Annotated in this window: 213 protein-coding genes, 4 tRNA genes and 3 pseudogenes (2 of these 220 cut by a window edge); 135 read left to right on the forward strand and 85 right to left on the reverse strand. The window is 68.7% G+C overall.

The features are described from left to right. Positions 1 to 211: the 5' portion of a hypothetical protein gene (locus EV648_RS02440; protein ID WP_132284539.1), read on the reverse strand. The gene continues 1,568 nt to the left of window position 1, outside the view; 211 of the gene's 1,779 nt are visible here — the first part of the coding sequence; its start codon is at positions 209 to 211; the stop codon falls past the left edge of the window. Positions 212 to 417: 206 nt separating this feature from the next. Here EV648_RS02440 and EV648_RS02445 point away from each other — a divergent pair, with 206 nt between their 5' ends. From EV648_RS02445 to EV648_RS02475, 7 genes are all read left to right on the forward strand, one after another. Continuing rightward, the gene (locus EV648_RS02445; protein WP_132284541.1) at positions 418 to 1,377 is read left to right on the forward strand and encodes a carbohydrate ABC transporter permease; all 960 of its coding nucleotides are present in this window, start codon (positions 418 to 420) and stop codon (positions 1,375 to 1,377) included. After that, the gene (locus EV648_RS02450) at positions 1,367 to 2,245 is read left to right on the forward strand and encodes a carbohydrate ABC transporter permease (protein ID WP_132284543.1); all 879 of its coding nucleotides are present in this window, start codon (positions 1,367 to 1,369) and stop codon (positions 2,243 to 2,245) included. Before EV648_RS02445 ends, EV648_RS02450 begins: the two co-directional genes overlap by 11 nt. Before the next feature lie 45 nt (positions 2,246 to 2,290). Further along, on the forward strand, positions 2,291 to 3,619 hold the full coding sequence (locus tag EV648_RS02455; protein WP_132284545.1) for an ABC transporter substrate-binding protein: 1,329 nt from the start codon (positions 2,291 to 2,293) through the stop codon (positions 3,617 to 3,619). Positions 3,620 to 3,644: 25 nt separating this feature from the next. Next, positions 3,645 to 4,799, forward strand: coding sequence for a Gfo/Idh/MocA family protein (locus tag EV648_RS02460; RefSeq protein ID WP_241994827.1), 1,155 nt, complete (start codon positions 3,645 to 3,647; stop codon positions 4,797 to 4,799). Further along, positions 4,800 to 5,714: a PmoA family protein gene (locus EV648_RS02465; protein ID WP_132284549.1), complete on the forward strand. Its 915-nt coding sequence runs from the start codon at positions 4,800 to 4,802 to the stop codon at positions 5,712 to 5,714. Positions 5,715 to 6,060: 346 nt separating this feature from the next. After that, positions 6,061 to 6,303, forward strand: coding sequence for a hypothetical protein (locus EV648_RS02470; RefSeq protein ID WP_132284551.1), 243 nt, complete (start codon positions 6,061 to 6,063; stop codon positions 6,301 to 6,303). A 149-nt stretch (positions 6,304 to 6,452) separates the two neighbouring features. After that, complete coding sequence (locus tag EV648_RS02475) at positions 6,453 to 8,267, forward strand: TOMM precursor leader peptide-binding protein (protein ID WP_158293881.1); 1,815 nt, start codon at positions 6,453 to 6,455, stop codon at positions 8,265 to 8,267. 21 nt (positions 8,268 to 8,288) lie between these two features. On the opposite strand, the gene EV648_RS44900 is transcribed toward EV648_RS02475, so the two are convergent. Genes EV648_RS44900 through EV648_RS02490 form a run of 3 tightly spaced genes read right to left on the reverse strand, consistent with a single transcriptional unit; the run spans position 8,289 to position 13,609 of the window. Further along, the gene (locus EV648_RS44900; protein WP_132284555.1) at positions 8,289 to 11,270 is read right to left on the reverse strand and encodes a LuxR family transcriptional regulator; all 2,982 of its coding nucleotides are present in this window, start codon (positions 11,268 to 11,270) and stop codon (positions 8,289 to 8,291) included. A gap of 41 nt (positions 11,271 to 11,311) precedes the next feature. Next, a complete protein-coding gene (locus EV648_RS02485; protein ID WP_132284557.1) occupies positions 11,312 to 12,844 on the reverse strand; it encodes a cell wall metabolism sensor histidine kinase WalK in 1,533 nt (510 codons plus the stop codon). A 6-nt stretch (positions 12,845 to 12,850) separates the two neighbouring features. Next, positions 12,851 to 13,609, reverse strand: coding sequence for a response regulator transcription factor (locus EV648_RS02490; RefSeq protein ID WP_305000051.1), 759 nt, complete (start codon positions 13,607 to 13,609; stop codon positions 12,851 to 12,853). Between the two features lie 165 nt (positions 13,610 to 13,774). On the opposite strand from EV648_RS02490, the gene EV648_RS02495 reads away from it, so the two are divergent. Then, positions 13,775 to 13,990: a hypothetical protein gene (locus tag EV648_RS02495; protein ID WP_132284559.1), complete on the forward strand. Its 216-nt coding sequence runs from the start codon at positions 13,775 to 13,777 to the stop codon at positions 13,988 to 13,990. 43 nt (positions 13,991 to 14,033) lie between these two features. Here the strand turns inward: EV648_RS02495 and EV648_RS02500 are convergent, their stop codons facing one another. The 3 genes from EV648_RS02500 to EV648_RS02510 all read right to left on the reverse strand — a co-directional run bounded on the left by EV648_RS02500 (position 14,034) and on the right by EV648_RS02510 (position 16,680). Beyond that, positions 14,034 to 14,666, reverse strand: a complete 633-nt coding sequence (locus EV648_RS02500; protein WP_132284561.1) for an alpha/beta hydrolase — start codon at positions 14,664 to 14,666, stop codon at positions 14,034 to 14,036. Continuing rightward, a complete protein-coding gene (locus EV648_RS02505; protein WP_132284563.1) occupies positions 14,663 to 15,646 on the reverse strand; it encodes a ring-cleaving dioxygenase in 984 nt (327 codons plus the stop codon). The genes EV648_RS02500 and EV648_RS02505 overlap by 4 nt, the downstream gene beginning before the upstream one ends. 104 nt (positions 15,647 to 15,750) lie before the next feature. Then, on the reverse strand, positions 15,751 to 16,680 hold the full coding sequence (locus EV648_RS02510; RefSeq protein ID WP_132284565.1) for a phosphotransferase enzyme family protein: 930 nt from the start codon (positions 16,678 to 16,680) through the stop codon (positions 15,751 to 15,753). 196 nt (positions 16,681 to 16,876) lie between these two features. On the opposite strand from EV648_RS02510, the gene EV648_RS02515 reads away from it, so the two are divergent. Continuing rightward, positions 16,877 to 18,658, forward strand: a complete 1,782-nt coding sequence (locus EV648_RS02515) for a hypothetical protein (protein ID WP_132284567.1) — start codon at positions 16,877 to 16,879, stop codon at positions 18,656 to 18,658. A gap of 171 nt (positions 18,659 to 18,829) precedes the next feature. Here the strand turns inward: EV648_RS02515 and EV648_RS02520 are convergent, their stop codons facing one another. From EV648_RS02520 to EV648_RS02555, 8 genes are all read right to left on the reverse strand, one after another. Then, entirely contained in the window at positions 18,830 to 19,024 is a 195-nt protein-coding gene (locus tag EV648_RS02520; protein WP_241994828.1) for a hypothetical protein, read from the reverse strand. A gap of 28 nt (positions 19,025 to 19,052) precedes the next feature. Then, complete coding sequence (locus EV648_RS02525; RefSeq protein WP_132284569.1) at positions 19,053 to 19,775, reverse strand: hypothetical protein; 723 nt, start codon at positions 19,773 to 19,775, stop codon at positions 19,053 to 19,055. Next, a complete protein-coding gene (locus tag EV648_RS02530) occupies positions 19,772 to 20,575 on the reverse strand; it encodes a type II CAAX prenyl endopeptidase Rce1 family protein (RefSeq protein ID WP_132284571.1) in 804 nt (267 codons plus the stop codon). Before EV648_RS02530 ends, EV648_RS02525 begins: the two co-directional genes overlap by 4 nt. 38 nt (positions 20,576 to 20,613) lie before the next feature. After that, a complete protein-coding gene (locus tag EV648_RS02535; protein WP_132284573.1) occupies positions 20,614 to 21,336 on the reverse strand; it encodes a hypothetical protein in 723 nt (240 codons plus the stop codon). Then, entirely contained in the window at positions 21,333 to 22,283 is a 951-nt protein-coding gene (locus EV648_RS02540; protein ID WP_132284575.1) for an ABC transporter ATP-binding protein, read from the reverse strand. The genes EV648_RS02535 and EV648_RS02540 overlap by 4 nt, the downstream gene beginning before the upstream one ends. 103 nt (positions 22,284 to 22,386) lie before the next feature. Next, positions 22,387 to 23,031, reverse strand: a complete 645-nt coding sequence (locus EV648_RS02545) for a response regulator transcription factor (protein WP_132284577.1) — start codon at positions 23,029 to 23,031, stop codon at positions 22,387 to 22,389. Then, a complete protein-coding gene (locus tag EV648_RS02550; protein WP_132284579.1) occupies positions 23,022 to 24,779 on the reverse strand; it encodes a histidine kinase in 1,758 nt (585 codons plus the stop codon). Before EV648_RS02550 ends, EV648_RS02545 begins: the two co-directional genes overlap by 10 nt. An 89-nt stretch (positions 24,780 to 24,868) precedes the next feature. Beyond that, the gene (locus tag EV648_RS02555) at positions 24,869 to 25,957 is read right to left on the reverse strand and encodes an aldose epimerase family protein (protein ID WP_132284581.1); all 1,089 of its coding nucleotides are present in this window, start codon (positions 25,955 to 25,957) and stop codon (positions 24,869 to 24,871) included. A gap of 156 nt (positions 25,958 to 26,113) precedes the next feature. Here EV648_RS02555 and EV648_RS02560 point away from each other — a divergent pair, with 156 nt between their 5' ends. The 3 genes from EV648_RS02560 to EV648_RS02570 all read left to right on the forward strand — a co-directional run bounded on the left by EV648_RS02560 (position 26,114) and on the right by EV648_RS02570 (position 29,974). Further along, the gene (locus tag EV648_RS02560; protein WP_199234392.1) at positions 26,114 to 26,713 is read left to right on the forward strand and encodes a cysteine hydrolase family protein; all 600 of its coding nucleotides are present in this window, start codon (positions 26,114 to 26,116) and stop codon (positions 26,711 to 26,713) included. 7 nt (positions 26,714 to 26,720) lie between these two features. Then, positions 26,721 to 27,656, forward strand: coding sequence for a GlxA family transcriptional regulator (locus EV648_RS02565; RefSeq protein WP_241994829.1), 936 nt, complete (start codon positions 26,721 to 26,723; stop codon positions 27,654 to 27,656). A gap of 173 nt (positions 27,657 to 27,829) precedes the next feature. Then, entirely contained in the window at positions 27,830 to 29,974 is a 2,145-nt protein-coding gene (locus EV648_RS02570) for an MMPL family transporter (RefSeq protein WP_132284583.1), read from the forward strand. A 62-nt stretch (positions 29,975 to 30,036) separates the two neighbouring features. On the opposite strand, the gene EV648_RS02575 is transcribed toward EV648_RS02570, so the two are convergent. Together EV648_RS02575 and EV648_RS02580 are read right to left on the reverse strand one after the other, a co-directional pair. Then, positions 30,037 to 33,237, reverse strand: a complete 3,201-nt coding sequence (locus EV648_RS02575; protein WP_132284586.1) for a glycoside hydrolase family 3 N-terminal domain-containing protein — start codon at positions 33,235 to 33,237, stop codon at positions 30,037 to 30,039. A 131-nt stretch (positions 33,238 to 33,368) separates the two neighbouring features. Then, positions 33,369 to 33,884: an HNH endonuclease family protein gene (locus EV648_RS02580; protein ID WP_241994830.1), complete on the reverse strand. Its 516-nt coding sequence runs from the start codon at positions 33,882 to 33,884 to the stop codon at positions 33,369 to 33,371. Positions 33,885 to 34,241: 357 nt separating this feature from the next. Here EV648_RS02580 and EV648_RS02585 point away from each other — a divergent pair, with 357 nt between their 5' ends. After that, positions 34,242 to 34,511, forward strand: coding sequence for a hypothetical protein (locus EV648_RS02585; RefSeq protein WP_132284590.1), 270 nt, complete (start codon positions 34,242 to 34,244; stop codon positions 34,509 to 34,511). Between the two features lie 11 nt (positions 34,512 to 34,522). Here the strand turns inward: EV648_RS02585 and EV648_RS02590 are convergent, their stop codons facing one another. Then, a complete protein-coding gene (locus tag EV648_RS02590) occupies positions 34,523 to 35,179 on the reverse strand; it encodes a hypothetical protein (protein WP_132284592.1) in 657 nt (218 codons plus the stop codon). 232 nt (positions 35,180 to 35,411) lie between these two features. On the opposite strand from EV648_RS02590, the gene EV648_RS02595 reads away from it, so the two are divergent. The 3 genes from EV648_RS02595 (at position 35,412) to EV648_RS02605 (ending at position 42,302) form a co-directional block, all read left to right on the forward strand. Beyond that, positions 35,412 to 37,262, forward strand: a complete 1,851-nt coding sequence (locus EV648_RS02595; protein ID WP_132284594.1) for a S8 family serine peptidase — start codon at positions 35,412 to 35,414, stop codon at positions 37,260 to 37,262. Between the two features lie 212 nt (positions 37,263 to 37,474). Then, positions 37,475 to 38,437, forward strand: a complete 963-nt coding sequence (locus EV648_RS02600; protein ID WP_132189706.1) for an LLM class F420-dependent oxidoreductase — start codon at positions 37,475 to 37,477, stop codon at positions 38,435 to 38,437. Between the two features lie 187 nt (positions 38,438 to 38,624). Next, positions 38,625 to 42,302, forward strand: coding sequence for a S8 family serine peptidase (locus EV648_RS02605; RefSeq protein ID WP_132284596.1), 3,678 nt, complete (start codon positions 38,625 to 38,627; stop codon positions 42,300 to 42,302). 123 nt (positions 42,303 to 42,425) lie between these two features. Here the strand turns inward: EV648_RS02605 and EV648_RS02610 are convergent, their stop codons facing one another. Then, entirely contained in the window at positions 42,426 to 43,790 is a 1,365-nt protein-coding gene (locus tag EV648_RS02610) for a lytic murein transglycosylase (RefSeq protein ID WP_132284598.1), read from the reverse strand. A gap of 270 nt (positions 43,791 to 44,060) precedes the next feature. On the opposite strand from EV648_RS02610, the gene hemL reads away from it, so the two are divergent. From hemL to EV648_RS02655, 9 genes are all read left to right on the forward strand, one after another. Further along, positions 44,061 to 45,395 carry a glutamate-1-semialdehyde 2,1-aminomutase gene (gene hemL, locus EV648_RS02615; protein WP_132284600.1) on the forward strand — a complete coding sequence of 445 codons (1,335 nt, stop codon included), beginning with the start codon at positions 44,061 to 44,063 and terminating at the stop codon, positions 45,393 to 45,395. A gap of 13 nt (positions 45,396 to 45,408) precedes the next feature. Then, a complete protein-coding gene (locus tag EV648_RS02620; RefSeq protein WP_132284602.1) occupies positions 45,409 to 46,059 on the forward strand; it encodes a histidine phosphatase family protein in 651 nt (216 codons plus the stop codon). Continuing rightward, positions 46,059 to 46,670, forward strand: a complete 612-nt coding sequence (locus tag EV648_RS02625; protein ID WP_132284604.1) for a TlpA disulfide reductase family protein — start codon at positions 46,059 to 46,061, stop codon at positions 46,668 to 46,670. Before EV648_RS02620 ends, EV648_RS02625 begins: the two co-directional genes overlap by 1 nt. Before the next feature lie 3 nt (positions 46,671 to 46,673). Further along, positions 46,674 to 47,417, forward strand: coding sequence for a cytochrome c biogenesis CcdA family protein (locus EV648_RS02630; RefSeq protein WP_132189712.1), 744 nt, complete (start codon positions 46,674 to 46,676; stop codon positions 47,415 to 47,417). Between the two features lies 1 nt (position 47,418). Continuing rightward, positions 47,419 to 49,014, forward strand: coding sequence for a cytochrome c biogenesis protein ResB (locus EV648_RS02635; protein WP_132284606.1), 1,596 nt, complete (start codon positions 47,419 to 47,421; stop codon positions 49,012 to 49,014). Next, positions 49,011 to 50,033, forward strand: a complete 1,023-nt coding sequence (ccsB, locus tag EV648_RS02640; RefSeq protein WP_132284608.1) for a c-type cytochrome biogenesis protein CcsB — start codon at positions 49,011 to 49,013, stop codon at positions 50,031 to 50,033. The genes EV648_RS02635 and ccsB overlap by 4 nt, the downstream gene beginning before the upstream one ends. Position 50,034: 1 nt before the next feature. Next, positions 50,035 to 50,286: a DUF4229 domain-containing protein gene (locus tag EV648_RS02645; RefSeq protein WP_132189715.1), complete on the forward strand. Its 252-nt coding sequence runs from the start codon at positions 50,035 to 50,037 to the stop codon at positions 50,284 to 50,286. Between the two features lie 242 nt (positions 50,287 to 50,528). Beyond that, positions 50,529 to 51,152: a TetR/AcrR family transcriptional regulator gene (locus tag EV648_RS02650; RefSeq protein ID WP_132284610.1), complete on the forward strand. Its 624-nt coding sequence runs from the start codon at positions 50,529 to 50,531 to the stop codon at positions 51,150 to 51,152. 62 nt (positions 51,153 to 51,214) lie between these two features. After that, positions 51,215 to 52,786, forward strand: coding sequence for an MFS transporter (locus EV648_RS02655; RefSeq protein WP_132284612.1), 1,572 nt, complete (start codon positions 51,215 to 51,217; stop codon positions 52,784 to 52,786). Positions 52,787 to 52,915: 129 nt separating this feature from the next. Here EV648_RS02655 and EV648_RS02660 read toward each other — a convergent pair whose 3' ends face one another. The 3 genes from EV648_RS02660 to EV648_RS02670 all read right to left on the reverse strand — a co-directional run bounded on the left by EV648_RS02660 (position 52,916) and on the right by EV648_RS02670 (position 55,041). Then, positions 52,916 to 53,404, reverse strand: coding sequence for a GNAT family N-acetyltransferase (locus tag EV648_RS02660; protein ID WP_132284614.1), 489 nt, complete (start codon positions 53,402 to 53,404; stop codon positions 52,916 to 52,918). 94 nt (positions 53,405 to 53,498) lie between these two features. Continuing rightward, on the reverse strand, positions 53,499 to 54,515 hold the full coding sequence (locus tag EV648_RS02665) for a M48 family metallopeptidase (RefSeq protein WP_132284616.1): 1,017 nt from the start codon (positions 54,513 to 54,515) through the stop codon (positions 53,499 to 53,501). 160 nt (positions 54,516 to 54,675) lie between these two features. Continuing rightward, positions 54,676 to 55,041, reverse strand: a complete 366-nt coding sequence (locus tag EV648_RS02670) for a hypothetical protein (RefSeq protein ID WP_132284618.1) — start codon at positions 55,039 to 55,041, stop codon at positions 54,676 to 54,678. A gap of 107 nt (positions 55,042 to 55,148) precedes the next feature. Here EV648_RS02670 and EV648_RS02675 point away from each other — a divergent pair, with 107 nt between their 5' ends. Then, positions 55,149 to 56,288 (forward strand): PLP-dependent cysteine synthase family protein, encoded by a 1,140-nt coding sequence (locus tag EV648_RS02675; protein ID WP_255512778.1) that lies wholly within the window; start codon positions 55,149 to 55,151, stop codon positions 56,286 to 56,288. A gap of 7 nt (positions 56,289 to 56,295) precedes the next feature. On the opposite strand, the gene EV648_RS02680 is transcribed toward EV648_RS02675, so the two are convergent. After that, complete coding sequence (locus EV648_RS02680; RefSeq protein WP_132284620.1) at positions 56,296 to 57,168, reverse strand: 1,4-dihydroxy-2-naphthoate polyprenyltransferase; 873 nt, start codon at positions 57,166 to 57,168, stop codon at positions 56,296 to 56,298. Between the two features lie 89 nt (positions 57,169 to 57,257). On the opposite strand from EV648_RS02680, the gene EV648_RS02685 reads away from it, so the two are divergent. The 3 genes from EV648_RS02685 to menD are packed head-to-tail and all read left to right on the forward strand — an operon-like array spanning position 57,258 to position 60,981. Then, positions 57,258 to 58,409, forward strand: coding sequence for an AMP-binding protein (locus EV648_RS02685; protein WP_132284622.1), 1,152 nt, complete (start codon positions 57,258 to 57,260; stop codon positions 58,407 to 58,409). After that, positions 58,406 to 59,347, forward strand: a complete 942-nt coding sequence (locus EV648_RS02690) for an o-succinylbenzoate synthase (protein WP_132284624.1) — start codon at positions 58,406 to 58,408, stop codon at positions 59,345 to 59,347. The genes EV648_RS02685 and EV648_RS02690 overlap by 4 nt, the downstream gene beginning before the upstream one ends. After that, complete coding sequence (menD, locus tag EV648_RS02695; RefSeq protein WP_132284626.1) at positions 59,344 to 60,981, forward strand: 2-succinyl-5-enolpyruvyl-6-hydroxy-3-cyclohexene-1-carboxylic-acid synthase; 1,638 nt, start codon at positions 59,344 to 59,346, stop codon at positions 60,979 to 60,981. The genes EV648_RS02690 and menD overlap by 4 nt, the downstream gene beginning before the upstream one ends. Here menD and mptB read toward each other — a convergent pair. The 4 genes from mptB to EV648_RS02715 form a co-directional block, all read right to left on the reverse strand. Then, on the reverse strand, positions 60,968 to 62,398 hold the full coding sequence (gene mptB, locus EV648_RS02700) for a polyprenol phosphomannose-dependent alpha 1,6 mannosyltransferase MptB (protein WP_199234394.1): 1,431 nt from the start codon (positions 62,396 to 62,398) through the stop codon (positions 60,968 to 60,970). The genes menD and mptB overlap by 14 nt on opposite strands. 97 nt (positions 62,399 to 62,495) lie before the next feature. Then, entirely contained in the window at positions 62,496 to 63,296 is an 801-nt protein-coding gene (locus EV648_RS02705; protein WP_132284628.1) for an ABC transporter permease, read from the reverse strand. Then, positions 63,293 to 64,282 carry an ATP-binding cassette domain-containing protein gene (locus EV648_RS02710; RefSeq protein ID WP_132284630.1) on the reverse strand — a complete coding sequence of 330 codons (990 nt, stop codon included), beginning with the start codon at positions 64,280 to 64,282 and terminating at the stop codon, positions 63,293 to 63,295. The genes EV648_RS02705 and EV648_RS02710 overlap by 4 nt, the downstream gene beginning before the upstream one ends. 544 nt (positions 64,283 to 64,826) lie before the next feature. Next, positions 64,827 to 65,453 (reverse strand): PadR family transcriptional regulator, encoded by a 627-nt coding sequence (locus EV648_RS02715; RefSeq protein WP_132284632.1) that lies wholly within the window; start codon positions 65,451 to 65,453, stop codon positions 64,827 to 64,829. A gap of 56 nt (positions 65,454 to 65,509) precedes the next feature. Here EV648_RS02715 and EV648_RS02720 point away from each other — a divergent pair, with 56 nt between their 5' ends. Continuing rightward, on the forward strand, positions 65,510 to 66,337 hold the full coding sequence (locus EV648_RS02720; RefSeq protein WP_132284634.1) for a GNAT family N-acetyltransferase: 828 nt from the start codon (positions 65,510 to 65,512) through the stop codon (positions 66,335 to 66,337). A gap of 130 nt (positions 66,338 to 66,467) precedes the next feature. Here EV648_RS02720 and EV648_RS02725 read toward each other — a convergent pair whose 3' ends face one another. Further along, entirely contained in the window at positions 66,468 to 69,212 is a 2,745-nt protein-coding gene (locus EV648_RS02725; protein WP_132284636.1) for a LuxR family transcriptional regulator, read from the reverse strand. A 146-nt stretch (positions 69,213 to 69,358) separates the two neighbouring features. On the opposite strand from EV648_RS02725, the gene EV648_RS02730 reads away from it, so the two are divergent. The 4 genes from EV648_RS02730 to EV648_RS02745 are packed head-to-tail and all read left to right on the forward strand — an operon-like array spanning position 69,359 to position 74,272. Beyond that, a complete protein-coding gene (locus tag EV648_RS02730; RefSeq protein ID WP_132284638.1) occupies positions 69,359 to 69,859 on the forward strand; it encodes a (2Fe-2S)-binding protein in 501 nt (166 codons plus the stop codon). Beyond that, positions 69,856 to 70,848: a xanthine dehydrogenase family protein subunit M gene (locus tag EV648_RS02735; protein ID WP_132284640.1), complete on the forward strand. Its 993-nt coding sequence runs from the start codon at positions 69,856 to 69,858 to the stop codon at positions 70,846 to 70,848. Before EV648_RS02730 ends, EV648_RS02735 begins: the two co-directional genes overlap by 4 nt. Next, on the forward strand, positions 70,845 to 73,094 hold the full coding sequence (locus EV648_RS02740; protein ID WP_132284642.1) for a xanthine dehydrogenase family protein molybdopterin-binding subunit: 2,250 nt from the start codon (positions 70,845 to 70,847) through the stop codon (positions 73,092 to 73,094). Before EV648_RS02735 ends, EV648_RS02740 begins: the two co-directional genes overlap by 4 nt. Next, positions 73,091 to 74,272, forward strand: coding sequence for a hypothetical protein (locus EV648_RS02745; protein WP_132284644.1), 1,182 nt, complete (start codon positions 73,091 to 73,093; stop codon positions 74,270 to 74,272). The genes EV648_RS02740 and EV648_RS02745 overlap by 4 nt, the downstream gene beginning before the upstream one ends. Here the strand turns inward: EV648_RS02745 and EV648_RS02750 are convergent. Then, the gene (locus EV648_RS02750) at positions 74,258 to 74,875 is read right to left on the reverse strand and encodes an MBL fold metallo-hydrolase (RefSeq protein ID WP_132284646.1); all 618 of its coding nucleotides are present in this window, start codon (positions 74,873 to 74,875) and stop codon (positions 74,258 to 74,260) included. The two genes, EV648_RS02745 and EV648_RS02750, sit on opposite strands and share 15 nt — an antisense overlap. Positions 74,876 to 74,877: 2 nt before the next feature. Then, a complete protein-coding gene (locus tag EV648_RS02755; RefSeq protein ID WP_132284648.1) occupies positions 74,878 to 76,149 on the reverse strand; it encodes an isochorismate synthase MenF in 1,272 nt (423 codons plus the stop codon). Positions 76,150 to 76,291: 142 nt separating this feature from the next. Here EV648_RS02755 and EV648_RS02760 point away from each other — a divergent pair, with 142 nt between their 5' ends. The 17 genes from EV648_RS02760 (at position 76,292) to EV648_RS02840 (ending at position 95,233) form a co-directional block, all read left to right on the forward strand. Further along, positions 76,292 to 76,990, forward strand: a complete 699-nt coding sequence (locus EV648_RS02760; protein WP_132284650.1) for a demethylmenaquinone methyltransferase — start codon at positions 76,292 to 76,294, stop codon at positions 76,988 to 76,990. Positions 76,991 to 77,138: 148 nt separating this feature from the next. After that, the gene (locus EV648_RS02765) at positions 77,139 to 78,452 is read left to right on the forward strand and encodes a geranylgeranyl reductase family protein (protein ID WP_132189732.1); all 1,314 of its coding nucleotides are present in this window, start codon (positions 77,139 to 77,141) and stop codon (positions 78,450 to 78,452) included. A gap of 135 nt (positions 78,453 to 78,587) precedes the next feature. Next, on the forward strand, positions 78,588 to 78,947 hold the full coding sequence (locus EV648_RS02770) for an NADH-quinone oxidoreductase subunit A (protein WP_132189733.1): 360 nt from the start codon (positions 78,588 to 78,590) through the stop codon (positions 78,945 to 78,947). Between the two features lie 3 nt (positions 78,948 to 78,950). Next, positions 78,951 to 79,505, forward strand: a complete 555-nt coding sequence (locus EV648_RS02775; protein ID WP_132189734.1) for an NADH-quinone oxidoreductase subunit B family protein — start codon at positions 78,951 to 78,953, stop codon at positions 79,503 to 79,505. Next, entirely contained in the window at positions 79,502 to 80,209 is a 708-nt protein-coding gene (locus EV648_RS02780) for an NADH-quinone oxidoreductase subunit C (protein ID WP_132284652.1), read from the forward strand. The genes EV648_RS02775 and EV648_RS02780 overlap by 4 nt, the downstream gene beginning before the upstream one ends. Beyond that, complete coding sequence (locus EV648_RS02785) at positions 80,209 to 81,564, forward strand: NADH-quinone oxidoreductase subunit D (protein WP_132284654.1); 1,356 nt, start codon at positions 80,209 to 80,211, stop codon at positions 81,562 to 81,564. The genes EV648_RS02780 and EV648_RS02785 overlap by 1 nt, the downstream gene beginning before the upstream one ends. After that, positions 81,565 to 82,371 carry an NADH-quinone oxidoreductase subunit NuoE gene (gene nuoE / locus EV648_RS02790; protein WP_132284656.1) on the forward strand — a complete coding sequence of 269 codons (807 nt, stop codon included), beginning with the start codon at positions 81,565 to 81,567 and terminating at the stop codon, positions 82,369 to 82,371. Next, positions 82,368 to 83,678, forward strand: a complete 1,311-nt coding sequence (gene nuoF, locus EV648_RS02795) for an NADH-quinone oxidoreductase subunit NuoF (protein WP_199234420.1) — start codon at positions 82,368 to 82,370, stop codon at positions 83,676 to 83,678. The genes nuoE and nuoF overlap by 4 nt, the downstream gene beginning before the upstream one ends. Further along, positions 83,675 to 86,104, forward strand: coding sequence for an NADH-quinone oxidoreductase subunit G (locus EV648_RS02800; RefSeq protein WP_132284660.1), 2,430 nt, complete (start codon positions 83,675 to 83,677; stop codon positions 86,102 to 86,104). Before nuoF ends, EV648_RS02800 begins: the two co-directional genes overlap by 4 nt. Further along, positions 86,101 to 87,429: an NADH-quinone oxidoreductase subunit NuoH gene (gene nuoH / locus EV648_RS02805; RefSeq protein ID WP_132284662.1), complete on the forward strand. Its 1,329-nt coding sequence runs from the start codon at positions 86,101 to 86,103 to the stop codon at positions 87,427 to 87,429. Before EV648_RS02800 ends, nuoH begins: the two co-directional genes overlap by 4 nt. Beyond that, complete coding sequence (gene nuoI / locus EV648_RS02810) at positions 87,422 to 87,985, forward strand: NADH-quinone oxidoreductase subunit NuoI (protein ID WP_132284664.1); 564 nt, start codon at positions 87,422 to 87,424, stop codon at positions 87,983 to 87,985. Before nuoH ends, nuoI begins: the two co-directional genes overlap by 8 nt. Next, positions 87,982 to 88,827: an NADH-quinone oxidoreductase subunit J gene (locus EV648_RS02815; protein ID WP_132284666.1), complete on the forward strand. Its 846-nt coding sequence runs from the start codon at positions 87,982 to 87,984 to the stop codon at positions 88,825 to 88,827. Before nuoI ends, EV648_RS02815 begins: the two co-directional genes overlap by 4 nt. 73 nt (positions 88,828 to 88,900) lie before the next feature. Further along, the gene (gene nuoK / locus EV648_RS02820) at positions 88,901 to 89,200 is read left to right on the forward strand and encodes an NADH-quinone oxidoreductase subunit NuoK (protein ID WP_020391937.1); all 300 of its coding nucleotides are present in this window, start codon (positions 88,901 to 88,903) and stop codon (positions 89,198 to 89,200) included. 12 nt (positions 89,201 to 89,212) lie between these two features. Further along, complete coding sequence (gene nuoL / locus EV648_RS02825) at positions 89,213 to 91,084, forward strand: NADH-quinone oxidoreductase subunit L (protein ID WP_132284668.1); 1,872 nt, start codon at positions 89,213 to 89,215, stop codon at positions 91,082 to 91,084. Next, positions 91,081 to 92,604, forward strand: a complete 1,524-nt coding sequence (locus tag EV648_RS02830; protein ID WP_132284670.1) for an NADH-quinone oxidoreductase subunit M — start codon at positions 91,081 to 91,083, stop codon at positions 92,602 to 92,604. Before nuoL ends, EV648_RS02830 begins: the two co-directional genes overlap by 4 nt. Positions 92,605 to 92,615: 11 nt before the next feature. Then, the gene (gene nuoN, locus EV648_RS02835; RefSeq protein ID WP_132285082.1) at positions 92,616 to 94,214 is read left to right on the forward strand and encodes an NADH-quinone oxidoreductase subunit NuoN; all 1,599 of its coding nucleotides are present in this window, start codon (positions 92,616 to 92,618) and stop codon (positions 94,212 to 94,214) included. Next, on the forward strand, positions 94,211 to 95,233 hold the full coding sequence (locus EV648_RS02840) for a polyprenyl synthetase family protein (protein WP_132284672.1): 1,023 nt from the start codon (positions 94,211 to 94,213) through the stop codon (positions 95,231 to 95,233). The genes nuoN and EV648_RS02840 overlap by 4 nt, the downstream gene beginning before the upstream one ends. Positions 95,234 to 95,253: 20 nt before the next feature. Here EV648_RS02840 and EV648_RS02845 read toward each other — a convergent pair whose 3' ends face one another. Beyond that, positions 95,254 to 95,871 (reverse strand): AAA family ATPase, encoded by a 618-nt coding sequence (locus EV648_RS02845; RefSeq protein WP_241994831.1) that lies wholly within the window; start codon positions 95,869 to 95,871, stop codon positions 95,254 to 95,256. Between the two features lie 150 nt (positions 95,872 to 96,021). Here EV648_RS02845 and EV648_RS02850 point away from each other — a divergent pair, with 150 nt between their 5' ends. Next, positions 96,022 to 96,420: an SRPBCC family protein gene (locus tag EV648_RS02850; RefSeq protein WP_132284676.1), complete on the forward strand. Its 399-nt coding sequence runs from the start codon at positions 96,022 to 96,024 to the stop codon at positions 96,418 to 96,420. Here EV648_RS02850 and EV648_RS02855 read toward each other — a convergent pair. The 3 genes from EV648_RS02855 to rarD form a co-directional block, all read right to left on the reverse strand. After that, positions 96,417 to 96,887 (reverse strand): cupin domain-containing protein, encoded by a 471-nt coding sequence (locus EV648_RS02855; protein WP_132284678.1) that lies wholly within the window; start codon positions 96,885 to 96,887, stop codon positions 96,417 to 96,419. The genes EV648_RS02850 and EV648_RS02855 overlap by 4 nt on opposite strands. A 92-nt stretch (positions 96,888 to 96,979) precedes the next feature. Continuing rightward, positions 96,980 to 97,462, reverse strand: coding sequence for an Rrf2 family transcriptional regulator (locus EV648_RS02860; RefSeq protein WP_132189747.1), 483 nt, complete (start codon positions 97,460 to 97,462; stop codon positions 96,980 to 96,982). A gap of 154 nt (positions 97,463 to 97,616) precedes the next feature. Next, positions 97,617 to 98,528, reverse strand: coding sequence for an EamA family transporter RarD (rarD, locus tag EV648_RS02865; protein ID WP_132284680.1), 912 nt, complete (start codon positions 98,526 to 98,528; stop codon positions 97,617 to 97,619). 141 nt (positions 98,529 to 98,669) lie between these two features. Between rarD and EV648_RS02870 the strand changes: the two genes are divergently transcribed. Both EV648_RS02870 and EV648_RS02875 read left to right on the forward strand, forming a co-directional pair. Next, positions 98,670 to 99,404, forward strand: a complete 735-nt coding sequence (locus tag EV648_RS02870; RefSeq protein WP_241994832.1) for a sugar phosphate isomerase/epimerase — start codon at positions 98,670 to 98,672, stop codon at positions 99,402 to 99,404. A gap of 104 nt (positions 99,405 to 99,508) precedes the next feature. Then, the gene (locus tag EV648_RS02875; protein ID WP_241994833.1) at positions 99,509 to 100,279 is read left to right on the forward strand and encodes a M15 family metallopeptidase; all 771 of its coding nucleotides are present in this window, start codon (positions 99,509 to 99,511) and stop codon (positions 100,277 to 100,279) included. Between the two features lie 38 nt (positions 100,280 to 100,317). Here EV648_RS02875 and EV648_RS02880 read toward each other — a convergent pair whose 3' ends face one another. Beyond that, the gene (locus EV648_RS02880; protein WP_132284684.1) at positions 100,318 to 100,974 is read right to left on the reverse strand and encodes an HAD family hydrolase; all 657 of its coding nucleotides are present in this window, start codon (positions 100,972 to 100,974) and stop codon (positions 100,318 to 100,320) included. Continuing rightward, the gene (locus EV648_RS02885; RefSeq protein WP_132284686.1) at positions 100,971 to 102,122 is read right to left on the reverse strand and encodes a lactate 2-monooxygenase; all 1,152 of its coding nucleotides are present in this window, start codon (positions 102,120 to 102,122) and stop codon (positions 100,971 to 100,973) included. Before EV648_RS02885 ends, EV648_RS02880 begins: the two co-directional genes overlap by 4 nt. 166 nt (positions 102,123 to 102,288) lie before the next feature. Here EV648_RS02885 and EV648_RS02890 point away from each other — a divergent pair, with 166 nt between their 5' ends. From EV648_RS02890 to EV648_RS43760, 3 genes are read left to right on the forward strand one after another with little or no spacing between them, the layout of a single operon-like run. Beyond that, positions 102,289 to 103,326: a hypothetical protein gene (locus EV648_RS02890; protein ID WP_132284688.1), complete on the forward strand. Its 1,038-nt coding sequence runs from the start codon at positions 102,289 to 102,291 to the stop codon at positions 103,324 to 103,326. Further along, positions 103,304 to 104,263: an MFS transporter gene (locus EV648_RS02895; protein ID WP_241994834.1), complete on the forward strand. Its 960-nt coding sequence runs from the start codon at positions 103,304 to 103,306 to the stop codon at positions 104,261 to 104,263. Before EV648_RS02890 ends, EV648_RS02895 begins: the two co-directional genes overlap by 23 nt. Beyond that, the gene (locus EV648_RS43760) at positions 104,239 to 104,520 is read left to right on the forward strand and encodes a hypothetical protein (RefSeq protein ID WP_241994835.1); all 282 of its coding nucleotides are present in this window, start codon (positions 104,239 to 104,241) and stop codon (positions 104,518 to 104,520) included. The genes EV648_RS02895 and EV648_RS43760 overlap by 25 nt, the downstream gene beginning before the upstream one ends. A 4-nt stretch (positions 104,521 to 104,524) precedes the next feature. Here EV648_RS43760 and EV648_RS02900 read toward each other — a convergent pair whose 3' ends face one another. Continuing rightward, positions 104,525 to 105,088, reverse strand: coding sequence for a TetR/AcrR family transcriptional regulator (locus EV648_RS02900; protein ID WP_132284690.1), 564 nt, complete (start codon positions 105,086 to 105,088; stop codon positions 104,525 to 104,527). Positions 105,089 to 105,173: 85 nt separating this feature from the next. Between EV648_RS02900 and EV648_RS02905 the strand changes: the two genes are divergently transcribed. The 6 genes from EV648_RS02905 to EV648_RS02930 all read left to right on the forward strand — a co-directional run bounded on the left by EV648_RS02905 (position 105,174) and on the right by EV648_RS02930 (position 111,878). After that, entirely contained in the window at positions 105,174 to 106,421 is a 1,248-nt protein-coding gene (locus tag EV648_RS02905; protein ID WP_132284692.1) for a DUF445 domain-containing protein, read from the forward strand. 96 nt (positions 106,422 to 106,517) lie between these two features. After that, positions 106,518 to 106,868 (forward strand): helix-turn-helix domain-containing protein, encoded by a 351-nt coding sequence (locus tag EV648_RS02910; RefSeq protein WP_199234395.1) that lies wholly within the window; start codon positions 106,518 to 106,520, stop codon positions 106,866 to 106,868. Further along, a complete protein-coding gene (locus tag EV648_RS02915; protein ID WP_132284694.1) occupies positions 106,865 to 107,827 on the forward strand; it encodes an ImmA/IrrE family metallo-endopeptidase in 963 nt (320 codons plus the stop codon). The genes EV648_RS02910 and EV648_RS02915 overlap by 4 nt, the downstream gene beginning before the upstream one ends. Continuing rightward, entirely contained in the window at positions 107,824 to 108,447 is a 624-nt protein-coding gene (locus EV648_RS02920) for a hypothetical protein (RefSeq protein ID WP_132284696.1), read from the forward strand. Before EV648_RS02915 ends, EV648_RS02920 begins: the two co-directional genes overlap by 4 nt. Before the next feature lie 173 nt (positions 108,448 to 108,620). Beyond that, positions 108,621 to 111,347: a PQQ-dependent sugar dehydrogenase gene (locus EV648_RS02925; protein ID WP_158293882.1), complete on the forward strand. Its 2,727-nt coding sequence runs from the start codon at positions 108,621 to 108,623 to the stop codon at positions 111,345 to 111,347. A 285-nt stretch (positions 111,348 to 111,632) separates the two neighbouring features. Continuing rightward, positions 111,633 to 111,878: a hypothetical protein gene (locus EV648_RS02930; protein ID WP_132284700.1), complete on the forward strand. Its 246-nt coding sequence runs from the start codon at positions 111,633 to 111,635 to the stop codon at positions 111,876 to 111,878. Positions 111,879 to 111,954: 76 nt separating this feature from the next. Here the strand turns inward: EV648_RS02930 and EV648_RS02935 are convergent, their stop codons facing one another. Continuing rightward, positions 111,955 to 113,034: a 2-oxoacid:ferredoxin oxidoreductase subunit beta gene (locus tag EV648_RS02935; protein WP_132284702.1), complete on the reverse strand. Its 1,080-nt coding sequence runs from the start codon at positions 113,032 to 113,034 to the stop codon at positions 111,955 to 111,957. After that, positions 113,031 to 115,010, reverse strand: coding sequence for a 2-oxoacid:acceptor oxidoreductase subunit alpha (locus EV648_RS02940; RefSeq protein WP_241994836.1), 1,980 nt, complete (start codon positions 115,008 to 115,010; stop codon positions 113,031 to 113,033). Before EV648_RS02940 ends, EV648_RS02935 begins: the two co-directional genes overlap by 4 nt. 300 nt (positions 115,011 to 115,310) lie before the next feature. On the opposite strand from EV648_RS02940, the gene EV648_RS02945 reads away from it, so the two are divergent. Together EV648_RS02945 and EV648_RS02950 are read left to right on the forward strand one after the other, a co-directional pair. Continuing rightward, entirely contained in the window at positions 115,311 to 115,571 is a 261-nt protein-coding gene (locus tag EV648_RS02945) for a hypothetical protein (RefSeq protein WP_241994837.1), read from the forward strand. 10 nt (positions 115,572 to 115,581) lie between these two features. Beyond that, positions 115,582 to 115,938, forward strand: coding sequence for an NADH-quinone oxidoreductase subunit A (locus EV648_RS02950; RefSeq protein ID WP_132284704.1), 357 nt, complete (start codon positions 115,582 to 115,584; stop codon positions 115,936 to 115,938). Between the two features lie 516 nt (positions 115,939 to 116,454). On the opposite strand, the gene EV648_RS44905 is transcribed toward EV648_RS02950, so the two are convergent. The 9 genes from EV648_RS44905 to EV648_RS02985 all read right to left on the reverse strand — a co-directional run bounded on the left by EV648_RS44905 (position 116,455) and on the right by EV648_RS02985 (position 124,995). Then, positions 116,455 to 119,370: an AAA family ATPase gene (locus EV648_RS44905; RefSeq protein ID WP_132284705.1), complete on the reverse strand. Its 2,916-nt coding sequence runs from the start codon at positions 119,368 to 119,370 to the stop codon at positions 116,455 to 116,457. 134 nt (positions 119,371 to 119,504) lie between these two features. Continuing rightward, a complete protein-coding gene (locus tag EV648_RS42400) occupies positions 119,505 to 119,669 on the reverse strand; it encodes a hypothetical protein (RefSeq protein ID WP_158293883.1) in 165 nt (54 codons plus the stop codon). Positions 119,670 to 119,682: 13 nt separating this feature from the next. After that, complete coding sequence (locus tag EV648_RS44665) at positions 119,683 to 119,814, reverse strand: hypothetical protein (RefSeq protein WP_255512779.1); 132 nt, start codon at positions 119,812 to 119,814, stop codon at positions 119,683 to 119,685. Between the two features lie 251 nt (positions 119,815 to 120,065). After that, positions 120,066 to 120,287, reverse strand: a complete 222-nt coding sequence (locus EV648_RS02960) for a hypothetical protein (RefSeq protein WP_132284707.1) — start codon at positions 120,285 to 120,287, stop codon at positions 120,066 to 120,068. A gap of 23 nt (positions 120,288 to 120,310) precedes the next feature. After that, positions 120,311 to 121,225: a PfkB family carbohydrate kinase gene (locus tag EV648_RS02965; RefSeq protein ID WP_132284709.1), complete on the reverse strand. Its 915-nt coding sequence runs from the start codon at positions 121,223 to 121,225 to the stop codon at positions 120,311 to 120,313. Then, positions 121,222 to 122,238, reverse strand: a complete 1,017-nt coding sequence (locus tag EV648_RS02970) for an ADP-ribosylglycohydrolase family protein (RefSeq protein ID WP_132284711.1) — start codon at positions 122,236 to 122,238, stop codon at positions 121,222 to 121,224. The genes EV648_RS02965 and EV648_RS02970 overlap by 4 nt, the downstream gene beginning before the upstream one ends. Further along, positions 122,235 to 122,954 (reverse strand): GntR family transcriptional regulator, encoded by a 720-nt coding sequence (locus EV648_RS02975; RefSeq protein WP_241994838.1) that lies wholly within the window; start codon positions 122,952 to 122,954, stop codon positions 122,235 to 122,237. The genes EV648_RS02970 and EV648_RS02975 overlap by 4 nt, the downstream gene beginning before the upstream one ends. Continuing rightward, positions 122,951 to 123,502 (reverse strand): cysteine hydrolase family protein, encoded by a 552-nt coding sequence (locus EV648_RS02980; RefSeq protein WP_132284713.1) that lies wholly within the window; start codon positions 123,500 to 123,502, stop codon positions 122,951 to 122,953. The genes EV648_RS02975 and EV648_RS02980 overlap by 4 nt, the downstream gene beginning before the upstream one ends. After that, a complete protein-coding gene (locus EV648_RS02985) occupies positions 123,502 to 124,995 on the reverse strand; it encodes a cytosine permease (protein ID WP_132284715.1) in 1,494 nt (497 codons plus the stop codon). Before EV648_RS02985 ends, EV648_RS02980 begins: the two co-directional genes overlap by 1 nt. Positions 124,996 to 125,124: 129 nt before the next feature. On the opposite strand from EV648_RS02985, the gene EV648_RS02990 reads away from it, so the two are divergent. From EV648_RS02990 to EV648_RS03005, 4 genes are read left to right on the forward strand one after another with little or no spacing between them, the layout of a single operon-like run. Beyond that, entirely contained in the window at positions 125,125 to 125,976 is an 852-nt protein-coding gene (locus EV648_RS02990; RefSeq protein WP_132284716.1) for an alpha/beta fold hydrolase, read from the forward strand. 4 nt (positions 125,977 to 125,980) lie between these two features. After that, on the forward strand, positions 125,981 to 126,607 hold the full coding sequence (locus EV648_RS02995; RefSeq protein ID WP_132284718.1) for an NADH-quinone oxidoreductase subunit B: 627 nt from the start codon (positions 125,981 to 125,983) through the stop codon (positions 126,605 to 126,607). Beyond that, a complete protein-coding gene (locus tag EV648_RS03000; RefSeq protein WP_132284720.1) occupies positions 126,604 to 127,443 on the forward strand; it encodes an NADH-quinone oxidoreductase subunit C in 840 nt (279 codons plus the stop codon). Before EV648_RS02995 ends, EV648_RS03000 begins: the two co-directional genes overlap by 4 nt. Continuing rightward, positions 127,440 to 128,375: a GNAT family N-acetyltransferase gene (locus tag EV648_RS03005; protein ID WP_241994839.1), complete on the forward strand. Its 936-nt coding sequence runs from the start codon at positions 127,440 to 127,442 to the stop codon at positions 128,373 to 128,375. Before EV648_RS03000 ends, EV648_RS03005 begins: the two co-directional genes overlap by 4 nt. 5 nt (positions 128,376 to 128,380) lie before the next feature. Here the strand turns inward: EV648_RS03005 and EV648_RS03010 are convergent, their stop codons facing one another. Further along, on the reverse strand, positions 128,381 to 129,229 hold the full coding sequence (locus EV648_RS03010; protein ID WP_132284722.1) for an SDR family oxidoreductase: 849 nt from the start codon (positions 129,227 to 129,229) through the stop codon (positions 128,381 to 128,383). An 85-nt stretch (positions 129,230 to 129,314) separates the two neighbouring features. Between EV648_RS03010 and EV648_RS03015 the strand changes: the two genes are divergently transcribed. From EV648_RS03015 to EV648_RS03025, 3 genes are all read left to right on the forward strand, one after another. After that, positions 129,315 to 130,265, forward strand: a complete 951-nt coding sequence (locus EV648_RS03015) for a complex I subunit 1 family protein (RefSeq protein ID WP_132284724.1) — start codon at positions 129,315 to 129,317, stop codon at positions 130,263 to 130,265. A 67-nt stretch (positions 130,266 to 130,332) separates the two neighbouring features. Beyond that, complete coding sequence (locus EV648_RS03020) at positions 130,333 to 130,674, forward strand: YciI family protein (protein WP_132284726.1); 342 nt, start codon at positions 130,333 to 130,335, stop codon at positions 130,672 to 130,674. Continuing rightward, entirely contained in the window at positions 130,667 to 131,881 is a 1,215-nt protein-coding gene (locus EV648_RS03025) for an RNA polymerase sigma factor (RefSeq protein WP_132284728.1), read from the forward strand. The genes EV648_RS03020 and EV648_RS03025 overlap by 8 nt, the downstream gene beginning before the upstream one ends. 4 nt (positions 131,882 to 131,885) lie before the next feature. On the opposite strand, the gene EV648_RS03030 is transcribed toward EV648_RS03025, so the two are convergent. Beyond that, positions 131,886 to 132,110, reverse strand: coding sequence for a hypothetical protein (locus tag EV648_RS03030; RefSeq protein ID WP_132284729.1), 225 nt, complete (start codon positions 132,108 to 132,110; stop codon positions 131,886 to 131,888). Between the two features lie 71 nt (positions 132,111 to 132,181). Here EV648_RS03030 and EV648_RS03035 point away from each other — a divergent pair, with 71 nt between their 5' ends. From EV648_RS03035 to EV648_RS03065, 7 genes and pseudogenes are all read left to right on the forward strand, one after another. Beyond that, positions 132,182 to 132,946, forward strand: a complete 765-nt coding sequence (locus EV648_RS03035) for a methylenetetrahydrofolate reductase (protein ID WP_132284731.1) — start codon at positions 132,182 to 132,184, stop codon at positions 132,944 to 132,946. A gap of 226 nt (positions 132,947 to 133,172) precedes the next feature. After that, positions 133,173 to 133,388 (forward strand): annotated as a pseudogene (locus EV648_RS43775) (4Fe-4S binding protein); the annotation flags it as partial. A gap of 155 nt (positions 133,389 to 133,543) precedes the next feature. Further along, positions 133,544 to 134,083 (forward strand): NADH-quinone oxidoreductase subunit J, encoded by a 540-nt coding sequence (locus EV648_RS03045; RefSeq protein WP_132284735.1) that lies wholly within the window; start codon positions 133,544 to 133,546, stop codon positions 134,081 to 134,083. Next, positions 134,083 to 134,439, forward strand: coding sequence for an NADH-quinone oxidoreductase subunit NuoK (nuoK, locus tag EV648_RS03050; protein ID WP_132284737.1), 357 nt, complete (start codon positions 134,083 to 134,085; stop codon positions 134,437 to 134,439). The genes EV648_RS03045 and nuoK (EV648_RS03050) overlap by 1 nt, the downstream gene beginning before the upstream one ends. Then, complete coding sequence (locus tag EV648_RS03055) at positions 134,436 to 136,205, forward strand: NADH-quinone oxidoreductase subunit L (RefSeq protein WP_132284739.1); 1,770 nt, start codon at positions 134,436 to 134,438, stop codon at positions 136,203 to 136,205. The genes nuoK (EV648_RS03050) and EV648_RS03055 overlap by 4 nt, the downstream gene beginning before the upstream one ends. Continuing rightward, positions 136,202 to 137,737 (forward strand): NuoM family protein, encoded by a 1,536-nt coding sequence (locus EV648_RS03060; protein WP_132284741.1) that lies wholly within the window; start codon positions 136,202 to 136,204, stop codon positions 137,735 to 137,737. The genes EV648_RS03055 and EV648_RS03060 overlap by 4 nt, the downstream gene beginning before the upstream one ends. Next, complete coding sequence (locus EV648_RS03065) at positions 137,734 to 139,185, forward strand: NADH-quinone oxidoreductase subunit N (protein WP_132284743.1); 1,452 nt, start codon at positions 137,734 to 137,736, stop codon at positions 139,183 to 139,185. The genes EV648_RS03060 and EV648_RS03065 overlap by 4 nt, the downstream gene beginning before the upstream one ends. A gap of 2 nt (positions 139,186 to 139,187) precedes the next feature. Here EV648_RS03065 and EV648_RS03070 read toward each other — a convergent pair whose 3' ends face one another. After that, positions 139,188 to 140,036 carry an arylamine N-acetyltransferase gene (locus tag EV648_RS03070; RefSeq protein WP_132284745.1) on the reverse strand — a complete coding sequence of 283 codons (849 nt, stop codon included), beginning with the start codon at positions 140,034 to 140,036 and terminating at the stop codon, positions 139,188 to 139,190. Positions 140,037 to 140,083: 47 nt separating this feature from the next. On the opposite strand from EV648_RS03070, the gene EV648_RS03075 reads away from it, so the two are divergent. Next, positions 140,084 to 141,103, forward strand: a complete 1,020-nt coding sequence (locus tag EV648_RS03075; RefSeq protein ID WP_132284747.1) for a lactonase family protein — start codon at positions 140,084 to 140,086, stop codon at positions 141,101 to 141,103. 3 nt (positions 141,104 to 141,106) lie between these two features. Next, entirely contained in the window at positions 141,107 to 142,522 is a 1,416-nt protein-coding gene (locus tag EV648_RS03080; protein ID WP_132284749.1) for a glycoside hydrolase family 32 protein, read from the forward strand. On the opposite strand, the gene EV648_RS03085 is transcribed toward EV648_RS03080, so the two are convergent. Further along, positions 142,511 to 143,686: an MFS transporter gene (locus EV648_RS03085; RefSeq protein WP_158293884.1), complete on the reverse strand. Its 1,176-nt coding sequence runs from the start codon at positions 143,684 to 143,686 to the stop codon at positions 142,511 to 142,513. The genes EV648_RS03080 and EV648_RS03085 overlap by 12 nt on opposite strands. Positions 143,687 to 143,798: 112 nt before the next feature. On the opposite strand from EV648_RS03085, the gene EV648_RS03090 reads away from it, so the two are divergent. Continuing rightward, positions 143,799 to 145,334 carry an HD domain-containing phosphohydrolase gene (locus EV648_RS03090; RefSeq protein WP_132284753.1) on the forward strand — a complete coding sequence of 512 codons (1,536 nt, stop codon included), beginning with the start codon at positions 143,799 to 143,801 and terminating at the stop codon, positions 145,332 to 145,334. A gap of 4 nt (positions 145,335 to 145,338) precedes the next feature. On the opposite strand, the gene EV648_RS03095 is transcribed toward EV648_RS03090, so the two are convergent. Then, the gene (locus EV648_RS03095) at positions 145,339 to 145,638 is read right to left on the reverse strand and encodes a hypothetical protein (protein WP_132189788.1); all 300 of its coding nucleotides are present in this window, start codon (positions 145,636 to 145,638) and stop codon (positions 145,339 to 145,341) included. Next, complete coding sequence (locus EV648_RS03100; protein ID WP_199234396.1) at positions 145,635 to 146,498, reverse strand: phytanoyl-CoA dioxygenase family protein; 864 nt, start codon at positions 146,496 to 146,498, stop codon at positions 145,635 to 145,637. Before EV648_RS03100 ends, EV648_RS03095 begins: the two co-directional genes overlap by 4 nt. A 111-nt stretch (positions 146,499 to 146,609) precedes the next feature. On the opposite strand from EV648_RS03100, the gene EV648_RS03105 reads away from it, so the two are divergent. Together EV648_RS03105 and EV648_RS03110 are read left to right on the forward strand one after the other, a co-directional pair. Next, positions 146,610 to 147,407, forward strand: coding sequence for a helix-turn-helix transcriptional regulator (locus EV648_RS03105; RefSeq protein WP_132284755.1), 798 nt, complete (start codon positions 146,610 to 146,612; stop codon positions 147,405 to 147,407). A 10-nt stretch (positions 147,408 to 147,417) separates the two neighbouring features. Then, positions 147,418 to 148,155, forward strand: coding sequence for a hypothetical protein (locus EV648_RS03110; protein ID WP_132284757.1), 738 nt, complete (start codon positions 147,418 to 147,420; stop codon positions 148,153 to 148,155). Here EV648_RS03110 and EV648_RS03115 read toward each other — a convergent pair. Together EV648_RS03115 and EV648_RS03120 are read right to left on the reverse strand one after the other, a co-directional pair. Further along, complete coding sequence (locus tag EV648_RS03115) at positions 148,141 to 149,115, reverse strand: phosphotransferase enzyme family protein (RefSeq protein ID WP_158293885.1); 975 nt, start codon at positions 149,113 to 149,115, stop codon at positions 148,141 to 148,143. The genes EV648_RS03110 and EV648_RS03115 overlap by 15 nt on opposite strands. Positions 149,116 to 149,271: 156 nt before the next feature. After that, positions 149,272 to 149,763 carry a YajQ family cyclic di-GMP-binding protein gene (locus EV648_RS03120; RefSeq protein WP_132189793.1) on the reverse strand — a complete coding sequence of 164 codons (492 nt, stop codon included), beginning with the start codon at positions 149,761 to 149,763 and terminating at the stop codon, positions 149,272 to 149,274. Positions 149,764 to 149,845: 82 nt separating this feature from the next. Between EV648_RS03120 and EV648_RS03125 the strand changes: the two genes are divergently transcribed. Continuing rightward, a tRNA-Tyr gene (locus EV648_RS03125) sits at positions 149,846 to 149,928 on the forward strand. Positions 149,929 to 151,093: 1,165 nt separating this feature from the next. On the opposite strand, the gene EV648_RS03130 is transcribed toward EV648_RS03125, so the two are convergent. Next, complete coding sequence (locus EV648_RS03130) at positions 151,094 to 151,570, reverse strand: GNAT family N-acetyltransferase (protein WP_132284761.1); 477 nt, start codon at positions 151,568 to 151,570, stop codon at positions 151,094 to 151,096. A 408-nt stretch (positions 151,571 to 151,978) separates the two neighbouring features. Between EV648_RS03130 and EV648_RS44670 the strand changes: the two genes are divergently transcribed. Next, complete coding sequence (locus tag EV648_RS44670) at positions 151,979 to 152,101, forward strand: hypothetical protein (RefSeq protein ID WP_255512780.1); 123 nt, start codon at positions 151,979 to 151,981, stop codon at positions 152,099 to 152,101. A gap of 128 nt (positions 152,102 to 152,229) precedes the next feature. Next, the gene (locus tag EV648_RS03135) at positions 152,230 to 153,393 is read left to right on the forward strand and encodes a hypothetical protein (protein ID WP_132284763.1); all 1,164 of its coding nucleotides are present in this window, start codon (positions 152,230 to 152,232) and stop codon (positions 153,391 to 153,393) included. A 94-nt stretch (positions 153,394 to 153,487) separates the two neighbouring features. Here the strand turns inward: EV648_RS03135 and EV648_RS03140 are convergent, their stop codons facing one another. Together EV648_RS03140 and EV648_RS03145 are read right to left on the reverse strand one after the other, a co-directional pair. Beyond that, on the reverse strand, positions 153,488 to 153,865 hold the full coding sequence (locus EV648_RS03140; RefSeq protein ID WP_132284765.1) for a nucleoside triphosphate pyrophosphohydrolase: 378 nt from the start codon (positions 153,863 to 153,865) through the stop codon (positions 153,488 to 153,490). Continuing rightward, complete coding sequence (locus EV648_RS03145; protein WP_241994840.1) at positions 153,862 to 154,296, reverse strand: MarR family winged helix-turn-helix transcriptional regulator; 435 nt, start codon at positions 154,294 to 154,296, stop codon at positions 153,862 to 153,864. Before EV648_RS03145 ends, EV648_RS03140 begins: the two co-directional genes overlap by 4 nt. Positions 154,297 to 154,388: 92 nt before the next feature. On the opposite strand from EV648_RS03145, the gene EV648_RS03150 reads away from it, so the two are divergent. Continuing rightward, entirely contained in the window at positions 154,389 to 155,267 is an 879-nt protein-coding gene (locus EV648_RS03150; RefSeq protein WP_132284767.1) for an LLM class flavin-dependent oxidoreductase, read from the forward strand. Positions 155,268 to 155,430: 163 nt separating this feature from the next. Here EV648_RS03150 and EV648_RS03160 read toward each other — a convergent pair whose 3' ends face one another. Both EV648_RS03160 and EV648_RS03165 read right to left on the reverse strand, forming a co-directional pair. Beyond that, a complete protein-coding gene (locus EV648_RS03160) occupies positions 155,431 to 156,123 on the reverse strand; it encodes an RraA family protein (protein ID WP_132284769.1) in 693 nt (230 codons plus the stop codon). Positions 156,124 to 156,186: 63 nt separating this feature from the next. Continuing rightward, positions 156,187 to 156,732: an AAA family ATPase gene (locus EV648_RS03165; protein WP_199234397.1), complete on the reverse strand. Its 546-nt coding sequence runs from the start codon at positions 156,730 to 156,732 to the stop codon at positions 156,187 to 156,189. A gap of 79 nt (positions 156,733 to 156,811) precedes the next feature. On the opposite strand from EV648_RS03165, the gene EV648_RS03170 reads away from it, so the two are divergent. Continuing rightward, on the forward strand, positions 156,812 to 158,134 hold the full coding sequence (locus EV648_RS03170) for a DNA-3-methyladenine glycosylase 2 (protein ID WP_241994841.1): 1,323 nt from the start codon (positions 156,812 to 156,814) through the stop codon (positions 158,132 to 158,134). Here EV648_RS03170 and EV648_RS03175 read toward each other — a convergent pair. Together EV648_RS03175 and EV648_RS03180 are read right to left on the reverse strand one after the other, a co-directional pair. Continuing rightward, the gene (locus EV648_RS03175; RefSeq protein WP_241994842.1) at positions 158,116 to 158,889 is read right to left on the reverse strand and encodes an isocitrate lyase/phosphoenolpyruvate mutase family protein; all 774 of its coding nucleotides are present in this window, start codon (positions 158,887 to 158,889) and stop codon (positions 158,116 to 158,118) included. The two genes, EV648_RS03170 and EV648_RS03175, sit on opposite strands and share 19 nt — an antisense overlap. Then, complete coding sequence (locus tag EV648_RS03180; RefSeq protein WP_158293886.1) at positions 158,886 to 159,182, reverse strand: putative quinol monooxygenase; 297 nt, start codon at positions 159,180 to 159,182, stop codon at positions 158,886 to 158,888. Before EV648_RS03180 ends, EV648_RS03175 begins: the two co-directional genes overlap by 4 nt. Positions 159,183 to 159,351: 169 nt before the next feature. Here EV648_RS03180 and EV648_RS03185 point away from each other — a divergent pair, with 169 nt between their 5' ends. Together EV648_RS03185 and EV648_RS43005 are read left to right on the forward strand one after the other, a co-directional pair. Further along, positions 159,352 to 160,146 carry a class I SAM-dependent methyltransferase gene (locus tag EV648_RS03185; protein ID WP_132284775.1) on the forward strand — a complete coding sequence of 265 codons (795 nt, stop codon included), beginning with the start codon at positions 159,352 to 159,354 and terminating at the stop codon, positions 160,144 to 160,146. 34 nt (positions 160,147 to 160,180) lie between these two features. Then, the gene (locus EV648_RS43005) at positions 160,181 to 160,525 is read left to right on the forward strand and encodes a hypothetical protein (protein WP_199234398.1); all 345 of its coding nucleotides are present in this window, start codon (positions 160,181 to 160,183) and stop codon (positions 160,523 to 160,525) included. On the opposite strand, the gene EV648_RS03195 is transcribed toward EV648_RS43005, so the two are convergent. From EV648_RS03195 to EV648_RS03210, 4 genes are all read right to left on the reverse strand, one after another. Beyond that, positions 160,518 to 160,898, reverse strand: a complete 381-nt coding sequence (locus EV648_RS03195) for a VOC family protein (protein WP_241994843.1) — start codon at positions 160,896 to 160,898, stop codon at positions 160,518 to 160,520. The two genes, EV648_RS43005 and EV648_RS03195, sit on opposite strands and share 8 nt — an antisense overlap. A gap of 10 nt (positions 160,899 to 160,908) precedes the next feature. Then, positions 160,909 to 161,760, reverse strand: coding sequence for a TrmH family RNA methyltransferase (locus EV648_RS03200; RefSeq protein ID WP_132284777.1), 852 nt, complete (start codon positions 161,758 to 161,760; stop codon positions 160,909 to 160,911). After that, positions 161,735 to 162,472, reverse strand: coding sequence for a hypothetical protein (locus EV648_RS42405; protein WP_158293887.1), 738 nt, complete (start codon positions 162,470 to 162,472; stop codon positions 161,735 to 161,737). Before EV648_RS42405 ends, EV648_RS03200 begins: the two co-directional genes overlap by 26 nt. Before the next feature lie 526 nt (positions 162,473 to 162,998). Continuing rightward, positions 162,999 to 163,346, reverse strand: a complete 348-nt coding sequence (locus EV648_RS03210) for a VOC family protein (protein WP_199234399.1) — start codon at positions 163,344 to 163,346, stop codon at positions 162,999 to 163,001. Between the two features lie 171 nt (positions 163,347 to 163,517). On the opposite strand from EV648_RS03210, the gene EV648_RS03215 reads away from it, so the two are divergent. Then, positions 163,518 to 165,779 (forward strand): glycoside hydrolase family 3 C-terminal domain-containing protein, encoded by a 2,262-nt coding sequence (locus tag EV648_RS03215; protein ID WP_132284783.1) that lies wholly within the window; start codon positions 163,518 to 163,520, stop codon positions 165,777 to 165,779. Here the strand turns inward: EV648_RS03215 and EV648_RS03220 are convergent. Next, positions 165,762 to 166,760, reverse strand: coding sequence for a LacI family DNA-binding transcriptional regulator (locus EV648_RS03220; protein WP_132284785.1), 999 nt, complete (start codon positions 166,758 to 166,760; stop codon positions 165,762 to 165,764). The genes EV648_RS03215 and EV648_RS03220 overlap by 18 nt on opposite strands. Before the next feature lie 188 nt (positions 166,761 to 166,948). On the opposite strand from EV648_RS03220, the gene EV648_RS03225 reads away from it, so the two are divergent. The 5 genes and pseudogenes from EV648_RS03225 to EV648_RS03245 all read left to right on the forward strand — a co-directional run bounded on the left by EV648_RS03225 (position 166,949) and on the right by EV648_RS03245 (position 171,276). Further along, entirely contained in the window at positions 166,949 to 168,805 is a 1,857-nt protein-coding gene (locus tag EV648_RS03225; protein ID WP_132284787.1) for a glycoside hydrolase family 127 protein, read from the forward strand. A 2-nt stretch (positions 168,806 to 168,807) separates the two neighbouring features. Further along, positions 168,808 to 168,867: pseudogene (locus EV648_RS45020) on the forward strand (twin-arginine translocation signal domain-containing protein); the annotation flags it as partial. 43 nt (positions 168,868 to 168,910) lie between these two features. Next, on the forward strand, positions 168,911 to 169,495 hold the full coding sequence (locus tag EV648_RS03235; RefSeq protein ID WP_158293888.1) for an extracellular solute-binding protein: 585 nt from the start codon (positions 168,911 to 168,913) through the stop codon (positions 169,493 to 169,495). 68 nt (positions 169,496 to 169,563) lie between these two features. Further along, a complete protein-coding gene (locus tag EV648_RS03240) occupies positions 169,564 to 170,010 on the forward strand; it encodes an Rrf2 family transcriptional regulator (RefSeq protein WP_132284791.1) in 447 nt (148 codons plus the stop codon). Positions 170,011 to 170,055: 45 nt separating this feature from the next. Continuing rightward, the gene (locus tag EV648_RS03245; protein ID WP_132284793.1) at positions 170,056 to 171,276 is read left to right on the forward strand and encodes a globin domain-containing protein; all 1,221 of its coding nucleotides are present in this window, start codon (positions 170,056 to 170,058) and stop codon (positions 171,274 to 171,276) included. 7 nt (positions 171,277 to 171,283) lie between these two features. Here EV648_RS03245 and EV648_RS03250 read toward each other — a convergent pair whose 3' ends face one another. Further along, entirely contained in the window at positions 171,284 to 172,492 is a 1,209-nt protein-coding gene (locus EV648_RS03250) for a TerC family protein (protein WP_132284795.1), read from the reverse strand. 173 nt (positions 172,493 to 172,665) lie between these two features. On the opposite strand from EV648_RS03250, the gene EV648_RS03255 reads away from it, so the two are divergent. Both EV648_RS03255 and EV648_RS03260 read left to right on the forward strand, forming a co-directional pair. Beyond that, entirely contained in the window at positions 172,666 to 173,277 is a 612-nt protein-coding gene (locus tag EV648_RS03255; RefSeq protein ID WP_132284797.1) for a TetR/AcrR family transcriptional regulator, read from the forward strand. A gap of 85 nt (positions 173,278 to 173,362) precedes the next feature. Next, a complete protein-coding gene (locus EV648_RS03260) occupies positions 173,363 to 174,925 on the forward strand; it encodes an FAD-dependent monooxygenase (protein WP_132284799.1) in 1,563 nt (520 codons plus the stop codon). Here the strand turns inward: EV648_RS03260 and EV648_RS03265 are convergent. Further along, positions 174,892 to 175,458 (reverse strand): XRE family transcriptional regulator, encoded by a 567-nt coding sequence (locus tag EV648_RS03265; RefSeq protein WP_241994844.1) that lies wholly within the window; start codon positions 175,456 to 175,458, stop codon positions 174,892 to 174,894. The two genes, EV648_RS03260 and EV648_RS03265, sit on opposite strands and share 34 nt — an antisense overlap. Before the next feature lie 40 nt (positions 175,459 to 175,498). On the opposite strand from EV648_RS03265, the gene EV648_RS03270 reads away from it, so the two are divergent. Together EV648_RS03270 and EV648_RS03275 are read left to right on the forward strand one after the other, a co-directional pair. Then, positions 175,499 to 176,017 carry an arsinothricin resistance N-acetyltransferase ArsN1 family B gene (locus tag EV648_RS03270; protein ID WP_199234400.1) on the forward strand — a complete coding sequence of 173 codons (519 nt, stop codon included), beginning with the start codon at positions 175,499 to 175,501 and terminating at the stop codon, positions 176,015 to 176,017. 99 nt (positions 176,018 to 176,116) lie between these two features. Then, positions 176,117 to 176,641, forward strand: a complete 525-nt coding sequence (locus EV648_RS03275) for a GNAT family N-acetyltransferase (protein ID WP_241994845.1) — start codon at positions 176,117 to 176,119, stop codon at positions 176,639 to 176,641. 106 nt (positions 176,642 to 176,747) lie between these two features. Here EV648_RS03275 and EV648_RS03280 read toward each other — a convergent pair whose 3' ends face one another. After that, positions 176,748 to 177,626, reverse strand: a complete 879-nt coding sequence (locus EV648_RS03280) for a M23 family metallopeptidase (RefSeq protein WP_132284803.1) — start codon at positions 177,624 to 177,626, stop codon at positions 176,748 to 176,750. 455 nt (positions 177,627 to 178,081) lie between these two features. On the opposite strand from EV648_RS03280, the gene EV648_RS03285 reads away from it, so the two are divergent. The 13 genes from EV648_RS03285 to EV648_RS03345 all read left to right on the forward strand — a co-directional run bounded on the left by EV648_RS03285 (position 178,082) and on the right by EV648_RS03345 (position 189,962). Then, the gene (locus EV648_RS03285) at positions 178,082 to 179,026 is read left to right on the forward strand and encodes an NAD-dependent epimerase/dehydratase family protein (protein WP_132284805.1); all 945 of its coding nucleotides are present in this window, start codon (positions 178,082 to 178,084) and stop codon (positions 179,024 to 179,026) included. 146 nt (positions 179,027 to 179,172) lie between these two features. Next, positions 179,173 to 179,245: transfer RNA gene (locus tag EV648_RS03290), tRNA-Thr, on the forward strand. Between the two features lie 50 nt (positions 179,246 to 179,295). Further along, positions 179,296 to 179,369 (forward strand) — tRNA-Met (locus EV648_RS03295). Positions 179,370 to 179,435: 66 nt separating this feature from the next. Next, entirely contained in the window at positions 179,436 to 179,603 is a 168-nt protein-coding gene (gene rpmG / locus EV648_RS03300) for a 50S ribosomal protein L33 (protein WP_020388160.1), read from the forward strand. Between the two features lie 318 nt (positions 179,604 to 179,921). Then, complete coding sequence (locus EV648_RS03305) at positions 179,922 to 180,344, forward strand: MaoC family dehydratase N-terminal domain-containing protein (RefSeq protein WP_132284807.1); 423 nt, start codon at positions 179,922 to 179,924, stop codon at positions 180,342 to 180,344. After that, positions 180,341 to 180,748, forward strand: a complete 408-nt coding sequence (locus EV648_RS03310; RefSeq protein ID WP_132284809.1) for a MaoC family dehydratase — start codon at positions 180,341 to 180,343, stop codon at positions 180,746 to 180,748. Before EV648_RS03305 ends, EV648_RS03310 begins: the two co-directional genes overlap by 4 nt. Beyond that, positions 180,745 to 181,818 carry a UDP-N-acetylmuramate dehydrogenase gene (locus tag EV648_RS03315; RefSeq protein ID WP_132284811.1) on the forward strand — a complete coding sequence of 358 codons (1,074 nt, stop codon included), beginning with the start codon at positions 180,745 to 180,747 and terminating at the stop codon, positions 181,816 to 181,818. The genes EV648_RS03310 and EV648_RS03315 overlap by 4 nt, the downstream gene beginning before the upstream one ends. 506 nt (positions 181,819 to 182,324) lie before the next feature. Further along, positions 182,325 to 183,587, forward strand: a complete 1,263-nt coding sequence (locus tag EV648_RS03320; protein WP_241994846.1) for an ABC transporter substrate-binding protein — start codon at positions 182,325 to 182,327, stop codon at positions 183,585 to 183,587. Next, positions 183,587 to 184,534: a carbohydrate ABC transporter permease gene (locus EV648_RS03325; RefSeq protein ID WP_132284813.1), complete on the forward strand. Its 948-nt coding sequence runs from the start codon at positions 183,587 to 183,589 to the stop codon at positions 184,532 to 184,534. The genes EV648_RS03320 and EV648_RS03325 overlap by 1 nt, the downstream gene beginning before the upstream one ends. Beyond that, positions 184,527 to 185,372 carry a carbohydrate ABC transporter permease gene (locus EV648_RS03330; protein WP_132284815.1) on the forward strand — a complete coding sequence of 282 codons (846 nt, stop codon included), beginning with the start codon at positions 184,527 to 184,529 and terminating at the stop codon, positions 185,370 to 185,372. The genes EV648_RS03325 and EV648_RS03330 overlap by 8 nt, the downstream gene beginning before the upstream one ends. A gap of 58 nt (positions 185,373 to 185,430) precedes the next feature. Beyond that, positions 185,431 to 186,804 (forward strand): hypothetical protein, encoded by a 1,374-nt coding sequence (locus EV648_RS03335; protein ID WP_132284817.1) that lies wholly within the window; start codon positions 185,431 to 185,433, stop codon positions 186,802 to 186,804. 10 nt (positions 186,805 to 186,814) lie between these two features. Then, positions 186,815 to 187,729, forward strand: a complete 915-nt coding sequence (locus EV648_RS03340; RefSeq protein ID WP_132284819.1) for a MurR/RpiR family transcriptional regulator — start codon at positions 186,815 to 186,817, stop codon at positions 187,727 to 187,729. 4 nt (positions 187,730 to 187,733) lie between these two features. Continuing rightward, entirely contained in the window at positions 187,734 to 189,962 is a 2,229-nt protein-coding gene (locus tag EV648_RS03345; RefSeq protein ID WP_132284821.1) for an FAD-dependent oxidoreductase, read from the forward strand. A 490-nt stretch (positions 189,963 to 190,452) separates the two neighbouring features. Here the strand turns inward: EV648_RS03345 and EV648_RS03350 are convergent, their stop codons facing one another. Genes EV648_RS03350 through EV648_RS03360 form a run of 3 tightly spaced genes read right to left on the reverse strand, consistent with a single transcriptional unit; the run spans position 190,453 to position 193,363 of the window. Next, positions 190,453 to 191,469, reverse strand: a complete 1,017-nt coding sequence (locus tag EV648_RS03350; RefSeq protein ID WP_132284823.1) for a hypothetical protein — start codon at positions 191,467 to 191,469, stop codon at positions 190,453 to 190,455. A 15-nt stretch (positions 191,470 to 191,484) separates the two neighbouring features. Continuing rightward, complete coding sequence (locus tag EV648_RS03355; protein ID WP_132284825.1) at positions 191,485 to 192,102, reverse strand: 2'-5' RNA ligase family protein; 618 nt, start codon at positions 192,100 to 192,102, stop codon at positions 191,485 to 191,487. Positions 192,103 to 192,115: 13 nt separating this feature from the next. Beyond that, the gene (locus tag EV648_RS03360) at positions 192,116 to 193,363 is read right to left on the reverse strand and encodes a hypothetical protein (protein WP_132284827.1); all 1,248 of its coding nucleotides are present in this window, start codon (positions 193,361 to 193,363) and stop codon (positions 192,116 to 192,118) included. A gap of 245 nt (positions 193,364 to 193,608) precedes the next feature. Here EV648_RS03360 and EV648_RS03365 point away from each other — a divergent pair, with 245 nt between their 5' ends. Beyond that, positions 193,609 to 194,118: a hypothetical protein gene (locus EV648_RS03365; protein WP_132284829.1), complete on the forward strand. Its 510-nt coding sequence runs from the start codon at positions 193,609 to 193,611 to the stop codon at positions 194,116 to 194,118. On the opposite strand, the gene EV648_RS03370 is transcribed toward EV648_RS03365, so the two are convergent. From EV648_RS03370 to EV648_RS03380, 3 genes are all read right to left on the reverse strand, one after another. Further along, the gene (locus tag EV648_RS03370; protein WP_132284831.1) at positions 194,115 to 195,485 is read right to left on the reverse strand and encodes a TrpB-like pyridoxal phosphate-dependent enzyme; all 1,371 of its coding nucleotides are present in this window, start codon (positions 195,483 to 195,485) and stop codon (positions 194,115 to 194,117) included. The two genes, EV648_RS03365 and EV648_RS03370, sit on opposite strands and share 4 nt — an antisense overlap. A gap of 79 nt (positions 195,486 to 195,564) precedes the next feature. Continuing rightward, on the reverse strand, positions 195,565 to 196,620 hold the full coding sequence (locus EV648_RS03375) for an adenosine deaminase (RefSeq protein WP_132284833.1): 1,056 nt from the start codon (positions 196,618 to 196,620) through the stop codon (positions 195,565 to 195,567). Positions 196,621 to 196,806: 186 nt separating this feature from the next. Further along, complete coding sequence (locus tag EV648_RS03380; RefSeq protein ID WP_132284835.1) at positions 196,807 to 198,000, reverse strand: pyridoxal phosphate-dependent aminotransferase; 1,194 nt, start codon at positions 197,998 to 198,000, stop codon at positions 196,807 to 196,809. 339 nt (positions 198,001 to 198,339) lie between these two features. Between EV648_RS03380 and EV648_RS03385 the strand changes: the two genes are divergently transcribed. The 5 genes from EV648_RS03385 to rplA all read left to right on the forward strand — a co-directional run bounded on the left by EV648_RS03385 (position 198,340) and on the right by rplA (position 201,188). After that, positions 198,340 to 198,412, forward strand: a tRNA-Trp gene (locus tag EV648_RS03385). Between the two features lie 55 nt (positions 198,413 to 198,467). Next, the gene (gene secE / locus EV648_RS03390) at positions 198,468 to 198,710 is read left to right on the forward strand and encodes a preprotein translocase subunit SecE (RefSeq protein ID WP_020388149.1); all 243 of its coding nucleotides are present in this window, start codon (positions 198,468 to 198,470) and stop codon (positions 198,708 to 198,710) included. 268 nt (positions 198,711 to 198,978) lie between these two features. Next, positions 198,979 to 199,926 carry a transcription termination/antitermination protein NusG gene (nusG, locus tag EV648_RS03395; RefSeq protein WP_370452692.1) on the forward strand — a complete coding sequence of 316 codons (948 nt, stop codon included), beginning with the start codon at positions 198,979 to 198,981 and terminating at the stop codon, positions 199,924 to 199,926. A 12-nt stretch (positions 199,927 to 199,938) separates the two neighbouring features. Then, on the forward strand, positions 199,939 to 200,370 hold the full coding sequence (gene rplK, locus EV648_RS03400; protein WP_132190583.1) for a 50S ribosomal protein L11: 432 nt from the start codon (positions 199,939 to 199,941) through the stop codon (positions 200,368 to 200,370). A gap of 95 nt (positions 200,371 to 200,465) precedes the next feature. Next, positions 200,466 to 201,188 (forward strand): 50S ribosomal protein L1, encoded by a 723-nt coding sequence (rplA, locus tag EV648_RS03405; RefSeq protein WP_132284839.1) that lies wholly within the window; start codon positions 200,466 to 200,468, stop codon positions 201,186 to 201,188. Between the two features lie 152 nt (positions 201,189 to 201,340). Here the strand turns inward: rplA and EV648_RS03410 are convergent, their stop codons facing one another. Together EV648_RS03410 and EV648_RS03415 are read right to left on the reverse strand one after the other, a co-directional pair. Further along, entirely contained in the window at positions 201,341 to 202,252 is a 912-nt protein-coding gene (locus tag EV648_RS03410; protein ID WP_132284841.1) for a methionyl-tRNA formyltransferase, read from the reverse strand. A 43-nt stretch (positions 202,253 to 202,295) separates the two neighbouring features. Further along, positions 202,296 to 203,327 (reverse strand): alpha-hydroxy acid oxidase, encoded by a 1,032-nt coding sequence (locus tag EV648_RS03415; RefSeq protein WP_132284843.1) that lies wholly within the window; start codon positions 203,325 to 203,327, stop codon positions 202,296 to 202,298. 247 nt (positions 203,328 to 203,574) lie between these two features. On the opposite strand from EV648_RS03415, the gene EV648_RS03420 reads away from it, so the two are divergent. After that, positions 203,575 to 204,693, forward strand: coding sequence for a hypothetical protein (locus tag EV648_RS03420; RefSeq protein WP_132284845.1), 1,119 nt, complete (start codon positions 203,575 to 203,577; stop codon positions 204,691 to 204,693). 44 nt (positions 204,694 to 204,737) lie between these two features. Here the strand turns inward: EV648_RS03420 and EV648_RS03425 are convergent, their stop codons facing one another. The 3 genes from EV648_RS03425 to EV648_RS03435 are packed head-to-tail and all read right to left on the reverse strand — an operon-like array spanning position 204,738 to position 208,308. Next, positions 204,738 to 205,367, reverse strand: a complete 630-nt coding sequence (locus tag EV648_RS03425; protein WP_132284847.1) for a bifunctional 4-hydroxy-2-oxoglutarate aldolase/2-dehydro-3-deoxy-phosphogluconate aldolase — start codon at positions 205,365 to 205,367, stop codon at positions 204,738 to 204,740. Further along, positions 205,364 to 206,971: an amidohydrolase family protein gene (locus EV648_RS03430; RefSeq protein ID WP_132284849.1), complete on the reverse strand. Its 1,608-nt coding sequence runs from the start codon at positions 206,969 to 206,971 to the stop codon at positions 205,364 to 205,366. The genes EV648_RS03425 and EV648_RS03430 overlap by 4 nt, the downstream gene beginning before the upstream one ends. A gap of 17 nt (positions 206,972 to 206,988) precedes the next feature. Next, a complete protein-coding gene (locus EV648_RS03435; RefSeq protein ID WP_132284851.1) occupies positions 206,989 to 208,308 on the reverse strand; it encodes an amino acid deaminase in 1,320 nt (439 codons plus the stop codon). A gap of 154 nt (positions 208,309 to 208,462) precedes the next feature. Here EV648_RS03435 and EV648_RS03440 point away from each other — a divergent pair, with 154 nt between their 5' ends. The 6 genes from EV648_RS03440 (at position 208,463) to rplL (ending at position 213,235) form a co-directional block, all read left to right on the forward strand. Continuing rightward, positions 208,463 to 209,482, forward strand: coding sequence for a sugar kinase (locus tag EV648_RS03440; RefSeq protein ID WP_132284853.1), 1,020 nt, complete (start codon positions 208,463 to 208,465; stop codon positions 209,480 to 209,482). After that, positions 209,479 to 210,216 carry an IclR family transcriptional regulator gene (locus EV648_RS03445; RefSeq protein ID WP_132284855.1) on the forward strand — a complete coding sequence of 246 codons (738 nt, stop codon included), beginning with the start codon at positions 209,479 to 209,481 and terminating at the stop codon, positions 210,214 to 210,216. Before EV648_RS03440 ends, EV648_RS03445 begins: the two co-directional genes overlap by 4 nt. Before the next feature lie 15 nt (positions 210,217 to 210,231). Continuing rightward, positions 210,232 to 210,636, forward strand: coding sequence for a RidA family protein (locus EV648_RS03450; RefSeq protein WP_132284857.1), 405 nt, complete (start codon positions 210,232 to 210,234; stop codon positions 210,634 to 210,636). Positions 210,637 to 210,696: 60 nt separating this feature from the next. Next, entirely contained in the window at positions 210,697 to 211,884 is a 1,188-nt protein-coding gene (locus EV648_RS03455) for an MFS transporter (RefSeq protein ID WP_132284859.1), read from the forward strand. A 271-nt stretch (positions 211,885 to 212,155) separates the two neighbouring features. Continuing rightward, a complete protein-coding gene (gene rplJ, locus EV648_RS03460) occupies positions 212,156 to 212,779 on the forward strand; it encodes a 50S ribosomal protein L10 (RefSeq protein ID WP_132190594.1) in 624 nt (207 codons plus the stop codon). 69 nt (positions 212,780 to 212,848) lie between these two features. After that, positions 212,849 to 213,235 (forward strand): 50S ribosomal protein L7/L12, encoded by a 387-nt coding sequence (gene rplL / locus EV648_RS03465; protein ID WP_132284861.1) that lies wholly within the window; start codon positions 212,849 to 212,851, stop codon positions 213,233 to 213,235. 1,048 nt (positions 213,236 to 214,283) lie between these two features. Here rplL and EV648_RS03470 read toward each other — a convergent pair. The 3 genes and pseudogenes from EV648_RS03470 to EV648_RS45025 all read right to left on the reverse strand — a co-directional run. Next, on the reverse strand, positions 214,284 to 215,747 hold the full coding sequence (locus tag EV648_RS03470) for a PhoX family phosphatase (protein WP_132284863.1): 1,464 nt from the start codon (positions 215,745 to 215,747) through the stop codon (positions 214,284 to 214,286). An 81-nt stretch (positions 215,748 to 215,828) separates the two neighbouring features. After that, complete coding sequence (locus EV648_RS43010; protein ID WP_199234402.1) at positions 215,829 to 216,107, reverse strand: hypothetical protein; 279 nt, start codon at positions 216,105 to 216,107, stop codon at positions 215,829 to 215,831. Between the two features lie 28 nt (positions 216,108 to 216,135). Further along, positions 216,136 to 216,525: pseudogene (locus EV648_RS45025) on the reverse strand (adenosine deaminase); the annotation flags it as partial. 304 nt (positions 216,526 to 216,829) lie between these two features. On the opposite strand from EV648_RS45025, the gene EV648_RS03480 reads away from it, so the two are divergent. The 8 genes in view from EV648_RS03480 to EV648_RS03515 are tightly spaced (at most 35 nt apart) and all read left to right on the forward strand, a layout consistent with a single transcriptional unit that may run on beyond the window. Next, the gene (locus EV648_RS03480) at positions 216,830 to 217,777 is read left to right on the forward strand and encodes an ABC transporter ATP-binding protein (protein WP_132284865.1); all 948 of its coding nucleotides are present in this window, start codon (positions 216,830 to 216,832) and stop codon (positions 217,775 to 217,777) included. Next, positions 217,774 to 218,547: an ABC transporter permease gene (locus EV648_RS03485; protein WP_132284867.1), complete on the forward strand. Its 774-nt coding sequence runs from the start codon at positions 217,774 to 217,776 to the stop codon at positions 218,545 to 218,547. Before EV648_RS03480 ends, EV648_RS03485 begins: the two co-directional genes overlap by 4 nt. 2 nt (positions 218,548 to 218,549) lie before the next feature. After that, entirely contained in the window at positions 218,550 to 219,380 is an 831-nt protein-coding gene (locus EV648_RS03490; protein ID WP_132284869.1) for an ABC transporter permease, read from the forward strand. Positions 219,381 to 219,384: 4 nt separating this feature from the next. Then, positions 219,385 to 220,701 carry an MCE family protein gene (locus tag EV648_RS03495; RefSeq protein WP_132284871.1) on the forward strand — a complete coding sequence of 439 codons (1,317 nt, stop codon included), beginning with the start codon at positions 219,385 to 219,387 and terminating at the stop codon, positions 220,699 to 220,701. Then, positions 220,698 to 221,729, forward strand: coding sequence for an MCE family protein (locus tag EV648_RS03500; RefSeq protein WP_132284873.1), 1,032 nt, complete (start codon positions 220,698 to 220,700; stop codon positions 221,727 to 221,729). Before EV648_RS03495 ends, EV648_RS03500 begins: the two co-directional genes overlap by 4 nt. Further along, the gene (locus EV648_RS03505; protein WP_132284875.1) at positions 221,726 to 222,739 is read left to right on the forward strand and encodes an MCE family protein; all 1,014 of its coding nucleotides are present in this window, start codon (positions 221,726 to 221,728) and stop codon (positions 222,737 to 222,739) included. Before EV648_RS03500 ends, EV648_RS03505 begins: the two co-directional genes overlap by 4 nt. Before the next feature lie 35 nt (positions 222,740 to 222,774). Then, complete coding sequence (locus EV648_RS03510) at positions 222,775 to 223,956, forward strand: MCE family protein (RefSeq protein WP_241994847.1); 1,182 nt, start codon at positions 222,775 to 222,777, stop codon at positions 223,954 to 223,956. Further along, a protein-coding gene (locus EV648_RS03515; protein WP_132284877.1) for an MCE family protein crosses the window boundary here: on the forward strand, positions 223,953 to 225,024 show its 5' portion. Its footprint extends 140 nt past the window's final position; 1,072 of the gene's 1,212 nt are visible here — the first part of the coding sequence; its start codon is at positions 223,953 to 223,955; its stop codon lies off the right edge, out of view. Before EV648_RS03510 ends, EV648_RS03515 begins: the two co-directional genes overlap by 4 nt.

A 225,024-nucleotide genomic window follows, 5' to 3' on the forward strand; every position in this document is an offset into this window, starting at 1 on the left:
CGCTGTCGCCGGCGTTCTGGTAGCTGCTCAGGACGAGCGGGATCTGCGCCTCGTTGGCCTTGGTGAGGAATGCCAGGAACTCCTCGTCGACGGCTGCCGCTGCCGGAGTGCCGGCCGCCGGAGTACCGGCCGTGGCGCTCGCTTGGCCGGGTATCAGCACCCCAGCGGACAGGCCGGTCAGGGATCCGGCGAGGAACGTTCGACGCTGCATGGAAGCCTCCGCAGGGACGGGAAAGCGATTGCCAAATGCCCAGAACTGTTGCTGCGCCACTTTGTCCTGTCAAGACTTCGCAGGTGTCCGGAATCGGTCACCGGATGTGTCGGCGAGACCTTGTCTGAACCGGTTCGCTGAACTAGTTTATCCGACCTGGGTAAACGCTTTCCGTTGGCAGTTGAGGCTTTCTGGAGGAAAGAAATATGAGCGCGCTGAGTGAGTTGGGCACGCTCGGACGGAAGAAGCCGCCCGGGCAGAAACCAGTCCGGGGCGGTGGGGCGGGGAAGGTCTACAAGAAAGACAACCTGGCGGCGTACCTGTTTCTCACGCCGTGGCTGCTCGGGCTGTTCCTGATCACCGTCGGGCCGATGGCCGCGTCGCTCTACCTGGCGTTCACGGATTACAACCTGATCCAGGCGCCGGAGTGGATCGGGCTGGAGAACTTCACCCGGATGCTGTCCGACGAGCGGCTGCACAATTCGCTGCAGGTGACCTTCACGTATGTGTTCGTGTCCGTGCCGCTGCAACTCGCGGTGGCTCTGCTGCTGGCGGTAGTGCTGGACCGCGGTGTCCGTGGAATGGCGTTCTACCGCTCGGTCTTCTACCTTCCGTCACTGCTCGGCTCGAGCGTCGCGGTCGCGATCCTGTGGAAGCAGGTGTTCGGCACCGAGGGTCTGCTGAACCAGGTGCTCGCGCCGTTCGGCTTCGACGGCCGGGGCTGGATCTCCGACCCGAGCACCGCGCTCGGAACCCTGGTGGTGCTGAACGTCTGGACCTTCGGCGCCCCGATGGTGATCTTCCTGGCCGGCCTGCGCCAGATCCCGTCGATGTACTACGAGGCGGCGTCGGTGGACGGCGCCGGACCGATGCGCCGGTTCGCGAGCATCACCCTGCCGCTGCTCACCCCGATCATCTTCTTCAACCTGGTGCTGCAGATCATTCACGCGTTCCAGTCGTTCACCCAGGCCTTCGTCGTCTCCGGCGGCACCGGCGGGCCGTCCGACTCGACGATGTTCTTCACGCTCTACCTCTACGACCGTGGCTTCGGCAATTTCGACATGGGCTACGCGTCCGCGATGGCGTGGTTCCTGCTCGTGATCATCGGAGCCTTCACCGCGGCGAACTTCATCGCCTCGAAGTACTGGGTGTTCTATGACGACTGAGACGATCCGCGTGGCGAACCGCCGGACCGCGACGATCAGCTGGGCCCGGATCCGGCCGGCCCTGACGCACGTCGCCCTCGCCGCCGCTGCCCTGGTGATGCTGTACCCCGTCATCTGGATGGTGGTCAGCTCGCTGCGGCCGGGCAACGAGATCTTCCGCGAGCCGGGCATCCTGGTCCGCGACCTGGAGATCAGCAACTACCGGGTCGGCTGGAACGCGCTGACCGAGCCGTTCACCCGGTACCTGCTGAACTCGGCCGCGGTGGTCCTCGGCGCGATCGTCGGCAACCTGGTGTCCTGCTCGATGGCGGCGTACGCGTTCGCCCGGCTGGAGTTCACCGGCAAGAAGTTCTGGTTCGCGATCATGCTGGTCACCATCATGCTGCCGATCCACGTGGTGATCGTGCCGCAGTACATCCTGTTCTCGCAGGCCGGCTGGATCAACACGTTCCTGCCGCTGATCGTGCCGAAGCTGCTGGCCACCGACGCGTTCTTCGTCTTCTTGATGGTGCAGTTCATCCGCGGCATCCCGCGCGAGCTGGACGAGGCGGCCCGGATCGACGGCTGCGGCCGGGCCGGGATCTTCCTGCGGGTGATCCTGCCGCTGATGGTGCCCGCGCTGGCGACCACCACGATCTTCACGTTCATCTGGACCTGGAACGACTTCTTCAGCCAGCTGATCTACCTGACCGACCCGAAGATGTACACCGTTCCGGTCGCGCTGCGGTCCTTCGTGGACGTCACCGCGAGCACCTCCTGGGGATCGCTGTTCGCGATGTCGGTGGTCTCGCTCGTGCCGGTGTTCCTCGCGTTCCTGTTCGGCCAGCGGTTCCTGATCAAGGGCATCGCCACCACAGGCATCAAGTAACACGACCGTCCGATTTGGCCTGCCCCACCAGAAAGGTTCACCACCATGCGGTTGCTACCTCGTCCTACCGCACCGCCGCGCCGGCGGTTACGTGCCCTCGCCGCCATCATGATGGCGGGCGCCCTGCTGGCCGCCAGTGCCTGCGGTGGCGACTCCGGCGGCGGCGCATCCGCCGACGGGGAGGTCACCCTCCGCTTCAACTGGTGGGGGTCCGACACCCGCCACAAGATCACCCAGCAGGTGATCGACGCCTTCGAGAAGGACCACCCGAACATCAAGGTCAAGGGTGAGTTCGGCGAGTGGTCCGGCTACTGGGACAAGCTCGCCACCACCGTCGCCGCCAACGACGCGCCCGACATCATCCAGATGGACGAGAAGTACCTGCGCGAGTACGCCGACCGCGGCGCGCTGCTGGACCTGAAGAAGGCCGACGGCCTCGACACGTCCAAGTTCGAGCCGGACACCCTCGGGGCCGGCGAGTTCGACGGCGGGCTGTATGGGCTCAACGCCGGTATCAACGCCTTCACGATCGTGGCGAACCCGGCCGTCTTCAAGGCCGCGGGCGTGCCGCTGCCGGACGACACCACCTGGACCTGGGACCAGTACACCCAGATCGCCCAGCAGATCAGCGCGAAGCTGAACGGCAAGGGCTGGGGCACCGCGGCGTACGGGACCAACGACGCCAGCCTGAACATGTGGGCCCGGCAGCACGGCGAGTCGCTGTTCACCAAGGACGGCAAGCTCGGCGTCACCAAGCAGGGCGTCACCGACTTCTACACGAACCTGCTGAAGATGCAGGAGGTCAAGGCGACGCCGTCGGCCGAGTTCACCTCGCAGGACATGAACGCGCCGCTCGACCAGTCCGGCATGGCGATCGGCAAGCTCGCCATGTCGTATGCGTGGAGCAACCAGTTGAACGCCCTCAGCAAGGCGTCCGGCCAGCAGTTGAAGCTGCTCCGGCTGCCGAGTGTCGCCGGCAAGGCGACCGAGAACGGCGCGTACTACAAGGGCTCGATGTTCTGGTCGATCTCCGCGCGGTCGAAGCACCCGAAGGAGTCGGCCGAGTTCGTCAGCTTCCTGGCCAACAACGCCTCCGCCGGGAACCTGCTGCTGGCCGAGCGGGGCGTGCCGCCGAACACCGAGATCCGCGCGGCCGTCGCGTCCAAGCTGCAGCCGGCCGACGCCGCCTCGCAGGCCTTCATCCAGACCATCGCCAAGGAGCTCGGCGAGCCGTCACCGCCGCCGCCGGTCGGTGGTGGTCAGGTGGAGAAGATCATCCAGCGCTACACCACCGAGGTGATGTTCGGCCGGCTGAAGCCCGACCAGGCGGCCCAGCAGTTCATCGACGAGATCAACGGGGAGCTGACCAAATAGTGTTGCTGCAGGCAACTGATTGGCGGTGACCGGTACGCCGCGAGTGGCCGTGGCGGGTGTCCACGGCCACGGCGCGTCCCACGTGCGGCACGTCGCCCGGCTGGCAGCCGCCGGGCGCGTCCGCTTCGTCGCGGTCGCCGATCCCCGGCCACCCACTGACGGGTTGTTGCCCGAAGGAGTGGAGAACTTCCCGGATCTGGGGGCGTTGCTGGCGGCGCGGGAGGTCGACGTCGTCGTGATCAGCACACCGATCCAGACGCACGTCCCACTGGCCGAGCTGGCCTTGCGGGCCGGTGCGGACGTGCTGCTCGAGAAGCCGCCGACAGCGTCGTTGGCGGAGTTCGAGCAACTGTCCGCGGTGATCGCCGAGACCGGCGGGAGCTGTCAGGTCGGCTTCCAGGTCGCCGGTTCCCACGCTGCCCGGACGCTGGCCTCGATGGTGGCCGACGGGCAGTTCGGGGAGCTCCGGGGAATCGGTGCGGTCGGCGCCTGGGTGCGGACCGCGGAGTACTGGCAGCGGGCGCGCTGGGCCGGTCGACGGTCGCTCGATGGCGTGGCTGTGGTCGATGGCGTGGTCACCAATCCCTTCGCGCACTCGACCGCGGCCGCGTTGATGATCGACGGCTCGGCTCGCGCGAACCAGGTCGTCTCCGTCGAGACGGAGCTGTTCCGTGCCAACCCGATCGAGGCCGACGACACCTCTTCGGTGCGGATCCGCACCACTAGCGGAACGACGGTGCTGACCGCGCTGACTCTGTGCGCGCAAGTCCCCGGCGCCGAGCCGATGGTGATCGTGCACGGCTCCGCCGGCCGCGCGGTACTGCGGTATCCGTCGGACCGGCTGGAGATCACGCTCGACGGCCGCACCACCGTCACGCAGTACGGGCGGGACGATCTGCTGGAGAACCTGCTCGACCACCGAGCCGACCCCGCGACGCCGTTGCTGTCGCCGCTCGCCGCGACGGGTGGGTTCACCCGGCTAGTGGAGGCGGTCCGGATCGCGGATCCGCCGGCGGAGATCCCGGCCGGGCTGGTTCGCTGGCAGGGCGAGGGCCCGGAGCGCCGGCCGGTCGTGCTCGAGGTCGAGAAATGGGTGACCCGGGCAGCCGAAGAACTCGCCTTGTTCAGTGAACTCGGCGCCCCCTGGGCACAACCACACACAGAGATGGAGTTCGGATAGATGACGCAAACCCTCGGCTGCAACCACGCCGTCGGCAAGTCCGTCCAGGTGACCGCGGGTGACAGCGAGCTGTTCACCTACGTCTACCGCCCGACCGACCCGCAGCTGGAGTCCCCGCGGCCCTACCTGCACCCGATCCGCACCCTCGGCGGTGATCTCGTCTCCGTATTCCGGCCGCACGACCACGTCTGGCACAAGGGCATGACCTGGTCGCTGCCGCACTTCGGCCACGAGAACTTCTGGGGCGGACCGACGTTCTCCCTGGAGCACGGTTACCAGCAGCTCGACAACAACGGTTCGATGGACCACGACCGGGTGGAAGCGCTTGACGTGTCCGAGGACCTGGTCCGGTTCTCGCACCACCTGTCCTGGCACACCCAGGCGGGTGCGCACGTGGTGGACGAGCTCCGCACGCTCGAGGTGCGCCTTGCTGACGATGGCTGGGTGCTGGTCTACGAGACCGCGATGAAGAACGCCTCGGACGCCACGATCCAGATCGGCAGCCCGACCACCGCGGGCCGCCCGAACGCCGGCTACGGCGGACTCTTCTGGCGCGGCCCCCGCTCCTTCACCGGCGGCACGGTCCTCGCGCCGCACGGCCTCGGCGGCGACGAGCTCCGCGGCCAGCGAGCCGCCTGGATGGGCTTCTCCGGCAAACACGACAGCACCGACCGAGCCTCCACCCTGATCATCGTCGACGCCGCCGAGAACGCGAACCACCCACCAGAATGGTTCGTCCGCTCAGAAGACTTCGCCGCCGTCTGCCCAGCCCCCTTCTTCAGCGAAGAACTCCCCTTCGCCCCCGCCTCCACCCTCCGCTTCCGCTACGCCGTACTGGTGGCCGACGAAGCCTCCGACAACGACCGCGCCACCCACCTGGCAGCCCAAGCCACCAAGTCCCTGACCGCCGGCTGACCTCGCGGACTCCAGGATCCAAGGGGTCGTACGCCGGATCTGAGGGGTTCCCCCGATGCCTTGATCGGTGGGTCAGCGGACTCTTGAGTGTGGGCGGCGACCAGACACGGCCGCCGTCGCTTGCTCTGTGAATGGCGGTCGCGACCGTCTGCTGTCTCACCGTCCGAAGCCTTGTTCGGCTACTTCGGCGAGGTCGATACTCAAGAGGTACGGCCATCACGGCCGCTTCGGTGGGGGTTTGCCGGAAATGTCAGTGTCAGCTGGATGATCTGGCTGTCAAGCGTTTGAAGGGGGAACCATGCCCAGTGGACAAAGACAGGGCGGCGGAATGCCGGGTGGCGGAGGGATGAATTCGCCGGCCGTCACCGGTCGAACGAAGGTGCCGCGCGATGTCACGCTGATGGGACGCCAGTGCGTGGCGCCTCCCGTGACGCTCGGGGCGCCGGGCGTGCAAGTTCACACTGCAGCCGGTATCAAGGTCACCTTGACGATCGAGATCGGTGACGGCTCGTCTGATGCAGTCAGCGCTCCTGTAGCTGAAGCGGCCAGCAATCCTGTAGCACGAATGGGGAAGCTCGTCCTGGAATGATCCTGTCGAGGCAGGGGAGTGCGTTCGTTCTCCTCGGCCATACCGCACTGATCGCGGCGGTTTCCGCGGCCCTTGGTGCAGCAGGCTTACCCCCGGACCGGGTGGTCAGCGCGACCTACCCGCGGCATCGTGAAGATCTATCGGAGTTGGTGCGGGATGCGAGTGCCGTCGTCGCGCTGGGCGACGGCACCCTGCCGGTACTGCATCACTGGCTCAATGCGATGGGGCTCCAGTCCGCCGTGCCGACGCTGCACGTCGAGCTGAGCGGCACGGACGCCACCATTGGTCCGCTGGTACTTCCGGCAGACGGAGCCTGCTACCTGTGCTGGCGAATGCGCGCACTTGCCTGTGCGGACGACTTCGCCGACGCGATGGCACTGGAGGAGGAGCTCGCCGCCAAACGGCCTCCGGTGGCAGACGGTCCGGTCTCGCCGGCGCTGGTGCCGATGATCGCCGAATTCTTGGTGGCCGAGCTTCTCGCATTGAGGACGAGAAGTTCGCAGCCGCGGCTGAGTGGTGCTGTGCTCACAGTGGACGGGCGGACGGAATCCCAGGTGCTGCACCCTCTGCTCGCACGCCCTGACTGCCCAGCCTGCTCCGGTCACGGGCGCCGACCACTCGAAGCGAGCCCGGAGCGAGGTGGGTCCGGCATCGCCGTCACAGACTTCGACGGCATCGCCCGTCGCACCGTGGATCCTGTCTGCGGGATGATTCGCGCGCTCGACCTGATTCCCGCACACGTCCAAGAGCCGGAGTTGCCGTACGTCGTTCGTGCCCAGTTGGCGAACGCTCGCTTCAGCACTGACGAATACAGCTTCGCGGTCTGTGAAGGCAAGGCATGGACCGAGCAGGAGGCCCGCGACGGCGCACTCGGTGAGGCCCTGGAACGCTACGCCGCGATGACGTGGCAACCCCGGCAAAGGATCAGCTCGACCTATGACGGGTTGGATGGCCCAGGACTGCACCCGCAGGACCTGGTGCTGTTCGCCGACTGGCAGTACGACACTCTGCCGTTCCACCGCTGGCAACCGGAGTCTCAGCTCGAGTGGGTGCCTGCCCAGTCTCTGGTGAACGGCACGAAGGTCTGGATTCCCCTGCTGGCAACGCATCTGAACTACCATCCGCCGCCCGGCGCTGCGCTGTTCCAGCCGACCTCGAGCGGGTTCGCGGCCGGTCCGGATCGGAGCTGTGCGACCGCGCGGGCGCTACTGGAGGTGATCGAGAGGGACGCGTTCATGATCGCTTGGTCGCACCGGCTGCCCGGACGGCGGGTGGCGGCAGCCCAGGTGCCGGACGAGCAGATCCGCGGGTTGGCGGCGTCGTATGCCGACCGGGGTGTCGAGCTCATGGTCCACCTGCTGCCAACCGACACTGTGGCGGCTGTGGTCCTCGCGATCGCGTGGTCCGATCGGCTGCCTGCGGCGACGATCGGACTCGGGGCCGCACTCGACCCGCTCGCCGCCGCGCGGTCCGCCGTACTCGAGGTCGGTCAGGCCCGGTCGGCCCTCCAGACCCGCCTCGCCTACTCGGACGTGCGGGCCCGACTGGACGAACTGTCCGCTGCGCCGGCCGAGGCCCTGTCCCTCGAAGACCACGACCTGGTGTATGCCGCGCCGGCGGCGGCTGCCGCCCGGATGCGTTTCCTCCGGGAGGCTCGCCTCGAACCATGGCCGGACCTCACACCGCAATCGGATGCCGCAGGCAACGAGTTGGAGGTCTTGACGCGGTCCTTGGCCGAGGTGGCACCGGACGTCCTGGCAGTCGACGTCACACCACGGGATGTCGCCGGGCTCGGGGTGAGCGTGGTCCGTGGTCTGGTTCCGGGGTTCGTGCCGATCTGGTTCGGAGCGAAGGGCGCTCGGCTCGGCGGCAGGCGACTGCTGGAGATGCCCAGTCGCATCGGCCTGCGCCAACGGCCGGCTCTGCTGGACGAACTGAACCTCGATCCGCACCCCCTGGCGTGAAAGGGCGGACCGGCAACCGACTCAAGGCTGATCAGCCGCTGACTGGCCGAGTCTGAGGGCCAGCGCGGACACCTCCTGGCGTGACGAGGTACCGGTCTTGTGGAGCAAGTTCGACACGTGCGTGCTGACGGTCTTCTCGCTGATGAACAGGGCTGCGGCGATCTCGGGGTAGGTGCGGCCGGCCACGAGGTGGGACAGCACCTCCCGCTCCCGCTTCGTCAGTGAAACCCAAGGCCCGGAACTGTCCGTCTCTGCCAGCGCTACCGGTTCCCGGAGCGGGATCCTGCTGAGGCCGGCCAGAGTCTCCACCTGCTGCTGCAAGGGGATCGCGCCCATTTCGGCGGCGTAGCTGTGCGCCGATCTCAGCGGTGCGGCGACAGTGGCGCGAGCTGCTCCCTCGTTGAGCAGGGCTTGGGCCAAGCGCCACGAAGCAGAGGCCTTCTCGCCTTCCAGGCCGGCCGCGTCGCATCGGTCGACGACTTCCTGCCAGAGCGACGAAGTCGGGGTTTCTGCCTTGCAGCGTGTGCTCTCCGCGACGAACATGGCCTTCATCGCCGGCTGGACCAGATCGTCCTCCACCAGGACGTCGAAGGGTGCCGGGGGCATGCTTTCGCGCAGGGCGACGAAATCCTCGAAGGTCGCCAGGACCCTCCTGACCTGCTCATCGTCGCGCCGGTCCCGCGCGGACTCGGCGAGGTCCGCGGCTGCCCGCGCGCCCCACATCAGCATCTCGTCGGCATCGCGGGGATCGGCGAGCTGGACGACCAGCGTTCGGGACAAGAGGTCGAGCGCCTGCCCCGCCTGTCCCGTGGCGACCAGGTACTCGGCCAGTGTGGCGGACGCGAAGATTCCCACGATCTGCTCCGCGCCCGGCACCAGCTCCTTGGCTCGCCGCATGTGCAGGTGCGCCGCTTGCAGATCGCCCCGTCGGACCGACAAGACGGTCGCACCGAACCGAACCATCGCGCTGGCGGCAGGCGCCGCAGGGAGTGAGAGGCCTTCGCGGATTGCCTGCTCGCACTCTGGCAGACGGCCGAGCGTCAGCAGATCGTGGGCCAGGACGCCCGCTGCGAAGGCCGCTATCGGAATCAGACCGCGGTGCAGGGCGAACGGAAGGAACTCGGCCCCCAGCGCAGCGCACTCGGTGACCCGGCCGCGCTGGACCAGATAGTTCATCCTGGCTACCAGGGTTCGCCAGATCAGCACAGGATCATCCGTCAGCCCGGCCCAACGGACGGCCCTGTCCGTGTCCTGGTCGGATCGCGCGTCGCGTTGGAAGGCGTTGGCCCGGGATGAGTACGCAAGGCTGAGAGCCTCGGTGGACCGGGCGTGTTCGGCAGCCCGGACCGCTTCCTCGGCGTCCGCTCGGGCCGGTTCGAGTTCGTTGTTCCACGCCTCGCGCCAACTGAGAACGGCCAGCGCCTCGGCGTACTCCTCGCTGTCCGGGAACGGCCGGCTCAGCTCGACCGCATGCTTGCCCTCGACCACGGGCAGTCCGGCTCCTCTTCCCGTCACCCACGCAGAGTCGGCCCATCGACGCACCAACCTGCTCGCCCGCAGCGGGTCGGCGTGCTCGTCGACGAGCTCGCAGAGACGGGTCCATGCCTGGAAGCCCGCCTCCGGGTCCCCGAACAGGTCGTTGGCTCGCGCGACGCGCTCGAGAAGGTCGATCTCCGCGGCGACGGAGTGGTCACCGTCATGGACCAGCCCCCAGTACTTCGACGCCCGGAGGAGATGCATCGCTTCCTCACGGGGCGACCTGAGGTGCTTCGCGAAGTCCGCCGCACGCAGTGAGGCGTCGAGACAGGACGGCAGATCGTGTGCACCCTCGTAGTGGAGAGCCAGATCTCCCAGTCGGCGTAGCTCGTTGAGCCCCACCGCCGAGCGGGACTCGAGCGCCTTCGCCCACACGGCGTGAACAGGTGCCGCCTCGCCCGGGACGAACGTCGCGTACAGCACCTCGGCGAGCAGCGGATGGCGGAACCAGCAGAGCTCGGTCCCGTGCGCCACGCTGATGCCTGTGTTCGTTGCCTCGGCCAGCGCCGAGGTCAGGGCCTCCGGTCCGATGCCGCGTCCCGCACCGACCTCGGTCAGCGCTTCGATCGAGGTCGGTCGCCCTGCGACAGCCAGGATGCGCATCACTTCTCGCGGGACTGGGGAGAGGCGGTGCCATGCCGCGAGCAACGCACCGGACAGCTCGTCCGGCAGGTCGGCCGGGAGCCGCTCGTCGAAAACAGAGAGGCCGTGCACCAGCAGCTCGCTGAGGTAGGGGTTGCCGTCGGATCGCTGGACGACGTCGTCCAGCAGCCCGAGCTGCGGAGATCCGCCGAGCAGCATCGACAGCTGCTGCTCGGTCTCATCCCGGGTGAGCCTGTGCAGTCGAAGGTCGGTCACAGCCGGCAGGCGCCTCAGATCGGCCAGCCAGCCGTGCATCGGATGTCCTGGCCCGAGCTCCTCGTCCCGGAAGGTCACGAGGATCGCCAGCCGCTGGCTCCTGAATCCGGCCACCAGGTAGGCGAGTGCATCGCGTGAGGCCAGGTCGGCCCACTGCACATCATCGACAACCAGGACCGTCGGCCGTCGAGTGGCGATGGCCATCACCAAGGCATCGGCGACCGCCAGCAGCCGAACGGGGCTGCCGGGGACGTGGGCACCCAGGGACGGGAGCAGATCACCGGCAGCGGGAACAGCAGCCAGCACCTGCGCCAGGTCGTCGGGGTCGGCGGACTCAACCCAACCCTCCAAGGCACTGATCAGCGGGACGTACGGCGAGTCCACCGAACCGAAGCGGACGCAGCGGCCCCAGAGGACGGTGACACCTTCGGGGGTCAGTTCGTCGCACAGGGTGGCGGCCAGGCGGGTCTTGCCCACGCCTGCTTCGCCGTGTACCAGGACTGCACACGGTCGTCCTGTGCCGGCTCGCTGGGCTGCCGTTCGCAGGGCCCCCAGTTCCTCGATCCGACCGGCTAGACCGGGCGTGCGGGCGATAGTTGCCCCTCCCACAGGTCACAGTCTGCGCCTCTTTCGCCGGGAAGTCCTGGATATTAAGGGGAACTCAGTCCCGGCGCAGTGTCCATCTCCGGCAGAAAATGTCGGTCAGAGGAGGACGCGGGCGGCCTGGTCCGGGGGAGGGCGAGAGTGAAAGAAGTATTGCCGGACCGGGAGGTGACGGTGAGGGCGCCGCCGTGGGCTTCGGTGATGGACTGGGCCAGGGAGAGGCCCAGGCCGGAGCCGCCGGAATCTCGGGTGCGGGAGATGTCGCTGCGGCTGAAGCGTTTGAAGACGGTGCGTTGGAGGGTTTCCGGGATACCGGGGCCGTTGTCGTGGATGGTGAGGACGGCCAAGTGAGAGTCGTCCGCGCTGAGGGTGACGGTCACGGTGGTGCCGGGCGGCGTGTGACGGCGGGCGTTGGTCAGGAGGTTGGAGACGACCTGGTGGAGGCGTTGCTCGTCGCCGTCGACCATGACCGGGTCCTCGGGAAGCCTCAGGGCCCAGCGGTGGTCGGGACCGACGATCATCGCGTCGGCCACGGACTCCATCGCGAGCCGGGTCAGGTCCACCGGGCGGCGTTCGAGTGGCCGGCCCGCGTCGAGGCGGGCCAGCAGCAGGAGGTCCTCGACGAGCGAGGTCATCCGGGTCGCCTCCACCAGGACCTTCCCCATGGCATGAGTCAGCTGTTCGGGATCGGGTCTGCGCAGACTCAGCTCGGCGTACCCGTGGATCGTGGTCAGCGGGGTGCGCAGTTCGTGGGAGGCGTCGGCGACGAACTGGCGTACCTGGAGCTCGCTGCGATGTCTGGCATCCAGCGCCTCTTCCATGTGCCCCAGCAGGGTGTTCAGCGCGACCGCGACCTGGCCGACCTCGGTCCGCTCGTCGGTCAGGTGCTCCGGAACCCTTGCGGTCATGCCGATCTCGCCGGCGGCCAGGGGGATGCCGGATACCTCCCGGGCCGTTTGGGCGACGTCCCGCAGCGGCCGGAGTTGACGCCGTACGACGAGGACGGCCACGCCGCCGGCGGCGAGTACGCCGAGCGTCGACAGGGACGCCTCCCAGACGAGCAGGCTCGCGAGTGTGTCGTCGACCTCCTTGGTGGGCAGGCCGGTGACGATCAAGGTGTCGCCGAGCCGCGACGCCTGGATCCGGTACTGGCCCAGGCCGGGCAGCTCGACGGTCTCGCTCTCGGCAGCGGCCGGGATAGTCCCGAGCACACCAAGGGCCTGCTCCGACAGCGGGTTCAGCTCACCGTCGGCGGTGATGACGTTGCCGTTGGCACCCAAATCGGTGCGGTACACGGTCACCGTGCCGGCGTCCTGGCCGTGCGCGTTCTCGATGTCGGGTGGTGGCTTGGACTGCTGAGCCACGCCCTTGGTCAACGCTCCGACGGCCCGGCCGTGGGATGCGGCGACCTTCGTGTCCAGCTGCCTGGTCAGGTACGAGCTGATCGCGGCTGTGGTCAACCCGCTGATCAGCACACTGACCACGGCCACCAGCAGTACGACGGCCGCCGCGACCCGCGCGGTCAGCGAGGTCGGAAACCACCAGCGTAGCTGAAGGCGGCGGACTACCCGGCCGAGCATGAGAGGTCAGCTCGCCGGCTTGAGGACATAGCCGGCCCGTCGCAGGGTGTGGATCATCGGCGCACGACCGGCATCGATCTTCTTGCGCAGGTAGGAGATGTAGAGCTCGACCACGTTCGCCTGCCCGCCGAAGTCGTAGTTCCAGACCCGGTCGAGGATCTGCGCCTTGCTCAGCACCCGGCGCGGGTTGCGCATCAGGTACCGCAGCAGCTCGAACTCCGTCGCCGTCAACGGAATCTCCGCACCACCCCGGAACACCTCGCGGCTGTCCTCGTCGAGCGTGAGGTCCCCTACCCTGAGCCATGAGCCGGCCCGGCCGGCGACCGCAGTACGGCGTAGCTGCAATCGCAACCGGGCCACGAGTTCTTCGAGGCTGAACGGCTTGGTCACGTAGTCGTCGCCGCCCGCGGTCAGCCCGGTCACCCGGTCCTCGACTGCGTCGCGGGCAGTCAGGAACACGATCGGCACCTCCGGCAGCACCTGCCGGATCCGCCGCATCACTTCGAGGCCGTCGAAGTCCGGCAGCATCACGTCGAGCACCAGCGCGTCGGGGCGGGTCTCCTTGGCGAGCGCGACCGCCTGCGCGCCGGTGTGGGCGACGCTGATCTCCCAGCCCTCGTAGCGCAGCGCCATCGTGAGCAGTTCGGCGATGTTCACCTCGTCGTCCACGACGAGGACCCGCGGCAGGCTGCCGTCGGCGCGGGTCAGCAGACCGGCCATCGGAGTAGGCAGCGGGCTGGTCGCGGGCAGGATCTGCGTGGTCATGTCATCAGCTTGCGGGCCGATGCCTGGCACTTCCTGGGCGATTCCCGTGGGAACGCTGTGAATGCCTTCTCTCATCTGACTGGTGGCTGACACACAGGTCGGACACAGCTTGCGCCAGCAGGGTTCAGAACGTCGACCAGACGTCCTGACCCAGGAGGCAACACGATGAACATCCACCCCACTCGCCGGATCGCCGCCCTCACGGCCGCGACCATGGTCCTGTCCTTCGCAACCATCGTCCCGGCCGCAAGCGCCCCGGCCCGACTCTCAGGAACGACCGCCGCCGACCCTCAATGGCCAGGCACGATGCCGTACGACGCCTACGGCACCGCGCCGGACTGGTACTCCGTCGCGACGCCGACGGTCAGGTGGTCGGCATGACCACCGCGGCCGAAGCCCCGGTGTCGTGACGTCGCTTGTGTGGTCAGTGGGGTGTGTGGGTTTCGATGAACTCCTTGATGGCGGGGAGTTGGTCGCCGTGGATGGTGTGGCCGCCGTCGAAGGAGAGGAGTTCGACCTTTGCGTCGCGGCGGCGTAGCTGTTCGGTGAGGCGGCTGGTCTGCGCGGGGGTGGCCATCGGGTCGCGGTTGCCGTTGACGATCAGAACCGGCTTGCCGGCGAGTGCGTGGTCCTGCGGCTCGTCATCCTGGAAGGGCACCATTGCGGCGAGGAGTACTGCGCCGGCGAGTGACTCGGGATGGCGCAGGAGCAGCGCGGAGGCCATGTTGGCTCCGTTCGAGAAGCCGACGGCCAGCCAGGAGCCTGCCGCCACGCCGTACTTCTGCTCGGCGGCGGTGAGGAAGGCGGCGAGCTCATCCGTCTGGTGCCGGAGGTCGTCCTCGTCGAACACGCCCTCACGGACCCGGCGGAAGAACCGGGCCATTCCGTGCTCCGACACGGTGCCGCGTGGTGACAGCACCGGGGCGTCGGGCGCGAGGTGCTCCCGCAGTACGAGCAGGTCGTGTTCGTCGCCGCCGGTGCCGTGCAGCAGCAGGAGCGGGGGACTGCCCGACCCGGGCTCCCAGACATGGGGCCGCTGGAGCGCGTCGTCACTCATCGGTCGACTTCTTCCGGCGTCGGAGGTGGCACGCGGAGGGTCGGCAGCGAGTTCTGGATCTGCTCGCGGTTCGGCTCCAGCCACGGCGGAAGCTTGAGGTGCTGACCGAGCTCCAGCAGCGGTTCGTCCACGGTGAACCCGGGCTGGTCGGTCGCGATCTCCAGCAGGACGCCGCCCGGTTCGCGGAAGTAGATCGAGGTGAAGTACTGCCGGTCGAGGATCTCGGTGACCTGGATGCCGGCATCGATCAGCTCGAGCCGCCATCTCGCCTGGGTCTCACGGTCTGGCGCCCGGAAAGCGATGTGGTGGACCGTACCGGCGGCCTGCAGACCCCGGGACGCCTTGCTGGGAAGGACATCCACCGCCGTTCCGTCGTCGGTGCCGCCCTCCTGGCCGGACATCATGAACCGGGTCCGATCGGTGGTGTTGTGGCCGTACTCCATCCCCAGCAGGCCGTTGAGCATCTCGGCCGTGGGGTCGAGGTCCTGCTCCGTCATGGTCACCGAGAACAGGCCCCGGATCGCGTTGTCGGCCGGTACGGCGGCAGCGCCGTCCCACCCGGAGCGGGAGTCGCCGTCGGACGCGACCAGCTCGATCACCAGGCCGTCGGGATCACGCAGCCGCAGGACCTCCTCGTCGGAGCGCGCGACCGGGGCATCCGCGTCGACGCCGAGATCCCTGAGGCGCGTCTGCCACCAGCCGAGCGTCTCCGGCGGGATGCTGAACGCGGTGGCCGTGGTCAGGCCGGTGCCCTGCCTGCCCTGGTCGACTCCCGGCCACGGGAAGAACGTCAGCAGGGTGGACGGCTTGCCCGACTCGTCGCCGTAGTACAGGTGATAGGTGTCGGGGGCGTCGAAGTTGACGGTCCGCTTGACCAGGCGCAGCCCCAGCACCGTGGTGTAGAAGTCGACATTCCGTTGCGGATCCTCCGCAATGGCAGTGACGTGGTGAAGCCCGTGTGGTGCGACCGCTGCAGCCATCCGCTCGTCCCCTTTCGCTCGCTGCCCCCAGGATCCAGCTTGCCCCTTCACGGCTCCGGAAAGTAGTCCCGTGGCGGAAGGTGAACAGATCTCACCGGCTGCGGTCAGAGGAGGTCGTCGGCGGCCCGGCGGAGGGCTGCCAGCTCCTCGTCGGCCCATCCCTCACCCCGGGACTCGGTACCGCGGATCATTGGCTTGTCGATCAGGTGGAAGCGGAGGTTGAAGATGCGCCCGACCACGGCGAGGTACGGAATGGCGGCCAGGTCGGCCTCGGAGATCGGGCGGTGCTCGCGGTAGCTGCGGAGGAAGGCCGGCCAGTGCGGGGTCGCGGCGACGCCGGTGAAGTCGGCCGCGCGGTATCCCTCGGCGGACAGATCGAAGTCGTGCAGCGCGAGTCCGTCGTCGGTGATCAGCACGTTGTCGAGGCTGACGTCGCCGTGGCAAACACCCCAGCTCAGCTCCTCGGAGTACTGCGCGATGTTGCTCCGTACTGCGTTGGCCAGGTCCAGGAGCAGGTTTTCCTCCGCGGCGGCAAGGAACGGGCGAATCTGCGCCAAAGGTTCATCCAGCCGCCGGCGGAGGTCGGACGGGCGGCGGGGATTCGGCGAGGAAAAGGTGTCGGCGGCCGCGTGGAAGCGAGCCACCAGCCGGCCGAACCCGGAGTACAGGTCGTCGGTGAAAGGTGGTCGCGGCTTGGTGCCGGTGACGAACTCGGAGAGGACGAACGGGCGCCGGCCCTCGGCCGAATCGAGCAGGCCGACCTCGTTGCCGTCGGCCAACAGGTGGACCCGGGGGACCGGTAGGTCGGCGGCCAGATGTGCCGAAAGCCCTGTCTCCCAAAGGATTTCGTCCGGTTCCCAGCCGCCCGTGCGGTACAGCTTGAGGACGTACCGGGCGTCCGGCGCGGCCAGTTCGTAAACGTCGTTCACGAGCGAGCGGAGCAACGTGCAGGTGGTGAAGGGGAGGTCGTAGACTCCGGCGAGATGGTTGCGCAGGGCCAATGGATCGGGCAGCGACCGGAGCGTCGGAATCACGCGGCCGACCCTACGCGCGCGCCGGACGGAATGCCTGGGAATAACCTCCGGAAATGGCCTGCGACGGGTATCCACAGGGTGGACGGCAGGTGTAAAAGTTGCCTTTCGCGGGCAGGAACGGAATCGTTGCCCGGATCACCTCCCCCTGAAGGCCCCGGAACCGGTAGCCTCATCCAGCCACCTGGGGAGGCATCGCATGACCATCACCGACGAACTGCCGGAGAGCCCAAACCGGTCAGGAGACCACGTCTTGCAGGAGAACACATCCAGCACCAGTACTGGCGAGCTCGCCAACGTACCCCTCACAGGTGCTGACAAAGTCGCCTACGCCTTCTATGCCACCGCGGCAACCGCCGCCCTCGTCGGTCAGGTCTGGGCCGGCGTCACCCACATCCCTTGGCCGGAGGAAGGCTTCTCGCCGTTCCTCAAGATCGCCCTCGTCACCCCAGCGGTCGCCGTCATCGAACTCGGTGGCGTCGCCACCGCCGCCCTCGCCGACCTGCGCCGGCGCAAGGGTGAGCAGGCCTATGCCTACCGGGCCATGTCGTTGTTCGCGGCTGTCGTCGCGCTCGTTTTCAACGTGGTAGGCCACTGGCGGCCGGAGGAGCGGTTCCTCGCCTTCGGCTTCGGCGGACTGTCCGCGTTCGCCTACGTGCTCTGGCTGATCCACAGCTCCGCCCGCCGCCGTGACGCGCTGCGCCGCGCCGGGCAGATGGCGACCACCGGCCCTGTGTACGGCGTGGTGCAGTGGGCGCGGGAGCCCAAGGTCACCTGGCTGGCCCGGGGCCTGGCGCTGGAGCACGGCTACGGCCTGTACGAGAGCCTCCGGGTGGCCCGTGTGCAGATGCGCAACAACGCGCGCCGCGACGCGATCGCCGGGACCGTTGCCGAGTACATCCGCTCCGAGCACCAGGACGAGCGACTCGCGAAGATCGCCGAGACGACGTACGACGCGGACCGGCTGGCCGGGATGCTCGAGGAGCGGATCAACTACGAGGTCGTCACGAACAAACTGACGCTGGCGATCTCCCCGCCCCCGCCGGAGCCCGAGCCGCAGCCGGTCCAGGAAGAGCGGACCGATCTCCGCGCCGCGGTCTGGGTGGTCGAGGGCACCACCCCGCCGCCGGTGCAGCAGATCCCGGTACAGCAGCTGCCGGCCCAGCGGATCCGTCCGACCGGTGGCGTGCCGATTCGGGACGACGAGCAGTGGGGCGAGGCGATGACCGGCGAACTGATGGCCGTCGACTACCTCCCCTACGACCGGACCACGGACGAGGCGCACGACGCCGAGGTGGTCGAGGAAGCGGCCGCCGCTGCCGCGGCCCAGCAGCCGGTCGTGGCCAAGCCGCGTCCCGAGTCGCCTTTCGCCCAGCCGCAGCCGTCCGCACCGCCTGCCGTTCCCCAGCCTGTCGTTTCGCAGCCTGCCGTCTCGCAGCCTGTCGTTTCGCAGCCTGTCGTCGAGCAGCAGCCTGTGGTTACGGAGCCGGTGGCGGTCGAGGAGCAGCACGTCGTGCAGGCGGCGCCGCAGCCGGTCGTGAAGCCTGCCGCGAGGCCGGCCGTAGCCAAGCCTGCACCGGTCAAGAAGCAGCCGAAGACCGTGGTGCGCAACACTGTTCCGCAGTCGGTCGCCCCGGTGGCCGAAGAGCCGAAGGTCGTCGCGGCCCCGGAGCCCGAGCTGGTCCCGGCTCAGGTCGAGGAGCCCGCCGTCGTCGCCCGCGAGGTGACCTCCCGGACCACGTCGGCCAGTTCGTCACCCCGGCCCGCGCCGAAGGCCGCATCGTCCCGCGGCGACCTGGACAAGAAGCGGATGCGCGCCTGGGCCCTGCTGTCCGACTGGCCGTCGGACCGTCCGCGCAACGCCGAGACCCTCGCCTCCGCGATCGCCTCGACCATCAAGGACGCCGGGGACTTCATCACGCAGTACGACGCAGAACACGGGACCAGCAACCTCACGCTGGTCTCCAACTCGCAGAACTGAGCTCCACACCCGACGGGGGAAGTTGCTTGATCCAGGCAACTTCCCCCGTCGGGTGTGCGCCTGCGGCTGGACCAACCTCGCAATGCTCGTCAGCGCCGTCGGCGCGGAGCTGTCGTCAACCGACTGCCCACGCGGCGTACGTCGTACCGGCTGCCTCCCTCAGCGGGAGGGTTATCCCAGGTTCGCGGGGAGTTCCGCGAGGCCGCTGACCAGGACGCGGCGCCATTCGAGGTCCTCGGCGGGCTTGGCCAGGCTCAGGTCGGGGAAACGGCGGAGGAGGGCGAGCAGGGACTCCTGCAACTCGATGCGGGCCATCTCCGCGAACTGCCCCGGCCACGCCTCGTCGTACTCCGCCAGCACGGTCATCGCCCACCCCTCTCGCTCGCCTCCGAGGCTAGCGGCGGGAAAGCCCAAGAGCCGAGATCATGACGGCGGTGCCGAGGGTCAGCAGCAGGGCGCTGCCGATCAGGGCGCCGACGGCGATGCCCTGGATGGCGGGGAGTTTGCCGCCGACGCTGACGTCGACGTCGACGGCCGGTGATCCGTCGGCGTTCATGATCACGACGGCCCAGTCGCCCTCGGTTGCGTTCCAGCCGAGCGTCCGGGCTCCGGTTCCCGTGTCGGAGGCGACCCAGAAGGACTGCGTGGCCGGAGCTGCGGTCGGCCGTCCACCCGGGAGGGTCGTGGTCACGACCTCGAAGGGATCGACCGCGATGTCCGAGACCTCGTCATGACCAAAGCCGTCGAGGTACTTCGCCACCTCGGCGGCCGGGCCGATGCCGACGAACAGCGGTACTCCGTTGTTCCTCGACTCCAGCTGGATCCGGACGTCCCCCAGGAAGTCGTCGGCGTACAGGTCGTCGGGGCCGGCGCCGCTCAGCTCGAGCGAGGGGACGGACACCGCGGAGGTCTCCGTGCTGACCCGCTCGGGGCCGGCCCGGAAGTAGCCGTCATCGTCGCGCTGCTGGTTCGCCCACACGGCGGTTCCGCCGATGGCCAGCAGGATGACGCCGGTCAGGATCAGGAGGGTGCCCAGGCTGACCAGCAGTGCACGCGGGCCGTTCCGGGAGCGGGGTGGTGTGGTGGCCGGTACCGGGGCGATCGGTGTGGTGGTCATGAGACGGCCTCCGTGACCGTGGCCGGGCGACGAACGGGCTCGATACTGTCGACGGGGGCGGGACTGGTCCAGAAGTGGCGGTTGAAGACCAGCAGGCCGACGGCCAGGGCACACCACACCGCGGCGTACAGCCAGCTCTCGCGGGAAGCGTCGGCGCCGGCGGACCAGAGATCGGACGTGTTGATGCTGCCTTCGGTGGCGTGGGCGATGAGGGTGATGAGGACGCTGCCGACGGCGTGGTTGAACAACCACGCGTACCAGAAGGTGAGGGCGATGGTGGTCAGCGCCTCGTGGGGATGCAGCCCGAACGAGGAGATGAAGAACAAAGGCACGTGCCAGCCGGTGATCGCGGCGGCCATGATCGCGGTGGCGGCGAGCGGGGTGCGGTTCGCCTGGAGTCTCGGCTGGGCGAAGCCGCGGAAGCTGGGCTCTTCGTTGAGCGGGCCGCTGAACGGGTCGACCATGTTCATGCCGATCACCAAGGCGAGCCCGTACCACGGCGTGAACTGACCGGTGGAAGGTGCGGTCGCGCCCAGCGCCTGGTTGATCGAGATGGTGACGAAGTGGACCAGGAGCGGTACGGCGATCGCGGCGACGTACCAGACCCACCGGACCCGCCAGCGGATCACCCGTACTCCGATGCTCCGGAGACCTGCGACTCCTTCGGTGAGGAAGACGACGACGAGGGCGGCGACCAGGGCGCCGGGGGCGAAGAAGCTGCCGAACGGGACTGCTCCCCAGGCCAGCGCGTAAGCCAGCACGAAGAAGGTGAAGACGGGGTGATTGCGGATGAAGGACATGATGGATCTCCTTGGATCAAAGGTGGATGAGGCCGGCCCTAGCTCACGTCACGGCGAGCGAGGACAGCCGCGGCGAGCAGGGCGGACACGGCCGCGTAGCCGCTGAGACAGAGGACTGCCGTACCGCGGCCCAAGGTGGCGCCGTCGAGGCCGAGCAACTGGTTGATCAGGCCGTAGGGGAGGTAGGCCACCCAGTCGCCGAGCGCCAGCCCGAGCAACCTCTCGGCCGGGAACCAGCCGACGATGACGAGCACCGCGGCGGCCTGACTGCGGCAGATGGTGCCGATACTGACGCCGACGATGGCGAACAGCGGGACGGTGGCGATGGCGCTCACGACGATCACGGGGGTCAGCCCGAGCGTGAGGTCCTCGGCTGCGACGAGTGGTTGTGCGATCGCCAGGGCCAGACCCATCGCGGCCGCGCCGACGACGATGGCGAACGCCGTGTAGGTGGCCAGACTCGCCATCAGCAGGCGTGACCTGCGGGGCGCGGCGAGGAGGCGCTGGGTGATGGTGCCGTACCGGTAGTCGCCCGCGACCCCGCTCGCGGCGTACAGGCAGACGATGATCGTGACGATGACGCCGACCGTGATCATCACCGGCTCGCGTACCTCGACCGGCTCGACGTAGGCGACCCCGAGATTGGTGCCGAGGTCGGCGAGGACCATGACCAGTACGGCGGCCACTGCGCCGAGCAGGACGCCGTAGGTACTGCGGAGCGTCCGCAGACCGAGGACCTGGGAGTGAATCAGCGTGATCATCGGATCTCCTCGGATTGCGTGGTGAGCGCGAGGAAGGTGTCCTCGAGGCTCGGGGTCTCGTCGGTGATCTCGGAGAGCACGAGGCCGTGCTCGAGCGCCAGCCGGCCGATCTGTTCGGGCGGGCAACCGGTGACGACGACCGCGCCGTCCGGTCCGGCGATTCCGGTGAACCCGGCGGCGGCCAGGGCGGTGACCAGCACGTCCGGCTGCGCAGTACGGACGCGCACCTGGTGCGACGCGTGCGCCGCGAGGAGCGTGTCGAGCGGAGCTTGGGTGACGAGCCGACCGGCCTTGATGACCACGACGTCGTCCACGGTCTGCGCGACCTCTGCCAGCACGTGACTCGAGAGCAGGATCGTGCGGCCCTCCGCGGCCAGACCGCGCAGGAACTCGCGCAGCCAGCGGATGCCTTCGGGGTCGAGACCGTTCGCGGGCTCGTCCAGGACCAGAACCGCGGGATCGCCCATCAGGGCGCCGGCCAGACCTAGCCGCTGGCGCATTCCGAGGGAGAAGCCGCCGACCCGGCGGTCGGCTGCGGCGTCGAGTTCGACCAGTTCCAGCAGCGAACCGACCCGTGAGCGCGATGCGCCGGCCTCGGCCGCGAGCATCGCCAGGTGGTTCCGCGCGGTCCGGGCCGGATGAGTCGTTGCCTCGAGCATCGACCCGACGGTGCTCAGCGGCCGGCGGAGGTCGCGGTACCGGCGGCCGTCGATGCGGCAGTTGCCCTCGGTCGGTGCGACGAGTCCGAGCAGAGCCCGCAGCGTCGTCGTCTTGCCGGAGCCGTTGGCACCGAGGAAACCGGTGATCGTCCCGGCGCTGACCGAGAAGCTGAGCCGGTCCACCGCCCGCACCGAGCCGTAGTCCTTGCTCAGTCCGTCGACCTCGATGATCGACGGCGATCGGCCGGCCCCGGTGGGCTCGTTCTGGATGATTCGGGTCTTGAGCATCGTTCCTCCACTGGCAGCGTCTCCGTCGAGACTCGCCCCGGCGGGCGCGTTCGGCAGCCCGGTCAGCCGGTGGAGGTGGGGTACGGGTTTCTGGTGTCCGTCGTCAGGCGCGCAGGTAGAGCAGGACGGCCAGCACCCGGCGGGACTCGCTGCGAGTGGACGGGATACCGAGCTTGGTGAAGATGCCGGACACGTACTTCTCCGCGGCCCGCAGGGTGATCACCAGCGCGTCGGCGATGCCCTGGTTGGAGGCGCCGGTAGCCATCAGCTCCAGCGCCTCGCGCTCGCGCGGGGTGAGCAGAGCGAGCGGATCGTCGCCGCGCCGCCGCTGCAGCAGAGTGGAGACGATCTTCGGATCGATGGCCGAACCGCCGCCGGCCACCCGCCGGACCGCGCCGGTGAAGTCGTCGACGTCGCTGATCCGGTCCTTCAGCAGGTAGCCGACACCCTCGGCGGACTCCGACAGGAGTTGCATGGCCAGCCCGAGCTCGAGGTACTGCGACAGCACCAGGACGCCGACCTCCGGGTGGCGTTCCCGGATCTGCAGAGCGGCGCGCATGCCCTCGTCGTTGTGCGTGGGCGGCAACCGGATGTCGAGGATCGCGACCTCCGGCGGGAAGCTGCGCACGTACCTGAGCAGGTCGTCGGCGTTGTCGTACGCCGCGACCACCTCGAGCCCTGCCTCGGTCAGGATCCGGGTCACTCCCTCGCGCAGCAGGACGCTGTCCTCGGCGATCGCTACTCGCATGGGATCTCCGCTTCCAGCCGGGTCCCGCCACCGGCAGGACTCCAGACCCGCAACCGGCCGCCGACCGCCTCGACCCGGTCGGCGAGCCCGCGCAGGCCGGTCCCGCGCTCGGTGTCCGCACCGCCGAGACCATCGTCGGTCACTTCGACGACTACCTTTCCGGCTGACCGGGTGACCCGGACGGATGCGTTCTTCGCGTGCGCGTGTTTGCCGATGTTGGTCAGGCTCTCGCTGACCACGTAGTACGCGGCGACCTCGACCCGCTCGGGCAGCCGACCACCGACTTCGACGTCCAGTGCGACCGGTACTGCGCCCTGCGCGGCCAGGGACTCCAGCGCGACGGCCAGCCCGTGACCGGTCAGCACGGCGGGATGGATGCCGCGTGCCACGTCGCGGAGTTCGTCCAGCGAGACGCTGATCTCCTGTTTCGCTCGCAGCAGCCGTGCCCTGGTCTCCGTCTCGGTCTCGGTCGCGGAGCCGCCGGCGATCAGCCCGAGCTCGAGCGCCAGCGCGACCAGGCGCTGCTGGGCACCGTCGTGCAGGTTGCGCTCGAGTCGCTGCCGCTCCTTCTGACCGGCGTCGAGAACGCGTGCTCGTGACCCTTGCAGCTCGCGCAGCCGGGCTCGGAGCTCGGCCTGCAGCCGGCTGTTCTCGAGGGCGATGCCGGCCGCCGCGGCCACGGCATCCAGCAGTTCCCGCTCGTCCTCGAGCGACCGGTCGAACTCGAGCGCGACGACCGGCTCGCCGTCGCGGTGGATCACCCGCGTCGCCCTTCCGTCCCCGGGACCGGCCAGGGTGACGGCATGCCCTTCGGCATCGGCCCAACTCCCGTACTGCGGCAGCCAGTAGGCGAGGCGCAACGAGGGATCGTGCAGAGCCCGGGCCAGTGGTTCGCGCAGATCTTTGGTCGGCTCCGCACGCAGCTCGAGTAGCAGCCCGCCGACATCGGTCCGGGCCAGCCGCGCGTCCAGCAGGCCCAGCAGGAACGCGACCGGCGCGAGCCCGAGTGCCGCGAAGGTGATGTGCCGGACGGTCTCGACGTGTGCCCAGCCACGAAGACCGGCGATGAAGAGGATGGCGAGCATGATCAGCGCCAGGCCGAAGGTGTCCACCAGCAGCGCGGCCGGGCGTCGGCGCGTCTGGCTCGCGATCGGCCGCCGGAGCAGCAGGGCGGCGCCGATCAGCAGCAGCGCGCTCATCGCGATCAGCTGGAACTGCTCGATCCGAGCGGCCGCAGCCGGGTTCTCCGTGACCGCGAACAGGCTGTCCGGATTGATCCCGAGCATGACCTTCGCGAGCTGCAGGATCCCGGCGACGGCGTACCCGGCAAGCACGACCACCTGTCGCGGCCGGCCCTCCAGCCGTCCGCTGGGATAGGCCAGGAAGACGTGCAGGAACATCGCCGACGGCAGCATGTCGAGCAGGTGACCGAGGGACAGCAGGATGGGCACCGCCGACCACTGCAGGGCGGTCAGCGCCATCACGAACGCCGTCGCGATCATCAGCGGACCGAGCCTACTGGCGGGCCGGCGCCACCAGGCGATGGCTCCGCTGATCAGGTACGGGACGGTGATCCAGTTGAACAGGAACGCCTGCAGCCCGGGCCGGACCAGTTCGTCACCGGCCATCGCGAGGACGATCGAGACAACCAGCGTGGCGAGTCCCCCGACGACGGTCGCCCACAGAGCCAACGGCCCCGGGCCATGCGGCAGCCGCCCAGCCGGTTCGAGCGTCGATGCCGAGGCCACAGACCCACCCCATCCTCCACCGGTCAGCCTGCTCCCATCACCCGGCCGAGGCAATGCCCGACCTCCGCCGACCCTCGACCCGGGGGGTGCTACTTGGTGTCGAAGGTGTAGGTGGTGGTGGAGGTGAAGGTCTGGCCGGGGCGGAGGACTGTGGAGGGGAAGTTCGGCTGGTTGGGGGAGTCGGGGAAGTGCTGGGTCTCGAAGGCGAAGGCGTCGCCCTGGCGGTAGGACTTGTTGCCGATGCCCTGGAAGGTGCCGTCGAGGAAGTTGCCGCTGTAGAACTGGGCGCCCGGCTGAGTTGTGTGGACCGTGACCGTGCGGCCTCCCTCCGGTTCCCAGAAGCGGGCGGCGAAGCGCATGCCGTCGTGGTCGGGCTGGCCGAGGACGAAGTTGTGGTCGTACCCACGCCCGATCACCAGTTGGGGGTGGTCGTCCCGGATCCGTTTGCCGATCGCGGTCGGCTTGTTGAAGTCGAACGGCGTCCCCGCGACCGGGGCGATCTCGCCGGTCGGGATCAGGCCCGCGTCGACCGGCGTGTACGACGGGGCGTTCAGTTGCAGGATGTGCCCGTCGATCGAGCCGCTGCCCTCGCCCGCGAGGTTGAAGTAGGCGTGGTTCGTCAGGTTGAGCACGGTCGCCTTGCCGGCCACGCTAGCCAGGTAGTCGATCCGCAGGTTGTCTTCCTTGTCGAGCGTGTACGTGACGGTGCTGGTCAGTTCGCCCGGGAAGCCCATCTCGCCGTCGGGGCTGACGTAGGTGAAGGCCACCCCGACCGCATCGGAGGACTTCACCACCTTCGCCTTCCAGACCTTCTTGTCGAAGCCGATCGTGCCGCCGTGCAGGGCATTCTCGCCGTTGTTGATCGGGATCTGGTAAGTCTGGCCGTCGAGGGTGAACCGGCCCTTCGCGATCCGGTTGCCGTAGCGGCCGACGGTGGCCCCGAAGTACGGGCTGAGGGCCGCGTAGTCGGGCAGGTTGTCGAAGCCGAGGCAGATGTTCTCGGTGTGGCCGCGCCGGTCGGGCGTCTCGACCCGCTGGATGGTGGCGCCCCAGGTCAGCATCGAGACGGTGACCCGGCCGTTGGTGAACGTGTAGATGTCCACTCGCTCGCCTTCGGGGGTGGTGCCGAACGGATCCTTGCGGATCTCGAGCCGGCCATGACCGCGCTGTGAACCCATGGCCGCGACCCTATCCGGAATCGTTGGTAACGGTGCGAATTCGTCCGATGACTCAACCCTCTGGGCGACGGCTCACGCAGTGCTGACCAGATCCGTCCGGTCCCAGGCGCGATGCGGCCTTCTCCCAGACCGGGCCGACGCCTCACGATGAGACGCATGACCCAGACAGCACTGATCGTGATCGACGTCCAGGAATCCTTCCGCGCCCGCCCGAACTGGAGTGCGGTGAACCACCCCGACATTGCCGACCGGGTGAACCTCCTCGTCGACGCCGCCAGAGCCAAGGGCGATCTGGTCGTCTGGGTGCTGCACACCGAACCCGGTACCGGTGGTGTCTTCGACCCCGCCAAGGGCCACGTCCGGCTGATCGACGGGCTTGAGCCGATCGCCGGTGAACCGGTGATCACGAAGACCTCCCACAACGCCTTCACCACGACGAATCTGCAGCAGTTGCTCACCCAGCACGGCATTCGGGAGGTCGTGATCAGCGGCATCCGGACCGAGCAGTGCTGCGAGACGACCACCCGGGTGGCCTCGGACCTGGGCTACGAGGTCGTGTTCGTCACCGAGGCCACCGCGACCACGCCGCTGCCGCACTGGACGATGCCCGCCGATGCCTCGCTCGAGGAGGTCCTGGCCGATCCGCGGACGCTGAGTCCCGAGGTGATCGTGGAGCGCACCGAGTACGCGCTGGCCGGCCGGTTCGCCACCATCCGGACACTGGACGAGGTGGCCGCGCTGCCCGTGCCATCCTGATCGGATCATGTCTGACCGGATCATGCCCACCAAGGTCGTGTTCTTCCTGGTGCCCAAACTGCACCTACTGGACCTGGCCGGTCCGGCCCAGGCCTTCTCCACCGCGAACGACCTCGGCTACGGGTACGACCTGTACTACGTGGCCGAGGCCGAGGAGATCACCACCGCGCAGGGTGTTCCGATCCGGGCGAGTCTGGAGTGGCCGGCGCTCGGCCCGGCCGACCTGGTCGTCGTACCGGGATGGCGGTCGCCGCGGTTGTCGCCGAACACCCCGATCGCCGCGATGACGAAGCAGCGTCTGCGTGCTCATCACGCGGCGGGTGGTTCGGTCGCGAGCGTGTGCTCCGGGGCCGACGCGCTCGGGGCGTCCGGTCTGCTGGACGGCCGGAAGTACACCACTCACCACGACCTGACCGACGAGCTCGCCGCGCGGTACCCGAAGGGCGACATCGTCCGCGACGTCCTGTACGTCGTGGACGATCGGGTGATCACCTCCGCCGGGATCGCCAGCGGGATCGACCTCGCGCTGCACCTGATCGCGGTCGCCCGGGGTGCCGAGGCCGCCGCCCGGGTGGCGCGCGAGATGGTCGTCTACGCGCGGCGCAACGGCGACGAGCTGCAGGACAGCGCGATGCTGCGCCACCGCGGGCACCTGAGCGATCTCGCACACCGGGTCCAGGACGTGATCGACAGCCGGTACGCCGAGCAGTTGAGGTTGTCCGACCTGGCCAGGGGAGCCGGGGTGAGCGAGCGCACCCTGACCCGGATCTTCACCACCGCGACGGGTCTCACCCCGCTGCGCTACCAGCAACTCCTCCGGCTGGAACGCGCCGAACACCTGATCGGCCACGGAGCCACCGTCGAAGCAGCAGCCCGCGCCGTCGGCTTCGAAGACGCCCGCATGCTCCGCCGCCTCCGCTCCCGCCCAGCCGCCGCCAGCTGACCCGTACTCCGGTACGCCGTACCCGCGCCCGGCCGGTCCGATACCGAGAAGGGGTAGACCTAGCACCCCCATGCGACGGGGCTTTGCACTCCTGAGATCCATCGCCGTTCACGCCAGGCTCATACACGAGCGGGCATGGTGCCCGGGCGGGGCCGGCGAGAGGTAGAACCAGGATGAGCAGGGGATCGGTGACGGTGCGCGTCGCGCGCTGGAGTGCTACCCACCCATGGCGGGCGATCGGCCTCTGGCTGTTGCTCGTCGTCGTCGCGGTCGGGATGTCGGCCGTGATTCCGAAACAGCAGACCAAGGCGGACGACACCTGGATCGGGCAGTCCGGCGTCGCGTCGGAACTGGTCCGGCAGGCGAACCTCGAGGACAAGCCGAGCGAGACCGTCCTCCTCACCGACAAGGACGGCCCGCTGGACAAGGCCGCGGCCACCACGGCGCTGAACCAGCTTCGCCAGAAGATCACCGCGATCGACGCCGTGGACGGAGTCGGGCAGCCGGTCTGGGCCGAGAACGGCAAGGCCGCGTTGCTGCCGATCCAGCTGAAGGGGTCCGTGGACGATGCCGCCGACAACGTCGACAAGCTGGTCTCCGCGACTGCCGAAGTGCAGAAGGCCAACTCGTCGCTGCAGATCGAGCAGACCGGTAGCGCGTCGCTGGACGCCGGCATCTGGAAGCAGGTCGGGTCCGACCTGGCCCGGGCCGAGAAGCTCAGCCTGCCGATCACTTTCGCATTGATGTTGCTTGCCTTCGGCGCCTTGATCGCAGCTGGAATCCCTGTCCTGCTGGCGTTCTCGGCGGTCGGCGCGGCGCTCGGCTTCTACGCGCCGCTGTCCTACCTGTTTCCCGATGGCGGCTCGGTCGCGAACGTCGTACTCCTGATCGGTATGGCGGTCGGCGTCGACTACTCGCTCTTCTACCTGAAGCGTGAGCGCGAGGAACGCAGGCGTGGTCACGGCACGGTGGACGCCGTCGAGATCGCGGCGGCGACTTCGGGGCACTCGGTGGTTGTCTCCGGCCTCGCGGTGATCGTCTCGATGGCAGGCCTGTACGTCGCCCAGGACCCGGTGTTCTCCTCGATGGCGACGGCAACGATCGTCGTCGTGGCAGTCGCGGTGCTCGGCTCGCTGACCGTGCTGCCGGCGCTGCTGGCGAAGCTGGGTCACCGGGTGGACCGTCCGCGCGTCCCGCTGCTCTGGCGGCTGAACCGGCGGATCGGTCCGGGTGGCATCAGCCGCAGGATCCTTGCCCCGGTACTGCGCTTCCCCAAGGTCGCGCTGTTGCTCTCGGCCATCGCGGTGGTTGCGCTCGCAGTACCGGCGCTCGGGATGAAGACGGAGCCGGGTGGTCTGAGCACGCTGCCGCAGACCATCCCCGAGGTCAAGACGATGACGGCGCTGCAGCAGAACTTCCCGTCCGAGGGAATGGCGTATGACGTGGTTGCCAAGGGCAAGGATGCGGCTGCCGGGCTGGCGAAGGTGCAGCAGTCCGCGGTGGACAGTGGCGAGTTCGTGGTGACGCCCGGCCAGGAGATCCGCAAGAGCGGCGAGACCGCGGTACTGACGCTGGTCTCGGTGCGGCCCGACACCAGCGAGGATGCGCGGGTGGCGCTGGAGCGGTTGCGGAACGATCTGGTTCCGGCGGCATTGAACGGTACGACGTGGGCGGTCGGCGGCGAGACGGCCTCGTCGGTCGACTACGGGGAGCACCAGCGCAACCAACTGCCGTACGTGATCGCGTTCGTGCTGACCCTGACGCTGGTGATGATGGTGTTCACCTTCCGCAGCGTGGCGATCGCGCTGGTGACGACCCTGCTGAACCTGGCTTCGGTGGCTGCCTGCTTCGGCGTCCTGTCGCTGGTCTTCCAGCACACCTGGGCCGAAGGGTTGCTGGACTTCACCTCACCCGGGTTCGTGGTGTCGTGGATCCCGGTCTTCCTGTTCGTGATCCTGGTCGGGTTGTCGATGGACTACCACGTGTTCGTGCTGGGCCGGATCCGCGAGGGCGTGCAGGAGGGGTTGTCCCCGCAGGAGGCGGTCCGCAAGGGCATCACCGAGTCGGCCGGGGTGGTGACGAGCGCGGCGGCCGTGATGGTGTCGGTCTTCGCCGTCTTCGCCACGCTGGGGATGATCGAGATGAAGCAGATGGGCGTCGGCCTGGCGGTCGCCGTACTGATCGACGCGACGCTCGTCCGGATCGTGATGCTGCCGTCGATCATGGTCCTGCTGGGTCGCAAGGCCTGGTGGCCGAACAAGCTCTCCAAGGAGCCGGCCGCACCTGAGCTCCGGGAGCCGGAGTTGGTCTCGGTCTAGGACTGCTCGAACGCCGCGGGGCGGCGGGTCGCAACTTGGCGACCCACCGCCCCGCCTTGCTGTTACCTCAGTTTGTACGCCGCGGTCAGCTTGGTGATCGCGCCGTTCAGGTCACCGCTGAGCGCCAGGTGCTCGGCGTCGGAGGTGAGCTTCGAGGTGGCCTCGTCCAGGTTCTGGCCGATCTGGTCCTGGGCGATCCAGCGGGCCGCTGAGACCACCGCGTCGTCATCGGCGAACGAGTCCACCCTGGCCCGCTGCAGGTACTTGCCGGCCTGACCGAGAGCTGCCAGCGCGGTGGTTGCCTGCGGCCTCGACCAGTCCTTCACGTGCAGAGCGAGGTCGATGGAGATGACCGCGGCCAGCACGTCCGGGGACAGGAAGCCCTTGCGCAGCAGTTCCTTCTTGGCGTCGGTCAGCTCCTGCCGAGCCGCCGCCTGAGTGGTCAGACCCCAGCCATACGGGTACTGCGGGTCGTAGGACGCGTCGCCGACGTTGATCGGCTGCTGCGCCTCGGACTTCGCCCAGGTAACGGGCAACCGACCGCTGAACGGGCGCTTGCCGAACAGCACATCCGCGATGCCGGCGCCTTCGGTGCCGGGCAGCCAGGAAGCCACCAGGGCATCGATCTCGCCGAGCTGGTCGGCGATCACCTGCGGACGTCCGGCGACCACCAGGACAACGCACTTCATCGCTGCGCAGACCTTCGTCACGGCTGCCTTGTCGGCGTCGCTCAGCGCCAGGTCGTGACCGTTGCCGACGTCACCGATGCCTTCGGCGTAAGGCCGCTCGCCGACGACTACGACACCGACGTCGTGTCCCTCCAGCGGCGCCGAGGCGTCCTGGCTGAACGTTGCCGTCGGCACCACCTGCTTGATCCCGTCGAGGATGGTGGTGCCGGTCGTGGTGTTGCCGGAGGCGCCTTGCCAGGTGATGCTCCAGCCGCCCATCTGGTTGCCCAGGTCGTTCGCGTTGCTGCCGGCCACGTAGACCTTCGCGGTCGATGCCAGCGGCAACACGTTGTCCTGGTTCTTCAGCAGCACCTGCGACTTGGCCGCCGCCTCCCGGGCGACCGCCCGGTGCGCCGCCGAACCGATCGAGCTCAGCTTGCTCGTGTCGGCGTACGGGTGCTCGAACAGGCCGAGCTTGAACTTCTGGGTCAGGATCCGGCCGACCGCGTCGTCCACCCGGGTCTGCGTCACCCGGCCGGCGGTGACCTCGTCGGTCAGCCCCTGGGTGAAGGCCTGGTAGTTGGTCGGCACCATGATCATGTCGAGCCCGGCGTTGATCGACGTCCGGATGTCGCTCGGGTAGTCGCCCGGCAGCTGGTCGATCGCCTGCCAGTCGCTGATCACGAACCCGTCGAAGCCCATCCGCTGCTTCAGCACGCCGTTGATCAGCTCGGCATCTCCGTGCATCTTCACCGGACCCTTGTCGTCACCGATGATGTCGACGCTCGAGTACGACGGCATCACCGTGCCGACGCCCAGGTCGACCGAGGTCTTGAACGGGTCGAGGTGGATCGCCTCGAGCTGCTGCGGGGTCACCTCGGTCACGCCCTGGTCGATCTTGTAGGCGCCCGTCGTCGACGACCCGTACGTCGTACCGCCGTCGCCGACGAAGTGCTTCGCGGTCGCCAGCACGTGGTTGTTCTGGTCCAGTTGGCTGCCGTCGGCCTTCCCCTGCATGCCGGTGATCACGGTGGCCATCGCCTTCACCAGCGCCGGGTCCTCGCTGAAGCCTTCGTACGCCCGGCCCCAGCGGTCGTCGCGCACCACGCAGACGCAGGGCGCGAAGTCCCACGGGATGCCGGTGGCGCGGACCTCGGTCGCGGTCAGCTCGCCCGCCCGGCGGGACAACTCCGGGTCGCGGGTCGCGCCCATGCCGATGTTGTGCGGCAGGAGCGTCGCGCCGATCACGTTGTTGTGCCCGTGCACCGCGTCGACGCCATAGATCAGCGGCACCTGCAGCCGGGTCGCCTGGGCGTTCAGCTGGAAGCCGTCGATCATCGCCGCCCAGGAGACCGGCGTGTTCGGCGTCGGCACCGAGCCACCGCCGGAAAGCAACGACCCGAGCGCGTACGTCGCGATGTCGGCCTTCGAGCGCAGCGCGTTTCGCTCTGCCTGGGTCATCTGGCCGACCTTCTCCGCCAGCGTCATCCGGCCGAGCAGATCCTTGACCCTGGTCTTCACCGGGAGTCTGCTGTTCAGGTACGGCAGGTCGTGCGCGTTGATGACCACCTGCGGTATGGCTGCCGGTGGCTTCGCGCCGATAACAGTGAGCTCCAGCGGGATCGTCTCGGCGACCTCCGCGGACTTGTCGATCTTGGTGACCACCTTGACGAGCTGGGACGTGCCGGACGCAGAACCGGCCGGAAAGGTGAAGGCTCCGGAGACCGGGAGGTAGTCCGTGGCCCCGGCTGTACCCGTTCCCGTGCGGTACTCGACCGTGACGGGCTCCTCGAGCGGAGTACTGCCGGTGGTGGCGACGGTGAGCTTGACCTGCGCGGTGCCGCCCTCCTTGACCGGGTAGACGCCGGCGTCGGTGACCACGCTCGCCTTGAGCGCAGGGTCGGCCTTGCCGAACACCTCGACCTGGTCGATCGCGAACTCACCAGGAGTCCCGACCGGCATGGTGAACGCGTAGCCCCACATCTGGGTCAGGTTCAGCACCTGGTCGATGCCGCCGACCGGCTGGTAGTCACCGCGGTAGACGAGCTCGCTGAACGGGATCTCGACCTGGTGCCAGCCCTGCCAGTCGTCGGTGAAACTGGTGTTCCAGAGCTCGGACGCCTCGGCGTTCGCGCCGCCGTCCTTGATCTCGAAGAAGATCCGCTTGCCCGAACCCGGCGGTAGCGGCGCGGTGTTCTGGCCGTACCACCAGAACCGGATGCCCTTGTACGCCGACCAGTCGCCGGGGTTCTGGTCGAACGTCACGTCGTGGCTGAACCCGCCGTACCCGCTGATGTTGTAGGTGCCGTGCAGCACCTTCCCGCCGACGGGTGCGTCGGCCCGCGCCTGCAGTTCCATCGTCGGCGGGTCGTCCGCGTCACTGCCCCAGCCGAAGATGCCGGCGTTCGGCGGCGAGGCGAACGGCTCCGCCCCCTCGAGCGCCGCCAGCACGGTCGGCACCGGGTCGTCCGCCGCCGCCTGCGAGGCGACCCCGAGAGGCAGCAACCCGGTCAGCAGCGCGGCGGTGGTGAGCAACGCAGTACGACGGTCTGGTCTGCGACGGTTCGGTCGGGGGATGGCAGGCCACCTGGGCATGGGCGACTCCTCGAGGGGATGCTGCGCGAGCCTCACGCACGCGTCGGCCCCGACTCTCAGCCCTCCCTGCCCGCAAATCAATACCCCGCCGGTTCCGGAACTAGAGCGCTCTCACTCCGCAGGCTTGGAGGCTACGGGCAGGTTCGGGTGATCGTCCGGGCCGCGTCGCGGTCGGCTGTGGTGATGGGGAGCGCGTACTTGTGCGCCACCTGGAGGTAGCGGAGGACGTAGGTGCACCGGTAGGCGCGGTTGAGGGGCAGCCATTCGCCGGGGCCTTCGTCGCTCTTGGAGGCGTTCGCTGATCCGTTGACCGCGAGCAAGTTGGCGGCCTGGTCGTTGGCGAAGTCGGTACGGCGTTGCTGCGTCCACAGCGAGGCACCCATGTCCCACGCACGGGCCAGCGGGTACATGTGGTCGATCTGGACCTCGGTCGCCTTGGCCTTCCGGAACTCGATCCGCTTCCCGGTGTAGGGGTCGGCAGCAAGCGTGCCGGCGATGACCACGCACTTGGAGCGCTCGCGGTACTGCACCCCGGTCAACTGCGCGGCGAGCACATCGTTGCGCGTATCGCAGCCGTTGTGCCCACCACGCCCGCCGTGATCATCAGTCCACGTCTGCCCGAACTTCTCCCGCTTGTACCCCGCCACCTCAGGCCTGGTCCCAACGACACGAACCTGGCGAAGCTCGGCGACGATCAACTTGCCCGTGCCGGCAGCCGGCCCGCCGACCGTCGGGCTGGCCCGAGGCCGCGGAGTCGCCCCCGCGGGATCAGCCCCAGCCGCATACCCACATCCAGAAACCAGAACACCAACCACAACCAGAACAACCACACGGCGGATCACGAAAGCGAAACGTACCCGTAGGCCGCCATCGCAACCGCACCGGTGTTCGACCTGTCCGGCGAACGCGGATGCCCCCGCGGCGTGATAGGCATCTGGCCGGGACAAGCCTCGGAGGATGGATGAGTATCGCGGGCCACTGGAGCGCGATCAGGGATGCCTTGAGTGCTGTTCCCGGAGTCCACCGCCATCCCGTTTGCCGTCGACTACTCGGGATGCCTGCTGGCCGTCCGGGTGGACGGAACCGACGGTGTGCTCGACTGCTCCGACGACAGCCCTCCGTGGGTGTACTACGACAGCATCGACGACCTGCTCGCCCAGACCGTTCAGGGCCTGCGTGGTGAGCACGAGGAATACCGCTGCGAGCTGACCCCGGAGTACCTCCTGTGGATCAACCGGGACATCGAAGAGGAAGACCTCGGCTATCGGGTCTGATCCCGCCTGGGCTATCCCCGCAGTACGGCTTGGTGGAGGACCTCGGGGCGCATGAGCGGGCGGGGTGGCGTGGGGCAGTGGTGGAAGCGGACCAGGTCCGCGGTGTCGATGGTGACCTGGCCGAGCGGGGTGTTGCGGTGCTTGTCCACCCAGTCGATGAGGGGCTGAGGGTCTGGGACGTCGGTGGTGAAGTGGAGGAGGTTCAGGTACCAGATGTCGCGGCGGCCGTGGGGTTGTTCGAACCAGGCGTCCGGGCCGAGCTCGAAGGTCAACCGGTCCAGGAACAGATCGGCCTGCGGGTCCAGCGCGACCGCACACGCCATCACCGTGCCGGCGGTCAGGGTGAGCCCGGTGACCTCGATCTGGGTCGGCCCGGTCTGAGCGGCGGCCCGGTGCATGGCTGATTGGTAGCGCTGGATCACCGGCTCCGTGCGCTCGACCTCCGACCGGTAGGTCTCCAGCGCCCGGACCGTGAGATGGGCCGACCCCGCCTGACCGGTCTGCCAGTGATCCGGGCCTGCCAGGGCGGCTGCTTCTGCGGTGATCTCGTCGAGGCGGTGGATGAGGTCGGCGTCGGCGGGCGGTCGCAGTACGACGCTGACCGGCCAGCGGCCGCCCTCCACGGGCGGCGAGTCGCGCTGGTGGCGGCCGGCAGAGATCAGCGGCACTGCGGCGTCGAACAGCTGGTCGAACTTGGTCGGCTGGATGGTCGTTCCCCTCTCCGGTGACAGCGGGTACGACGCCCTCCCGGCGCGGCTGGTTCGGAGCGGGGCGGGTAACGGTGGTGGGGTGTGCAGCGATGGGGGTTGTGGGGGGAATGCCGACGCCCACAGAGCCGTCCCCCGTCGGCCGATGCCCGTCGGTGTTGGTCCTCCGGAATGCGCAAGGCTTGGAGGAACTGTGAGAAAGCTGCCCTACCTGCTCACCAGTGTCGTTTTGATAGTCCCAGTGCTGGTCGCCACCGCGGTCCCGACCGCGTCGGCCAGGCCCACCGTGGCCGCCGCATCGTCTGCCCCGTCCAAGATCCCCACCCTGCTGCGTGACAGCGCAAACCTGGCCGCCGCGGCCGCCAAGGCGAAGACCAGCCAGGCCGACCCGAAGGCTCGTTCGCTCGGCATCGACAGCAGCGGCCGTATCGGCGTCCAGCTGTACGCCGCCGCTCCCGTGACCGCGCAGCAGGAGGCCACCCTCACCTCGCTCGGGGTGTCGGTGCTGAAGAACACCGCCGACTTCAAGCCGGTGCCCGGTGCCGAACTGCCGGCGACCGGTCTGGTGTCGACCACGGTCCCGTACGACAAGCTCGACGCGGTCGCGGCACTCGGCTGGGTGACCGCCCTTCGACCGTCGCTGCGGCCGGCTGTGGACGTAGGTCCCATCACCGCCGAGGGAGTCCAGCTGCACAAGGCTGATGTAGCTCAGGCTCGCGGTCTGACCGGACGTGGTCAGAAGATCGGCGCGATCTCCGGCGACGTCGACCACCTCGCCGAGTCCGTTGCCCAGGGCGAGCTACCCGCCAACGTCCAGGTACTGCGCCAGGCGGAGTACGTCGACGACGAGGGCACCGCGATGCTCGAGATCATCCACGACATGGCCCCGCAGGCGAAGCTCGCCTACGCCAGCACCCGCGACACCACGGCGGAGTACGTCGAGGCGTTCCACGAGCTGGCCGCCGCGGGCGTCACGATGATCGCCGAGGACATCGCGCTGGACGACGACCCCGTGTTCCAGCAGGGCATCGGCGCCGCCACGGCCGAGGGTCTCGCCAAGCACGGCATCTGGGTCAGCTCGTCGGCCGGGAACCTCGGCAACCGGCACGCGCCACGGGTCACCGCGACCGGGACCGGCAGTGGGCCGGACGGTGCCGTCGGACCCTTCACCGGCTGCCCGAACGCGCCGGACAACGTGGTGAAGCTGCGCGGCGCGGACACGACGTACGACCTCAACCTGCTGCCGGGCGCCACCGTCATGCCGACGCTGCAGTGGAGCGAGCCGCGAGCGGTGTTCCCGACCGCGGGCCAGGGTGGATTCACCGACCTCAACCTGTACCTGGTGGACGCCACCGGGACCCGGTGCCTCGCGTCCAGCACCGCTGTCCAGGCGGACGGCGTGGGCGACACCATCGAGCAGTTCATCTACCAGAACACCACCGGGGTGGCGCAACCCGCCAAGCTCGTCGTCGACGTCCAGGGCACCTCGTCGGCGCGGAAGGCGCCGATCCTCGACCTGCGCTGGCGCGCGCTGTCGGCCGGAGTACAGACGATCGACCCGCCGGAACGCGACGGATCGATGAACCCGGACTCGAACTACCTGGGCTTCGCAACCAGTGCCGGCGCCGTCAACGCCAGCCTGTCCGTCGACCCGGCGACGATCGCGCTCGAGCCGTTCAGCGCGGCCGGGCCGACCCAGATCGTCACGACCACCCGCTGCCCGGGTGGCAAGCCCGGTCCGTGCCGCGGCGTCTCGGGCCCGCTGTCGCGGAGCTTCCCAGCGCCGTACTGGGTCGCGGCTGACGGGGTCTCGATCAGTGGCGTCGGTCCGTTCGGATCCGGCACCTGCCCGACCGCGGTACAGGGTCAGTGCCGCTTCTTCGGTACTTCGGCCTCGGCGCCCACCGCCGCCGGGGTGGCCGCCCTCACCAGGCAGGAGTTCGGCGGCCGCATCCACCCGGTGACTCTGAACGCGATCCTCGCCGCCCGATCCGTCGACCGCCCCGGAGCCGCCTTCGGCGCCGGCGTCCTTTCCGCCCGCTGATTCGACGTGAGTGCTCGCTCATTCGTGGATTCCGGTTGTCGGCAATCGGTTTTCGCCGTACGGGATCCACGAATGAGTGATCACTCACCTCGAAGGTGCCGGCGTGGTACGGCGTGGGTGGGGGATTAAGAAGGTGGAGTGGGGGAATTGAGAAGGGATTCAGTGGACGGGGTGCTGGACCGGTTCAGGGGGTGGCCGGTTGGATGGGGGGTATGACTACACGCTTCGGTTTGTTCGTGCCGCAGGGCTGGAAGATGGATCTCGCCGGGTTCAGTGACCCCGTCGAGCAGTGGGAGGCGATGACGGACGTCGCCAAGAAGGCCGACGAGGGGTCCTGGGACTCGATCTGGTTGTTCGACCACTTCCACACCGTGCCGGAGCCGAGCACGGAGAGCACGTTCGAGTGCTGGACCACCACCGCGGCGCTGGCGCGGGACACCAAGCGGGTGAACATCGGCCAGATGGTCGGCTGCAACGGCTACCGCAACCCCGCGCTGTACGCCAAGATCGCCTCCACCGTCGACGTGGCCAGCCACGGCCGCCTGTACGCCGGGATCGGCGCGGGGTGGTACGAGCACGAGTGGAAGGCCTACGGCTACGAGTGGCCGGAGCTGAAGGACCGGATGGGCGCGTTCCGCGAGGCCACCGAGATCATCTACAAGATGTGGACCGAGGACGAGCCGGTCTTCAAGGGCAAGTACTACTCGATCGACAAGCCGATCAACGAGCCGAAGGGTGTCCGCAAGCCGCACCCGAGCCTGTGGATCGGCGGCGGCGGCCCGAACGTCACGCTGAAGCTGGTCGCCAAGTATGGCGACGCGGCGAACATCGGCGGCGGCAACCCCGAGGTGATCAAGGAGAAGGCGGCCATCCTCAAGGGCCACTGCGAGACGATCGGGCGCGACTACGACGAGATCATCAAGTCGACCGGGATCAACGCATTCCCGATCGACAAGGGTGACGACCCGAAGAAGGCGACCGCGAAGGCGCTCGGGCCGATGAACTGGGAGAAGTTCAGCAACGACAACCTGATCGGCACCGAGGACGAGATCGCGGACAAGGTGGAGGCCGCCCTCGAGGCCGGCGCCGACTACGTCATCTTCTACGTCCCCGGCGTCGCCTACGACCTCGACCTGGTCACTCGCGTCGAGCAGGTGGCCAAGCGCTTCGCCTGACCCTCGGTGAGAACGTGTTGCCCTGACCCGGCTGATCCGGGTCGGGGCAACGGTTCTGTTCGCGGGTCATGACTGGAACCGGTCATGGCGGGTGTCCGCCAGCGGGATCGGTGGACCGTGGCCGGAGGCAACTGCCAGGGTCGGCAGCGATGGCCTCGCGCCCGTCGGGGCATCGGAAGGTGCCCCTGTGAGACCGTCACCCACCGCCGCCAGGCTGATCTCGGCTGTGACGGTCGGCGCCCTACTGGCGTCGACCGTCACCGCGGCCTTCGCGGCGAACCCCTCCACTGGTGGTGCCGACAACGGCACAAGCACCACCAGCCCCGCCCGGGCCACCCCGGGTGCCAGCACGCACCGCATCACGCTCGTCACCGGTGATGTCGCCGAGCTGACCGTGACCGCCGCCGGGCAGAGGTCAGCCCGGTTGGTGGACGGCGGCAACTACTACCTCGGCGACTTCGACGACGAACTCACCTTGGTTCCCGTCGCGGCGTACCCGATGCTGGTCGAGGACCGGCTGGACCGCCGCCTCTTCAACCTGACCCAACTGGTTGCGCAGGGCTACGACGACGCGAGTACTCCGAACCTCCCGATGTTGCTCACGGCCTCAGCCGCCACACGCAGTGCTCCACCAGCTCCGGCCGCCGCCACCCCACGCCTCACCCTGGCCAGCGTCGGCACGACTGCGGTGACCGTGCAGAAGTCCCGCGCAAAGGAGTTCTGGAACGGCGTCAAAGGCAACAACCTCCGGAGCAACGTCGGCAAGATCTGGCTCGACGGCCGCACTCACGCCACGCTCGACCACTCGACGAAACAGATCGGTGCCCAAGCCGCCTGGCAGGCCGGGTACGACGGCCGCGGCGTCAAGGTGGCCGTGCTCGACACCGGCTACGACCAGAACCACCCGGACTTGAAGAAGCAGGTCGTCGAGTCCGCGAGCTTCGTCCCCGACCAGGCGGTCCAGGACGAACACGGTCACGGCACTCACACCGCGTCGATCGTCGCGGGCCTCGGTACTGCGTCCGCCGGCCGGCGCAAGGGAGTCGCCCCGGGTGCACAACTGCTGATCGGCAAGGTCCTCGACAACAGCGGCAGCGGCCTCGACTCGGAGGCCATCGCGGGCATGGAGTGGGCGGTCCAGCAGGGCGCCAAGGTGATCAGCATGAGCCTCGGCGGCCTGCCGTCCGACGGCACCGACCCGATGAGTGAAGCGGTCGACCGCCTCTCCGCAACCAGCGACGCCCTCTTCGTTGTTGCCGCCGGCAACTCCGGGATGGAGGAGACGGTCGGCACTCCGGGCGCGGCCGAGGCGGCCTTGACTGTCGGCGCGGTGGATCGCGATGACAAGCTCGCGGCGTTCTCGAGCCGTGGACCGCGGCTCGGAGACGGCGCGCTGAAGCCCGAGGTGACCGCGCCCGGCGTCGAGATCGTCGCCGCCCGGGCGACCGGCACCGAGCAGGGTCATGAGGTCGGTGAGTACTACACCGCAATGAGCGGCACCTCGATGGCCACACCTCACGTGGCCGGCGCGGCCGCCATCCTCGCGCAGCGGCACCCGGAATGGACAGGCGAACAACTGAAGTCCGCGCTGGCGGCAACCGCTGTTCCGACCAAGGCCGCGACACCCGTCCAGCAGGGTCTCGGCCGGATCGACGTCCAGAAGGCGCTCGACCCGAAGGTCCTGCCGGACACCGCGAACCTCTTCTTCGGTGACACCTCCTGGACCGGCTCCGCACCCAAGCCGGTAGCCCGCAAGGTTGCCTATCGCAACAACTCCCGCTCCGTGGTGACACTGGACCTCAGCGTCGACGCGAAGTCGCCGGGCGGCGTGCACCCGGCGCTGCGAGTCAGCCCGGCCAGACTCACCATCGCCCCGGGCGGCAGCGCGTCCGTCACGGTCACCCTCGACCTGGCGAAGACCCAGCCGGCCAAGTACTCCGGCGAACTAGTCGCTCGCGACCGCGGTACGGCGTACCGGACCGGGCTCGGGTTCGCGGCGGGCGGCCGGCTGAACCAGGTGACCGTGAAGGCGATCGACCGCGACGGGAGGCCGGCGGCACCGACGGCTTTCGGTTACAGCGGGGTGCAGTTGTGGAACCTCGACACCGGTGACGTGAACGCGGTCATCTTCGACGAGAACGGCAGCCGCACCCTCGACGTGCCGACTGGGCGCTACAGCGTCATGGCGTTCGTGATGGGCGGCGACGAGATCGGGTGGACCGACTCGCTCTCTCTGCTCGGCGATCCGGACGGCCGGGTCACCGGGGATCGAACCTTCACCTTCGACGCGCGCAAGGCGAACAAGGTCACCGTCAAGACCCCGCAGCGCGCTGACACCAAGTCCGTGGGCATCGCCTGGCACCGCAAGATCGGCGACCGAGACGCCGTCTCCGGCTGGGGATTCGGCCGTGAGATCGCCGACCAGGTCTATGTGCAGGACTTCGGGACGGTGGCCGACGGCAACTTCCAGGTGGTTCAGCGCTGGGATCTTGCCCAGCCGAGGTTCACCGCCGACGTCTCCGGCCCCGCCGGCTTCCGTCTCCCGGCACTGGACGAAGGGTCCTTCCGAACCACCTACGTCGGCAACGAGAAGCTCGCCCTGGTCAATGGGGGTGACGGCACCCCCGCAGAGCTCCAAGCAGCGAAGGGCAAGGTCGCGCTGATCCGCTGGCGTGACCCTGACCAGACGCTCGGGCAGATCCAGGCGGCCAAGGATGCCGGCGCGAAGGTGGTCTTCCTCTACAACGAGCAGCCGGGCTTCTGGAGTGACGGCGCCGACATCGGCACCCCTGTCTACCTGCTCCGCGCGGCCCAGGGAGCCACCCTGCTCAAGCTCCTGAAGCAGCGCGAGGTGACCCTGCAGTTGACTGGTCTGCTGGACAGCACCTACAGGTATGACCTGGCCATCGGCCCGTCGGTCGTGAAGGGCCCGCTGACCTACGACTTCGCTCGGTTGCGACCTGCGGCTGTGACCACGAAGTACAACCGCAACGACGCCTGGTTCGGTCACATCGATCAGCGCACGGCACATCTTCCGGGGCTGGCCACCGGCCTGACCTCCACCCGCACGGTCAACGGACCGGTCGTCCGCACCGACTACCTTGCGAGCGACGTCGGCGGAGTCACCTGGGATGAGAAGACCGCGGCAGGCGAGTGGAACGAGTCCGGCTTCGAGTACAGCCTCGGACGCAGCTACCGGCCGAACGAGAAGGTAACCCGCGACTGGTGGAACTCGATCGCACGACCGGCGATCCCGGATGCCGGTGGCAGCGAGGCCGACGGACTCCCCGCGGCGCGGTTCGAGAATGCCCTGCGCGTGGCGATCCCGCAGTACGTGAACGGCGATCGCAGCATCTACGGCTGGAGTGACGCTCGGGGCGATCAGACCTGGCTGACGCTCAGCAGCAACGGTCAGACCCTGGGTAGCAAGGACTGGTCGGTGGCCCAGTTCCCGGTGCCCGCGAAGACGGCGTGGTACGACCTCACCCTGGACGTGAAGCGCGCCGACGACACCTGGGCGACAACCTCGACCGCGACGCACACCCAGTGGCACTTCAGCTCCGGTACTGCGAAGTCGCGCGCGGTTCTTCCGCTCGTTCAGGTGGACTACAAGCTCACCGGGAACACGCTGGAGCTGAGGCCCGGATACCAGCCCGGTGCCCGCGGCGTCGGCTGGTTCCACACCAAGGCCGAGTTGTCGTCGGATGGCGGCAAGACCTGGAAGCCGTTGGCGCTCAGGGGAATCGGCCGGCTGACGGCCAGGATCCCGGCGGTCAAGGGTGATGTGACGCTGCGGGTGACGGCGAAGGACCGGGCCGGGAACAGCGTCACCCAGACGATCGAGAAGCCTTGGGCGACAAACTGAAGATCCCTCAAGTAAGCGCTTGACCAGCGAAAGGGCGACGCCACGAAGCCGGGGGGAGAGGCTCCGTGGCGTCGCCAGCGGCGCGCCAAGGGAGGGGTGGGGGCAGGCGCGCCGGTCTTGTGCTCAGTTCCCGAGCAGACCTCCCCCGAGAACTCCGAGCAGACCCAGAGCGGACAGCAGGTTGCGGATCACCTGGTCGACCGCGGCGGTGCCACCGGTCTGGAAGGCGGTCACGCATTTCTGCAGCTGATCCTGGGTCGGGTGGGTGATGGTGACCTTCTTCAGCTCCGCCTGGCAGTAGGTCGACGCCTTGCTGAGCTCGGTCACCGTGCTGCCGACGGTGCCGACGATCAGGCCCGCGGCCGTCTGCAGGGTTGCGAGGCCAGGCTTCGGCGGAGTCGTCGGCGGCTTGCTGGTCGGCGGTTTCGAGGTGGGCGGCTGGTTCGTGCCCGGCTCGGTCGAGTTGGTCGTCGGCTTCGACGTCGGCGGCCGCTTGGTCGGGTCGGAGCCCGGCTTGCCGTTGCCTTGCTCGACCGGCTGCGGGGTCGGCCTGGCCTGGCCCGGGTAGGTGGGCAGGTCGACGGCCTGCGGCAGGTTGTTGTCCGCGGGGGCGTCGACGTCCGGGTCGCCGATCTGGTCGCCGGCCCGGTCCACGCCCTGGCCGTCGCTCTCGGTCCCGTTGCCGACGGCGATCCAGCTGCCGCCCGCGTAGGCCTTGGCGATGCTGACCACCAGGTCGACGTACGACTGGGAGTGGTTGTAGCGCAGGACCGCCTCGTTCAGGTCGCTCGCCTTGCTCAGGTTCGTCTTGCCGGAGCACAGGTAGACGGCGGTCGACATCGCCGCGTCGTCGATGTCCTGCGGGTTGCGGACGCCGTCGCCGTCGCCGTCGACACCCATCGAGCGCCAGGTGCCGGGGATGAACTGCATCGGGCCGACCGCGCGGTCGAAGGCGGAGTCGCCGTCGAACTTGCCCGCGTCGGTGTCGGTGATCCGGGCCGTGCTGGAGCCGTCGAGCCGCGGACCGTAGATGCCCGGCACGGCGACGCCGTCGCTGTTCAGCGCGTTACCGCCGAAGCGGCCGTGGTTCGACTCCACCCGCCCGATCGCGGCCACCAGCGTCCATGGGAGCTGGCAGGCCGCGTCGACCTCGGCGAGGACCTGCTGGGCTCGGGAGTAGGCCTTCAGCGCCGCGTTCGGGATGCCGTTGCGGGACAGTCCGGAGACCACCTGGGTCGGCTGCTCGCCCGGGTCGACGCCGTGGCCGACCACGCCGGGCACCGGCACGTTGGCCGGGTCCGCGATCGGGTCCTTCGGCACGACGACCCGGTCCTTCCCGGACAGCCCCTGCTCCAGCGCCGCTGTCGCGACGGCCGGGTCGTCCGTGGCGCTGACGGTGAATGCGCTCGCGAACAACGCCAGCGGAACGAGCGGCGCCACCTGACGCCACCCACTGCCGCTCAGGGCGCGACGCTTGCCCTTCGCCATCGATGATCCCCTCCGTGACTCATCGACCTGCCCCGCCCCACACTGCGGACACGTCTTGTCTTCGGTCCCGGCAACCGTCGTCTCTGATGGTCTAACGCCTGGTCCGTGCGTGGGTTACGGAGCGGCGCTGACAGTGCTCGGACGGTCACCGGGTACCCATACTGGCGCGTAACAACGTACCTGTGAACCCCCTGGACGCTCCTGACCGGCCGGATCGCGCGATGAGAGCAGCGGTCCCCGCCCACCTGGCGCTGTGGTCTGTCGGGGAGAATGGCGGCCGTGTCCGACCACACCGAGCTTTCCGCCAGCCTGTTCGCCCGCGCCTCCGCCGTCACCCCGGGTGGGGTGAATTCTCCGGTCCGCGCCTTCCGCGCGGTGGGTGGCACTCCGCGCTTCATGGCGTCAGGTGACGGATGTCACATCACCGATGTCGACGGCAACACCTATCTCGACCTGGTCTGCTCCTGGGGACCGATGTTGCTGGGCCACGCCCACCCCGAGGTGACGGCCGCCGTCCAGGCCGCGGTCAGCCGCGGTACGTCGTACGGGACTCCGACACAGGCCGAGGTGGAGCTGGGGGAGGAGATCGTCGCCCGGACCCCGGTGGAGAAGGTGCGGCTGGTGTCGTCCGGCACCGAGGCCACCATGTCCGCGCTGCGGCTGGCCCGCGGCGCGACCGGCCGGGCCAAGATCGTGAAGTTCGCCGGCTGCTACCACGGCCACGTGGACGCGCTCCTCGCGCAGGCGGGCTCCGGCGTGATCACCCTCGGCATCCCGGGCACTCCGGGCGTCACCGAGGCCACCACCGCCGACACGATCGTGCTGCCCTACAACGACCAGGCCGCGGTGACGGAGGCGTTCGCGCAGTACGGCGACCAGATCGCGGCAGTGATCACCGAGGCCTCGCCGGGCAACATGGGCGTGGTTCCGCCGGTCGACAACTTCAACGCCTTCCTGGCCAGGACTTGCAAGGACAACGGCGCGCTGTTCATCTCCGACGAGGTGATGACCGGGTTCCGGATCACCAAGTCCGGTTGGTACGGCGTCGACGGGGTGACGCCGGATCTGATGACCTTCGGCAAGGTGATGGGCGGCGGCTTCCCGGCGGCGGCGTTCGGCGGCCGGGCCGACCTGATGTCCCACCTGGCCCCGGAGGGCTCGGTCTACCAGGCGGGCACGCTGTCGGGGAACCCGATCGCCACCACGGCCGGGCTGACCACGCTGCGGCTGGCGACGGACGAGGTCTATGCCCGCCTCGACCAGACCTCGGCGACGATCCAGCGGCTGGTCGCGACGGCACTGGAGAAGGAAGGTGTGCCCTATGTCATCCAGGCCGCCGGGAACCTCTTCAGCGTCTTCTTCGTGGAGTCCTCGGAGGCTCCGGTGACAGGAGCACAGCAGATCCGGGACTTCGCCGGGGCGAGCGCCCAGGTGCTGCCCAGGTTCGCCGCGTTCTTCCATGCCATGCTGGACGCCGGCGTCTACCTGCCGCCGAGTGCCTTCGAAGCCTGGTTCGTGAGCGCCGCCATCGACGACGACGCGCTGGCCAAGCTCGAGACCGCACTGACCACCGCTGCTCGCGCGGCAGCGGCTGTCGAGAACTGAAGGGATCGGCTCGGTGACCGAAACGACGGTCGTGCACCTGATGCGTCACGGCGAGGTGTACAACCCGACCGGTGTGCTCTACGGCCGGATCCCCGACTACCACCTGTCCGAGCTCGGCCGGAAGATGGCCGAGCGGGTGGCCGAGCACGTGGCCGGGCGGGACATCGTGCACCTGGTCAGCTCGCCGCTGGAGCGGGCCCAGGAGACGATGGAGCCGATCGCCGCCACCTTCGGCCTGACGCCCGCCATCGACGAGCGGGTGATCGAGGCGGCGAACCTGTTCGAGGGCAAGAAGTTCGGTGTCGGCGACGGCGCGCTGCGCAACCCGAGCGCCTGGTGGTTGCTGCGCAACCCGGTCAAGCCGTCCTGGGGTGAGCCGTACCAGCAGATCGTCCGGCGGATGCGGGACGCGATCGAGACCGCCCGGCAGAAGGCTGCCGGGCACGAGGCGCTGATCGTGTCCCACCAGTTGCCGATCTGGATCGTCAGGAGCGCCATCGAGGGCCGCCGGCTGCCGCACGATCCGCGCAAGCGGCAGTGCAGCCTGGCCAGCCTGACCTCGTTCACCTTCCACGGTGAGTCGATCGTGTCGGTCGGCTACGCCGAACCCGCGAAGGACCTGCTGCCGGTGAAGAACCCGAAGAAATTCGTCGGCGGCGCGTGATGCTGTCCCGCTCTCGCTCCCGCCGCGCCCAGTTCCGTCGTACCCAGTTCCGTCGTACTCCGCTCCTGGTCGCCGCGGTGTTGCTCGCCGCGACGGCCTGCAGCTCTGGGCAGCAGGCGAGTGAGAACCGCGACGGCCAGACCGGGTTCGTCAGTGACTCCGGCCGGGTCTCGACGTTCGCGGCGGACCAGCGCAAGCCGGCTCCGGTGCTGGCGGGGCAGACCCTGGACGGCAAGGAGTGGAAGCTCGCGGACCAGCGCGGCAAGGTCGTCGTGATGAACGTCTGGGGTTCCTGGTGCCCGCCGTGCCGGGCCGAGGCGCCCGACCTGGTCGCCGCGTCGAAGGAGCTGGGGTCGTCGGTGCAGTTCATCGGGCTGAACACCCGCGACCTGGATCAGGCGCCGGCCCGGAAGTTCGTCGAGGCGTTCGGCGTCACCTTCCCGAGCATCTTCGACCCCAACGGCAAGCAGTTGCTGAACTTCCGCGGTCAGATCAACCCGTCCGCGATCCCGAGCACGCTGGTGATCGACAAGGACGGCAAGGTGGCGGCGCGGGTGCTGGGGCCGGTCACCAAGCAAACGCTGCTCGGTATGGTGAAGGACGCTGGTTGACCAGTGGGTGAGTGGTTCGCCCAGTCGATGACGGGCTCGATGCTGGTGGCACTGCCGATCGCGGTGCTCGCCGGTGCGATCTCGTTCTTCTCGCCGTGCGTGGTGCCGCTGCTGCCCGGTTACCTCTCCTACGTGACCGGGCTGTCCGCCGCCGAGCTGGGGTCGGAACGCCGCGGCCGGATGGTGGCCGGCACCGGGCTGTTCGTCGCGGGATTCTCCGCCGTCTTCATCCTCACGGGTGTCTTGTTCGGTGCCGTCGGCAACGCCCTGCTCGACCACCAGACGCTGATCACCAAGATCCTCGGTGGTGCGACGATCGTGCTCGGGCTCGTCTTCCTGGGCGGGTTCGGTTTCCTGCAGCGCGATCTGCGGGTGCACCGGGTGCCCGCCGTCGGAATCGCGGCCGCGCCGCTGCTCGGCGTACTGTTCGGCTTCGGCTGGACTCCCTGCATCGGGCCGACCCTCGGTACCGTGATGACGCTGGCGGCGACCGAGGGCAGTACGGCGCGAGGTGCGGCGCTGGCACTGGTGTTCAGTCTCGGGCTGGGCATCCCGTTCATCGTGGCGGCGCTCGCGTTCCGCCGGATGCTCGGCGCCGTCGCCTGGGTGCGCAAGCACCAGTTGATGGTGATCCGGATCGGCGGCGTGCTGATGATCGTCGTGGGGCTACTGCTCTTGACAGGGGTATGGGATTCGATGACCGCCGATCTCAGGCAATGGGTCGCCAACTTCGGGTCGGCGGTGTGAGATGACGGACGTCAAGGACCGGATCGAGACGCCGACGCCGCCGCCGGACCTGCCGAAGCTGGGGCTGATCGGCTGGTTGCGCTGGACCTGGCGGCAGCTGACCTCGATGAAGACGGCACTCGTGCTGCTCTTCCTGCTCGCGCTCGGGGCGGTGCCGGGTTCGCTGATCCCGCAGACCGCGATCGACCCGGTCAAGGTGTCGGACTTCTTCGAGGCACACCCGAAGCTCGGTCCCTTCTACGACAAGCTCGGGCTCTTCGACGTCTACAAGTCGCCTTGGTTCTCCGCGATCTACCTGCTGCTGTTCATCTCGCTGATCGGCTGCGTGGTGCCCCGGCTGCAGGTCTACCTGAAGGCCCTGCGCGCCCGGCCGCCGAAGCCGCCGCGCAACCTGAACCGCCTGCCCGGGTACCAGCAGTTCGAGCCGGGGGTCGACGACGACGTACTGGACCTGGCCGCCAAGGAGCTCCGCCGCCGTCGCTTCCGGGTCGAGTCGTACGACGGTGCGATCGCGGCCGAGCGCGGGTATCTGCGCGAAGCCGGCAACCTGCTCTTCCACTTCTCCCTGATCCTGGCGCTGATCGGGGCCGCTTGGGGTGCGCTGTTCGGGTACCGCGGCACCGTGCTGGTTGTCGTCGGCAACGGATTCTCGAACTCGGTGGCGCAGTACGACGACTTCAGCCCGGGCCGGATCTTCACGCCGGACGACCTGCCGCCGTTCTCGCTGACGGTGAAGGACTTCACCGCGAAGTTCCAGACCGACGGTCCGCAGCGCGGCGCCGCCCGCGAGTTCAACGCGAACATCACCTACCAGGAGACGCCGGACTCGCCGGAGAAGTCGTACGACCTGCGGGTCAACCACCCGCTGCAGGTGGACGGCAGCAACGTGCACCTGCTCGGCCACGGGTACGCGCCGCGGGTGACCGTGCGCGACGGCAAGGGTCAGGTCGCGTTCTCCGGGCCGGCGCCGTTCCTGCCGCAGGACAGCAACTTCTCCTCGTTCGGCGTGATCAAGGCCCCGGACGCGCGGCCCGAGCAGCTCGGCTTCGAGGGCTTCTTCCTGCCCACCGCGGTGATCGACCAGCGCGGGCCGATCTCGGTCTTCCCCGACTCGCTGAACCCGGCGCTGGTGATGACCGCGTACTACGGCCGCCCGTCGCAGGAGACCGGCAAGCCGCAGTCGGTGTACCAGCTGGACAAGACCAAGCTGACCCAGTTCGACAACGGCAGCGGGGACAAGCTGCGGTTCCAGCTCGCCCCGGGGCAGAGCATCACCCTGCCGGACGGGCGGGGTTCGCTCACCTTCGACTCCTACGACCGCTGGGTGAAGCTGCAGATCAGCCACACCCCAGGCCTGGACCTCGCGCTGGCCGGGATCCTGCTGGCCATCCTCGGCCTGATGGGCTCGCTGTTCATCCACCCGCGGCGTACCTGGGTGCGGGTCCGGACGCAGGACGGGCGTACCGTGGTCGAGGTGGCCGGACTCGACCGGGGACCCGAGCGCGGCCTCGGTGACGAACTCCAGGCCATCGCACAAGCTTTGCAGCACCCTGAATCCAAGAAGCCGGACGAACCGACGAAGCAGGAGCAGCCATGAGCCCGGAGGCCTTCGCGCACGTCTCCAACCTGGTCATCCCGACTGCCACGGTGATCTACGCGCTGGCGATGATGTCGCACGCGCTCGAGTGGGCGATGGGCCGCGCCGTCACGGCGACCGCCGCCGCGGAGCAGCCGGCCGAAGTACTGGTGGCTTCGAGCGCTGCCGGCACGCAGGACGTCGCAGTACCGGCTGCTGCCGGCGCGACTGCTGCGGGATCCTCCGCGGGATCTTCTGCAGGTGAAGGTGGGTCGGCGCGGGCGGAGGCGGCCAGCCGGATCGGGCTGATGCTCACCTGGCTCGCCTTCGTACTGCACCTGGTCGGCGTCGTCACCCGTGGTCTCGCGGCTGAGCGGGTGCCGTGGGGCAACATGTACGAGTTCTCCATCACCGCCTCGCTGGCCGTCGCTGCGGTCTACCTGCTCTTCGTGCACCGCTACAAGCTGCAGTGGCTCGGCCTCGGCGTCACCCTGGTGGTCGCCGCCGTGCTCGGCCTGGCGACGCTGGCGCTCTACACTCCGGCCGGACCGCTGGTGCCGGCGCTGCACTCGTACTGGCTCGTCATCCACGTGTCCGCCGCGGCGATCTCCGGAGGCGCGTTCACCATCGGCGGGCTGGTCTCGATCCTCTACCTGGTCAAGGCCCGCGCCGAGCGCCGGGTCCTTGCCGGCGGCACCATGTCCCCGTCGCTGAAGCGGCTCCCGAGCGCCGAGGCGATGGACGGTACGGCGTACAAGGTGCTGGCGTTCGCCTTCCCGCTGTGGACCTTCGGCGTCCTGGTGGCCGGGCCGATCTGGGCCGAGTACGCCTGGGGCCGCTACTGGGGCTGGGACCCCAAGGAGGTCTGGTCGCTGGTCACCTGGGTCGTGTACGCCGCGTACCTGCACGCGCGGGCGACCGCGGGCTGGCGGGGACGCCGGGCGGCCACGATCGCGATCGTCGGCTGGTTCGTCTTCATCTTCAACTTCGTGGGCGTGAACCTGCTGGTGTCGGGCCTGCACTCCTACGCCGGGGTCTGACATGAAGGAATTCGCCATCTACACCGGCCTGCGGCTGGCGTTGTTCGCGGCCTGTTTCGCGGTGCTGTGGTTCGCGCTGAACAACTGGCTGACCCTCTTCCCGCTGCTGCTGGTCGCGCTGATCGTGTCGTCGATCCTGTCGATCTTCGTCCTGCGCGCCGCCCGCGACCGGCTGGCCGGCACCATCGAGCAGCGCGCCGGCCGGATCAGCGAGCGGATCGAGCAGTCCCGTCGCGCCGAGGACGACGACTGAGTACTGCGTTCCACCCGGCCACCGACAGCACCTGCTCCTCGAGCAGGTGCTGTCGTCGTTCTGGCTGAGCCTGAAATCGGCATACCAGCCGGTCAACTGGTACAGAGAGTGACCTAGGCCACTGCGGGATTTCTCCGAAAATCGTTTGTGCGGGCCTTCACCTGAGTCGTAGTGTGGTTGATGAAACGAAACCGTTTCGTTCTATCAGCTACCAATTGCTAACTCAGGGTGATCAGCAAACCATGACAGATGTCGCCACCGGTGCCACCGAGACCGGACCGCGCCAGCGGCCGCGGGTGGAAGGCGGGCGCGAGGAGGAGATCCTCGACGCGACCGTCGAGGTCGTCGCCGAGCTCGGCTACGACCGGTTGACCATGGACGCGGTGGCGACGGCCGCCAAGGCCAGCAAGGCGACCCTGTACCGGCGCTGGTCCACCAAGGCGGAACTGGTGGTGGACGCGATCAGCCGTGCCAAGGGCTGCCCGGTGCCCGACGACGTCGACACCGGCTCACTGCGGGGCGACCTGATCGCGTTGTCTTGCGACGACGGCGGGTTCACCTCGGAGATGCCGATGTCGGTGATCGCCGGCCTGCTGACCGCGCTGCACCGCGACGCGGACCTGCAGCGGGCGTTCCGGGAGCGCTTCCTCGCGCCCCGGATCAACGTGGTGAACCGGATCTATGCCCGCGCCGTACAGCGTGGCGAGATCGCTGCCGACGTGGACATCGAGCTGCTCTCGACGACGCTGCCGGCCGTGATCATCCACCATGCCTTCATCCTCGGCATCGAGCCGACCGACGAGCTGATCCTGCGAGTGATCGACAACGTGATTCTGCCTGCGGCGCGGGGGTCGCAGGCGCGCTGACCGGTGAGGGGCCTCAGTCAGCGACCAACAAGCCAGTAATACCCAAGAGGGGATAGTCCAGCATGTCTGAAGACGTCATCAAGGCCGATCCGCCGGACCCGCGGCGGGTCGACAAGGCGGCTGACGCAGGAGCCGAACCGTCGGCCCACGGTCACCGCAACCTCGGCATCGCGCTCGCGCTGATCAGCATGGCGCAGCTGATGGTGGTGCTCGACGGAACCATCGTCAACATCGCGTTGCCGCACATCCAGACCGACCTCGGCTTCACCAACGCCTCGCTGCCGTGGGTGGTCAACGCCTACGCGCTGGCCTTCGGTGGTCTGCTGCTGCTCGGTGGCCGGATGGGGGACATCCTCGGCCGCCGCAAGGTGTTCATCTTCGGTGTCGTGCTGTTCGGCGTCGCGTCCTTCCTGGGCGGTATCGCGCAGAGCGAGACGATGCTGCTCGCCAGCCGGATCCTGCAGGGTGTCGCGGCCGCGGCGGCCTCGCCGAACGCGCTCGCCCTGATCACCACCACCTTCCCGGCCGGCAAGGAGCGCAACCGCGCGATGGGCGTGTACGCCGCGATGTCGGGTGCGGGTGCCGCCGTCGGTCTGATCCTGGGTGGGGCGCTGACCGAGGCGTCCTGGCGCTGGACCTTCTTCATCAACACCCCGATCGGCCTGATCGTGGCCGTGCTGGCGCTCCGTTACCTCGGTGAGTCGGCCCGCCAGACCGGCAAGTTCGACCTGCCGGGCGCGATCACCGGAACCGTCGGTCTGACCTCGCTGGTCTACGGTCTGACCCACGCCGCGCAGAGCAGCTGGAGCGACGCCACCACGGTCGCGTTCATCGCGGCCGGAGTGGTCCTGATCGCGGTCTTCCTCATCATCGAGGCCCGCTCGCGGCACGCGCTGATGCCGTTCCGGATCCTCGCCAACCGCACCCGCGGGGTCAGCTTCTTCGTGATGCTGATCGTCGGCGCCGCGATGTTCTCGATGTTCTACTTCCTGGGCATCTTCATCCAGAACGTCATGGGCTACAGCGCGCTGAAGACGGGCTTCGCCTTCCTGCCGTTCAGCTTCGGTATCGTCGTCGCCGCGCAGGTCGCGTCGACCCTGATCGCCCGGCTCGACCCGCGCTGGATCGCCGGCGCCGGGACGTTGCTGGCCGCGGGCGGCATGTTCGGCTTCAGCCAGCTGGAGGTGGACTCGACCTACTTCACCCACCTGCTGCCGTACATCCTGCTGCTGTCCTTCGGCATGGGCCTGATCTTCGTGCCGCTCACCCTGACCGCGGTCAGCGGTGTCGCCAACGAGGACTCGGGCGTCGGCTCCGCAGTACTGAACACGGTGCAGCAGATCGGTGGCGCGATCGGCCTGGCACTGCTCGGCACGGTCTCCACCACCGCGATCAAGGACAAGTTCACCGAGCTCGCACCGGGCATCGCCAAGGCCGCACAGTCCGGCAGCTCGCCTGACCAGGTGAAGCAGTTGCAGGCACAGGCGGAAGGCATCGCCACCACGCACGGCTTCACAGTCGCGTTCATGGTGTCGGCCTTCATCATCCTGGGCGCCGCAGTGGTCACCCTGGTCGGTCTGTCGGTCAAGCATGAGGACCTGGCCAACGACGGGCAGCCGGTCCACGTCGGCTGACCCGCCCCAAACGCGAGGGGCCGCATCCCGGGAGGGGGAATGCGGCCCCTCGTCTTGTACTACGCCCCCGCCGCTCTTCTAGCCGACAGCCTGCTCGGCCAGACGAAGCTTGGTTCTTCGGGTGGTGGGTCAGTCCGTCAGGGGTTTGCGCATGACGAGCTCGCGGTGGATTCCGTCGGGCATCAGGTCTCCGGGTTCGTCGGTGTCGGTGAAACCGGCGCGCAGGTAGAGGTTGTGGGCCTTTTCGTTGCCGGCGACAACCGAAAGCTTCAGGACCTGGGCGTCGGCCTCGCGGGCCCACTGCTCGACCTGGGCCATCAGCTGGTCGCCGATACCCCGGCCGCGGCCGTCCGGGGCGATCCACATCGAGACGAGCTCGACGACACCGTCCTCCTCGGCCCGCAGGCCGCTCGCCATCCCGACCGGCCGGCCGTCGAGCTCGGCGACCACGTTGCGGGATCCGGGCAGCTCCAGCCGGGCTCGCCAGCGGTCCTCCTCGGCGTCCACCCAGTCCGACAACTGCGACCCGAACGCGTACGGCGCCTCCTCCAATGCCGCCAGCCGCAGCGCCCGCCAGACCTGCCAATCATCCGAAGTCAGTTCACGAAGTTCGATCACCCCGCCCACCCTTCCAGACCACCCGCGCCCCTCCCGCCCCACCAGCCGACCTTTTCAAACCTCGAAGGTGGGCGTGGACAGGTAAGTCATCGGGTCAGCGTGGGGGGAACTTGGAGGAGACCCATTCGCGGACTCCGCCCAGGCCCTCGCTCATGTCGCGGAGGAACTTGGCGAGGGGGTCCTGGGAGCGGTTGAAGGCTTCGGAGTACGACTTGGCCGCGTTCTTCGCCTCCTGGGACATCGAGGCGTTCTTGTCGTCCTGGCGCTTGGGGTAGGTGCCGGAGACGATCGCGGTGTAGTCGCCCTCGTCCACCCAGTGCCGCAGCTCGGAGGCGCGGATCACGGCGAACGGGTGGGTCTGGGCCTCGAGCAGCAGCAGCTTGAGCACGCTGTCGCGCAGGTCGCCGGCGCTCTCGTACTCCTTGCCCTGGGCGAGGAAGGCGGTCGTGTCCAGCTCACCGAGCTGTCCGCCGCTGGCCAGCTTCATCTGCACCCGCAGGGCGACCGCCGGGTCCTGGGCCGCGAGCAGGCCGGCCCGGTCGCCGGACAGCTCCGCCTTGCGGGACCACTCGTGCAGTGCGGCGATGATCGCGCGCAAGCCGAGGGCGCCGATCGGCATCCAGTTCAGCGCGCCGGTGAGCCGCATCAGCCAGAACAGCAGTGACTGGTAGAGCGCGTGACCGCTCTGCGCGTGGCCGAGCTCGTGGCCGAGGATGAACCGGGTCTCCTCGTCGTCCAGTCCCTGCAGCAGGGCGCTGTTGACGACGATGAACGGCTTGTCCATGCCGATGGTGACCGCGTTCCAGACCGGGCTGTTGGTGACGTACAGCTCGGGCAGCTCGCGGACGTCCAGGGTGCTGCCGGCCTCGGTGTAGAGCCGGTGGACCTTGGGGAACTGCCGCTCGTCGACCCGGATCGCGGAACCGAGGTACTGCAGCCGGAAGGCCCGCTCGTTGATCAGCCCGGACATCTTGCGCAGCACGAAGTCGAAGCCCTTGAGCTGCCGCAACGCCACCAGGGCGCCCCGGTCCGCCGGGTGCTCCCAGGCCCGGGAGCTGATGTCGGTGAGCGTGGCCCGGCGCCGGGTCGGCCGCTCGTCGTTCTCGGTCATCGTTCCCCCACAGGTCGGCGTGTAGACCCCAACGTAGCTCGCCGCGGGGTCCGGCGGATTGGTCGACTTTGATCGATCTAGTGGCTTTTCGGCACCTCCACCTGGGCGGAGTACCCGGGCCCGGCGACCTACAGCCGGATCCGCGACTGCTGACCGCGGCCTACCGCCCGCGGCTCCCGACCTGACCGACCTGACCGGCCGGTCCGGCGGGAGCCACGGGCCTCCGCGGCCACAGCAGTGCGGCGGCGGCCAGGCCGGGGAGCCAGCCGACCGGGATCGAGTACCAGCCGAGGTCCAGGTTGAAGGCGCCGACCATGGCTGCCCAGCTCAGCGCAGTACCCCAGAACCAGTACCAGATGCCGTTGCCCAGCCCGGGTCGTCCGGACCGATGAGCCCGGGTCGATCCGACGACGGCCAGCGTCAGGCTCGCGGGCAGTGCGGCGGCGGCAGCGAGCAACCCCAGGATCACCAGCAGGACCGCCTGCTCGACCGCCGACAGATGCATCTCGAACCCCAGCGGAATCATGACTCGATCCAACCGGCCGGGCCATTGGTTGCAGAGAGTAGGAATACTCATTAACACCTTGCTGTCCCTAGGGCACGGGACCAGCAGACATGGCCTAGCCTGACCCCATGAGTGAGGTAGACGGATCGTCCAGCGGGCCCATTCCTTCGCGCGAGGCAGACCGGTACAGCGAGAAGGACCGAGCCTGGGTGTCGGAGGCGATCCGCTTGGTCGACGCGGACGCCAACCGGTCCGCGGACACCCACATGCACGTGTTCCCGATGCCGGAGAGCACAGGTGTGGACCTGTACCTCAAGGACGAGTCCGTGCACCCGACCGGTTCGCTCAAGCACCGGCTGGCCCGCTCATTGTTCCTGTACGCCCTCTGCAACGGGTGGATCCAGGAGGGCACCACGGTGATCGAGGCGTCCAGCGGCTCCACCGCGGTCAGTGAGGCGTACTTCGCGCGCATGCTCGGGCTGCCGTTCGTCGCGGTGATGCCCGCCTCGACCAGCCCCGAGAAGGTCGAGCTGATCGAGTTCTACGGCGGCCGCTGCCACTTCGTCGAGCGCTCCGGCCAGATCTACGGCGAGGCCAAGCGGCTGGCCGAGGAGACCGGCGGCCACTACATGGACCAGTTCACCTACGCCGAGCGGGCCACCGACTGGCGCGGCAACAACAACATCGCCGAGTCGATCTTCGGCCAGCTCTCCCTGGAGCACCACCCGATCCCGGCCTGGATCGTGGTCGGCGCCGGCACCGGCGGCACCTCGGCCACCATCGGCCGCTACATCCGCTACCAGCGCCACGACACCTGCGTGGCCGTGGTGGACCCGGAGAACTCGGCCTTCTTCCCCGCGTTCGAGTCCGCCGACGGTGACTACTCCACCGGCAGCCCGTCCCGGATCGAGGGCATCGGCCGGCCGCGGGTCGAGCCGTCGTTCGTGCTCGGCGTGGTGGACCGGATGATCGCGGTCCCGGACGCGGCGTCGATCGCGGCGATGCGGTTCTGCTCGGAGGTCACCGGCCGGCTGGTCGGAGGTTCCACCGGCACCAACTTGTGGGGATCCCTGCGGCTGGCGGCGGAGATGCGGCGTACGGGCGTGCGCGGGAGCATCGTGACGCTGCTGTGCGACAGCGGCGAGCGCTACGGCAACACGTACTACGACGACGGCTGGCTGAAGCGGAACGGCCTGGACATCGCGCCGTACCTGGAGACCCTGGAGAGCTTCGCCTCGACCGGCCGCTGGCGCGAGCCCGTCCGCTAGCCGACCGTTAGCCTCCCAGCGCGAGACCGACGGCCAGGCCGATGGCGTACAGCAGTTCGGTCAGGCCGGTGTCCTTGAGCACGGGGATGAGCGCCGGCCCGACTGCGTCGCTGACGACGACCTTGACGGCCCGGAACCCCAGCGGCAGCGCGATGAGCGCCAGCAGAGCCCAGGGAGTCGCCAAGGCCGACAGCGCCGCCAAGATGAACGCCAGAGCGATCAACCCTGCGTAGAGCCGCCGCGACCGAGCAGCACCCAGTACTACGGCCAGGGTGCGCTTGCCGGTCTCGGTGTCCGTCGGGATATCGCGGAGGTTGTTGGCGACCAGCAGAGCGCAGGCGATCGACCCGATGGCGACTGCTCCGGCCACGGCCGTCCAGTGGAGCCTCTCGGCCTGCACGTAGGTGGTGCCGAGCACAGCGACCAACCCGAAGAAGAGGAAGACGCTCACTTCGCCGAGAGCGCGGTACCCGTACGGCTTCTTGCCTCCGGTGTAGAACCACGCCCCGACCAGGGAAGCGGCTCCGGCGACGAGCAGCCACCAGTTGGAGGTCGCACAGAGCACCACACCCAGTACTGCGCCCACACCGAAGCAGGCGAACGCAGCCGTCTTCACCTGCTGCGGAGTGGCGACCTTGGAGCCGACCAGGCGGAGCGGCCCGACTCGGTTCTCGTCCGTGCCGCGGATGCCGTCCGAGTAGTCGTTGGCGTAGTTCACGCCGATCTGCAGAGCCAGCGCTACGCCGAGGGCCAGCAGCGCCTTCCACCAGACGAAGCCGTCCAGGTAGGCAGCAGCACCGGTTCCGACGAGCACTGGAGCGATCGCGGCGGGCAGCGTTCGCGGACGGGCGCCTTCGATCCACTGGGCAGGGGTGGCCATGACTAACGATTCTGTCAGCCCGTCGGTAAGGGCTTGCGGGCGGCACAGGCTACGGAGCCGCCGCGGCCGCGTCGTACGCTCAGGTGGTCATGTCTACGTTGCGCCTAATCCCAGGCACCCCGGATGCCGTGCTGTCGGCGCTCACCGCCGTACTCGACGGCTCCGGTACGCCGTTCGCCCCGGTACCGGCTGATCCCGCAGCGGCCGAGCGGGTCCGGCTGGCGGTGGCTCCGGACGAACCGCTCGAGTCGGACGACTGCGCGGTGATCCTGACCACCTCGGGCTCCTCAGGTGAACCCAAGGGCGTCATGCTCTCCAGACGCGCCCTGCTCGCCTCGGCCACCGCCACGCACGACCGGCTCGGCGGACCGGGCCAGTGGCTGCTCCCGATGCAGCCGTACTTCGTGGGCGGGCTGCAGGTGCTCACGCGCTCGGTGCTCGCCGGATTCGCTCCAGTGGTGGCGGCCGACCACGCGAGCTTCGCGGAAGCGGTCGCGGCGCTGACCGGGCCGCGCAAGTACACCGCGATGGTCCCGACGCAGCTGGCTCGCTATCTTGACACCGAGCTGGACGCATTGCTCAGCTTCGACGCGATCGTGATCGGCGGCGCCTCGATGCCGGCCGACCTGAAGGCCCGCACCCGGGCCGCGGGCGTCACCGCGATCCCCGCCTACGGCATGACCGAGACCGGCAGCGGCTGCGTGTACGCCGGTGAACCGCTCGCGGGTACGTCGTTGCGCCTGGAGGACGAGCGGATCCTGATCAGCGGGCCCACGTTGTTCTCGGGCTACCGGCTGCGACCTCAACTGACCGCCGAGGTGTTCCGCGACGGCTGGTTCCGGACGCAGGACCGCGGGCGCTTCGTCGACGGCCGCCTGCAGGTGATCGGCCGGCTCGACGACGTGGTGATCTCCGGCGGCGTCAACATCACGCTCACGGCCGTGCAGGCGCGCCTGCTGGAACACCCCGGGGTCTCGGACGCGGTCGTCCTGGGAGTGCCCGACCCGGAGTGGGGCAGCCGGGTGGTCGCGTTCGTCGTCGTCGGCCAGCCCGGCGGAGGCGAACCAGAGCGCAACGAGCCGGATCGCGACGAGCCGGATCGCGACGAGCTGCGGGACTTCGTGGCCGAGGTGTTGCCGCGCACCTGGGCTCCCCAGGACGTGGTCCGGCTGGCAGCTCTGCCGATGCTTGCCTCGGGCAAGGTTGACCGGCAGGGACTGCTCGAGGGCGTCGCCCGGTGATCACGTATGCGATCGGCCTGCGGAATCGCTTCCGGGGCATCACTGTTCGCGAGGGGATGCTGTTCGAAGGTCCTGCGGGCTGGGCGGAGTGGAGCCCGTTCCTCGACTACGACGACGCCACCTGCGTGTCCTGGCTCCGGGCCGCCCGGGAGGCCGCCGTGGACGGATGGCCCGCGCCGCTGCGTTCCGCAGTACCGGTGAATTGCACCGTGCCGGCGATCGGTCCGGAGCGGGCTGCCGAGATCGTTCGGGCTTCTGGCTGTGCCACTGCCAAGGTCAAGGTGGCCGAGCCGGGACAGACGCTTGCGGACGACCTAGAGCGTGTTGAGGCTGTGCGGGATGCCCTGGGGCCCGACGGACGGCTCCGGATCGATGCGAATGGCGCCTGGTCAGTGGACGAGGCTCTGCGGAGCTTGAAGGAGCTTGCGCGGTTCGACCTGGAGTATGTGGAGCAGCCGTGCGCTTCTGTGGAGGACCTGGCCGCAGTACGTCGGCGTACTGACGTGCTGGTTGCTGCGGACGAGTCCATCCGGCGGGCGGAGGATCCCCTGCTGGTGAAGAAGCTCGAGGCCGCGGACATCGCAGTACTGAAGGTGCAGCCCATCGGAGGCGTCCGGGCGTGCCTCGAGATCGCCGAGCAGATCGGTCTGCCGGTGGTGGTGTCGTCGGCGCTCGAAACCTCAGTGGGTATCGCTGCGGGGGTAGCCCTGGCTGCGGCGTTGCCGGAGCTTCCTTATGCGTGCGGGCTTGCCACGGTGTCGATGTTCACGTCAGAGGTGGTCGCCGAACCGCTGCTTCCTGTGGACGGGTTCCTGCCGGTCAAGCGGCTCGAGCCGGACCCAGCCCTGCTTGCCGCCGCTACAGCCGACCCAGCGACCACTGCGAAATGGAATGCTCGTCTGGCCCGAGTCGAATCACTGAAAGGTAGGACCGGATGAACCCGTCCACTGCGTTCGCGACTGTGGTGGTCGACGAGCTGATCCGCTCCGGCGTCCGGGAGGCCGTACTGGCTCCGGGTTCGCGCAGCGCGCCGCTTGCGCTGGCACTGGCCGCCGCCGACCGAGAGGGACGCCTGCGCCTCCACGTGCGGATCGACGAACGTACTGCGGGGTTCCTGGCGCTCGGGCTGATCCGCGGCACCGGTCTGCCGGTACCGGTCGTCACCACCTCCGGTACTGCGGTGGCCAACCTGCACCCGGCTGTCCTCGAGGCATCGCACAGCGGGCTGCCGCTGATCGTGCTGAGCGCCGACCGTCCGCCGGAGCTGCGGGGGAGCGGAGCGAACCAGACGACCGACCAGCTCAAGGTGTTCGGCTCAGCCGTACGCCTGTTCCACGAGATCGGCACACCGAAGCGGGAGCTCGGCCAGGCGGCCTACTGGCGTTCGCTGCTTGCCCGGGCGGTCTCGACCGCAGTCGGCGCCCGTACTTCGGACCCTGGGCCGGTGCACCTCAACTGCGCACTGGTCGAACCGCTGGTCCCGACGAACGACGGCGATTGGCCGGAGTCGCTGGAAGGCCGCAGTGGCCCGTGGACGAGCGTGCACGCCACCGCCGCCCAGCCGTCGTCAATTGCGCCCGGTCCGAAGACCGTCGTGGTGGCCGGTGACGGCGCGTCCCAGGCCGCGCGGCTTGCTGCCGAGGCCGGCAACTGGCCCTTGTTCGCCGAACCTTCCAGCCGGGCCAGGACCGGGCCGGCCGTCATCTCGGCGTACCGTTTGTTGCTGGCGGCAAGTTCCTTGACGGACGAGATCGAGCGGGTGCTGGTCTTCGGCCACCCGACGCTGTCCCGGCCGGTCGCCAAACTGCTCGCGCGTCCGGACGTCGAGGTGATCGTCGTCGCCCCGACCGGGCTCTGGCCGGACGCCGGGCGCCGGGCCAGCGCGGTCGTCACCGGCCTGGAGGTCACCGCCGCGGACCAGACGGACTGGTTCAGCCGCTGGCAGCAGTTGGACGAGCAGGCGCGCCCCGCGCTCGACAAGGTGTTGTCCGACGGGCTTCCCGGTCCGGCGATCGCCGCGATCGTCGGGGAAGCGGTCGGGGCCGACGGCATGCTGGTGGTGGCCTCCTCCAACCCCGTGCGTGACCTCGACCTGGCTCCCGTCGTACCGATCCGGACAGTGGCGAACCGCGGGCTGGCCGGCATCGACGGCACCCTCTCCACGGCTGTCGGAGCTGCCCTCGCCAACGCCGGACCGACGTACGCGCTGGTCGGTGATCTGGCCTTCTTGCATGACGCCAACGGCCTGGTGATCGGTCCGGCCGAGCCCCGGCCCGACCTGCGTATCGTGGTGGTCAACGACAACGGCGGCGGCATCTTCTCCACCCTGGAACAAGGGGATTCCAGCCACGGCGACTACTTCGAGCGTGTCTTCGGCACACCTCACAACGTCGACCTGGCGGCTCTCTGCGCGGCCACCGGCACGCCGTACACCTTGGCTGAGACAGTGGACGCTCTGCGCACGGCTTTGGTCCGCACTGTCGCGGGCATCGACGTAGTGGAGGCTCGGGTCGACCGTGCCACCCACCGTGACTTGCAAGCAGAGCTGCTGCGGGCGGTCAGCCGGCTGTAGCGACCACCTTGGGCTGTGGCTGTGGCTGCAAGGTCCTGAGCCGGCCCAGCAGGGTGCCGACGACTACCAGCACCAGGGAGGTGGTCACGAGGATGGGGATCACCGCGCCGCGCAGCGACGAGTTGAGCGGCGCGGCGACGGTGAGGATGATGCTGACGCCGATCAGCGCCGTGGTCAGCTTGCGGCCGGGACGAGCGACCGCGAGGAACGGCAGGCCCCAGACGAAGTACCAGTCGTGCGCCGTAGGACCCAGCAGAACCACTGCCAGCAAGGCGATCCCGACTGCCCGGGCGGCGTTGTGGATGGACGAGCGCAGCCCTAGTACTGCGATCAGGCCGAGCGCTGTGAGGATGCCAAGCAACCGCACGATCTGAAGGGCCTGCTGGGCGGCGCCGTCCTCACCGAGCCACGCCAGTACTCCGGACGCCCCGAGGCCGATGAGGTTGGCGATCGACAGCGGCGACCTCACCAGCCCTGGTACGTCGAGGGCGCTCAGCCAGCCGGAGCCCACCCCAACCAGTTCGCCGATCGTCACCAGGGTCAGTACCGCGACAGAGCCGGCTATGGCGAGACTTGGCAGCCGCAGGCGGGCTCTGCCTGCCAGTGGGCTCATCACCGCGGCTATTGCGATTACCACGAGTCCGCCCGGTGCCTTCACCGCAGCGGCGGCCCCGGCCAGCACCGCGGCAGTGCCCCAATGGCCAGTCAGAGCCAGCGCAAACGCAGAACAAGCAAGGCCCAGCATCAGTACGTCGTTGTGCGCCGCGCCGAGGCCGTGCGTGATCAGCACGGGGTTGGCAACGACCAACCAGGTCGCGACCGTCGGGTCCACCCTGCAGGCAGTGGCCAGTCGCGGGACAGCCCAGGCGATCAGCACGATCCCCAGCACGGCTAGAGCGCGGTGCGCCAGCATCAGCACGTACGGGTCAAGGGTCAGCCGCGCCGCGAGCCCGCCGTACGCGAGCGGCAGGGGCCCGTACGGCGCTGGGGTGCTCATCCACATCGGGTCGACTGCTTCGATCACGTGACCCGACAGCACGCCCGGGCCCACGCTGTACGGGTCGTAGCCCTTGGCGACCAGAGCACCTTGGGCGGCGTAGCTCCACGCGTCGCGGCTGAACAGCGGCGGCATCAGCAGCAGCGGCGCGCTCCACCAGGCCGCCAACGGGACCAGCCGATGCCGAACCCCAGCTAGAACCTCCCGGCCGACCGACAGCCAGGCCCACACCATCAGCCCGAGCCCGGCGACCATCAAGGTCAGCCCGGTCATCCGCCCCGGCAAGGTGGCCCGCAGGTCACTGGCGATCGGCAGCGACGCCACCCACGACGACTCCGGCACCACCGACGTCACCAGGCTCGCAGCGGCCACGACACACGACCCGACGACCCCACGCACAAACGCCGACGGCACCCGCATGCGGCCGACGCTAATCCCGCTCGGCGTCTCCCCGATGAACAACGTCTTGCGTCCGAAGAACCTGAGGCTCACGGTTCTTCGGACGCAAGAGGTGTGGCTAGGCGGACTCCTTGCGGAAGGTTCGGGCGCCTACGGCCAGTCCGATCACAGTCAGGAGGACTACCCAGAAGAGGCCCCAGAGCGAGGCACTGCTGCCGATGTCGCCGCGGAAGAGGGCGCGGACGCCGTTCACCACGTGCTTCAGCGGACTGATGTCGGACAGGCGCTGCAGCCAGGTCGGGCCGATCTGCATCGGCAGCAGGATGCCCGAGAGCAGCAGCAACGGCATGGCGATCCCGTTCAGCAGCGGGGCCAGGGCGTCCTCGCTCTTGGTGATCAGGGCGACCGAGTACGACAGCGAGGCGAAGGTAGCGCCGAGCAGGGCCACGATCACCAGGGACAGGAGTACGCCGTCCCACGGTGCGCGCAGGCCCATCGGGATCGACACCACCAGCAGCAGGATCGACTGGACCACCAGGACCACGACGTCCCGCAGTACGCGTCCTGCCATCAGGGCGATCCGGGACGCGGGCGTGACGCGGTCGGCCTCGATCACGCCGGCCCGGTACTCCGCGATCAGGCCGAAGCCGACGAACATCGCGCCGAACATGCCGAGCTGCACGATGAGGCCCGGGATGAACACCTGGTAGGCGTTGGTGGTCGCGCCCTGGCTGATCTGCGCAGTGATCGGCTTCAGCAGCGGGCCGAACAGGAACAGGTACATCAGCGGCTGGCTGAGCATCAGGATCGACCACATCGGATTGCGCAGCGACAATCGCATCGCGCGGTTGAAGACGATCCAGGTCTCTCGCAGTACCGATCCTGGGCGGTGGGTCGGGGTCAGAGTCTGCACGGTCATGCCGCCGCCTCCTTCTGGGCCTCGGCCGGCGTCTCGCTGTCGTCGCGCAGGGAGCGCCCGGTCATGGTCAGGAACACGTCGTCGAGCGTCGGCCGGTGCACCTCGACGCCGTTCAGCTCGATGCCCTGGGCATCGATCGTCCGGAGCAGCGACGGCAGCACCGAACCACCCTTCGGGATCCGGAACCCGACCACGTCTCCATCGGTCTCGACGGCGACCGCGCCCGGCAGTTCCTCGACGATCTTGGTCACCGCCGGCGCGTTCTCCGCGTCCCCCAGGCTGAGCCGGACACCGTCGCCGGAGACCTGCTGCTTCAGCTCCTCCGGCTTGCCCGCGGCCACGATCCTGCCGTGGTCGATGACCAGGATCCGGTCGCACAGCGCGTCCGCCTCGTCCAGGTAGTGGGTGGTGAGGAAGATCGTCGCGCCGCGCTCGCGGAGACCGCGGATGTGCTCCCACAGGTTCGCCCGGGCCTGCGGGTCGAGACCGGTGGTCGGCTCGTCCAGGAAGATCAGCTTGGGGTCGTGGATCAGCCCCATCACGATGTCCAGCCGGCGCCGCTGACCGCCCGACAGGGTCTTGCACTGCCGCCGCCAGAGGCCCGGCAGGTCGAGCTCCTCGAACAACCGCCGGCCGTCGGCGATCGCCCTCTTCTTGTCCACGCCGTACAGCCGGGCGTGGTCGACGACCTCGTCCCCGGCGATCGCCTCGGGCAGCGTGGAACCGCTCTGCGGCACGTACCCGATCCGGCGGCGGACGCCGACCGGGTCCTTCGCCAGGTCGCACCCCGCGACGGTGGCGGTGCCGCTGGTCGGCTTGATCAGGGTCGCCAGCATCCGCATCGTGGTCGTCTTGCCGGCCCCGTTCGGGCCGAGGAAGCCGACGATCTCACCGTCGGCCACGTTAAGGTCTACCCCCTGCACGGCCTGCACCGGCCCGCGCTTGGTCTTGAAGGTGCGGACAAGCCCGCGAGCTTCGATCATCATGCTCGCAAGTCTGAGTGATCAACTTTGACTAGTCAACATTGATTAAACCCTGAACGGCCCCTGAGCGCCGGTGGCCGGTGCGGTTGTGGGGACCTGGGACACCTCGTGGGGACCGGGCACAGGCTATTTCGTGTCCGGGGTCCCGGTTTGGTGTCCGAGGTCCCACTTTGTGCTCCGGGTGAGCGTCCGGCGCGCTTGGCTCGGCTCATCTCCTGGTGAACAAAGTGCCGGTTTCCGGTGGATACTCCGCCCCCTGAAGACCGACTGGTGTCCGAGGTCCACTTTGTGCACCGGGTGAGCGTCTGGGGCGCTGGGCTCTGCTCGTCTGGTGCACAAAGTGCTGAGGTGGTGGGTGACGCACGCCGGCCCGACTAGCACGATCACGCAGCCCGGGGGCGCAACCACCTGCGCCCATGCCAGTGGCAATCGCCCGCGCTTGCGCCGGTGGCAGCAGCTTGGGCGATGCGGTGGCGGTACATCTCCGACTGTGCTCGCGTGCCTGGACGCAGGCTTGGGTGACTGTGGAGGCAGCGTCTGGGGGCGGTCAGTCCGGGGGGTTGGGGATTACGTTCCAGAAGGAGGTGGTGCCGGGGGCGGGTTGCCAGGTGGGGGGTTCGCCGGCGAAGGAGTAGGCGCCTTCGGTGACTCGGGTGTGGAAGGCCTGGGTCCACTCGAGCTCGCCTTTGTCGCGGGCGGCGCTGATGCGGAACATCTCGACGACGTGGTCCGGGGTGCTCGGGTCCTCGACGATCTGCCGCTCCGAGAACGGCTCCGCCTTCATCCGCTGCTCCAGTTGCACGATGCGCGACTCCAGCGCCGCGACGACCTCGTCACGCCGCAGCGACCACAGGAAGCTGAGAGCGGCCTGCATCTGGTCCGGCCGGAAGCCGTCCACGCTCCACAGCGCCTTCCGCAACAGCGTGAAGTACTCGCTCTCCCCGTCCGCGGTCAGCTTGTACGACGTACGCCCCGGCTTGCGTCCGGCGCCTTCCTCCAACTCCTCCAGGAAGCCGTGCTTGGCCAGCGTGCGGAGTCCCGTGTAGATGGAGCCGGGGTTGATGTTCGCCCAGTGCTGCACTTCCCACGTGATCAGCTCGCGGCGCAGCTGGTAGCCGTACGCCGGCTGGAAGATCCGCACGACCCCGAGCAGCAACAACCGCGTGGTGGACATGTTCGCAGTGTAAATCCGGGCGACGCAACAAGCTCGGAGGCGTACTCTCCGGGGGCATGGACGTGCGTGTGACGAGCGACCCGCAGGCCTTCGAGCAGACCGTGTTCCCTTTCCTGCAACAGGATCCGGTCCTGCACACGATCATCATGAGCAACGTCCACGAGCGCGCGAACGGGACCGCCCGCGCCGAGGACGAGCCGTCGTACTTCGTCTCTGTCCACGACGGCGACGTGGCCGGCGTGGCGATGCGGACCCCGGGCCGGGCGGTGTACCTCGGCGCGCTGCGGGAGGACTTGGGGGAGGTGATTGCCGATGCGTACGCCGACGTACTGCCGGAGCTGAGCGGTGTCGCGGGTGATCGGCCGGCCGCCCAGCGATTCGCGGCGCGGTGGTGCGAGCGACGCGGTGGTCAGGCGACCGAGACGAAGGGGACCCGGCTGCACAAGCTGGGCGAACTCACGCCGCTGTCGGCGGACGGGGGCAGTCCGCGGCCGATGCGCGCGGACGAGGTCGACCTGGTCAGCAGTTGGGGGATCGACGGGTTCGCGGAGGAGTTGGGGTCCGGCTACCGGGAGTGGGTAGAGCGGCAGCTGCGGCAGCAGACCATGTGGATCTGGGCGGCGGACGGTGAGCCGGTGAGCATGGTCGGCTACCACCTACCGCTGTTCGGGGTCTGCCGGGTCGGGCCGGTCTACACCCCACCCGAGCGGCGGCGGCACGGGTACGCCGGAGCCCTGACCAGTCACGTCTCCGCCGAGATCCTTGCGCAGGGCAACCAAGCCTGCCTCTACACCGACCTCGCCAATCCGACCTCGAACAAGATCTACCACGAGGCCGGCTACCGCCCGGTGGCCGACTTCGTCGACGTGGAGTTCACCGCATGATCGTCCGCACGGTCCTGAGTACGGCGTTGCGCGGTATCGACCTGGGCAGTCTGCCGACCGGGCTCGTGCCCGGTCGGCAGACCGCCGCCGGCTGGAGCACCGGCGGTTCATGGTCAGCCGATGTCGATCATCAGGCGTGCGGATGGAGTCCGTGGCGTGAGGTGATGCCGAGCTTGGTGTAGACGTTGCCGAGGTGGTACTCGACGGTGCGTGGGCTGAGGAACAGCCGGCTGCCGATCTCGGGGTTGGAGAATCCGTCGCCGGCCAGGCGGGCGATCTGGCTCTCGCGGGCGGTGAGTTGGGTGGTGGTGGCCGGAGTGCGTTTGCGGGCGGTTTCGCCGGTGGCGAGGAGTTCCCGGCGGGCGCGTTCGGCGAAGGCTTCGGCTCCGATCTCGGTGAACAGGTCGTGGGCGGTGTGGAGTTGTTCGCGGGCGTCGTGGCGGCGGCGGCGCCGGCGGAGCCATTCGCCGTACAGGAGGAAGGCACGGGCGAGTTCGGTGCGGACCCGGGTCGTGGCGAGTCGGTCGATCGCTTCACGGTAGAGAGGTTCGGCGGTACGGTCGTCGCTGACCAGCGCGCGTGAGCGGGCCTCGATCCCGAGTGCCCAGTCGGTACTGCTCGCGCTGGTCATCGCGGTGATCCAGCCCAGGGTTTCTTTCGCCGCCTCGATCTTCCCGCTGCGCACGGCCGCCTCGACGAACTCGGTCGCGGCCCAGTTCACCGCGCCCGGGGTCCGCGCCACGGGGGCGTTCACCTGGCCGAGTGCGCGGTGCGCAGCCGCCATCGCCTCGCGGTAGCGGCCGAGGCCGTTGTTGAGCACCGCGTTCGCCCGTTCGGCGACGACGACCCCGATGCCCTCGCCCCGGTGGGTGGCGTCCGCGATGGTGGCTTCGATCCGGGTGGACACCTCAGCGCGCTCACCGCGCAGAGCGGCAACGGCGAGTGCGCCGTACGGCGCCGGGTTGCTTCCGGTCGCCTCGGTCACGGTCTGGATCTCGTCGACGAGTGCTGCCGCGGCGCCGAGATCGCCGCCGAACAGCAACAGGTAGACGCGCATGCTGAGCGCGAGCGGTAGCTCACTCAAGGCGCCGGTCGTGCGGGCGAGCTCGAGGTACCGGGCGGACAGACCGTCCCAGCACTCGTCGGCCCACAAATGCAGGGCCGCGACGCAGGCCAGCCACGACCAGCGCAGCTCCTCCGCCGCAGACATGTCTTCGCCGTACGAGGTTACTGCTCGCCGCAACAGCGGTACGCCGGCCGCGTAGCCCTCGGTGAAGTTGGCGGCCAGGCCGGCCAGGAGGAGATCCGGCGAGGTAGGCGCATGCGGCCGGGGCGTCGTACTGGCAGCGCGCGCCACGGCCAGCGAGTTGCCATCCGGACCGGCCAGCCGGTCCGCGAACATGGCAGCCGTCAGCGCGTCCAGGTACGTCTCCCGGGACAGCGCGGTGTCGATCGGCTCGAGGCGCTTCGCGGCCTTGAGCAGCAGCGGCGCGGCGTCTCGGCCCCGGTTGGTGGCGAAGGCGACCTGCGCGCGCAGGAGGTCGACGCGAGCCAGTTGCAGTTCGCTGAGCGGCCCGGCTTCGGCCATCACCAACAGGTCCAGCGCCGCATCGAACGCCCCGGCCCGGCTCTTGGTCTGCGCCGCCGCCAGTGCCCGGGTGGCCCGCTGCGCCGGATCGAGGGTCAGCCTTGCGGAGCGTTCGAGGAATGCGGCTGCCGCGGCCAGGCCGCCGCGAGCCTGGGCGCGGTCGGCGGACTGTTCCAGTTCCGCGGCGACGGTGTCGTCGGGGCCACTCGCCGCATGGGCGAGGTGCCAGGCGCGGCGGTCGGCGTCGCGGGCCGGATCGGTGACCTCGGCCAGTGCGCGGTGCGCCTCCCAGCGTTCCTCGAGCGTCGCCGCGCGATGGATCGCCGAGCGCACCAGCGGATGCCGGAAGGTGATCCGCTCGTGGAACCGCACCAGGCCGGCGAACTCCGCTGGATCGATTGTGTCGATGGCGATGCCGAGTCGTTGCGCGGCACGACGTACCAGGGCCGCGTCCCCGACCGGTTCGACCGCGGCGACAAGGAGCAGCCGGCGGATGTCGGACGGCAACGGTGCGAGTCGGCGCTGGAAAGTGACTTCGATCCGATGGGTGAGTTGCTGTGCGTCGGGCAAGCCGAAGCCACCGGCGAGTTCGGCGTAGCTGAGGTCCTGGGGTAGTTCCAGAAGTGCGAGTGGGTTTCCGCGAGTCTCGGCGAGGATGCGGTCGCGGACCCGCTCGTCGATGGGTCCGGGGATCGCCGCGCCGAGTAGCTCTCGTGCGTGTTGTGGCGGGAGGCCGCCGAGGTCGAGCCGGGGCATGCCGGAGAAGGGCCCGTCGTCGGCCGAGTCGCGGAGGGCGAAGACCAGGGCGACGGATTCGGCCATCAACCGGCGGGCCACGAACGTGAGAGTTCGTGCGGAGGTGTCGTCGAGCCATTGCGCGTCGTCGACGGCGCAGAGCAGTGGCTCTTCGGCCGCGGCGTCGGCCACCAGACTGAGGACGGCCAGGCCGACCAGGAAGCGATCCGGTGGCGGACCGGTCCGAAGGCCGAAGGCGGTGCCGAGCGCGTCACGTTGTGGGGACGGAATCCGGTCGAGCCGGTGCAGCAGTGGTGAGCACAGCTGGTGCAGGCCCGCGAAAGCGAGTTCGGCTTCGGCCTGTACGCCCGCCGCGCGGATGACCCGGCAGCCGGACGCCTCGGTCACCAGGTACTCGAGCAACGCCGACTTGCCGATCCCCGCCTCCCCGCGGATCACCAGGGCCTGGCTCAGGCCGCTGCGGACGTGATCGAGGAGCTCGTCGAGCTGCCGGCGCTCGGCGAACCGATCAACCAGCCGATCAACCAGCATGGTCTGAAACTAACCCGGTTCGATCTCCGGGACCAGGCTGCTCGAATGCTCCGGGCCCGGTGGTCCGGCCCCGGGACTCACGGATACGAACAGCGGTACGACGCGGGAGGCTTGAGCTCACCACCAGCAGGGAGGTACGTCGCGCCATGACAAGTGTCGAAGAAGCAGTGACGAGGGTCCAGGTGCCGCTCCAGATCAACGGCCGACAGCACGTCGTCGTACTCGAGCCGCGCGTCAGCCTGCTGGACGCGTTGCGTGAGCACCTGGATCTGACAGGTAGCAAGAAGGGTTGCGACCAAGGCACGTGTGGGTCGTGCACAGTGTGGATCGACGGCCGGCGGGTGCTCGCCTGCCTGACGCTGGCGGTCGCCGCCTCGGGACACGAGATCGTCACGATCGAGGGGCTCGCCGACGGCGACCAGCTGCATCCGATGCAGCGAGCGTTCATCGAGTACGACGCCTTCCAGTGCGGCTACTGCACGTCCGGCCAGATCATGTCCGCGATCAAGGTGATCGAAGAGGGCAATGCCGGCACCGACGAGGACATCGGCGAGTTCATGAGCGGCAACATCTGCCGGTGTGCGGCCTATCCGAACATCCGGGCGGCCATCCGGCACGTCCGCGACGAAGCGGGAGGAAGGTCATGAGGCCGCTGACCTACAGCCGGGCCGCGGATGTGCAGGACGCGATCGCGCTGGCGACGGCGAACCCGGCGAGTGCGTTCCTCGCGGGCGGAACCACCGAGGTGGACCTGATCCGGGCCGGTATCTCCCGCTCCGAGCACCTCGTGGACATCAACGAGCTGCCGCTGCGCGGAGTCGAGGACCTGCCCGACGGCGGCTTGCACATCGGCGCCCTCGCGCGCATGAGCGACGTCGCGCGAACGCCGCGTGTCGTCGAGCGGTACCCGGCGATCTCCCGGGCCTTGCTGCTGGGCGCCTCGGAGCAACTGCGCAACATGGCGTCGATGGGAGGCAATCTCCGCCAGCGCACCCGCTGTGCCTACCTGCGCGACGGCGTCTCGCCGTGCAACAAGCGCGAGCCGGGGTCCGGCTGCGCGGCGCTCGACGGGTTCAACCGCGGCCACGCGATCCTCGGCACCAGTGAGCACTGCATCGCCACGCATCCGTCCGATGTCGCCGTCGCGCTGGTGGCGTTCGACGCCGTCATCCGGACGGTCGGGCCGGAGGGCGAGCGCGCGATCCCGTTCGACGACTTCTTCCTGCTCCCCGGCGACACGCCGCAGCTCGAGCATCCGATCGCTCCTGGCGAGCTGATCGTCGGCATCGACGTTCCCGGAGCGCCGATCGCCCGAGGCTCGGTCTATCTCAAGTTCCGCGACCGGCAGTCGTACGAGTTCGCCCTGGTATCGGTCGCGGCCGCGATCGAGGTGGACGACAATGTGGTCGCGGGCGTGCGGATCGCCATGGGCGGTATCGGTACCAAGCCCTGGCGGGCGCGCCGGGCCGAGACCGCGCTCGTCGGAAGCCCGCCGAACGAGACGTCGTTCCGGCACGCCGCCGCGGTCGAGCTGGCGGAGGCCGTCGTACGGGAGCACAACGCGTTCAAGGTCGAGCTCGCCCAGCGAGCCATGGTGCGCGGCCTCGTCCACAGCTTGAACGGGCGGCAGTCATGAGTGCCGTCGGTACACCGGTCACCCGGGTCGACGGCCCGGCCAAAGTCACCGGCGCGGCGCGCTACTCCGCCGAGATCAGCCTGCCCGGCATGACCTATCTGGCCGTGGTCGGGGCCACTGTCGCCAGCGGGCGGGTGACGGCGATCGAGGCCGACGCCGCGCGGGCCGCCGAGGGCGTGCTGGCCGTGCTCACCCCGGAGGAGCTGCCGAAGATCGCAGCCGAGCCACACCTGTTGCCGTCCCTGGTCGGCGGCCCGGCGCCGGGCGAGAGCTTCTTCCCGATGCAGGACGACGTCGTCCAGTACGCCGGACAGCCCGTCGCGCTGGTGATCGCGGAGGAGTACGAACAGGCGCACCACGCGGCGTCGTTGGTGCGGATCTCGTACCAACCGACCAAGTCGATCACCACGATCGAGGAGGGCCGCGAGCAGGCTTACGAAGCGCAGCGGCTCTTCGGCGGCCTGATGCCGGCACGCAGCGAGCGCGGCGACGTCGAGGCCGGCCTGGCCGGAGCGGACGTGCGGGTCGAGGTCGCCTACAAGATGGCGGCCAACCATCACAATCCGATCGAGGCCCCGTCGACGGTGGCTACCTGGGACGGCGGCAACCTGACGCTGTACGAGTCGACCCAAGGCATCCGCGCCACCCAGCAGACCGTAGCGCAGCTGCTCGGCCTGCCGATCGCCCGCGTCCGGGTGATCACCCGGTTCGTCGGCGGCGGGTTCGGCGGCAAGGCGATGGTGTGGCCGAACGTGACGCTCACCGCGATGGCCGCGCGGTACGTCGGCCGGCCGGTGAAGCTGATGCTCACCCGGCCGCAGATGTTCACGTCCAACGGGCACCGTGAGGAGCAGGAGCAGCGGATCGCGATCGGTGCCGCGCGGGACGGGCGGCTGACCGCGATCCGGCACGAGAAGTTGTCGATCACCTCGCCGTTCGACGACTGGGCCGAGCCGGCGACCGGTGTCTCGTCGCAGCTCTACGGCTGCGAGAACTTCCTCGGCGTCCACCGGCTGATCAAGGGCAACACGATGACGCCCACGTTCACCCGCGGCCCGGGCGAGTCGCTCGGCGTGTTCACCCTCGAGACGGCGATGGACGAGCTCGCCTACCAGCTGGCCATCGACCCGGTCGAGCTGAGGGTGCGCAACCACACACCGGTCGACCCGTTCGGCAATCCTTGGTCCAGCGACGGGCTGGTGGAGTGTCTTCGCCTCGGCGCCGAGCGGTTCGGGTGGTCCGAACGGAACCCCGCTCCACGGACGACCCGCGACGGCGAGTGGCTGGTCGGCACCGGCGTGGCGGCCGCGGCGTACCCGATCGCGTTCTTCATGCCACCCCAACGTGCGCGGGCCCGGATCTTCGCAGACGGCAGCGCGATCGTGCAGACGTCGACGCAGGAGTTCGGCACCGGCGTACTCACCATGGCCACCCAGGTCGGCGCCGACGCCCTCGGCGTCGCCCTCCGCGAGATGGAGTTCCAGGCCGGCGACAGCGATCTGCCGAACAGTACGGCAGCCGTCGGCTCGGCCGGTGCCGGCATGGTCAGCTCCGCGGTCCACGCGGCCGGTACGGCGCTGCGCGAGCAGTTGATCGCCTTGGCCGTCAGCGATGAACAGTCGCCCCTGCACGGAGCCGGGCCAGGCTCGGTGAAGGTGGCGGACGGGCACCTGACGTCTGCCGAACGTCCGGGCGCGGTCGACACGTACCGTGAGCTGCTGTCGCGCAATCACCTGTCCGACGCCGAGGCGCTCGGCATGTGGCGGCCGCCACCCCTGGATACGCCGCACGGGCTGCTCACGTTCGGCGCGCAGTTCGCCGAGGTCGCCGTCGATCCCGAGCTCGGCCTGGTCCGCGTGCGCCGGCTGAACGGCGCGTTCGCGCCCGGGCGAGTGCTCAACCCGCTGCTTGCCCACAGCCAGTTGATGGGCGGCATGCTGTGGGGGATGAGCCAGGCGCTCCTCGAGGGCAACCACATGGATCCTCGCTACGGTCGGTGGGCGGAGACGAACCTGGCGGAGTACCTTGTGCCGGTCAACGCCGACGCCCCCGAGGTCCGTGTCGACTTCGTCGACGTGGACGACGAACTGGTCGGCCCGCTCGGCGCCAAGGGCGTGGGCGAGATCGGTCAGGTCGGCGCCGCGGCCGCCATCGCGAACGCGGTCTTCCATGCGACCGGCCGACGGATCCGCAGCCTGCCGATGGCGCCGGAGCTCGTGATGGATCCGGCCGTCGGCGGGCGATGAGCGACGTCGGGTCGGCGGGCTCCGCGGTGCCCGCCGACCGGTCCCGGCTCCCGGAACGACCGCCACTCTCGCAACCACGCAGTACCGGCTCGCGATCGTTCCAGCAGCCCGGACTCGGGCTGCTCGGCCTGCTGCTCGTCATCCCGGTCGCGCTGGCGCTGGCGATCGGTCTCGGCGGCGACGGGTCGACCCGCGTCCTGGCACCGCTCGTCACGTTCTCCCTCCCGCTCGTCGTGATGATCGCCTTTTGGTGGGAGGACTGGCCGGGAACCCGGCTGCGAAGTAGCTGGGCCGGCTGGGCCGACACAGTGCTGATCGGTGCGGGCGCGATCGTTCTGACCGGTGCCGGTCAGACCCTGGCCGGTCGTCTCGATCCAGCGGCCCTGTTCGATCCCGCACCCGGTCCAGGTCACGTACCCACGTTTCCCGCCACCATGCCGCTCGCCGGCCTGGCTTTCGTCGTGATGCTCCAGATCACGCTCGTCGGTGAGGGGTGGCCGCTGCGGCGCCTCCACCCGCTGGTTGCCGGTCCGATCGCGGTCGCGATCTCCTGGGCCATCGCGATCGTCGGCTACCTGACCGTCGTACAGGTCGAGCCGCCGGCTGGTTCGGACGTGATCTCGCGGGACGGGCCGGTGCCAGGCGCCGTACTCGGCGCGACGCTGGTACTGATCGGCGCCTGGCAGGTGCTCTGTTTCGTCGTCTGGCGCGGTTGGCCGTTCGTGACTGTTGCGAGCCGAGCGGCCCGCCTCACCATCGCCCACGTGACGGTGATCGGCGGCGGGATCGTCAGCTACCTCGTCCTGCGGGAACTGCTGGGCCTGACTCCTTCGCGAATCGCCGCGCTCAGTGGCTGCTTCATCGCCGCCGGCCTGTTGTTCGGCATGCTGTTCGAGGGCTGGCTCGGCAATCTCAGTCCCACCGTCGAACGCGCCGCTCTCCTGCTGGCCACACTCGCTCTGGCGGCGCTGTTGGCGGTCGGGTTGCAGGCAATCGCCACCAGGGCAATGCACCTGACGCAGAGCGCCGCGGACGACTGGGTCGGCCACGCCACCCTGAACGCCCTGGCCGTCGCGATCATCCTCCACGTCGCCGTCGGACGACGCTGGCCCTTCCCACACCCCGCTGACCAGGCACCACGGACGTCGAGCGGCGGTTCAGGGTCAGTTGATGTCTAGCGTGTCGCCGGGCGCGAGGGCCTTGTAGGGACGCTCGTCGGAGTTGAGGAAGCGCGGCATCATGCTGAGGCCGATCTGGCTGAGCAGGGCGTCGTGGATGCCGACGAGCTGCTCGGACTTCACCGAGCGGGCGTAGTCCACAGCCGGCGGCAGGGAGAACCACGGGCCGGAGATCGGCACGAGGTTGGTGTGTACGGCGCGGTCCGGCTGGGTGAACGAGTCGCCCGGGTGGTAGACGGCGTCGTCGATCAGGAAGCCGATGTTCTCGCAGGGCACGCCCCACTCGGGCAGGATGATCGCGTGGTCCTTGCCAAAGGCACTCACCGAGAACCCGGCCGCCTCGAAGGACTGCCCGCCGGCGATCACGTGCACCCGGTCGCCCAGCTCGGTCAGCTGCGCGGCGACACCGGCGTTCGTGTAGACGGGGACGTCGAGCGCCTGGACCCGCTCGATGTCCAGGTGGTCCTGGTGTTCGTGCGTGACCAGGATCGCGTCGGCGCGCTCGAACGCGGCCGCCTCGCTGAACGTGCCCGGATCGACCAGCAGGACCTTGCCGTCCTTCTCCAGCCGGACACACGCATGTGCGAACTTCGTGAGCTTCACTCTCAGTCTCCCAACGCGTCTCTCATCGGAACCAGCTTGGCGTTCGTCTCGGCCAGTTCGGCCTCCGGGTCGGAGCCGGCGACGATGCCGGCTCCGGCGAACAGGCGCATCCTGGTCGGGTCTTGGGGGTCGGCCTGGCCGCAGCGCAGCGCGATGCACCACTCGCCGTCGCCGGCCGCGTCCATCCAGCCGACGGGGCCGCTGAACCGGCCGCGCGACATCCCCTCGATCTCGCCGATCACGTCCCGCGCGACGTCGGTCGGCGTACCGCAGACTGCTGCGGAGGGGTGCAGGGCGGCGGCGAGGCCGAGTGCGGAGGCGCCGTTGGCGGCGACCCCGGCCACGTCGGAGGCGAGATGCATCACGTTCGGCAGGTGCAGCACGAACGGGGTCTCGGGCACGTTCATCGACTTGCAGTGCGGCTTCAGCGCGTCGGCCACCGAGCGGACCGCGAACTCGTGCTCCTCGAGGTCCTTGCTCGACCGGGCCAGCGACGCGGCCAGCGCGAGGTCGTGCGCGTCGTCGCCGGTACGCCGGATCGTGCCGGCCAGCACCCGGGAGGTGATCAGGCCCTTCTCCCGCCGGACCAGCAGTTCCGGGGTGGCGCCGATCAGCCCGTCGACGGAGAACGTCCAGCAGTTCGGGTACGCCGCGGCGAGCTGGCGCAACGGCCACCGCAGGTCGATCGGCTCGGCCGCGATCGCGACCAGGTCGCGCGCCAGCACCACCTTGTCGAGCTCGCCACCGGTGATCCGCTGAACCGCGTCGGCCACGATCCCGGACCACTCGGCGCCGGACCGGGCGCCGTCGGCGAAGGCGACCTGGCCGACCGGCTCGGGCTCGTACCGGGTCAGCTCCGGGGGAGCGGCGATCGAGCTCGCGCCGGAGATCGTCGTCACCCAGGTGATGCCGCCGCGGCGACCGACGATCACCTCGGGCACCACCAGCTCACTGGGGTCGGCGTCGGTGAAGCCGAAGGAGCCGAAGCAGACCAGGCCGGAGCCCGGCACACCGACCTCGTCGCGGACCACCGCGGCGCCGGTGAGGTCCTGCCACCAGGTCTGCGCCTCGGTGAACCGGTTGCCACCAGCAATCGCGAGCCGGGCGGCGGCGCCCCAGCCGACGTGGCCGTCGCCGCGCCGTACCCAGGCCAGTCCGCCGGTCTCGGGCAGGTGATCCATCAGGGCCGCGGCGACGCCTTCGATCCGCTGGCTGCGAACGACCAGCCGGGGAGCCGGCTCGTGGCCGGGTACGACCGGGTCAGACAAGCTCACGGCAACACTCCTCGCTCGCTTCCCGGCCCCGGGTCTCGATGGCCGGCCGGCTCAATGGAGATTCGCTCACGGCATGCAAGCGTATGCCGCCTTCATGTCCAGCGAATTTCGGAGCCTGTCGGAGCCGTGATGAACTAGACAGGTGAACCGCGCAGACCTCACCAAACAGCCCGAAGCCGTCGCTGCGATGTTCGACAACGTGGCTGAGGGCTACGACCGGACCAACGCGGTCGCCACGATGGGGCTGGAGAAGCTGCACTGGCGGCCCCAGACGCTGGCGGAGATCGCGCCGCGGAAGGGGATGAGGATCCTCGACCTGGCCGCCGGGACGGGTGCCTCCAGCGTGAAGCTGCGTGAGGCGGGCGCCGAGGTGGTGTCGTGCGACTTCTCGGTCGGCATGCTCCGGGTCGGCAAGCGCCGCAACCCCGAGCTGGACCTGATCGCCGGCGACGCGCTCCGGCTGCCGTTCGCAGACGAGAGCTTCGACGTGGTCACCATCTCCTGGGCGCTGCGGAACGTGAACGACGTCACGGTGGCACTGCGGGAGATGCTCCGGGTGACCAGGCCGGGCGGCCGGCTGGTGGTGCTGGAGAACTCCCACCCGACCTGGAAACCGTTCCGGGTGGCCTATCTCGAGTACATGATGCGAGCCGTCCCGGTGGTCGCGAAGGCGGTCTCCACCAACCCCGACGCCTACGTCTACCTGGCCGAGTCCGTCCGCGCCTGGCCAGGTCAGGAGCCACTCGCCCGGACGATCGAGGCCTCCGGCTGGACCCACGTCCAGTGGCGCAACCTGACCGGCGGCCTGGTGGCCATCCACCGCGGCGTGAAGCCCCTCTAATTACGCAACGGAAATCGCGCATAAATGAGTTGCAGGCAAGGGGTTCCGGGCCGGTTTCGTGTCCAAGTCAGGCAGTCCTAGACTGTCAGCTGACCAGGCCTCGTGAATCCCTTCACGAGTGACAGCCCAACCTTCAGGCCGGGATGAGATGAGCCAGAGCGCGCCGAACAGGCAGCAGGCCGAGACCGCCGATGTGATCGTCGTCGGTGCGGGGCCCGCGGGCTCGGCTGCCGCGTACCATCTGGCCAACGCCGGCCTGGACGTGCTGCTGCTGGAGAAGACCGCGTTCCCGCGCGAGAAGGTGTGCGGCGACGGGCTCACCCCGCGCGGTACCAAGCAGCTGATCAACATGGGTATCGACATCTCGCCCGAGGCCGGCTGGATCCCCAACTACGGGCTGCGGATCCGCGGCGCCGGGCACGTGCTGCAGCTCGACTGGCCGGACCTGGCCAGCCACCCGAACTACGGGCTGACCCGGAACCGGATGGACTTCGACGACATGCTCGCCCGGCAGGCCGTCAAGGCCGGCGCCCAGCTGCGGGAGCGGACCAACGTGACCGCCCCGATCCTGGACGACCGGGGCTTCATCGTCGGCGTCACCGCGAAGCCGGTCGACGACAACGGCCGCCGGGCCGGCGCCGACCTCGAGTTCCGGGCGCCGCTGGTGATGGCCGCCGACGGCAACTCCTCGCGGCTGAGTGTCTCGATGGGCCTGCACAAGCGCGACGACCGCCCGATGGGCGTGGCCGTGCGCACCTACTTCACCAGCCCACGCCACGACGACGACTACCTCGAGTCGTGGCTGGAGCTGTGGGCCGACGACCCGCAGCAGCCCGGTCAGCGCAACCTGCTGCCCGGCTACGGCTGGATCTTCGGGATGGGCGACGGCACGGTCAACGTCGGCCTCGGCATCCTGAACACCTCCGACGCCTTCGGCAAGGTGGACTATTCCGACCTGCTGAAGCAGTGGCTGAAGAACACTCCCGAGGAGTGGCAGTTCCGCGACGAGTTCCAGACCATCCCGATCCGGGGCGCGGCGCTGCCGATGGGCTTCAACCGGCAGCCGCACTACACCCGTGGACTCATGCTCCTGGGTGATGCGGGCGGCATGGTGAACCCGTTCAATGGCGAAGGCATCCCGTACGCGATGGAGTCCGGCGCGTTCGCCGCCGAGGTCGCCTCCCAGGCCCTGCGGCGGCAGCCGAACCAGCGCGAGCGGGCGCTGTCGGCGTACCCGAAGGCGCTCAAGCAGGAGTACGGCGGCTACTACACGCTCGGCCGGGTGTTCGTGAAGCTGATCGGAAATCCGGAGGTGATGCGGCTGTGCACGAAGTACGGTCTGCCGCGCACCACCTTGATGAAGTTCACCCTGAAACTGCTGGCCAACCTCACCGATCCGCGCGACGGCGACGTGATGGACAAGATCATCAACGGTCTCACCAAGGTCGCCCCGGCCGCCTGACAACGGCGGGGCGGGTGACCTGAGACACAGCGGTACTGATAACACAGTGCTGTCCCGCAACAGGACAGGACTGAAGAGCAACAGACAGCCACCGACCAGGCAGTACGGACGCAAGAAGGAGGGAGCACCCACAAGATGCACCCTTACGTACCGATCCTCATCCTCGGTGTGCTCGCGACGATCTTCGTGGCGGGCACCTTGGTGACGAGCGCGCTCGTCGGCCCGAAGCGCTACAACCGGGCCAAGCTCGACTCGTACGAGTGCGGGATCGAGCCGACCCCGCAGCCGGTCGGTGGCGGGCGTTTCCCGGTGAAGTACTACATCACCGCGATGCTCTTCATCGTGTTCGACATCGAGATCATCTTCCTCTACCCCTGGGCCGTCGCCTTCGACCAGATGGCGCTGTTCGGGTTGGTCGAGATGGTCATCTTCATCGCAACCGTGTTCATCGCGTACGCCTACGTGTGGCGTCGTGGCGGACTTGAATGGGACTGAGCAATGGGTGTTGAGGAACAGCTTCCGGCCGGCGTCCTGCTGACCACCGTCGAGGGCCTGTCGGGCTACATGCGCAAGGCGTCGTTGTGGCCGGCAACCTTCGGCCTGGCCTGCTGCGCCATCGAGATGATGACCACCGGCGCGCCCCGGTACGACGCGGCGCGGTTCGGCATGGAGGTCTTCCGGGCGTCGCCGCGGCAGGCCGACCTGATGATCGTGGCCGGCCGGGTGAGCCAGAAGATGGCCCCGGTGCTGCGCCAGATCTACGACCAGATGCCGAACCCGAAGTGGGTGCTGGCGATGGGTGTCTGCGCGTCGTCCGGCGGCATGTTCAACAACTACGCGATCGTGCAGGGCGTGGACCACGTCGTACCGGTCGACATGTACCTGCCCGGCTGCCCGCCGCGGCCGGAGATGCTGCTGGACGCGTTCCTCAAGCTGCACGCCGACATCCAGAACGGCAAGCTCGGCGCGAACAAGAAGGCACTGCAGGCCGAGGAAGAGGCCGCGGCCCTCACCGCGTCCCCGACGCTCGAGATGAAGGGGCTGCTTCGGTGAGCGATATCCAACCGGAGAACTTGCCGGCGACGACGCCCGGTGGCGACGCTCAGACGCCGGCGGCCGAGGTCGTCGACCAGCGCGAGGGCATGTTCGGCGTCCGCGGTACAGGTGACACGTCCGGCTTCGGCGGCCTGCGCCGCCAGGTCGCGCTGCCCGGCGGATCGGCCAAGCCGTACGGCTCCTGGTACGACGCCGCCACCGAGAAGCTGGAGAGCCTGGTCGGCGACGGCGCGATCGAGAAGGTCGTGGTCGCGTACGGCGAGCTGACCCTGCACGTCCAGCGCGACCGGCTGGTCGAGGTCGCCCAGCACCTGCGCGACGACGAGGCACTGCGGTTCGAGTTCTGCTCCGGTGTCAGCGGCGTGCACTACCCGAACGAGACCGACCGCGAACTGCACGCGGTCTACCACCTGCTCTCGATCACCCACAACCGGCGGATCCGGGTCGAGGTGTCCTGCCCGGACTCCGATCCGCACATCCCGTCCATCGTCTCGGTCTACCCGGCCAACGACTGGCACGAGCGCGAGACCTGGGACTTCTTCGGCATCATCTTCGACGGACACCCGGCGCTGACCCGGATCCAGATGCCCGACGACTGGCCGGGTCACCCGCAACGCAAGGACTACCCGCTCGGCGGCATCGACGTCGAGTACAAGGGCGCCGTCATCCCGCCGCCCGACACGCGGAGGTCGTACAACTGATGACCACTACAGATCCCTACGCCACTGCGGATCCCTACGCACAGGGCCGCGACACCACCGAGGGCAAGGTCTTCACCGTCACCGGTCAGGACTGGGACTCGGTCGTGTCCGGCCTGGGCGACGAACCCGAAGAGCGCATCGTCGTCAACATGGGCCCGCAGCACCCGTCCACCCACGGCGTGCTCCGGCTGATCCTCGAGATCGAGGGCGAGACGGTGACCGAGGCCCGCTGCGGCATCGGCTACCTGCACACCGGTATCGAGAAGAACATGGAGTTCCGCAACTGGACGCAGGGCGTCACGTTCTGCACCCGGATGGACTACCTTTCGCCGTTCTACAACGAGACCGCGTACTGCCTCGCGGTCGAGCGGCTGCTCGGCATCGAGGACCAGATCCCGGAGAAGGCCAACGTGATGCGGGTGCTCCTGATGGAGCTGAACCGGATCTCCAGCCACCTGGTCGCGATCGCCACCGGTGGGATGGAGATCGGTGCGCTGACCGTGATGACGATCGGCTTCCGTGAGCGGGAGATGACGCTCGACCTGTTCGAGCTGATCACCGGACTGCGGATGAACCACGCGTTCATCCGGCCGGGCGGTGTCGCCCAGGACCTGCCGCCGGGGGCGCTGGACAAGATCCGGGACTACATCACCTGGATGAACAAGCACCTGCCCGAGTACGCCGAGCTGTGCAACGCGAACCCGATCTTCAAGGGCCGGCTGCAGAACGTGGGCTACCTGGACCTGGCCGGGTGCATGGCGCTCGGCATCTCCGGGCCGCCGCTGCGCGCCACCGGCTACGGCCTCGACCTGCGCAAGACCCAGCCGTACTGCGGGTACGAGACGTACGACTTCGACGTACCGACCTGGGACACGGCCGACTCGTACGGCCGCTTCCGGGTCCGCCTGCAGGAGATGTGGGAATCGCTGAAGATCGTCGAGCAGTGCGCCGACCGCCTCGCGAAGATGGAGGGCGAGCCGGTGATGGTGGCGGACAAGAAGATCGGCTGGCCGGCCCAGCTTGCCGTCGGCAACGACGGGATGGGCAACTCCCTCGACCACATCAAGCACATCATGGGCGAGTCGATGGAAGCGCTGATCCATCACTTCAAGCTGGTCACCGAGGGCTTCCGGGTGCCGGCCGGGCAGGCCTACGTGGCGGTCGAGTCGCCGCGCGGCGAGCTGGGCTGCCACCTGGTCTCCGACGGCGGCACCAAGCCGTACCGGGCGCACTTCCGCGACCCGTCGTTCGCAAACCTGCAGGCGATGCCGATCCTGTGCGAGGGCGCACAGGTCGCCGACGTGATCGTCGCCGTCGCCAGCCTTGACCCGGTGATGGGTGGAGTGGACCGATAGATGTCTGACACAACCGTTCCCTACAGCACAGGCGAGACGAAGCTCGGCGACACCACGCTCGCCGAGATGCGCGAGCTGGCCGCGCGGTACCCGGTCGGCCGGTCCGCCCTGCTGCCGATGCTGCACCTGGTGCAGTCGGTCGAGGGCCGGATCACCCCCGAGGGCATCGAGGCCTGTGCCGACGTGCTCGGCCTGACCGGCGCCGAGGTGTCGGCGGTCGCGACCTTCTACACGATGTACAAGCGCCGTCCGGTCGGCGACTACCACGTCGGGGTGTGCACCAACACGCTCTGCGCGGTGATGGGCGGCGACCTGATCTTCGAGCGGCTCAAGCAGCACCTCGACGTCGGCAACGACGAGACCACCGAGGACGGCAAGATCACCCTCGAGCACCTCGAGTGCAACGCCGCCTGCGACTACGCGCCGGTGATGATGGTGAACTGGGAGTTCTTCGACGACATGACCCCGGAGTCGGCCACCCAGCTGGTGGACGACCTGCGCGAGGGCACCGAGGTGAAGTCGCCGCGCGGTGCGACGATCTGCACCTGGCGCGAGGCCGAGCGGGTGCTCGCCGGGTTCCCCGACGGTCGTGCCGACGAGGGCCCGACCGGTGGCAAGGCCACCCTGGCCGGCCTGCGGCTGGCCCGCGAGCGCAACTGGAAGGCGCCGCAGGGCAACCACTCCGGCCGTGCGCCGGAGCCGGAGCAGACGGTCTCCCCGGACGCGGCCTCCGGTCCGCGCCCTGAGGACCAGCCCGGCAAGGAATCCCAGACGGTCCACACCGACGACGCGCGGAAGGAGGACTGATCGCCGTGCTGACTCCGGTGCTGTCCGACAACTGGGACCAGATCCGTTCCTGGCAGCTGGCGAGCTACCAGCGCTCCGGCGGCTACGAGGCGCTGAAGACCGCGCTGCGGATGCAGCCGGCCGACGTAGTCACCGCGGTGAAGGACTCGGGCCTGCGCGGCCGTGGCGGTGCGGGCTTCCCGACCGGCATGAAGTGGTCCTTCATCCCGCAGGACAACCCCAAGCCGAAGTACCTGGTGGTGAACGCGGACGAGTCCGAGCCGGGCACCTGCAAGGACATCCCGCTGATGCTCGCCTCGCCGCACACCCTGGTCGAGGGCGTGATCATCTCGGCGTACGCGATCCGCGCGAACACGGCGTTCATCTACGTCCGCGGTGAGGTGCTGCACGTGGTCCGCCGGCTGCAGCAGGCGGTCGCCGAGGCCAGGGCGGCCGGCTTCATCGGCGTCGACATCCTCGGCAGCGGCTACGACCTCGACGTGATCGTGCACGCCGGCGCCGGCGCCTACATCTGCGGCGAGGAGACGGCGCTGCTCGACTCGCTGGAAGGTCGTCGTGGTCAACCCCGGCTGCGTCCTCCGTTCCCCGCGGTGGCCGGCCTGTACGGCTGCCCCACTGTCATCAACAACGTCGAGTCGATCGCGTCAGTTCCCTCGATCATCGCCAACGGCCCGGACTGGTTCGCCTCGATGGGCACCGAGAAGTCCAAGGGCCCGACGATCTACTCGCTGTCCGGGCACGTCACCCGGCCGGGCCAGTACGAGGCGCCGATGGGGATCACCCTGCGGGAGCTGCTCGACCTGGCCGGTGGGGTCCGCGAGGGCCACACGCTGAAGTTCTGGACCCCGGGCGGGTCCTCGACGCCGCTGCTGACCGCCGACCACCTCGACGTGCCGCTGGACTACGAGGGTGTGTCCGGGGCCGGTTCGCTGCTCGGCACCAAGGCGCTGCAGATCTTCGACGAGACCGTCTGCCCGGTCCGCGCGACTCTGCGCTGGACCGAGTTCTACAAGCACGAGTCCTGTGGCAAGTGCACCCCGTGCCGAGAGGGCACCTGGTGGCTGGTGCAGATCCTGGAGCGGCTGGAGGCCGGTCAGGGTGGCGAGGAGGACCTCGAGACCCTGCTGGACCTGAGCGACAACATCACCGGCCGGTCGTTCTGCGCGCTGGCCGACGGTGCCACCGCGCCGATCACCAGCTCGATCCAGCACTTCAAGGACGACTACATCGCCCACTTCACGAACGGCGGTTGCCCGTTCGACCCGATGGCGTCCACCGTCTTCGCGACCGCTGGAGCAAGCGCATGACGATCCAAGCGAATCCCCCGGCCGGGTCCGAGGTGGAGCGCACCGACCTGGTGACCGTCACGATCGACGACATCGAGGTGAAGGTTCCGAAGAACACGCTGGCGATCCGCGCCGCCGAGCAGATCGGCGTACAGATCCCGCGGTTCTGCGACCACCCGCTGCTCGACCCGGTCGCCGCCTGCCGGCAGTGCCTGGTCGAGGTGGTCGACGCCGGCAACGGCCGGGGGATGCCCAAGCCGCAGACCTCCTGCTCGCTGACCGTTGCCGACGGCATGGTGCTGCGGACCCAGCTCAGCTCGCCGGTGGCCGACAAGGCGCAGCAGGGCCAGATGGAGTTCCTGCTGATCAACCACCCGCTGGACTGCCCGGTCTGCGACAAGGGTGGCGAGTGCCCGCTGCAGAACCAGGCGATGACGAACGGCCGGGGCGAGAGCCGCTTCCACGGGGTGAAGCGGACCTACCCCAAGCCGATCAACATCTCCGCGCAGGTGCTGCTGGACCGCGAGCGCTGCGTGCTCTGCGCCCGCTGCACCCGGTTCTCCCAGCAGATCGCCGGTGACCCGTTCATCGAGCTGCTCGAGCGGGGCGCCCTGCAGCAGGTCGGCATCTACGAGAAGGAGCCGTTCGAGAGCTACTTCTCCGGCAACACGATCCAGATCTGCCCGGTCGGCGCGCTCACCAGCGCGGCGTACCGGTTCCGGTCCCGGCCGTTCGACCTCGTCTCGGTGCCGTCGGTGGCCGAGCACGACGCGTCCGGCTCGGCGATCCGGGTCGACTTCCGCCGCGGCAAGGTGATGCGCCGGCTGGCCGGCGACGACCCAGAGGTCAACGAGGAGTGGATCTCCGACCGCGATCGGTTCGCCTTCAACTACGCGACCACCGGTGACCGGCTGACCCACCCGCTGATCCGCGAGGACGGCGAGCTGCGGCCCGCCTCCTGGCCGGAGGCGCTGGACTTCGCGGCGAAGAAGCTCACCGCAGCCCGGGGCAACGCCGCCGTCCTGACCGGTGGCCGGCTGACCCTCGAGGACGCCTACGCGTACTCGAAGTTCGCCCGGGTCGCCCTCGGCACCAACGACATCGACTTCCGGTCCCGGCCGCACTCGGTGGAGGAAGCCGACTTCCTCGCCGCCGCGGTCGCCGGCACCGGGATCGGTACGACGTTCGGGGACCTCGAGCGCGCGGGATCCGTGCTGCTGGTCGGGTTCGAGCCCGAGGAGGAGTCGCCGACGGTCTTCCTGCGGCTCCGCAAGGGTGTTCGCAAGATCGGCACCAAGGTCTTCACCGTGGCGCCGTTCGCCTCGCGCGGAGTACAGAAGCTCTCCGGTGTCGTCGTCCAGACCTCGCCGGGCACGGAGGCCGCGGTACTGGGTGATCTCCGGAGCATGGGCGAGGCCGGAGCCGCGGCGCAGGACGCGCTCGGCGCCGACGCGATCATCATCGTGGGCGAGCGGCTCGCGGCCGTGCCGGGCGCACTGTCCGCGGCGCTGCGGCTGGCGCTGGACACGGGCGCGCAACTGGCCTGGATCCCGCGCCGTGCGGGCGACCGTGGCGCGCTCGAGGCCGGCTGCCTGCCGGCCCTTTTGCCGGGCGGCCGCCTGGTGACGGACGCTGCCGCGCGGGTCGACCTGCAGGCGGCGTGGGGCGTCGAGCACCTGCCGGGCACCATCGGCCGGGACACCGGCGAGATCATCGAGGCGGCCGGATCGCTGCAGGCGCTGGTCGTCGCCGGGGTCGAGATCGACGACCTGCCGGACCCGGAGGCCGCCCTGGCCGCGCTGGAGGCCGCGCCGTTCGTGGTCAGCTTCGAGGTGCGCAGCTCGCAGGTGACCGAGCACGCCGACGTCGTCTTCCCGGTGGTTCCGCCGGCGGAGAAGGACGGCACCTTCGTGAACTGGGAGGGTCGCGAGCGGCCGTTCCCGGTGGTGCTCCAGGTGCCCGCCGCGATGCCGGATGTCCGGGCCCTCGCCGCGCTGGCGCAGGAGATGGACACCCCGCTGGGGTTCGGCACCCCGGCCGGTGCGAAGAAGGAGTTCGACGAGCTCGGCCGCTGGGACGGCGACCGGGCCAGCGAGCCGACGTACCAGGCCGGTCCGGCGCTGGGCGCCTTCGACTCGACCCGGCTGGCGACCTGGCGGATGCTGATCGACGACAGCCGCGGCAACGATGGTGAGCCGCACCTGGTCGCGACCGCCCGCCGCCCGGTGGCGCGGATCTCGCGGACCACGGCGCACCGGATCGGTGTGCACGACGGTGACGAGCTCGTGGTGAGCACGGACGCCGGCTCGATCCGGCTGCCGGTGCTGATCACGCAGATGACCGACAACGTGGTCTGGCTGCCGACCAACTCGGCCGACTCGCACGTCAGAAGGTCGCTGCACGCCGACCATGGCTCGATCGTGACGATCGCCGGAGGGAACGCATGAGCCCCATCTCCCTGGTGGCACGGCCGCTCGCCGTGCCGGACGCCGGAGTCGGCAACGATCCCTGGTGGGTCGTTGTCCTCAAGGTCCTGATCATCTTCGTCTTCCTGATCGTGCTGACGCTGTTCAACATCTGGTGGGAGCGCCGGGTCGTGGCCCGGATGCAGCACCGGATCGGACCGAACGTGCACGGCCCGTTCGGTCTGCTCCAGTCGCTCGCCGACGGTATGAAGCTGATGTTCAAGGAAGACCTGATGCCGAAGGGCGTGGACCGGTTCCTCTACGTCGCGGCGCCGGTGATCGTGTCGATCCCGGCCTTCCTGACCTTCGCGGTGATCCCGTTCGGGCCGACGGTGAAGATCCCCTTCACCGACACCTACACCCGGCTGCAGCTCACCGACCTGCCGGTCTCGGTGCTGTACGTGATGGCGATCGCCTCGATCGGCATCTACGGCATCGTGCTGGGCGGCTGGTCGTCGAACTCGACCTACTCGCTGCTCGGTGGTCTGCGCTCGAGCGCCCAGATGATCTCCTACGAGGTCGGCATGGGCCTGGCGCTGGTGACGGTCTTCCTGTTCGCCGGCTCGATGTCCACCTGGGACATCGTCCAGGCGCAGGGCTCGCACCAGTCGATCAACCTGTTCGGCGCGGACATCCCGATCCCCGGCTGGTACGCGTTCCTGCTCTTCCCGTCCTTCGTGATCTACGTGGTCTCGATGATCGGCGAGACGAACCGGGCGCCGTTCGACCTGCCGGAGGCCGAGGGCGAGCTGGTGGCCGGCTTCCTGACCGAGTACTCGTCGATGAAGTACGCGATGTTCTTCCTGGCCGAGTACATCAACATGGCGACGGTGTCGGCGCTGGCGACCACCCTGTTCCTGGGCGGCTACCGGGCGCCCTGGCCGATCTCGATCTGGGACGGCGCGAACTCGGGCTTCTGGCCGGTGCTGTGGTTCGTCGGCAAGATGATGTGCTTCATCTTCTTCTACATCTGGCTGCGCGGGACGCTGCCGCGACTGCGCTACGACCAGTTCATGAAGCTGGGCTGGAAGATCCTGATCCCGGTCTCGCTGGGCTGGATCGTGCTGGTCGCCACCGTGCGCGCCGTCGGCCGCGAGGTCGACTTCCAGCGCAACTGGCTGCTGGTGGCCGCGGGCATCGTCGCGCTGATCGCGGTGATCACGATGTTCCTGCCGCAGAAGAAGACCGAGGACAAGTCCGGACTGCCTGAGGAGGACGCCGACTTCGACGCCTTCGCCGGCGGGTTCCCGGTTCCACCACCGCTCGTCAAGACTCCGAGCCGAAGCGAGGAAGCCGACCGTGGCTAGTGTCAAAGAATCCCTCTGGGATCCGGTAGCCGGGTTCGGGGTCACCTTCCGGACGATGTTCCGGAAGGTGTTCACCGAGCAGTACCCGTTCGACAAGAAGCCGACCGCGCCGCGGTTCCACGGCAGGCACCAGCTGAACCGCTGGCCCGACGGCCTGGAGAAGTGCATCGGCTGCGAGCTGTGCGCCTGGGCCTGCCCGGCGGACGCGATCTACGTCGAGGGCGCCGACAACACTGTAGATTCAGCCGGCGGCTCTGCTAGATATTCGCCGGGTGAGCGCTACGGCCGCGTCTACCAGATCAACTACCTGCGCTGCATCCTCTGCGGACTCTGCATCGAGGCGTGCCCGACCCGGGCGCTCACGATGACCAACGAGTACGAGCTGGCCGACCGCAGCCGCGAGTCCCTCATCTACGAGAAGAAGGACCTGCTCGCCCCGCTGCTTCCCGGCATGCAGGAGCCGCCGCACGAGATGCTGCTCGGCACCACCGACAAGGACTACTACCGCGGCCTGACCGGCGCGGCCGTGCCCGCCGAGGGAGGTGCCGAGCAGTGATCGGTCTCGTCACCGGCGGCCAGTTCGCCTTCTGGATGCTGGCGCCGATCATGGTGCTGGCCGCGATCGCGATGATCCTGGTCCGCAAGGCGGTGCACTCGGCGTTGCTGCTGGCAACGGTGATGGTCTGCCTGGCCGTGCAGTACGCGGCCCAGGACGCGCCGTTCCTGTTCGCGGTGCAGATCATCGTCTACACCGGCGCCATCCTGATGCTCTTCCTGTTCGTGCTGATGCTGGTCGGCGTCGACGCCTCCGACTCGCTGGTCGAGACGATCCGCGGTCAGCGGCTGCTGGCCGGCCTCGCCTTCCTCGGCTTCGGCATCCTGCTGGTCTCCGCGGTCGGCAACGCCGTGTACGGCGACCCGGTGGGCCTCGCGCAGGCGCAGCCGGACGGCAACCCGAAGGGGATCGCCCAGCTGCTGTTCGGCAAGTACGTGTTCGCCTTCGAGGTGACCTCGGCGCTGCTGATCACCGCGGCGCTGGGCGCGATGATGCTGGCGCACCGCGAGCGGCTCAAGCCGAAGCGGACCCAGCGCGACCTGGCCGAGGAGCGGATCCGCAAGTACGCCGAGACCGGCGTACACCCGGGCCCGCTGCCGACCCCCGGCGTACTGGCCCGGCACAACGCCGTCGACACGCCGGCGCTGCTGCCCGACGGGTCGATCGCACCGACCTCGGTTTCGCGCGTGCTGCAGGCACGTGGCACGGTGTTCCCCGAGACCGAGGAGCGCGACGAGATCGAGACCGTCCGCCGGATCGCCGACGGCGACGCCGGCGACGTGGTCCCGCCGGAGCACACCGGCACGGACCTGACCGGATTCGGTGAAGGAGAAAAGGCGTGAGAGAGCGGAGCGAGCGAACCATTAAGGCCAGCACGCCTTCGTCATGCGCGCCCGGAGCGAAGCGAGGGCGCGCATGACCACCGAGCCGTACATCGTGTTGTCTGCGATGTTGTTCAGCATCGGCGCGCTGGGCGTTCTGGTGCGTCGCAACGCCATCGTCGTCTTCATGTGTGTCGAGCTGATGCTGAACGCGACCAACCTCGCGTTCGTCAGCTTCGCCCGCCAGCACGGCAACCTCGACGGCCAGATCGCCGCCTTCTTCGTGATGGTGGTGGCGGCGGCCGAGGTTGTGATCGGCCTGGCGATCATCATGGCCATCTTCCGCACTCGTCGCTCGGCCTCGGTCGACGACGCCAACCTGCTCAAGTACTGAGGTCGATCACCGATGAGTCATGAGCTGACGTGGCTGCTGGTCGCGATCCCGGCCGTGTCCGCGGCGATCCTGTTGCTCGGTGGCAAGGCCACCGACGCATGGGGTCACCTGCTGGGCACCGCCGCGCCGCTGGCCTCGTTCGTCTGCGGAGTCCTGCTGTTCTTCCAGATGCAGGCCAAGCCCGGCGAGGAGCGGTCCGAAACGGTCAAGCTGTTCGAGTGGTTCTCGGTCGGCGGCATCAAGGTGGATGTGACGCTGCTGGTCGACCAGCTGTCCATCCTCTTCGTGCTGCTGATCACCGGTGTGGGTTCGCTGATCCACATCTACTCGATCGGCTACATGGCCGGCGACCCCCGCCGGCGCCGCTTCTTCGCCTACCTGAACCTGTTCATCGCCTCCATGCTGCTGCTGGTGCTGGCGGCGGACTACCTGGTGGTCTTCGTCGGCTGGGAAGGCGTCGGTCTGGCGTCGTACCTGCTGATCGGCTACTACCAGGCCAAGCCGTCGGCCGCGACCGCCGCGAAGAAGGCGTTCGTGGTGAACCGGGTCGGTGACATGGGCCTCTCGCTCGCGGTGATGAGCATGTGGGCGTTGTTCGGCTCCTCCGCGTTCACCACGGTGAACGCGGGCGCCGAGCAACTGTCCTCCACCTGGGCGACACTGCTGGGTCTGATGCTGCTGCTCGCGGCCTGCGGCAAGTCCGCGCAGGTGCCGCTGCAGTCGTGGCTGCTCGACGCGATGGAAGGCCCGACCCCGGTGTCGGCGCTGATCCACGCGGCGACCATGGTCACCGCGGGCGTCTACCTGGTGACGCGGTCGAGCGCGATCTACGAGCAGACCGACGCGGCCTCCACCGCGGTGGTGATCGTCGGTACGGTGACAGTCCTGGTCGGCGCGATCATCGGTTGTGCCAAGGACGACATCAAGAAGGTGCTGGCCGGTTCGACGATGAGCCAGATCGGCTACATGATGCTCGCCGCCGGTCTCGGCCCGGTGGGTTACGTCTTCGCGATCTTCCACCTGCTCATGCACGGCTTCTTCAAGGCCAACATGTTCCTCGGTGCCGGCTCGGTGATGCACGGCATGAACGACGACGTGGACATGCGGCGCTACGGCGGGCTGGCGAAGTACATGAGGATCACGTTCGTGACGTTCGCCTTCGGCTACCTGGCGATCCTCGGCATCCCGCCGTTCTCCGGGTTCTTCAGCAAGGACAAGATCATCGAGGTCGCCTTCGCGGAGAACACGGTGGTCGGCCTGTGCGCGCTGCTCGGCGCCGGCATCACCGCGTTCTACATGACCCGGCTGATGATGATGACCTTCTTCGGTGAGAAGCGCTGGAAGGAGGACGTGCACCCGCACGAGTCGCCGAAGGTGATGACCGGTCCGCTGATCATCCTGGCGATCCTCTCGCTGGTCGGCGGCGCGCTCTACTTCGTCGGCCACTGGATCGTCAACTGGCTGGAGCCGGTCACCGGTTTCGAGGAAGCACACCCGCCGCTCAGCGAGCTGGCGATGACGCTGATCATCCTCGCGGTGGTCGTCCTCGGCGCCGCCATCGGAGTCGTGCTGTACCGCCGCGACATCCCGCGCGAGGCGCCGGTCCAGGTCTCGCCGGTCACCACCTTCGCCCGCCGTGACCTGTTCGGCGACGCGCTGAACGAGGCGGTCCTGATGCGCCCGGGCCAGTACCTCACCCGGACGCTGGTCTGGCTCGACAACCGCGGGGTGGACGGCCTGGTCAACGGGCTGGCCGCGCTCTTCGGTGGGCTGTCCGGCCGGATGCGCCGGTTCCAGACGGGCTTCGTCCGTTCGTACGCACTCAGCATGGTCTTCGGCGCCGCATTCGTGGTCGTCGCCCTCCTCGCGGTGAGGTTGTCGTGAACATCGGTTGGTTGACCCTGACAATGCTCCTGCCGCTGGTGGGTGTCCTGGCGACGATGGTGGTGCCGAAGGCCAAGGCGCTGCTGTCCAAGCAGATCGCGCTGGGCTGCTCGCTGCTCACGCTGGTGCTGACCCTCGTGATCGCTGTCGGCTACCAGCAGAACGGGCCGGCGGACTACGAAGAGACGCACACCTGGATCGAGGCCTTCGGCGCGCACTACGCGGTCGGGCTCGACGGCGTCGGCATCGTGCTGATCGTGCTCACCGCGTTGCTCACCCCGGTCGTGCTGATCGCCTCCTGGAACGACGCCAAGAGCGGCCGCTGGAGCGAGAAGTCCTTCTTCGCCTGGATCCTGGGCCTGGAGGCGCTGTCGATCGGCGTGTTCGCCGCCACCGACGTGTTCCTCTTCTACGTGCTCTTCGAAGCCACGCTGATCCCGATGTATTTCCTGATCGGTGGCTTCGGCGGCGCCCAGCGCTCGTACGCCGCGGTGAAGTTCCTGCTCTACTCGCTGCTCGGCGGTCTGCTGATGCTGGCGTCGGTGGTCGGCCTGTACGTCGTGTCCGCCAAGGCCGGTGACCCGTCGTACCTGCTCAGCGACATGATGAAGCTCGACATGAGCCAGAACACCGAGCGCTGGCTGTTCCTCGGCTTCTTCTTCGCCTTCGCGGTGAAGGCGCCGATGGTGCCGTTCCACACCTGGCTGCCGGACGCCGCCGCCGAGGCGACGCCGGGTACGTCGGTGCTGCTGGTCGGCATCCTGGACAAGATCGGCACCTTCGGGATGATCCGGTTCTGCCTGGGCCTGTTCCCGAACGCGTCCGAGTGGGCCACCCCGGTGGTGCTCGTGCTCGCGCTGATCAGCGTCCTGTACGGCGCGCTGGTCGCGATCGGGCAGACCGACATCAAGCGGCTGATCGCGTACACCTCGATCTCGCACTTCGGCTTCATCGTGATGGGCATCTTCGCGCTCACCTCGCAGGGCCTGACCGGTTCGACGCTGTACATGTTCAACCACGGTCTCTCCACCGCGGCGCTGTTCCTGATCGCCGGGTACCTGATCTCGCGGCGCGGGTCGGCCCGGATCGCGGACTACGGCGGCGTCGAGAAGGTGGCTCCGGTGCTGGCCGGCACCTTCCTGTTCGCCGGCCTGTCCAGCCTCGCGCTGCCCGGGTTGTCGCCGTTCATCTCCGAGTTCATGGTGCTCGCCGGGACCTTCAGCAGGCACAAGGTGATCGCGGTGATCGCCGTGCTCGGTATCGTGCTGGCCGCGCTCTACATCCTGATCATGTACCAACGCCTGATGACCGGGCCGGTGCGTGACGGAATCGACAAGATCAAGGACCTGAACTTCCGCGAGGTGTTCGCGATCGCACCGCTGGTGCTGCTGATCGTCGGCTTCGGCATCTACCCGAAGCCGGTGGTCGACATCATCAAGCCGGCGGTCGAGTCGACGATGCAGCGCGTGGGTGTCACCGACCCGGCCCCGCAGGTTCCCGTGACGGAGGGACAGAAGTGAGTGCAGTGCTGATGCCGCTGGCGGCGGAGATCTCCAGGCCGCTCGCGGACTTCGTGGCACCGAAGATCGAGTACAACGAGCTCGCTCCGCTGCTCGTCGTCTTCGGCGCGGCGTGTGTCGGCGTTCTCGCGGAGGCGTTCCTGCCGCGGTCCTGGCGGCACCTCGTGCAGCTGGCGATCTCCATCCTCGGCCTGCTCGTCGCCGGCGTGCTGGCGGTGATCCTGATGGCCGACAACGAAGACCTGATCGCGGCCCAGGGCGCGATCTCGGTGGACGGCCCGGCGCTGTTCACCTGGATCCTCCTGCTGGCGCTGACCCTGATCAGCGTGTTGCTGTTCGCCGAGCGCTCGGTCGACGGTGGCCTGTCCGCGTTCGCGGGCCAGGCGGCCGCGGTACCGGGGTCTGAGGCGGAGCGGGAGGCCACCGCGGCCAAGGTCGAGCACACCGAGGTCTTCCCGCTGACCATGTTCGCGGTCGGCGGCATGATGCTGTTCGCCTCGGCGAACGACCTGCTGACGCTGTTCGTCGCGCTCGAGGTCTTCTCACTGCCGCTCTACCTGCTCTGCGGGCTGGCCCGTCGTCGCCGGCTGATCTCGCAGGAAGCGGCGATGAAGTACTTCCTGCTCGGCGCGTTCGCCTCGGCGTTCCTGCTCTACGGCATCGCGCTGCTCTACGGCTACGCCGGCACCATGTCGCTCGGCGGCATCTCCGACGCGCTGGCCACCCAGACCGGCGGCGACGCGATCCTGCTGGCCGGTACCGGCCTGATCGGGGTCGGCCTGCTGTTCAAGGTCGGCGCCGTGCCGTTCCACTCGTGGACGCCGGACGTCTACCAGGGTGCGCCGACGCCGATCACCGGGTTCATGGCGGCCTGCACCAAGATCGCCGCGTTCATCGGGCTGATGCGGGTCTTCTACGTCGCGCTCGGCGGCACCCGCTGGGACTGGGCGCCGATGATGTGGGTGGTCGCCATCCTGACCATGGTGGTCGGCTCGGTCGTCGCGATCACCCAGACCGACGTCAAGCGGATGCTGGCCTACTCGTCGATCGCGCACGCAGGATTCCTGCTGACCGCTTTCGTGGGGCTCGCGCAGGCCGGGAACGGCGTGCTCAACGGGATCACCTCGACCCAGGCGGTGCTGTTCTACCTGGTCACCTACGGTTTCCCGACCATCGGCGCCTTCGCCGTCGTCACGCTGGTGCGGGACGCGGGCGGCGAGGCGACCCACCTGTCCCGATGGGCCGGGCTGGGCAAGAAGTCGCCGCTGCTGGCCGGCATCTTCGCCTTCTTCCTGCTCTCCTTCGCCGGCATCCCGCTGACCGCGGGCTTCACCGGCAAGTGGGCCGTGTTCACCGCGGCGTGGTCCGGTGGCGCCTGGCCGCTGGTGGTGGTCGCCGTACTGTGCAGCCTGGTCGCCGCGTTCTTCTACGTCCGCGTGATCGTGCTGATGTTCTTCTCCGACCTGCCGGCCGACAGCCCGGACGTGGCCCTGCCCGGGTGGCAGACCACCGCGGCTGTCGCCCTGGGTCTCGCCGCCACGGTGGTGCTCGGTCTGGTTCCCGGACCGGTGCTCGACCTGGCGGCCCGAGCGGGTGAGTTCATCCGTTGAGCCAGTCACCGCTGCCGGCCGAGAGCCTGGGATTCGAGTTCGCCGACGCGGCGCTCGAGTCCCGGGTTCGTACTGGGCTGGAGGCGGTCGAGCGGGCGCTCCGCGACGCCGCCCGTTCCGAAGCTCCTTTCGTCACCGAGGCCGCCCAGCACGTGATGGTTGCCGGTGGCAAGCGGTTCCGGCCGTTGCTGGTGCTGCTCGCCGCTGAGCTCGGTTCCGAGCCGGGCGCGACCGGGGTGGTCGACTCCGCCGTGGTGGTCGAGCTGACCCACCTGGCGACCCTGTACCACGACGACGTGATGGACGAGGCGGCGCTGCGCCGCGGCGCCGACAGCGCCAACGCGCGCTGGGACAACTCGGTGGCGATCCTGACCGGCGACTGGCTGTTCGCCCGGGCCTCCGACCTGGTTTCCGACCTCGGCCCCGAGGCGGTCAAGATCCAGGCCCGCACCTTCGGCCGGCTGGTCGAGGGCCAGATCCGGGAGACGCTCGGTGTCTCGCCGGGCCAGGACCCGCTCGCGCACTACCTGTCGGTGGTCGCGGACAAGACCGGCTCGCTGATCGCGACGTCCGCGCTCTTCGGCGCTCGCTTCGCCGGTGCCTCCGCCGAGATCCAGGAGACGCTGCGGGCCTTCGGCGAGGAGATCGGCCAGGCCTTCCAGCTGGCCGACGACATCCTCGACGTGACCTCGGAGTCCGGTCAGTCCGGGAAGACGCCCGGGACGGATCTGCGCGAAGGCGTGCCTACCCTGCCGGTGCTGATCTTCCGGGCCCAGGCGGATCCGGCCAAGGCCGAGGACGCCCGGCTGCTCGACCTGCTCGACTCCGACCTGAGCGACGATGCCCGGCTGGCCGAGACCCTCGGGCTGCTGCGGTCGCACTCGTCGCTGCAGCAGGCCGAGGACGACGTACGCCGTCGCGCGGACGACGCCCGCAAGCTGCTCGAAGACCTTCCGGAGGGCCCGGGCCGCAGCGCGCTCGAGTCCCTGTGCGACCTGGTGGTCACCCGCTCGGTCTGATCCCCGTCCGCTCCTGCGGGCTAGTGGTCGGGTCGCGGGGTGAAGGTGATCTTGCGGAGCAGGTCGGCCTGGTCCCGGTCCAGGATCACCGCGGAGGCCGCGCCGGGGACCACCTGCCCAGGGTCATCGGCTGCCAGGTCGAGCAACTCGGGCCAGCGACGGCTGTGGACCGCCATGCTCCGCGGTCGCACCACCCGCGCACGCGACTGCTGCCCGAGCCGCGCCACGTCAGCCGGTACGTCGAGCATGATCAGGTGGACCGCCAGTCCCGAGAGCCGGGCGCATCGCCCGATCAGTTGCCTCGCCCAGGGTCTCGTCGCGCACTCGTGAACCACCAACGGGCCGCCGCCGCGGATGGCCCGCAGTACGCGCGCGTAGTACGTGAGGTGCATCAACGGGCGCCAGACGGAGTACGGGATGGGACCGAGCACCGGCTTCCAGCGGTCCCTGATGCGTTCGGAGTCGAGGACCCGTACGGCGGCGGACTCGGGGAACAACCGGCGGAGCAACGTGCTCTTGCCGGCTCCCGGGATCCCGGCCAGCACGACGACGGAGTCCGCCGGGTACCGCAACTCGGTGATGCCCGGATCCTGGCGGGCATCCGGCGGGATGAGCAGAGCTGTCAAAGGAACCTCCATCGGCTTTCCCTCGACAACGGGAGAGGCGGCTACCGGTGTTCCGCGATCGGCGCCAGGGACGCTAAGAAGTCGATGAGAATCCGCTGAGTCCGCAGAGGATGTCCGGTCTGTTCAAGACGGCCGGAGCGGCGGCCGGATAGCGTCGCCGTCATGGCTACAGAAACCCGGCACCTCAGTACCTTTGTCGATCGGTCCGCGCAGGAGGTCTACGACTTCGCCTCCGACCCGACCAACCTGCCGGCATGGGCCGCAGGGCTGAGCAGCAAGGTGGAACAGGTCGACGGTCAGTGGTTCGCGGACTCACCGATGGGCCGGATCGAGCTCTCTTTCGCACCCAAGAATGAGTACGGCGTACTGGACCACACGGTCATTCTGGCGTCCGGCGAGGCGACGGCCAACCCGATGCGGGTGATTCCCGACGGCGCCGGCTGTGAAGTCGTCTTCACCCTCCGGCGCCGTCCGGGAATGACCGATGACGACTACGCTGCCGACGCCGACGCCGTACAGGCCGACCTCAACACCCTCAAACACCTGCTGGAAAAGGCCTAACGCCCGATCCAGACCGGGCTCTCGACATAGTGGTTGTCGTAGAGGTCACTGGTCGCGGCGAGCTCGGCCGGGTCCGTCTCGCCGCGGTACACGCCCTCGAGCAGGCGGTAGTAGTCGAAGCGCGGCTTGGCGTGCGTGAGCACGAACAGTACTTCGGCGTCGCTGGTGCCGGCCGCCTCGAAGGCGTGTGCGGTCTTCGGTGGGACCACCAGGAAGTCGCCCTCGTTGAGGATCACGAGATCGTCGCCGGTGAGCACGCGGAGGCTGCCGGTGAGGATGTAGAACAGCTCGGACGCGTCCCGGTGCAGGTGCGGGGGAGCGCCTTCCTTGCCGGGCTTGAAGATCGAGCGGTGGCTGGTCAGGTGCCCGTTCGTGGCCGGGGTGTCCGCGAGCAGAGTGACGCCGCTGGCGGCCAGGACCTCGGCCTCGGTAGAGCGGACGAGAACCGGGTTCGTGTTGGTGCTCATGGTGGTTTCTCCTGGGTTGCTAGTCTGAATGTTGAGGACGTTTGATGTCCAGAATCAAGGCCTGGAGGGAGCCGGGGGTGGATCGGTGCGGCTCAGGACTTGAGGTTGGCGAACCAGTTGCGGGTGTCGTCGGCGGTGGCGGGGTAGGAGGTCTCGACCTGGCGGACGAGGTCGGCGATGGTCTTGCCGGCCAGTTCGCGGCGATAGGTGAGCTCGGCCTTGCGCATCGACTGGGAGATCACGCAGATCTTGCGGTAGTCAGCCTTCGGGTCGGCGCCGGGTCCGGACTTCAGGATCTGCGTGCAGCGGAAGGCGTCCTCGGGTCCGTCGATCGCGGTCACCACGTCGAGCACGCTGATCTTGTCCGGCCGGCGGGCCAGCTGGAACCCTCCCTTGGGTCCGGAGGTCGAGGTGAGGATGCCTGCTCTGGTCAGCGCCTGGAGTTGTTTGTTCAGGTACGCGGTGGGCAGGTTGTAGAACGCGGCGAGGCGCTTGGCGGTGACGGCCTCGCCCGGGATGAAGCACAGGTTCACGCAACTGTGCAGCGCCCACTCCACGCCCTCGTTCATCTTCATAACCTAGATACTAAATGTCCAGAATGAAATCCGTCAAGCGCTCGTCGGCCGGTCGTGTTCGGGCTCCTTGAAGAACTGAGACAGTGTTTTGGGCTCTGAAACACTGTTTTACCTCGACGTCGTACAGACCGGCGCGTGGGCGGCCGTCGTACGGTCAGGCTGCGGAGGCGGCGACCTCTAGGGCTGCCAGGGTGCGGCGGCGGCGGGTCACGCCGTGCCAGGTGAGGATCACCAGGGCCAGCCAGACCAGCCCGAAGCCGGCCCAGCGCATCGGCGACATCAGTTCGTGGAAGACCAGCACGCCCACGGCGAACTGCATGATCGGCGCGATGTAGTTCAGCAGTCCCAGCGTGGTCATCGAGATCCGGGTCGCGGCGGCCCCGAACAACAGCAGCGGTACCGCGGTGATCGGTCCGGTCAACAGCACGAGCACGAGGTAGCCGAGGCCCTCGTGAGTCACGGTGGACTGGCCCTGGATGCCGAGCACCAGGATCGCGATCAGCGCGAGCGGAGCCACCGTGGCCGACTCGACCGCCATTCCCTCGATCGCCCCGGCGCCGGCCTTCTTCTTCGCCAGTCCGTAGAACCCGAACGAGAAGGTCAGGATGATCGCGACCCACGGCGGCCTGCCGTTCTCCACGGTCAGGCCGACCACGGCGACGAACGCGATCGCCAGCGCGATCCACTGCGCCACCTGGAGCCGCTCCTTCAGCACGATCACGCCGAGCAGCACGGTGAACAGCGGAGTGATGAAGTACCCGAGCGAGGTCTCGACCACCCGGTCGTGGTTGACGCCCCAGATGTAGGTGCCCCAGTTCACCGAGATCAGCAGCGCCGCGGCGACCAGTGGCCATCGCCGGCGGGGATCCGCGAGGAGGGCCCGCACGTGGCCGAAGCGTCGCCGTACCAGCACCAGCGCGACGATCGTGATCAGTGACCAGTGGATCCGGTGGGCGAGCAGTTCGACCGCGCCGGAGGAGTCGAGGAGCTTCCAGTAGAGCGGGAAGAGGCCCCAGAGCAGATAGGCCGAGAAGCCGTAGATGAACCCTCTCCGCTGTTCTGGCACGCTCGCGAGTCTAGACCTGACGTCAGTTGCGTCAAAGTCCTTTGCTCATGACGTGAGATGCGCTTTTCCGATGAGGTTGGATAGAGATGTGCAACGCGATTCTGGGAGGCGCACGTGGGCGTGAGGACCGGACTGGTCTCGGTGACGTTTCGTCAGCTGGCCGTCGAAGAGGTCGTCGAGGTGGCCGCGCAGTCGGGCCTGGCCGCGATCGAGTGGGGCGGGGACATCCATGTCCCGCTCGGTGATCTGCCGGCCGCCCGCAAGGCCCGCGCGCTCTGCGAGGACCACGGCCTCGCCGTCGCCGCCTACGGTTCCTACCTGCGGGCCGGCAGCGTCGACCGCGAAGAGATCCGTACTGCGGTCAACACCGCCGCCGAGCTCGGCGCACCGCGGATCCGCGTCTGGGCCGGTACCGTCGGGACCGCCGAGGCAGGAGTCGGCGACCGGATGGCGGTGACCCGCGGGCTGGCCGAGCTCGCGGACGTGGCGGCGGGTTCCGGGATCGAGATCGCGATGGAGTTCCACCGGGGCACGCTGACCGACGAGGTGGACTCCACCATCACCCTGCTGCTCGATGTTGGCGCGCCCAACCTCACTACGTACTGGCAACCGCCGGTGGATCTGGACGACGCCGAGTGCCTGGCTCAGCTGGAGGCGTTGATGCCGTGGCTCAGCACCGTGCACGTCTTCTCCTGGTGGCCCTCCAACACCAGGCTGCCGCTGTCCGGCCGTGAGTCCCTGTGGCGTCCGGTGCTAGACCGCATCGCCAAGGAGCCTCGCGAGATCAACGCGCTGCTCGAGTTCGTGGCCGACGACTCGGTGGCCCAACTGGCCACCGACGCCGCCAAACTCCACAGCTGGGTCCCGACTGCCTGACCTCGGTCGAAGATTTTCTGCTGAGGTCTGGTCAAGCGGTAGAAAGTGACGCGATTCTTGCGGGTGACCGCGTTTCGCCCCAATCGCGTCCCGGAGGTTGATCCATGTCCCTCTTCAAGTCCCTCTTCAGTAAGCCCCTGCCCCGCATCCTGGCCGTGCTGTCGCTGTTCGCGGCGATGCTCGGCGCCACTGTGGTGACCTCGGTGGTCACCGCGACCGAGGCACACGCCGACGGCTGCTACACCTGGGGCCGCACGCTCAGCCAGGGAGCCAGTGGCGAGGACGTCCGCCAGTTGCAGATCCGCGTCGCCGGCTACCCGGCGTACGGCGGGCACATCGCCGCCGACGGTGCCTTCGGCCCGGCCACCAAGGCCGCGGTGCAGCGGTTCCAGTCGGCGTACGGTCTGGGCGCGGACGGCATCGCCGGACCCGCGACCTTCAGCAAGATCTACTCCCTGCAGGACGACGACTGCACGCCCATCCACTTCGCCTACACCGAACTCGACGACGGCTGCGGCGGTAGCGGCTGGGACGGCGGGCCGTTGTCCGCGGCAGCGACCAAGGCCAACGCGCTGCAGACCATGTGGCAGCTCGAGGCGATGCGGCACGCGCTCGGCGACCAGCCGCTGAACATCACCAGCGGATTCCGCAGCATCCCCTGCAACAACTCGGTCGGCGGCGCGAGCAACAGCCAGCATCTGTACGGCCGGTCGGCCGACCTGGTCGGCGCGCCTTCGCTGTGCACGTTGGCGAAGCAGGCCCGCAACCACGGCTTCGGCGGCATCTTCGGTCCCGGCTACCCCGGCCACAACGACCACACCCACGTCGACATCCGCACCAGCAACGCCTGGTCGGCTCCCACCTGCGGCATCTGACGAACCGATCGGTCCGGCCCCCGTCCGGGCCGGGCCGATCACCCTGTACTGCGAACCAACTGCGCGAGGGTGATCCCGGCGGCCCGGTCGAGGTGTTCCGCGGTCAGGCCGGCCGCCCGGGCTCCCAGCACGTCGAGCTCCAGGTTGTCGCCGATCATCAGGACATCGGCGGGCTCCACCCCGAGCGCCTCGCAGGTCTTCATGTAGACCTCGGGCGCGGGTTTGCTGCAGCCGAGTGTCTCCGTGGTGCAGACGACGTCGACCAGGTCGGCCAGGCCGATCGCCGCGAGCTTGTTGTTCTGCTGCGCGGTGCTGCCGTTGGTCAGCACGCCGATCCGCCAGCCGTTGCCGCGGGCAACCTCCAGCGCGGGCCGGGCGTCGTCGAAGGCCGACCAGCTCGCGCGGTAGCGGTCCAGGTAACCGGTGAAGAGCTCGTCCAGCTCGTCGTCGGCCTGCGGCACCGGCAGCGACAGCATCGGCAGGAAGTCCCGCAGCCGGCCCCGCCGCTGCCCCTGGTAGCTGGTCTGCCCGGTCAGCCAGCGGTCGTACTGGACCCGCTCGATCTCGAACCAGCGGGTGATCAGGTCGTCGGAGAACGTCGCGCCGAGCGTCGGGACCCAGGTCCGGATCGCGGTGGTTGCCGAGGTCGTGTGGTCGAAGAGGGTGTCGTCCAGATCGAAGATGACCGCCTTCACGCGGGGACCACCGAGTCCCGGTTGAGCTCGCGATGGTTCGCATATCCCGACAGCGCGAGAGTCAGATCGAGCTCGGCCAGCAGGCAACGCAGTACATGCTCGACACCCGCCTGACCGGCCAGGGCCAGTCCGTACAGGAAGGGCCGGCCGAGCAGCACGGCCTTGGCGCCGAGCGCGAGCGCCTTCGCGGCGTCCGAACCTGTGCGCACGCCCGAGTCGAAGAGCACGGTCAACTGCTCGCCGACCGCGTCCGCGATCGCGGGCAACGCGTCGAGGGCGGCGATCGCGCCGTCGACCTGGCGACCGCCGTGGTTCGACACGATCACGCCGTCCACGCCGTGCTCGGCCGCGAGCTTGGCGTCGTCGACCGAGGTGATGCCCTTCAGCACGATCGGGCCGTCCCAGTTGTCGCGCAGGAAGGACAGTTCGTCCCAGCCGAGCCCGACGTTCGGGAACATCTGCGCCCAGTGCATCACCGCCGCGGTCGGGTCCTCCTCGAGCGGCTTGGCCAGCTTCGCTCGGAAGGCGGGATCGCTGAAGTAGTTCGCCAGTCCCTCGCCCTTGAGGAACGGCAGGAAGCCGCGGTCCAGGTCGGCCGGGCGCCAGCCGATCGTCCCGGTGTCGAGGGTGACCACCAGTACGGAGTACCCGTTGTCCTTGGCGCGCTGGAGGAAGCTCAGGCAGACGTCCTTGTCGGTCGGCCAGTACAGCTGGTACCACTTGCTGTCCGCCTCGATCTGCTCGAACGAGTGGCTCGCCTGGGTCGAGTGCGTGTAGGTCAGGCCGAGCGCGCTGGCGGCCCTCGCCGTGGCGAGCTCACCCTCGGGATGCGCGAGCGTCTGGACGCCGACCGGCGCGATCAGCACTGGCGCGGGCATCCTGGTGCCGAGGATCGTGCAGGACAGGTCCCGCTCGGTGCTGCCGCGCAGCATCCGCGGTACCAGCCGCCACCGGTCGAACGCGGCCAGGTTGGCCCGCGCGGTCGAACCGCTGCCCGCGCTCGGCACGATATAGCCCATCGCCTCGGCGGTCAGGTTCGCCGCGGCCTGGGACTCCAGCCGGGACAGATCGGTGGTGATCTCCGGCCGGGTGTCCTGGAACATCCCCTGCACGTAGATGCTCAACTGGTGGTCGCCGTAGTTCGCCATGCCGGATGCTTTCACAAGCGCTTCCCGCAGGTACAGATGCTGACCTGCGTGCCGTGATCGGATGGTGCCCGCATGACATCCGTCAGGGGCAGATCGGTACGGACGGCACCGTCGCCCGGACGTTGTCTCTCCGACGCTGGGAGGAGACATCCGGAGGAGAGGGAGCATGAAGCAGAAGCGGCGGTACTGGCCGGCGGTCGGGTTGTTCTTCCTGGCGCCGTTGGTGGCGGAGTTCCTGCTCGGGAACCTCCCGGTCACCAAGTTGTTCGCGCTCTTCGCCCTGGCGCCCCTGTACGGCGGTGGGGCGGTGGTGATCCGTGAGGTGGCCCGTCGGCGCGGCTGGGGCTACCCGAGCATCATGCTGCTGGCGCTCGCGTACGGCGTACTGGAGGAGGGGGTGACCACCCAGTCGCTGTTCAACCCGAACTACGCGGATCTGCGGCTGCTGGATCCGGGGCACATCTCCGCGCTTGGCATGGGTGCTCCGTGGACCGTCTTCGTGCTGTCGATCCACACGCTCTGGAGCATCATAGTGCCGATCGTGCTGGTGGAGTCGGTGTCAAGCCGGCCTCGGGAGCCCTGGCTGGGCACGAAGGGGCTCATCGTCTTCTGCATGCTGTTCGCTTTCGGCATCTTCGCGACCACTGCCTTCCAATTGCAGAGCGACTCCTTCGTCGCGTCGGCCGGGCAGTTCATCGGGGTGGGCATCGCGCTGGTGGTGCTGATCGCGCTCGCGGTTTGGGTCGGGCGCCGGGAGCCCGTCCATGAGCACGGCTCGGCCTTGTCGGTATGGCTGGTGGGTGCTGCCGGACTGGCCGGCACGTCGCTCTACATAGTGGTGGACGATCTCGACCTGAACGGCTGGCTCCAGGCGGTCCTTCTGCTGGCCCTGATCGCGGTCGCGATCTTGGTCGTACTCCGCTGGTCCCGCCGCGAGGGCTGGACCCGGCTGCACACCTTGGCGCTGGCCGGGGGAGCCCTACTGACCTATGCGTGGCACGCGTTCCCGGAGAAGTCGCTGGGTGGCGGGTCGAAGGCGGTCGACCTGGCGGGGAACGCGGTATTCGCAGTACTGGCGGTGGCACTGCTCGTGATCGCCTGGCGGCGGACGGCGGTGGCAGTCGTCACACCCGCGACTGAGACGACCGGGGATGACGGAATGGCTGATGCGACAATCAGGCGTGACAAGTTCGGTGACTCCTGACAACAACCCGAGTTCCCGGCACATCGGCTTGGCTCTGCTGGCGCTGGCGACCGGCGGGTTCGCGATTGGGACCACCGAGTTCGTCACGATGGGGCTGCTGCCGCAGATCGCGGAGGGCGTCGACATCTCGATTCCGACTGCCGGACACATCGTCTCGGCCTACGCGATCGGCGTCGTGGTCGGCGCTCCGCTGATCGCGGCGCTGGGCGCCCGGACCGGACGCAAGCGGCTGCTGCTCGGCCTGATGGCGGTGTTCGTGCTCGGAAACGTGCTCTCGGCCGTTGCCAACAGCTACGAACTGCTGATGGGGGCGCGGTTCCTGACCGGCCTGCCGCACGGCGCGTTCTTCGGGATCGGCGCCGTCGTCGGCGCCTCGATGGTGCCGGTGAACCGGCGCGCCTGGGCCGTCTCGATGATGATGGTCGGGCTGCCGGTGGCGAACATCATCGGCGTCCCGCTGACCACGTTGCTCGGGCAGTGGCTTGGCTGGCAGTTCCCGTTCCTGGCAGTCGGGGTGCTCGGGCTGCTGACGTCGGTGGCGGTGTGGTTCTGGGTCGCGCCGCAGCCGGTCGGGAACGACGTGAACATCCGGAGCGAGCTGAGCGCCCTGGCCAAGCCGCAGGTCTGGATGGCCTTGCTGATCGGCATGGTCGGCTTCGGCGGCATGTTCGCGACCTACTCCTACATCGCGCCGACGATGACCGAACTGGCCGGCTTCAGCGCGGCCGCGGTGACGATCGTGCTGGCTGTCTATGGCGTGGGGATGACCGGCGGGACGCTTGTCGGTGGGCGGCTGGCCGACCGCGCGCTGATGCCCAGCCTGTACGGCGGGTTGGTGGCGGTGACGGTGGTCCTCGGGACCTTCGGGTGGTTGGCGCAGAGCAAGGCGGGGGCGCTTGTGGGGTGTTCGCGATGGGGTTCAGTGCGAGCATCCTGATTCCGGCGCTGCAGACCCGGCTGATGGATGTGGCGCACGAGGGGCAGTCGCTGGCGGCGTCCTTGAACCACTCGACCTTGAACGTGGCGAATGCGCTGGGCGCGTGGCTCGGGAGCGTCGTACTGGCTGCTGGGTACGGGTACGAGTGGCCGAGCCGGGTTGGTGCTGCGCTGGCTGTGGCCGGGCTCGGGTTGGCGCTGGTGTCCGGGTTGATGGACCGGCGTTCGGTCAGGACTCCTGAGCGGGTCACTGTCTGAGCGGCTATTGCCTGAGCTTGCGGACGATGAGGCGGAGTTGCTCCTCGTAGTTCGCCGGCGGTGTGCCGCCGGAGTACAGCAGGGGAGCGGTCACCATGCCGGTGATCGCGAGCATCACGGCCTGTGGATCGAGGTCCTCGGCCAGCTCGCCGGCTTGCTGCGTGGTCTTCAGATCCTCTGGATCTTGTCCGGGCCTTTCCTCGTCGTCTTCGGCTTTCGTGGTGCCGCCGTCGAGCATGGTGCGGGCGGCGAGCTTGGCCCAGCGCGGGTCGGCCAGCGCTTCGCGGAGGTAGCGAACCGCGAGGTCTTCCAGTGACTCCGCCTCCTCGCGGAAGCCCTGCTCGCGGTGCTCCCAGAGCTGGAAGATCGCGTCGTACAGGCCTTGCTTGCCGCCGAAGTGGTAGCTGATCAGCTGCTTGTTCACTCCAGCGCGGCTCGCGATGTCCGCCACCCGCGCGCCCGCCAGGCCCCGCTCCGCGAACTCCGTCAGCGCCGCGTCCAGCAAGGCGGCCTTGGTCCGCCCGGCGTTCACCGTGCGTCCGTCGGTGGAAGGGTCTCCAGTCGTCACGGCGGCGAGGTTATCAGCCCGATGGTTGAAAAGGCGCCGGTGGCGTGGGCCGTCGCGATGACCAGGTACTTGGTTAGATCGGAGTATGGCGACATTGACGTTGAGTGGGCCCGATCTGGCCCGGCGGCGGGGACTGCGGCAGATGCGCCTGGTCGCGCTGTCGCTGCTGGTGCTGGCGGCGATCGTGTACGTCGTGACGCTGCACCGCGATGGCGGCTGGGGCTACGTGAACGCCGCCTCCGAGGCCGCGATGGTCGGCGCGCTGGCGGACTGGTTCGCGGTCACCGCGTTGTTCCGGCGGCCACTCGGACTGCCGATCCCGCACACCGCGATCGTGCCGACCCGCAAGGACAGCCTGGCCGAGAGCCTGGAGCAGTTCGTCACCGAGAACTTCCTCTCCGAAGAGGTGGTCGCGGAGAAGATGCGGACCGCCGAGGTCAGCCGCCGGGCCGGCGAATGGCTTGCCGCGGGCAACCATGCCGAGCGGATCGTGGAGGAGGGCGCCCGGACGATCGGCGCCGCGCTGCCCAAGCTCGGCGACGAGGACGTGACCGCCTTCGTCCGGGGCTCCTTGCTGCCGCGGTTCGCCGAGGAGCCGTTGAGCCCGATCGCCGGGCATTTCCTGCAGTCGGTGGTGGAAGACGGTGGTCACCACGCGCTTTTCGACCTGCTGGTGGTCGAGGCGTACGACTGGCTCCGCGACAACCGCGACACCTTGACCGAGGTGGTCGGTCCCCGGGCGCCGCGCTGGTCTCCCCGGTGGGTCGACACGCTGGTGATCGACCGGATCCACAAGGAGGCGCTGACCTGGCTGGCCGGAGTACGGGACGAGCCCCAGCACCCGGCCCGCAAGGCGATCGACCGCTTGCTCAGCCAACTCGCGGACGACCTGCAGAACGACCCCGAGATGATGGAACGCTTCGAGGCGTTCAAGCGCCGCATGCTGAGCCACCCGGACATGGGCACCAGCCTCACCGCCGTCTGGGACGCAGTACGCACGGCCCTCATCGGCGCCATCAACGACCCCGAAGGCCCACTCCGCTCCCGCGCCGCCCAAGCGATCCAAGACCTCGGCAAACGCCTCCAAACCGACGAGGACCTCCGTGCACGCGTCGACACCCGCGCCTCCGAGGCAGTCGGCTACGTAGTCCGCACCTACGGCACCGAGATCGTCTCCGTCATCTCCGACACCATCGAACGCTGGGACGGCCAAGAAGCCTCAGCCCGGATAGAACTCCACGTAGGCCGAGACCTCCAATTCATCAGAATCAACGGCACCGTAGTCGGCGCCCTGGTCGGCCTGACCATCCACACCCTCAGCCAACTCCTCTGAACTGGGCCAGGTAGCCGAACCGCCTAGCGCCGTACCTGGGACAGCCGAGTTGTCAGGTGCTCAGACTATCCCTAGACTGAATCACGACGAGGGGAAGTGATTCAGTTGGTCCACGCGGACACGGCTTCCGGCCGGATCATCGAGGCGCGCGAGGCGGCCAAGCTCACGCAGCGCCAACTCGCTAGTCGATCCGGCATCGCCCAAGCAACCCTTTCGCGCATCGAGCAAGGCGCCCGGCTGCCCAAACTGAACGAGGTCCTCGCCCTGGCCTGGGCGCTCGGTTGCACGGTCTCGGAGTTGACCGGGATCTCGGAGGTCAAGACCAGACTCGAGTGCGTCGCGCGCGCGACTGATCAGTCGAGCATGGAGACGATGCAGCGCGAGCTGAGCCACTACCTGGAGCTGGACGCCTACCTCGAGGACCAAGGGATCCCGTCGCAGCTATGAGCGCAGAGGACCAGGGCCGGGCCCGAGCAGCAACCTTCCGCGAGCAGCACAACCTCGGGCACGCCCCGCTGCCTGATCTGGTGAGCCTGATCGAGTTGAGCCAGCGCATCGACGTCGCGGTCATCGAGGCCGAGCAGGACGAGCACGGGATGACCATGCGTGATCCGGTTCGCCAAGTGGTGATGGTGGCTGTCGCGCTGACCAGCCACCCGATGCGCCAGCGCAGCACGCTCGCTCACGAGCTGGGTCATGTCCTGTTCGGCGACTTCGCCGCCCCGAAGGCCGGTGGCTGGGACCGCCGAAGTCCTGAAGAGATCCGTGCGGACGCTTTCGCCCGGCATCTCCTCGTACCGATCGCCGGCATCAAGTCGGTCTTGGCGGACTGTGACGCAGGTCGGACGGAGGATGTTCGGTCTGGCGCCAACGTCGGCGAAGTACAGGCAGCCCGCGCCAAGGGACGGCGTGGACCGGAGAAGGTCTCACTGCCGGAGTTGTCCGTACTTGTGCAGCGGTTCAAGGCGTCACCGAGCCTGGTGGCGATCCAGCTCTGTGGGGCACGTTTGATCAGCACCGCGCAGAAGAACGAGTGGATGACGCTGTCGACCCCGACACTTGCCGCACGCTTCGGCTGGTCCGATCTGTACCAGGGGTGGCAGCACGAATCCCGGACCAGGCGGGCCCCTCAGCGATTGTTGTCCAGGGCAATCGAGGGCTACATGGCGAACGTCGTGTCACTCCAGGCGGTGGCGCGGCTGCGAGGCCTGCCCGAGGAGCAGATCGCGGCGGAGCTTGAGGAGGCCGGCATCATCCCGGCCGAAGTGGCGCCTGTTCCCGTACCTGCAGCCGGCAAGCGTCGCCCGGACACAGATTTCAGCGAGCTTGATGCCTTGGAAGAGTCGACCGGGCCCGCGGGTGACAAGTCTGCTCCCAGGGCTGGCAGGGGAGCGCACGGCGAATGACCGACCCCGTCATCGTCGACGCCGGACCCGCCCTGAACTTCTTCTCGATCAACAAGGAACGCCTGCTCCTCGATGCGATCGGCAAGATCGCCGCACCCGAAACCGTCGCCGGCGAGATCCGGCGCAAGGCCCACCGAGACACTCGATTCAGGGCGGCGGCCGACGTCTGGACGAAGCTGGAGCAGACAGCCTGGTTGGCCGTCCTCTCGGACGATGTCACCCCGGAACTCGCGTCTGGGGTCCAGCGCATCACCAGGATTCCGATGGCCGAGCGGCTCAGACAGAGCAAGGACCTCGGTGAGGTCATGGTGCTGGCCCACGCCGCCGTCCAGGCGGAAACCGGGCGAGACGTGGTGGTACTGATCGACGATGCAGGCGGCGCCAAGCTGGCCGCGATCGAAGTCGCCCGGCTGCAGCGCCTGCGCGCCCAAGGCCGCTGTGTGGGGACTCTGGATCTCATGAACACCCAGGTCGTTCTCGAGCGCGGCGCAGGCCGAAGGTACCTGCCCGACCGCAAGGCGATGCGACGGATCTACGCCCAGCTGCGCGAATGCGACGACGGACTGGTCGACATCACCCAGACAGACCTGCTCTCGAAACGCGTCTGGCCCAACGCCTGAGGGCCTGGAGGTCTTCACACCTTCCAAGGGCCAGTTCGTCCGTGTTTCGCAACATTTGGCGTTGGGCGCGCATCATCTCAGTAGGTGCCTTTCCGGCGATGGGTGGGGGAACGGTTATGAAGCTTGAGTTGCGGTGTTTTCGCGCGCCCATGGTCAGCGGGGGGCGGAAGGTGGTGACGGCTCTTCTGGTGGTGCCTCTGCTGATCGCCGGCGCTGTGGTCACTCTTCCGCCGGCGGACGCTGCCGAGACCGCGGTGGTGATTCCGGCGGGTTTCACGCCGGTGCCGATAGCGACCGGGCAGCCGGCCGCGAACCTGACAAACTTCGAGTTCCTGCCGGGCGAGCGGGTGCTGACGCTCGGGCGGGACGGCCGCCTGACCGTGGTGTCGGACGACGCGCCGCCGCGGACGCTCCTGACGATTCCGGACGTCTCGCACACGGGTGATCTCGGTGCGCTCGGTCTCACGCTGGCTCCGAATTACGCCACGACTGGGCAGCTCTACCTGCAGTACGCCCAGACCACCGCGACCGGGAGCCGCGTGATGCGCGTCTCGCGCTGGACGGCTGCGCCGGTCGACAACCCGACCACGCTCGGGGGCGAACAGGTCCTGCTGGAGGCGCCGCTCACCAGCGTTTACCACGGCGGTGGGACGGTTCTGGTCGCGCCGGACGGCAAGCTGCTGATCAGCATCGGCGACAGCGCCGCACCGCTCGCTTCCCCGAACCCCGATGCCTTGCGGGCGCAGAACCTGGACGGCCCCTACGGCAAGATCTTCAGGATCGATCCGGTCACCGGCGCCGGAGTGCCTGGCAACCCCTACTACAACGCGGCCTCTGCGTCGTCGTGGCGGAGCAGGGTCTACGCGTACGGCCTGCGCAACCCGTTCCGGATGTCGGTGGATCCGCGGAACGGGCAGGTACTCGTCGGCGACGTCGGCTGGACGGCGTACGAGGAGATCAATCTGCTGGCCGCTGGTAAGAACTACGGCTGGCCCTGCTACGAGGGACCGGGCCGGCAGCCGGGATACGCCAACACCGCGCAGTGCCAGCAGGTCTACACGCAGTCGGTGCAGGGACCGCTGTGGAACTACGCGTCGCCCAACGTCCAGGCGGCGGTCACCGGCGGTACGTGGTACACGGGCACGTCCTACCCGGCTGCGTACCGGGACGCGTACTTCTTCGCGGACTACGCGCAGCAGAAGATCTGGACCATGATGATCGACGCACAGGGCAAGATCACCAGGCCCCCCGAGGCCGCGGCCTTCGCCACCGGTATCGGCGGGCCGGTCGCGCTGAAGACCGGTCCGAACGGAGACGTGTACTACGCGGACATCCTCTCGTCCGACCTGGTCCGGCTTCGCTACTCGGCCGGGAACCGGGCGCCTGTTCCGCGCGCCGGCACCACCGTGGACCCAGACGTCTTGAAGGTCACCTTCGACGGCTCGGCGTCGTACGACCTGGACGGCGACGATCTCACGTACAGCTGGGACTTCGGCGACGGCAGCCAGGGAGTGGGCGCGGTCGTATCTCACACCTACACGGCCCCGGGGAAGGTCAGCGCGACGCTCACCGTCAAGGACTCTCTCGGTGCTGCGGCAACCACTACCGTCACCGTGGTGCCGGACAACCACTCGCCGGTGCTCACGCTGTCTGCTCCCGACAAGAAGTACGCCGTCGGGGACACCGTCTCCTTGAGCGCCTCCGCGAATGACATCGAGGATGGCGCACTCCCGGTGTCCTGGCGGACCGACCTGATCCATTGCGACACCGGCGGCGGGTGCCATCTGCATCCCGGCCAGACCAGCACGGGGCCGACCTACTCGGATCTGTTCGACGACCATGGCGACGAGACACGCATGCAGATCACCGCTTCGGTGGTGGACCAGGCCGGCGTACGGACCGAGAAGGTGTACTCCGCTGAGCCGGATCTGCGCACGCTGACTGTCCTGGCCCCGGCACCGGTGCTCATCAACGGCGCCCAGCGGGTGAGCGTCAAGGTGGCGGTGAACTCGAGCAACGAGGTGTCCGCTCCCGGCGTGGCCGGCAGCACCGTGTTCACGAGTTGGTCCGACAGCGGGTTGCAGACGCACACGTTGATCATGCCCGCGGCCGACCAGACCCTGACGGCGCACTACGCCAAGTTCGTACCCGGTCGGTATGGCGACTACAACGGTGACGGGCGCACCGATCGGACGGTCTTCCGGCCGTCCACGGCGGCCTGGTTCAACCTTGGGTTGTTCAGCACCCAGTACGGCGGTGCCACCGACCTGCCGGTCCCCGCGGACGTGAACTCCGACGGGCGGACCGACGTGGTGAGCTGGCGTCCGTCGGACGGGATGTGGCAGGCGCGCGGACTCTTCGAAGTCCGTTGGGGCGGGAACGGGGACGTGCCCGTCCCGGGTGACTACAGCGTCAACGGCCGTACCGACCTCGCGATCTGGCGACCCAGTACAGGTATCTGGTACGTGCGTAACGTCCTGCAGATCGAATGGGGTGGGCCAAGCGACGTGCCGGTACCGGGCGACTACAACGGTGACGGCAAGATGGAACTCGCGATCTGGCGCCCATCGACCGGCATGTGGTGGATTCGTGGACGAGCAGCCATCCACTGGGGTCAGGCCGGCGACATCCCGGTCCAGGCCGACTACAACGGTGACGGCCGAACCGACCTGGCCGTCTGGCGGCCCTCGACCGGCGGCTGGTGGATCAACGGCCGCACGAGCCAGAACTGGGGAGTCAACGGCGACATCCCCCTCACCGGCGACTTCAACGGCGACGCCCGAACCGACCTGGCCGTCTGGCGCCCCTCGACCGGCGTCTGGTGGATCAACGGCACCCCCGCATCCCGCTGGGGCGAACCAGGCGACCGCCCCCTACCCCGCCCCCTAGGCGCCAGGTAGCCCCTCCGCCCCGCCGGCACTACTTCCGGCGGGGCGGATTCCTTGGAGGTTTCTAACTGTTGGCGGATCGGCCGTGAATCCGCGTGACCCACATCTCGAGTTCGGGACCTTCGACCGTCGCGTTCGGCTGAACCGAGAAGTCGAAGTGTTTGAGCAGGTTCCGGTACTTACCGCCGTCGATTGTCGTCCGGACACAGACTTCAGCGAGCTTGATGCTCTGGAAGGGTCGAGCGGGTCCGCGGGTGACAAGTCTGCTCCCAAGGCCGGCAGGGGAGCGCACGGCGAATGACCGACCCCGTCATCGTTGACGCCGGACCTGCCCTGAACTTCTTCTCGATCAACAAGGAGCTCGGTGAGGTCACGGTGCTGGCTGAACACCAGATCGTTCTCGAACGCGGTGTCGGCCGAAGGTACCTACCCGACCGCAAGGCGATGCGCCGGATCTACGCCCAGCTGCGTGAATGCGATGACGGACTGGTCGACATCACCCAGACAGACCCGCTCTCGAAACGCATCTGGGCCAACGCCTGACACCCGCGGTCACTGAGCCGGGACGGAGGAGCGGCGACCGGGGGTGGTGGGAGCGGCGACGTAGGAGTTGCGGGGGTTAGTTGACCGTCCAGGTGTCGGAGCCGGTTACCAGGGCCTGGAGGTCGCCGATCCCCTGGGATTCCTTGGAGGTTTCCACCTGCTGGCGGACCATGTCGTCGTAGGCCGGGTGGTCTACCGAGCGGAAGATGCCGATGGGGGCCTGGTGGAGGACTCCGGCGTCGGTCAGGCGGGAGAGGGCGAAGGCGTACGCCGGGTCTTCGGTGTGGGCGTCGTGGATGACCAGGTCGGCCTCGCCGTTCGGCAACGAGGCGATTTCGCGAACCGCGAGGGAGGCGAAGCCGTCGCGGACCACGCCGAGGCGGCCGTCGGTGCCGAAGCGGATCGGTTCGCCGTGGACGAGCGGGATGATCGCGTCGTCGCGGGTCTCCGGGTTCTTGAAGGCGTCGAAGGCGTTGTCGTTGAAGATCGGGCAGTTCTGGTAGATCTCGACGAAGGCCGTACCGCGGTGCTCGGCCGCGGCCCGCAGTACCGCGGTGAGGTGCTTGCGGTCCGAGTCGACCGTCCGGGCCACGAAGGTCGCCTCGGCGCCGAGCGCCAGGGAGACCGGGTTGAACGGGTTGTCCACCGAGCCCATCGGGGTCGACTTGGTCACCTTGCCGGGCTCCGAGGTGGGGGAGTACTGCCCCTTCGTCAGGCCGTAGATCCGGTTGTTGAACAGCAGGATCTTGAGGTTCACGTTGCGCCGGAGCGTGTGGATCAGGTGGTTGCCGCCGATCGACAGCGCGTCGCCGTCACCGGTGACGACCCAGACGCTGAGGTCGGGCCGGGCCACCGCGAGCCCGGTCGCGATCGCCGGCGCGCGGCCGTGGATGGAGTGCATGCCGTACGTCGAGAGGTAGTACGGGAAGCGCGACGAGCATCCGATCCCGGACACCATCGCCACGTTCTCCCGCTTGATCCCGAGTTCGGGCAGGAACCCTTGGAAAGCAGCCAGTACGGCGTAGTCGCCGCAGCCGGGGCACCACCGGACCTCCTGGTCCGACACGTACTCCTTGCGGTTCTGCGGCTCGGTCGCGGCCGGTACGCCGCGCAGTCCGCCGGGCAGACTCGGCAGGCCGAGGTCGACGGTGCTCATCGTGCTCCCTCCGGGTGGTGCAGGCCGTTCGGTTCGATGTGCAGGGCCTCGCCGTGGGTCAGGTTGGCGGCGGCCTCACCGAGGTGGCGGGCGTCGTCGTCGATGCCCGCGGTCTCCTCGACCAGGTTGCCGATCACCTCGGCCAGTTCGGCGGCGCCGAGCGGCATCCCCCGGACCTGCGCGTAGGAGACGACGTCGACCAGGTACTTGGCCCGGAGCAGCATCGCCAGTTGGCCCAGGTTCATCTCGGGCACGAGCACCTTGTCGTACGACTTCAGCACCTCGCCGAGGTTCGGCGGGAACGGGTTCAGGTGCCGCAGGTGCGCCTGCGCGATCTTGCCGCCGACCTTGCGGACCCGACGGCAACCCGCGCCGATGGGGCCATAGGTGCTGCCCCAGCCGAGCACGAGCACCTTCGCCGTACCGTCGGGGTCGTCGACCTCGAGCGGCGGGACGGTGATGCCGTCCACCTTGGCCTGACGGGTGCGGATCATCAGGTCGTGGTTGGCCGGGTCGTAGGAGATGTTGCCGGTCTTGTCCTCCTTCTCCAGACCGCCGATGCGGTGGTCCAGACCCGCCGTACCGGGGATCGCCCAAGCGCGGGCGAGGGTCTCCGGGTCGCGCAGGTACGGGAGGTAGACCGGCTCGCCCTTGTCATTGGTCGAGTTCGGCTCCGTGGTGAAGTTCGGGTCGATCTTCGGCAGGTTCTCGATCACCGGGATCTGCCAGGGCTCGGACCCGTTCGCCAGGTAGCCGTCGGACAGCACGATGACCGGAGTGCGATAGGTGATCGCGATCCGGGTCGCCTCGACGGCGATCGCGAAGCAGTCCGCGGGGGACTGGGCGGCGACCACCGGCAGCGGCGCCTCGCCGTTGCGGCCGAACATCACCTGCAGCAGGTCGGCCTGCTCGGTCTTGGTCGGCATTCCGGTCGAGGGGCCGGCCCGCTGAATGTCACAGACGACCAGTGGCAGTTCGAGCATCACGCCGAGACCTATCGTCTCGGACTTCAGGCTGATGCCCGGACCGGACGACGTGGTCACGCCGAGGGCGCCCGCGAACGACGCGCCCAGGGCGGCGCCGACACCGGCGATCTCGTCCTCGGCCTGGATCGTCGTCACATCGAAGCGCTTCAGCTTGGACAGCTCGTGCAGTACGTCGGACGCCGGGGTGATCGGGTACGCGCCGAGCACCAGGGGAAGCCCCGCCCGCTGGGCGCCCGCCACCAGGCCGTACGCCAACGCAAGGTTGCCGGAGATGTTGCGGTAGGTGCCGGTGGCCATCCTGGCCGGCTTCACCTCGTACCGGACCGAGAATTCCTCGGCCGTCTCGCCGAAGTTGTACCCCGCCCGGAACGCCGCGATGTTCGCGTCGCGGATGTCGGGCTTGCCGGCGAACTTCGACTGGAGGAAATCGATCGTCGACTCCACCGGCCGCTGGAACAGCCAGGAGACCAGGCCGAGCGCGTACATGTTCTTCGCCCGGGACGCGTCCTTGCGGGTCAGGCCGAACTCCTTGACCGACTCCACCGTCATCCCGGTCAGGTTCAGCGGGACCACGTGGTAGGCGTCGAGCTCACCCGTCTCCAGGGGGTTCTCCTCGTACCCGATCCGCTTCAGGTTCCGGGCGGTGAAGTCCGCGGTGTCCACGATCAGCGTGGCGCCGCGCGGTACGTCGCGCAGGTTCGCCTTGAGTGCGGCCGGGTTCATCGCGATCAGCACATCGGGCGCATCACCCGGCGTGAGGATGTCGTGGTCGGCGAAATGGAGCTGGAACGACGACACTCCCGGCAGGGTTCCGGCTGGTGCCCGGATCTCGGCCGGAAAGTTGGGCAGGGTCGACAGGTCATTGCCGAACGATGCCGTTTCCGCTGTGAACCTGTCCCCCGTGAGCTGCATCCCGTCGCCGGAGTCGCCGGCGAAGCGGATCACCACGCGGTCGAGCTGCTTGACCTCGATGGTCACTGTTCTGTTCATCTCCAAGTCGAAGCTTGGGTCGGTGAACCATGTGCCGGCGCACCGATCCCCCCGTTAGGGCGATACAGCCATGTTAGTTCGGCCTTAGTACGTCGGCATGCACAAGCACGTGTGTTCCACAGCCTGGGATCGGCGTCCGGGGACCGCGAAATCGTGCTCTGACCAGCCCAGGCGTGTCGTCAGCCCACTGGTCCGCTCCCAGATGCCCCCAAAGCGGAGTGGTCAACCGCACAGTGTCACTCAAAGCAGTCGTTCGCTTGCCATCCGCAGCCATTCCCGGCAGGGTGTCGTCATCGATCTGTGATCTACCCACGCCGCGGTGACCTCGCCGAACGTCAGCTTCGCCCACTACGTGACCGCGGCATCACCGACGGCACCGTGCGGGCCTCCCTGCTGAACGGCGCCAAGGTGGTCGGCACGGTGGACATGAAGCAGGAGACCGAGATCTGGCTGAACCGCGACATCCTCGGCGTCAAACGGCTGCGGCTGCAGATCGCCGACGTGAAATCCGGGTACGGCCCGCAGGTCGCGGTGGACGCCTTGCTGCTCTGCACCAACTAAGGTTGGGCAGGTGTCAGAGAGCTACGGGGTCATCGCCGCGATCGTCGTGCTCGGCCTCCTCGGCCTGGTCGGCGCCTTCGCGCTGAACAAGGCGCTGACGATCACCTACCCGACGGCCGACAAGCTCAAGACGTACGAGTCCGGCGTCGACCCGGTCGGCGAGGGCTGGGCCCAGGTCCACATCAGGTACTACCTGTTCGCCTACCTCTACGTGATCTTCGCCGTGGACGCCGTCTACCTCTTCCCCTGGGCGACCATCTTCGCCGAACTGGGCGTGGCCACCCTGATCGAGATGTTCGTCTTCCTCGCCTTCGTAGCCGTAGGTCTCCTCTACGCCTACCGCAAGGGCATCCTCGGCTGGACCTGACCCCCTGCTCTGACTCGGCTGGGTGGCCGGATTGTCGCGCTGGGTGGTGGGCGGGTGGCGATCGGTCCATCGATTCTGCTCACTCAGAGCGAGATTCTTGCAGGGTGGAGATCGTTGCCCGGTCACCCGTTGTCATTGCATTGGACAACAGTTGTGTTCGGAACCTCGCCATGTAACGGATTGCGGTCGACCTGTCGCAAATTGGTCAGAACAAGGTTAGGGTGACTACTGAGGGGAACGGGGCGAGTACGGGGTGGTGAGGCATGTCTTGGCAACTCTGGGTATTGATTGCGGCGGCAGCGACCGGATTGACTGTGGTGCTGACAGTGAAGCTGCGTCACGCACAGCAGGTTTTCGATCGGATCGTCAGCCAGCCGGGTGATACCCGCACTGATGAGCTCTCCACCCGGCGCCGGCAACGCACCCGGCGCCCCGAACCAGCCCGCCGGCCGCTGGGCCATCCAGGCCTCGCCGGTCACAGTCGCAGACATCACTGAACCCGGTAGGACAGGCCACTCAGTCGAGGAGGCCGTCCCGGCGGGCTACGGCGGCGGCTTCGGTGCGGCTACGGACGCCCAGCTTGGCCAGGATGTTCGAGACGTGCACGCTGACCGTCTTCTCGCTGATATAGAGCTCGCGAGCCAACTGCCGGTTGGTCCGCCCCTCGGCGAGCAACGCCAGTACTTCGGTCTCGCGCGCCGTCAGCGCCGCGGGCCCGACGCCGGCTTCGGCGCCACCAAGCTCATCGAGCAGCGGCTTCGCTCCCAACGCCCGCGCGGTCTCAGTTGCCAACTGCGCCTGCTCGTTAGCGTCGCCCACTCGTCCAGCAGCCCGCATCGCAGCCGAAAGATGCACCCGCGACCACGCCTGCTCGAACACATATCCATAGCCGAAGGCGTCGACCGTCCGCTGCCAGGTCGCGACGTGCTCCTCCGGAGTCGGCGGATCCACGTTGGCCAGCCAGCGCAGCCGCTCCCACTCAGCCTCGAGCCGAGCCAGCCAGGCGATCCCCTCGACACCGAGCACCCGCCCCGGCGGCATGCCTTTCTCCGCGGTCGCCTGCCCGGACGCGACCAGTTCCGCGCCCCGCGAGACCAGCTCGGCGGCAGCGGTCGGCTCATGCACGACCCGGTGGCTCAGCAACTGCAGCCCCACCGCGGAGAACCGGATCCGCGCCGTGAACCACTCGGTCTGGAACACGTCGGCGCACAGCGCGGACACGTCCTCGATCAGCTTCTCCGCCTCGGCGACCTGGTTGAGCGAGCGATAGGCATCCACCGCCGGCTGCATCGCGATGATCGGCAGCATTATGTCGAGCGTCCACCACTTGCGCAGCCGCTCCATGTCCTCGGCGACCGACGTGTCGCCGCGCCCGCCGCGAACCGCCAGCCCGACTCCCCGCAGAGCAGCCTCGGCCGCCGCAGGTGTCATCGAGTCCGTCCGCGCGGTCGCCGCGGCGTCGTCCCACTCGCCCAGCACGAACTGCGTCAGCGCGAGCATCCGCCGCGCGTCGAACCCGTACGCCGCCCACTGGCGACCCAACTCGCCCGCCCGCTGAGCGGCGTATATGAGGGCTGTCTTGGCGCTGGTGAGGTCGCCTTGCTCGTAGTGGTTCGAGCCGAGCAGGAAGCGGCTGCGGACCTCGGCCGCGGGATCCCCGGCCAGCTGAGCCCGTACTGCGGCCTCCTCCAGCTGTTTCGCCGCAGCTACAGGGTCTCCGGCGCGGCGGCGGAGCTGGGCCAGCGTGATGCCGGCGTCGCCCGCGGCTGATTCCTGGCCGACCTCTCGCGCGATCTGCAGGGCTTCGTGGGCCCAACGCTCGGCCTCCATCGGGCGGCCGAGAGCGTCGGACACTCGCGCATAGAGCGAGGCGATCTGGGCCTTGAACACGCTCGGCGGCTCGTCCGAGGTGAGGCGCAGCGCCTGCGAGATGGCCTCGTGTGCCTCCTGGTCCTGGTCGATCACCAGCGCGATGTCGGCCAGCGGCATCAGCAACTGAGCTCGCTGGAGGCGCGGCGCATCGGCCGGGAGCTCGGCAAGAGCCTTGCGGAGCAGCTTCAGCGCACGGAGCTGCTGCGCGGACAAGGCGGCGGCGGTCGCTGTCTCGACGATCAGCCAGGTCTTGTCGATGCTCGCGTCTGCCGAGGCGTTCGGATAGAGCTCCAGCGCCATCTCGTAGTGCTTCAGCGCCTCCTGCGGCGCGGCCACGGAGATCGCCTCCTGGCCCGCCCGGACTCGCGCCTCGAATGCAGTCGCCAGGTCGTGAGATCTGGTCGCATGCCCGGCCAGCTCGGCCGCTGTGCCCGCGACCGTCTGATCCTTCAAAGCCTTCGCGTACGCCGCGTGCTGCCGCACCCGCTCGCCCGGGAGCAGGTCGTCGTACACAGCCTCGGCCAGCAACGCATGGCGGAAGTAGTAGCTCGCCTTGCCCGGGTGCTCGATGATGTGTGCGTCGATCAACTCCCGCAGCGCAGCGTCGAGGTCACGATCGGGCAGCCCGGCCACCGCAGTCAGCAGCGTGTGCGGAACTCGCCGACCGGCGACGGCGATCACTCGCGCGACCTGGCGGGCGTCGTCCGACAGCGGATCGAGCCGCACCAGCAGGAGATCCGCCAGATCGGGTGGCACGGCATCCGCGTCGCCCATCGAGGCCGCGGCGACCAGTTCCTCTGTGAAGAAGGCGTTCCCGCCCGCGCGCTCGAGGATCCGGCGCACCTCGGCCTCGGGGAGCGGCTGGGTGAGCAGGGCGGTCAGCAGCTTGCGGGAGTCGTCGGCGTCCAGCGGGAGCAGGCTGACCCGGCGGACTCGCGGGTTCCGCGACCACTCGGCGATCGGCCGGCGCAACGGGTGGCGCCGGTGCAGGTCATCGCTGCGGTAGGACACCACCAGCGCGAGCCGCTGGGAGGTCAGCCGGGTGAGCAGGAACCCGATCAGGTCGCGGCTGGAGTCGTCGGCCCAGTGCGCGTCCTCCACGATCACCAGCAGCGGCTCACTCGTGGAGAGGGCAGTCAGCGCGCCCAGGACAGCGTCGAACAGCGCGGCCCGGTCCAGCTGCCCGTCCTGGGGCGCGGGCTGGGCACCGATCAGGCGGTGCGTCGGCAGCAACCGGCCGATCGCGGGGAAGTTGGTGAGCACGCTCTCGACCAGGTCGGGGCGCTCCCCGGCCAGCCGGCCGAAGATCTCGGTGAACGGCAGGTACGGCAGACCGGCGTCGCCGAAGTCGGTGCAGTGCCCGACCAGGACGCCGAAACCGCGCTCGTGCGCGCCGGTGGCGACCTCGTCCAGCATCCGGGTCTTGCCCACGCCGGCGTCGCCGGACAGCAGGATCGCGCCGGCGCGACGGGTTTTCGCCTCGTCCACGGCGCTGAGCAGGGCGGCGAGCTCGGTCGAGCGGCCGACGAGAGGTGTCGAGGTCCAGGGCACGTCGTCCATCTTCGCCCCTGACGCCGACACAATTCGACGGCATCCCGTCCGATCGGCCTCTTCGGCCGAAGAAAAGCCGTTCCCGGCCGAAGAAAAGCCGTCCCCGACCGGGACTAGCTGGTCGGGGACGGCGATTCCGGCGCTCATGCGGCCGGCGTGGGACGGAGGGCCCGGCGCGCGTGCCGGGGCTCGGACTGCGAAGCCTGCTCCCGGCGCTGCCGGCGGGCGGTGGCCCGGCCGAACTCGCGCTTGATCCGCTCCTGCCGGTAGGCGGTCTCCGCCCGGGCTGTGTCGATGGTCAAATACATGGTGTGCCTCCCTTCAGACGTTCCGGGTGAACAGGTGGACGAGGTGCCGACGGGTCCCGGGCTTGCGGGAGGAGCGGCGGTAGTCGCGGGTGAGGCGCTCCTTGCGGTAGCTGACCTCTGCCTTGACCGAGTCGTTCGTGAACATCGGTGCCTCCTGGCTGGTGGTGCCTCGACTCCTTGTCGATGCCCCTAATCTGCTCGTCTGAGGAGGACCGCCACATCGGCACAAGTCCCTATCCACACCCCCTAGGCAGTCCCTAGTGCCGCCGGTACGCCGTACGCCGCGTCTAGGTAGTCCCGAATCGCCCTAGGTGGTCCCACAAACGGCAGCGCGGCCGGGTTCCGGGAGGAACCTCGGCCGCGCTGGGCGAAAGGGGACGGGCGGTGACCTTGCCATCACATCGCGTGCCTGGCCAGGACCGCCGGGGCGCAGGGCATCTGCGCCACCGGCTTGGCAGGCTTGCGCTGGAACCACCACGGACGCTGGAAGTCCCGCTTGATCCGCTCCTGGCGGTACGCCGTCTCTGCCTGAAGCGATTGCGGGGAGTAGAAGTACATCGTGTCCTCCGGGAGCTGGTCGATGCCCACAATCTGCTCGCCTGAGGAGGACCGCCACATCGGCACAACTCCCTATACGCGGCTCAACGGCCCCTTAGGTAGGCCTCCAGCTCGTCCCGGGTGGGCGAAGTGGCCGGTCCTCGCCGAGTGACGGCAAGGGCCGCCGCCGCATTCGCCCGGCGGGCCGCCTCGGCCGGTTCCTTGCCGTCGGCAATCCCCGCGAGGAACGTCCCCGAGTGCGCGTCACCGGCACCATTGAGATCCACCGCCTCGACCGCGAACCCATCGATATGACGGACCTCAGCACCCCGTACTGCGAGGAAGCAGCCGGCTGCTCCGGTCCGGACGAGCACATCGGCACGCCCGGTACGCCGGACCAGGGAGCGGGCCGCTTCGAGAGGTTCGGCGAGACCCGTCACCGCGGTGGCTTCGCCGGCGTTGCAGCTCCACCAGTCGGCCCGGGCGAACACTGCTTCGAGCGCGGCTTCGGGAATCTCGGCAACCAACGGTCCCGGGTCGAAGAACACCGGCACGTCAGCAGAAATCGCGCCCAGCCAAGGGATCAGGGCTTCCCGGTTGGAGTCGTGCAACAGGCTGTACCCGGACAGATACACCAGGTCCCGGCCGACGACCGGATCGGGCAGATCCTCGCTCGTCAGTGTGGCCTCCGCGCCACGACTGGTGACGAAGGTGCGCTCCCCGGACGCGTCGACCAGCGTCACCACGAACCCGGTGTCCTGGTCCTCTCTTGCCGGGTGCAACAACTCCACCCCGGCCCGTTCGAGCGCCTCCCGCGCCTGGCTGCCGAACGGCCCGGTGCCGTGCGCCCCGGCGTACAGGGTGGGGAGTCCCTGGCGGACGGCCGCGGCCATCACGTTGAAGCCGCCGCCGGCCGCGGTCGTCGTACTGGAGGCGATCACGTCACCGCCACGGGTCGGCAGGTCGCCGACGGTGAGCACCAGGTCGATCACCACGTTGCCGAGGTGCAGCAGCCTCATCCGGCCCGGACCTTCAGCAACTCCTCGGCGAGGTCGTCGAGCTCCAGGTCGTTGACTCCGGCAACGGTGATCCGGGCCTGCGCGGGGAACGCCTCTTCGCCGTGACAGGCGCCGGCCACGGCCCCGGCGATCGCGGCGATGGTGTCGGTGTCCCCACCGAGCGAGGCGGCCAGCCGCACTGCGAGCCAGGGGTCGTCCGGGTAGGCGGCGAGCACGGCGAAGGCGGCCGGTACGGATTCCTGGCTCGCCAGGCTGGTGCCGACCAGGTCGTACAGGAGTGCAGACACGGCGCCCGGCCGAGGAGGGGTGTTGCCAGGCGCCGTGTCGATCAGGGAGGTGGCCCACTCGATCCGGACGGCGACGTCCGCACCTGCCACCCAGTGGCCGCGCGGGGCGGCCTTGGTCGCGGCCCGGATCGCGAGATCGGTCGCCTCGGGGACGGTCGCGCCGTCGATCCCGGCGCTCACCGCCGCGGCGACTGCGGCTGCGGCAGCCAGCGCCAGGCCGGTGTTGTGGGTCGCGGCACTGGCGGCGACGACCCGGTCGACCAGGAGATCGAGGTCGGTGGACGGTGTGGCGATACCGACCGGGGTGATCCGCATCGCGGCACCGTTGGTGGTGCCGTAGCGGCCGGTCTCGTCGATGTCCTTGCCCTGCAGCAGCTCGTCGATGGCGCGCTTGGTCGACGGACCGAGGAGGTCGAGCGAGCCCCGGGCACGCATCGAGTCCTCCCACTCCAGCAGCTTCTGCGCCAGTTCCCGGCCGTCGACCAGGCCGCCGGAGGAGACGACGAGACGGGCCAGCAAGAGGGCCTGTTCGGTGTCGTCGGTGATCGCGCCGGCGGGCATGCCGGCGGCGAGCGGCTGGTCGGGCGGAGCCGGATTGAAGCCGTCGAGCACCTCGCCGTACCGCTCGAAGATGAGCGCCCTGGGCAACGACTGGGTAGGCATGCCGAGCGCATCGCCGATTGCCAGGCCGTAGAGAGCACCGGCCGCGCGGGAGGTAGCTGTCACCGGCCGGCCTCGCTGTAGTTCAGGTTCAGCTCGAAGTGCCGGGGGTCGAGCAGGCTGTCGACCTGCTCGGCGAACCGGTTGTCGGCGGTCCAGCTGGTCCGCTGGGTGTGCAGGAACCAGGTGCCCTCGGGCCGGTCGAGCAGAGCGGCCTCGTCGCGATCGAGGGGGCGCCCGCGCAGCCGCTGCTCGCCGTGGTCCAGGTGCAGCCCGGCTCGGCTCAGCGTGGCGGTGATGGAGTCGTTGTCGAGACCGCGCTCGGGCAGGTCGCGGAGTTCCTCGATGGCCGGCACCCGGCTGTGCTCGATCGAGATCGCCTCACCGCCGACGATCACCCGCACCCGCTGGATCACGATCACGTCGGGGGAGTCGAGGTCGAGCCGGTCGGCCAGCTCTTCGTCCCGCTCCCGCGCCAGCCTCAGCACCCGGACCTGGGTCTCGATGCCCTGCTCGGCCAGCGCGTGGGTCCAGCCGAGCCGGTCGTCCAGCGGCCGTCCGTCGAACAGCACGAACGACCCCTTGCCGGTGCGAGTGGTGATCAGCCCGTCCTCGTTCAGTACTGCGAGCGCGGAGCGGACGGTGTTCCGGCTGACGGAGAACCGCTTCGCCAGTTCGAGCTCCCCGGGCAACTGGGTGCCGCGCTCCACCCGGCCCGAGCGGATCTCCCGGGCCAGGATGGAGGCGATCCGCTCGTGCTTGAGGTTCACTCCACGGATCACTGGCGCTCCGGGGTGAGCTGGGCGCGGATCTCGTCGACCGTGACGACCTCCAGCATCGGCGCGTAGAGCCGCAGGATGTCGAGGGTCTTCTGGTGGCTCGCCTCGTCCACTCCGGCGCACGCGTCCGCGACGACCCGGACGTGCGCACCGGCATCCAGCGCCGCCAGGGCCGTGGTCAGCACGCAGCAGTCGGTGGTCACACCGGACAGGACGAGCTCCCCGCCCGGTCCGACCGCTTCGGCGAGCTCCGGTCCCCACTTGCCGAAGGTGGTCTTGTCGAGCGTCGGTGCGCCGGCGAACTCGTCCACCAGCTGATAGGCGTACGACGTGGGTGGCTGCAGGGCGAACGGCCACTGCTCGTAGTACGGGATCCAGGAGCCGGTGGGCTCGTCGGGAGCGATGAACCGGGTGAAGATCACGTGCGGCGAGAGGAGCTCGACCAACTCCTGGGTCGGCTTGATCACTCGCTGGAAGTCCGGTGTGGCCCAGCGGCTGTCGGGCTCCGCGAAGATCTTCTGCAGATCGATCAGGACCAGAACGGGTGCCATCAGACCTCCTGGCTGCTCAGCTGCTCACGCGCCTGTCCCTGCTCCTGCTGGCGCACCTGCGAGCGGCCGGCGAACAACTGGACCAGGAACGCCGCGACCAGGGCGAACAGCACGCCCAGGTTGGCGAACGCCCAGGTGCCTTCCTTGCCGCCCAGTCCGAGCGGCTCGAGCAGGTAGCCCTGCCAGGTCAGCCAGTGCGCTGCGCTGTTGGTGACCAGGCCCCAGCCGATCACGGTGACGACCAGCATGGTTGCTACGGGCAACCACCGGATGTCGCCGTACCGGCCGGTGGGATCGAAGAGGGCGGTCTCGTCGTAGTCGCGCCGGCGGCTGGCGAGATCGGCCAGCATGATGCCGCACCAGGCGGCGACCGGGACGCCGAGCGTGATCAGGAACCCCTGGAACTGGCCGAGGAACTCGTCCCCGAAGAACACCACGTAGACGGTGCCGGCGATCATCACGATGCCGTCAATGAAGGCCGCCACGTACCGCGGCACGGGCAGCCCGAGCGAGAGCAGGGCGAGGCCCGACGAGTAGATGTCCAGCACCGCGCCGCCGACCAGGCCGAGCACGGCCACGATCACGAACGGCACCAGGAACCAGGTGGGCAGGGCCTCGGCCAGCGCGCCGATCGGGTCGGCCGCGATCGCGTCGCTGAGGTCGGTCGAGGATCCCGCCAGCAGCAGGCCGAAGATCAGCAGTACGAGCGGTGCGATCGAGGAGCCGAATGTGGTCCAGCCGACCACGCCGCGGCTGGAGGCCGAGCGGGGCAGGTAGCGGGAGTAGTCGGCCGCCGCGTTCACCCAGCCGAGGCCGAAGCCGGTCATCAGGAACACCAGCGCCCCGATCACCTCCTGGCTCGAACCGCTCGGCAGCGAGGAGACGGTGCTCCAGTCGACCTGGTCCGCGACGAGCGCGATGTAGACCACGGTGAGCACGCCGGTGACGATCGTGATGATGGTCTGGGCGCGCATGATCAGGTCGAACCCGAGCACGCCGCAGGCGACGATCAGGGTCCCGACCACGACCAGCGCGATCACCTTGGTGATGTCGCCGCCGCCCCAGCCGAGCCGCTCGAACACGGTCGCGGTGGCCAGCGTCGCGAGGATCGTCAGCACGGTCTCCCAGCCGACGGTGAGCAGCCAGGACACGAGCGAGGGGAGTTTGTTGCCCCGGACCCCGAACGCGGCCCGGCTCAGCACCATCGTCGGCGCCGAGCCGCGCTTGCCGGCCAGCGCGACCAGCCCGCAGAGCAGGAACGAGAAGACGATTCCGATCACGCCGGCGACCGCCGCCTGCCAGAACGAGATCCCGAAGCTGAGCGCGAAGGCGCCGTAGCTCAGCCCGAGGACGGAAACGTTGGCGCCGAACCAGGGCCAGAACAGCTGGCTCGGGGTGCCCTTGCGGTCGGCGTCATCGATGACGTTGAGACCGTTGCTCTCCACCGCGAACGTTCGCGGCTCGACTGCGTCCGACTGCACTCGATCGGCCATCCGCTCTCCAACCCGAAACGGACCTGTTCAGTCCTGTCCAATCACGCTATTCGCGGATCCGGGCAGGGTCAAGGACGTTGCCGGGGCCGGTTCGAGGACGATGATGGGAGCCCGACGGAGAGGACGAACATGCCGGTCAGTGCTGCTGTGGACGGGTTCTCGTTGACCTATGACAGGGACGGGGAGGGGCCTGCTGTCGTCCTGCTGCACGGCTGGCCCGGGGATCGGACGGACTACCGGGTGCTCGCGCCGATGCTGGTGGAGCACGGGTTCGAGGTGGTGGTGCCGGATCTGCGGGGCTTCGGGGACTCCGACAAGCACGCGGTCGACCCGACCGCGCAGTACGACGTGGCGGCGCAGGCGCGGAGTGTGGTCGGGCTGGTCGAGGAGCTCGAGCTGGAGCGCCCGGTCTTCGCCGGGTACGACGTCGGCAGCCGCATCTCGCAGGGGATCGCGCGGAGCCGGCCCGACCTGGTTCGCGGACTGGTGGTGGCTCCGCCGCTGCCGGGGATCGGGAAGCGGGTGTTCTCCGAGCATGCGCAGGCGGAGTTCTGGTACCAGGCGTTCCACCGGCTGCCCGTGATCGAGGAACTGATCGACGGGAACCCCGAGGCGGTCCGGTCGTATCTGCGGCACTTCTGGACGCACTGGTCGGGGCCCAGGTTCGAGCCGGAGCTGGATCACCTGGTGGACGTCTACTCGAAGCCGGGCGCGTTCACGGCGTCGATCAACTGGTACCGGGCGGGTGCCGGGTCCGTCGCCACCTCGGCCAAGGAGATGGCTCCTGCGTCGTACGACCGGATCGCCGTACCGACGGTGGTGCTGTGGCCCGAGTTCGACCCGCTGTTCCCGCGGGCGTGGTCGGACCGCCTCGACGACTTCTTCAGCGACGAGCGGCTGCGGTTCGTCGATGGTGTCGGGCACTACGCGCCGCTGGAGTACCCGGAGACCCTCGCGGAGGAGATTGTCGGACTAGGCTGAGCCCATGCCTGACAGTCCTGTCCACCTGCCGACGCCGACGGTCCGGCCGGTCGTGGGCGCGCTGGCCAAACTCGCGCCCGAGCCGGTGCGGTACCTGCTGAACTGGGGCCGCAAGTATTCGCTGTGGGTGTTCAACTTCGGCCTGGCCTGCTGCGCGATCGAGTTCATCGCGGCGTCGATGGGGCGGCACGACTTCATCCGGCTCGGGGTGATCCCGTTCGCGCCCGGGCCACGGCAGGCCGACCTGATGGTCGTCTCGGGCACGGTGACGGACAAGATGGCGCCGGCGATCAAGCGGCTGTACGACCAGATGCCGGAGCCGAAGTACGTGATCTCGTTCGGCTCCTGCTCGAACTCGGGCGGGCCCTACTGGGACTCGTACTGCGTGACGAAGGGCGTCGACCAGATCATCCCGGTGGACGTGTACGTGCCGGGCTGCCCGCCGCGGCCGGAGGCGTTGCTGCAGGGCATCCTCAAGCTGCAGGAGAAGATCGCCGGCGAGAACGTCACCAGCCGGTACGAGCCGTCCGCGCAGGCCTTGACCCGCGGTCTGGTGTCGCCGCCGGCTCTCGGTACTTCGGCTTCGGCTTCGGCTGATGCTTCGGCTACGGCTTCGGTGGAGCCGCGGTGAGCGACGACGCGGTCGGGGCCCTGGTCCAGGCGGGGATCGCCGCGGTCAAGGCCGAGAGCTTCGGCCCGGCGGCGGTCGACGTACCGGTCGAGTCGTGGGTCGCGGCGCACGAAGTGCTGCGGGACGAGGTCGGGCTGACCTTCTTCGACTTCCTGACCGCGAGCGACGAACTGAACGACGGGTTCCGGATCGTCACGCATCTCGCGGACTTCTGGGGTGGTGCGCACGTCGACCACCTGCTCGTGCGCACGCTGGTCCCGCGCGCGACGCCGCGACTCGCCTCGCTGAGCGGCCTGTACTCCGGGGCGAACTGGCACGAGCGGGAGACGTTCGAGATGTTCGGGATCACCTTCGACGACCATCCGAACCTGATCCCCTTGTTGTTGCCGGACGGGTTCGAGGGCAATCCGCTGCGCAAGGAGTTCGTCCTCGCCTCCCGCGTCGCCAAGCCCTGGCCGGGCGCGAAGGAGCCGGGCGAGTCCGACCACGCCCCGAAGGCCGGAGCCCCGAGCCGCCGCCGCACGTTGCCACCGGGCGTCCCCGACCCGGAGTCCTGGGGACCTCGCCCGCCGGGCAGCCCCGACCCCGATCCTCTGGCGCCCGCGCTCTCCGCCGCCACCCCGGCCCGCCCCCGCCGCGGCGCAGGCGAACGCCGTACCGCCAAGCAGGCCGAGGCGGCGCCCGCCACCGACGCACCACCGGCTACTGATGCGCCGTCGGCCACCGACGCACCGCCGGCCGCCGACGCAGGACCCGCAACGGAGGCAGGACCCGCCGGTGAAGGAGCGCCTGCCAAGCCGGAGTCGCAGGGTGAGCAGGGCGATTCGTCGTCGTGATCCCGACTCCTCTTGAGCTGGCCGGGTACACGCTCGAGCGCCAGCATCCGTTGTCTCGTGCGTGGGCGGACGACGCGACGCGACTGGACGCTCTGGCCAAGCAGCATGAGGAAGTAGACATCCTGCTCGCCACGGACCGCGACATCGCGGCGGCGCGGGTCGAGAAGACGGCGCCGGGTACTCCGATCGAGAGCATGCTGAACTACTGGGTCCCGGTGAGCGACGACCTGTCCGCGATGCTCAGCATGCGGTTCGAGGGCATGGACCCGACCAAGCCGTTCGTCGACGCCTCACCCATGAGCCGGGCGCTTCGCACCGAAGACCTGTCGGCCCTGGCTGCGGCCGCGACGCAGTACTACGCGATCCACCACCCCACCTACCTGCGCCTGTGGAGTGCCGAGCCCGTCGGCGCGTTCCCCGGCACAGGACCCGACCGCCGCTTCCTCGCTGCCCCGATCGAACAACTCCAGCCGCGCCACGTCCCACCCGGCCTGGAAGTCACCCCGGCCCGCAACGTGGACCACTACGACGACGCCCGCCGCGCCTACGACGCGGTCGACCACGCCCACCCGGCGCACGTAGTACAGGCTCATCTGCAAGATCGCGAAGACCTGGAGGAGTCCGCCGAGGCAGGCCTGCTCTTCGACGTGACAGTCGACGGCACCTGGGCCGGCTACGTCTCAGCCCTGGCGGACGGCGAGGACACCCTCGGCCTCCCGGCGTACGTGGTCCAGGAAATCATCCTGGCCCTGGAGTACCGCGGCCGTGGCCTCGGCACCCACCTCTCCACTCTGATGGCTCAGGCTCTCCCTGAACCCTCCCGAATCCTCATCGGCTGCATCCACGCCAACAACACCGGCGCCACCCAAGCAGCCACCACCGCAGGCCGCCAAGACCTAGGCGGCTGGCTCCAAGTCCCCCTCACGAACTGAAGCAGTCAGGACTCCGGGCTGAGGAATTCGTCTGCGTGTTCTTCGGACCAGTCTTGGTAGGTGAGGGCTGGGCGGTTGAGGAGGATTGGGGCGGTCGGGGTTACTGGTTCGGGGGTGGTGACGAGGGTGGACCAGTAGGTGATTGAGGAGTCGGCGAGGGTGGGGTCGGCGCCTTGGGCGAGCATGGTTTGGCGGGCTTCGGCGGGGGATTGTTCTTCGATCCGCATCGGTTTGCCGGTGACGGTGCTGAGGGTGGCGATCTGCTCGGCTTGGGTCAGGACCTCCGGGCCGGTGAGGAGGTACTTCTGGCCGATGTGTTGCGGGTCCAGGAGAGCCAGTACTGCGACCGCGGCGAGGTCGCGTTCGTGGATCAGGGAGCGGCCGGCGCCTGGGAACGGGATCCGTACGACGTCGCTGGTGCGGAAGGCCTCGGCCCAGGCCTGGGTGTTGACGGCGAACCCGCTGGGGCGCAGAAAGGTCCAGTCGGAGTCGGCGAGGAGTTCCTCGAGTTCGCCCCAGACTCCGCTGGCGGCGAGGGGTTGGTCGTCGCGGACGTTCAGGGAGGACAGGTAGACGACCCGCGACACGTGCTTCGTCAGTGCCTTCACCGCGGCCTCGGCGCCCTCCGCGCTGAACGACGGCCAGAGCAGGAAGACCGCATCGACACCGACCGCCGCTCCTTCGACCGCGCCCGGATCGTAGAGATCGCCCTGCACCACCTCGACCGGAGCAGGCAGTTCGGCAGCCTCCGGATTCCGCACCAGCGCGCGCACGGTCGCCCCGGCTTCCAGCAAGCCCTGTACTACGTGTCGCCCGACGCGCCCGGTGGCTCCGGTAACGAGGATCGTGCTCATCTCTGCTCTCTTTCCCGCGAGGTTTTCCACCACCCTCGGACCTCAAGAGCGGTTCAGGTCAAGCCGGACTCGATAGGGTGCGGTCATGCTCGAGTTCGTGGTGCGGGTCCTGGGAGTGCTGGTCGCGTTCCTGGTGACGCCCTTGCTGGTCGGTCAGGCCGAGCACAAGGTGATGGCGCACATGCAGTCCCGGCTCGGCCCGATGTACGCCGGTGGCTTCCACGGCTGGGCGCAGTTGGTCGCGGACGGGGTCAAGTTCATCCAGAAGGAGAGCGTGACCCCGGCGGCCGCGGACAAGCGGGTGTTCGAGTGGGCCCCGATCGTCGCGATCCTGCCGTACATGGCGGCGATGGCGGCGATCCCGCTGGCCCCGGGCATCGTCGGCGCCGAGCTCGACTCGGGTCTGTTCTACGTGCTCGCCGTGATGAGCGTCGGCGTGCTCGGCTCGCTGATGGCCGGCTGGGCCAGCGGCAACAAGTACAGCCTGCTCGGCGGTCTCCGAGTAGCGGCGCAGTTGATGAGCTACGAGCTCCCCTTCGTGTTGTCCGCCGCGAGCGTTGCGGTGGCGGCGGGCACCCTGAGCCTGACCGGGATCGTCGAGGCTTGGAACCCGTGGTGGTTGCTGTGGCAGTTGCCTGGGATGGTGGTGTTCTTCATCGCCGGACTGGCCGAGCTCCAACGGCCGCCGTTCGACATGCCGGTCGCCGACTCCGAGGTGATCTTCGGCCCGTACACGGAGTACACCGGTCTCCGCTTCGCGATGTTCCTCCTCGCGGAGTACGCCGGGATCGTCGTCCTGGCCGGCCTCACCACGGTTCTGTACCTCGGTGGCTGGAGCGGGCCGAGTCCGGACAGCATCGGCTGGATCTGGACCGTGCTGAAGATCGCGGTGGTGTCGGTCCTGGTCATCTGGGTCCGGGTGGCCTTCCCCCGGCTGCGCGCCGACCAGCTGCAGAAGCTCGCCTGGCAGGGCCTGGTACCGGTGGCGCTCCTCCAGCTCGCGCTCACCGGCATCGGCGTCGTCATCTTCTACTGAGATCGTGGGCCTGCCTGTCGATCCGGCCTGAGGCTGTTCGTGTAGGGCATAAACGGAGGAGGAGACGATGACGCAGTACCTGCTCAGCATCTATCAGCCTGACGGGCCCGCTCCCGAACCCGAGGTCCTCGAGCCGATCCTGCGCGAGCTGGACGCCTTGAACGAGGAGATCCGCGCGGCCGGCGCCTGGGTGTTCGCGGCCGGCCTACAGCCGCCCGAGACCGCGACCGTCCTGCAGGCGAAGGGGGACGACGTGCTGGTCACCGACGGTCCTTTCACCGAGGGCAAGGAACACCTGGGCGGCTTCACCGTGATCCAGGTCGAGACCGAGGACGAGGCCCTCGAGTGGTCCCGCAGGCTGGCTCGCGTCCTCAGCCCGCTGCACGTCGAGGTCCGGGCCTTTGGCTGAGGTCGGACCTGCCGAGATCGCCGCTGTGTTCCGGGCCGAGCACGGGCGGGCGGTGGCCGTGCTGACCCGAGTGTTCGGGGATCTGGACGTCGCCGAGGACGCGGTCCAGGAGGCGTTCGCGGCGGCGATCGAGAAGTGGCCGGCCGCCGGGCTGCCGCCGAGTCCGGCCGGGTGGATCATCACCACCGCCCGGAACCGCGCGATCGACCGGCTCCGGCGCGAGGCCTCGCGGGCGGACAAACAAGCCCAGGCGGCCCTGCTGCACGCCCAGGACGAACCGGTGGAGGAGGGTGCTGTGCGCGATGACCGGTTGCGGTTGATCTTCACGTGCTGCCACCCGGCGCTCGCCCTGAACGTGCGGGTCGCCCTCACCCTGCGGCTGCTCGGCGGCCTCACCACCACCGAGATCGCCCGGGCGTTCCTGGTGCCCGAGCCGACGATGGCTCAGCGGATCGTCCGGGCGAAGGCGAAGATCCGCGCGGCCGGGATCCCGTACCGGGTGCCGTACGAGGCCGATCTGCCGGAGCGGGTTCGCGGCGTACTGGCCGTCGTCTACCTGATCTTCAACGAGGGGTACGCCGCGTCGTCGGGCGACGAGTTGATCCGTACCGAGCTGTGCCAGGAGGCGATCCGCCTCGGCCGGCTGCTGGTGGACCTGATGCCTGACGAACCTGAGGCTGTCGGTCTGCTCGCGCTGATGCTGCTGCAGGAGTCCCGGCGCCCCGCGCGGACCGCCGCGGACGGCACGCTCGTGCGGCTCCCGGACCAGGACCGTGCCTTGTGGGACCGCGCCCTGATCACGGAAGGCCAGGACCTGGTACGCCGGTGCCTGCGCCGCGGCCAGCCTGGTCCGTATCAGCTCCAGGCGGCGGTCAACGCAGTACACAGTGATGCGGCGACCGCGGCAGAGACCGACTGGGGGCAGATCGTCCAGCTCTACGACCACCAGCTCGCGATCGCACCGAGCCCGGTGGTCGCCCTCAACCGTGCAGTCGCCGTCGCCGAGATCTCCGGCCCCGCGGAGGGTCTCGCCCTCGTCGACGACCTGGACCTGGGCGGCTACTACCTCTTCCACGCGATCCGCGCCGACTTCCTCAAACGCCTGGACCGTGCCACGGAAGCAGCCGCCGCCTATGAAGCAGCACTGGCGCTGACCACGAACACCACCGAGCAGACCTTCCTCCAGAACAGCCTCGACGCCCTCTGACCCCTCAGCGCTCGAGCTCCTCGCGACGCCTCCGCAAGGCAAGGAGGATCCTGGCCGCCCCCGCGCCGATGAACGCGCCGACGAGGGCGGCGAGCGGGCTCATGAAGACGGCCGGGTCGGTCCACTCGTAGTGGTCGGGGGCGGTGGCGAACCAGGCGAACGCGACGTTGGCGGCGACCAGTACCGCCGCGCCGATGGCGGCCCAGGCGAGCGGCTGGTAGCTGTCCATCTCGAGACCGTAGCGACAGCCTGTGGACAACGGGAAGGGGCTGGAACCCCACGTCGCTAAGGTCTGCGGGTATGGGCGAGGGATTCGAGCTGGTGTGTGAGGTGGAGCCGCCGACGCGGCCGGATCTGAAGAAGGTGCGGCACCAGATCGGGGTGCTGAGCCCGATCGCGGACGCGTTCCTGATCCCGGACAACCACATCGGCCGGGCCACCGTGTCGAGCGTCGCCGTCGCGAACGAGGTCCAGGCGATGGGCGCGCGGGGGATCGCCTGCCTGAACTCCCGCGACCGGAACCTGCTCGGCTTCCGGCGCGACCTGCTCACCGCCGCGGCGTACGGGGTGGAGCAGTTCCTCTTCGTCCGCGGGGACGAGCCGACCGCGGGCGGGCGGACCAGCGAGCTGACGGTCCGGACGATGATCGAGCAGGCCCGGGCGACGACCTTCCCCGGGATCAAGCCGTTCCAGGTGGGCGCCGCGACCGGACTGCGCGCCGTACCGAGGTGGAAGGCGGAGGCCGATTTCCTCTACGTGCAGGTCAGCTTCTCGCTGGAGAACCTGCTCCGGTGGCGCGAGAGCGTCGAGCTGGACATCCCGGTGTACGCGGGCGTGATGGTGCTCGCGAGCGCGAAGATGGCCCAGAACCTGACCGCCGCGCTGCCCCAGATCGCCATCCCGGACGACCTGGTCGCGGCCGTCGAGGCGGACCGGGACGCGGGGGTGGATGCCGCCTGCGAGCAGATCCTGGGCATCCGCGACAGCGGCGCCTTCGACGGCGTGCACCTCGTGCCGGTGAGCCGCTACCGTCAGGTCGCGGCCCGGCTGGAGCGTGACCTTTGACCGGTTAGCGACGTTGGCGCTTCTGAGCGACTAGTGTCCTGGTACAGGACAGTAATGTCAGCGTGCACAGCTATCTGACGGAGGAGGAGGCGTGGCCGTACCCGGCAAGGGTCTGATCGAGGGCCTGAAGGTCACCGCGAAGACGCTGTCCCGCCGCTCCGTCACCGAGCAGTACCCCGACGTCCAGCCCGAGCTGCCGCCGCGGAGCCGGGGCGTGATCGCCCTGATGGAGGAGAACTGCACCTCCTGCATGCTCTGCGCCCGTGAGTGCCCGAGCTGGTGCATCTACATCGACTCGCACACCGAGACCGCGCCGTCGGTCGGTGAGCAGGCCCGGGAGCGCAGCCGGAACGTGCTGGACCGGTTCGCGATCGACTTCTCGCTGTGCATGTACTGCGGGATCTGCATCGAGGCGTGCCCGTTCGACGCGCTGTTCTGGTCCCCGGAGTTCGAGTACGCCGAGACCGACCTGCGCAACCTGACCCACGAGAAGGACCGGCTGCGCGAGTGGATGTGGACCGTGCCGGCGCCCCAGCCGATCGACCCTGGACCGGCGGTCGTTCCTGACCCGCCGGCCATCGAGGGTGGGAGCGAGCAGTGACGACTGCGCTCTTCTCCATCGCGGGGGCGATGGCGGTCGTGGCGGCCGTACTGGTGGTGACATCGCGGCGGATCGTGCACGCCGCGCTCTGGCTGGTGGTCGCGCTCGGCGCTGTGGCCGGATGCTTCGGCGTGCTGCACGCGGAGTTCGTCGCGCTGGTGCAGATCCTGGTCTATGTCGGCGCGATCGTCGTCCTGGTGCTCTTCGCGATGATGCTGACCAAGGCCCCGACCAACCCGCTGCCCGGGCTGACCACCGGCCGCAGCCCGTTCGCCGCGGCGGTCGCGCTGGTGCTCGCGCTGATCCTCGGCACCGGGGTGGTCGTTGCCTTCGGCAATGAGAAGGTCAAGCCGGTACCGGCGGGCTCGGCGGAGAGCGTCGGCAACGCCGTGTTCCGCAGCTGGGTGCTGCCCTTCGAGGTGCTGTCGGTGCTGTTGCTGGCGGCCCTGATCGGCGCGATCGTGCTCTCCCAGCGCAGCGGACGCCTGTCGGAACCCTCTGAACCAGTGTCGGGCGCAGAGGGGGGAGACGACTGATGCCGCTGGTCCTCCCCCTGCTGCTGGCGGTACTGCTGTTCTGCATCGGTGTGTACGGCGTCCTGGCGCGGCGCAACGCGATCACCCTGCTGATGTCGTTCGAGCTGATGCTGAACGCGGTGAACCTCAACTTGGTCGCCTTCGACGCCTGGCGCCTCGACGGTCTCGCCACCGGGCAGACCCTGGCGGTTTTCGTGATCACGATCGCGGCGGCGGAGATCGGCCTCGGCCTGGCGATCGTGCTGCTGCTTTTCCGCGGCCACGGCCACGTCGACGTGGATGCCGCCCGCGACCTGGTGGAGGTTGACCACCGGGTTGAGACGATCGACCGCGCGGAGAAGGGCACCGACCGGTGATCGCGACCGCCTGGCGGGTGATCGGCGTCGGCTTCTCCCTGCTGGTCGTGCTGACCGCCGCGCTGCTCTACGGCGTCGAGCCCCAGCAGACGGCGTTCACCCACGGGGCCAGGGTGGGCCGCGACGTCTTCATCACCTTCGACCTGCGCACCGACGACCTGACCGTGCTGATGCTCGCCGTGGTCGGCGTCGTCTCGGCCTGCGTCCAGGTCTACTCGATCGGCTACGTGCGGGAGCGGATCGCGTCGTACACGGCGCTGGTGACGCTGTTCACCGCGGCGATGGTGACTGTCGTGGTCGCCGACAATCTCTTCCTGCTGCTGATCGGCTGGGAGGTGATGGGCGCCTGCTCGTACCTGCTGATCGGTCACTACTGGGAGCGGCGCGACGCCCGCTCCGGCGCGATGAAGGCGTTCCTGATGACCAGGCTCGGCGACGTCGGCTTCCTGTTCGGCATCTTCGTGCTCGGCCTCGGCTACGGCACCTTCAAGATCTCCGAGCTGGGCGAGAGCCCGATCTCGTCGGGCACGCTCACCACCGGCACGCTGCTGTTGCTGGTCGGCGTGGTCGGCAAGTCGGCCCAGGTGCCGCTGCAGACCTGGCTCCCGGACGCGATGCCCGGCCCCAGCCCCGTCAGCGCCCTGATCCATGCGGCCACCATGGTCGCTGCCGGCGTCTTCCTGATCGCCCGCCTGTACGACGTGTTCACTGCGGCCGCGACGACTCTCACCGTGCTGGCGATCGTGGCCTGCGTGACGATGCTCTTCGCGGCGCTCTGCGCGATGGCGGCGGTCGAGGTGAAGCGGGTGCTCGCCTGGTCGACCGTGAGCCAGTTGGCGATCATGTTCGCCGGGCTCTCGCTCGGCACCTCCGACGGACGCCACGCCGCGCTCTTCCACCTGACCACCCACGCCGCCTTCAAAGGCCTGCTCTTCCTCTGTGCGGGCGTGCTCCTGCACGAGGTCGGGACCGCCGCCTTCGTCGTGCTCCGCCGGTACACCCGCCGCGGCGCGTTGCGGAAAGCGATGCCGGTCACCTTCGTGACGATGACGATCGGCCTCGCCTCACTGGCCGGCGTACCGGGGTTCGCGGGGTTCTTCTCCAAGGACGCGGTGGTCGAGGCAGCCTGGCTCCACGCGCGGGACGGGTCGACCCTCGGTTGGGTCGTGCTGGTCTCGGTGTGCCTGACCGCCGCGCTGACCGCCTTCTACTGCGTCCGGTTGTGGTTGTGGGTGTTCTTCCGGACCCCGGCTCTCGCCGGTGCGCTCGGCGCGTTCGAGGACGACGACCCGATGGTGGATGCCGAGGAGCCGGACACCTCCAAGCTGCATGACCCCTCCTGGCTGATGCTCGGTCCGCTGGTGCTGCTCGCTGTCGGATCGATCGGCCTCGGGTACGCCGACGGGGTGCACCTCAACTGGGGGGTCGCCCTGGTGACGACGGTGCTCGCGTTGCTCGGAGCACTGCCGGCGTACTCGTTGTGGCAGCGCGGGGCGGACCCGCGCCCGGTGGTGCTGGAGCGGGAGTTCGGGGTGGACCAGGCCTACTACCGGATCTTCGCCGTACCGGTGCGGTGGTCCGCGCAACTGGCGGTCGCCGGTGACCGGGATGTCATCGGCGCCTACGTACGCGCGGCGGGACGGACCGGAACGCTGGCGTCGCAGGGCTTACGCCGGCTGCAGACCGGGAACGCGCAGACCTACCTGACCGCCGCGGTGATCGGGGTCATCGCGCTCGCGATCCTGGCGGGGGTGATCGGCTCATGAGCGCCTTGCTGCTCGTCCTGCTGGGGTTGCCGTTCCTGGCCGCTGTGGTCCTCTGGGTCCTGCCGGTGCCGAAGGCCGACCGGCTCGCGGCGATCGTCGGAGCCGTGGTGTCCGGCCTGGTGCTGGTCGGATCTGCGGTGCTGTGGTGGGACCTGCTGCGGCCGCGCAGTGGATCGTCGACCATCGGCGAACAAGCCCGGACTCTGCCCGGCAGGATCCATCCGTACGCCGAGACGGACGTGTCCTGGATCCCTGCGCTGGGCGTGCGGTTCCATGTCGCCATCGACACGATCTCGATGCCGCTGATCGTGCTGACCGCGCTGCTGGTGTTCCTGTGCTGCCTGTACTCGCTGCGGATCACCCCACGGATCGGCCGGATGCGCTCGCTGATCGCGCTGCTGCTGGTGATCGAGACCGGCGTGATCGGTACCTTCTCGGCGGTCGACCTGGTGCTGTTCTTCCTGTTCTTCGAGGTCGTGCTGATCCCGATGTGGCTGGTGATCGACATCTGGGGCGACGAGCACGACCCGGCCGGGCGGCGCCGCGCGGCGACCACCTTCGTGCTGATGACGGTGCTCGGATCGGCGCTGATGCTGCTCGGGTTCCTGCTGGTGTACCGCGTGACCGGCACCTTCGACCTGGAGGTGCTCGGCCAGGACCCGATCCGCAACGGGCATGGGGTCGCCCTGGCCGCCGCGGTGCTGATCGCGATCGGCCTCGCGGTGAAGATGCCGCTCTGGCCGTTGCACATCTGGCTTCCCGATGCCCATGCCAAAGCCCCGACGGTCGGTTCGGTCCTGCTCGCCGGGGTGCTCCTGAAACTCGGCAGCTACGGCCTGATCCGGATCCTGCTCCCGGTGCTGCCCGGGGCCACGGCCACCATCGCGCCGTACCTGGCCGGCTTCTCGACCGTGGCGATCATCGCCGGGTCGCTGGCCTGCCTGGCGCAGACCGATCTCAAGCGGCTGATCGCGTACTCGAGCGTGGGTCACATGGGCTTCATCGGGCTCGGCATCGCGACGATGTCGCCGGAAGGGCTCAGCGGCGCGCTGTTCGCGAACATCGCGCACGGCGTCATCACCGGCCTGCTGTTCTTCCTGGCCGGCGCGATCAAGGACCGGCACGACACCAGCGACCTGCGGACCCTCGGCCGGGCGCTCTACGCGCGGCTGCCGCGGCTCGGCGGGCTGCTGACGTTCGCCTGCCTGGCCTCGCTCGGACTGCCCGGGCTGGCCGGGTTCTGGGGCGAGATGCTGGTCCTGCTCGGTGCCTACCACCCGGCAGATTCGTTGCCGAGGACAACCTTCCTGGTGATGATGGTGATCGCCGGTCTCGGCACCGTGCTCACCGCCGCGTACTTCCTCCGGCTGGTGCGCACCCTGTGCCAGGGTGATCCGGCCGAGTACCCGGCGGCCGCCTTCGCCGTGGACCTGAGCCGGATCGAGCTGATCACCTGGGCGCCGCTGATCGCGCTGACCGTGGTCCTCGGGGTCTGGCCGCCGCTGCTGCTCAACCACTGGAACTTCCTATGACGATCACCTGGACCGACTGGCAGGCGACCGCCGTACCGCTGCTGCTCGCGCTCGGCGCGATCGCGGTGCTGCTCATCGACGCCTTCTGGAGCACCGGGACCAAGCAGCACAAGCACAGCGTGATCAGCCTGATCACCGGCGGCATGATCCTGTTCTGCCTGGCGTTCGTGGTGGTGCAGCGCAACGGGTTCAAGCCCGCGTTCTGCCGGACCGTGGTGGAGGGCCCGGCCGAGTGCAGCCTGGTGCTCGAACCGCTGACGATCGGCCTCTGGGCGGTGCTCCTGATCGGCGGACTGGGCGTCGTCGGCCTCTCGACGTACCGGCTGCTGTCGGCGGACATCCCCGTCGGGGAGTACCACTTCCTCTTGCTGAGCGCTCTGGTGGGCGCGACCGTGCTGGCCGGCGCGCGGGACCTCGCCACGGTGGTGATCGCGCTCGAGGTGGTGTCGCTGCCCAGCTTCGCGATGGTGGCGCTGAACCGCGACCGCCGAGGCTCCGAGGCGGCGATGAAGGCCTTCCTGGTCTCGGTGCTCTCGACCGCCGTGATGCTCTTCGGCATCTCCTACCTGTACGGCGTGACCGGGTCGCTGTACCTCCAGACGATCGCGACGCGGCTGCCGGGGATCGACCCGGACCTGCGCCGGGTGGCCTTCGCGGCCGGGTTGTTCGTCATCGTCGGGTTCGGCTTCAAGATCGCCGCCGTCCCTTTCCACGGCTGGCTGCCCGACACGTACGCCGGAGCGCCGATCGAGGTGACCGCATTCCTCGCGGTGGTGTCGAAGTCCGCCGGCGTGGCCGGGTTGCTCGTGCTGGTGACGTTCGGCGTCGCCCCGAGTGGTTCGGAGTTGCGCCTGGTCGTCGCGATCCTGGCCGCGGTGACGATGACGGTGGGCAACATCGCGGCGCTGCGGCAGCAGGAGGCCGTGCGGCTGCTCGCCTGGTCCTCGATCGGGCAGGTCGGGTTCCTGCTCGCGCCTCTCGCCGTCGGTGACGCGCAGGCGGTCGTGGGCTACCTGGCCGCCTACGTCGTGGTGACGCTCGGCGCCTTCGGAGCGGTCGCGGTGGTCCAGCGGCACCGGCCGGGTGGGCTGCTGTCCGACTACCGAGGCATGATCCGCTCGGAGCCGGGACTCGGAGCCGCTCTCGTGTTCTTCCTGGTGGTCCTGGCGGGTCTGCCACCGGGGCTGGCCGGGCTGTTCACCAAGTTCGCGGCCTTCCAGGCGGTGATCGACGCGCACCTGGGCTGGCTCGCCGTGGTGATGGCGGTCAACGTGATGATCGGCCTGGCGGTCTACCTGCGCTGGGTCGCCGAGATCTTCCGGCTCCCGGCCGACGACCCGTTCTCCGTCGACATCGAGACCCCGGCCGTCGCCGTCATCTCCGCCTGCGTCGGCTCCGCCGTCGTCATGTCCCTGCTCCCGAGCGCCCTCTTCGCCCTCGTCACCTGAGGTCAGTTGGTGTTCTGGGCAGCCAGCCAGACCTCGTACTGCGCGAGGGCGCGGGCGAAGATCTGGTCGCGCTCGGCGGGGGACAGGTGGCTGCAGGGCAGGCCGAAGATGTCGTTCAGGGCGGCGTAGAAGTCGGCCGGGGTTTCGAGCAGGGTCGAGTCGATCCGGTCGTCGAAGGTCTCGATCAGGCTGAGCGACCGGAGGATCACCACGCTGCCGGCCTTGCGCCGGTAGGCCGCGCACAACCGGAGGAACGGCGAGTCGGGCGCCACCGACAGGTAGGCGTGCTGGTCCTCGAAGGCCGCGAGCGTCGCGGTCGCCGACTCGAAGTCCATCCCGGCTAGCGTGCTCCGCGGATCGTGGTCCAGCCGCCACCCGTCGACGATCTCCGACGGCCGCAGCCGCAACTCGAACGGATCTTGTCTTGCCGTTCCCGCTTCGAGTGGCATCGGGGTGAACAGACCGTCGCCCAGGCCGACGTCGACCAGCCAAGCCTTTTGTGGATCGTCGTCCAGGCCGTGGACGGTCAGCACCAGGTGGCTGGCATCCACCCGGGCCGGCCGTGTCATGGTCTGCACGCCGCCGCGATGCATCGTCACCTGGTAGCCGAGCTCGGTGAGGAACCGCGCGAACACCCCGTTTAGCTGGAAGCAGTACCCGCCGGCCTCCCGCGCGAGGATCCGTTCCGCGACCGCCGAGGGCTCCAGCGGTCCGCCCTTGCCGAGCTGGTACTGCACCGACTCGTACGGCACGGTGTCGGCAAAGGCCGCGTGCAGTGCGAAGAGCGCCTCGACACTCGGCCCGTCGTGCCTGGTCAGACCGATGCGACGGAGGAAGGCGGCGGTATCCATGGGGAGGAGGGTAGGCCGCGCCGGGGCCGACCTGGCAGGGTAGGGGCATGACCTCGGAGCGGATCTACGTCGGCAGCTACACCAGTCAGGAAGGGGGCGGCGAAGGCATCGGCTTCGGCACCCCCGAGGAGTTGCGGATCACTGCGGCGATCCCAGATCCGTCGTTCCTGACCCGGTCGGCGGACGGCCGGTTCCTCTACTCGACGAACGAGCTGGAGGCCGGTCGCGTCAGCGCCTTCGCGATCGACGAGAACGGCTCGCTGGAGTTCCTCAATCACCGGCCGACCGGCGGTGCGCACCCCTGTCACCTCGAGATCGACCCGTCCGGCCGGTTCCTGCTCTCGGCGAACTACACCTCCGGCTCGGTCGCGATCCACCCGATCGGGGCGGACGGCTCACTCGGCGATCCCAGTCAGATCCTGCAGCGCGAGGGCAGCGGCCCGAACGCCGAGCGCCAGGAAGGCCCGCACTCGCACCAGGTCACGTTCGACCCGTCCGGCGCCTTCGCCTTCGACGTGGATCTCGGCTCGGACTCCGTCTATGTGTCGATCCTGAGCGACAAGGGCCGGCTGGAAGACGTGGACCGCCTCACCATCCACCCCGGCGCCGGACCACGGCACCTCGTCTTCCACCCAGGCGGCGGAGCGGCGTACCTGATCAACGAGCTGGACTCCACGCTGGCCGTGTGCAGCTACAGCGACGGCAAGCTGGCGGTCGTGCAGACCGTGTCGACGCGGCCCGAGGAAGCGACCGGGGAGAACTTCCCGGCCGAGGTGCTGGTCTCCGCGGACGGCCGGTTCGTCTACGGCTCGAACCGCGGCGACAACACGATCGCCGTGTTCCGGACCGGTGCCGAGGGGCTTGAGGCCGAGCTGATCCAGACGATCGGTTCCGGTGGGACCTGGCCGCGACACCTTGCCTTCAGCAAGGATGGGACCCAGCTGTACGCCGCGAACGAGCAATCCGACGCGATCGCGGTCTTCACCGTCGACCGGAGCAGCGGCGCCCTCACCGCAACGGGGACGCCGCTGAGCTGGCCCAAGCCGGTCTGCATCCTGCCCGCCTGACCCATGACGCAGCCGGACCGGGCGGTCGCGACAGCAAGTCCCGTCCCCGGGGAGTACTTCCCCTACGCCGACACCGACTACCAGGAGGCCAACCGCGGCCAGTTCCACTTCAGCTCCCGGAGCGGGTGGATGAACGATCCCAACGGGTTGTTGTACTACCGCGGCACCTACCACCTCTACTACCAGCACAACCCGTACGGCCTGGCCTGGGACACGATGCACTGGGGGCACGCGACCAGCCCCGACCTCATCCACTGGCGGCAGCAGCCGATCGCGCTCGATCCGAGGATCCACCCCGGCGACCTGTGGTCCGGCGGGGGAGTGGTCGACACCCGCAACACGTCCGGGCTCAAGGACGGCTCGCACGACCCCATCGTGGTCTTCTCCGGCACCCAGGGCGTCCGGCTGCTCTACAGCCTCGACGGCGGCAGCACCTTCACGGCGTACGACGGCGGCCGGGTGGTGGCGCAGCCGAGCGGGACCGAGAGCCGGGACCCGAAGGTCTGCTGGCACGAGCCGAGCGGGCGCTGGGTGATGGTGGTCTGGTCCGATGCCGGCGGCAACGGTGTGGACTTCTTCGTGTCCGCCGACCTGCGCGACTGGGAGCGGGCGAGCCGGTTCGCGGCCGGCTGGTTGTTCGAGTGCCCGGACTTCACCCCGATGGCACTGGACGGCGACGTGACCTACGTACTGCGGGACGCGCGCGGCTCGTACGTTGTTGGCGATTTCGACGGCCGGGAGTTCCGGACGTCCTGGTCAGAACCGTGCACCATCACCCGGAACACCGGCGGCGCGGGGAGCGACTACTACGCCGCCCAGTCGTTCGAGAACCTGCCGGATGACCGGGTCGTCACCTTGGCCTGGCAGGGCGGCAACCGCGGCTCGATCTGGACCGGCAACGCCAGTTTCCCGGTGGAGCAGCGGCTCGTGAGCACTCCCGACGGCCCACGGCTCTCCAGCGAACCGATCGACGAGATCCGCCTCCTGCGCAGCTCGACAACGAAGTGGGGCCCGGTCGAGCTGTCGCCGGACACCGCTCGGGACCTGCTCTCGGCCGAAGCCGCTGATACCTACGAGCTCGAGGCCACCTTCGACCTCAGTGCCTCGCAGGCCACGGCGTTCAGCTTCCGGCTCGGGACCGCCACCGAGGCGCGGTCCGTCCGCTACGACCTGGGGTCAGCGCAGTTGGACGGTTACGACCTGCCGGTCTCACCGGACGGAACCCTGTCGCTGAGGCTGCTCGTCGACCGAGGTCAGCTCGACATCTTCGCCGCGGACGGTGCGTTCTACGAGTGCCTCAACGTCGACTTCGCGGGTGCTGGTCACGGACTCCAGTTGGTCACCGACGGACCGTTGATGCTGAAGTCGCTGGCCTTGCACCGCCTCGAGTCGATCTGGGATGGGGCTCTACCGGCCTAGTGCTGCGGCAGGTCTCGCTCTCGGCAAGCCTCTGGTGGCCAGGGCGAGGCCTGATCCGGCGACCAGGGCCGCGGCCAGGAAGCCGGTACCGCGGTCGAGGCCGACTGCAACGAGTCCGAAGGTCGCCGGGCCGAGACCGAGTGCCAGGTCGATGCTCATGCTGACTGTGCCCATCACCGCACCTCGTTCGGCGGCCGGCACGTCCTGCAGCGCGAGCATCATGATCGCGGGCGTCCCGAGCGCGACACCGACACCGAGCACGACCGTCCCGAGTGCCAGCCCCGGCACAGCCCGCCAGCTCCCGATGATCGTCAGCCCGGCCGCCGCACACAACAGTGCCAGCCGAACACTCCGCTCCGCGCCCAGCCGGTCCGGGATCCGCGCGCCAACACTGCGGATCACGATCACGATCGCCGCGAACACGAACATCAAGACCCCTGCCCCGGGCAACCCCAGATCCAGCGCATAGAGCGGCACGAACGCGAGGAACCCGGCCATGCCCCACACCAACGCCAGCAGCAGCAAGGCGGGCACCACCGCGGCCGGATGCAGCAGCCGTACTCCGGACTCGGCCGGCCCCGGCTCGCGGGTGTCCCCGACCTTCAGAGCGAGTACTACGGCCAGTGCCGCCGCGCCGCTCGAGATCGCCCAGACCGTGGCGAAGCCGATCGCCGCGACCACCGCCTCACCGATCGGCGGGCCGACCGCGAGCCCGGCGTACAGGGAGAGGGAGAACAGGCTGATCGCCTCGCCACGACGTTCCGCGGGGGCCAGGTCGCTCATCGCGGTCACGGCGCCGACGAAGAAGAAGGCCTCGCCGATGCCGGTCAGCAGCCGCAGTACGACGAGCAGGACGAGGCTGTCCGCGAGGCTGTAGCAGGCGACGGACGCGGCGAAGACGAGCCCGCCGCCGATCATCGCAACCGACCTGCCGCGCCTGTCGGCCAGCCGCCCGGCCCACGGGCGCAGTACCAGCGCTGACAGGCTGAACGCGCCGACTGCGATCCCCACGCCGACGTCGCCGCCGGCCAGCGGTCCGGTCACGTAGAGCGGCACAGCGGGCACCAGCAGTCCGTCCGCGAAGAAGTAGGCGAGCGCGGCCATCCCGAGCAGCGCGAACTGCGGGGTGACGAGACGGGGTCTGACGACTGCGGTCCGGATCATGAGCTGCCTCCGTCGGTCCGAAACGGGCGTTCGAGGCTCACAATGGCCGTACGGCACCTGCCGGGGCATCGGTAGTTCTGCCCATCTCGCAGGCTCGCCGGGAGGGGGCTAGATGGCGCGCGACGACCTGCGGCTCGCAGACCTGCTCTGCGCGCTCTCGGTGACGCTGGACCTCGCCATGGCCCAGCCACCGGAGAAGTCGCTCCGCAGTTGCCTGGTGGCGATGCGGCTGGCGCAGAACCTCGGCCTGCCGCTGGTCGACCAGCGGACCGTCTACTACGCGACCCTCCTCCGCCACCTCGGCTGCACCGCCACCACCCACGAGGAGGCCCGCATGATGGGCCCGAGCGTGGCCCGGCTCCGCCCACTGATGGAACGGACCGACCCGGCCAGCAAGCGCGAGTCACTGACGCTCCTGACGCACATAGGTCAGGGCAGCGGCATCCGCCGGCTCCAGTACGTCGCTCGCACGCTGTCGGCCGGGAAGTCCAGCGAGGCGCAGGTGCTGCTAGCGATCTGCGAGGTCGGCAGCATGCTTGCGGAGCGACTCCACCTCGGCTCGGCAGTCGCCGACGCGCTCTACCAGAACCTGGAACGCTGGGACGGCACCGGTTCGCCGAGACGTCTGGCGGGCGACGAGATCGCCAGCGCGACCCGGATCGCCGAGGTCGCTACCCAGGCGGTGATCTTCACCGGTCTCGGTGGGTCGGAACTCGCCGAGAAGATGCTGCGCAGGCGGCAAGGAGGCTGGCTCGACCCGCACGTGGTCGCGGCCTTCAAGCCGGACCTCGTGGCGGATCTGGAGACCATCGACGTCTGGGAGGAAGCCCTCGCCGCGGAGCCGCGCCCGTGCTGGACGATTCCGGCCGACCGGGTCGACGACATCGCTCGCGCGTTCGCGTACTTCGTGGACCTCAAGTCGCCGTACCTGTTCGGGCACTCGACCGGGGTCGCGGAGTTGGTGTATCAAGCCGGTCAGCGGCTCCTGGATGACGACGAGCGGGCCCTGGTGAAACAGGCCGCGTACTTCCACGACCTGGGCCGGATCGCTGTTCCCACCGGTGTCTGGGAGAGGCCCGGCGAGCTGCGCCGGGGCGACTGGGAGCAGGTGCGCCTGCATCCCTACCACTCGGAGCGGATCCTGGCTCGCTCCGTCGCACTCGACTCGGTAGCCACGCTGGCCGGGCTTCACCACGAGCGGCTCGACGGGAGCGGCTACCCCCGGCAGTCCAAGTCGAGCGACCTCCCGCCCGCGGCCCGCCTGCTGGCCGTGGCCGACGTGTTCCAGGCGCTGACCCAGGATCGCCCGCACCGGGCAGCGCTACCACCCGAGGCGGCGGCGGCGGCAGTACGGGCTGAGGTGGCTGCCGGGCGCCTCGACGGGGACTGTGCGCGGGCAGTACTCGAAGCGGCCGGGCAACGAGTGCCCGGCCGCCTGTCGAGTCGTCCTGCCGGCCTCAGCGAGCGCGAGGTCGAAGTACTGCGGTTGCTCGCCCGGGGCCGGTCCAACGCCGAGATCGCCCGCGAGCTGGTGATCTCACCCCGTACCGCGGAGCACCACGTGCAGCACATCTACGGCAAGATCGGGGTCTCCACCCGGGCTGCCGCCGCACTGTTCGCCATGCGCCACGGCCTGTTCACGCCGTGACGGGTCACGCCGTGACAGGGACCAGCTTCTCGAAGAAGAACTCGTGCTTGAGGAACGACACGTCGTACTCGTGACCCGGCTGCGGCGGGAGCAGCTGGGCGGCCTGGAAGAGCCGCCAGCCGTCCTTGAGTGCCTCCAGCCCGTTCGCGTACGGCGGGACGTCGGAGTCGCCGGTGGTCGGTGAGGTCTCGCCGGTCCCGTCATACGTCGACCAGCCGACCGTGCGGGAGTCAAGCGCGGACGAGGCCAGGTAGAGCACCAGGACCTGCTGGCGGACGGTCTGCTGAACGGCAGCGGTGGTCATGCCATCTCCTTCTTCGCGGCGTGCGGGTTGAGGCTGCGCTGCGCGACCACGCGGCGCGGACGGTTCGACACTCGGGTCACCCAGTAGTCCGGGTCGTAGGTGTCGTCGCCGGTGATCGCCTGCCACAGCTTGACCCGGTTGTAGATCTCCAGCCGGCCGGTGGCGTTCTCGTACCAGGGGAAGTACTGCCCGAGCTCCCTGGCCACCTGCTCGTCGTACAGGTCGTCGGTGTTCCACAGCCGGACCTGGCGGACGGTCGGGTTGAACCGGATCTTGAACATGTAGCGGTCGACGGCGCTGTCGTTCTTGCGGCCGCCGTGCCAGATGCCGTGGTGCAGCAGCACCACGGTGCCGGCCGGGCAGGTGAGCCGGGTCTGGCCGAGCAGGTTCTGGTACCGGCCGGTGTCGGACTCGTTCGTCCGGCGCAGGTGGCTGCCGGGCACGCTGAGGGTGCCGCCCATCTCGAGCGTCACCTCCTGCGGGTAGTACATGAGCTGGACGTCGAAGGCGTCCTCGCGGACGTCGATGATCGCGTCACCGTGCAGGTTCTGCGCCTCGCCCTCGTGCGCCTTGCGGATGTGGACCGCGTGGTGGTCGACGGTCGGCTCGGGTCCGACCAGGCTGTGGATGGCGCCGGCGATCTCGGGCAGTTGTACCAGCCGCTGGACGAACTCGCTGTCCTGGAACGCCTCGGACAGCGGGGTGCCGTAGGGGACGCCGGGGATGCCGGACTTCAGGACATCGATCGCCTGCTGGTTCATCTCGTCGGGGACGACGGCGTCCATCCGGAACGAACCGGTGGCGACGAACTGCGCCATCTGGACCGAGGTGAGCAGGTTCTTGCGATGCGGTTGGGTCATGTCTCTCCCTTTCGGGGCGACTGGGCCTTGGTGGTCACTACTCGTCCAGGTTAGGTATCGATGCTCTTGTTTCGCGTGGGTTGAGTTCACCACTGATGGTAATTTCTCACCATGATTCCGTTGCACCTGGCCGAGCCGCCGGAGGTCGTGAACGTCGGTGTGGGGGTGCACGGGGTGCGCGGGCCGCGGGACATCTTCCGGCTGCCCGACCTGTGGCAGTTCCACCTCTACGGGTACTCGGCGGACCTGACCGTGAGCGGCACGACGTACCCGGTCGCGCCGGGATCGGTCAGCCTGACGCCGGCCGGAGTACAGGTGCAGTTCGACTACCGCGGGCGGTCGGAGCACCTGTACGTGCACTTCCGGCCGCGCCCGGTCGGAGAGCCGTCGTACGTCCCGGTCGTGCAGGACGCCGGTACGGCGGCGCCGGCGCTGTCCGACATGCTCCGCTCGGCGATCGGGGCGTCGCCGAGCGGCTCGGCCCGGGTGGTGTCCGAGGTGTGGGCGGCGTTGTGGCGGGTGGCGCAGCTTTCGGCTCCACTCACCGAGGGTGGGGCGGTCGCCGGACACTCGGCAGTGTCGGCGGCGATCGCGTACATCGAGGCGAACCTGGCCCGGCCGTTGGCGGTTCCCGCGCTGGCGGCCGCGGCCGGGGTGTCGCACAACCACCTGACGCGGTTGTTCCGGGCGGAGACGGGGATGACGGTGGTCGCGTACATCCGGCAGCGGCGGATGACCCGGGCTCGCCACCTGCTCGTCTCGTCGACCTTGTCGATCCCGGCGGTCGCCGCCTCGGTGGGCATCCCCGACCTGCAGGCCTTCAACAAGGCGTGCCACCGGGAACTCGGCGGACCGCCTCGCGTAGTACGGGCCGGAAACGCGGTGGCCGGTGGTGGGCGGGTCGTCTAGGGTTCGCGGCATGTATGAGCTGATCCCGGTGGCCACCGCGCCCGAACTGGACGAAGAAGCGGGCAAGCGGTTCGTGGAGGAGTGGCCGGAGTTCATCTTCCACGATGCCGGGGTGAAGGTTTACCGGGAGCGGCGGCGGTCGTACTTCCTCGACTGGGAGTTCTACCTGGTGTCGGTCGAGGACCGGCGGTTGATCGGCGGGTGCTGGGGTGTGCCTATCGCCTGGGACGAGACGGTTTCGGACCTGCCCGGTGGGTTCACGGATGCGCTGGGGCGGGCGGTGGAGTCTCGGGAGGCCGGTGTGGTGCCGGACACGTTCGTGCTGATGGCCGCGGCGGTGCGTAACGACGAGCAGGGCAAGGGGCATGCCGGCCGGGTGATCACGGCGGTGAAGGAACAGGCGGCTCTGGCTGGGTTGACGCGGATGATCGCTCCAGTGCGGCCGACGTTGAAGGCGCGGTATCCGCTGACCGATATCGCCGAGTTCATGACCTGGACCCGGGCCGACGGGCTGCCGCTGGATCCTTGGCTGCGGACGCACGTTCGCCTCGGCGCTCGGTTGCTGGCGCCGGCTCCGGTGTCCCAGACGATGACCGGCACGGTCGAGGAATGGGAGAAGTGGACCGGGCTCGCACTGCCGGCCAGTGGTACCTACGTGATCCCCGACGGGCTGACCACGCTGGAGATCGACCGCGAGGCCGATCAGGGCATCTACCGCGAGCCCAACATCTGGCTACGTCACGCCTGACGACTCGCTAGGCCTTAGAGCCCGGGCGGTCAGGCTGTCGGGGCCGAGGTTTCCTCGGAGGATGTGGAGGCACGTTTCGCGGTCGGGACCGGTCACGGCTTGCTGGGCCCAGAGGGCGATGTCTTCCAAGGCTCGGGCGGCGCGGTAATAGGTCAGGCGGGTGTGATCGAGCGTGACCGGGCCGTAGCCCTTGAAGAACGCGTCCTCCTCGGCCTGCGTGGTGGGGCCGACGGAGCGCATTCCGCCGAGCATGAACAGCAGGTCCTGCTCGACCGGCGCGAGTACTACGTCGTCCCAGTCGATCAGGTGCAGTTGCTCGGGAGCGACCAGGACATTGCCCAGGTGGGGGTCGGCGTGGCAGATAACCGGAGTACCGCCCAGCTCCCGGCGTGCGAACTCCTGGGTCAGCTCGACGACCCGCGCGATGGTCCGCTGGTTCTGTAGCCAGGTCGCGGCGAGTTCGGCCTCCAGGGCGTCCTGGGGTTCTCCGGCGCTGAACCTCTCTCCCAGGGACTTCGTGAGAGCCGGCATCTGGGCGTTGATGGGGTTTAGGCGGGGCATTGCGGCTGCCAGGGCGGCCGGTGGCTCGATGGCGTGTACCTCAGCCAGCAGAGCGCCGTACGAGGTCCACTGGTCCGTGGTGAGGCCTGTGTCGGCTGCACGGTCTCCGGTGATCCACGGGGCCAGGGAGAGGCGCTTGCCGTCCCGGACACTCCAGAGCTCGCCGGTGCGGGTTCTGACTGGCCCTGGGATCCCCTGCACTCCGGAATCCACCAGGAACGCCGTGACCTTCGGCGCCACGTCGGTGCCTCCGCCGCTCCACTTCACCGCGTACTGCTCGCCTGTGGCGGTCGAGACCTGCCACACCTCGGCAGCCACGTCCGCCCCGTGGTGGACCGGCTTCAGGTCGGCCAGCTCCACGTCGAAGTCGTCGGCCACCCAGCGCACGAAGTCCGTCACCAGCCCCAGGATGCCTCCTTCCTCGTCACCCGGCGACCGAGTTGATCGCTGACGCCTGAAAGCCGCGCGGGGCCGGGGCTTCCTGGGCGGAGGTTGCCCCTGGCCGCGTTCGCAGTACGGGCGGTTCGCAGTACTGGCGGTTCGCAGTACGGGCGGTCAGCGGTAGTTGACGAACTGGACCGCGAAGTCGAGGTCCTCGCCTTTGATGAGTGCCTGGACCGCCTGCAGGTCGTCCCGGCTCTTGCTGGACACCCGGAGCTCGTCACCCTGGATCTGCGCCTTGACGCCCTTCGGGCCCTCGTCGCGGATCAGCTTGGAGAGCTTCTTGGCGTTCTCCTGGGTGATGCCGGCGCTGATCGTGGCGTTGATCTTGTAGATCTTGCCGGACAGCTTCGGCTCGTCGGCCTCCAGGCCCTTGAGCGAGATCTGCCGCTTGACCAGCTTGTCCTTGAGCACGTCGAGGACGGCGTTCACCCGCTCCTCGGTGTTCGCCTGCATGTCGATCGAATCACCGGACCACTTGACGCCCGCGTCCACGTTCTTGAAGTCGAACCGCTGGCTGATCTCCTTCGCCGCCTGGTTGACGGCGTTGTCCACCTCCTGGTGATCGACCTTGTTCACGATGTCGAAGGAGGACTCCGAAGCCATGGGCAGTTCCTTTCCGATTTGCTGTCAGGGGCACTGTCTGTTGTATCGTCTCTCACGCCGCTCCTCGGAGCAGCATCACCCTGGCAGGTTGCCCGAGCGGCCAAAGGGAGCAGACTGTAAATCTGTCGGCTTATGCCTACGCAGGTTCGAACCCTGCACCTGCCACAGGGACGAAACCGCCCCTGACTTGCGGAAACGCGGGTCAGGGGCGGTCTTCACGTGTCCGGCTGTGTCCGGCTAGCTACGGCGATCTACGGGCATCCTTGTCCAGGGCTTGTCCACGCTAGGCGATGTCGCCCAGGTGGTCGTCCGTCAGAGCCAGCTCGATTCGCCGTTTTGGCCGCTTCGTCCTGCCCATCGATGCACGACGCATAGACCTTGAGGAGCACGTGACGCTGTGCCCGGCCCACTCGGCCACCTGTGTCGCCAGTACGCCCCGAGTTGAGCCAGAGGCTCACGCATCCGTGCCGGAGGTCGTACGGCCGCCGTGCCAGTGGTTATGCGTACTGCCAGTAGCTCAATGCCATCTTGCGAGCCTTGCTCCAGAACCGAGTAGACGTGTTCGGATGAACCGGATTGCAGTAGGGCCGTGAACCGGATTGCAGTAGGGCCGCCACCGCCATCCGCTACCTCGAGCGTGTTCTGAAGGGCAGCCACCCCGGACAGCCAGTAGAGCTGCGTCAAGGCGTTGTTCTGGAGGTCTGGCTCGACGGCGATGACCGCGGTTGCGACGCTGACTTGTCGATCCTGCGCTGCGCCGCCGACCTGGACAGCCTCCACCGGGACACCGGCGCCCGAGTGCTGACCGATGACTCGGCATGCGCTTGCGAGCCCAACAGATGGGCCTGAAATCGGTGCAGCTGCCAGCGGACCATCGGATGCCGAGCGCGGCGCGCAAGGATGAGCTGCAGGAGTAGAGGAGTCCGGAGGCAAAGCGCGAGGCAACCACAGCGGACCAGCGAGGACGAGAGGGCACGTCAGTGGAATCACCTAAGCTAAGTTCCACCGCGTGTCGACCCCGCGATCTCATAGGCCAACGCCAGGGTTAGGCGGGCGGCAAGCGCAGACGCACCCTGATGATTCCGATCCTGCTCGCTGCGTTTCCTCAGCAGTGGCTGTGCTCTGTAGGTGCTGACTTCTCGGCTGATCTGGCAGCCACCGTACGTGGCCTTGCGTAGAAACGAACAGGTGACAACCTGCGATAGGCAGGCGGATAACCGACACGTCGATGAAGCGGCGGATCGCGGCGGTGAGGCCTTTGACGCTGTTGAAGCTGCCGCGGCATCCTGCTCGGGCGCGACTAAGGGTTGACGCTGTTGATGCTGCCGGACTAGTCGAGCCGGAGCTCCAACGTCAGCTCGTCGTGCAACGGAATGTCGTAGGCGCCTGTCAGCGGGATGGATGGCTTGACAACCCGCGACGCGTCCACCGCGCCCGGGGAGACGCCGACGATGCGCAGGCCACGTCGTTGATAGAACCGCAGCGCATCCAGATTGTCGTTGGTGGTGATCAGCCAGAGCCGCTGGGCACCGGCCTGCCGGGCGACATCGGCTGCCGCGCCGATCAAGGCACCGCCGACGCCGAGGTGCCGCACCGGGGCGTCGATCGTGACGACCTCCAGTTCGTCGTCCACGATCGTGTAGGTCAACAGGCCCACAATGCGGCCGTCCTGCTCGGCCACCAGGGCCGGAAGCGTCGCAGCGTCATAGGCGATTCCGTGCGCCACAGCGATCGTGCCGCCCCAGGTGGCGGTCAGGACCTCAACGATGGCTTCACTGTCCGCGTCGGTGGCTGCTCGCACCTTCATGGCGAGCAAAGCTACTACGAGTTTGTCCTGCAGGGACGGCTTATCAGTTGAGGGCGGCCCGGGGTTCGTCGACTGGCGGATGCGCCGGTTGACGGTGGCGCCGTGGGCGATGGGCAGGTGCACAGACCCCAAGGGCTCGGGGGTGAATAGCATCGAAGCGGTCGGGTGTGGGTTCCCGCCGCTCATCACGGACCCAGATCCGTACCCAACACGCTCCGAGAGTCAGCGGACCTGATGAGACAGATGAGACGACCAAGACACCGATCAGGCTCGGCGTTCCTCCTGAGATGCTGACCGGGCCACTCATAACCCAGAGACTGAGAGTCATGTGCGCTCGCTTGTGGTGAGTGCCGGCGAGATCCACACTCGACCATCGCCCAGAATGGCGTACGGGCCTGCAACTACGACATGGCTGAGAGCGGCTACGTCCGGATCCAGGTGTGCCACAAGAACTACGGCACGGGCGGCGGCTACACCGGATGCTCTGCTTGGAGTCAGTGGCTCTCGATTCGCGACGGCATCCCGAAGTAGCTGAGCGCACAGCCCCCGACCTGCGGAAACGCGAGTCGGGGGCTGCTTCGTCGGTGGGAATACGGGCGAGGAGACTGGGGGTTGGTCTGTACGTCGGGTTGGCTGAGTGAGCTAGGAGAGAGCGGGCGATGAAACCCACCGAGTTCGTCAAGGTGAACAGTCAGTTCTGGGGGGATCATCTGCGGAGTGTGAGTGAGCATCTGCCCACCAGCCACTCGCGCGAGCTGCCCGGGCCGCTGGTCTATCCGCGGCTGATGGTGCTGACCGAGACTCCGGACTGGAACATCCTGGAGCTGGTCGGGGTGAGCCGGGAGTACCGCTCCCTCGAGGTGAAGCGGCAGAAGGCCGACAGCATCGACCAGTACTTCGGGGGCGCATCCTCCGCATCCGATGCGGTTGTGGTCCTGCAGGACGAGAGGGTCTTCAAGGACGCGACGATCGCCACTGAGTCTGCGCGCAGCGCACTCGCGGCCAGTTTCGCGGGTGCCGAGAGCCTGATCGGCAGTGAGGTAGTGGGTAGCGGCACCAAGCTCCTGCAGTTCGCCCCGGGGAACTACGCGACCTTCGAGCGTGTCCTGCTCGCTTCGACGGTCGACTCGTCGGTCCGCCTCCACTGGACGTTCCTGGCGATCGCGATTCATCGGTCGGAGCCGGCGGACAAGTACCGGGATTACCTGCAGCAGCTGGTCTCCGCGTCCAACCATCTCGATCCGGTCGGCACCTTCAGCGTGCCGCGCGGCGAGGTGGAGCAGCGCCTCAAGAGCGACGCGTTCGCGAGCACGTACCTGATGCACGGTCTCCCCGACGCGACTGCCAGTGAGTTCCTGGAGCAGCACGAGGACATCCTGTTGTCGGCGTTCGACGCGACGAAGCTGATCCGTGAGCCGTACCTCGAGTGGCGCGACGGCACCCCCGGTGCGGACGAGGTCGCGCTCACCCCGGACTTCATCCTCGAACGTGCGGACGGCAGCCACATCATCGGCGACCTGAAGTTGCCGCTGCTCGAGAACGCGTCCAAGGGCGGAAAGAAGCGCCACCGCTCGTACGGCGCACCCGTGCGCGACGGGTCGGCCAAGCTCACGCAGTACGAGGAGTACTTCCAAAGCCCCGAGAACCGCGCATTCGCCCAGGCGAAGTACGGCATCGAGGTCACCGACCCGCGCAAGCTCCTGGTGATCGGGAGCCAGGAAACCGTCGACCCCAGCGAGTTCGAGGAAGCGACCCAGGCCAACTCCTTCGAGATTGTCGACTACGACACGATCCTCCGCCTCCACCTCGCAGCCAAGTTCTAGCTGCAGCCGGCCGGGGGCGTTGGTGACGCTCCAGGCCTAGCGGTGGCGGCGCGTCTGTTGGGGGTGCGGACATCAGAACGGGACCTCGGACAGGCTATTTCTTGTCCGAGGTCCCGGCATGGTGTTCGGACCCACCACAGGTGCTCGGCCGAGAAGAGCGGACGCCGGACCACACGATCCGCTCGGCGAAACCCCCGCGGGCGGCTGCTTTCTCCTGGCGGATCTTCTCCAGTTGATCCCTGCTGACCCCGAGGTTGGCGGCCAGGGCGTAGACGACCTCCAGTACGTCGGCCAGCTCTTCTGGGGCGTCCTCGTCGTCGGCTGTCAGGAACTCGTCGACTTCCTCGGCCAGCTTGTCCCGCAATCGCCGGCGGTACTCGGCGGCGTCTGCTCGGTAGGTGATCGGCTCCTCACCCTTGGCGCGAATGATGTCGGGGATCAGATCCCGCACCAGTTTCCCGTCAGCCGTCAACTCTTTCCTCCATTGGCGGTGATGCCGGTGAGGGCGGTGACCAGGGTGGCGCGGGTTGGCGCGGACAGGTCGGAGGTCAGCGCATCTATGCGGGTGGTGAAGGCGTTGTGGGCCTCGTTAGCGAGGGCCAGACCTTCGGTGGTGAGGGCGATCTGACAGGCGCGGCGGTCGGTCGGGTGAGCCGCGCGGGTGACGAGTGAGCGACGTTCCAGGCGGTCGACCATGCTGGTAAGGCTGGAACGTTCGATGCTGAGGATGCGGCTGAGATCGGTCATGCCGAGCGGGCCGCCGAGGAGTACGCAGAGCAGGTGCGCCTGCTGCGGAGTCAGCCCGAGCGGGCGGCTCGTCTCGGCGTACAGGTCCTGGAGGACGTGCATCAGGCTGACCAGGGAGCCGACCAGCTCCGTGTCGCTCGCTGTCTTGGTGGCCACCACCCCACTGTAGTCCGAAGGGCGGAAAGTTTGGTCTCCTGATAGTTAGTAGAGCTAGTATTTAGGTCTACGAAGTAAATAGGAGGCAGACGATGACCGTGCGTTTCGGCTATGGCTCACCCAACGGCGTCCGCGACGTCGCGGAGATCCTCGACCTGGCCGTGAAGGCGGACCGGGCCGGGCTCGACGTCTTCTCGGTCTCGGACCATCCGTACCTGGCGGATCACCTCGACGGCTACGCCCTGATCAGCTACGTCCTCGGCCGTACCGAGCGGATCTCCGCACTTGTGAACGTGACCAATCTCCCGCTCAGACCCGCGCCGATCCTTGCCCGCACTGCGACTTCGCTGACCGCGCTCTCCGGCGGCAGGTTCGTGCTCGGCCTGGGTGCTGGTGGTGCCTGGGACCGCATCACCACGATGGGGGTGCCGAGAATCCGCCCCGCCGAGGCGGTCGAGAAGTTCGAGGAGGCGATGGTGCTCATCCACGAACTGTCAGGCGGCGGTCCAGCCGTCACCAATGACACGGTTCGAGGCATCGTCCCCGCGGCCGTCCCGGCGCCACTCATCTGGACAGGCTCGAACGGCCCCAAGTCTCTCGCCGCGACCGGCCGCCAGGCAGACGGCTGGATCCCGGGCCACGCCGCCGACTGGATCAGCGAGGTTTACAAGGATGGCCGCCGCATCATCGACGAGGCCGCACTCAGCGTCGGTCGCAAACCGTCGGACGTCGCGACGATCTTCAACCTGCCAGGCGTCATCACGTCCCAGCCGCGCAGCCGGGTCCGCGACGCCGACGGCCGCTGGATCGGCGGATCACCGGCGCAGTGGATCGAGGAGCTGACCACCGCGGTCCTCCAGTACGGCGCTGCCGGGTTCACCCTCTTCGCCCGCGGCACCGAACCGCTCGAGCACACCCTCGACCTCTGGGCCCACGAGATAGCCCCCGCAGTACGAGCCGCGACTTCGTAACTGCAGCCATGGGGTCCCACGCCGGGTTCAGGCGCGGGTTGCGAGTTCTTGCGGGGTGAGGGGTAGGGCGCCGGCGGCGATGTTCTCTTCCAGGTGGGCGGGGTTGCCGGTGCCGGGGATGGCTAGGACGGTGGGGGAAGGGCACCCGGCGAGCCTAGTGTCGTCACTCCTCGATCGCTCCGCCGACGCCACGCAGGTGCTCGCGGAACGTCAACGACGGCCGCTTCTTCCGCTCCGCGAGATAGACGGCGAACCGCACCTGCTCGCGCAACGACGTACCGGCGTTGATCTGCGCGGCCTGGCGCCGTTCGGTGTCGCGGATCGATTCGGCGAGGTCGAGCAGTTCGTCGGCACGCGCCGCGGGGATGAAGACGACGCCGTCCTCGTCGCCCAGTACTACGTCGTCGGACGTGACGGTCCATTCGCCCACGGTGGCGGCCTGCAGCGCATCCGCGGGCAGGGTCCGCATCTCCAGCGGGCCGGTCGGCATGGCGCCCAGGCTGTAGACCGGCAGCCCGATCGCCTGGATGTCGACGGTGTCGCGATGCAGACCCCAGATGACCAGCCCGGCGAGTCCTGCCGCCTTCGCCTCCAACGCGACCAGGTCGCCCACGCACGCCTCGTCGCGCCGGCCGCCGTTGTCGACCACGAGCACGTCGCCCGGCAAGGCCGATTCGAATGCCTCGAGGAAGATGTCGACGCTCCCGACATGCTGCGCGGGCAGCACCCGGCCGGCGACCCGCGCTGCCACCACCGGGCGCAGCGACACCGTGCGAACGGGTACCCCGGCCCGCAGGCAGGCGTCGGCGACATGAGCAGCGGTGAGGTTCCCGAACCGCGTCTGAAGATCAGTCATTCCCTGACCATAGTCAGAGAACGGAAACCCCACCACCGATACGCAGTACTGCGCTCCGGTTGGTCAGCGGGAGAGGAAGGTGATGATCTCGGGGAGGTCGGGGTCGTAGCCGTCAGTGGTGTCGACGGTGAGTTCGGAGACCGGCAGGGAGACGCGGTTGAAGGCGTCGTGGCGGCGGCGCCAGTTGTCGTTCGAGGTGTGGCCGTCCTCGTGCGCCTTGCGGAGTTCGTTGCCGGCGGCCCGTTCGGTGATCCGGGCCTGCGCGACCTCGGCGGAGACGGTGCAATGGACGATGCGGAGATCGGCGAGGTCCATGAACGGCGTGAGCCGCGGACCCCAGATGTGGTCCTGGAAGGCGGCCTCCACCACGACCGTTGTACCCCGGCCGATCAGCAGGCCGATCACGTCGAAGAAGGTGGACAGCGTCCGCATCGTCAGCGGATCCGACGGCCCGGGGACGAACCCGGGGTTCGCGTGCACCATGCCTTCCTTGATCTCGTCGCGGCAGATGGCCGGACAGCCGATCGCCGCGGCGACCTGGTGGGCGAGCGTGGTCTTGCCCGTGCCCGGGGGACCGCTGATCACGATGAGCATGGGCTTCGCTGGCACCGGGGCACCCTAGCCCGTAGTTGGCCCCCGTGTCCGGATCTGGCTGGACGTGAGGCGAACGGATTCGCAGGATGAGTCAGTGACCACGTACTCCGCCGTCCGCACCACCGGCATCTACTGCCGGCCCGGCTGCGGCGCGAAGCCTCTCGCGGAGAACGTGCAGACCTTCGAGCTCGCGGCCGCGGCAGAGGCGGCGGGGTACCGCGCGTGTCTGCGGTGCAGGCCGTACCGGGTCGCCGGGACCGTCGCCGACGATGCGCCCGAACTCGTCTGCCGAGCGGTCCAGTTGATCATCGGGGGAGCACTCGACGAAGCGGACGAGTCGGCGCTCGGAGCGCGGTTGGGATTGTCGGGGCGGCATCTGCGGCGGATGTTCAACGATCACCTCGGCGTTACGCCGGACCAGTTCGCGCGGTCGCGGCGGGCGCACTTCGCACGGCGGCTCCTGGACGACTCGGAGTTGACGATCGCGGATGTCGCCTTCGCTTCCGGGTTCGGGAGTCTGCGGCGGTTCAACCGGGCGATGCGGGAGGTGTTCCGGTCGACGCCGCGCGAACTGAGGGAACGCCGTCGCCGCACCGATCGCCTGGTCGCCGACGGTGGGCTCGTACTGCGGATGCCGTTCACCCCGCCGTACGACTGGGAGGCGATGGTCGGGTTCCTCGCCGAGCGCGCGATCCCCGGGGTGGAGTCGGTGGTGGACGGGGTCTACCGCCGCACGATCGGCCTGGACGGCGAACCGGGTCTGCTCGAGATCGCTCCCGGTGGCGCCGACCACCTGCTCCTGCGCGCCCATCTCCCTTACTGGGAAGGCGTCATCCACGTCGTCGAACGAGCCGCTCGCCTGGTCGGCCTGGAAACAGAACCCCTGCTCGCCGCCGCCCGACTCGCCGGCGACCCGATGATCGGCCCGCTGATCGATTCCCGCCCGGGCATCCGCGTCCCCGGCGCCTGGGCCCCCTTCGAGATCGCCGTCCAGGCAGTCATCCGACACCAGTCCCCCGCAGACGCCGATGAGCTACTCGCCCGCTTGGTCCAGATCGCAGGAATCCCCGTGCCCGGCCTCGACCACGGCCTCACTCACGCCTTCCCGTCTGCGGAGGCCCTGTACTCCGCGCCACACGCCGCCGGCGAGACCGTACAGGCCCTCGCCAGAGAAGTTGCTGCAGGCAGCATCAAGCTGGATGGCGCGGAACCCCTCGACGAGCTGATCGCGTCCCTCACCGCGATCCGCGGCATCACCGAACAAGGTGCCCACGAAATCGCCCTCCGCCTGGGTGCCAGAGATGCGTTCCCTCGCACCCCAACCCCAGTGTCCGAAGCCTGGCACCCCTGGCGAGCCCTAGCCAGCACCCACCTCCTGACCCTCGATCGTGAGGGCGGTCAGGCGAGCGTGGTGTAGGTGCCAGCGGCAAGCAACTCCTGGGTGACCGATGTGGCGAGGGCGTAGGCGGCGGTGGTGATGGCGGGGCCGAGGCTGATTCGGGCTACGCCGAGGGTGGTGAGGTCGCCGACGCCAGGAGAGCCTGGGCCGACCATGATGTTGAGAGGGAGAGGTGACCCAGAGACCAGATCCTGGATGGTGGCTGGGTCGGTGACGCCTGGTACGAAGAGCACGTCGGCACCCGCCTCGGCGTACAGCTTGGCTCTCTGCAGGGTGCCTGTTCCGTCGCCGAAGAGGTAGGTGTCGGTGCGGGCGTTGATGCAGAGGTCAAGGCCGGCCGCGACGGCTGCCTCGCGGGCGGCGGCGACGCGTTCTGCCTGAGCGGTTGCCCCCAGCAAGGAACCGTTGGAACTGTCCTCCAGATTGATGCCGACAATGCCGATCTCGATGACTTCGGCAACTGTCGACGCCACGTCGGCCGGCGTCACGCCGTACCCGGCTTCGATGTCGGCGGTGACGGGCACAGAGACGACGGCGACGATGCGCCGCAGGGCGTCCAGCGCGTCGGCACGGCTCAGCCCGCCGCCGTCCTCGACACCAAGAGCCCAGGACACCCCGGCGCTCGTCGTCGCGATCGCTCGAGCGCCGGCCGCCTCGATTGCCTTCGCCGAGCCCGCGTCCCACGCGTTCGGCAGGACCAACGGAGTCGGGCCTTGGTGGAGCGCCCGGAAGGCGCGAGCCTGTGCTTTCCGGTCGATGGCCGCGCCGCTCACAGGCTGACCAGCAGTTCGTGGTCGATCTCGACGAACTCCACGATCAGGTCCGCGAACTGCCCCGCGATCAGCTCCTTGTACGCCGCCGACCCCGTGTGCGCGTCGTACGCCGCCTGGTCGGCGAAGTGCTCCACGAACAGCAGGTAGTCGGGGTTCGCCGGATCGCGGTAGACGCGGAAGGAAAGCGTGCCTTCCTCCTGCCCCGGGCCCTGCGGCGCGAAGGCCCGGACGAGTTCCTCCGCCTTCGCCTGGTTGCCGTCCTTGAGCTTGATGGGGAACACCTTTGCGAGCACTTTCTTCCTCCTGGCTGAGTGGTGAGGTGTCAAGCGTCACCCGCACCGGTGCCCCAGGTCTGGCCATATTCGGCCATCACAATGCGTCTCGTTATTCAAGATGATATGTCTCATCAAGCAAGATCTTGGTCTAGCCTGAAGTGTGTCGACGAGGACGAAGGAGTCCGGGATGAACAACGTGTACACCCACGGCCACCACGAATCGGTACTGCGTTCGCACAGCTGGCGCACCGCGGAGAACTCGGCCGGGTATCTCCTCCCGCAGCTCCGGCCCGGCATGTCCCTGCTCGACATCGGCGCCGGCCCCGGCACCATCACCGCCGACCTCGCGGCTCTGGTCCAGCCGGGCCGGACGACCGCGCTCGAGGCGAACGAGGCAGCCCTCGACATCACCCGCGCCACCTTCGCCAAGCTCGACATCGAGGTGGACTTCGTCGTCGGCGATGTGCACCGGCTCGAACTCCCCGACGACTCGTACGACGTGGTGCACGCGCACCAGGTCCTGCAGCACGTCAGTGATCCCGTGCAGGCGCTGAAGGAGATGCGCCGGGTCTGCAAGCCCGGCGGGATCGTCGCCGTGCGGGACTCGGACTATCACGCATTCACCTGGTTCCCGGAGTTGCCTGAGCTCGACGAGTGGATGGACCTCTACCAACGGATGGCGCGGGCGAACGGGGGCGAACCCGACGCAGGCAGGCGCCTGTTGTCGTGGGCACTGGCCGCCGGGTTCGAGAAGGTCGAGACGACGGCGAGCAACTGGACGTTCGCGAACCAGCCGGACCGCGACTGGTGGGGTGGTATGTGGGCCGACCGCATCCTGCAGTCCGACCTCGCCCGCCAGGCGCGCGCCGCCGGCGTACCAGAGGGAGACCTGCGGCGGATCTCCGACGCCTGGCGCACCTGGTCAGCGGCCCCCGACGGCTTCATCTCCTTGCTCCACGGCGAAATCCTCGCGACTGCCTGAACTTTGTCGGTGGGGTCTGCCTAGCATCGGCGGCATGATCGACTACAGCGTGCCGAGGCCTTTGACGGGACTTCGCCCGGACCAGATTAGGCTGGCCGAGAGCCTGCCGACGGACCCGCGCGCGATCTGCAAAGCCGTGCAGAGCTTGGTGATCCAGCCGCGGGACGCGCCCACGGCCGGCATCCCCGACGAGCGCATTCTCGCCGCGCTGAACAAGGTGGAGATGCTGCCGTGGGACGAGTGGAGCCGGATGGACGACTCCTACCAGGGCAGGACCGGCCCGGACTTCGATGCGCTGATGGACGAGATCGCCGCCATGACCGACCCCGAAAGCCTTTACCAGAAGGAGGATCTGGCCGCACCCGAGCTGATCAACTAGCCAGCACGACGAGGTAGCCGTCCGGGTCGCGCAGCCAGAGTTCGTGGTGGTGCGCGTTCGGGTTGAGGTGCACGCCGGTCTGAATCGTCGCGCCCATCGCCGCCGCCCGAGCAGCCGCCTCCTCGAGCGAGCCGAGTTCGAACCACAGGGCGACGCCGTTGCCGAGTGGTTGAGCGGGATCGCCGATCGTGCCGTGGTGGTGCTCCGACTCCTGCCGGTGCAGTTGGAGGATCAGCTCTCCGTCGACGACGATCCGCTCGTACTCCGGTCCGCCGTGGCCGCTCGCCGCGCCCAGCAGCTCGCAGTACCAGGCGCTGCTCTTCTCGACGTCGCTGACGGCGATCATGGTTTGAGGTCGCACGGAAGCAGTCATGGTGACGAAGCTAGGCGCCCGCGCCGCCGCCCGTCTTGAACGAATGGGCACGCTGCCGGGAAACCTCGTAAAGCACAGCAGTCGCGGCGTTGGCCGCGTTGAGCGAGCTCGCCGAGCCGGTCATCGGGATGCGCACCAGGTGATCGGCGAGATCCTTCCAGGCTGCGCTCAGACCGGAGGTCTCGTTGCCGATCAGCAGCAACGTCGGGCCGGTCAGGTCGAAGTCGTAGATATCGGCCTCGCCGTGCTCATCAGTGCCGACGACCACGATCGGTACGCCGTGTGCGCGCTGCGTCTCGACCCACTCCATCACCTCGCGCTGCGAGGGGACCCGGACCGCGGGCAGAGCGAAGAGTGATCCCGTGCTCGCGCGCACCGACTTCGGGTCGTACACGTCGGCCGCGTGGCCCGTGACGATCAGCCCGTCGGCGCCGAACGCGTCGGCGGACCGGATGATCGAGCCGATGTTGCCCGGCCCGGTCGGCCGGTCGAAGACGACGCCGAGGAAGTCGGGCCCGACCTGGATCCGGTTCAGGTCGTCGGCCGGCATCTCGAGTACGGCGACCACCTCGGGCGCGGCCTCCTCCTTCTCGCCCAGTTCCGCGAGCAACTCCGGCGCCATGCTGACCCGCTCGGTCAAGGGCAGCCGCTGCAGCAGATCCTGCGCCCAATGCGACAGCGGCCGCGCGGAATCGTAGATGAACGCGCGGACCGGCCAGCCGTGATCGACCGCGAGCGTGATCGGCCGGACGCCTTGGACCAGGAACTCCCCGGCCCGCTGCCGCTTGTTCCGGTTGGACAGCAACGCCTGCCACACCTGGAACCGGGCATTCCGGCTACTGATCCGCTGCACCGCGGCCATCGGTCCTCCGTGAAATCAGCCGAACGAACCCCCACACTACGAGGGCCGGCAGCCAGACGAGGAACAGCCAGGGCACCCGCCACCACCAGCCGACGCCGGCGCTCGCCTCAGGTTGCTCCGATGCGACCAGGGACCGGGCCGTCGCCGACCAGGCCAGGAAGGCGTCACCGATCGGCACCAAGCCGAGGGCGTAGCGCTTGCTGTGCAGACCATTCAGAGGTACGCCGAGGAGGTCTCCTTCCCGCGCGAGGACATCCGCCAGCGGATCGTGCTGGACTCGCGCGGCTCCCAGCGTGACAGCCGTCGCCGACAAACTGACCCCGAACACCAACGGCCCCGAGTCGACATCACCGGCGCCGTCCACCCCGTGCGGAAACTCGCGCACAGCCGGCCCCAGTGAGGTCACGAACTTCTCCCGGAAGATCCCGTACTGCGAACGCGCGAAGTCCGGGTCGATCTCCACCAGGAACCGGTGGATCATGCTCTGCGAAGTCGCGCGTGCGCCGGTAGAGACAGGGGTCACCTGGTGCGGCATCAACCCGGTCGCCGGGTCCAGCCGGGTCTTCACACCATCCAGCCACCGCGACACCGTCGGCTGGAATCGCGGAGTCACCAGGTGGTCGTGCAGCCGGAGCGACGCGATCGCCACGGTGGAGTCGACCGGCCACGCCTGGCCCGGGATACGCCTGCAGATAAGGGGTTTCCGAGGCATCGAAGGCCTTCGCGAGTTCCTCGGACGCCCGAGTGAACTCCGTCGGATCCCGTAACTCCGCAGGCTCGAGTGCCAGGATTCCGCCGCGCAACCAGTTGGTCCACCCGGCGTGGAAGACGCCGTAGCGGGGTGTCAGCGCGGCATCGAAGGGAGCTGTTCCGTCGAGGGACTGGATGCGTTGGAGCGCCCAGCTCGCTTCGCGCAGCGCTTCCGGTGCGCGGGCGGGTGCGTCGAGCCCGACCTGGACCCAGGTCAGTCCGTAGAGCACGTTCAGGAAGAAGTAGCCCTCAGGGAAGAGTTGTTGGGCGTCGTGGTCCGCCCCGCCCTCGATCGCGGAGCGGAGGAACGCCAACTGCTTCACGGCTCCCTCGCCCGGATCCGGCCGGGGCAGTACCAGTCGCGCAGTACCGGCCACCGCGAACAGCACAGCGAGAACCACCAGCACTTTGCGCAGCATGGTCGGCCCCCGCGGTTTGTCGAAGTACTGCCTCGAAGTACTGCGTTGAACCGTAGAACCCCGCGGAGGTCAGGCGACGGATTCGAGCAGGCCCAGCTGGTTGCCGTCCGCGTCGGTCACGGTGACCAGGCGCTGGCGGCCGCTCGCGACGATCTGGGGGTCGGTGCTGGTGATGCCGTGGGTGGCGAGTTCGGCCAATGCCGGGTCGAGCTCGTCGACGGTGAAGTTGACCGCGGTCCGGCCGGCCCGGTCCGGGTCGTGGAAGACCTGGACGATACCGAGGTCGCTCAGGTGCCACTCGGCCAGTGAGTCCATCGGCCGGGTGTCGGCCGGGCGGCCGAAGAACGACTCGTACCAGTCGCACGCCGGACCGAAGTCCGTCACCGGGATCACCGCGAGCACTGCCTTGATCGTCACCGTTCGTCGCCTACTTCCCATCAGGGTCGCCCTGGGCGGCCGACCTCCCCTGTCCGGTTGGTGCCCAGATCCCCGCTCCGCCACACAGAGCATGCCGCCGCGGGTATATGCAGGGCGAGCAATGCAGCACGAGCGGGATCGGGTCCGGGATCGGCGGTGTTACCGTCGCGTATGGACGTCGACTCGGTGGTTGCGGGGTTGTCGCTGGCGGAGAAGGCTTCGTTGTGCCGGGGGTCCGGGTTCTGGCATACGCAGGCGATCGAGCGCGCCGGGATCCCGCGCGTGATGGTCACGGACGGGCCGCACGGACTGCGGAAGCAACCCGGCGACGCCGACCACGTGGGGTTGTCCGGCAGCGTCCCCGCGACCTGCTTCCCGACGGCTTCCGCGCTGGCCTCGTCGTTCGACGCCGACCTGCTGTACCGCGTGGGCGAGGCGCTGGGCCGCGAGTGCCGGGCCGAGCAGGTCGGAGTACTGCTCGGGCCGGGTGTGAACATCAAGAGGTCGCCGCTCTGCGGGCGCAACTTCGAGTACTTCTCCGAGGACCCGCTGGTCGCCGGAGTGCTCGCCGCCGCGGCGGTGCGCGGAGTACAGAGCCAAGGCGTCGGGACGTCGCTCAAGCATTTCGCGGCCAACAACCAGGAGACCGACCGGCTCCGGGTCAGCGCCGACGTCGACGAGCGGACCCTGCGGGAGATCTACCTGCCAGCGTTCGAGCGGGTGGTGACCGAGGCCCAGCCGTGGACCGTGATGTGCTCCTACAACAAGATCAACGGCACGTACGCCTCCCAGCACCACTGGCTGCTCACCGAGGTACTCCGCGACGAGTGGGGCTTCGAAGGCATGGTGGTCTCGGACTGGGGTGCCGTGGCCGACCGGGCGGCCGCGCTGGCTGCCGGACTCGACCTGGAGATGCCGCCGAACCTCCCGACCAGCGACGCGCAGATCATCGAGGCAGTGCAGAGCGGAGCCCTCGACGAGGCCGTGCTCGACACCGCGGTCACCCGGGTGCTCAATCTGGTCAACCGAACCACCACAGACAAAGGTGACCCACTGGACCTCGAGGCGCACCACGCGTTGGCGCGCGCGGCCGCTCGCGACTGCCTCGTGCTCCTCCGCAACGACGACACCATCCTGCCGCTCACGCCCGAACCGGGCAGCACGCTCGCTGTCATCGGCGAGTTCGCCCGGACCCCGCGGTACCAGGGCGCCGGCAGTTCCCAGGTGAACCCGACCAAGGTCGAGACAGCGCTGGATGAACTCAGCCGTGCGGCCGAAGGCGTGACGGTCGCGTTCGCGGCGGGCTTCGGCCTCGGCAATACCGCCGACGACGAGTCGCTGGCTCAGGAAGCAGTGGACCTGGCGAGCCGGGCCGACACGGTCGTCGCCTTCCTAGGGCTGCCGGCGAGCGACGAGTCCGAAGGTTTCGATCGCGACCACCTCGACCTCCCCGCCTCGCAGACCGCGCTGGTGGTCCGGCTGGCCGCGGCGAACCCGCGCCTCGTCGTCGTCCTGGCGAACGGCTCCGCGATCAGGCTCGACGGCTGGGAGCACCACGCCAAGGCAGTGCTCGAGACCTGGCTCGGCGGCCAGGCCGCAGGCGGTGCGATCGCCGACGTCCTGCTCGGTACCGCGAACCCGTCCGGCCGCTTGGCGGAGACCCTCCCGCTGCGACTGGAGGACAACCCGTCGTACCTCAACTTCCCCGGCGACTCGGGCCACGTCCGGTACGGCGAGGGCGTGTTCGTGGGTTACCGCGGGTACGACGCACTCGCCCGCGAGGTGAGCTACCCGTTCGGGCACGGCCTCTCGTACACGACCTTCGAGTACGCCGACCTCGTCGTCGAGCAGACCGGCAGCCACGCGGCCGGCGACCTCGCCATCAGCGTGAAGTGCAACGTGACGAACACCGGAAAGCGAGCCGGCAAGGAGGTCATCCAGCTGTACGTCGGTGCCCCCGACGCGTCCGTTGCCCGGCCGATCCGGGAGCTGAAGGGTTTCGCCAAGGTCGACCTCGCGCCGGGCGAGACCACGCAGGTCGCGTTCACGCTGGGCAGTCGGGACTTGTCCTACTGGTCCGAGCTCCACCATCGCTGGGTGCTCGAAGCCGGCCGCTTCGACCTCGCCGTCGGGGCGTCCTCGCGCGACCTGCGCCTCACCACGTCGCTCGACGTCGACGCACCGCCGGTGGCCGCGCCGCTCGACGATTCGTCCAGCCTGCAGGAGTGGCTGGCCGACCCGATCGGAGGTCCGTTGCTCTCGGCAAGCATTGGCGCGAGCGACGCCGGTACTCCGAACGGCGTGCTCGGCGACGCGGAACTCCTCCAGGTGATCGGCAACTTCCCGCTCAGGCGACTGTGCGCGTTCCCCGGCATGGCGGTCGACAACAAAACCCTCGACGGCCTCCTCGAGCAGCTAAGTGCCCAGCGTTGACTCCCGGGTGACCAGCCGGGTCGGCATCTCCACCAGGCCAGGGTGCGGGTTGTCGGCGATCGCATCGAGCAGGAGTTGCGCAGTACGGCGGCCGAGTTCTTCTAGCTCCAGGTCGACCGTGGTGAGGGGCGGGCGGCTCGCCATCGCCATCACGCTCCAGTTGTCGTAGCCGGTCACGGCGAGGTCGTCGGGCACCGACCGGCCGAGCTCGCGCAGCCGGTCGCACACCCCGCGGGCGATCTGGTCGCTGCCGCAGGAGATCGCGTCCACCTCGTCGCCGGAGCGGAGCAGGACGTCGACCGCGTGGCGGCCCCAGCGTTCGCTCCACTCCCCGTGCATCGGCTCACCCACGAAGGCATCGCCGGCTGACTCGATAGTCGCGGCCGCTCGGGCCCGCGCGCTGTTGTGGGTCGCGGGCCCGGTGACATGGGCGATCCGCCGGCGGCCGAGGCTGAGCAGATGCTGGACAGTCGAGGACGCGCCGCCGTGGTCGTCGACGATCACCGAGGTGTCGGCTGGATCGGTCGACGGGCTGAAGGCGTAGACCACCGGGATCGGTACGTCGATCGGCTCGCGCGCCTCGGTCCGCCGGCCGGTGACGATGATCCCGTCGACCCGCCGGGACACCAGTGATCGCAGGTAGTGCTGCTCGCGCAGGGGATCGTCCCGGGTGTCGCACAGCACGAGCGCCATCTCGCCGGCGCTGAGCGCGTCCTCCGCGCCGAGCATGATCGGGATGCTGAATCGGCCTGAGCTGTCGGTCGTGATCAGGCCGACCGTGTAGCTGCGGCCCGAGGACAGGGCGCGGCCGCGACTGTCCGGCGTGAAGCCCAGTTGTTCGGCGGCCCGCCGGACCCGTTCGCGGGTCTCCTCCCGGAGCTGTCCGGTGTCGTTCAGTGCCTTCGACGCGGTGCTTGTGGAGACGCCCGCGAGCGCGGCGACATCGGTGATCCGTGGCAGCGACGGTCCGCGCGACGCCATCCGGCACCTCCTCATCAGGCCCTGTCTGCAACTTTCCGGACTTTCCGCAGTCAGCTCGTACGGTACCCCAGCCGATCTGGAACTCTCAGCATCTGACCAGCTCCAAGGGGTTGACCAGGCCGGTGAAGCTCTCTACTTTCGATCAGGAAAACGTGTTCCGGATTTTCCGTCCAGCCCAGGAGTCGCTGATGAGCGCCAGCCCGGAAGCAGCCACCACCTCCCTCAGCCCCGCCGCCGCCCGCCGCGGGAGGTGGCAACCGGTCGGTCTCGGGCAGGCCCGGATCGGCAGCGGATTCTGGGCTCCGAGGCAGACCCGGAACGGCGACCAGGCGATCCCGTTCGGGCAGCAGCAACTCGAGTCGGCCGGCAACCTGCACAACCTGCGGCTGGCCGCGGGGATCGGCGAGGGCGAGGCGATCGGGCCGGTGTTCGCCGACTCCGACGTCTACAAGTGGCTCGAGGCCGTCGCCTGGGAGTACGGCCGGAACCCTTCCGAGGAGCTCCTCAAGCGCCAGCGCGAGCTGACCGCGATCGTCGCGGCCGCGCAACGCGAGGACGGTTACCTCGACTCCGTCGTGCAACTCCGGTACGGCGACGAGGGCCGCTACCAGCAGCTCGTCTGGAGCCACGAGCACTACTGCGCCGGTCACCTGATCCAGGCGGCGGTCGCGCAGGTCCGGTGCACGGGGGATCGCGAACTCCTCGAGGTCGCGATCAAGCTGGCGGACCACCTGGTCGCATCCTTCGGTGACGGGGACGGCAAGACCGTGGATGTCGACGGTCATCCGGTGATCGAGATGGCCCTGGTCGAGCTGTACCGCGAGACCGGCACGAGCGCGTACCTCGAGCTCGCCCGCTGGTTCGTCGAGGCCCGCGGCCACGGCATCATCGCGAACCACGGCCACGAAGCGACGTACTTCTCCGACCGGGTTCCCGTGCGAGAAGCCGCCACCGTGGAAGGCCACGCGGTACGGGCGGTCTATCTCGCGGCCGGGGCGACGGATGTCGCACTGGAGACCGGTGATGCGGAGTTGCTGGACGCGTCGCAGAGGCAGTTCGCGCACATGTGGTCGACGAAGACCTACGTGACCGGCGGACTCGGCGCGCGGTGGGAAGGCGAGGCGTTCGGCGACGAGCACGAGCTGCCGCCGGATCGCGCGTACGCCGAGACGTGCGCCGCGATCGGTGGCATCCAGTGGGCCTGGCGGCTGCTGCTGGCGACGGGCGAAGCGCAGTACGCGGATGCCATCGAGCGGATGCTCTACAACGGCTTCCTGGCCGGGGTCTCGCTCGCCGGCAGCCAGTACTTCTACGTGAACCCGCTCCAACTGCGAGGTTCCGCGCACCCCGACAACAACCGCAGTCCCGCCCACGGCCGACGCGGCTGGTTCGACTGCGCGTGCTGTCCGCCGAACATCATGCGCACCCTCGCCAGCCTCGACGGCTACCTCGCGAGCACCAGCACCGACAGCGTCCAGCTCCACCAGTACGCCGCGGGCGCGGTGACGGCGGAGCTGCCAGGGCGCGGCTCGATCGGGCTGACGGTTGAGACGGAGTACCCGTGGCAGGGCTCTGTCCGGGTGACTGTCGAGCAGACGGTCGAGGATCCGTGGGCGCTGGAGCTGCGCATCCCACTGTGGGCCGAAGGGGCAACCCTCGACGGCGCTCCGGTGGCAGCCGGCGAGTATGCGCGGATCGAGCGAGAGTGGCCGGTCGGTGCCGTCGTGGAAGTCCAGCTGCCGATGAAGCCGAGGCTGGTCACGGCTCATCCGAGGGTCGACGCGGTCCGGGGATGTGTCGCGCTGGAACGCGGGCCGCTGGTCTATGCGGTCGAGCAGGTCGACCAGCAGGCGAACGTCGACGACCTGCACCTGCTGACCGACGCGGAAGTCGCCGTCAACCACGACCCGTCGCTGCTCGATGGTGTCACCGTTCTGAGGACCAGAGGTAGGACCGACACCGAGGTCGAGGTCGTCGCGGTCCCGTACTACGCCTGGGCGAACCGTGAGATCGGCGCGATGCGCGTCTGGCTCCCGCGCGGCTGATCATGCTGACCCGACGGAGGTTCCTCGGCGCAGCGACCGCCACCGCGGCGGCCGGGCTCCTGCCTGGCTGCAGCTCAGTGTTGCCGGAGCCGGGACGCGCAGTACGTGACCAAGCTGGCTCCGGCGATCCGCGGCCGGGGAGTGCCGGACCTGGTGGACATCGACGACATCAACTCGATGCTGTTCATCTACCGCGACGCCTTCACCGATCTCACCGAACCGCTGCGGGCGTTGGACTTCCGGGACAGGTTGAGCCCCGGACACCTGCGGCTGGCCACGAAGTCCGACCGGGTGTACGGCGTGCCGTATCTGGCCGACAACTCGATGTTCTGGTTCAACACCGAGCTGTGCGACAAGGCCGGGGTCGATCCGGACCAGGCGATCAAGTCGTTCGACGACCTGCTGGACGCGGCCCGGAAGCTCCGCAAACTCGGCGATGACATCTACGCCTGGAGCTTCCCGGCGAACAGCCCGGGAGCGCTCGGGTTCGTCGTCCAGCCGATGATCTGGGCCGCCGACACCGACCTGATCAAAGGGGAGATCGGGCAGCAGTCCGGCGACATCGTCGGCAACGACGTGGTCCAGCGGATGCTGGAACTGCACCGGCAACTCTGGGTCTGCGTGGTCCTGTACGTCGGCCTGCAGCGCTTCTACGTGACGGGCCTGGCCTCCGGAGCCGTCAAGGGCTAGCGCCTGTGCTGCACCGCACAGTCAAACAATTTGGCACTTGAGATGCCGAATTATGTAGGGTCGCGACTGTGCAGCTCACCCGATTCACCGACCTCGGGCTTCGCATTCTGATGCGGCTCGCCGTGTCCGAGACCGATGGCTCGGGGCCGACCACTCGGTCGGTAGCGGATCAGATGGCGGTCAAGTACACGCACGCCGCGAAGGTCGTGTCGCGACTGCAGAGTCTTGGAGTCGTCGAGACCCGTCGCGGACGCCATGGTGGGCTGAGCATCTCCGAGCACGGCCGCACCGTGTCGATCGGTCGGCTCGTGCGTGAGCTCGAGGGCACGTCGGAGGTCATCGAGTGTGAGGGGACGAATCCCTGTCCCCTGCGCCACGCATGCCGGTTGCGGGTGGTGCTGCGCGACGCGCAGGAAGCGTTCTTCAGAGAACTCGATCCGTTCACGGTGACCGATCTCACCGGGCCGCCGACGGCGCGCGTCCTGCTTTCGCTGGCCGACCGCCCCGCCAGTTAGCGCACCCGTCAACCCTTGTCACCCGTCAACCCCTATGGAGGATGCATGTTGTCAGCCCAGTCGACTCAGGTGGTCAAGGCCACGCTGCCGGTGATCGGTGCCGCGATCGACGAGATCACGCCGATCTTCTACCGGCGGATGTTCGCCGCGCACCCAGACCTCGAACGGGACCTGTTCAACCGCGGCAACCAGGCACAGGGTGACCAGCAACGTGCGCTGGCAGGTGCGATCGCGGCGTACGCCACCCTCCTGGTCAGCGACAACGCCCCCACGCCGAAGGATCTGCTCGCCCGGATCGCGCACAAGCATGCCTCGCTGGGCATCGCCGAGGACCAGTACGCGATCGTGCACAAGCACCTGTTCGACGCCATCGTGGAGGTGCTCGGGGACGCGGTCACGCCTGAGGTCGCGGCGGCCTGGGACGAGGTGTACTGGCAGATGGCCAATGACCTCATCGCGATCGAGAAGGAGCTGTACGCCGAAGCGGGCGTCCAGCCCGCACAGGTATGGCGCACCGTGGTCGTGCGAACGCGGGTCCAGGAGTCGCCGGACACGGTGTCGTTCGTCCTCGCATCGCCGGACGGGAGGGCGCTGCCCACGGCGCGACCCGGTCAGTACATCTCCGTGGCCTGCACCTTGCCCGACGGTGCCCGGCAGATCCGCCAGTACAGCCTCACCCGGGCGCACCGGGCCGATGAGTGGGCGATCAGCGTCAAGGCCATCCTCGCCTCTCGCGCCGACGACGGCTCGCCGATTCCCGAAGGTGAGGTGTCCAACTTCTTGCATCGCAGTGTCTTCGAGAGCGACGTGCTCACCGTTTCGCCGCCGTTCGGTGACCTGGTCCTCGACACCTCCGACTCACCCCTCCTGCTGGTCTCGGCCGGCATCGGGTCGACCCCGATCATCGGCATGCTGCACTACCTGACCCACACCGCCTCGCCGCGCGACGTCATGGTCCTGCACGCCGATCGCTCCCCGGCCCGGCACGCCCATCGACAAGAGCTCAAGGAGCTCGTCGACCAACTGCCTGCGGCCACCCTGCACCGGTGGTACGAGGACCTCGGGGTGCGACCCACGCGCGACGACCTCCTCGCCGGCCTCGTCGACCTCGACGCCGTGGACATCCCCATCGATGCGCAGGTCTACCTCTGCGGACCGCTGCCGTTCATGGAGTCGGTGCACAGCAGCCTGATCGCGTGCGGCCTGCCCGAAGCCAACATCCGCTATGAGGTGTTCGGCCCGGACAAGTGGCTCGCCACCGTCTGAGGGGCGGTCAAAGGCTGGGCCGGATCTCGTGGTCGGCGTGCGCGGCGGCGTGGCTGTCGGCGGCACGCCGGCAGAGGTCCATCAGCTCGGGTTCATTCTTGACCTGCTGCCTGGCCCCCGGGCCGAGCGCGCGGATGTGGTCGCGGGCCGCCAGCAGCCGCAGGAAGATCCGCTCACGCTCGTCCGGGTCCGCGGTGTACTCGGCGTCGAGGTAGGCGGCCGCGTCCCGGCGGATCTGCGCCATCGCGGTCTGGGTCCGGCCGCGGGTGCTGAACAGCGACGCGAGGATCGTGATCAACAGCACCGCGATGATGACGACCAGCGACACCCCGGTGCTGATCTCCGCGACGTCCACCGGCTCGCCGCCGTTGATGAACGGCAGGTTGTTCTCGTGCAGCGCGTGCAGGATCAGCTTGGCGCCGATGAACGCCAGGATCGCGGCCAGCCCGAAGGACAGGTAGATCAGCCGGTCCAGCAGGCCGTCGAGCAGGAAGTACAACTGGCGCAGGCCGAGCAGGCTGAAGGCGGTCGCGGTGAACACGATGTAGACGTTCTGGGTCAGGCCGAAGATCGCCGGGATGGAGTCCAGCGCGAACAGCAGGTCGGTGCCGCCGATCGCCACCATCACCAGCATCATCGGGGTCAGCGCCCGCTTGCCGTTCTCGATCGTGAACAGCTTGTCACCGTCGTAGTAGTCCGTGGTCGGGAGTACTTTGCGGCTGAGCCTGACGACCACGTTCTGCGCGGAGTGCGACTCCTCGGTCTGCGGCTTGAGCATGTTGCCGGCGGTCAGCAGCAGTGCCACCCCGAACAGGTAGAACACCCAGGAGAAGGTGTTCAGCAGCGCCGAGCCGAGGAAGATGAACGCGGTGCGCGCGATCAGCGAGAAGACGATGCCGAACAGCAGCACCTTCTGCTGGTTCTCCCGCGGCACCCGGAAGCTGTTCATGATGATCAGGAAGACGAACAGGTTGTCGACCGAGAGCGCCTTCTCGGTGATGTAGCCCGCGAAGTACTCCGAGCCCATCGTCGGGCCGCCGATGACCAGCATGCCGAGTCCGAACAGCACCGCGATCCCGACGTACAAGCCGGACCAGATGGCGGCCTCCCTCAACTGGGGCGTGTGCGCGGTCCGGACGTGGAAGAAGTAGTCGAACAGCAGCAGTCCGACGATCGCCGCCACCGTCAGGATCCAGACCAGCGGGGAAACGGTCATAGTCTCGGTTCCGATCGCGAAGGGGTAGAAGGTGCGTCCGGGGTGACCCGCGCACTAGCCAACCATGAGCCCTCGGCGGCTGTCGCCGACCGTCTCGAACAAGGCGGCACCGGAGCGGTATTTGCCGAATAGGCATATTTGCACTTTAGGCAAATTTTGCTACGGTAGCTGGTATGGACACGGTCGGGCTGCGGGAGCGGAAGAAGCAGGAGACCCGGATCGCGCTGAGCTGGGCGGCGGTCCGGCTGGCGGTCGAGCGGGGTCTGGACAACGTGCGGGTCGAGGACATCGCCGCCGAGGCCGGGGTCTCGCTGCGGACCTTCCGGAACTACTTCTCCAACAAGGCCGAGGCGATCGCGGCCAGGCACGTCGATCGAACGCTGCGGATCGCGGAGGCGTTGCGCGCGCGTCCGGCCCGCGAACCGCTGTGGCCCGCTCTTCGGGGCGCGATCGAGACCCAGTTCGCGCTGGGTCAGGAAGGCCATGGCGGGATGGGCAAGCCGGATGAGCAATGGCTCGCCGGGATCCGGCTGATGCTGACCGAACCGGCACTGCAAGGCGAGATCGCCAAGGCGTCCGCGACCGCCGAGCAGGAGTTGGCGGACGCCATCGCCACCCGGACGGGCGCCGGCGGGATGTATCCGAGGCTGGTCGCTGCCGCAGTGGGCGCTGCTGTCGCGGTGGCGATGGGCGAGTGGCTGCGCGCCGATCCGCCGCTGCCCATGGCCGACCTGCTGAGTGACGCCCTCGATCAACTGCAGGCCGGTCTGCCGGAGCCCGGCTAGCCCATCCAGAGATCCACCCGGGAGGTGCCGTGTGCGCTGCCGGGGTGCTGAGTCACGCCCAATTGAGACTGGAAGGAACAGGCTGATGCTTACCGATGTCGTCATCGCGGGTGCCGGACCGAACGGACTGATGCTCGCCTGCGAGCTGAGTCTGGCCGGGGTCCACCCGATCGTGCTGGAGAGGCTGCCGGAGCGCAGCGAGGAGCCGCGAGCCAACGGGCTGGTCGGCCAGGTGGTCCGGATGCTCGACCGTCGCGGGGTGTACGAGCGCCTCAAGGGTGACCTCATGCCGCCGGCTCCGGTGCCGGCCTTCACCTTCGGCGCCTTGCCGCTGGAGCTGAGCGGGTTGGATGACAACCCGCTGTACATACTCGGCGTTCCGCAGCGCCGGATCGAAGAGGTGCTGCAGGAGCGGGCGCTCGAGCTCGGCGTCGAGATCCGTCGCGGGCACGAGCTGACGAACCTGTCTCAGACTCCCGAGGCCGTCACTGTCGAGGTGTCCGGCCCGGACGGTTCGTACGAGTTGCAGGCCCGCTATCTGGTCGGCGCCGATGGTGGTCGCAGTCTGACCCGCAAGCTCGCGGGGATCGACTTCCCGGGCGTCACGACCGACACCATGGTCTCCCGTACTGCGAACGCGGTGGTTCCGCCCGAGCTGGTGGATCCGGCGACGGGCGCGCTGGTGATACCGGAGTACGGGGTGATTCCGCCGTTCAGGCATCACCGGAACGAGCGTGGGATGTTCGTGTTCGCGGCGTTCCCCGGGCGGGCTCCGTTGGTGAGTACGGGGGAGTGGGATGCACCGGCTGACGGGCCTATGACGTTCGAGGAGTTGAGGGAGAGTGTGCGGCGGGTGCTCGGAGTAGACCTGCCGCTGGCGGTGCCTGAAGGGGACGGGCCGCACGTGCTGCGGCGGGTGGTCGGTGGGAACAGCCGGCTGGCCGCGCGGTTCCGGGAGGGGCGGGTGCTGCTCGTCGGCGATGCCGCGCACGTGCACTCGGCGATCGGCGGGCCCGGGCTCAATCTGGGGTTGCAGGACACGATCAACCTCGGCTGGAAGCTCGCCGCCGAGATCCAGGGGTGGGCGCCGGACGGGCTGCTCGACAGCTACGAGGCCGAGCGTCGGCCCGTCGGCGAGCGCGTGGTCATGCAGACGCAGGCCCAGTCCGCGCTGATCGCCCCGGGCAGCGAGGTCACCGCCCTCCGCAAACTCTTCCAGGAACTCCTCGCCAAGCCGGACAACGCCCGCCACATCGCCGCCCTGATGTCCGGCGCCGACATCCGGTACGCCGATGGTCCGCATCCGATGGTCGGCCAGTGGGCCCCCGACATGCTCCTCATGCCGACCGGTGGAGCCGATCCAGTCAGGCTGGCCGAGCTGACCCGGACCGCTCGTCCACTGCTATTCGACTTCACCCCGGATGCGGTGTTCGCCCGCCAGTTCGGTACTGATCGGGTCCAGACCATCACTGCTCAGCCGCAGACGTCCGGTCTGCCGATCGCGCTGCTACTCCGACCGGACGGGTATGTCGCGTGGGCTGCTGAGGTCGATGGGACCGAGGAGCGGGAAGCTTTGCGGATCGCGCTCGCGCGCTGGTTCGGAGTACAGGCTGGTCAGGCGCGGCCTTTGACCAGTGCGACGAGGTAGCGGCAGGGGTCGGCGGTGGGGTTGTTGAAGGTGCAGGGGGCCGGGGCGCCGAGTTGGAGGCAGTCGCCGGTGGTCAGTTGGTGGAGGACGGCGCCCTCCTGGAAGTGGAGTTCGCCTTCGAGAACCCAGATCTGCTGGTACTTGAAGATGTAGGCGTCGGCGGGATACGAGACCGAGGCGCCGGGCGGAAGCTCGACCTCGACCAGTTCGAGCGGTCCCTCGGTGGTGGGTGAGACGGCGCGGCGGCGGTAGCCGGTGGCCGGGTCGGTCCAGGTCGGCTGGTCCGCGGCTCGCCTCAGCAGGTCACCGGCGCCCTCGGCCCGCGCCACCAGTTCCGACAGGGTCAGGCCGAGCGCGCCGGAGAGGCGGCCGAGCAGTACGGCTGTGGGCTGGGCCTCGCCGCGTTCGATCTTGCCGATCATCGCGCGGGAGACGCCGGATCGCTCGGCCAGGGCGTTCACGGAGAGATCCTGGGCGACCCGGGCGGACTGGAGGGTGGCGGCGAGCGAGGCGGACAGCGGATCTTCCAACATGCTTGCCACTATAGGGGCAAGTCTGGCTACTATCGTAGTCATGAAGATCAGAGATGCCTCGGAACTCGACGCCGGGGCCTGTGCGGCGATCTACGCGCCCTACGTGGAGCAGACCGCGATCAGCTTCGAACTCGACCCACCGACCCCCGCCGAGATGGCCGAACGTATCGCCCGCTCGCTCGAGACGCACGCCTGGCTCGTCCTCGAGGACGAAGGCCGCGTCGTCGGCTACGCGTACGCCGGGCCGATGAAACCCCGAGCGGCGTACCGGTGGTCCTGCGAGGTCAGCATCTACCTGGAACTCGGCAGACGCCGCACCGGAGGCGGCCGGGCCCTCTACGAAGCCCTCTTCGAGCGCCTGACCGAACGCGGCTACCGCACCGCCGTCGCCGGCATGACCCTCCCGAACGACGCCAGCGTGGGCCTCCACGCCTCCCTGGGCTTCGAACCCATCGGCACCTACCGAAACATCGGCTGGAAACACAACACCTGGCACGACGTCGCCTGGTCCCAACGCCCCCTGGCCGCCCCCACCACCCCACCCACAGAACCCCATTAACGCGGTGCTCAGCCCGTACTTCCAGATTCCACTGGCGGTCTCACCGCGGAACTCAGCTTCAGCTCCTGAATGCACCTGTGCTGGGTGACGATGGACGACGTGACTGATGACCGCTCGCCTGCCGCAGCCGATTCGACCGGGAACGTGACTGTTCGGCGGGCTGTGGAAGCTGACGATGCGGCGCTGCTGGAGATCGAGCTGACCGCGTGGGACGGGTCGTCCGGTTTCCCCTCGCTCACCAGCGGCGAGCGGAGCCAGTTCTTCAATGAGCGCAGCGGACCCGACGCTCACCTGGTCGCCGAAGCCGATGGCGAGGTGCTCGGCTACCTCCGGCTGCAGGACAAGTACCCGTTCCCCGAGGGCAGCGGCGTACTGGCCATCAACGGCCTGGCCGTTGCCAACAACGCCCGGGGCCGCGGCGTCGGCTCCACCCTGCTCAAAGCCGCCACCGCCGAGGCCGGACGCCGCGGTGCCCGCAAGATCACCCTCCACGTCCACGCCACCAACGCCCCGGCCCGCCGTCTCTACGAGCGCCATGGCTACACCCTCGAAGGCACTCACCACCGCGAGTTCCAGATCGACGGCGAGTACGTCGACGCCCTGCATCTGGCCAAGTTCCTCTGACCCGTACGCCGACCCCACGCGGATCGGCTGGCCTCCGGGACACAAACAACCGGGTGGCTCCCCTGAGAACGTGGGGAGCCACCCGGTTTGGACGGGGGTACAGGGGTTACGGGTTGATGCCCCGGGCCTCGAGCCAGGGCTCGGGGTTGATGGCGGGGCCTCCGTTGGGGAGGACCTCGAAGTGGAGGTGGGGGCCGGTGGTGTTGCCGGTGACGCCGATGGCGCCGACCTTGGAGCCGGCCGAGACCGAGTCGCCGACGGAGACGTCGAACTCGGACATGTGGCTGTAGGAGGTCACCGTACCGTTGGCGTGGCGAACCTTAACCTGGCGGCCGTACGCACCCGCGAACTCGGCCTGGATCACCTTGCCGGCCATGACCGAGCGGACCGGCGTACCGATCGGGGCGGCGAAGTCGAGGCCGGTGTGGTTGGCGGCCCAGCGGCCGCCGGCTTGGCCGAAGCGCGCGGTCAGGTGGTAGCCGGTGGTCGGCAGGACGATCTTCGGAGCCGCCGCTGCCCTTGCGGCGGCTGCGGCCTTCGCCTTGGCGATCGCCGCGGCTTCCGCCTTGGCCTTGGCGATCGCCGCGGCCTTCGCGGCTGCGGCTGCCTTGACGGCCGCTGCCCGCTTCTGAGCGGCGAGAGCCTTGGAAGCCGCCAGGGCGAGGGCCCGGCGCTGGTTCAGGGTCGCGGTGGCAGCCAGCTTGGCGGCGCGGAGCCTCGCCTGCTCGGCCGCTTGGGCCTTGCGGGTGGCCTCCAGGGTCAGGTCGGTCCGCGACCCGTCCCGCGAGGTCTGCTGCTGGCGCTCGATCCGAGCGGTGGTGAGGGCGTTCTGCTGGGCAGAGGTGGCGCTGGTGGCCGCACCGGAGGGGGAGGAGTTGAGGGCGACAGCGCCCGTGCCCGCGGCTGCGGCCAGCGCGGCCGTCAGGCCGACGAGCTGCGCGGCCTGGCGGCCAGTGGGGCGACGGGTGAGGCGGTGCAGGGCCACCCGACGGGAGCCGGGCGAGCGGCGCGGTGTCGCGCGTTCTGCATCCGACACATCGTGGTGAGGGGACACGAGAGCCTTCCAGAGTCGAGTAGCCGCCAGGGTGTGCCCAAGCGGCTCATCGACCATAACGACGCCTTCACACGGTCCTCAAACGCGCAGTGCGACCAGATCACCCAAATCCGTGACAGACGGTGAAGGCCGGACTGCCCCGTGTTGCTACTCAGGCGTAAACAAGAGGCCGAGATAGTTCAATCCGAGCGTGACTGGGATCACGCGAGTCACGCCTGCCCAGCGGCCCTTTGAAGCGCTATAGGGCGTCTCGCCGCGATCAGTTCGCGGGGCGCGGTGAGCGCCACCGGCCGGTCCTCGACGCGTTCTCGGCCCCCGAGCGCTCTGCCTTCTGCCTAGCGCAGACGAGTCTTGAGTGGTCCCGCGGGCTGCCGTAGGACGGAGTCATGCGGATCGCGATTCTGGGCGGGACCCAGTTCATCGGCAGGGCCATCACCTCGCGGCTGGCGGGGGAGGGCCACGAGCTTCTGGTGGTTCATCGGGGCGAGCATGAGCCGGCTGATCTTCCTGACGTGCGGCACGCGCATGTGGATCGGCATGACGGCCCTGCTCTGCGCGAGGCAGTCGCCGGCTTCCAGGCGGAGGCTGCCGTCGACGTGTCCGGCATGAACGCCCGCGCGGCTGAGGCGGCGCTCGGTGCGTTCGGCCCGGGGGTGAAGTTGGTGGCGATCTCCAGCGGGGACGTCTACCGGGCCTATGACGCTCTTCATGCCGGGTGGACGAGCGACGCGCTGCCGTTGACGGAGGACTCGCCACTGCGCGAGCGGCGGTTCGTGGACGGACCGGAGTACGAGAACCTCGAGATGGAGGAGCGGTATCTGCCCCGCGGGGCCACTGTGCTCCGGCTCGGGGCGGTCCACGGGGAGCATGACTATCAGCGCCGGTTCGAGTTCGTACTGCGACGGGTGCGCGCCGGGCGGAAGCGGATCCCGGTGGGCTCCGGGCAGTTCCTCTTCAGCCGCGTGTACGTCGGGGACGTGGCGGCGGCCGTCTCCCTGGCCCTGGCGGGGGATCACCGGGGTGAGGCGTTCAACGTGGTCGAGCGGGCCACCGCGCCGTACCGGCTGTTCGCCGAGCAGATCCTGGTGGCGGCGGATGCGCCGGACGTGGAGCTCGTCCGGGTCTCCGACGAGAGGCTGCCGGCCGATCTCGAGCTCACCGGAGTGCTGAGTCAGCATCTGCTGATGGATCCGGGCAAGGCGCGGTCCGTGCTCGGCTGGGAGCCGGTGGATCCGGCCGCCGGCCTGCGGGAATCGGTGCGGTGGCACCTCGCGAATCCGCCGGCGGATGCCTCGGACGACTTCAGCGCGGACGACGCCGCGTTGGAGTGAGAAGCGGTGCCGAGCTGGTCCGGAAATTGGTCGGAAGCACTCCTGGGAACCGGTATGCTTCTCGGGTTGGTTGAGGGACCTTGCAAGGGGTGCCGCTCTCGATTTCACATCGGGGCAGCAGACCGTGTAATCTCTCTCCTCGGCCCGCCCCTTTAGCTCAGTCGGCAGAGCGTCTCCATGGTAAGGAGAAGGTCTACGGTTCGATTCCGTAAAGGGGCTCTGAGAAACGCTGCACCACCCGGTCCGCCAGGTGGGGTGACGGACTCTCTGGCGGGGTAGCTCAGGTGGTTAGAGCACACGGCTCATAATCGTGGTGTCGCGGGTTCGACTCCCGCCCCCGCTACCCACCACCATGTATTTCGAGAGCGCGATCACCCAAGTTGCGCGCTCCTGACAAGAAGAGGCAGTAGTGGCCAAGGCAAGCGACGTCCGCCCGAAGATCACGCTGGCGTGCACGGTATGCAAGGAGCGCAACTACATCACCAAGAAGAACCGGCGTAACGACCCGGATCGTCTTGAGCTGAAGAAGTACTGCGCCCGTTGCAACGACCACACCGACCACCGCGAGACCCGCTGACCTCAGCAGTCTTCCGGGAGGGCCGCTTCGAAACCCGAAGCGGCCCTTTCGCTGTGCCCTGAGGTCCCTTACGTCCGAAGAAGTGGAGTAAACCTCCCTCCACTTCTTCGGACGTAAGAGGATCAGACGGTGAGGATGGGTTTGCCGCCTTCGTAGGCGGTGAGGCGGTCGGCTCGCGGGGTCAGGCAGCAGGAGACGCAGACCGTGCCGCTCGCGGGTTGCCGCGCAGAACGCCATGGCCTTCCCGCGATCCCCCAGGTGTTCAGCTGAGTGGGTGGCGGCACTAGCCGTCATAGTCTGCCAGTAGGGTTACTGGATATGACGATCGACGCCACGATGGTCGGCCGGAGCTATGCGGCCGCCGAGTCCTACCAGGTCGGCCGGGAGAAGATCCGGGAGTTCGCCGACGCGATCGGGGACGCCAACCCGGCGTACCGGGGTGATGACGCGATCGCGCCGCCCACCTTCGCCTTCATGGTCGCCAACCCGGCGCTGTTGCGGTTGCTCGCCGACGACGAGCTCGGGCTGCGGCTGGACCGGATCGTGCACGGCGCGCAGAAGTTCAGCTACACCCGCCCGATCAAGGCCGGCGACGACATCGCCGCGACAGCTACCATCACCACCGTGCGCAAGGCCGGTGACGTCGAGGTGATCATGTACGAGACCGCGCTGACCACCGTCGACGGCGACCCGATCGCCACCTCCACGTCGACCATCTCGCACAACCGGGCGGACTCGTGAGCAGCGTCGAGGTCGGCACCGAGCTGCCGCCGCTGACCGTCACCCTGCGCCGCGAGGACCTGGTCCGGTACGCCGGCGCCAGCGGCGACTTCAACCCGATCCACTGGAACGACCGGATGGCCACGTCCCTCGGGCTGCCCGGCGTGATCGCGCACGGCATGCTCACGATGGCGTCGGCGGCCCGGGTGGTGACGGACTGGCTGGACGATCCCGCCGACCTGCTCGAGTACGGCGTACGGTTCACCAAGCCGGTGATCGTTCCGGACGACGACAAGGGCGCGACGATCACCTTCTCGGCCAAGGTGGACAAGGTCGCCGACGGCACCGCGGAGATCGACATCACCGCGCTCGCCGGCGAGGAGAAGGTCCTCGGCCGGGCCAGGGCGGTCGTGCGCGTCTCGTGAGTACTCCGCAGCCCCCGGCGGCACCGGCCGGCGACACCGCCACCGTCTCCTCCGACGTCCGGCTGGCGGACTTCACCACCCTCCGGATCGGCGGCCCCGCGGACCGGCTGGTCGAGGTGACCACCGAACCGGACCTGATCGACGCGATCCGCGAAGCGGATGCGGCGGCCCAGCCGGTGCTGCTGCTGTCCGGCGGGAGCAACGTGGTGATCGGTGATGAGGGTTTCCGCGGCACGGTGATCAAGATCGCCACCCGCGGGATCCGGGTCGACGCGGACGCGTGTTCCGGCGCGATGATCCACGTCGCCGCCGGCGAGGACTGGGACGTCGTCGTGCAGCGGGCGATCGCCGAGGAGTGGGTCGGCCTGGAGTCGATGTCCGGGATCCCCGGGCTGACCGGGTCGACGCCGGTGCAGAACGTGGGCGCCTATGGACACGAGGTGGCGGAGACGATCGCCTCCGTGCGGGTCTGGGACCGGATCGACAACGCCGTCCGGACGATCTTCGCCGCCGACTGCGGATTCACCTACCGGAACTCACGGTTCAAGGCCGACCCCTCGCGGTACGCCGTGCTGGAGGTTGCCTTCCAGCTTCCGCTCGGCGACCTGTCCGCACCGATCGGGTACGCCGAACTGGCCCGGGTGCTGGGCGTCGAGCCGGGCTCGCGAGCGCCGATGACCGAAGTACGGGAAGCCGTGCTCGGGTTGCGCCGCAGCAAGGGCATGGTGCTGGACGAGGCGGACCACGACACCTGGAGCGCCGGGTCCTTCTTCACGAACCCCCTGCTCGACACAGCGGCCGAAGTACCGGCGGGTGCGCTGCAGTGGCCCCAGCCGGACGGCCGCGTGAAGACCAGCGCGGCTTGGCTGATCGAGCACGCCGGCGTCGCCAAGGGCTACGCGATCGGCAACGCCGCCGTCTCCTCCAAGCACACCCTCGCCCTCACCAACCGCGGCAACGCCACCGCCAAGGAACTCCTGGCCCTGGCCACCCACGTCCGCACCCAGGTCCACCAGGCCTTCAACATCACCCTCATCAACGAACCAGTCCTGGTGAACTGCAGCCTCTAGCAGCACTCGGCCAGGGCGTTGGTGTCTGCTCGGCCGAGCGCCTGTGGTGGGGTCCGCACACCATGCCGGCACCTTGAACAAGAGGTGGGGACCTCGGACAGGAAATGGGGACCTCGGACAGGAAATGGGGACCGCGGGACAAGAAATAACGTGTCCGAGGTCCCGTTTCGGTGTCCCCACCCTCCACAACCATCGCTGCCACTGCGCGGCCGGGAGCGTCACCCAAGGGCTGTCCGAGTGCAGCTATGCGTACCGAGTGACAGGAAGTACCGCCTGTACTTCGGTACGCCGTGCGCGTGGTGCGGTGGGGCGTTGGCGGGACGAGGGGGTACCTCCTGTCGATCGGTACGGCGATGATCTCGCGTGAAAAAGATTTGCACAAGGGGTTGTTGAGCTGGGCTCATCTGGTTAATCTTTTGCTCGCTGGGCGGGGGTGAGGCGGGTGAGAGGAGAAAGTTGTGCGAGGAGATTTGTCGCGAAGGCGGTTCCTTGCCGGGGTGGGGGCGGTGGGCGCGAGCGCTCTGGTGGCGGGGTGTTCGGGGAGTGGTGGTGGGGGTGGTTCTGATGTTCTGCAGGTCTGGGGTGGGGTGCCGGCGGCGTCCGGGCCGGGGAAAGTGGTCGAGGCTTTCCAGCGGAAGTTTCCGCAGTACAAGGTGAACTACACGCGGTTCGTGAACGATGATCGCGGCAACCTGAAGCTGGACACCGCGCTGCAGGGTGGGCTCGACATCGACGTGTACTTCACCTACGCGTCCGCGTCGCTGGCGCTGCGGGCCGGATCGGGACTGGCGGCCGATCTGACCGATCGGGTGAAGGGCGATCCCGACCTCGCGTTGTTCCTCGACACCGAGCAGCCGCGCGCGTTCCTCGACCAAGGCCGGGTCAAGGCGCTGGCCACCGCTCGCGAGCCGTACTTCGTGCTGTTCAACGAGAAACTCCGCGAGCAGGCGGGCGTCGAGTTGCCGCACCAGTGGACGGTCGACGAGTACCGCGCCACCGCGAAGAAGCTGACCTCGGGCAGCACCGTCGGCGCCTACACGATCCCCGATATCGCCCGCATCTCCCTGGGCCCCAACTACTGGTACTCCGACGACAACGGCCGGTCGAACTTCGACAACCCGATCTTCGAGCAGGCCCTGGCGACCGGACGCGCGATGATCGACGAGGGCAGCGCGTTCCCCTGGAGCGAAGTACTGGCAAGGCATCTCGACGCCTACCAGCAGAACTCGTTCCTGAAGGCCGAGTTCAACCTCTGGTCGACGGCGCCGTTCAACCTGCGCTACCTGTACGACGCGAAGAAGTACCCGCACGACTTCAAGGTGTCCTTCGCGCCACCGCCGACAGTGCCCGGGGGTGGCGACTGGAACGGCGGCAGCTACAACAACTTCGTCATGATGAACCCGAAGTCCACCAAGACCGAGGCGGCCTGGCAGTTCATCAAGTTCTGGCTGACCGAGGGATCGGCGCCGATGCTTGCCGGTGGCAAGATCCCGACGCTCGGCAACGTCACGAACGACCAGTTGAGGGCCGGCATGCTCGGCAAGGAGCCGGACAAGTACTTCGACCTCGACTCCTTCCAGCGGGTCGTGCTCGACGCCGAACCGAAGCTCGCCACCGACACCAAGCTGGCCGGGTTCCCCGAGATCAACCTCGCCTACGGCCAGCAGCGCGATCTGTGCTGGCTGGGCGAGAAGTCGCCGGGCCCGGCGATCCGTGAGGTCTACCGGCTGGCCAACGCCGCCATCGCCCGTAATGAGGGGAGTGCCTGATGACTGTCGCGGCTCCGTCCGCTCCGGTGCAGACAGCCACCGGACAACCACCGGCAGAACAGCCCGGCCGCGGGATCAAACCCAGCGGCTGGACCGGCCTGGCCTTCATCGCGCCGAACCTGCTCGGCGTCATCGCCTTCACCCTGATCCCGTTGATCAGCGTGATCGCGCTCGCCTTCACCGACTGGAACCTGGTGTCCGGCCTCGGCGGGATCGAGTTCAACGGGCTGGACAACTTCATCGCGATCGCCCGCGACCCCGGCTTCTGGAACGCGGTCGGCCTGACTCTCCTGTACGTCGGGGTGAGCGTCCCGCTGACCGTCGTCCTCGGGCTGGCGCTCGGGACCGCCCTGAACCGCCCGCTGCCAGGCCGCGGCGTACTGCGGGCGATCTTCTTCCTCCCGTACATCGTCAACACGGTCGCGATCGGCATGACGTGGCTGATGCTGATGAACCCGAAGTCGGGCCTGGTCAACCAGACGCTCGACATCTTCGGCATCTCGCCCGGCTGGTTCGCTTCGTCGCACTGGGCGTTGCCGGCGCTGATCGTGATGGCGGTCTGGGGTGGCGTCGGCTACTGCTCGCTGATCTACCTGTCCGCGTTGCAGGACGCGCCCGGCCAACTCTACGAGGCGGCTGACATCGACGGCGCCGGGAGCTGGATGAAGTTCCGCGCGATCACCTGGCCATCGTTGCTCCCGACAACCATCTTCCTGGCGGTGACGCTGATCATCGGCGCCTCCCAGGGCTTCGGGCTGATCGCGCTGATCACCTCCGGTGGTCCGGGCGACTCCACCACCACCATCTCGTACTACATGTACCAGACGGGCTTCCAGTTCTACCGGTTCGGCTACGCGTCGGCGATCGGCCTGGTGACGTTCCTCGGCGTACTCGTGCTGACCTTGGTGACGTGGCGGGCCCAGCGAGGGAGGGCTCTTCATGACTAAGACGCCGAGGCAGCAGCAGGCGGCCAGGGCCAAGTGGTACTGGGGGATCCCGTTGTGGATCCTCGGGCTGGCCTTCCTCGCGCCGTTCGCCTGGATGCTGTCGACCTCGCTGAAGCAGGACGTCGACGCCTTCCAGGTCCCGATGCAATGGATCCCGGATCCGGCGCAGTGGGAGAACTTCAAGACCGTGCTGGTCGGCCCGGACTCCGTACTGCCGGCCTTCGGCCGCTCGGCGCTGGTTGCCCTACTCCGAGTGGCAGGGGAGCTGATCACCGCGACGATGGCCGGCTATGCGTTCGCCCGGATGTCGTTCCGCGGCCGGGACAAGCTCTTCCTGCTGTACCTCGCGACCGCGATCATCCCGGCCCAGTTGCTGCTCGTACCGCGTTTCATCTACTTCCAGAAGCTCGGCCTGTACGACACGCTGTGGGCGCTGATCCTGCCCGGCATGTTCACCGTGCTCGGCACCTTCCTGATGCGCCAGTTCTTCGTCAGCCAGCCGGGCGAGTTCGCCGAGGCGGCCCGGATGGACGGCGCGAGCGAGTGGCAGATCTTCTCCCGGATCTACCTGCCGCAGGCGGCGCCGGTGATCAGCGCGCTCGGCATCCTCGCCTTCGTCTGGTCCTGGAACGACTACGAGACGCCGCTGGTGCTGATCAGCAGCCCCGAGCAGTACACCTTGCCGCTCAGCCTGACCAACTTCGTCGACGAGCAGGGCTCGATCGCGCCCGGTCTGACGATGGCCGCCTCGGTGGTCTCGATCGTGCCGGTGCTGATCGTCTTCGTCGTCCTGCAACGCCGCTTCATCGCCGCCATGACCCATACCGGCATCAAGTGACCCGACATCAAGTGACCCCGGCTTCGCCAACGAGCCGGCGTCGAGTGAAGGAGCTTTCTTGAACGTCTCAGGTGTCTTCCCGGACCTCGCCCAGATCGGGGACTTCGGTCCACCGCGCAGCGAGCTCGGTGTCGGCTCGCTGATGCCCTGGAACGGCCTGCTCTACGTGCAGAACTACAACTCGCACAAGGCCGCGAGCGGTGGCGGGGTGAGCCTGCGCCGGATCGCTCCCGACTTCTCGATGGAGATCGTCGCGGAGACCCTCGGCGTGGACGGCACCTACACCAACCGGTTCGTGCACTTCCCGACGTCGAAGCTGGTGATCGGCCCGCACGTGATCGACGAGGACCACAAGATCACCACGATCCCCGAGCTCCAGCCGCTGCGGGTCTGCGGGACGGCCCGGCATCTCACCAAGCCGGACACCCACGTCTACGTGCTCGCGATGGAGGGCGAGCTGTTCGAGCTGGACCTGACCACCTACGAGTGCGTCCAGCTCTTCGACCTGAACGAGGTGCTCGGCACCGAAGGGGAGATGAAGGTCCACTACAAGGACTGCTACTCCAGCTTCGGCCGGCTCGTCGTCTGCTCCAACGAGTACGACGAGCAGGACTGGGCGGGCCACCGCTCGCAGGGCCGCCTCGCGGAGTACGACGGTCAGCAGTGGCGGGTGATCGCCGAGAAGCCGTTCACCGGCATCGGCGGCCGCCACGAGTTCGGCGGCACCATCTTCGCCACCGGGTGGGACCAGGCCTCGGCCATCCTCGAGGTGTTCACCGAGTCCGACCAGAAGTGGACCCGATACCGGCTGCCGAAGGCGTCGCACTGCTTCGATCACAAGTGGCAGACCGAGTGGCCGCGGATCCGCGAGGTCGAGCACGAGCGCCTGCTGATGGATCACCACGGCATGTTCTACGAGCTGTCGCCCTGGGCGTACGGCGGCAGGATCTGGGGAGTGCGGCCGATCTCGACGCATCTCTGGGTGCTCGGCGACTTCTGCTCCTGGCGCGGCATGCTCGTCGCCGGCGCCGACAACGCCTCCCCGAGTCACGGGCTCAACCCGACGACCGCGGAGCCGCAGTCCGGCCTGTGGTTCGGCAAGACCGACGACCTGTGGAACTTCGGCAAGCCGGCCGGTTGGGGTGGTCCCTGGTGGGAGTCCCCGGTCACCGCGGGGGAGCCGTCCGACCCGTACCTGATGACCGGCTTCGACAACAAGTGCCTGCACCTGGAGAACCTCGGCGACCAGCCGATGACCGTGACGGTCGAGATCGACTTCCACGGTCACGGCCGGTTCGGCGCCACCGAGGCGATCACGGTCGAGCCCGGCAAGATCCACACCCACGTCTTCCCGCCCGGGTTCAGCGCGCACTGGGTGCGGCTGGTCAGCGATGCCGACGGAGTTGCGAGTGCCCAGTTCATCTATACGTGATGATCGCGGGATGGGATCAGAGATGGACAGCGACAAACCCTCCCGGGCCGACACCCCGAGCCCCTTGCAGGTGGTCAGGCGAGCCCTGCCCGAGCTGAACGGCGCCATGCAACGGGTCGCCGATCACATCCTCGCCAACCCCGACGAGGTGGCGCGGGGATCGATCACCAAGCTGGCCGAGGCGGCGCAGACGTCCGCGGCCACGGTGACCCGGTTGTCGACGCACCTGGGCTTCGCCGGGTACCCGGCGCTCCGGGCCGCGATCGCGATGGAGATCGGCCGCGGCCTGGAAGCCGGCTGGACGAGCGACATCGGCCTGGCCATCGGTCCGGCCGATCCGCCCGAGCAGGTGCTCGGAGTACTGGCCAGCACGCAGGCCAACGCGCTCCGCAACGCGCTCGCGTCCATCGATCTACCGGCCGCCTCCCAGGTGGCGGACGCGATCGCGGGAGCCCGGCGGACCCATATCTACGGCGAGTGGGGCGACGCGATCCCGGCGCGCGAGCTCTATATCCGGCTGCTCCGGATCGGCATCCCGGTCTGGTTCTTCGACGGACCGCAGTCGGCGCAGATCGCGGCCGGGCTGCTCGGCGACGGTGACGTGGCGCTCGTGGTCTCGCGCTCCGGCACCGACCCGGCGACGCTCGAGTTCGTCCGCCGCTCGAAGGCCGAAGGCGCCCTCACGGTCGCCATCACCGGCGTCGCGGACTCACCGATCGGCGAGCTCGCCGAGATCTGTTTCGACACCGGTACTCCGGTGGGCGGCACCTGGACCGAGTTCTTCGCCGGGCGGGCCAGCGACACCCTCACCGCCGGGCTGCTCTTCGTCCTGGTCGCCCAGCGGATCCCCGACCACCTCACCGCGAACCACCCGAACGGACCGGGACAGCCGGTCGTGCACCCAGACCCTCCACCCCGAAGGTGATTGCATGCAGCAGCTCCACGTCCACTCCGATCTGACCGTCGTCGGCGGTGGCCTGGCCGGCGTCTGTGCCGCCATCGGCGCTGCCCGGCAAGGCAGTACCGTCGCCCTGATCCAGAACCGGCCGGTGCTCGGCGGCAACTCCTCCAGCGAGGTCCGGGTCTGGGTCTGCGGGGCCACTGCGCACGGCGTCCAGCACTACGCTCGCGAGACCGGGATCATGGGCGAGCTGTTCGTCGAGAACCAGTACCGCAACCCCGAGGGCAACCCGTACTACTGGGACCTCGTCGTACTGGAGGCCGTCCGGGCGGAGCCGAACATCACGCTCTACCTCAACACCGACGTCCGGACCATCGAGGCGTCCGGTCCGGCGGACGACCGAGTGATCGACTCGGTGACCGGCTGGCAGATGGGTTCGGAGAAGGAGATCCACTTCACCAGTCCGGTGTTCCTCGACTGCACGGGTGACGGGTTGGTCGGTCATCTGGCCGGCGCGGAGTACCGGACCGGGCGTGAGCCGCGCTCGAAGTACGGCGAATCGTGGGCGCCGGAGGTGCCCGACGGCAACACGCTCGGCAGCACGATCCTCTTCTACAGCAAGGACGCCGGGCACCCGGTGAAGTACGTGCCGCCGTCGTTCGCGAAGGACATCACCAAGACCTCGATCCCGGAACGCCGGGTGATCCGGACCGAGGCCAATGGCTGCGCCTACTGGTGGATCGAGTGGGGCGGCGAGCGGGACGTGGTCGACGACAACGAACTGATCCGCGACGAGCTCCAGGCCGTCGTCTACGGGATCTGGGACCACATCAAGAACTCCGGCCTGTACGATGCCGAGAACCTGACGCTCGAGTGGATCGGCTCGGTCCCGGGCAAGCGGGAGTATCGGCGGTTCCTTGGGGATCACGTGCTCACCCAGCACGAGGTCCTCGGGCAGGAGCTGTTCGAGGACCGGGTGGCCTTCGGCGGCTGGTCGATCGACCTGCATCCGCCGGGTGGCATGTACGCGACCGAGCGCGGTTCGAAGCACTGGCACCCGGACGGGAACTACCACATCCCGTTGCGGACGCTGTACTCGCGCAACGTGCGGAATCTGTGGATGGCCGGGCGCAACATCAGCGCGAGTCACGTGGCGTTCGGGACCACCCGGGTGATGGCGACGTGCGCAGTACTGGGTGAAGCGGCCGGGGTCGCGGCGGCGGTGGCGTCGCAGGCCGGGTTGACGCCGCGTGAGGTGGCCACTGAGCAGTTCGACCTGGTGCGGAACGCGTTGCACCGTGCGGACGCGTCCGTCCTCGGGGTGGAGGACGCGGATCCGGCGAACCTCGCGCTCACCGCTTCGGTGACGGCGTCGTCGAGCTTGCAGCGGATGGCTGTCGAGGTGTCCGCTGGGACTCGGGCCCTCGACACGGATCTGGCGATGGTGCTGCCGGTCGATCCTGCTCTCGATGGGCTGGAGTTGCTGGTCGATGCGACCGCGGCGACGACGTTCACGGTCGAGCTGCACGATCCGTTGAAGCCGCAGAACTACCTGCCGCTGCGGAAGCTCGCGGAGTGGACGGTCGAGGTCGTGGCCGGGGAGAAGCGGTGGGTTCGGATTCCCCTGCAGTGGCAGCCGGATCAGCCGCAGAACGCGGTCGTAGTACTGAAGGAGAACGCGGCGTTGTCCGTGCATGTGGCGGACTCGGCGCTGCCGGGGACGATCTGCTTCGCGCATCGGGACCCGGAGCCGGACGAGCAGTACACCGAGCAGTTCCGGGAGTGGAAGCACATCCTGCCGCGTGGGGGTCTGTGCTTCCGGCTTGGCGCGGAGACGGCCGCGTACTCGCCGGAGAAGATCGTCGGCGGCTTCGCACGTCCTTATGGCGGCCCGCAGATGTGGGTGTCGGAAGACCTGGCATGGGATCCGTCGCCGTCGGTCGAGCTGGCCTGGCCGGAGCCCGTCGAGATCGGGGAGGTGACGGTGATCCTGGACGACGATGTCGAGGAGGACCTGATCAACCTGCATCACCACCGGACGCCTTTCGACGTACTGCCGACGCTTGTGCGGGACTACGACGTACAGGTCGCCGATGCCGACGGCGAGTGGCAGACCGTTGCTTCGGTGACCGGCAATCGCCGACGTCGGAAGACGCATCGCCTGACTGCCCGGGCTGCGAAGTTGCGGGTGCTGGTCAGCGCGACGAACGGAGCAACGCGCGCTCATCTCATCTCTGTGCGTGCCTATGCCGCCTGATGCCGCCGCATTGTCGTCGACGTCGCGCTTCCGATCGGTTCCAGGTGGCAAAGCGCGGTGAAGGTAGCGGACCCAGACAGTCTTCTCATGGGCGGCTGAGCTGAGGAACCGCCAGGACCCGAAAGGCAGTTCGGCGATGATCTTGCCGGGTGGATCAGTTGGACGCGGGCGCACGCGTCGACAAGTTGCCGACGATGCTGTGTGTTGATGTCGACGCGGCGCCCGTTCCGAGTGCGGTACAGCGGAGCGAAGCTCAGCCAGTGCTCGACCCACGGCCCGGCCGTTGGCGGGTCTCGGTGGATCATCGGTGGTCCTCGGGCTGCTAGAGTTTGTGATGAAAGCCCCGGTGGACCGCTGACCTTGGTCATGTCGCCGGGGCTCTGACTTTTCCGGTTCCTTGTTCTGTTCTGGTTTGACGCCTGCGGGAAGTGGACCCGGCAGCCACCCGGGCGGTTGGTGAGCCGGGTTCTGCGCGTTCGGGTGGTCGCCGTCAGAGGCGCCAGGATTTGTTGTTGAGGTGCAGCCAGCGGAGGAAGTGTTTGGCTTGGCGTTGGGTGTTTAGGGGGCCGGTCAGGAGGTCTGCGGCGATCTGGGCCGGGGCTGCGGTGCGGAGGTTGGTGGGGCGGGTTCGGGCTCGGGTGAAGACGACGTCGGTTGCCGGCTCGGCGAGAAGGACGTAGGCGCGGGGGCCTGCGGGAGTGAGGTTCCAGGCTGCGGCGGCGGCGTTTGCGTCCGGGGTGTAGATCATCGCGGAGCGCGGGACGGTGCCGTCGGCCCAGTGAGCAGCGGCGAGTGGTCCGGTGACCGCATGGGGGATTCCCGCGGTGTGGATTCGGGTCAGCAGCGGTTCCAGGCCGCGGGGTGCATTCCAGCGGGTCAGGCGGCTGTTGCGGACGAAGCCGAGGTCGTCGGTCCAGCGACGGAGGAGCGGTACCCAGTCGGGTACGGCGATGGCGCCGGGTGAATGGCGCGCCACGAGACCCTCGGCCTCGAGCAGGTCGACGATCCGGTGGACCTGCGGGGTGGGGATCTTCGTGATCGAGACGAGGTCGCGAGTGGTCCAGAGGCCGTTGTAGTCAAGGAGAGCCCTGATGATCGCAGCCTCAGGATCACCCTGCAGCGTTCCCGCAGTACCTGGTTTCCGCCAAGGGTCGCGGTCGGTGCCGCGGTCGGAGATGAACAGGTCTGGGCGCAGTACGTTCAGCAGAACGTTGCCGGTGCAGTCGGCATAGGCGAGACCGGTCTCGATCAGGCGCCTGCGCACCGGGTCGGACAGGTGATCGGCGACGACCAGCCCAGGACGACCTGTCTCGTGCAGTTGGTTGCGGAGCCGCGGCACGTCCTGGACCTCGACGGTCTGGTGGATCGACAAGCGCAGCTCGACTGACAGACCTTCGGGCGAGGTCAGGATTGGTCCCGGCTCGATGCGCCAGCCGCTGGGCAGACGGTCCGCGAGCACGAGCAGGGCCCGAGCCCTCAGCTCGTCGGAGGTGGAAGCCTCATCCACGGCGATGGCCTTTCACTAGGGAGTCAGCTGGAGGGTGGTGACGGGGGTCCAGTGGTAGAGGCGGGGGGAGCGGGTGAGGGTGATGAGGGAGACGGACCCGAGGGTGGGGGTGGCCGTGTGGGCGGGGGTTTCGGCGAGCTGGGCGAGTAAGGGCGCGGCGGGGGCTGGGGTGGTGAAGTAGCCGAGGGTGATGTGGGGGTTGAGGGCGGGGAGTTCGGGGACCGCATCTGGGCCCCAGACGTCGGCGATGGCGGCGCGGATCGTGTTGCGGAGGCGTTGGAGCGGTTCGGCCGGGGTGACGGGCAGTTGCACGGTCTCCGGGTCCACCACGGCCGGGCCGATCGTCACGGCGAAAGGGGAGAAGCGCTCCAGCCGGCTCTCGGCGGCCTCGGTGATCGCCCGCAGCTCGCCCGGCTCCACCCGGTCCGCGAAGCCGACGCCCTGCAGGGTCAGGTGCAACCACTCGAGCGGCACCGGCGCGATCCCGGGCATCGACGCGACCACCGCCTCGTACGCCGAGAACAGGGTCGCGACGGAAGCGTCGTCGGCGAAGGTCAGGTGCCAGGTATAGAAGGAGCGGTCCTCACGCCAGCCGGGACGCAGGTACCAGTGGTCGCGGACTTCGTCGAACATCTCGGGGCTCCCGTCAGTCGAGCCGGCCGCGCGTGGTCGCGGGGCGGCGGGTGAACTCGCGGATGCCTTCGTGCATCGCGCGGGCCTTCGGTTCCTCGGCGTACCGCTCGGTCCTGGTGATCGCCGCAACCTCGCTGATCCGGTGGATCAACGGCCGGACGCGGTACTCCGTCGGGGTGGCGAGCACGGCGCCGAGTGCTTCCAGCGCGCCGTCCAGCACGCCGAGCTCGAGACGCGCCTTCACCTGCTGCAGGCGGACCATCCGCTCGGACCCGTAGTTACGCAGGGCATGCGGAGCCGCCTCGAACAGCGCGACCCCTTGGTCGGCATGGTCGAGCGTGTACTGCGCTTCGCCGAGTGCCAGGTGGGCGTCGGACCAGATCCCCTCGGCCCGTTCCGGAGTACAGAGGAAGGGGCCGCCGAGCTCGGTCTGGCCCGGCTTGATCCGGGTGTGCTTCGCGTTGTGCAGGGCGTCCCGTGCGTCGTCGATGCGGCCGCACCGGGCCAGATCCACCGCCGCCACGCTCGCGAGGAACAGCGCGGACGTGCCGGCGGCGTACTGGAGTCCGTCCTCGGCGTACCGCGCGGCGCGGGTGAAGTCGTCCTGCCAGAAGGCGGCCGTGTGCTGGGTCGCGCGCACCCAGGCGCGGAGCTCGTCGTTGCCGGCTGCTTCGGCGCACGCCCACGCGGTCCGGGTGTGGCTCTCCGCGATGTCCGGCCGGCCGAGGTCCACCGACATCCAGCCGAGCAGCGTGAGCGCCCAGCCGGCCGCGGCGTACAGGTCGCGCGTCTGGCTCGGTGGCTGCCGCCCGGCGAGCAGCCGGAACGCGCGGTCGCGGATCGCCCGGCAGCGCAGGAAGAGCGGCTTGGTGGGCACCTTGAGGTAGTTCTGCGCGATCCGGCGGATGTCCGCGTGCAGTTGCTCGACGGTGAGGTCGCCGACGTTCGACTCCTCCGCCAGCGCCAGCAGCGCGACCGACTCGTCGCCCGCGTCGACCACGTCGTCCTCGAGCCCGATCGTCGAGCAACTGGTCAGGTCCAGGTCGAGCTGACCGGCCGCGCCCGGCGGCGGGGCGAAGCCGATCTCGTTGTCGGTGGCAACGTTCAGGACGAACCGCAGCCCGGATCGGTACGCCGCGCCCGGCCAGCGCACCGCACCGCGTTCGAGCTTGGCGATGTAGTGCCCGTCCAGGTCGTACTGCGTATCGGTGGTCTCCCACAACCAGGTGCAGACGGCCTCCGCCAGCTCCGCGCGGGACATGTGTTCACCTGGTGCGCGGCGCGACGGGGTCCGCTCCCGCGCCGCCCGTAACAACCCGTTGGCCTCTGACATGGCCGCCACTGTAGGGGTCCGAACACGCTCCGCGACGCCCGAAAAGGCCCCTGTGGACGACTTGCCCCACGATGCCCCGAGATGCCCCGCGATGGCCCGGATCCCTGCCCCGCAAGAAGGTCTCCCCACACCACCCCTGGGTGCGCTATGGGGTCACACCCTAGGGTGACCGTGTGGCTGAAGAGGCGATCACTACGTTGCGTGCGGAGCTCCGGAGTTTTGGCCGGGCCGAGGAAGGCTTCGCGCTGCTGGAGACGTTTCTCGAGGTCGCGCTGCCGCGGTTGAGCGACACGGTGATCGACCCGCGCGGCCTGGTGCTGCCGAACGAGATGACCGACGACCGTGCGGTGGTGCAGGGGCTGATCGACGAGATCGCCGCCGACCGCGAGCCGGCGCGACGCCTGCTGACCGCTGCCGAGCGCTCCTATGACGTCGCGGACGAGCAGAGCCGGTGGGACTTCACCCGGCTCGCCTACTGCTCCGCCTCGGCCTCCGTCTGGAGCAAGGGCAGGCGCACCACGTACTTCGAGGTGGTACACCACGACCGAGCCACCTACTGGCTCCCGGCCAGCCTCAAGGCGGAGTACTTCGACCGCATCTCCACCAAGGGCTGGGCCGTCCCGGAGGCGTGGCTCCAGGCGATCCCCAAGCAGCCCAAGCCCTGGTGGAAGCGCGGGCGCTAGCCGATGGCCGGCAGCCGTTCGAGCGCCCTGGCGACGGATGCCTGGAGGTCGGCGTCGTCCCAGGCGCGGTCGGTCATCGAGCCGGACAGGTAGGCGTCGTACGCCGCCAGGTCCAGGTGACCGTGTCCGCACAGGGCGGTGAGGATGACCTTCTCCTCGCCGGACTCCTTGCAGCGCTGGGCTTCCTCGATCGTGGCGGCCAGCGCATGGGTCGGCTCCGGCGCCGGCACGATGCCCTCGGCCCGGGCGAACAGCACACCCGCGGCGAAGCACTCGGACTGCGCCTTGGCGATCGCCTCGATCTCGCCGGTCTCGTAGAGGTGACTGATCAGCGGGCTCATCCCGTGGTACCGCAGGCCGCCGGCGTGGATCGGGTCCGGGACGAAGTCGTGCCCGAGGGTGTGCATCTTCATCAGCGGCGTCATCCCGATCGTGTCGCCGAAGTCGTACGCGTAGGTGCCCTGGGTCAGCGACGGGCAGGCCTCCGGCTCCACCGCGCGCACCACCGGCGCCATCCGCCCGGCCCACTTCTCCCGCAGGAACGGGAACGCCAGGCCGCCGAAGTTCGAGCCGCCGCCGGTGCAGCCGACCAGCAGGTCCGGGGTCTCGCCGACCATCGAGAGCTGGATCAGGGCTTCCTCGCCGATGATCGTCTGGTGCAGCAGGACGTGGTTCAGCACGCTGCCGAGCGCGTAGTGGATGGTCGGGTCCTGCAGGGCCATCTCGACCGCCTCGCTGATCGCGATGCCCAGCGAGCCGGTGGAGTCGGGGTCCTCGGCCAGGATCTTGCGGCCGGCCTCGGTGAGCTCGGACGGGCTCGGGTGCACGGTCGCCCCGAAGACCTCCATCATCGTCCGCCGGTACGGCTTCTGGTCGTACGACGCCCGCACCTGCCAGACCTCGCACTCCAGCCCGTACTGCGCGCACGCGAACGCCAGGGCGGTTCCCCACTGGCCCGCGCCGGTCTCGGTGGTCAGCTTCCGGATCCCGGCCTTCGCGTTGTAGTAGGCCTGCGGGACCGCCGTGTTCGGCTTGTGCGAGCCGGCCGGGGAGACACCTTCGTACTTGTAGTAGATCCGCGCCGGCGTATCGAGCGCCTTCTCCAGCCGGTGCGCCCGGTAGAGCGGACTCGGCCGCCACAGCCGATACACGTCGAGCACCTCACCCGGGATGTCGACGTACTGGTCCTGTGACACCTCCTGCAGGATCAGATCCATCGGGAACAGCGGTGCCAGGTCCTCCGGCCCCACGGGCTGCCCGGTGCCGGGATGCAGCACGGGCGGCGGTGGCGTCGGCAGATCGTGCAGCACGTTGTACCAGCGGGTCGGCAGCTCGTCCTCGGGCAGCAAGATCTTGGTCGGCATCATCTCCGCAAAGTAAGGCCGCCCCCAGACCCCGCGCAATCCCCGTCCCCGCGCGATCGGGCGGGGTGAGGCCGGCTGGCGGCTAGTACGCGGGCTCTGGTGCGGGTGAAGGTGCGGGCTGGGTGACGCCGAGCCACGTGTCGATGTCGGTCAGAAGGAGCTTCTGTACCTCGGGCGGGGCCGTGGACGCGAGGACCGAGCCGCGCGCCAGACCCGCGAGTTCAGCGTCCGTGAATCCGTGCACGCTGCGGGCGGTCTCGTACTGCTCGGCGAGGCGGGAGCCGAACAGCAGCGGGTCGTCCGCTCCCAGCGCGATCCGTGCGCCCGCCCCGTACAGCTGTCGCAGCGGCACATCTTTCGCATGCGGGTAGACGCCGAGCGAGACGTTGGACGCCGGGCAGACCTCCAGGGCGACCTGGGCGTCGACCAGGCGCTTCAAGAGGTCCGGGTCCTCGACCGAGCGCACGCCGTGGCCGATCCGCCCCGCTCCGAGCTCGTCGAGGCACGTCCGCACCGTCGCCGGCCCGCACAGCTCGCCACCATGCGGAGTCGCCAGCAGCCCGGCGTTCCGCGCGATCCGGAAGGCCGGGGCGAACTCCGACGTCGTCCCGCGCCGCTCGTCGTTGGACAACCCGAACCCGACGACACCCCGTCCGACGTACTGCGCCGCGAGCCGGGCGAGGGTACGCGCGTCGAGCGGGTGACGGGTTCGGTTCGCCGCGATGACCACCTGTACTGCGATGCCGGTGGCCGCGGACGCGTCGCGGGCGGCGTCGAGCACCAGATCGGTGAAGTCGGTGATCCCGTGGAAGCGGTTCGAATAGCCGGACGGGTCGACCTGGATCTCGAGCCAGCGGGACCCGTCGGCGCGGTCGTCCTCGGCGGCCTCGCGGACCAGCCGGCGCACGTCGTCCTCGGTCCGCAGTACGGAGCGGGCGATGTCGTAGAGCCGCTGGAACCGGAACCAGCCGCGCTCGTCGGCCGCGGACAGCTCCGGCGGCCAGTCGGTGCGCAGGGCGTCGGGCAGCCGGACGCCGTGCTTGTCAGCCAGCTCGACCAGCGTCAGGTGCCGCATCGAGCCGGTGAAGTGCAGGTGCAGGTGGGTCTTCGGCAGCAGCCGCAGGTCCCGATCCGTCATCACAGAAGGTTACCGAGACAGAGCCCGACCCACGAAACCGGGCCGCCCGCGCCAAGCGGGCGGGGTGCAGGCGGGCGGTGCGCGCGAAGCGCGGCGAGGGCTGCGCGGGGCAGTGATGCGGGGAATGAGCCCGGGCGGGCGCGGCAGGGTTTCTGCTGCGCCCGCCCGGGGGTGATCAGGTGTTGGTCAGCTCAGGAGCTTGGCAATGCGGGAGACGCCTTCGGTGAGGTCCGCGTCGCCCAGGGCGTAGGACAGGCGCAGGTAGCCCGGGGCGCCGAACGCTTCGCCCGGGACGACCGCGACCTCGGCCTCGTCGAGGATGATGGCGGCGAGCTCGGCGGACGTGGTGGCGGTCCGGCCGTTGATCTCGCGGCCGAGCACACCCTTGACCGACGGATACGCGTAGAACGCGCCGGTCGGCTCCGGGCACTCGATGCCGGGGATCTCGTTCAGCATCTGCACCATCGTCCTGCGGCGCCGGTCGAAGGCGACCTTCATCTCGTCGACGGCGCTCAGGTCGCCGGTCAACGCGGCGATCGCGGCCCGCTGCGCGACGTTGCAGACGTTCGAGGTCTGGTGCGACTGCAGGTTCGTCGCGGCCTTGATGACGTCCTTCGGGCCGATCATCCAGCCGACCCGCCAGCCGGTCATCGCGTACGTCTTGGCGACCCCGTTCAGCACCACGGTCCGGTCCGCGAGCTCCGGTACGGCGACCGGCAGCGAGGTGGACCTGGTGTCGCCGTAGGTGAGGTGCTCGTAGATCTCGTCGGTGATCACCCAGAGGTCGTGCTCCAGCGCCCACTGGCCGATCGCCCGGACCGCCTCAGGGCTGTCCACCGCGCCGGTCGGGTTCGACGGCGAGCAGAACAGCAGCGCCTTCGTCTTCTCGGTCCGGGCCGCCTCGAGCTGATCGACGGTGACCAGGTAGTTCTGGCTCTCGTCCGCCAGCACCTCGACCGGCACGCCGCCGGCCAGCCGGATCGCCTCCGGGTAGGTGGTCCAGTACGGCGCCGGCAGCAGCACCTCGTCGCCCGGGTCGAGCAGCGTCGCGAAGGTGTTGTAGACGGCGTGCTTGCCGCCGTTGGTCACCAGGACCTGCGCGGCCTCGATCTCGTACCCCGAATCCCGCTTCGTCTTGTCGACGATCGCCTGCTTCAGCTCGGGCAACCCGCCGGCCGGGCTGTAGCGGTGGTTCTTCGGATCGCGGGCGGCCTCGACGGCTGCCTCGACGATGTAGTCCGGCGTCGGGAAGTCCGGTTCGCCGGCGCCGAAGCCGATCACCGGGCGGCCGGCCGCCTTCAGGGCCTTCGCCTTCGCGTCGACAGCGAGCGTGGCCGATTCACTGATTGCACCGATACGTGCGGAGATGCGGGAGACCATGGCTCCCATCCTGGCACTGCCGCCCGTGCGCTGACATCTGGGTATCACCTGCTGACCGTCCGTGCCTCTCCGCCCGCCGCAAGGTGGTGCCCCGGGGCTGATCGGAACTGTCGCGAGCCCCCTGGCGTTGGGTGCTGCGTGGAGACGGTATGGTTCTGCCCGCAGTACGACGTCCGGCCGGAAGTGCACGGGAGTTTGGCGCCGTGGCGGGGAGCCGGAGCGGCCTGGGGCTCAGTTCGACCAGGTGGCCCCGACCCCGTACACTCTTCTAGTCCGGGCGTAGATGGCCCTGACTCGGCATGCCCGAGATCAGGTCCAGCGGCGTTCGGAACTTTGCAGAGGGCACTAGCTCAACTGGCAGAGCATCGGTCTCCAAAACCGAAGGTTGGGGGTTCAAGTCCCTCGTGCCCTGCAAATCCTGACCGGCGAAGGGCCGGCCAGGCCGCCGCTAGCGAAAGAGGTAGGTCGTGACGGAGACGCGCACCCCGGCACCGTCCGGCGCCGGCAAGCCTGCGGAGAGCAAGTCGGGCAACCGCCTGCTGCGCTTCTACCGCCAGGTGGTCGCCGAGCTCCGCAAGGTCGTCTGGCCGACCCGCAAGCAGCTTTCCACCTACTTCGTGGTCGTCCTGACCTTCGTGGTGTTCGTCATCGCGATCGTGTCCGTGCTCGACCTCGCCTTCGGCTGGGCGATGTTCAAGATCTTCGGCTGATCCCGGCCGCCCCGAACCACCAGCCCGAGCTCACCGGTTCCACCACCCCGATGCACAGATGACGGAGTACAACGTGTCCGACCAGCGCGACGACGAGGTCCTCGACGTGGAGGACGAGTTCGACGTATCCGCTGACTCCGACGACGATCTCGACTTCGACTTCGACGACTCGGACGACGATGACGACGACGACCTGTTCAAGGCCGACGACGACGACCCGTTCGTGGAGCTCGACGTAGAGGCCTCCGTCGACGAGGACGATGACGACGTGCCGGTCGCCGCCGACAGCGAGTACTCCGCCGATGACGAGGCCGAGGACGGCCCGGCCGACACCGACGACTCCGAGGACGAGCCGGTGGTGGTCGTCGCGGCCGCCAGCGCCGCCGAGGACGACGAGGTGGTGACCGAGGCGGACATCGAGGACGCCACGGACGAGCTGGCCGCCGAGACCGCCGAGACCGCGCCGGACGACACCGCCGAGCCCGAGACCGAGCCCGACGAGGTCGTCTACGCCAGCGACGAAGCTCCCGAGGCCGTCGCGGACGAGGCCGCGGTCGAAGAAGTGGTCGCCGAGGAGGTCGAGCCGGAGGAGCCGGGCGACCCGCTGGAGGAGCTGCGCAGCACGCTGCGCTCCCAGATCGGCGACTGGTACGTGGTGCACACGTACTCAGGGATGGAGAACCGGGTCAAGGGCAACCTGGAGAACCGGATCAACTCCCTGAACATGGAGGACTACATCTTCGAGATCGTCGTGCCGACCGAAGAGGTCGCCGAGATCAAGAACGGGCAGCGCCGGATGGTCAAGCGCACCGTGCTCCCCGGCTACGTGCTGGTCCGGATGGACCTGACGGACGAGTCCTGGTCGACCGTGCGGCACACGCCGTCGGTGACCGGCTTCGTCGGGAACAGCCAGAAGCCCGTCCCGCTCAGCCTCGAAGAGGTCGAAAAGATGCTCGCTCCGGCCGTCGTGGCGGCGGCCGAGGCGGCGGCTGCCGAGACCGGTGCCGCACCCACCAAGACCGCGGCCAAGAAGAAGGTCGAGGTCGCCGACTTCGGTGTGGGCGACTCGGTCATGGTGGTCGACGGGCCGTTCGCGACCCTGCACGCCACGATCACGGAGATCAATGCCGACGCCCAGCGGATCAAGGCGCTGGTGGAGATCTTCGGCCGGGAGACCCCGGTGGAACTCAGCTTCAGCCAGATCCAGAAAGTCTAAGGACCCGAGAGAATGCCTCCCAAGAAGAAGATCGCTGCCCTCGTGAAGGTGCAGCTCCAGGCCGGTGCCGCGACGCCGGCCCCGCCGGTCGGTACCGCGCTCGGTCCGCACGGCGTCAACATCATGGAGTTCTGCAAGGCGTACAACGCCCAGACGGAGTCCATGCGCGGAAACGTCGTGCCGGTCGAGATCACCATCTACGAAGACCGCTCCTTCACCTTCATCACCAAGACGCCGCCGGCGCCGGAGATGATCAAGAAGGCCGCGGGCCTGCAGAAGGGTTCGGCCGTCCCGCAGAAGGACAAGGTCGGCAAGATCACCAAGGACCAGGTCCGCGAGATCGCCACCACCAAGATGCCGGACCTGAACGCCCGGGACATCGACGCCGCGATGAAGATCATCGAGGGCACCGCCCGCTCGATGGGTGTCGTCGTCGAGAAATAAGTCCCAGCGGCACCGTCGTTGGAACCTAAGCACCACCAGTACCCGTGGAAGGGCGAAGCGCCGCCCGTGACACCACATCCCAGAGAGGAACACTCATGACTCAGCGCAGCAAGAGCTACCGCGCCATCGCGGAGAAGATCGACTTCGACCACCTGTACACGCCGCTCGAGGCGATCAAGTTCGCCAAGCAGGGCGCGACCGGCAAGAAGTTCAACTCCACTATCGATGTCGCGATGCGCCTCGGGGTCGACCCCCGCAAGGCCGACCAGATGGTGCGCGGCACCGTCAACCTTCCGCACGGCACCGGCAAGACGGCACGGGTCCTCGTCTTCGCCACCGGTGAGAAGGCCGAGGCCGCCCGGGCCGCCGGCGCCGACTTCGTCGGCGACGACGACATGATCAAGAAGGTGACGGACGGCTGGCTCGACTTCGACGCCGTCGTCGCCACCCCCGACCTGATGGGCAAGGTCGGCCGGCTGGGCCGCGTGCTCGGCCCGCGTGGTCTGATGCCGAACCCGAAGACCGGTACGGTCACCCCGGACGTGACGAAGGCTGTCACCGACATCAAGGGCGGCAAGATCGAGTTCCGGGTCGACCGGCACGCGAACCTGCACTTCATCATCGGCAAGGTCTCCTTCGACGAGGCCCAGCTGGTGGAGAACTACAGCGCCGCGCTGGAGGAGATTCTCCGGCTGAAGCCCTCCAGCTCGAAGGGCCGCTACATCAAGAAGACCGTCTTCTCGACGACGATGGGTCCGGGCGTCCAGGTCGACCCGAACGCCACCCGCAACCTGCTCGAGGAGAACCCCGAGGCCTGAGCCTCGCGGTCTCGTAGCACCCGCAAGACAAACGAAAGGCCCCGGTCGGCGGACCGGGGCTTTTCGCTGTATCTACTGATACCCGCGTCCCCATCGCAACAGCGCGACCACGCGGTAGCCGCACCTGTGATCAACGATAGGACCGGACCGGATCAGGCGCTCCCGCAGTGGAGTCGCAGCGGCCGATCCGCCGTCTGTACGGTCCAACCGTCGGCGTGTGTCTCCAGAATGCTGCCCGGATCGGCGTCCACCGGGCTCTGTTCGGCGCTCTGCGGATCCGGCCGGGGATCGACCCGCCGCGACGGTACGGCGTACGTGGCGATCACTGTCCGCTGGCCGATGCCGGGGATTCGCGCCAAGGCCTGCGGCGAGGTGATGTTCAGTGCGGCGGTCTTGCGGCGGATGACGTCGGCCGGCTCGGTCAGGTCGAGAAGGTGTTCCTCGGGGGTGAAGAACGGGGCTTCGGTCGCCTCGGCCGGGTTCTGCCAGGCGCCGGGTTCACCTGCGACCGCGCGGGGGACTGCAGCGTCGAGACACTCGCTCAGCAGCTCCCTCCATGCGTTCAGCAAGGCAGGCCCGTTGAGATCCTCCGGGAGCGGCCGGGAGCATTGCGCCAGGATGTTGCCGGTGTCGAAGCCGGCCGCGGTCCGATGCACGCTGGCCGCGACCCGGTCGTCGCCCTCGTAGATCAGCCGGGCAGGGTTCGGTCCACGCCCGGCGGGGAGCGGCGACGGATGGCAGTTGATCGCGCCGAACTTGGGCACGTCGAGGATCTCCGGCGGGATCAGCCGCGGGAAGGCGGCCGAGATGACCAGGTCCGGGTGCAGGGAGTCGATCACCGGGGCAGCGATGGCGCGGAGCTTCCCGGTGACCAGCACGTTCTGGGTCTCCGGCAGCTGGACGACGAGCGGGTTCGCCGACCCGTCGTACCGGTGGGCGGCGCTCGGCGGCAGGGTGACGACGAGGACGATCTCGTGGCCGTGCCGGGCCGCCCAGTCGGCGACCAGGCGATAGCCGGGCAGGAACGCGTTCAGGCTGACGATGCGCAGGGGTCGATCGTTCACACCCTCCGGTACGGAGCCCGGACGGCGGTCGGATCGAAGCGTCTCAGCGGGCAATGAGATCCGGGGTCAGGTCCGAGATGCGCCGGCAACCGGACAGGCGGAGGGCGTGCTCGAACTCGGCGCCGAGTTCCCTGAGCAGGCGGGTGACGCCCGTGGAGCTGCCGACGCTCAACGCCCAGAGCGCCGGGCGGCCGACGAGGACCGCGCGGGCGCCGAGGGCCAGGGCCGCGAGCACGTGCTCTCCGCGCCGGATCCCGCCGTCGACGTAGATCTCGGCGCCGGTCCCGGCAAGGGCCTCCGCGACCTCGGGCAGAGCCTGCGCGGTCGAGATGGAGCCGTCGAGCTGACGACCACCGTGGTTCGAGACGATCACCCCGGCCGCCCCCGCGTCGACGCACCGCTTGGCATCGTCGCCGCGAAGTACACCCTTGACCAGGACCGGGAGGCCGGTGCGCTCGCCCAGCCAGCCGATCACGTCCGGGGTCAGGTCGTCCGCCTTCGCCAGGTCGTCGGCGGTGTAGTCGTTCGCGACCAGGTTCGCCAGCAGGTGGCCCGGCTGGATCACCTCCCAGACGGTCGGCCCGTCGTCCTCCTTGCGCCCGACCACCGGGGTGTCAGCCGTCAGCACGACGGCCCGTGCCCCGGCGGCGACCGCCGCGTCCAGGATCCGCACGGTCACCTCGCGGTTCTTCACCACGTAGATCTGCAGCCACCAGGCAGCACCGGCCGCGCCGATGTCGGCGAACGTCGTACCGGCGTTGCTGGAGACGCCCAGGACCGAGTTCGCCGCGGCGACGCCCGCCGACATGGCCGCCTCGCCGTCGGGGTCCGCCTGCCGCTGCATCGTGGTCGGAGCCACCAGCACCGGCAGGTCGACCGGCGTACCGAGCACTGTGGTCGAGATGTCCACGGTCGACACGTCGGTGAGCACGCGGGGACGGAAGCGGTACGAGCTCCAGGCCGCAACGGCCTCACCCACGCTGATCCCACCGGCGGATCCCTGCCGGAAATACCGGTGCAATGGCTCCGGCAGCTTCTCGGCGGCCGCCTCTTCCAGGCTGTCGATCCATCGCATAGGCCTGATCCTGCCATCCGTAAGGCGCTGTCGGAAGGCGCGTGCCGGAAGGTGGCCAGCCAGGTAAAAAGGTTGCCCAGCCAGGTAAAGTTGTTCTCGTGAAGCAGTACGAGCGGCGATTTCTCCGCCCCGGCCGGCACAGCGGTGCCGACGGGGTGAGCTGCTGCTGCGCTCTCTCCTGAGGTGACCGCGGCCGGTCGGGGTGTCTGTCCCCCTTGAACCCGCTGCTCCCTTGGAGAGAACTCCGATGTCTGTTCTGACCGCTGAAGAACTGAACAACACTCTTGCCCTGCGCGACCTGGCCGACCCGGCCCAGGGACCGCACGCGATCCAGCTGATCGTCGACCAGATCCGTACCGCGCTGGGCCACGCGTGGCCGTACACCGAGATCTGGAGCCGCCGAGATCATCCGGTCGTCTCACTCGCCGACAACTACGACAACCTCGGGTACGCCGCCGGGGCGGTCACCCGCGAGGCGCGGTACACGCGCTATGCCTCGGAAGGCGAAGTACTGCGCAGTCATACGTCGGCGATGATCCCGCCCGCGCTGCGTGAGCTCGCCGCGTCCGACTCGACCGACGTGCTGATGGTGTGCGCGGGGATCTGCTACCGGCGTGACTCCGTCGACTGGCAGCACACCGGTACGCCGCACCAGCTGGACCTGTGGCGGATCAGCCGCAACGTGACGCTCGGGGAGTCCGAGCTGGAGGAGATGATCGCCCGGCTGGTGGCCACTGTGCTGCCCGGGCAGACCTACCGGACAGTGCCGGCGGTCCACCCGTACACGACCCACGGCCGGCAGATCGACGTGTTGCTCGACGACCAGTGGATCGAGATCGGCGAGTGCGGGGTCGCGGCGCCTCACGTACTGCGCAAGGCCGGGCTCGACGAGAGCTGGACGGGCCTGGCGATGGGGCCCGGCCTGGACCGGTTGCTCATGCTGCGCAAGGGGATCCGGGACATCCGGTTGCTCCGGTCAACGGATCCTCGGGTGGCCGGGCAGATGCTCGACCTGCAGCCGTACAAGCCGGTCTCGGCGATGCCCGCCGTACGGCGTGATCTGTCGGTGGTGGTCGGGCCGGACGTCGACACCTCGGCGGAGGTGCTCGGCGACCGCGTCCGCAACGCCCTCGGCCCCGACGCGGACGCCGCGGAATCCGTCGAGGTCCGCGGCGAGACGTCGTACGACGACCTGCCGGAGGCGGCGCGAACCCGGCTGCAGCTCGAGCCGGGCCAACGCAACGTCCTGGTCAGGCTGATCCTCAGGCCACTGGACCGGACGCTCACCGACGCCGAGGCCAACCACCTCCGCGACGCGGTCTACACGGCTCTGCATGAGGGCCTGGTGCTCGAACTGATCGGGTAGCAAGTACCTCCGGGGCTGGTGGCCGAACACCAGCCCTGGAGGGATCAGCGCAACGCTGCGCAGAAGGTGGAGGCCTTGGCGGTGATGTCGGCCCAGCGGCCGGCTTCCACGTCAGCCGGTGACACCACGTCGGTCCCGGCGCTGACCGCCAGCGCGCCGGCGTCGAGGAACTGCCGGGCGTTGCCCGCGTTCACACCGCCGGACGGGACCAGCGGTACGCCGGGGAACGGCCCGCCGAGGTCCTTCAGGTACTTCGGTCCCAGGTGGTGCGCCGGGAAGATCTTCACCGCGTCTGAGCCGAGCGCGACCGCGGTCATCACCTCGGACGGGGTGAACGCGCCGAGCACGATCGGGATCCCCGCGTCGTGCGCGGCCGCCACGATCGCCGCCGCCTCGGGACCCTGCCCGGGCGTGACCAGGAACTGCGCGCCCGCGTCGACCGCGGCGCGAGCCTGCTCCGGGGTCTGCACGGTGCCGGCGCCCACCACGGCTCCGGTGTCACCGGACGCGGCGCGCTCGAGGTGCCGCGGCAGGTCCGGGGTGGTGAACGTCAGCTCGATCACATGGATGCCGCCGGCAACGAGCGCCGAGCACAGGTCCCGCGCGTCGTCGATCGCCGGCGCCCGTACGACGCTCAGCACGCGGTCGCTGCGGAGCAGATCCAGGGTGGTCATGCACTCTCTCCTCGGTTGGTTGCGGTACGGCGGATCGCGCGGCCGGGCAGTGCGTCGGTACGCCGGCCGTCGGCGATCACGGGGACGCCGCCGACCAGGACCCAGGGGATCCCTTCAGCCTGCCGCCGGGGGTTGTCGAAGGTCGCGGTGTCCCGCACCTTCGCCGGATCGAACAGCACCAGGTCAGCGTCGTATCCCTCGCGGACCAGCCCGCGATCGTTCAGCCGGAGCCGGCTTGCCGGACGGCCGGTCAGGTGGTGCACGCAGTCCTCGAGCTCGAGCACGCCCAGCTCGCGGACGTAGTGCGCGAGGTAGCGGGGGAAGGTGCCCCAGGCCCGGGGGTGCGGTTTGCCGCCGACCAGGATCGCGTCCGAACCACCGGTGTGGGTCGGGTGCTTCATGATCGCCTGCACGTTCTCCTCGTGGCCGATGTGCTGCAGGATCGTGGTCGCCAGGTTGTCCCGGATCAGCAGGTCGAAGAACACCCAGGACGGGGACTTGCCGATGCCGGCCGCGATCGCCGCGACGGTGTTGCCGACCGCGCCGCTCAGCGTCTGGTTCCGCACGCCGCTGATCTCGATGGTGTTCCAGTCCGTCACGCAGCCGTGGCTGCCGTCGGTGCCGACCTGCTCCAGCTCGTAGGCGATCCGCTCGCGATCAGCCGGGTCGGCGAGCCTGGCCAGCAACGCGTCCGGGCCACCTTCGGCGGTCCAGCTCGGCAGGATCGCCGACAAGGTGGTTGCCCCCGGCAAATAGGGGTAGGTGTCGGTGGTGATGTCGATGCCATCGGCCAGCGCCTCGTCGATCATCGCCAGCAGGTCGACGCCTCGACCTTTGTTCGGCTCGAAGTTCATCGTCGCGTGGGTGAGGTGGAGCGCGCAGCCGGAGGCCCGGGCCACCTCGACCATCTCGCCGTACGCCTCCAGCGCGCCCTTGCCGTATGACCGCTGGTGCGGGCTGTAGTAGCCGCCGTACTCCGCGACCACCCGGCACAGCTCGGTCAGCTCAGCGGTGTCGGCGAACATCCCGGGGGTGTACGTGAGCCCGCTGCTCATCCCGACGGCACCTTGCTCGAGGCCTTCGGCGAGCAGCCGCTTCATCTCCGCGAGCTCGGCGGAGGTGGCCGGGCGGTTGGCGGTGCCGACCACCATCATCCGCAGCGTGCCCTGCGGAACCAGGTACGCCGCGTTGCAGGCGATCCCCTGATCCAGCCGGTCGAGGTACCCGGCGACGCTGGACCAGGAGAAGTCGAAGTCGTCCGGCTCCCCGTTCCACCCGGCGATCTGGCGCCGTACGGCGGAACGGGTGGCGTCGTCGATCGGCGCGAACGACAGGCCGTCCTGACCGAGCACCTCCAGCGTGACGCCCTGGCTGACCTTCGCCAAGTGGTCCGGGTTCGCCAGGATCTGCAGGTCCGAGTGGGTGTGCATGTCGATGAAGCCGGGGGAGAGCACCAGGCCGTCGGCCGGGATGGTCCACCCGGCCGACGGCAGATCGTTGCCGACAGCCACGATCCGGCCGGCGTCGACGGCGACGTCGGCCCGCACCCCGGGCGCGCCGGTGCCGTCTACCACGGTCGCGCCGGTGATCAGCAGTTCGGTCATCAGGGGATCGCCGGCCGTCAGAAGAAGGTGCGGACCAGGTCGACCACGACCGGGTCGTCGGCGTCCGGGTCGTCGATGACCGGGATCAGCCCCCACTTGTCGAAGGCCGTGCACGGGTGCGACAGGCCGACCCGCAGCTCGTCCCCGATCACCAGCGGCGGTTCGCCGTCCGGGGAGAAGCGGAGGAACCCGTGCTGGTCGTTCAGCTTGGTCACCGTCATCCCGTCGACCGGCCGGGCGGAGTCCCCGGCGGTCCGCGGCCGGAGTACCTGCGGCTCGGGCATGCCCTCGTCGAAGGGCAGGTCGCGCTTGCCGGCGTCGAAGATCGCCAGCCCTGGTTCGGGTTGCGAGGTGATCCGGATCCAGCCGTGCATGGCCGGGATCAGCCGTTCGCCGTCGGTACGCGGTACCGAGCCGAGCGGCGAGACCTTCCGGTAGTACCCGTCGTCGTGCGCGATGTAGGCGCCGGACCGCAGCACCACCCGCGCCCCATTCTTGCCGAGCGGTGCGAGCACCTCTGCCACCTGCTCGAAGTACGCGCTGCCGCCGGCGCTGACCACCGGTACGACGTCAGCGTCGTACCGGTCCTGCTCCTGCAGGCTGGTGTGGACCGCGGCGAGGTCGCGGAGGTACGAGCGGACGTGTTCGAGCCCGGCCTCGTCAGCCCCGCGCGCGATCGCTCCTTCGTAGCCGGCCACCCCGGCCAGGCGCAGGGTCCGCGAGTCGGCGATCGCGTTGCCCACAGCGACTCCGGTCTCGACATCGCGCACACCGGTCCGGCCGCCGGCCCCACCGACCTCGACCAGTACGTCGAGGCGCCGGGCGTCGGGACCGATGTGGGCGGCGCGAGCGGCGTCCAGCAGTTCGACCGTCCGGACCGAGTCGGCCCAGACCATCACCTCGAAGTCCGGGTCGGCCGCGAGTTCGTCCGCGATCCACCGCAACTGCAGCGGGGAGATCACCGAGTTGGCGATCATCACCCGGCTCACTCCGTAGGACCGGGCGACCCCGAGCTGGAAGGCGTTCGCCAGTGTGATCGCCCAGGAGCCGGCCTCGAGCTGAGCTGCCCAGAGCGCCGGGGCCATCGTGGTCTTGCCGTGCGGCGCGAGGTCGACGCCGTGCTCGGCGCACCAGCGGGCGAGGGTGGCGACGTTGTGCTGCAGGCCAGGCGCGGACAGCGTGAGCAGGGGAGTCGGCAGATTGGACAGGCGTGGCTTGTCGGCCAGCACCTCGGCGACGGTCCGGCCCCAGAAGGACGGCGGCAACGCCTTGTCCTGCCAGCTGATCGGCTGGTCCGCCAGAGCGGCGACGGCGGCGGCATCGTACGAAGCTGACATGACGTCCTCTGCTGATCGATGATCGGTTTGTCAGGGCCAAGTCTGGGCCCAACTTACTCCGATTGCATATGACGCAACAGTCGTTGCGCATTCTGACGTCTCGGTTGTAGCATCGCGCCAGAACTCCGTCAACGCAGCGGTGAAAGGACACCCGATGGTCGACCTGGCACCGCGTGCGGTCTGCCTCGGTGAGGCGATGATCATGCTCGCCACCGAGACCGGTGCCCCGCTGGAGGATGCCGAGACGTTCCGGCGCTCCGTGGGCGGCGCCGAGTGCAACGTCGCCGGCGGGCTGGCTGCGCTGGACATCCCGACCGGCTGGATCTCGCGCGTCGGGGCCGACGGCTTCGGCCGCCACGTACTGCGCGACCTGCAGGTCCGTGGTGTGGAGGTCGGCGCAGTCGAGGAGGATCCGGTCCGGCCGACCGGGCTGTACGTGAAAGACAGTGTCGGCGGCCGCACCCGGATGCACTACTACCGCTCCGGCTCCGCAGCGTCGGCCATGGATGCGAACTTCCTCGATCGGCCGGCCGTGCGGAGCCGCTTGGCCGGCGCCGAACTCGTGCACACCACCGGGATCACCGCGGCCATCTCGACCACCTGCGCGGAGATGCTCGATCGCCTGGCTGCGTTGAAGGAGACCCAGGGCTTCACCTTGAGCGTCGACCTCAACTGGCGTCCTGCATTGTGGCGCGACGCCGATCCGGCTCCGCTGTGGCGACTGCTGCGCGCGGCCGACGTCGTACTGATCGGGGCGGACGAGGCGATGCTGTTCGCCGGGACCAGTGATCCCGCCAAGCTGCGCGAACTGCTCGGGCCTCGATCGACGATCGTGGTGAAGTCGGACGCGCACATCGCCCTCGCGTTGGAGCCGGATGGTCGTCGTACGGAGGTTCCGGCGCTCACTGTCGAGGTGGTGGAGCCAGTTGGGGCCGGGGATGCTTTCGCCGCCGGGTTCCTGGCTGGGACCTTGCAGGGCGTGCCGATGGAGCAGCGGCTGCGGCTGGGGCACCTGAGCGCCGCTGCGGTGCTGGCCGTCCGTCAGGACCACGCGGCTCCGCCTCCGCCCGCTGTCCGGCAGGCGTTGCTCGCCTGCCCGGACGAAGACTGGGCCGCGACACAGGTCGGTTCTGCCGGTATCAAATCTGCAGCCCTGGTGGGAGGTGCGGTGTGAGTCAGAGCCTGGCCAGAGCCCTGCAGATCCTGGCGAGCCTGGGAGAGGGCGACCGCTCGCTCGACCAGCTCGCAACAGAGTTGGACGTGCACAAGACGACAGTGCTGCGCCTGCTCCGCACGATGGAGGCCGAGCGCTTCGTCCGCCGCGACGAGTCGCACCGGTACCGGTTGGGCTCGCGGCTGTTCTCTTTGGCGGATGCGGCCCGCGAGCAACACGTAGTACGGGCTGTTGCCGCGCCGCACCTGCGGCAGCTCAATCAGAAGACCGGGCAGACCGTGCACCTGGCGGCGTATGAGAACGGGCAGGTCATCTACATCGACAAGCTCGACAGTGTGCAGTCGGTCCGGATGTACTCGCAGATCGGCGTCCCGGCGGCGCTGCACTGCACCGCGGTCGGCAAGGTCCTGCTGGCCGCTCAGCCGAAGCGGCAGCGCGAGGCTCTGCTGGCCAGCATCGACTATCACCAGTACACACCGAACACGATCTCCGGCCCGGACGAACTGCGCGACGAGCTGGACCGGGTCCGGGCACAGGGCTGGGCCCACGACCGGGCCGAGCACGAGTCCTTCATCAACTGCATCGGAGCGCCGATCGCCGACCGCTCCGGCCGGGTGGTGGGAGCCGTGTCCGTCTCGGTCCCCGACGTCCTGCTCAACTATGAGCAGGTGCTCGAGCTGCTGCCCGACCTGCTCGCCACCGCGGCGGCCATCGGCGCCGACTACACCAACTGATCGAGAGGAACTCCTATGACCGACAAGACCGTCATCTCCACCCCCGCCGCCCCCGCGCCGATGCCGGTGTTCTCCCAGGGAGTCCGCAAGGGCAACATCCTGCAGGTGTCCGGCCAGGGCTCGGTCGACCCGGAGAGCGGCCAGTTCGTCTTCGAAGGTGACGTGAAGGCGCAGACCACCCGGGTGCTGCAGAACGTCGAGGCGATCCTGAAGGCCGGCGGCGCCACCTTCGACGACGTCGTGATGCTGCGCGTCTACCTGACCACCCGCGACAACTTCGTCCCGATGAACGACGCGTACGCCGAGTTCGTCGGCACCCGTACTCCGAGCGGCGTGCTGCCGTCGCGGACCACCGTCTTCACCGGCCTCCCGCTCGAGCCCATGCTGGTCGAGATCGACGCCCTCGCGGTCCTGTCCTGACCCATCCGACCCGCGGGACCAGCGTCTCATCAGATAGTTGAGGATGGGACGATAGACCGGATGGCAGACCCCGTCAGTCTCTGGAAGATCGCTCCCTCGGTCTATCTGCCCGCGCTGCTGTACGGCATCGGCCAGGGGGCGATCGCTCCCGTTGTCGCTCTGTCCGCCCGCGACCTGGGTGCCTCGTTCGCGGGCGCCAGTCTGGTCGTCGCCGCGGCCGGCGTCGGCCAGGTGATCGGAGACATCCCCGCCGGTGCGCTCACCACGAGGATCGGCGAGCGCCGCGCGATGCTGCTCGCCACCGGCCTCGTCTCCGTCGCACTGGTCGCCTGCCTGGTCGTCCCGACCGTCTGGGGTTTCGCCGTCGCGATCGGCGCGACCGGCCTGGCCGGTGCAGTCTGGGGTCTCGCCCGGCAGGCCTACCTCAGCGAGGCCGTACCCCTGGAGATGCGGGCGCGGGCGCTGTCCACGCTCGGTGGCGTCCAGCGGATCGGGTCGTTCATCGGGCCGTTCCTAGGTGCCTTCGCGATGAAGTTCCTCGGCACCGACGGCGCCTACTGGGTCCATCTGGTCGCCGCGGCCCTCGCCTGCGTGGTGCTGCTCAGCCTCCCCGACCTCGAGTCCGTACGCCGGAGTCGCGCCGGCCGCCCGGTGGTCATGCAGTCCACCCGCGCCGTCATCCAAGAACACCTCCCTGTACTGCGGACGCTGGGAATCGGCGCCCTCCTCGTCGGCGCCGTCCGGGCGTCCCGGCAGGTGGTGATCCCGCTCTGGGCTGAGCACATCGGGCTGGATCCGCAGACGACGAGTCTGATCTTCGGGATCTCCGGGGCGGTCGACATGCTGCTCTTCTATCCGGCGGGTTCCGTGATGGACCGGTTCGGACGCAAGTGGGTCGCCGTACCGTCCATGCTCGTGCTCGGTCTCGCGCACCTGTTGCTGCCGTTGACGCACTCGGGTGCGGCGCTGACCGCGGTCGCGCTGCTGATGGGAATCGGCAACGGGCTCGGCGCCGGGGTGATCATGACGCTCGGCGCGGACGCGTCCCCGCCGGTCGGCAGGGCGCAGTTCCTCGGCGCCTTCCGCCTCTTCGCCGACACCGGCAACGGCGCCGGGCCGTTCCTCATCGCGGCGGTGACGGCTCTGTCCAGTCTGGCCCCGGCTGTACTGTTCATGGGGCTCACGGGTTGGGCCGCGGCCTTCGCCATGAGCCGCTGGATCCCGCCGCGTCCCCAGGCTCCGCAGTAGCGTTCCCCAGACGCTGTGGTAGCTGGCCCGGTAACCGATTTGGCGGCGGCGTCACGGCCGGTTACTCTTGAGGCTGCCGAAGACCGCTGGTCGTTGCTCCCGGAGCAACTGAAGGTCCCACAAGCTCGTGGGCGGCCCGCGCAGGTGACAAGTAAGTGAGAGTAGTTTCTTCACGCCCTTGCGCCTGCGCAGGGGCGTTTTCGATTTCTGCGGGTCCTGGCCGGTGCGGCAACGAAGCCCAACCCTGTGATTGCAGGGCGGAAGGAGACCCATGGCGAGGCCGGACAAGGCAGCCGCCGTCGCAGAGCTCACGGAGAACTTCAAGAGCTCTAACGGCGCCGTGCTGACCGAGTACCGCGGACTCACTGTGGCGCAGTTGCGGCAGTTGCGCACTACGCTCGGTGACGACGTGAACTACGCCGTGGTGAAGAACACGCTGACCCAGATCGCGGCCAAGGACGCGGGAGTGGAGTCGTTCGACTCGCTGCTGCAGGGTCCGTCGGCCATCGCCTTCATCAAGGGCGACCCGGTGGTCGCGGCCAAGGGGCTGCGTGACTTCGCCAAGGCCAATCCCCTTCTCGTCATCAAGGGCGGTGTGCTGGACGGCAAGGCACTCAGCTCCGACGAGATCAACAAGCTCGCTGACCTGGAGTCGCGTGAGGTTCTCCTCTCGAAGCTCGCAGGTGCGATGAAGGCGGCCCCGCAGCAAGCGGTGTCGCTGTTCGCTGCTCCGCTGTCGCAGGCCGCGCGCCTTTTCGCGGCGCTGCAGGACAAGCTGCCGGCCGGCGACGCCCCCGTGGCGGACGAGGCTCCGGCTGCGGAGGCCGTGCAGGACGCACCGGCCGACGCACCTGCCGAGGCGAGCACCGAGGAGACCGCGTCAGCCGACAGCTGACCCGTTCGAATCACGCAGGACCCCAGTCAGTAATCACCTAGCAACACACTTATCGGAAGGACCGCCAAAATGGCGAAGCTCAGCACCGAAGAGCTGCTCGGCCAGTTCAAGGACCTCACCCTGCTCGAGCTCTCTGAGTTCGTGAAGGCCTTCGAGGAGGAGTTCGGCGTGACCGCCGCCGCTCCCGTCGCAGTCGCCGCGGCCCCGGCCGCCGGTGGCGGCGCCACCGAGGAGACCGTCGAGCAGGACGAGTTCGACGTCGTTCTCGAGTCGGCCGGCGACAAGAAGATCCAGGTCATCAAGGAGGTGCGCGGCCTCACCAGCCTCGGCCTGAAGGAGGCCAAGGACCTCGTCGAGAGTGCGCCGAAGGCCATCCTGGAGAAGGTCGACAAGGCTGCCGCGGAGAAGGCCAAGGAGGCCCTCGAGGGCGCCGGCGCCACCGTCACCCTGAAGTGACCCGTGCGGCCCAGCCGCACATCCAGTAGTACCCGCGAAGGGCGGTCCCACCAGGGACCGCCCTTCGTCACGTCCGGCCGACTCACGGTCCGGCCGACTCACGGTCCGGCCGACTCACGGTCCGGCCGGCGTCGCGACGAGGGCCGGGGAGGCGGGCTCGCCGGCGCTCTCGCCACGAGGCTCGCCACCGGGCTCGGAACCAGGCGAGGAGACCGACCCAGGCTGCGGCCCAGAGCCAGCCGGCCAGCAGGTCGGACAGGTGGTGCCGGCCAAGCTCCAGCTGCGAGAGCCCGACAGCATCAGCACCGCAGCGCCCACGACCGCCAGCCGCCGAACAACCCGTCAGCACCCGGCCAATTCGCCTGCCGAGCGCAGGCGGCGTACAGCCACGGACACCTGGAACACCTCGCGGCGACCGAGGACGCCTCCTGGGGCCCTGAGGTGTCGGCCGCCGGTGCGGTTGTGGGGACCTGGGACACCTTGTGGGACCGGGGTCGTCTTCTGGGGGCGCGAGGTGCCGGCAGCCGGTGCGGTGGTGGGGACCTTGGACACCTTTTAGGGACTGGGGACAGGCTGTGTCGTGTCCGAGGTCCCGGTTTGGTGTCCGAGGTCCCACCTTGTGCACCGGGTGAGCGCCCGAGGTGCCGGGGGCTGCTCCAGCGGTGCACGAAATGCCGGTTCGGCGGGGTCCTCCGCCGCCGCGGCCCCGGCCGGGTGTCCGAGGGGCACTTTGTGCACCGGGTGAGTGTCGGGGGCGGCGGGATCTGCTCAGGCGGTGCACAAGGTGCCGGGTTTCGGGCAGCCCCAGGCCCAGCCCCAACCCCAGCCCCAGCCCCAACCCCAGCCCCAGCCTCAGCCCAGCCCCAGCCCCAGCCGTCCGGGGTCGAGGACCTGCCCGGCTTTGGACGAGGCAGCTCGTCGGGCTTGTGGGTGGAGGAGTGGGGCTTTGTCGCCACACCTCTCAGCCGAGCGGGCCCAGCTCACTGAGGTCACTCACAGCTCGCATGGCCCGCTCCACCAACCAACCGCCGATCAACCAATGGCCGGGTCAGACGCCGATTCGTTGCCAGGGGCCCCAGATGGCGAAGCTCAGGCCGCGGCTGGCCTGGATGTTGACGAACAGGGTGTGCCCGTCCGGGCTGAACGTCGAGCCGGCGAACTCGTCGCCGGACCGGTCCGCGCCGGTGCTGTCGGTGAGCCGGTTCAGGGCGATGTCCCAGAGTTGCCCGCCGCGGGACAGACCGCGCAGGTAGTTGTCCTCGGTGTTGTCCTCACAGAGCACCAGCGTGCCCCGCTTGCTGGTCGTCACGTTGTCCGGGAAGTCCAGCGTCGACCGGTTCGGCGACTGGTAGATCAGCTGCAGCTTCCTCGCCCGGGTGTGGTACGCCCAGATCTGGCCGAAGCCGTTGCCATAACCGCCGACCGGATCCGGTCCGGTCTCCGCGGCGCCACCACCCTGGGTCGAGCAGAAGTAGACGACATTGCGGTCGTAGACCTGACCCTCCAGCCGCGAGAAGTACGCCGCACCCTGCGCGCGGCCCTGATCACCGACATACACCAGGGCCTGGTCGTTGGTCGTCGGCGCGGTCTGGCCCGGCGTGTACGGGAACCGCGGCGCCGGGTCGTCGATGTCGACCCAGGTCACGTCGTACGTCGCCCGCTTCGGCTGCTCGGCGGCCAGGTTCAGGTTCGGACGGCCACGGACGGCGAGCATCTGCAGCCGGCCGCCGTCCTCGAGCCGGCCGCGCTTCATCGGATTCCGGCGCGGGAGATAGCGGTAGAACCCGGACGGGAAGGCGAAGTTGTCCTCGGTCAGGTAGAGGATCCCCGCCTTGGGGTCGAAGGCGACGGCCTCGTGGGCGAACCGGCCCGCCTGGGTGATCGGCTGCCGGTCCGACTGGCCGCCCGCCGGGACCTCGAAGACGAATCCGTGCGGCTTGGTCAGCGGCACGTTCGACGCCCCGGTGAAGTCCGGTCCGACGTCGGGACCGTTCACCGTCTCCTCGCAGGTGACCCAACTGCCCCACGGCATGATGCCGCCGCTGCAGTTCATCATCGTGCCGTTCAGGCTGGTGTACGCGTCGACCACTTGGCCGAACCGGGTCACCTCGACGGTCGTCGTACCGCTCTGCGCCTGAGTGTCGTACGGCGTCCCCGGGCCGAACGGGGCGCCCGGGTTGTTCACCTCGTGGTTGCGGACCAGCAGCACGTTGCCGTGGGCCGACGGGAACGCGCCCATGCCGTCGTGCCGGCCGGGCAGCCGGGTCCCGTCGGTCAGCACCACCGGGAACTCCGTGTCGTGGAACGACCGGTACGAGAACCCCTCCGGCAGGTGCAGCCGCACCTTGCCGTCACGCATGTCCGGGATCGCCCGCAGCGCCCGGAACGGCGCCTTGCCCTTCGGATCCGCCACCGCCTGCTGGGCCACGAATCCCTGGAACGGCCCGGCGGCGACGAGGCCGCCCGCGACCGCCATGCTTCCCCTGAGGAACGTCCGACGTTCGATGCTCATCTGTCCTCTCCCTCCCTGAGGGTCCTGCCGCCGACGCTAACTCTCGGCAAGCCTCACGGACAGCGCTGAGCGACCGCCGCGTCAGCCCAGCCAGACGTCGATGTCGCTCAGTGCTCGCACGATCACCGGACCGGGTGCGGCCGAGCTGACGAAGGAGGTCCGGGCAACGTCGGCGAGCGCTTCGTCCGACAGCCCGAGCACAGTCCGGCAGACCTCGTACTCCGCGACGAGATCCGAGCCGAACAGCAACGGGTCGTCCGCGTTGACCGAGCACCGCACGCCCGCATCCAACAACTGGGGCAGGGGGTGCTCCGCCAGCAGCCTCGACAAACGCCTCGGGCCCCGCGGCAGCCTCGTCACCGTCGATCCCGAACCCGACGACGCCGCGCCCGACCCGACTGACAGCCAACCGCGCGACCTCCTCAGCAGCGTCAGCCCCGAGTCCGCGGTTGGCAGCCACCACGACCCCGAATCCCACGCCGGTGGCGGTTCCCGCGGCCAGGCCGGCATCGAGGACCACGTCCAACCCGTCCGCGTCCGAGCCGAGCCGCCCACCGAGCAGACCCGGCCACATCGACGGCTCGATCCAGCGAACGCCCTGGTCAGCGGCATCCTCGACGATCTCGGTGATCAACCGCCGGACGTCCGCCTCGGTCCGCAGGCAGCCGGCCGCCGCGGAGATGGTCGCCATGAACGCGTCGAACGATCCGAAACTGGTCGGCAGCGGCGCCCGTACGCCGTACCGGGCGGCCAGTTCCGCCAGCGTGGAAGGGCGCATCGCGCCGTCCACATGCAGGTGGAGATGGGCTTTGGGCAAGGCCTTGAGATCTTTCACTCAACAGAGTCAAGCAATACCAGTACGCAGCCGGTGCGGTAGGTCCATCGTCGCCGCGGAGGACCGGCGTTCTAGGATCTCGGGCAGCCGCGGTGCGTGACCGGAGCGTGACTCATTGGTCATCGACACTTGACACACAGGGGTTACGGAAATAAGTGACTCGTGCGTAACCTAGGCAACCGCGCCCTCGTTGAACCGGCGAAAGCACGTCGGTCAGGGCTGCACAACGAACCCGTGAGGAGGACCGGTGGGCGTAGAAGTCCGCGTCGAGGGACTGACCAAGTCCTTCGGAAGTCAGCTGATCTGGGGCGACGTGTCCCTGACGCTGCCCGCCGGTGAGATCTGCGTGATGCTGGGCCCTTCCGGCACCGGGAAGTCCGTATTCCTGAAGACGTTGATCGGCCTGCTCAAGCCTGACAAGGGCCACGTGCACATCGAGGGCGTCGACATCGCCACCTGTTCGGAACGCAAGCTCTACGAGGTGCGCAAGCTGTTCGGCGTGCTGTTCCAGGACGGCGCGATGTTCGGCTCGATGAACCTCTACGACAATGTCGCCTTCCCGCTGCGCGAGCACACCCGCAAGTCCGAGTCCGAGATCCGCTCCATCGTAATGGAGAAGATGGAGATGGTCGGTCTGGTCGGCGCGGAGAAGAAGCTGCCCGGCGAGATCTCCGGCGGGATGCGCAAGCGGGCCGGCCTGGCCCGCGCGCTGGTGCTGGAGCCGGAGATCCTGCTCTTCGACGAGCCCGACTCGGGTCTCGACCCGGTCCGGACCGCGTTCTTGAACCAGCTGATCATCGACCTGAACGAGATGACCCAGGCGACCTGCCTGATCGTCACCCACGACATCAACACCGCCCGCACGGTGCCGGACAACATCGGCCTGCTGTACCACCGGCACCTGGCGATGTTCGGACCGCGCGAGATGCTGCTGTCCAGCGAGGAGCCGGTGGTCCGCCAGTTCCTGAACGCGCAGCGGGTCGGCCCGATCGGCATGTCCGAGGAGAAGGACGCCGACGAACTGGCCCGTGAGGCCGACCAGGAACTGCCGCCGCTGCCGCCGATCCCGGTGCAGCAGTTGCCGAGCAGCGGGATGATCCGGCCGACCCAGCGGCCGCCGGGACAGTGGTGTGCCGAGAACGGCGTGACACCTCCGCCGGGCAGCTTCGCCTCCGATGTGGTGGGGGCTACGTGACTGTTTCTGCGACCGCCCCGCTGAAGCACGCAGGATCTCTCTTCGCTTTCGCACTCGACACCGCCCGGGCCTCCGTCCGGCGGCCGTTCCAGCTGCGCGAGTTCCTGCAGCAGGCCTGGTTCGTCGCCAGCGTGACGATCATCCCGACCGCCCTGGTCGCGATCCCGTTCGGCGCGGTGATCGCGCTGCAGGTCGGCGGTCTGATCAAGCAGTTCGGCGCGCAGGCCTTCACGGGGTCGGCTGCCGTGCTGGCCGTGGTCCGGGAGGCGTCCCCGATCGCGACCGCGCTGCTGATCGCCGGCGCCGGGGGGTCCGCGATCTGCGCGGATCTCGGCGCCCGCAAGATCCGCGAGGAGCTCGACGCGATGATGGTGCTCGGCATCGACCCGATCCAGCGCCTCGTCGTACCGCGGGTGCTGGCCACCATGCTGGTCGCCTTCTTCCTGAACGGCTTCGTCAGCGTGGTCGGCGTGATGGGCGGCTACGTCTTCAACGTGGTCCTGCAGGACGGCACGCCCGGTAGTTATATAGCCTCCTTCACCGCGCTCGCCCACCTGCCGGACCTGTGGCAGGGCCAGGCGAAGGCGCTGGTGTTCGGTTTCATCGCCGCGGTGGTCGCGTCCTACAAGGGCGTCAACGCCGGCGGCGGTCCGAAGGGCGTCGGCGACGCGGTGAACCAGTCCGTCGTGATCACCTTCATGCTGCTGTTCGTCGCGAACTTCTCGATGACGGCGATCTACTTCCAGCTCGTCCCACCGAAGGGGGCCTGAGCATGTCAGCCCTCGTCGACACCCTGGTGAAGAAGCCGCTGCACTCGCTCGACCGGCTCGGTGAGCAGCTCGCCTTCTACCTCAAGGCGCTGGCCTGGTCCGGCAAGTCGATCACCCGCTACCGCAAGGAGATCCTGCGGCTGCTGGCCGAGGTGACGCTGGGCACCGGCGCCCTCGCGGTGATCGGCGGCACCGTCGGCGTGATCACCTTCCTGGCCTTCTTCACCGGCACCGAGGTCGGCCTGCAGGGGTACTCGGCCCTCAACCAGATCGGCACCTCCGCCTTCGCCGGCTTCGTCAGCGCCTACATCAACACCCGCGAGATCGGCCCGCTGATCGCCGGCATCGCGCTGGCCGCCACCGTCGGCTGCGGGTTCACCGCCCAGCTCGGTGCGATGCGGATCAGCGAGGAGATCGACGCGCTCGAGGTGATGGCGATCCCGTCGCTGCCGTTCCTGGTCACCACCCGGATCATCGCCGGCCTGATCGCCGTCGTCCCGCTGTACGTCGTCGGCCTGCTCGCCTCGTACTTCGCCACCCGGCTGACGGTGACCACGTTCTACGGGCAGAGCACCGGGACCTACGACCATTACTTCCACTTGTTCCTACCACCAGGGGACGTGCTCTGGTCGTTCGGCAAGGTGCTCGTCTTCGCGGTTCTGGTGATCCTGGTGCACTGCTACCACGGCTATCACGCGACCGGCGGTCCCGCCGGAGTCGGCGTCGCCGTCGGCCGCGCAGTACGGACTTCCATCGTCGTCATCAACGTCGTCGACCTGCTGCTCTCGATGGCCATCTGGGGTACCACGACCACGGTCAGGCTGGCGGGGTAGCGCGATGACCAGACGAGTACTCGGCACGGCCTTCATCGGGTTGCTCTGCTTCCTGCTCTGGCTCACCTACGCCTTCTACGCGAAGATCTTCACCGACACGGTCGACGTGAAGCTGCAGACCAGCCACATCGGCCTCCAGCTGAACCGGCACGCGGACGTGAAGCTGCGCGGCATCATCGTCGGCGAGGTGCGCAGCGTCGCCACCGACGGCGACACCGCCACCGTGGAGCTGGCGCTGAAGCCGGACCAGGTCAGGGAGATCTCCAGCCAGGTCAGCGCGCGGATCCTGCCGAAGACGCTGTTCGGCGAGAAGTACGTCGCCCTCGTGCCGCCGCAGGGCGGGCAAGGCCGGTCGATCCGGGCCGGCGACGTGATCTCGCGGGACAAGACGGCGGTCGGCATCGAGATCGAGAAGGTGCTGAACGACGCGCTCCCACTGCTGCAGGCGGTCGACCCGGCGGACCTGAACGCCACCCTGAACACGCTGGCCACGGCGCTGGAGGGACGCGGCTCCGAGATCGCCGAGACCCTCACTCAGCTGGACGGCTACCTGAAGAAGCTCAACCCCAGCGTGCCGAACCTGATCGCCGCGCTGACCAAACTGACCCAGGTGTCCCAGCTCTACGGCGACGTGACGCCGGACCTGGTCCGGGCCCTGCGCAACCTGACCATCACCGGCAACACCGTGGTGGAGAAGGAGCAGCAGCTGCAGAAGTTCTTCACCGACGTGCAGACGCTGTCGACCACCGGTGACACCTTCCTGAAGCAGAACGAGGACCGGGTGATCCGGCTCGGCGAGGTGAGCCGGCCGATCCTGGACCTGCTGGAGCGGTACTCCCCGGAGTTCCCCTGCTTCCTCAAGGTGATGACGGACACCGCGCCGATCCTGAACGACACGTTCCGCGACGGCGCCCTGCACATCAACCTCGAGCTGATCACGAACCAGCCCACGCCGTACCAGCCGAACGAGCTGCCGGCGTACCGGGACAAGCGCGGGCCCACCTGCGTCGGCAGGAACTACAGCCACCCGGGCGCGAAGCCGGGTCCCTACACGCAGCAGAACCCCGCGCCGTACCTCACCGGTGACGACGGCGTGATCGGCGACCACAACAAGGAGAGCCGCTTCCCGCTGAACCTGCAGCTGAACCGGGCGATGCCAGGGTTCGCGCTGGACACCGGCGGCGCGGGCACGCCCGCGGAGCAGAAGGTGATCGACTCCTTCGCCGGCCCCGCGATGGGCATCCCGGCGACCGACGTACCGGACCTGACCACCCTGATGATCGGCCCGCTCGTCCGCGGAGGCCAGGTGAACCTAAGGTGACCCTGCTGGACAAGAAGACCTCGATCGACACCGTGCGGCTGGCGATCTTCGTGGTGGTCACCACCATCGCGACCGCGCTGCTGGCCGTCACCATCGGCAACATCAGCTTCAACGCGACCACGAAGTACCGGGCCGTGTTCACCGACGTGGTCGGGCTGAACAAGGGCGACGACATCCGGATCGCCGGCGTTCGCGTGGGCCAGGTCGACAAGATCGCCATCTACCAGGACACGTTGGCGATGGTCACCTTCAGCGTCGACTCCGACCAGGTCGTCGACACCTCGACCCACGCGACGATGCGCTACCGGAACCTCGTCGGCAACCGCTACATCGCGCTCACTGAGGGCGTCGGCGGCGGCACCCGGATGAAGGGAGGAGGCCTCATCGACAAGGACCGTACTGCGCCCGCTCTCGACCTGTCGGTGCTCTTCAACGGGTTCAAGCCGCTCTTCACCGCGTTGACCCCGAAGGACGTGAACCAGTTCGCGTTCGAGGTGATCAAGGTGCTGCAGGGTGAGGGCGGCACGATCGAGAGCCTGCTCGCGCGGACCGCGTCGCTGACCACCACCCTGGCCGACGCGGACCAGGTGATCGGCGACCTGATCACCAACCTGACCTCTACGCTGCAGATCGTCTCGCAGCGGCAGCAGAACTTCTCCGCGCTGCTGGTGAACCTGCAGAAGTTCATCACCGGGCTGAGCCAGGACATCAACCCGATCCTCGGCTCGCTCGGCTCGATCAACTCGCTGAACACCAAGACGGCCGGCCTGCTGCAGCAGACCCGGGTGCCGCTGAAGGCGGACCTGGACCGGCTGCGCCAGGTGTCCACCACGCTCGACGACACCCAGGGCATCTGGGTCAAGACGCTGCAGAACATGCCCGGCAAGCTCGAGACGATGACCCGGACCGCCTCGTACGGCTCCTGGTTCAACTTCTACCTGTGCGGCTTCGACGGCAACGTCACCCTGCCGATCGGCACCCGCATCCCGGTCAGCTACGACAACAACTCGGCGAGGTGCGCCAAGTGAAACCCTTCAGGGAGCAGAACCAGGTCACCATCGGGGTGGTCGGGCTGACCGTGATCGGGCTGGTCATGCTGGCCGCGTTCAAGGCGCAGGACCTGCCGTTGATCGGCGGCGGCACGAAGTACTCCGCGCAGTTCTCCGAGGCCGGCGGACTGAAGCCGAACGACGAGATCCGGGTCGCCGGAGTTCGCGTCGGTCAGGTCCGCAAGGTCGATCTCGAAGGTACGCACGTCCGGGTCGACTTCGTCGTCGATCGCGGGGTCAAGCTGGGCGACAGGACCGGCGCCGAGATGAAGATCAAGACGCTGCTCGGGCAGAAGTACCTGAAGCTGAACCCGGCCGGTGACGGCGAGCTCAAGGAGGGCTCGGAGATCCCGCTGGACCGGACCGTCTCGGCGTACGACGTGGTCGACGCGTTCACCGATCTGGCCAACACGACCGAGCGGATCGACACCGTCCAGCTGGCGAAGGCCCTGGACACGTTGTCGGCGACCTTCAAGAACACCCCCGAAGAGGTGCAGGCCTCGCTGACCGGGCTGTCCCGGCTGTCCCGGAACGTTGCCAAGCGCGACGACGAGCTGAAGAAGCTCCTGCAGCACTCGGACGTGGTCACCAAGATCCTGGCCGACCGGAACCAGGAGCTGATCAAGCTGATGAAGGACGGCAACACCGTGTTCCAGGCGGTGCAGGCGCGGCGGGCGCTGATCCACCAGTTGCTGGTGTCGACGCAGAAGCTGTCCGCGCAGATCACCGCGCTGGTCCGGGAGAACCGCAAGGACCTGGCGCCCACGCTGCAGAAGGTGAACGCCGTCCTGGCCACCCTGCTGAAGAACCAGAACGCCCTCGATGCCAGCATCCGCGGCCTGGCGCCGTACGCCCGGGTCTTCACCAACACCCTCGGCACCGGCCCATGGTTCGACACCTACGTGCAGAACCTGGTCCCAGTCCCGGAGATCCCGCTGCCCGCCGTCTTCCCGCCCGGGTTGCCGCCGATCCTGGGAGGTGGCCGATGAGGCGACCGGGGCGGTGGGGTGGGGAAGGTGTCAAGATGGCCTCCTTCTCACGGTTGGTTGCGATCGGCGTCGTCCTGGTGGTGCTCGCCGTCAGCGCGATCTCGCTCTGGCCGCACCCCGAGCGCGTCTCCGCGACGGCGTACTTCCCGCGCGCGGTGAGCGTCTACCCCGGCTCGGACGTCCGGATCCTCGGGATCAAGGTCGGCGAGATCGAGAGCGTCACCCCGGCCGGTCGCGCTGTCCGGGTGAAGTTCTGGTGGGAGGCCAAGCACAAGGTGCCGGCCAACGCGAAGGCGGTGATTGCCTCGCCGTCGATCGTTGCCGACCGCTACATCCAGCTCACCCCGGCCTACTCCAAGGGCGACGTGATGGCCGACGGCGCGGAGATCCCGCTGGACCGGACCGCCGTACCGCTGGAGCTCGACCAGATCTACCAGAGCCTGAACGACCTGTCCGTCGCGCTCGGCCCGAAGGGAGCGAACGACCAGGGCGCCCTGTCGCGGCTGCTGGACGTCTCCGCGGCGAACCTGAACGGCCAGGGCAAGAAGCTGAACCAGACCATCACCGACGTGTCGACGCTGACCCAGACGCTGGCGGGCAACTCCAAGAACCTGTTCGCCACGATCCGGCAGTTGCAGACGTTCGTGTCCGCGCTGGCCGCGAACGACACCCTGGTGAAGCAGTTCAACACCAACTTCGCCGCCACCTCGACCACGCTGGCAGGTGAGCGCAAGGACCTCGCCGCGGCGCTGTCCACGCTGGCGACCGCGCTCGGTGAGGTGGCTGCGTTCGTGAAGGACAACCGCGGGCTGCTGAAGACGACCATCTCCGGTGCCACCGACGTCTCCCAGATCCTGGTCAAGGAGAAGGCCGCGCTGGCCGAGATCATCGACACCGCGCCACTCGGCCTGGGGAACCTGGCCCGCGTTTACAACCCGCAGTTCGGCACGCTGGACCAGCGGATCAACCTGGCCCAGCTGGACGACCCGGCGACCTTCATCTGCTCGCTGCTGCTGCAGGCCAACCAGCCGCTGTCCGCCTGTTCCGCGCTCAAGCCGGTCCTCGCCGCCCTGCCGAAGCTCCCGCTGCTCAGCGGCATCACAGGCTCCGGCGGCCCGGCCGGCACTCCGTGGGCTCCCGCCCCGAAGCCGAAGCTGCCGAGCCCGGACAACGTCGACGAGACCCTCGGCGGCCTGGTCCCGGGAGGTGCCCGATGAGGCGCCGTACCGCGGTAGTGGCCGGCGTGGTCGCGATGGGCACGGTGCTGACCGGGTGCGACTTCAGCATCTACTCCCTGCCGTTGCCGGGTGGCGCCAAGATCAAGGGCCCGTCGTACTCGATCACCGTCGAGTTCTCCGACGTGCTGGACCTGGTCCCGAAGTCGTCGGTGAAGGTGGATGACGTCACCGTCGGCACGGTCCAGAAGGTCTGGCTCGAGGGCTACGTCGCCAAGGTGAAGCTGAAGCTGCCGAAGAGCGTCGACCTGCCGGACAACTCCCGCGCGACGATCCGGCAGACCAGCCTGCTCGGCGAGAAGTTCGTCTCGCTGGCACCGCCGACCGGCGACGAGAAGCCGCGCGGCAAGCTGGAGAACGGCGAGCTGATCCCACTGTCGCGGACCACCAGCAACGTCGAGGTCGAGGAAGTGCTGTCGGCGCTCTCGCTGCTGCTGAACGGCGGCGGCGTGGCCCAGCTGCAGATCATCACCCAGGAGCTGAACAAGGCGCTGACCGGGAACGAGCCGGCCATCCGCAGCGTGCTGACCCAGCTGAACACCTTCGTCGGCACCCTGGACAAGAACAAGCAGCAGATCGTCACCGCGATCACCGCCGTGGATGCGCTGGCGAAGAAGCTGAACGCGCAGAAGGCGACCCTGGCGACCGCGATCGACTCGCTGCCGAAGTCGATCGCCACCCTGGACAAGCAGCGCGCCGCGCTGGTCAAGACGCTGCAGGCGCTGGCCAAACTGGGCAACACCGCGACCCGGGTGATCACCGCGTCGCAGAAGGACCTGGTGGCCAACCTGCAGTCTTTGTACCCGCTGCTGACCAAGCTGGCCGAGGCAGGGGAGAACCTGCCGAAGTCGCTGGAACTGCTGCTCACCTACCCGTTCCCGGATGCCGCGGCCAAGGCCGTCAAGGGTGACTTCACCAACCTGGACATCACCCTCGACGTCAACACCAAGAAGGCGCTGGAAGGCATCGTCGGGCTCAAGCTGCCGAACGTCGGGCCGAACGCGTTGCCGACCGGCAACGTCAGCCTCCCGCTGCACAACCCGCCGAAGT

This window comes from Kribbella sp. VKM Ac-2568 (assembly GCF_004345365.1).
Classification (GTDB): Bacteria; Actinomycetota; Actinomycetes; order Propionibacteriales; family Kribbellaceae; genus Kribbella; species Kribbella orskensis.

What these genes read in the sequence shown, in the direction of transcription:
- EV648_RS02495 (WP_132284559.1), top strand. Translation starts at nt 13,775, where the DNA reads ATGAACATCCACCCCACTCGCCGGATCGCCGCCCTCACGGCCGCGACC.
- menD (WP_132284626.1), top strand. Translation starts at nt 59,344, where the DNA reads ATGAACCCGTCCACTGCGTTCGCGACTGTGGTGGTCGACGAGCTGATC.
- EV648_RS03110 (WP_132284757.1), top strand. Translation starts at nt 147,418, where the DNA reads ATGTATGAGCTGATCCCGGTGGCCACCGCGCCCGAACTGGACGAAGAA.
- EV648_RS02775 (WP_132189734.1), top strand. Translation starts at nt 78,951, where the DNA reads ATGGGTGTTGAGGAACAGCTTCCGGCCGGCGTCCTGCTGACCACCGTC.
- EV648_RS02570 (WP_132284583.1), top strand. Translation starts at nt 27,830, where the DNA reads ATGAGCAGGGGATCGGTGACGGTGCGCGTCGCGCGCTGGAGTGCTACC.
- EV648_RS03200 (WP_132284777.1), bottom strand. Translation starts at nt 161,760, where the DNA reads ATGGCCGCGGTGCAGCGGATCAGTAGCCGGAATGCCCGGTTCCAGGTG.
- EV648_RS03195 (WP_241994843.1), bottom strand. Translation starts at nt 160,898, where the DNA reads ATGACTGCTTCCGTGCGACCTCAAACCATGATCGCCGTCAGCGACGTC.
- EV648_RS03490 (WP_132284869.1), top strand. Translation starts at nt 218,550, where the DNA reads ATGTCAGCCCTCGTCGACACCCTGGTGAAGAAGCCGCTGCACTCGCTC.
- rplK (WP_132190583.1), top strand. Translation starts at nt 199,939, where the DNA reads ATGCCTCCCAAGAAGAAGATCGCTGCCCTCGTGAAGGTGCAGCTCCAG.
- EV648_RS02530 (WP_132284571.1), bottom strand. Translation starts at nt 20,575, where the DNA reads ATGTCCTTCATCCGCAATCACCCCGTCTTCACCTTCTTCGTGCTGGCT.
- EV648_RS02470 (WP_132284551.1), top strand. Translation starts at nt 6,061, where the DNA reads ATGAATTCGCCGGCCGTCACCGGTCGAACGAAGGTGCCGCGCGATGTC.
- EV648_RS03360 (WP_132284827.1), bottom strand. Translation starts at nt 193,363, where the DNA reads ATGTCCCGCGCGGAGCTGGCGGAGGCCGTCTGCACCTGGTTGTGGGAG.
- EV648_RS03225 (WP_132284787.1), top strand. Translation starts at nt 166,949, where the DNA reads ATGAGCGCCAGCCCGGAAGCAGCCACCACCTCCCTCAGCCCCGCCGCC.
- EV648_RS03305 (WP_132284807.1), top strand. Translation starts at nt 179,922, where the DNA reads ATGACGATCGACGCCACGATGGTCGGCCGGAGCTATGCGGCCGCCGAG.
- EV648_RS03355 (WP_132284825.1), bottom strand. Translation starts at nt 192,102, where the DNA reads ATGTTCGACGAAGTCCGCGACCACTGGTACCTGCGTCCCGGCTGGCGT.
- EV648_RS03015 (WP_132284724.1), top strand. Translation starts at nt 129,315, where the DNA reads ATGCTCGAGTTCGTGGTGCGGGTCCTGGGAGTGCTGGTCGCGTTCCTG.
- EV648_RS03370 (WP_132284831.1), bottom strand. Translation starts at nt 195,485, where the DNA reads ATGATGCCGACCAAGATCTTGCTGCCCGAGGACGAGCTGCCGACCCGC.
- EV648_RS02875 (WP_241994833.1), top strand. Translation starts at nt 99,509, where the DNA reads ATGTCCCTCTTCAAGTCCCTCTTCAGTAAGCCCCTGCCCCGCATCCTG.
- EV648_RS02565 (WP_241994829.1), top strand. Translation starts at nt 26,721, where the DNA reads ATGTCTGACCGGATCATGCCCACCAAGGTCGTGTTCTTCCTGGTGCCC.
- EV648_RS42400 (WP_158293883.1), bottom strand. Translation starts at nt 119,669, where the DNA reads ATGTATTTGACCATCGACACAGCCCGGGCGGAGACCGCCTACCGGCAG.
- EV648_RS03130 (WP_132284761.1), bottom strand. Translation starts at nt 151,570, where the DNA reads ATGAAGGTGCGAGCAGCCACCGACGCGGACAGTGAAGCCATCGTTGAG.
- EV648_RS02705 (WP_132284628.1), bottom strand. Translation starts at nt 63,296, where the DNA reads ATGACCGTGCAGACTCTGACCCCGACCCACCGCCCAGGATCGGTACTG.
- EV648_RS43005 (WP_199234398.1), top strand. Translation starts at nt 160,181, where the DNA reads ATGATCGACTACAGCGTGCCGAGGCCTTTGACGGGACTTCGCCCGGAC.
- EV648_RS03065 (WP_132284743.1), top strand. Translation starts at nt 137,734, where the DNA reads ATGACGATCACCTGGACCGACTGGCAGGCGACCGCCGTACCGCTGCTG.
- EV648_RS44905 (WP_132284705.1), bottom strand. Translation starts at nt 119,370, where the DNA reads ATGGACGACGTGCCCTGGACCTCGACACCTCTCGTCGGCCGCTCGACC.
- EV648_RS02785 (WP_132284654.1), top strand. Translation starts at nt 80,209, where the DNA reads ATGACCACTACAGATCCCTACGCCACTGCGGATCCCTACGCACAGGGC.
- EV648_RS02845 (WP_241994831.1), bottom strand. Translation starts at nt 95,871, where the DNA reads ATGGAGGTTCCTTTGACAGCTCTGCTCATCCCGCCGGATGCCCGCCAG.
- EV648_RS03030 (WP_132284729.1), bottom strand. Translation starts at nt 132,110, where the DNA reads ATGGACAGCTACCAGCCGCTCGCCTGGGCCGCCATCGGCGCGGCGGTA.
- EV648_RS02940 (WP_241994836.1), bottom strand. Translation starts at nt 115,010, where the DNA reads ATGAACAGAACAGTGACCATCGAGGTCAAGCAGCTCGACCGCGTGGTG.
- EV648_RS02735 (WP_132284640.1), top strand. Translation starts at nt 69,856, where the DNA reads ATGAGGCCGCTGACCTACAGCCGGGCCGCGGATGTGCAGGACGCGATC.
- EV648_RS02505 (WP_132284563.1), bottom strand. Translation starts at nt 15,646, where the DNA reads ATGGCTGCAGCGGTCGCACCACACGGGCTTCACCACGTCACTGCCATT.
- EV648_RS03120 (WP_132189793.1), bottom strand. Translation starts at nt 149,763, where the DNA reads ATGGCTTCGGAGTCCTCCTTCGACATCGTGAACAAGGTCGATCACCAG.
- EV648_RS02525 (WP_132284569.1), bottom strand. Translation starts at nt 19,775, where the DNA reads ATGACCACCACACCGATCGCCCCGGTACCGGCCACCACACCACCCCGC.
- EV648_RS43760 (WP_241994835.1), top strand. Translation starts at nt 104,239, where the DNA reads ATGGGGTTCAGTGCGAGCATCCTGATTCCGGCGCTGCAGACCCGGCTG.
- nuoH (WP_132284662.1), top strand. Translation starts at nt 86,101, where the DNA reads ATGAGCCCCATCTCCCTGGTGGCACGGCCGCTCGCCGTGCCGGACGCC.
- EV648_RS03135 (WP_132284763.1), top strand. Translation starts at nt 152,230, where the DNA reads ATGAAACCCACCGAGTTCGTCAAGGTGAACAGTCAGTTCTGGGGGGAT.
- EV648_RS02715 (WP_132284632.1), bottom strand. Translation starts at nt 65,453, where the DNA reads ATGTCCACCACGCGGTTGTTGCTGCTCGGGGTCGTGCGGATCTTCCAG.
- EV648_RS02980 (WP_132284713.1), bottom strand. Translation starts at nt 123,502, where the DNA reads ATGGCACCCGTTCTGGTCCTGATCGATCTGCAGAAGATCTTCGCGGAG.
- EV648_RS02995 (WP_132284718.1), top strand. Translation starts at nt 125,981, where the DNA reads ATGCCTGACAGTCCTGTCCACCTGCCGACGCCGACGGTCCGGCCGGTC.
- ccsB (WP_132284608.1), top strand. Translation starts at nt 49,011, where the DNA reads ATGAGCCCGGAGGCCTTCGCGCACGTCTCCAACCTGGTCATCCCGACT.
- EV648_RS03070 (WP_132284745.1), bottom strand. Translation starts at nt 140,036, where the DNA reads ATGGATACCGCCGCCTTCCTCCGTCGCATCGGTCTGACCAGGCACGAC.
- EV648_RS03160 (WP_132284769.1), bottom strand. Translation starts at nt 156,123, where the DNA reads ATGACTGATCTTCAGACGCGGTTCGGGAACCTCACCGCTGCTCATGTC.
- EV648_RS02855 (WP_132284678.1), bottom strand. Translation starts at nt 96,887, where the DNA reads ATGAGCACCAACACGAACCCGGTTCTCGTCCGCTCTACCGAGGCCGAG.
- EV648_RS03470 (WP_132284863.1), bottom strand. Translation starts at nt 215,747, where the DNA reads ATGAGCATCGAACGTCGGACGTTCCTCAGGGGAAGCATGGCGGTCGCG.
- EV648_RS03450 (WP_132284857.1), top strand. Translation starts at nt 210,232, where the DNA reads ATGACCGACAAGACCGTCATCTCCACCCCCGCCGCCCCCGCGCCGATG.
- EV648_RS03260 (WP_132284799.1), top strand. Translation starts at nt 173,363, where the DNA reads ATGCTTACCGATGTCGTCATCGCGGGTGCCGGACCGAACGGACTGATG.
- EV648_RS03245 (WP_132284793.1), top strand. Translation starts at nt 170,056, where the DNA reads ATGTTGTCAGCCCAGTCGACTCAGGTGGTCAAGGCCACGCTGCCGGTG.
- EV648_RS03510 (WP_241994847.1), top strand. Translation starts at nt 222,775, where the DNA reads ATGGCCTCCTTCTCACGGTTGGTTGCGATCGGCGTCGTCCTGGTGGTG.
- EV648_RS02635 (WP_132284606.1), top strand. Translation starts at nt 47,419, where the DNA reads ATGACGGACGTCAAGGACCGGATCGAGACGCCGACGCCGCCGCCGGAC.
- EV648_RS03420 (WP_132284845.1), top strand. Translation starts at nt 203,575, where the DNA reads ATGTCTGTTCTGACCGCTGAAGAACTGAACAACACTCTTGCCCTGCGC.
- EV648_RS02740 (WP_132284642.1), top strand. Translation starts at nt 70,845, where the DNA reads ATGAGTGCCGTCGGTACACCGGTCACCCGGGTCGACGGCCCGGCCAAA.
- EV648_RS02645 (WP_132189715.1), top strand. Translation starts at nt 50,035, where the DNA reads ATGAAGGAATTCGCCATCTACACCGGCCTGCGGCTGGCGTTGTTCGCG.
- EV648_RS02765 (WP_132189732.1), top strand. Translation starts at nt 77,139, where the DNA reads ATGAGCCAGAGCGCGCCGAACAGGCAGCAGGCCGAGACCGCCGATGTG.
- EV648_RS02610 (WP_132284598.1), bottom strand. Translation starts at nt 43,790, where the DNA reads ATGGCGAAGGGCAAGCGTCGCGCCCTGAGCGGCAGTGGGTGGCGTCAG.
- EV648_RS02685 (WP_132284622.1), top strand. Translation starts at nt 57,258, where the DNA reads ATGTCTACGTTGCGCCTAATCCCAGGCACCCCGGATGCCGTGCTGTCG.
- EV648_RS03150 (WP_132284767.1), top strand. Translation starts at nt 154,389, where the DNA reads ATGACCGTGCGTTTCGGCTATGGCTCACCCAACGGCGTCCGCGACGTC.
- EV648_RS02500 (WP_132284561.1), bottom strand. Translation starts at nt 14,666, where the DNA reads ATGAGTGACGACGCGCTCCAGCGGCCCCATGTCTGGGAGCCCGGGTCG.
- EV648_RS03075 (WP_132284747.1), top strand. Translation starts at nt 140,084, where the DNA reads ATGACCTCGGAGCGGATCTACGTCGGCAGCTACACCAGTCAGGAAGGG.
- EV648_RS02450 (WP_132284543.1), top strand. Translation starts at nt 1,367, where the DNA reads ATGACGACTGAGACGATCCGCGTGGCGAACCGCCGGACCGCGACGATC.
- EV648_RS03105 (WP_132284755.1), top strand. Translation starts at nt 146,610, where the DNA reads ATGATTCCGTTGCACCTGGCCGAGCCGCCGGAGGTCGTGAACGTCGGT.
- EV648_RS44670 (WP_255512780.1), top strand. Translation starts at nt 151,979, where the DNA reads ATGGCTGAGAGCGGCTACGTCCGGATCCAGGTGTGCCACAAGAACTAC.
- EV648_RS02490 (WP_305000051.1), bottom strand. Translation starts at nt 13,609, where the DNA reads ATGACCACGCAGATCCTGCCCGCGACCAGCCCGCTGCCTACTCCGATG.
- EV648_RS44665 (WP_255512779.1), bottom strand. Translation starts at nt 119,814, where the DNA reads ATGTTCACGAACGACTCGGTCAAGGCAGAGGTCAGCTACCGCAAGGAG.
- EV648_RS02985 (WP_132284715.1), bottom strand. Translation starts at nt 124,995, where the DNA reads ATGGCCGATCGAGTGCAGTCGGACGCAGTCGAGCCGCGAACGTTCGCG.
- EV648_RS02680 (WP_132284620.1), bottom strand. Translation starts at nt 57,168, where the DNA reads ATGGCCACCCCTGCCCAGTGGATCGAAGGCGCCCGTCCGCGAACGCTG.
- EV648_RS02600 (WP_132189706.1), top strand. Translation starts at nt 37,475, where the DNA reads ATGACTACACGCTTCGGTTTGTTCGTGCCGCAGGGCTGGAAGATGGAT.
- EV648_RS03090 (WP_132284753.1), top strand. Translation starts at nt 143,799, where the DNA reads ATGGCGCGCGACGACCTGCGGCTCGCAGACCTGCTCTGCGCGCTCTCG.
- EV648_RS02665 (WP_132284616.1), bottom strand. Translation starts at nt 54,515, where the DNA reads ATGACCGAGAACGACGAGCGGCCGACCCGGCGCCGGGCCACGCTCACC.
- rplJ (WP_132190594.1), top strand. Translation starts at nt 212,156, where the DNA reads ATGGCGAGGCCGGACAAGGCAGCCGCCGTCGCAGAGCTCACGGAGAAC.
- EV648_RS03430 (WP_132284849.1), bottom strand. Translation starts at nt 206,971, where the DNA reads ATGACCGAACTGCTGATCACCGGCGCGACCGTGGTAGACGGCACCGGC.
- hemL (WP_132284600.1), top strand. Translation starts at nt 44,061, where the DNA reads ATGGCGGCCGTGTCCGACCACACCGAGCTTTCCGCCAGCCTGTTCGCC.
- nuoL (WP_132284668.1), top strand. Translation starts at nt 89,213, where the DNA reads ATGAGTCATGAGCTGACGTGGCTGCTGGTCGCGATCCCGGCCGTGTCC.
- nuoN (WP_132285082.1), top strand. Translation starts at nt 92,616, where the DNA reads ATGCCGCTGGCGGCGGAGATCTCCAGGCCGCTCGCGGACTTCGTGGCA.
- EV648_RS03285 (WP_132284805.1), top strand. Translation starts at nt 178,082, where the DNA reads ATGCGGATCGCGATTCTGGGCGGGACCCAGTTCATCGGCAGGGCCATC.
- EV648_RS02710 (WP_132284630.1), bottom strand. Translation starts at nt 64,282, where the DNA reads ATGATGATCGAAGCTCGCGGGCTTGTCCGCACCTTCAAGACCAAGCGC.
- EV648_RS03265 (WP_241994844.1), bottom strand. Translation starts at nt 175,458, where the DNA reads ATGTTGGAAGATCCGCTGTCCGCCTCGCTCGCCGCCACCCTCCAGTCC.
- EV648_RS02560 (WP_199234392.1), top strand. Translation starts at nt 26,114, where the DNA reads ATGACCCAGACAGCACTGATCGTGATCGACGTCCAGGAATCCTTCCGC.
- EV648_RS02745 (WP_132284644.1), top strand. Translation starts at nt 73,091, where the DNA reads ATGAGCGACGTCGGGTCGGCGGGCTCCGCGGTGCCCGCCGACCGGTCC.
- EV648_RS02915 (WP_132284694.1), top strand. Translation starts at nt 106,865, where the DNA reads ATGAGCGCAGAGGACCAGGGCCGGGCCCGAGCAGCAACCTTCCGCGAG.
- EV648_RS03010 (WP_132284722.1), bottom strand. Translation starts at nt 129,229, where the DNA reads ATGAGCACGATCCTCGTTACCGGAGCCACCGGGCGCGTCGGGCGACAC.
- EV648_RS02465 (WP_132284549.1), top strand. Translation starts at nt 4,800, where the DNA reads ATGACGCAAACCCTCGGCTGCAACCACGCCGTCGGCAAGTCCGTCCAG.
- EV648_RS03095 (WP_132189788.1), bottom strand. Translation starts at nt 145,638, where the DNA reads ATGACCACCGCTGCCGTTCAGCAGACCGTCCGCCAGCAGGTCCTGGTG.
- EV648_RS02930 (WP_132284700.1), top strand. Translation starts at nt 111,633, where the DNA reads ATGACCGACCCCGTCATCGTTGACGCCGGACCTGCCCTGAACTTCTTC.
- EV648_RS02935 (WP_132284702.1), bottom strand. Translation starts at nt 113,034, where the DNA reads ATGAGCACCGTCGACCTCGGCCTGCCGAGTCTGCCCGGCGGACTGCGC.
- EV648_RS02455 (WP_132284545.1), top strand. Translation starts at nt 2,291, where the DNA reads ATGCGGTTGCTACCTCGTCCTACCGCACCGCCGCGCCGGCGGTTACGT.
- EV648_RS03255 (WP_132284797.1), top strand. Translation starts at nt 172,666, where the DNA reads ATGGACACGGTCGGGCTGCGGGAGCGGAAGAAGCAGGAGACCCGGATC.
- EV648_RS02535 (WP_132284573.1), bottom strand. Translation starts at nt 21,336, where the DNA reads ATGATCACGCTGATTCACTCCCAGGTCCTCGGTCTGCGGACGCTCCGC.
- EV648_RS03080 (WP_132284749.1), top strand. Translation starts at nt 141,107, where the DNA reads ATGACGCAGCCGGACCGGGCGGTCGCGACAGCAAGTCCCGTCCCCGGG.
- EV648_RS02545 (WP_132284577.1), bottom strand. Translation starts at nt 23,031, where the DNA reads ATGCGAGTAGCGATCGCCGAGGACAGCGTCCTGCTGCGCGAGGGAGTG.
- EV648_RS03100 (WP_199234396.1), bottom strand. Translation starts at nt 146,498, where the DNA reads ATGACCCAACCGCATCGCAAGAACCTGCTCACCTCGGTCCAGATGGCG.
- EV648_RS02520 (WP_241994828.1), bottom strand. Translation starts at nt 19,024, where the DNA reads ATGACCGTGCTGGCGGAGTACGACGAGGCGTGGCCGGGGCAGTTCGCG.
- EV648_RS02625 (WP_132284604.1), top strand. Translation starts at nt 46,059, where the DNA reads ATGCTGTCCCGCTCTCGCTCCCGCCGCGCCCAGTTCCGTCGTACCCAG.
- EV648_RS03085 (WP_158293884.1), bottom strand. Translation starts at nt 143,686, where the DNA reads ATGATCCGGACCGCAGTCGTCAGACCCCGTCTCGTCACCCCGCAGTTC.
- EV648_RS02890 (WP_132284688.1), top strand. Translation starts at nt 102,289, where the DNA reads ATGAAGCAGAAGCGGCGGTACTGGCCGGCGGTCGGGTTGTTCTTCCTG.
- EV648_RS02885 (WP_132284686.1), bottom strand. Translation starts at nt 102,122, where the DNA reads ATGGCGAACTACGGCGACCACCAGTTGAGCATCTACGTGCAGGGGATG.
- EV648_RS02670 (WP_132284618.1), bottom strand. Translation starts at nt 55,041, where the DNA reads ATGATTCCGCTGGGGTTCGAGATGCATCTGTCGGCGGTCGAGCAGGCG.
- EV648_RS03020 (WP_132284726.1), top strand. Translation starts at nt 130,333, where the DNA reads ATGACGCAGTACCTGCTCAGCATCTATCAGCCTGACGGGCCCGCTCCC.
- EV648_RS02860 (WP_132189747.1), bottom strand. Translation starts at nt 97,462, where the DNA reads ATGAAGATGAACGAGGGCGTGGAGTGGGCGCTGCACAGTTGCGTGAAC.
- EV648_RS02770 (WP_132189733.1), top strand. Translation starts at nt 78,588, where the DNA reads ATGCACCCTTACGTACCGATCCTCATCCTCGGTGTGCTCGCGACGATC.
- EV648_RS02905 (WP_132284692.1), top strand. Translation starts at nt 105,174, where the DNA reads ATGGCGACATTGACGTTGAGTGGGCCCGATCTGGCCCGGCGGCGGGGA.
- EV648_RS03270 (WP_199234400.1), top strand. Translation starts at nt 175,499, where the DNA reads ATGAAGATCAGAGATGCCTCGGAACTCGACGCCGGGGCCTGTGCGGCG.
- EV648_RS03345 (WP_132284821.1), top strand. Translation starts at nt 187,734, where the DNA reads ATGCAGCAGCTCCACGTCCACTCCGATCTGACCGTCGTCGGCGGTGGC.
- EV648_RS02725 (WP_132284636.1), bottom strand. Translation starts at nt 69,212, where the DNA reads ATGCTGGTTGATCGGCTGGTTGATCGGTTCGCCGAGCGCCGGCAGCTC.
- nuoE (WP_132284656.1), top strand. Translation starts at nt 81,565, where the DNA reads ATGTCTGACACAACCGTTCCCTACAGCACAGGCGAGACGAAGCTCGGC.
- EV648_RS02485 (WP_132284557.1), bottom strand. Translation starts at nt 12,844, where the DNA reads ATGCTCGGCCGGGTAGTCCGCCGCCTTCAGCTACGCTGGTGGTTTCCG.
- EV648_RS03215 (WP_132284783.1), top strand. Translation starts at nt 163,518, where the DNA reads ATGGACGTCGACTCGGTGGTTGCGGGGTTGTCGCTGGCGGAGAAGGCT.
- EV648_RS02445 (WP_132284541.1), top strand. Translation starts at nt 418, where the DNA reads ATGAGCGCGCTGAGTGAGTTGGGCACGCTCGGACGGAAGAAGCCGCCC.
- EV648_RS02540 (WP_132284575.1), bottom strand. Translation starts at nt 22,283, where the DNA reads ATGCTCAAGACCCGAATCATCCAGAACGAGCCCACCGGGGCCGGCCGA.
- nuoK (WP_132284737.1), top strand. Translation starts at nt 134,083, where the DNA reads ATGCCGCTGGTCCTCCCCCTGCTGCTGGCGGTACTGCTGTTCTGCATC.
- EV648_RS03425 (WP_132284847.1), bottom strand. Translation starts at nt 205,367, where the DNA reads ATGACCACCCTGGATCTGCTCCGCAGCGACCGCGTGCTGAGCGTCGTA.
- EV648_RS03035 (WP_132284731.1), top strand. Translation starts at nt 132,182, where the DNA reads ATGGGCGAGGGATTCGAGCTGGTGTGTGAGGTGGAGCCGCCGACGCGG.
- EV648_RS02555 (WP_132284581.1), bottom strand. Translation starts at nt 25,957, where the DNA reads ATGGGTTCACAGCGCGGTCATGGCCGGCTCGAGATCCGCAAGGATCCG.
- rplA (WP_132284839.1), top strand. Translation starts at nt 200,466, where the DNA reads ATGACTCAGCGCAGCAAGAGCTACCGCGCCATCGCGGAGAAGATCGAC.
- EV648_RS03185 (WP_132284775.1), top strand. Translation starts at nt 159,352, where the DNA reads ATGAACAACGTGTACACCCACGGCCACCACGAATCGGTACTGCGTTCG.
- nuoK (WP_020391937.1), top strand. Translation starts at nt 88,901, where the DNA reads ATGACCACCGAGCCGTACATCGTGTTGTCTGCGATGTTGTTCAGCATC.
- EV648_RS03325 (WP_132284813.1), top strand. Translation starts at nt 183,587, where the DNA reads ATGACTGTCGCGGCTCCGTCCGCTCCGGTGCAGACAGCCACCGGACAA.
- EV648_RS03250 (WP_132284795.1), bottom strand. Translation starts at nt 172,492, where the DNA reads ATGACCGTTTCCCCGCTGGTCTGGATCCTGACGGTGGCGGCGATCGTC.
- EV648_RS03455 (WP_132284859.1), top strand. Translation starts at nt 210,697, where the DNA reads ATGGCAGACCCCGTCAGTCTCTGGAAGATCGCTCCCTCGGTCTATCTG.
- EV648_RS03330 (WP_132284815.1), top strand. Translation starts at nt 184,527, where the DNA reads ATGACTAAGACGCCGAGGCAGCAGCAGGCGGCCAGGGCCAAGTGGTAC.
- EV648_RS02965 (WP_132284709.1), bottom strand. Translation starts at nt 121,225, where the DNA reads ATGAGGCTGCTGCACCTCGGCAACGTGGTGATCGACCTGGTGCTCACC.
- EV648_RS03060 (WP_132284741.1), top strand. Translation starts at nt 136,202, where the DNA reads ATGAGCGCCTTGCTGCTCGTCCTGCTGGGGTTGCCGTTCCTGGCCGCT.
- EV648_RS42405 (WP_158293887.1), bottom strand. Translation starts at nt 162,472, where the DNA reads ATGCCTCGGAAACCCCTTATCTGCAGGCGTATCCCGGGCCAGGCGTGG.
- EV648_RS02850 (WP_132284676.1), top strand. Translation starts at nt 96,022, where the DNA reads ATGGCTACAGAAACCCGGCACCTCAGTACCTTTGTCGATCGGTCCGCG.
- EV648_RS03495 (WP_132284871.1), top strand. Translation starts at nt 219,385, where the DNA reads ATGACCAGACGAGTACTCGGCACGGCCTTCATCGGGTTGCTCTGCTTC.
- EV648_RS02515 (WP_132284567.1), top strand. Translation starts at nt 16,877, where the DNA reads ATGACCATCACCGACGAACTGCCGGAGAGCCCAAACCGGTCAGGAGAC.
- EV648_RS02730 (WP_132284638.1), top strand. Translation starts at nt 69,359, where the DNA reads ATGACAAGTGTCGAAGAAGCAGTGACGAGGGTCCAGGTGCCGCTCCAG.
- EV648_RS02575 (WP_132284586.1), bottom strand. Translation starts at nt 33,237, where the DNA reads ATGCCCAGGTGGCCTGCCATCCCCCGACCGAACCGTCGCAGACCAGAC.
- EV648_RS02800 (WP_132284660.1), top strand. Translation starts at nt 83,675, where the DNA reads ATGACGATCCAAGCGAATCCCCCGGCCGGGTCCGAGGTGGAGCGCACC.
- EV648_RS03415 (WP_132284843.1), bottom strand. Translation starts at nt 203,327, where the DNA reads ATGCGATGGATCGACAGCCTGGAAGAGGCGGCCGCCGAGAAGCTGCCG.
- EV648_RS02960 (WP_132284707.1), bottom strand. Translation starts at nt 120,287, where the DNA reads ATGTGGCGGTCCTCCTCAGGCGAGCAGATTGTGGGCATCGACCAGCTC.
- EV648_RS03435 (WP_132284851.1), bottom strand. Translation starts at nt 208,308, where the DNA reads ATGTCAGCTTCGTACGATGCCGCCGCCGTCGCCGCTCTGGCGGACCAG.
- mptB (WP_199234394.1), bottom strand. Translation starts at nt 62,398, where the DNA reads ATGCGGGTGCCGTCGGCGTTTGTGCGTGGGGTCGTCGGGTCGTGTGTC.
- EV648_RS02650 (WP_132284610.1), top strand. Translation starts at nt 50,529, where the DNA reads ATGACAGATGTCGCCACCGGTGCCACCGAGACCGGACCGCGCCAGCGG.
- EV648_RS02655 (WP_132284612.1), top strand. Translation starts at nt 51,215, where the DNA reads ATGTCTGAAGACGTCATCAAGGCCGATCCGCCGGACCCGCGGCGGGTC.
- EV648_RS03375 (WP_132284833.1), bottom strand. Translation starts at nt 196,620, where the DNA reads ATGACGGATCGGGACCTGCGGCTGCTGCCGAAGACCCACCTGCACCTG.
- rplL (WP_132284861.1), top strand. Translation starts at nt 212,849, where the DNA reads ATGGCGAAGCTCAGCACCGAAGAGCTGCTCGGCCAGTTCAAGGACCTC.
- EV648_RS02720 (WP_132284634.1), top strand. Translation starts at nt 65,510, where the DNA reads ATGGACGTGCGTGTGACGAGCGACCCGCAGGCCTTCGAGCAGACCGTG.
- EV648_RS03380 (WP_132284835.1), bottom strand. Translation starts at nt 198,000, where the DNA reads ATGGTCTCCCGCATCTCCGCACGTATCGGTGCAATCAGTGAATCGGCC.
- EV648_RS02920 (WP_132284696.1), top strand. Translation starts at nt 107,824, where the DNA reads ATGACCGACCCCGTCATCGTCGACGCCGGACCCGCCCTGAACTTCTTC.
- EV648_RS03440 (WP_132284853.1), top strand. Translation starts at nt 208,463, where the DNA reads ATGGTCGACCTGGCACCGCGTGCGGTCTGCCTCGGTGAGGCGATGATC.
- EV648_RS03340 (WP_132284819.1), top strand. Translation starts at nt 186,815, where the DNA reads ATGGGATCAGAGATGGACAGCGACAAACCCTCCCGGGCCGACACCCCG.
- EV648_RS02675 (WP_255512778.1), top strand. Translation starts at nt 55,149, where the DNA reads ATGAGTGAGGTAGACGGATCGTCCAGCGGGCCCATTCCTTCGCGCGAG.
- EV648_RS03220 (WP_132284785.1), bottom strand. Translation starts at nt 166,760, where the DNA reads ATGGCGTCGCGCGGACCGTCGCTGCCACGGATCACCGATGTCGCCGCG.
- EV648_RS02990 (WP_132284716.1), top strand. Translation starts at nt 125,125, where the DNA reads ATGCCGGTCAGTGCTGCTGTGGACGGGTTCTCGTTGACCTATGACAGG.